Consider the following 228,558-nt stretch of genomic DNA (forward strand, 5'->3'; position numbering starts at 1 on the left):
TGAAGACTATCTGATGCGCGGCAAGAAGAAGAAATTCGATTCCTGCATCCGCGATCAGATCAGCGAAGTCACCCATCTCGGGCAACCCTTGCAGGTCTCCCTGCTCGCTTCCAGCGCCGAACTCAGGACGCTGGAATTGCGGATGATCTACAGGCTGACCAAGAAGAAGGAACTCAACCTCGAGGAAATCGTCGGCGGCATCTGGGGCGTTATCAAGGAGCAACTGTCGCGTTCGGCCAAGTCGTTCGACTACATCCTGATCGATTGCGCACCCGGCATTTCCGTGCTCACCGAGGCCAGCATTCGCCTCGCCGATCTCGTGATCGTGCCGACCATCCCTGATACGCTATCGACCTATGGCTTGCAGGCCTTCTGCAAGACGGTGTGGCAGGGTCAATCCGAGACCGCAAAATTCTACAAGAAGCCGCGCGGGGCGCTGCCGCATGTCCTGATCACGCGGCGGCGGCCCATTCTCGAACATCACAAGACTGTCGAACGCATGCGCAATGAGGAGCATGCGGACGATCCGAGCTTTTCCGTTTTCGAAACCGAGATTCCCGAACGCGCCGCGATTGCCGATGCGCTGGCCAAAACCGGCACCTATCCGAATTTCACCAACAAATGGACGCCGGCGGTTGCGGACATCCTGCAGCGGCTGGCGCGTGAGACCAAGGAGATGCTGAATGGCTCTCACCCTTGACGGCTATGCAGTGCTGGGACGTATCGCCGCCAATCCGAATGCCTTTCCCGACATTCGCGCCGACGTCACTAACGCCGCGCAGGCATTGGTCCTCGCACAGCTCAAGTCCAAGAACTCGGGCATCGAGATCTTGCGCGCCGTGCGAATGGCGCTCAGCGCCGAACCTTTCGCACTTGTCATCGAGGCGCTGAAGGATGCACAGGTGAAGACGCTGGTGACGAAATTCGACAAGCACAATATCGAAATGAAGACGGCGACGGCGCAACAGCGGCGGCGCCACCTCTGCCTCTTGGCCGATGCCTCGGTGACACCGGCGCAGAAACAGGCACGCACCAAGAAGCAGGTAAAATCAAAGAAGGCCGCGAAAGCCGAACCGATGGAACAGGACCGTCTCTCCAGCGAAGCCATGAGCGCACGGCGCGAGCGGCGGTAATTTTCACATCGTCGCAACAACACTCTGCTTTCGACTCCCAAGGGCAGATGGTATCGTTCATTCATTCTGATTGAGCGCCAGACTCAACAGTGAGGGAAGGAAACATCCATGCCGATATCGCCGTCGCGCTTTCGTCTTTTTGCCTCCTGTGCCTGCGGTCAAAGTCATCTGCAAATGCCGAAAGCAACCGGCCTGAGCAGACGCCAGTTGCTGGCCGGAGGCGCGGCCCTTGCCATTGGAGCCGCCACCGCCGGAACGGCGTCGCGTGTCTTCGCGCAGGACAAACCGCATCGCATCGACGTGCATCATCACATTTCGCCGCCGACCTGGCTCGATGCGATGAAGCGCATCAAGAAAGCCAATCCACCGATGGCGAACTGGTCGGTCCAGAAGACCCTCGACGATATGGACAAGGGCGGCGTCGCTACCGCCATCACTTCACCCACCACACCGCAACTGCAGGGACTGGACGCCGCGGAAGCCGCGCGCCTCGCGCGCGAATCCAACGAATATGCCAAGAAACTCGAGACCGAGCATCCCGGCCGTTTTGGCACCTTCGCGATGCTGCCACTGCCGCATGTCGACGAGAGCCTGAAGGAAATCGAATATGCCTTCGATACGCTGAAGGTCGATGGCATCGGCTGCATGACCAGCTATGGCGACAAGTGGCTGGGTTATGCCGAATTCGAACCGGTCTGGGCCGAATTGAACCGCCGCAAGGCGACCGTCTACACCCATCCCACCGGCGCGAATTGCTGTGTCAATCTCGTGCGCAATACCGACGACGCCTTCATCGAATTCGGCACAGACACGACACGCGCCGTCTTCACCATCATCTTCAGCGGCTTTGCGGAAAAGTATCCGGACATCAACTGGATCTGGTCGCATGGCGGCGGCTCGACCACCGCTTTCTACGAGCGCTTCACCGTGCAGGCGCTGATGCGTCCACCCTATGCCGGCAAGTTCACGCGCGACCAGGTGGAAAAGCAGATCCGCCGCTTCTATTACGATACCGCAGCTGTGCCGAACGAGGTGACGCTGTCGGCGCTGCAGAAAATGGTGCCGGTCTCGCAGATCGTCTACGGCACCGACTATCCCTATCGCACCGCCGCCGATCACACGAAGGGCGTGTCCGCCTTTTTCAGGGGTGACGACCTGAAGGCGGTCGATCGCGAGAACGCGTTGCGGCTGATCCCGCGCCTGCAGAAAGCTTGACAAAGAGAACGTGCCGCTTTGAAACTTCAAAGCGGCACGTTCTTCACCATCCGTCAGGCCTTCAGAATTCCTGCCAATCCTGGTCCGGCTTCATGGCGAGGTTGCCCTGCACTTGCGGAGTTGAACGCTTGCCGCGTGTCCCCGCCCTGACCGCCGAAACATTCGTTGCGCGAGAGGCCGCATTGCCGACCGAGCTCAATGAAGCATTCGCGCCTTCGTCGACCGTAAAGAACGATGCCCGCTGATCCATGATCGCGGATTGCTGCTCCAGCGTCTTGGCAGTCGCGGCATTTTCCTCAACAAGAGCCGAGTTCTGCTGCGTCACCTCGTCCATCTGCGTCAATGCCGCATTGATCTGCTGGACACCTGTCGCCTGCTCGGTGCTGGCCGTGGCGATACCCGACACGATGTCAGCAACCTTCTGGATCGACTGCATAATCTCATTCAGAGATTCGCCGGCGCGATTGACGAGCTGGACGCCGTCCTGCACTTGCGCGTTACTGTTGGTGATGAGATCCTTGATGTCTTTTGCAGCCTGGGAAGATCGCTGCGCCAAGCTTCGCACTTCCGACGCGACCACTGCAAAGCCGCGCCCTGCTTCGCCGGCACGGGCTGCCTCGACGGCCGCGTTCAGCGCAAGAAGGTTTGTCTGACGGGCGATCTCATCGATGACGCCAATGATATCGGAAATCTTCTGCGACGATTCCTCGATGCGAGACATCGCGCCAACCGCCTCGCTCACCACCTTGCCGCCGCGTCCCGCAACCTCCTGCGCTTCGCTGGTAAAGCGGTTGGCCTGCATGGCATCGTCGGCATTCTTCTTCACAGTCACTGATATCTCCTCCATCGACGCGGAGGTCTCTTCCAGGCTGGCAGCCTGCTCCTCGGTGCGCTGAGAGAGGTCGGTCGTGCTGGTAGAGATTTCCGATGACGCATTCGAGACTTCCCGTGCGGCGGATTTAATCTCGGCCATCGTTTCCGAAATACGAGCCGCCATGGCGTTGGCGTCGTCCTTGAGCTTCCCGAACATGCCCTGATATTGCGCCGTAATGCGCTGCGTCAGATCGCCGGAGGCAAGGCCGCCGAACATGCGAGCCATATCGCCCAGCACCTCGGCCGTATTCTCGCACAGCGTATTCATCGCTCGGCCGATATTCAGGATGAAACCCTGCTTGCCGTCGAGCGACACACGCTGCGAGAAATCGCCCGCGAGTGCCGACTTGACGATGCCGCCCACGGCCGCTTCGAACTCATCGGTCAGCCGCTGCATGGCGATGCGATCCTGTTCGCCCTTCTGCTCGGCTTCGATACGCGCTTTTTCCGCCAGCATCACCTTGATGTCGTTAACGGCGCGGGCGGTTTCGCCGATCTCGTCCCGGCGCTCGGTCCCGGTGATCGCCACTTCTTCACCCTTGGCCATGCGCTGCAGGAGGCCGACGAGGCCACGCATCGGCCTGGCGATGCCGAACTGACCGATCAGGAAGCCGAACAGCAGACCGGCAACAATGCTGACCGATGCGACCGTTATCATCAGGTTGGACACGCGCTTGTATTCTTCAGTCGCCGCGTCGGAAACCGCGATCACACGATCGTCGAGGAACCGTGCCAGATCGCCCGCCTTTTGCTGCAAGTCGGACGCAACGGTGCGGCTTGATGCAAGGGTTTTTCTAAGCGCGGTCATTTCCGCGCTGGAATCGATGTTCTTGACTGTCTCCGCGACCTTGAAGGTTTCCGCGACTTCCCTTTTGTAGCGATCATAAGCGGCTTCCAGGTCGGCGAGCATCTTTTTGGACTGCTCGCTTCTGACGCCCTTCCTGAGCTCGGCAATACGAGCCTCGGTTTCGCGCTTACGGTCTTCCAGATTTCGGCTAACTTCCGCACGCATCTGCGCAGTCGGCTCCGCACCAACGCGGTATTCGCCACGGTTCATCTGGACAATTTCCTGGCTTACGCGTGCGGCGTGGAGTGCCAGCTTCGACGCGGCCTCCATACTATCGGTCGAGTCGCTCAGGCTTTTGAGGGAGGTGACACCCAGATAAGTAATGCCGATGGCGCTGGCCGACAGAACGGCTATGACCATCAGGATTTTGGTGAGAATGCGGAAGCGGGCAAGAAACGACATTGGATATCTCGTGACTGGATGAGAGCCCGTCGGGCCATGAGGAGGTGCAGTTCGATGCGCTCGGCAGCAGACAGTCGTGTTATTCGCGACGCAGCGCCCGTCTTGATATTTTGGATGCTCAGTGAAAGCCTCCGGCTGAGAACCAGAACAGTTGCAAAAGCGCAGAATGAACAGAGCGCAATTATGGTTTATGATCGGTAAAGAAGGGCCCGTTCGTTCATGACGCGGTCGCCTAAGCGCCATGCGCGGGGTGATTCAGCTTTCTTTAACGATGTGCCGTACGTTCACGCTGGGATGCCAGCGCGGTTGATATCCAGCCGACAGCACCGTCACGATAGCGGGCGGCGTCAACACATCGACTGTTTCATCGGGCTCGCGCGGTATATTCGACCCATAGCCCGAGGGCGACCAGCGCAGCAGTGCGTCGCCCTTCACCGCATAAGCGTCGCCATCGCGCACGATCATCGCGCCGTCCGGCAAATCACCAAGGCGCATGCGATGCATGCGCTTGTTACGACCACCCAGCCGCTGCGCATGCAGCACATCATCCATCTGCGGCGCGCTCGGCTTTTGTCCTGCCGCGCTGGCCCAGGCTTGCGCAAACGCATTCGCATCGGCACGCCGGCATTCGAAACAGGGACGATGACCGGCTGCGAGCGCCGTCACTTCATCGAGAAAGAACAGTTCGGTGTAGCTGTCGCCCCAGACGCGGCGATGACGGTTCTTGAAATCGAGAACGCAGCAGATCCACTGCTTCGAGGCCCAGCGACGTGCGCCAAGTTTCTGCGCCGCGTCATGGATGCGGCCGCCACGGTTGCCCATGAAGGTGCCGCGGACCGGAGCTGCGAATAATTCACCAAAAGGCGAGACGCGGTTCTGGAGAGGCATCGCCGTTTATAACACGGCACCGCACGCTGCTCAGGCCCGCGTCCAGTTCGGCGCTTTCAACATCAGGAGCGGTCCATGGCTCACGGCGAATAGACCGAAAGCCATGATCCATGCCGTTGCAGAACTATGCATGAGCGCAGGCCCGCCACCGAAGGCAGCCGCAATCCGCAAGACCGCAGCCAGAAACAGGCAGATATAGATCGCCTGCGTCAGAGACGAAGCCACCAAAGGCTGCCCGGTATGACCGAGGCTTGCGCGTGTCATCACCGCCATCGTCATCAGGCCGATGGCGCCGGCGGTCCAGGCGTGAATCCCTGCGCTTGCAAGCACCGCATCGGGCCACAGCGCTGCGGCCCCCACCAGAAAGAACCCCACAGGGACGAATGCGTAAGCGACATGCAGAACAAGGACGAGACGATCGGCCAGCGTGCGATCGCCGGCCCAGCGTGCGAGGCGGACAATGTGCAAAAACCCGGTGAATATCATCAACGTGCCGGTCCACGTGGCTGAAGGTGTTGCAATCCACACCGCGAAGGCAACAGCAGACACCGCAAGGGTCGCGATGTCATAGCGCCCGAACGGAACGGGCAGCCGGCCCGGATTGTCCCGCACCAGCCAGTTATGCGTGAAGCTTGGAATGATGCGCCCGCCAATCAGACTGATCAGCAGAATCGTGGCGCCGATGCCGAGCCGGATGCCGTAGTCTGCTGCCCCTGTGACAATCACCTCGATATGGAAGACGACATTGCCCGCAATCAGCACCGCGACGATGACCAGAACCCGAAGATTGCGCCAGTTCTTTCCGGCCATGATCTCGCGCATGGTCACGGCGAACAAAATAGCAAGAAATGCCACGTCGATGGCCGCCGCAACCGTAAGGCCGATGTGCGCGGTCGTCAGCATGGCAATGCGTCCCGCGAGCCAGACGAAAACGAGGCCCGCCAGCGGTGCGCCGCATACCGGCAGCCGCCCGGTCCAGTTGGGTATCGCGGTGAGCACAAAGCCTGCCACGATCGCCGGCACGTAACCGTACAGCATCTCGTGGATGTGCCAATCGAGCGGCGCGATCGCCGACGGCCATTGCCATGCTCCGACATATTGCGGAATCCAAAGGAGGATCGCGACGGCGGACCAAACGGCCCCACCGAAGAAGAATGGACGGAACCCGTAAGAGAAGATTGCGGGACCGACATAGTTGCGACGGCGCGCGAGTGCCGCTGGAATGCTCATCAAATAAAAGCTAGCGCCGCCATACAGCTTCTTTTTTGATCTGAATCAGCCCGCAAAAGAAAACGCCCGCCATGCGGCGGGCGTTTTGAATCATGCAGAGCTTGTTCTGTCTCAGGCCTGCGGCTGTGGCTCCAGGCCGGCATCCGGCTCCTGACGCGGACGGCTCTTGCCGGCCGGCGGCACAGCGGAGGCGCGCGGCTGCGACGGCTCAGAGAAGCCTTCGCGCACCGGCGGCTTGCCGTCGAGAAGATCCTTGATCTCGTCGCCGGACAGCGTCTCGTATTCGAGCAGCCCCTTGGCGAGGATTTCCAGCTCGGCGCGCTTTTCCGTCAGGATCCTGCGCGCCTCGCCAAGACCTTCTTCCACGAGGCGGCGCACTTCATTGTCGATCTTCTGCGCGGTCGTCTCGGAGATATTCTGCTGGCGCGACACCGAATGGCCGAGAAACACCTCTTCCTGGTTCTCGCCATAGGCCACGGTGCCGAGCTCCGGCGAGAAGCCCCAGCGCGTCACCATCATGCGGGCGAGGCGCGTGGCCTGCTCGATGTCGGATTGCGCACCGGATGTCACCTTGTCATGGCCGAAGATCATCTCCTCGGCGATACGGCCGCCCATCATGATCGCCAGCCGCGAGGTCATCTGCTCGAAGCTCATCGACAGCTTGTCGCGCTCCGGCAATTGCATGACCATGCCGAGCGCGCGGCCCCGCGGGATGATCGTCGCCTTGTGTACCGGGTCGGTCGCCTTGACGTTGAGGGCGACGATGGCATGCCCGCCTTCATGATAGGCGGTCAGCATCTTCTCTTCCTCGGTCATGACGAGCGACTTGCGCTCGGCGCCCATCATCACCTTGTCCTTGGCGTCCTCGAATTCATGCTGCGTGACCATGCGCTTGTTGCGGCGCGCCGCCATTAAGGCAGCCTCGTTGACGAGGTTCATCAGATCGGCGCCAGAGAAGCCGGGCGTACCGCGGGCGATGGTCTTCAGGTTCACGTCCGGCGCCAGCGGCACCTTGCGGACATGCACTTTCAGGATCTGCTCGCGGCCGACCACATCCGGGTTCGGCACGATCACCTGACGGTCGAAGCGGCCCGGACGCAGCAAGGCGGGATCGAGAACGTCGGGACGGTTAGTCGCGGCGATCAGGATGATGCCCTCGTTCGCCTCGAAGCCGTCCATCTCGACCAGCAACTGGTTCAGCGTCTGCTCGCGCTCGTCATTGCCGCCACCGAGACCGGCGCCGCGATGACGGCCGACCGCATCGATTTCGTCGATGAAGATGATGCACGGCGCATTCTTCTTGGCCTGCTCGAACATGTCGCGCACACGCGAGGCGCCGACGCCAACGAACATTTCGACGAAGTCAGAACCCGAGATCGTAAAGAACGGCACATTGGCTTCGCCGGCGACGGCACGCGCGATCAGCGTCTTACCGGTGCCGGGAGGGCCGACCAAAAGCACGCCGCGCGGAATGCGTCCGCCGAGCCGCTGGAATTTCGAAGGGTCGCGCAGGAATTCGACAATCTCCTGCAAGTCCTGCTTGGCTTCGTCGACGCCGGCGACATCTTCAAACGTGACGCGGCCATGCGCTTCGGTCAAAAGCTTGGCGCGTGACTTGCCAAAGCCCATCGCCTTGCCGGCGCCGCCCTGCATCTGCCGCGACAGGAAAATCCACACGCCGATCAGCGCGATGAACGGCAGCCATGACAGCAGCAGCGAGACGAACCACGGCACCTGCTCGGTCGGCGAACGTGCGGTGATCTGCACGCCCTTGCCATAGAGGCGCTGCACCAGCGTCGGATCGTTCGGCGCGTAAGTGTTGAAAGGCTTCATGTCGGTGAAGGTGCCGTGAATCTCCGGCCCCTGAATCACCACTTCGCGCACGCGGCCCTGATCGACCTCGGTCAGGAGCTGCGAGAAGGAAATATCCTGCGCGGCCTGTCGCTGGTTCGGCGACTGGAACAACGTGAATAACGCAAGCACCAGCAGGACGATAATCACCCACAGGGCGAAGTTGCGGAGGTTTGCGTTCATCACTTGTCCTTGTTGAACCGCGGTGGCCGGCGCGGGCGTGCTTGGTCAGAAAACGCGGGAGCTAGGTATCATCCCCGTGGTGGCCAATGTATGTCTGCCGACACCGCCTGCCAAGAGAACGCTATCAACGGATTACCGCCGAAAAACGGCTAAGAAACCCACCCCCTCGCGCCAAATTCTAGCGGGTCCGAAGCCCTTCTACCTGCTAAGTTTTTCCCGTGGTTAAGGTCTGGCTTCCACCGCCGCCTGGTGGCCGCCGCCGAGGAGGCGCCCGCTCCACGACAATTTCGGCCGGTTTCAGGGTGATCACAGCCCCGGCCAGTGTCCGACGCAGGGATTCGCCCTCCGGCCGCAGCGCCTCGAAAAGGGTTTCAAGCTTGCCAAGCTCGACCGGCCCCTCGTCTCCGACCTCTGCGATGGCCTGCCCGAGCAGCCGCAGGCCAATTTCTGCCGGCAAACGCCGGAACCGGTCGCGATCGAAGACAATCCGCCCCCCTCCTCCCCCATTCCGTTTTTAGGCGTCAGCAACACCCGGGCGGACGCCTCTGCGACGGCTGAGCGCAAGGCGGCCTCGGCCCGCTGCAAACGGGCGGCGAGCACGGCCATACGCCGGGCCGTCAGCCCTTCTTCCAGCAGCGCCGGCATCAGGGCCCGCAGGCGCACGCGGGTGTAACGCGGATCGCGATTGCTCGGATCGTCGGCGAACGGAATGCCTGCCTTCGCCAGTGTGGCGATCAGCCGCGCCTTGGGGATCGCCAGCAAAGGACGCGCAAGCACCAGTCCCGGTTGCTCCGGGTAGGGCGACATCGCCTGCATCGCCTGCAATCCGGACAGGCCGCTGCCGCGCAAAAGCCGCAGCAGCACCGTCTCGGCCTGGTCGTCGAGCGTATGCGCGGTCAGTACAATACGGGCGCCGGCCTTGATCGCGGCTTGCGCCAAAAGCGCATAGCGGGCGCCGCGCGCCGCCTCCTGCAGCCCGGTTTTCGGCTTGGCGCCGTTCCAGCGCAACGTGCGATGGATGACGCCAAGTTCATGCGCGAAGCGCTTCACCGCTTTGGCTTCGCGTGCCGATTCCGCACGCAGGCCGTGATCGATGGTCACCGCAACAATCAAAGGCCCGGTCTTGCGCGATGCACGCCAGCGGGCCGCGAGCCACAGCAGGGCCGTCGAATCCGGCCCGCCCGATACTGCGACAACGACGGATTTTTCTTTGGCGAAAGGAGCAAACAGCGCGCGCGCTTCGACAAGCGTCAGTGGCACCGGATCGTCAGCAGCGGACACGCTTCTGTTCCCGCTCGACGCCCTGCTTCACGGCGACGGACGAGCGCGGATATTTGCGGCCGACTTCGGCGAAGGACGCGCAGGCCATTTCCTTCTGGCCGATGGCCGCGAGCGATTGCCCAAGACGCAGCAGCGCGTCGGGCGCCTTACCGGCAGTTTCATATTTCGTCGTGACAACGAGATAGGCTTCCGCCGCATCCTGATAGCGCTGGCGCTGGAACAGGCTTTCGCCGAGCCAGTAATTCACCTCTGGCGCCATGCGGTCGTTCGGATAGCGCTGCAGGAAATCGCGAAAGGTCTGCTCGGCGGAGGCGTAGTCCTTCCGCTGGACATAGCCATAGCCGAGGTCGAAATGATCGCGCGGAGAATCGCCGGGCGGCGAAACCGAGGCCACCGCTCCCGTGCCGCTCATATTGCGTTGGGTCGGCACGCCGCCACCACGCCGGAGCGAGGGATCATTCACCGCATTGTTGGCCATGGTCGAAAGGTCGAGCGGCTGACCGGGCTCGCGGCCACCCCGCGCGCCGACTGCGTCGTTGTCGTCATCGTCAGCCTCGTAACGCGGCGGCACCGACGGTTGGCCAGGCGGCAGTGAACCGAGCGCACGTGGCGCACCGGGTGCCGTCGGATTGGCGTTCGGATCGAACGCATCGCCACGACGGCCGCCGACATTCGGCGCCGGCACGAAATTCTGATTATCGCGCTGGTCCACACGCGGCTCACTGCGTTGCGCGAAACGTGGATCAGCCGCACGCGGGTCGTTCATCCGCGGGTCGTTGCGCTGATCCATGCCGGGATCGATATCCGAGCGGCGACCGGGAATGGTCTGCGGCGCACCTTGCGGCGTCGGCGGTTGGGCCTGCTGACGCTGAGGCGCCCGCGAGCCACCTTTCCCGCCCAATTCCTGGAAGCGATACTCGTTGTCCTCGGTCGTGCGGCGCAATTGCTGCTCGAGCTGCTGGTTGCGGTATTGCAGTTGCTCGACCTGGCCGGTGAGCTGGCGGATCTGGTTTTCCAGGGCATCGAGCCGCATGACAACATCGGACGCGGACATTTGCGCCGTGGCCGGCACGGCCCCCACGAGCAGGAACGATAGACCCATTACAAAGAAATGCGGCTTCAGGCGCATGGAGACAAACTCAAAGGATACGAGGAAGGAAGCCATCTTAGCATAGACGCGGTAACGTCGAAATTATGACTGAAGCAATTGACCAGGCATTAACCCAAATGCCCGGTTAACCGGCCGCCTTGGCCGGACCCGCCTGCGTTTTACGCGATTTCCTCCACTCCTCGAAACGCTGAATCACCACGAACAGCGACGGCACGAACAGCACGGCAAGGAAGGTCGATGCCAGCATGCCGCTGAACACGGTGATGCCGATCGATTTGCGGGCGCTGGCCCCGGCGCCGGTCGCCAGCACCAGCGGAACCATACTGATAATGAAGGCGAAGGACGTCATCAGGATCGCGCGGAACCGGGCCTGCGCGGCGCCGATCGCCGACTCGATGATCGGCCTGCCGTCGCGTACACGCCATTCCCGCGCGACTTCGACGATCAGAATCGCATTCTTCGCCGCCAGCGCGATCAGCAGCACGAGACCGATCTGGGTGTAGAGATTGTTGTCGACGCCGATGCCCTTCAACGCCAGCACGGGACCGACCAGCGCCAACGGCACCGATAGAATGATGGCGAGCGGCGCGTACCAGCTTTCGTACTGGCCAGCGAGCACAAGATAGACCAGCAGCATGGCGAGACCGAGCACGATATAGAGCTGATTGCCGACCGCTTTTTCCTGATACGACATCGCCGTCCATTCGAAGCCGGTGCCGGGCGGCAGCGTGCGCTGGGCGATCTGCTCCATCAATGCGATTGCCTCGCCGGACGAGAAACCGGCCGCCGGCAGGCCGATCACTGATGATGATGGATACAGGTTATAGAGACTGATCAGCGACGGGCCGACCGTCGGTTCGATCCTCACCAATGTGCCAATCGGCACCATGTCGCCCTTGTCGTTGCGAACGGACAATTGATCGACGTCGCTTGGCCGCAGACGGAAATTCGAATCCGCCTGCACATAGACCTGGAAGGTGCGCCCGAATTTGTTGAACTGCGCGACATAGCTCGAGCCGAGGTAGCTCGCGATGGTCTGGAAAACAGCATCCACCGACACGCCGAGGGTCTGCGCCTTCACCCGGTCGACCTCGACCGCAAGCTGCGGTACGTCGGCGCGAAACGAGGTCTGCACGCGCTGCAGGCCGCTCTGGCTTTGCGCGTTGCTGACCACCGCATTGGTGATCGCCTGTAGCTTGGTAAAATCGAACGAGCCGTCGCGCATCTGGATCTGCATCGTGAAGCCGCCGGCATTGCCGATGCCCTGGATCGGCGGCGGCGGCAGCACGTTCACCTTCGCATTCATGATCTGATCGAATTCGCGCGTGAGCCTGGTGAATAGCGGCAGCAATTGCTCGTCCTTGCCGCGCTCGTCCCAGTCCTTCAGCACGATATAGACGACGCCTGCGTTCGATAATGTCGCGTTGTTGTCGAGCGCGGACACGCCGGCGATCGACAATGCGCTGTCCACGCCCGGCGTCTTGCGCGCGATATCGGCGACCTGATTGAGCACCTCATTGGTGCGCTCAAGCGAAGCGCCGTCCGGCAATTGCACGGTGGCCAGGAGATAGCCCTGATCCTCAATCGGCAGGAAGCCGGTCGGAATGCGCGAGAGGCCGTAGCCGGCCGCGGCGATGATCAGCAATGCAACCACCGACGCGATGCCGGCATGCCGCACCATACCGCCGATCAGCCGCAAATAACCGCGTTCGCAGGCCCCATAGATCCAATTGAAGCCGCGGAAAACGAAATTACGATGCTCCGGCGGCACCGAAGGCCGCAGCCACAGGGCACATTGCGTCGGCTTCAACGTCGCCGCGTTGATGGCACTGAGCAAGGCCGTCGCGGCGATCACCAGCGCGAATTGCGCATACATCCTGCCGGTCAGTCCGGGCAGAAAAGCGGCCGGGATGAACACCGCCATCAGCACCAGCGTGATGCCGACGATCGGTGCGAATAATTGGTCCATCGCCTTGATCGCCGCATCATGGCCGTTCATGCCACGCTCGATGTTATGCGCCGCGCCTTCCACGACGACGATGGCGTCGTCGACGACGATACCGATCGCCAGCACCAGCGCGAACAAGGTCGAGAGATTGACGGTGAAGCCGAGCGCGGCCATCGCCGCGAAGGCGCCGATGATCGTCACCGGCACGGTCGTCGCCGGCACCAGCATTGCCCGCCAGTCCTGCAGGAACAGCACGATGACGATCAGCACGAGGATCGCCGCCTCGATCAACGTCTTGTAAACTTCGTTGATCGACGCATTGACGAATTTCGTGGTGTCGAACGGGATGCTGCTGGCAACGCCGGGCGGGAACGCCTTGGCCAGTTCCGCCATCTTCTTGTCGACCGCCTGCTTCACTTGCAACGCGTTCGCACCGGGCGACTGGAAAATGCCGAGCGCAGCGGCCGGCTGACCATCCTGCGTGAAAATCTGGCTGTAGGTCTGGGCACCGAGTTCGACGCGGCCGATATCGCGTATGCGGGTGAGCTCACCGCCGGCGCCGCCTCCGGTTTTCACCACCACATTCTCGTATTCGCTCACTTCACTGAGACGGCCGGAGATGTCGATGGTGTACTGGAAGTCCTGCCCCGAAGGCGCCGGCGGCGCGCCGATCTGCCCCGCAGTCACCTGCTGGCTTTGCGCCTGCAAGGCGGAGATCACGTCTTGCGGCGTCAGCGAGCGCGCCTTCAGCTTTTCCGGATCGAGCCACACGCGCATCGAATATTGTCCGGCGCCGAACACCGTGACGTTGCCGACACCCGGCACGCGGGACAATTCATCGCGCAGGCTGATAGTGCCGTAATTGGCGAGATAGAGGCTGTCACGGCTCTTGTCCGGGGACGTCAGCGTGACGAACATCAGGATCGCGGTGGACTTCTTCTGCACCGTTACACCTTGCGCCTGCACCGCCTGCGGCAGCGACGACAAGGCGCTCGATACGCGGTTCTGCACCAGCACCTGCGCGAAGTTCAGATCGGTGCCGATCCTGAACGTCACCGTCAGCGTATAGGTGCCGTCGGCGGCGCTGGTGGACTGCATGTAGATCATGTCCTCGACGCCGTTGACCTGCTGCTCGATCGGCAACGCAACGGTATCGACAACGACGCGAGCGCTGGCGCCTGGATAACGTGTCTGCACCTGCACGGTCGGCGGCGTCACATCGGGATATTGCGAGACCGGCAGGTTGATCAGCGCGACCAGGCCGATCACGACCATCAGGATCGCAAGAACATTCGCCAGAACCGGACGCTCGATGAAAAATTTGGAAATCATCGACGCGCGCGCTCCTATTTCGACGGCGCTGCTGCTGCCACCTGAAGCTTTGGATCAACTTTCTGGCCGGGAATCGCGCGCATCAAGCCATCGACGACGACGCGATCGTCCGGGTTGAGCCCGCTCAGGATCACCCGCATCGCCCCCGAATGCTGGCCCAGCTCGACCTTGCGCTGTTCGACCACATTGTCGGCATTGACCACCAGCACATAACGACCCCCCTGGTCGCTGCCGAGCGCCGCATCGGGCACCAACAACGATTCACGTGCGGGTCCGGGCACACGCACGCGCACGAAATAGCCGGGCAACAACACGCCTTTCGGATTGGCCAGCACGCCGCGCACGGCCAACGTGCCAGTGCCGGCGCTCACGCTCGGAGCGGCATAGTCGAGTTTGCCATCATGAGGGAAGCCGTTCTCGGTCTGCAGCCCGATCTGCACCGGGTAATTCAGGATGTCGCTGCTGCTTTCGCCGCGCTTTGCGCGCTCGGCGCGGATGCGCAGCACATCCTGCTCGCTGACATTGAAATTTACATAGATCGGATCGAGTTGCACGATGGTCGCAAGCTTGGTCGGCGTGTTGTTGGCGCCGACATATTCGCCGACCGAGACCTCCCGTGCGGTCACCACCCCATCAAACGGCGCCGCAACTTGCGTATAGCCATAGTTGATCACGGCAAGCTCGGTATTGGCCTCTGCCTGTTCAACATTGGCCCTGTCAGTGTCACGCTGCGCCAGCGCCTTGTCGTAATTGACCTGGGCCGACACGCCGCGCTTTTGCAGATCGGCTTGCCGCGCGAACTCGGCTTCGGATTGGACTAACGCCGCCTTGGCGGCATCTTCTGCGGCCTTGGCCTGATCGACTTTGACCTTGTAGGGCTCAGGCTCGATCAGAAACAGCGGCGCGCCCTTCTTCACCAACGCGCCGTCCCGATATTGAATCGCCTGAACGAAGCCCGGAATGCGCGCGACGAGATCGACGGTATTCACAGCGGCAAGCGTACCGGTCTCTTCCAGATAACCGACCACATTTTGCTTCACCGGATTGGCAACGATCACCTGCGGTGGCGGCGGCGGCACATAGCGATTGGGCTCTTCGCATCCCGTCAGCACGACGAGACCGGCAACGGCAAGCCAAAGCTGACTTCTGACCCGGTGCATAGAGGAAACAATCCTGCGCCATTGCAACTTTGGCAAGCACCAAAACAAAACCGGCCCCACTTTTGCCGCGGGCGCCGGTTCAATCCAAATTCATTTTTGCCTTACGAGCTTGCGTTCAGCACCGTCACAGCACGGCGGTTTTGCGACCAGCAGGAGATGTCGTTACACACCGCGACCGGCCGTTCCTTGCCGTAAGAAATCGTGCGCATGCGCTGTGGGTTCACACCGCGCGACGAAAGATATTCGCGGACCGTCTGAGCGCGACGGGCGCCGAGCGCGATATTGTATTCGCGTGTGCCGCGTTCATCGGCGTGACCTTCGATGGTGAAGGTGTATTGCGAATAGCGGTTCAGCCATTGCGCCTGATTGTCGAGTGTCGCCCGACCCTGGGGCGTCAGAGTGGTCTGATCCGACTCGAAGAAGACGCGATCGCCAACATTGACCACAAAATCCTGCTGGCTGCCTGGGACACCGGCACCGCCGGCCGCACCAACCTGATCGCCTGGCTTGTTCGCGCAAGCAGACACCGCGAGAGACGCGGCGAGGACGCCAATCACGCTCAACAGGCGCAGGGACCGTCTGACAGAAATCATCCCGGTGACTCCATTTACTTTACCGGACACTTTCGAAAGGTCTAACCCGCGTTGGTTAAACGAACGTTCCATCAACCTTGATCAGACCTTGCGAAGTCCCCCCGAAGGCGACCGATTGTCGCAAACCATCGTTAATGGTTAGCAGACGGTTAATGCCGAAAATACGGCAGGGACAGCTATTTTACGCTTGCGGCGCAAGGGTGAGGCCAGCAGGCCACACCGGAGGATCAGGACAGAAGCGGGGACCAGGCCGGGTCTGATGCGAAACTGGGCGTCGGAATGCGCTGCTCGTTGCGGCCGGTGATATCGACAGAAAACAGCGACGGACCGCCGCCGCCGTCGCGGAAGAACATGATCACCCGTCCATTCGGCGCGAAGGTCGGGCCCTCATTGTGGAAGCCCTCGGTCAGAATTCGCTCCCCCGAACCGTCGGTCCGCATGATGCCGATCGCGAACTTCCCGCCGCCCTGTTTGGTGAAGGCAATGGCGTCACCGCGCGGCGACCAAACCGGCGTCGAATAGGAGCCTTCACCGAAGCTGATGCGCTGTGCGTTGCCGCCGGTCGATGGCATGACATAGATCTGCTGCGAGCCGCCGCGATCGGATTCGAAACAGATCCGTGTGCCGTCCGGCGAATAGGATGGCGCGGTGTCGATGGCCGGGGATTGCGTCAGCCGGGTCGTGTTGCGCGAGCGCAGGTCCATCGTGAAGAGATTGGAATTCGAGCCTTGCTGCAGGCTCATGATCACGCGCTGCCCATCGGGCGAAAAGCGCGGCGAGAATGTCATGCCTGGGAAGTTGCCGACGATTTCACGCTGGTTGGTTTCGATGTTGAGCAGATAAACGCGCGGATCGCCCTGCCCGAACGACATGTAGGTGATTTCCTGCGTCGACGGCGAGAAGCGCGGCGTCAGCACGAGATCTTCGCCGCGGGTCAGATAGCGCACATTGGCGCCGTCCTGATCCATGATCGCGAGCCGCTTCACGCGACGATCCTTCGGCCCGCTCTCGTCGACAAACACGATGCGGGAATCGAAATAGCCCTTCTCGCCGGTGAGACGTTCGTAGATGGCGTCGGAGATGATGTGGCCGATGCGCCTCCAATTGTCCGGCGTCGTGAAATATTGCTGACCCGCCTGCTGCTGGCCCGCGAACACGTCCCAGAGGCGGAATTCGGCCCGCAGACGGCCGTCACCCTGTCGCGTGACGCGGCCGGTGACCAGTGCCTGCGCGTTGATCGCGCGCCAATCCGGGAATTTCGGCGCGACATCGGGATTGGAGATCCTCTCGATGTAGGCGGCCGGATCGATCGGCGCGAACAGGCCGGAGCGGCGCAGATTGTTGGTGATGATGCCGGTGACGTTGCGCGCCACGTCCGAATCCGGGCCCGTACCGCCGGCAAAATCCGGCAGCGCGATCGGCATCGGCTGGACATTGCCCTGCGTAACATCGAGCTTCAGCACGGCTTCCGCAGGGCGAAGACCTGTCACGGCGACCAGCGCTGAACCCGCGCCGATCGTCAGCAAACGACGACGCGTCAGCGTCGGATAAGGAAGGTGAAGCGGTGTTTTCAGCATTGATGAATATTCACTGGTGAATTGTGAAACGGGTCAGCCTCGATACATCTCGCGCGGATCGAAGCGCACTTCAACGTCCGACCAGAGGTCGTATTTCGCAATCGGCATCTTGTATGGCGCACAACGCCTGATGGCGCGTCGCGCTGCTTCAGCCGCCACCTGGAATTGCGGGTGATTGCCGCGATTCATGACCTGCGGCTCGGATGAAACACTGCCATCACGATTGAGTTGCAACCGCACATCGACGATGAGTTCACGCGCTTCCAGCGCACCGGGTGGCGGATTCCAGCACGCCTGGATCTGCGCGCGCAAGGCATCGATATCGCTCTGCGACAACGTCGCGGCGCTGCCGGTCGGCACGCCAAGCGAAGCGGTACGGTTGATGGTCTCGCCGGTCGCAGCATGACGTTGCGGATCGCGCTTGTCGAGCAGCGCGGAAATCTTCGATGGGTCGAATTTCGGCTGTGGCTTCGGCGGCTCCGGCTTTTTCTGCGGAATCGGCACGGGCTTGGCTTCGGCCTGTTTCTGCTCGTCCTTTTTCTTGCTGTCGTCCTTCTTCAGGGCTTCGGCAATCGGATCGGTTTTCGGCTCCGGCTTTTTCGGCTCGGGCTTGGCTTCCGCCTTGGGCTGCGGCTTGGGCGGTTCCGGCTTCGGCTCTGGCTTGTTCTCAGGCTGTTCGGTCGGCGGCGTCGGCTCGCTCTTGGTCGCCTCGATTTCCTTTTTCTCGGTGACCTTCTGAACCGGATCGGGCGCCGGTTTTTTCTCGCCCTGCTTGTCGACCAGCGGCTTCGGCGTGTCCTGCTTCTTGGCGGTCTTGGAGCCTTGCGTCATCTGCGTGAATTCGGTCGTCGAGATGATATCGACCGGCACCGAATCAGACTGCGCCGATTGCAGCGGATTGGCGCTGAAAGTCAGCACCGCCCACAGCAACGCGGATGCGTGCGCCACGCTCGATATGGTGAGACCCGTCCTCATCCCCTGATGATTAAGTCCCCTGCTCGACCTCGGTCACGAGCGCCACCCGGCGGAACCCTGCCGCCGAGAGCCGTCCCATCACCCGCATCACCGTACCGTAATTCACACCCTTGTCGCCACGCACAAAGATCCGTTCGTCGGTGCCGCCGCGCGTGTCGGTGATGGCCTTCAGCTTGGCCACCAGTTCCTCGATGTTGATCTCAGAATTCATCAAATAGACTTCGCCCTTGGTGTTCACCGAAACCGTCAGCGGCTCGCGATCCTGATCGAGGCTCTTGGCCTGCGTCTGCGGCAGGTCGATCTGCACGCCCACCGTCAACAGCGGCGCCGACACCATGAAGATGATCAGCAGCACCAGCATGACGTCGACCATCGGGGTGACGTTGATTTCGGACATAACCGGCTTGCGGTGATGCCGCCGCCGTCCCCCGACTCCCGCGCTACCGCCTCCACCCATTCCCATCGTGCGCTATCCCCCGTCAGGTCCCACGTTCGTCGATCTGACGCGACAGGATTGCGGAAAACTCGTCGGCGAACCCTTCCAGGCGATGCGCCTGCTTGTTCACCTCGGCGACGAACTTGTTATAGAAAATCGTCGCCGGAATGGCGGCAACGAGGCCAATTGCTGTTGCGAACAGCGCCTCGGCGATGCCGGGCGCGACGACCGCGAGCGAGGTGTTCTTGGACGCGGCGATCGACTGGAAGCTGTTCATGATGCCCCAGACGGTGCCAAACAGCCCGACGAAGGGGCCAGCGGAACCGACGGTCGCCAGCACCAGCAGCCGGCGCTCCAGCCGGTCGATCTCACGGGTGATGGTGACGTCCATCACCTTGTCGATTCGGGTCTGCAGGCCGGCGAAGGACCGGGATTGGCCTTCGAAGCTGCGCTTCCATTCCCGCATGGCCGCGACAAAAAGTGCCGCCATCGAATGGGTCGGACGGGCCGACAGCGCGCGATAAAGCTCCTCCAGCGACTGGCCGGACCAGAACGCCTGCTCGAAACGATCCATCGCCCGCTTGGTACGGGCGAACAGCAGCAATTTGTCGATGGCGATCGCCCATACCCAGATCGAGCAGGCGAGCAGGCCGATCATCACCAGTTTCACGACCCAATGCGCCTGCAAGAACAGGCTGAAGATCGAAAGATCGGCGGTGACCGGCAGGGCCGACTGCGCCACGTCGGCTGGATTCATGGATCTGTCCTCTTCGGAATTGCGTTCCGCAAGCTCTCTATCGACTAGCCTCGCGTCGGCTCGACTTTGGCGGTGCACCTCGCCGGACCATGAGGGGAGAGCGGACGCCCGAACGAGGCGCGACGCGCATTCCCGATTGTCACGAAGACAAAGCCGTCCACCACCACCGGCATACCGACGAAATCCCCGTGAAACTTGGCCAAACTAGGGCGCAAGCTGAGCCGTCACCGGGCTAACCAGCGCCCATTGTGGTTAAGAAAGGGTTACGGCGATGCGACGGTTTTTTGTGAACGCGGGGGCCGCGCGAGAGGGGGCAAAAACCGCCGGTTTTTAATTGCCCCCATAAAAATCCGCCCGCCGCAATGAAGCGACGGGCGGTACGCACACAACGGATATTTCGAGAGGGCGCGTTACTGGCCCTGTGGCGCGGGCGGCGGTGTGTTGCCGCGGCTGCGGCGATCGGCCATGAACTGGTCGAACTCGGCCTTATCCTTGGCTTCGCGCAGACGTGCCAGGAAGTCCTGGAATTCGCGCTGCTCCTCCTCGAGCCGGCGCAGCGTTTCGGCGCGATATTCATCGAACGCCTTGTTGCCCGACGACGGAGGCGACCAGAGCCCGCCACCAAAACCAGAGCCGAAATTTTGTCCGCGCTCACGCATGCGGTCCATCTTCTCCTGCATGCGATTCATTTTGGATTGCCAGCGTTCCATGCCGTAGCGACCACATCCCATCCGTCCGCTCCATATTGTGAAGGCCAGAAGGCTGAGACCGATCGGCCACCAAACAATGAAGCCGAGAACCGTTGCTGCGATCCAAGCCGGCCGGCCGTATTCGTCGATCTTGTCCGTGAGAGTCATCGCATCCTCATGGCCTAGATGTGAATGTTAATAACATTCACATAGCTTCGGCCCCGTTGGGTGTCAAGACGCGGCCAGACGGAACCCTAACTTCCGTGCAGGCCGAGACCTGACAGATAGACAAGCACCCCGGCTTCCAACAGATCCTCGGGCGACATCGGCAGCGATCTTTGTGCGCCGTCGCCGCGGGCAAACAGCGAGGCGATACCGTGCGAAAGCGCCCAGATATGCAGGGCCATCATCAAGGCCGGCGGTCGTTTCCCCTGCGGTAACAATGCCGCGAGCGCTTCGCAGGCATTGCGCACGACGGCGAAAGCGCGGTCACCGGCCGCCCGCAATTCCGGAGTGGCATTGCTGGGAATGCCAGCTTCAAACATCGCCGAATAGAAGGCCGGCTCGGCGCGGGCGAAAGCGAGATAGGCTTTTCCGAGCCGCTCGAAGGCGGTTCTGGGGTCGGGTTTGCCGTCGTTCCAGGCCTGCACCAGGCGCTGCTCGAATTGCTCGAAGCCGCGGCGTGCGACATCGGCCAGCAATTCCTCGCGATCGCGATAGTGCCGGTACGGCGCGGCCGGGCTGACGCCGGCCCAGCGCGCGGCATCGGCAAACGTAAAGCCGGCCGGGCCTTTCTCAGCGATCAGCGCGAGCGCCGCGCGCACCAAAGCTTCCTTCAGGTTGCCATGGTGATAGCCCCGCTCGCCTTCGCTGCCGCCTTTCGACCATCTCATGTGAATGGCATTAACATGCGTCGCCATGCCGCGTCGATGGCGATCAATCCAAACCGGCGCGCAGCCGTTTTAATGCTCGTGAAAACACACTTGTACTGGCCTGAGCCCTCGCCAGAACAAGTGCTCCCTGGATTCCCAGCACGATTTCTTCCGCGCGGTCTTTCGCGCGCGACGGTGCCATGCCCTGCCGCCGCAAAGCCGCCGCCAGCGCCGCCTCCCAGGACTTGAAATAGCCGCGCAGCTTTTGGCCGAAGAGGTCGCGCGCGCCGCCGAGCGCGAACACACCGACAAGGCACACGCGGCCGCCTGACTCGAAATAGCGGTCGGTGGCCTCGAACATATGCGCCAGGCCTTCGCCGCTTTTGTCGTCACGCAAGGGCGCGAACACATTGCGCTCGAACCAATCGTCGATATGCGCGAGCACCTCCTCCGCCATCTGCTCCTTGCCGCGCGGAAACAGATTGTAGAGGCTGCCCTTGCCGAGCCCGGTCGCCTGGGTGATCAGCGAGAGCGATGTGCCTTCATAGCCATGCGCGCGAAACACTTCGGCAAGCTGCGCGATGACGATCTTGCGCGTATCACCCTGCTTTGTGTTCGCGCGCTTGACGGCTTTCAAAACGGCTCGCCCGCAAGGCCCGGCACATTGTCAGGACGCGGGCCGGGCGCATCCCAGAAGAAACGACGATCGTCGGACTTGATCGGCAGATCGTTGATGCTGGCTTCGCGCCGGCGCATCAGCCCGAGTTCGTCGAATTCCCATTGCTCGTTGCCATAGGAGCGAAACCACGCGCCGCTGTCGTCGTGCCATTCATATTGAAAGCGCACGGCAATGCGGTTGCCACTGAAAGCCCACAGATCCTTGATCAGCCGGTAGTCGTGCTCCTTTCCCCATTTGCGGGTGAGGAATTCCACGATCGCCTCGCGCCCGACAAAGAATTCGGAGCGATTGCGCCAGGTCGAGTCCGTCGTGTAGGCCTGCGAGACGCGCACCGGATCGCGCGAATTCCACGCATCTTCCGCCATGCGGACTTTCTGGCGCGCGGTCTCTTCGGTGAATGGCGGGAACGGCGGGCGGGACATTGCAGATGCTCCTGAATTGCGGCACCCGAAATTTGTACCGATCGGTACAAACAAATGTCAACCCGCCGCGGCGTCCTGATCCGCCTTCATGGCGATGCGCAGGGGTTTGGGGATCGGCCTGGCCCGTCCTTCGGAAATGAAGGCCACCCGCACGTCGGCCTGCACCAGCAATTCGTCGCCGCGCATGACCTTTTGCCGAATGGTGACGGAGGCGCCCTTCACCTCGTTCGGCTCGCTGACGATGGTGAGGAGATCATCCATCCGCGCCGGCTTGAGGAAATCGAGCGTCATCGAGCGCACGACGAAGGCGAAGCCCGGCGCTTCCTGTTCCGTCTGCTCGAACAACGCCCGGTGATCGGCGCCGATCAGCCGCAGATAGTTCGTCCGCCCGCGCTCCATGTAGCGCAGGTAATTGGCGTGATAGACGATGCCGGTGAAATCGGTGTCTTCGTAATAGACGCGCACGATGAAGGTGTGACGCCCGTCACGCAATTCGCCGTCGAGAGGGATTGAGGTCACTACCAAGCCTGTTTCCGTTATCCGCTCATTCCCTCGAAGGCGGGAATCCAGCAGGACCAAAAATACTGGGTCCCCGCGTTCGCGGGGACGAGCGGAGAGAGACTGTTGTCTAAACGCGAAAACGGCCCCTTCGCAAGCAGTCAGACCTACCAATGCGCGCCCTGGATGATCGCATCCAGACGGGCTTTGAGTTCGTCGGGCGCCGAACTGTACCACACCCCGCCGAGCAACATCTTGAACCGGTCGTTGCGCTTCGCCTCGGCCTCGATCATGTCGATCGTGTCCATCGTGATCAGGTCTTCCAGCGGACCGGCCGCCAGATAGGACAGCATCTGCGTATTGGTTTCGCGCTCGAGCACGGCAAGGATGATCGCAAGCGCACGCGCGGGGTCCTGTTCGCGCAGATCGCGTTCGTAATCGCGCAAGGCCGACCAGTTCCGGTCGCGGTCCTTCACCGGGCAGCCATTCTGGCTAATCCAGATTTGCGCGATCTCCTCCGACGAAAGGCTGTCGAAATCGATCAACGGATTGCGCTCGTCATGCGCATCCGCAGCGTCGCGCCAGCCTTGCTGATCGGCGATAGCCTCCAAACGCGCCTGCTGAGCCTCATCGTCGGTCCAATAGATCACGCTTCCGAGCAGCCAGCGCAGGCGCGCGTTGTTTTTCGCTTCGCGCTCCAGCCGGCCGATCAGCTTTTCGCCATGAGTATTCATCAGCGCCAGCGTGAACTTGTCGCCAAGCTGCAGCAGCACGGAAATATCGGTCTCACGCCGCAACACTTCGAGGATGAGATCGAGCGCACGCTCAGGGTTCTGATGCGGGAGCGAGTCGAAATAATAGAACGCCGCCCACATTCCCTCGGTCCTGTCGCGGTAGCCGCACCCTTGCAGCGCCCGCCACACATCGGCGAGTTCGGCCATCGGCATGGCGTCGAAGACTTTCTGCTGCTCGTCAGGCGTATCTGCTGCCGGAATGCTCATGGTTGCTGCCGCCATCGCCTCGTTGATGAAAGACATGTCTGAATTCGGCCAAGGCCGCTCCTGGTTGGAGCCATTGGTCGTCCGGAAAACGGAATCGGTTCAAGCACCGTTGTATAGCGGGATTATGTGCCAAATCGGCTAATCGCAGCCCTAAAGCACAGAACGGCAACGCAACGTCACGATTAAGTGTCGAGCTGATTGCTTGGCAAAGTGGACTCCTTATTCACGAACGGGCAAGGATGCTGCATCATCGGCAGAGATTTTTGGGCGCCGATGACTGAGAGACTAGCGCTCCCGCCTGGGCCATAGCGGAAGACACATGATCTCTAACACCCCTCCCAAGACCATCAAACCTGCCGTTATCGCTCCGATCGTCTGCCTAAAATGCAATAATAGCGCTCATGTCATTCAGTGCCAGCCCGGCGGGAAGGGATGGGAGCATCGAGCATTCGAATGCGCTACCTGTCATCATCGCTTCTATCGCGTCGTCACGATAGCGCCGGCAGATGACAACATTCAGCGAATGGCCGTGCAGTTGGACGGAAAATCGCTCTGGAGGACCTGAAAGAAGGGGCAGGCCGGGCCGGCATGGCGAACAGCAAACCATCAACGGAATGAATTGAAAAAAGCCCGGCACGCGTTGCTGCGGCCGGGCGGCTCGAACGCTGTGCGATCGTCTCAGCGTGATCGATGGGGGCTTCGTATCCCTATTTTTTCTTCAGCGTTCCCGCTTGCGGATCGCGCTTCATGAGATAGACGGCGCTCTGTTGTCTTGAATCGCGCTCAACTGCATTTGCGGCCATCCCACGCATTTCTCTATCGCCCACTTCAGCATGCCAACTGAAGTTGGCATTTTCCCGTTCATTCATGTCTTTCCTCCGTTACGAAAAAGGCCGGCAAAGCCGGCCTCCCTGTCGCGTACCCAGACGGGCGCGTTATTTCTGCTGCGGCTTCGCGGTGTCAGGCTTGCCATCGCCTTGGTTTTGCTGAGGGGCAGGCTTGGCTTCATTCGGAGTGGCGGTCTTGGGGGCTTCATTCGAACCACCCTGCTGTTGATTGGACATAGTATTTCCTTTCGAGAAAATCGCTTCAGTAAGTTTTGGTAAGTCTTTCTACTTTTGAGAGATGGCCATCAAAAAATAATCCACAAGTAGCAATCGAAGCTTTATTTCAGAATTGCTGTTCTTGAAGTTCTTCTCCGGCTAGGAATGCAGATGCTTCAGCACACCGACTTTTCCGTCGTCGTGAAGAATAAGGCTCGGCTGCCGAGGCCCTGGCGATGGGAAATCTATCGAGCCGGACGCCGTACTCCGATTGGACATTCCGACGTTTATTTTGAAACCGCGAGTGAAGCCAAACAGGCCGGACAAAAAGCTTTGAAGCTGCTTCTCAGCGAGTTTCCTGAGTAACGCCACATTGGCCCACCCGCTTATTCTTCGGCCCGCTCGTTTATTCTTCGCAATTCATCTTGGAACACTCATACGGTCGCGGTCAGATCCGATGAACGATCGTCAGCGCACCATACGGAACAAAAAAAGCCGGACGATAAAGGCATACGTCAGCTTACGGCAGTCGCGCCAGCGGCAGCACATGATCACGCGTCAGCGGCGCGAGATGCAGTTGCGACAGCATGGCGGCATCGGCCCAAACCGCCTCTTCGATCTCGGCCTGCGGCATGACGGGACCGGCAACATCGAGCGCATAGACCGCGGCCCGCACGCGAAAGCCGGGCTCGTTCGCCGCCGGTGCGTCGAACAGGCCGAGCGGCCGCACGCTCTCGGCGACAACCTGACAACCCAGCTCTTCATCGATCTCACGCATCAGCGCCGCAACATCGTTCTCGCCGGCATCGCGCTTGCCGCCCGGCTGCATGAAGGCCGCCGTACCGCGCTTTCGCACCAGCAGCAGCCGCCCCGCTTCGTCGCGAATAAGCGCAGCGACGATACTGATGACCTTCTCACTCACTCTCGCCCTCCTGCCCGAACAGACCGAATTGCGCCGGATCGCGTGGCGGCTCGGCAAGCCCGAGATGTTTGAATGCGTGCCCGGTGAGCAGACGCCCGCGCGGCGTGCGCTGCACGAAACCCTTCTGGATCAGGAACGGCTCGATGATGTCCTCGATGGCGTCGCGCGGTTCCGACAACGCCGCGGCGATGGTCTCGACGCCGACCGGCCCGCCGCCGTAATTGCGCGCAATCATCGTCAGATAACGCCGGTCCATCGCATCGAGCCCGGCATTGTCGACCTCCAGCGCGCTCAGCGCCTTGTCAGCGACCACGCGGTCGATCGCCTTGTTGCCGTCGACATGGGCGAAGTCACGCAGCCGCCGCAGCAGACGTCCGGCAATGCGCGGGGTGCCGCGCGAGCGGCGCGCGATCTCGTTGGCGCCGTCCTTGGTGATGCCGACGCCGAGCACGCGCGCACCGCGCGTGACGATCAGTTCCAGTTCGGCTTCGGTGTAGAAATTCAGCCGCACCGGAATGCCGAAACGATCGCGCAGCGGATTGGTAAGGAGGCCTGCGCGCGTGGTCGCGCCGACGAGCGTGAATTTCGACAATTCGATCTTCACCGAACGCGCCGCCGGACCTTCGCCGATGATGAGATCGAGCTGGAAATCCTCCATCGCCGGATAGAGCACTTCTTCCACCTGCGGATTGAGACGATGGATCTCGTCGATGAACAGGACATCGCGCTCTTCGAGATTGGTGAGCAAAGCGGCGAGGTCACCGGCCTTGGAAATCACCGGACCGGAGGTCGCGCGGAAATTCACGCCGAGTTCACGCGCGACGATCTGCGCCAGCGTGGTCTTGCCGAGACCGGGCGGGCCGACGAACAGCACATGATCGAGCGCTTCTTTCCGCGCTTTCGCGGCGCTGATGAAGATATCGAGATTGGCGCGCGCCTTTTCCTGGCCGATGAAATCGCCAAGCTTCAGCGGCCGCAGCGATGTGTCGGTGTCATCGTCTTCGCGCTTTTCGGGTGAAACAAGGCTGCGCTCGGTCGCCAAAATCAGGTGCCCCGCGAATATTTGTTCGGCAGCAATTCGCCGATCGACACCGCTGACGGCTCCGGCCCGTTCGGCACGATCACCCGTGCCTTGGCATCGTAATCGTGAATGAGTTCGCGGCACGAACCGCAGGGGGACACCACCTTGATATTCTGATCGGCCTCATACGGCCGTGGATGGCGGACAGCGACGATGGTCTCGATGCCCTTATCGCCACCTTCGGTGATCGAGCGGCCGATGGCGATGGCTTCCGCACACACCGCCATACGGCCGAGATAGGCATCGATATTCACGCCGGTGATGATGCGACCGTCGCGTGTGCGCATCGCTGCACCCACCTCCTGCCAGTCATTGCGATAGCGGTTCTTGATCGCCTCGCTCGCGGCGGCGATCAGTTCCTGATCTTCTTCACTCAGTTTCGACACGCCTGCACCTTGTACAATGTCATTTGGCACAATATCACTTCGCCAGTTCCTTCAGCCCGAAGCGGATCAGCTTCGCTGTGTCCGCCCCCTCGCCCGCGCCGCGCGAAGCGGCGGCGATCGCGGCGGCCGCCTGCGGCTGACCATAGCCCAGATTGACCAGTGCCGAGATGGCATCGCGCACCGGCTGCGGCGCGCGGTGGTCGTCCATGTCGCCTGATAATTTCACAACGGCCGGATCGACATCGCCGAAGGCCGGCACTTTTTCCTTCAATTCCGTCACAATGCGTTCGGCCACCTTGGCGCCGACGCCGGGCGTGCGCGAGATCGCCGCCTTGTCGCGCAGCGCAATGGCATTCGCAAGATCGGACGGCCGCAGCGTGCTGAGCACCGCCAGCGCCACCTTCGCGCCGACCCCCTGCACCGTCTGCAGCAGTCGGAACCATTCGCGCTCCACCTCGCTCGCAAACCCGAACAGCCGGATCTGATCCTCGCGCACATGCGTCTCGATCGACAGCGTCGTCGCCTCGCCCGGCGACGGCAGCGATTGCAGCGTCCGGGCCGAACAATGGACCTGATAGCCGACGCCATGCACGTCGACGATCACATAGTCTTCACCGTAAGAATCGATAGTGCCTTTGAGCTTGCCAATCATCGCTGTTCAGGATGCGAACCATGTCGCCGTTTTTGGGGCATCGGAATCCGGGCCACAGCCGTCATGTTTTTCAGGCTCCGACCACGCGCAATTCGGCCCGTGCGCGATGGTGCGCATGGGTGATGGCGATCGCCAGTGCGTCGGCCGCATCGTGCGAGCGAGGATTGGCTTTCGGCAGCAATACGTCGATCATCATGCGGATCTGCGCCTTCTCGGCGTGACCGGCGCCGACCACAGTCTTCTTCACGAGGTTCGGTGCGTACTCCGCGACCGCGAGGCCGGCGCGCGCCGGGATCAGCATGGCGATGCCGCGCGCCTGGCCAAGCTTCAGGGTCGCGGCGCCATCGCGATTGACGAAGGTCGCCTCCACCGCTGCCTCGTCGGGTGCGAACTCCTCGACCACCCTCGCCAGGCCATCGTGGATCGCCACCAGCCGTTCGGCCAAAGCGGCGCGCTCATGCGTCTCGACGGAACCGCAGGCGAGAAACACCAGCTTGTTGCCCTCGCAGGCGATCACGCCCCAGCCGGTACGGCGGAGACCGGGATCGATGCCGAGAATGCGAATCGGGCGCTTCATGCTGCCGCTCTGATAGCACGCCGGACGCATGGAAGGCGCGCGTCGCAGGCCCTCACAGCCCCCAGGCCGGCCTGATAAGCAGTTTTTTGCCGGGGGTTCCGTGATCGAATTACCTAATCTAGCGACGTTTTCCACTGTCATGGCCGAACCGCGCTTCATCGCTGGCGTCGGTGCCGCCGTGCTCGCCGGCATCGTGCGCGGTTTTTCCGGCTTCGGCTCGGCGCTGATCTATGTGCCGCTGATGGCGGCGATCTACGATCCGAAGATCGCGACGGTCTCGTTCGTGATCGCCGACTATCTCAGCATGTCGCCCTATTTTGTGCAGGCCTTCCGCAAGTGCCATTGGCGTGACGTGCTGCCTGCCTTCCTCGCTGCCGCAACCACCGTGCCTTTGGGCACGATGCTGCAGAAGACTGCCGATCCGATCGCCTTGCGCTGGGGCATGGCCGCCTTCGTCACGCTGTTCGTGGTGCTGCTGGCGGCCGGATGGCGCTATCACAGCAAACCGAATATGGCCGGCGCGATTGGGGCCGGCGCCCTGTCCGGCATCGCCGGCGGCGCAACGCAGATGTCGGGCCCGCCGCTGATCCTGTTCTGGCTGAGCGGCCCGCATCCCGCGCCAGCGGTGCGGTTCAACCTGATGGCGTGTCTCGCGCTGATCGGCTTCACACTGGTCCTCAGCTATGCGATCCAGGATCTGTTCAAGGCGACGCCCATCGCCCTCGGGCTGCTGCTCTGGCCGATCTACATCGTTTCGGTTTTCCTCGGCGCCACTCTGTTCGGCCGCACATCCGATCGCAGCTACCGCCGCATCGCCTATCTCATCATCGCCGCCTCGGCGGTGTTCAGCCTCCCCCTGTTCGATTCCTGGTTTCGGTGATGACCGAAGTATTTTCAGCGCAGGCCTTCAACACCGTCATTTACGACCCGCGCTTCGTCGCCGCTGTCGGCGTGGCGTTCCTGTCGGGCCTTGTGCGCGGCTTTTCCGGTTTCGGCTCGGCATTGATCTATATCCCGCTGATGGCGGCAATCTACGAACCGCGAGTGGCGGCGATCACGCTGCTGCTGACCGATTTCACGTCCAGCGCACCATTCACCGTGCCGCAGACGCGGCGCTGCAACTGGCGCGAGGTCGCTCCGGTCTGTCTTGCGGCAGCAGCGACGATCCCGTTCGGCGTGCTGGCGTTGCAATATCTCGATCAGACGATCCTGCGATGGGGCGCCGTGGCGCTGATCACCGCCCTGCTGGCGGTGCTGGTGAGCGGCTGGCGCTATCACGCCGAACCGAGATTATCGGCGTCGGTCGGCGTCGGGCTTTTCGCAGGCTTCGGATCGGGCGCATTGCAGATCGCCGGCCCGCCGGCCATCATCTACTGGCTTGGCGGACCGGGCAGCGCTTCGATCATTCGCGCCAACCTGATGGTCTATCTGACCTCGACGCAGCTCGTAGCTTTCCCGCTCTATTACATCCGCGGGCTGTTCAGCGCCGATGTGATTATCCTCTCGCTATTGCTCGGTCCGATCTTCATTGGATCGATGCTGCTTGGATCGCGGATGTTCAAGGGCGCCTCAGACACAGTCTACCGCCGCGCCGCCTATATCATCATCGCCTTGTCGGCGCTGGTGAGCCTGCCGCTGTTCGATGAACTGATCCAGTGAGAGGCCATTGCGGCGGGTCAGGTCATCCCCAGGATCGCGCCGGCGATCGCGCACAGGACGACAACCAGCCATGGCGGCGTTTTCCACATCGTCAGCAGCAGGAACGCCGCGGCACCCACGGCAAAATCCCAGCGGCTCAAAATCCCGGATGTCCAGACCGGGTGGTAGAGCGCGGCCAGCAGCAGGCCGACGACGGCGGCGTTGACGCCCTTGAGCGCCGCCTGCGCGGCCGGTCGCGTCCGCAATATGTTCCAGAACGGCAAGGCGCCGACGATCAGCAGAAACGACGGCAGGAACACCGCGACGAGGCACAGCGCGGCTCCCGCCCAGCCGTTCGGCTGCGGCCCCATCGCTGCGCCGAGGAAAGCAGCAAAGGTGAAAAGCGGGCCGGGCACGGCCTGCGCCGCACCGTAACCGGCGAGAAAGACATCGTTCGACACCCAACCAGGCGGTACGACTTCGGCCTGAAGCAGCGGCAGGACGACGTGGCCGCCGCCGAACACCAGCGATCCCGCGCGATAGAATGAATCGAAAAGAGCAAGGCTCTGGCTCGGAAAGGCCGCCGCGGCGAGCGGCAGCCCGACAAGCAGCGAGAAGAAGATGGCCAATGCTGCAACAGCCACAGTCCGGCTGACCGGCGACGGCAGCGCCACCTGACCTTCAGGCCCGCCATCGCGGAAGAGGGCCAGCCCCACCAGTCCGCCTAGAACGATGGCTCCGACCTGTCCCCATGCCATCGGAATAGCCAGGGTCAATGCCGCCGCTGCCACAGCCAGCGTCGCCCGCTCGCGATCGGGAGCCAGGCTGCGCATCATGCCGAGCACGGCCTGCGCGACAACGGCCACCGCCGCGATCTTGAGCCCGTGCAACCAGCCGCTGCCGAGCGCGTCACCGATGCTGGCGACGCTGTACGCGAACAGCACCATGGCGATGGCGGACGGCAAGGTGAACCCGAGCCACGCGGCAAAGCCGCCGGCAAAACCGGCCCGCAGGAGACCGACAGCGATGCCGACCTGGCTGCTCGCCGGCCCCGGCAAGAACTGGCACAGGGCGACAAGATCGGCATAGTCCTTGTCGTCGAGCCATTTGCGGCGGGCAACGAATTCGTTGCGGAAATAGCCGAGGTGGGCGATGGGACCGCCGAAGCTTGTCAGCCCGAGCCGCAGAAAGACGGTGAAGACTTCAGAGAGCGACCTGTGCTTCCGCACAGTCAGATCGTGATCGCCCGCCATGGATTCCCCTGACAGAAATTCTGCCCTCCCGGCGGAGCACAGTCGCAAGTATCGACGGGCGCAAGTAACCGGACGAAGTAACAATCTGATGTCGTCGCGGGGCAGCAATCTCCGGCGAATTTCAGGACCGCTTCAAGCCCCGGACCATGACCGAACGGCCCCGGTCGCCCTGCGCAACGTTACGCGCTCATCTTCGACATCAGCGAATCCGAGACTTCAAAATTCGCATAGACGTTCTGCACGTCGTCGCTTTCTTCCAGCACCTCGATCATGCGCAGCAGCTTTTCGCCCTGCTCGTCATCGACGGCGAGCGTGTTCTGCGGCTTCCAGATCAATGCCGACTTGCGCGGCTCGCCGAATTTGGCTTCCAGTGCCTTCGATACTTCAGCGAGCGCGTCCTGCGCGGTGTAGATTTCGTGGCCGGTCTCGCTCGAGATCACATCGTCCGCGCCGGCATCGATGGCCGCTTCCAGCATCGCATCGGCGCTGGCGACATCGGCATTGAACTCGACGATGCCGACATGATCGAACATGAAGGACACAGCGCCGGTTTCGGCCATGTTGCCGCCGTTCTTGGTGAAGGCGGAACGCACATCGCCGGCGGTGCGGTTGCGGTTGTCGGTCAGCACCTCGACAATGATGGCAACGCCGCCGGGACCATAGCCCTCGTAGCGCACCTCATCGTAACTCTCCGCGTCGCCGCCCTGGCTCTTCTTGATGGCGCGCTCGATATTGTCCTTGGGCATGTTTTCCGCGCGAGCGGCGATGATCGCGGCCCGCAGACGCGGATTAAAGTTCGGATCGGGCATGCCCATCTTGGCAGCGACGGTGATTTCCCGGCCGAGCTTGGAGAACAGCTTGGAGCGCGCCTTATCCTGGCGCCCCTTGCGGTGCATGATGTTCTTGAATTGGGAATGACCTGCCATGTTCCGGACCGACGCAATCAAGTGAGATTCTGCGCGGCGTTATAGGCGAGGCGTCGGCGAAAATCCAGAACGCGGGCTTTGCGAAATTCAGAGCATTTCCGGCTTGAAATAGCGCCGATAGCTGACCTCCCGGCCCGAAATCATGAACCGGCCGTCGCCCCGGTAATGGACGGTGCGCGGAAAACGCGGCCGCTCCGCGACATGCGCCTTCACCACCTCCCAGACGAACAGGCTGTATTTTTTGACCAGCCTGGCGTCGGCCAGACGGCATTCGAAATTGGCATAACATTCCTTGATCAGCGGCGCCTTCACCTCGGTTGCAGGCTCAGCGGTCAGACCGAATTGCGCGAACTTGTCGATGTCGGCGCCGGAAGAGTTGCCGATGCCGATCACGGTGCGGATCAGATCTTCGGTCGGAACATTGATGACACACTCGCGGCTGCGCCGGACCATCTCGAAGCTGTGATTGTTTTGCCAGATGTAACAGCCGATCAGAGACGGCGAGAATTCCATGATCATGTGCCAGCCCATGGTCATGATGTTGTTCTCGCCCTTCCAGTGCGAGGAGACCAGCACGATCGGTCCAGGCTCGATGAAACGGCGGACGTCGGAAACGGGGAAGTCGGTCTTGCGATATGTTTTCATCCCGCTCCAACATCCGACAATCGGCTTCGATCTGTTACAGCACCGTCTGCATCGGCGCGGCGAAGTAGCGATAGGCGTCGCCCTGCTTGGCGAGATAACCCACGCCCGGCCATGGAAAGTGATACGACACGAATGGCATGCGCTGCGATGCCAGCATGTCGAACACTTTCAGCCGGCTGGCGACGCCCTGCGCACCGTCGGTATCGAAAGCGAAAGCCACACGCGGCGTCTGCGTCGAGATCACGGCGTGATGGGCGATATCGCCGGAATTGAGCAGCGTTTTGCCTTCCGAGGTGACGACGTAAATCGTATGCCCGACGGTATGGCCCGGCGCCGCCATCGCCTGAATGCCGGGCAAGATCTCCTGCCCGTCCTTCACAAACACCATACGATCCTTGTTCGGCAGAAGATGCCGCCGCGTGCCCTCGATCATCGGCTTCATCATGTCGCCCTTAGCCTTGGACTCGTCGGTCCAGAAATCGAAATCGGCCTGCGACATGTAAATCTTTGCATTCGGGAAATTTGGCGCACCGGCGGCCGAGATCAATCCCCAACAATGGTCGGGATGCGCATGGGTCAGCACCACGGCGTCGACGTCTTTCGGATCGATACCCGCGGCTTTCAAATTGGCGAGCAGGCGGCCGCTCTTCGGCCCGAACATTTTCGAGCCGCCATCGCCGGTATCGAACAGCACGAGTTGATTGCCGGTATTGATCAGCAACGTATTCTGATCCATTTCGACATTGTCGGTCGGCAGGAAATTGTCGGCCAGAATCTTCGCCATATCTGCCTTGGACACGCCAGAGAATATGCCATCGCTTGGCGCACCAAGCGAGAGCGGGCCATCCGAAATCACCGTCGCCTCGAAAGCGCCAAGCTTGAAGCGATAGAAGGCGGGCGCCTGCACGTTCTGCATCGGCGCCTTCGCAAAGGCGTTACTGGTCGGCAATGCACCTGCGGCGACCAAAGCCGACAGGCCGGCAAGATATTGCCGGCGATTGAATATGGTTTGATTCAGCATGACATGATCTCCGGAAAACGAACAGTCTGATACCGGATCAATCGCGTTGTCGCGACAATTCTATGACCGGCGCATCAGGGACGGTCATTCCCGGTCGCGCTTTCACCGATCCAGGTATCGTTTTCGATCACGATCCTGCACGGTTCGACCGGCTTGTGGCGTTCGCGGCAGCCGTTGAGCACGGCCTTGCGCGCAGCCTCGATTGTGTTTGCGCCATATTGGGTGGAATAGGACTTTCCGTCCGGCGTCTGCGCAATCGCTTTATAGGTCGGGGCGGCGAGATAGCGTTCGAGGAAGCCGCGGCTCTTTTCCTGCATCTTGAGCTGCTTCATCAATTCGACGATGCGTTCGCGTTTCGTCGTCGGGAGATTATGGAAACGCAGGAATGCATCCATCTCCATCAGCCATTGCAGGCGGCCGGACGCCGTGGCGAACAAGGCGTGCCCGTCGGTGCCGAATTTCTCGAACATCACCAGCTTCACATCGCCGCCGCCATCGAGAAAAGCGCTCTGCATCCGCTCGACGAGAGCCGGACCGAAGAAGCTGTCATTCCTGGCATAGATCCAAAGGCTCGGCACACGGCTGCTGACACCGAAGGTTCTATAGGCATTCACCAGCACGTCTTCCTTCGGGCAATCGGGCATGCGCAGACCGCCGGAAATGCTGATGACGCCGCGCAGATTTTTGGGATTGCGCGCACCGAATGCGGTGACCGCCGCTCCTCCCGCCGAAACGCCGATGGCAATGGCCCGTTCCGGATCGGCATCGGGCCGTTTCGACACCACATCGAGCGTCGCCTGCAGGTCGTCCGCGTCGGCGGCAAGCCGGTCAGCGAATGTTGTGGTCGCGCAGCTCACAGGCGCCGCCATCGGACCGTCGGACTGCCCGAAGCCCCGCCGCATCACGACAACAGCGAGCCAGCCGCGCCGCGCGAGATCGCGCGCAACACCGGTATAATGCGCAGCACGGCTTTCCAGCATGTCGCCGAGGTTGGAGGCCTTGCCATGAGTGATGAGCGCGATCGGCAGCCGCTCTTGAGAGCCGGTCCGTTTGACGACAAGGCCTTCGAGTCGCACCGAACGGTTGTCGATGGTGGTGCGGAAGAAGGTGCGATCGATGGTAAACTCATCGGCCGGCGCTTCCGCCCGCGCAGCATTGTATGCCGCGAACAGCGACACCAGAAAGACAAACGCTCCGGCAAATGTTCGCATGCAATTTACGGTCGTTGAACGATGGCGATGACTATCGATCCGCATCGGAGCACTCGGCAAGAGTCACAACGATAGCCGTCCACATAAACGACGGCCAGTACACCCGGATGACACGACGCCGCACCAGCTATGGACGGGAAGGCCGCTTACGCCTCACGCCCAGAAGTGCGGCACGGCTTCCTCCAGTCGCGCGCCAAGCCGGACCGGGGCAACGCGCGTGGCAAGGCCGGATGCGTCGTCGGTTTCCACGGCCAGGCCGCACAAGGTCGCCGGCCCCGTCGCCGCCTCGAACTTGGCCGACGGGATGCGCCGCATGAAGCGCGACAGAGGCTCATCCTTTACCATGCCGATGACGGAATCATAATCGCCGGTCATGCCGGAGTCAGTCTGGTATGCCGTTCCGCCCGACAAAATCTGGTGATCGCTGGTCGGCACATGCGTATGCGTGCCGACGACGACGCTGACACGGCCATCCAGGAAATGACCCATCGCCTGTTTCTCGCTCGTCACTTCCGCATGGAAGTCGACCAGGATCGCATCGGCATCGCGCTTCAAGGCGCACATGTCGAGTTCGCGATCGATCGCCGTGAAAGGATCGTCGAGCGGATCGAGGAAGATGCGGCCCATCGCATTGATGACGAGCACGCGCGCGCCATTCTTGGCCTCGATCATCGCCGCGCCGCGGCCAGGCGTGCCTTTCGGATAATTGAGCGGACGCACGAGCAGCGGCGCACGCTCGATGAAGACGAGAGCCTCGCGCTGATCCCAGGCATGATTGCCGAGCGTCACCACATCGACGCCGTTATCGATGAATTCGCGGAAGATGCTTTCGGTAATGCCGAAACCGCCGGCCGAATTCTCGCCGTTCAAGACGACAAGATCGAGCTTCCAGTCCGATATAAGGCCGGGCAGCCGTTGATTGACGATAGCGCGCCCGGACCGGCCCACCACGTCACCGATAAACAAAATCCGCAAATATCAGCTCCGGAAATCGATGGTCTCAAGTTCCGTTAGCACAAGGTCGAGCCTCGCGTCGAACGCGGTGGCCGGGACCCGAGGGATCTCCTGCGCGGCAAACGCTACGCCGATTGCGATTACCGGCTTGATCCCCCGGATGCGGGCAATGGTCATGTCGTAATAGCCGGCGCCATAGCCGATGCGGTGGCCGTTGCGATCGAAGGCGGCTAGCGGCACCAGCATGATGTCGGGAAACACCTCGGGCGATTCCGGCCTGGGTTCGCGGATGCCCCAGACGCCGGAGGCCATCTCGTCACCGAACGCCCAGGCGCGCATGATCAGCGGATTGCCGCGCTTGGGCGTGACCGGCAAGGCGAGGCTCGCCCCCGCATCGCCGAGCTTGCGCATCAACGGCACAGGATTGAATTCGCTCTTCATCGGCGAATAGCCGGAGACGATCGTGCCCGGTTTGACACTGACAGGAAACGGCCGCTGCACGACCACCTCGACCGCAGCCACACGTTCGGCTGCCGGCATGGCATCGCGGCGCGCGAGGGCTTCACCGCGAAGAACGGACTTGGGTGGTGTGGCGGTTTGAGTTTTGGTTTCCAAACTGTCGAAGCCCTTCATCTGGTATTCTGGTTTGGCGCAAAAACAAGACTCTTGCGGCCGGGGCGATTGCCATCTGCACCATCGGGCTGAAAGCCTGCTCGCTCAAGAAGTCGCCATGACGCCACGTTCTCGGGCCTGCACTCCGCAACGATAAGATGTTCGGGATAGACGCGAACGAGGGCGCCGATGACACCCCTAACGGCCTCGGAAGCGAATCCGCGCCCTTGTGCGGCGGTCGCGAACCAATAGCCGATCTCGATTGTCTCGCTGTCTCGAATATGTGTTCCGACCGTCCCAAGAAGCGCAGGCTCGCCAAGCATCCACACGCCCCAGAAACAATCTTTGCCGTCCTGATTGCTGCCGATCAGCTTTTCGGCGTTCGCAAGGGTGAACGGCCGCTCCAGGAAATGGATCGCATCAATGATAGCAGGCTCGTCTGTCATGGCACGGAACGCCTCTGCGTCGGCCAGACTCAATTGCCGTATAAAAAGCCGTTCGGTTTTGATGTCGGGCAAACTGAGAAGGAGTTGATCCATGGCCAAAGGGGTAGCCGAGCGGCTGGGATGCATCAACTCACCCGCGCCTCGCGCGGGCACCACGCCGGGAAACAGCACACAACGAAAGAAAAAGCGCGGAGCCGCGATGGCCGTCGGAATTTTCGACCCCGGGAACCTACAAAAGTAGGTGGGCGCCATATGTCCGAATCCACGGACCCGGCCAGGGACAGCTCCCTTCAGGATCGTAAGGCCCCGGGAGTATGATGTTTCCAGTCGCACCCCGCAGCCCCGCTTGGGCAATGTAGTATGTGATCCGGCGTTCGGCCAGATGTATTAGCGAGACGATCTCACAGGGGCGTGCGAAAGCGCGCGCCCCTGAATGACCGTCTCACCCCAGCGCCACGCCCGGTCCGTTATTCACCGACTGATTGATCTGCCGCGTGATCTCCTCGATCCGCTCGGCCGCCGTATTGAGCGCTGTGACGATGGCGGCCTGCGCCTGCTGCGCGCGATCGGCGGAAATCACACGCGCATCCTGCAGGCCGGCAATCTCCTCTTCGAGACGGCGAATGCGCTGCGCGGATTCGGCAAGCTCGTCGGCAACGGTCAGCGCGGCCATCACCGTCAGACGTTGATCGCCGATCTCACCATGGGCCCCGCGCAATTGCTCGATGCGATCATCGATCTCCTGCGCGAGCGTCATCACGTGCTCTTCCTGGCCGTCTTCGCAACCCATCCGGTATTGTCGGCCGTTGATCGTGACATTCACCTGAGCCATGGCGTTGCCTTAAGCTTGCACGCTATCGATCATGCTCATCGAGCAAGGTCTTGATCGTTCCCATTGCAACATCGATCCGGCGCGCAACCTCGCGGTTGGTGTCTGCAAGCCGACGGGCTTCCGCCGCCGTATGGTCGAGTTCGGACGCAAGGCGCGCGCGATCGGTGCCGAGCGCATGAAGCTGCGCCTGGACAGAGTCGCCGCCGCGTTCCGCTTCGCGCTTGCGCGCAACCGCTGCCGAAAGCGCATCCAGCGCCTGAGCCAGCCTCCGGGCCGCCGCATCCATTGCGCTCGCATCGGTCATGGACACATGACTCATCAAAAACTCTTTCGACACAAGGCCTTAAGCCAGCAAGCCTAAATTCCCGCTTCAACGACGTCAACGCCTGCGCGCGGGCCGTCCCCAAGCATTCCGGCCTTATTCCGGCGATTTGTGCAAAGGCGCCGCCGATTGCGTTCACACTCTGGACTCATCCCGCTACCTGCGTGATATGTCCGCGCCAATCATCCTGATCGCCTGATCCGCGGCGGATACCGCCGCGCAACCGGAAAATTTCTATGTCGCGCGCACAACATGACCGCATGGCCAACGCTATCCGCGCGCTGGCCATGGACGCCGTGGAACAGGCCAAATCGGGTCATCCCGGTCTGCCGATGGGCGCCGCCGACATCGCCACCGTGCTGTTCTCGCAATTTTTGAAGTTCGATCCGTCCGACCCGAAATGGCCGGATCGTGACCGCTTCGTGCTGTCGGCCGGTCATGGCTCGATGCTGATCTATGCCCTGCTGCATCTCACCGGCTACAAGTCCATGCCGCTCGAAGAGCTGAAGCATTTCCGCAAGCTCAATTCGAAAACACCCGGCCACCCGGAAAATTTCATCACCGAGGGCGTCGAGACCACAACCGGCCCACTCGGCCAGGGCATCGCCAATGCGGTCGGCATGGCGATCGCGGAGCGGCATCTCGCCGCGACCTTCGGCGATGTGGTGGATCATCGCACCTATGTGCTCTGCTCCGATGGCGATCTGATGGAAGGCATCAGCCAGGAAGCCATCGCGCTGGCCGGCCATCTCAAGCTCAACCGGCTGATCGTTCTTTTTGACGACAACGGCATCACCATTGACGGCAAGCTGTCGCTGTCGGACTCGGTCGACCAGGTGAAGCGTTTTGAATCCGCCGGCTGGATCGCCGAACGCATCGACGGCCATGACCCGGAGGCGATTGCCGCTGCGATCGCCAAGGCCCAGAACGCCGATCGCCCGACCATGATCGCCTGCAAGACGACCATTGGCTTCGGTGCGCCGAATAAGGCGGGCAGCGAGAAGTCGCATGGCTCGCCGCTTGGCGCCGAGGAAATCGCCGGCGCGCGCAAGGCCCTCGGCTGGGATCATGGCCCATTCCACATTCCCGACGACATCCGCAAACTCTGGCTCGCTGCCGGCCAGCGCTCGCAGGATGCGCGCCAGGCGTGGGAGAAGAAGCTGTCTTCGCTTCCGCCCGAGGTGAAATCGGAATTCGAACGCCGCCTGTCCGGCGAAGTGCCCGCTGCGCTCACCGACGCAGTGACGAGCGTGAAGATAACGCTTGATAAAGCGCCGAAGGACATCGCCACACGTTCGTCGTCCGAATTCGCACTGGAAAGCCTGTGCGCGGCGGTGCCCGAAATGGTCGGCGGTTCGGCCGATCTCACCGGCTCCAACAACACCCGCACAAAATCGATGAAGGCGATGTCGGCGTCGGATTTCTCCGGCCGCTTCATCCACTACGGCATTCGCGAACACGGCATGGCCGCGGCCATGAATGGCATGACGCTGCATGGCGGCATCATCCCCTATTCCGGCACATTCCTCGTCTTCTCCGATTATTGCCGCCCCGCGATCCGCCTCGCCGCGCTGATGGGCGAGCGCGTCATTCACGTCATGACCCATGACTCGATCGGCCTTGGCGAAGACGGCCCGACGCATCAGCCGGTCGAGCATCTTGCCGCTTTGCGTGCAATTCCCAACGTCAATGTGTTCCGTCCCTGCGATGCGGTCGAAGCGGTCGAGTGCTGGGAGATCGCCTTGCGGTCAAAGGACACCCCGAGCGTGCTCGCGCTCACGCGCCAGAACCTGCCGCAATTGCGCAGGAGCTACACGGCGGACAATCTGTGCGCCGCTGGCGCCTATGAGATCATGGGCGTTGACGGCGACAACGTCGATGTGTCGATCTTCGCCACCGGCTCGGAAGTGGCGATCGCCGTTGAGGCGGCGCAAATGCTCAACCGCCAGGGCAAGCCGGCGCGCGTCGTGTCCGTGCCCTGTTTTGAATTGTTCCTGAATTTGCCGGCCAAGGAGCGGCACGCGATCATCGGCGGCGCCGAGGTCAATGTCGGCGTCGAGGCGGGAATCCGTCAGGGATGGGACGAAATCATCGGCTCCAACGGTGTTTTCGTGGGCATGAGCGGTTTCGGCGCCAGCGCGCCCTACAAGGACCTGTACAACCATTTCGGCATCACGCCGGAGGCGATTGCCGCTGCAGCGCTCAGCAAGTTCCGGCCTTAAGGGCGACTTTGGCCGGTTCGTCTCGTTGCGGCTCAGTTCCGCCAGCCGCAACGGGGCTATGCATTTTACCAAAATGCCGCTGGCGAGTTGAGTTGGAGCAAAATCCCGCTATACGAACCCGGACAAAACATCAGCCGGGAGCAATTTGACCATGACGGTACGGGTCGGCATCAACGGATTTGGCCGCATCGGCCGCAATGTCCTTCGCGCCATCGCTGAATCGGGCCGCAAGGATATCGAAGTGGTGGGCATCAACGATCTCGGACCGGTCGAAACCAACGCCCATCTGCTCCGGTATGACTCGGTGCATGGCCGCTTCCCCGGCGAAGTCATCGTCAAGGGCGATACCATCAGCGTCGGCAACGGCCCGATCAAGGTCACCGCGATCAAGGATCCCTCGACCCTGCCGTGGAAGGATCTCGGCGTCGATATCGCGATGGAATGCACCGGCATCTTCACCGCCAAGGACAAGGCCTCGGCGCATCTGGCCGCCGGCGCCAAGCGCGTCCTCGTCTCGGCTCCGGCCGACGGCGCCGACCTCACGGTCGTCTATGGCGTGAACCACGACAAGCTGACCAAGGATCACCTGGTCGTCTCGAATGCCTCCTGCACCACCAATTGCCTCGCGCCGGTGGCCAAGGTGCTGAACGACGCGGTCGGCATCGACAAGGGCTTCATGACGACCATCCACGCCTATACCGGCGATCAGCCGACGCTCGACACGATGCACAAGGATCTCTACCGCGCCCGCGCTGCGGCCCTGTCGATGATCCCGACCTCGACCGGCGCCGCCAAGGCCGTCGGTCTCGTGCTGCCGGAACTGAATGGCAAGCTCGACGGCGTTTCGATCCGCGTGCCGACGCCGAATGTCTCGGTCATCGATTTCAAGTTCGTCGCCAAGAAAGCCACGAGCAAGGACGAGATCAACGGCGCGATCAAGCGCGCGGCCGAGCAGCAGCTCAAGGGCATTCTCAGCTTCACCACCGATCCGAATGTCTCGATCGACTTCAACCACGATCCGCACTCCTCGGTCTTCCACATGGACCAGACCAAGGTGATGGACGGCACGCTGGTGCGCGTCATGTCGTGGTACGACAACGAATGGGGCTTCTCCAACCGCATGTCCGACACTGCGGTTGCGATGGGCAAGCTGATCTGATTTTGCGCGAGCCCTCGTAGGGCGGGTTAGCCGAAGGCGTAACCCGCCTGCCTGACGCAGATCCCGCAGTGGCGGATTACGCTTCGCTAATCCGCCCTACGCATGACGCTCAGGATGACGAGCAAGGTTGTTCATATGTCCCAATTCCGCACCCTCGATCAGGCAGACCTCAACAACAAGCGCGTGCTGCTGCGCGTCGATCTCAACGTGCCGATGGAAAACGGCAAGGTTACAGACGCGACCCGTATCGAACGTGTGGTGCCGACCATCACCGAGATCGCCGGCAAGGGCGGCAAGGTGATCATCCTCGCGCATTTCGGCCGGCCGAAGGGACGAGATGAAAAGGACTCACTGAAGCCGGTTGCGGCTGCGCTCTCGCAGGTCATCAAGCGGCCGGTCGCCTTTGCTGACGACTGCATCGGCGATGCCGCCAAGGCCGCCGTCGATGCGATGAAGGGCGGCGACATTCTCGTTCTGGAAAACACCCGCTTCCACAAGGAAGAGGAAAAGAATGATCCGGCCTTCGTCGAGAAGCTCGCCGCGCTTGGCGATATTTTCGTCAACGATGCGTTCTCGGCCGCGCATCGTGCGCATGCGTCCACAGAAGGTCTCGGCCACAAACTCCCTGCTTATGCCGGCCGCACCATGCAGGCCGAACTCGACGCGCTGTCGAAGGCGCTGGTCGCGCCGAAAAAGCCGGTGATCGCCATCGTCGGCGGCGCCAAGGTCTCGACCAAGATCGAGCTCCTTGAAAACATGATCGACAAGGTCGACGCGCTGGTGATCGGCGGCGGCATGGCCAATACCTTCCTGCACGCGCAGGGCATCAATGTCGGCAAGTCGCTGGCCGAACGCGATCTTGCCGATCTCGCCCGCCGCATCATGGCCAAGGCCGACGATGCCAAATGCGCGATCATCCTGCCGGTCGATGCCGTCGTCGCGCACGAGTTCAAGGCCAACGCGCCGTCGCACGCCTATGGCCTCGACGCGATCCCGGCCGACGGCATGATCCTCGATGTCGGCCCGCGGTCGATCGATCGTATCAACGCCGCCATTAGCGACGCGGCGACCCTGCTCTGGAACGGCCCGCTCGGCGCGTTCGAACTGACGCCGTTCGACCGCGGCACGGTTGCGGCAGCACGTCACGCCGCGGAACGAACCAGGGCCGGAAAGCTTGTCTCGATCGCCGGCGGCGGCGATACCGTCGCGGCGCTGAACCACGCCGGCGTCGCTCAGGATTTCACCTATATTTCAACAGCCGGCGGCGCATTTCTTGAATTTCTTGAGGGTAAAATTTTGCCAGGTGTGGAAGTCTTGCGGGCAAACTAGCCGCCCTCTTCACGCCACGGCCGCAGCCGATATAAACGCAACCAAAAGGCCGGTTTCCCGGCGCGCTTTCGATGGAGCAACCGATGAACCTTGCAGACCTCAATAAGATCGCCGTCGCCATGGTTGCCCCGGGCAAGGGCATCCTCGCTGCCGATGAATCCACCGGCACCATCAAGAAGCGTTTCGACGCCATCGGGACGGACAATACCGAAGACAATCGCCGCGATTATCGCGAGCTGATGTTCCGGACCACCGAGGCGATGTCGAAATACATTTCCGGTGTCATTCTCTACGACGAGACCATCTGGCAGAAGGCCAAGGACGGCACGCCGCTGGTCGAACTGATCAAGAAGACCGGCGCCATTCCCGGCATCAAGGTCGATGAAGGTACCAAGCCGCTGCCGCAATGCCCGGGCGAACTGATCACCGTCGGCCTCGACAAGCTCGCCGACCGTCTGCCGAAGTATTACGAGCAAGGTGCCCGCTTTGCGAAATGGCGCGCGGTGATCGACATCGGCGACGGCATTCCCTCGCACACGGCGATCATGACGAATGCCCATGCGCTCGCCCGCTATGCTGCGCTCTGCCAGCAGGCGCAGATCGTGCCGATCGTCGAGCCGGAAGTGCTGATGGACGGCGCGCACGATATCGACCGCTGCTACGAGGTCACCCAATGGGTGCTGAAGGAAACGTTCCAGCAGCTTTATTTCCAGCGTGTCGAGCTCGAAGGCATCGTGCTGAAGCCGAACATGGCGGTGCCGGGCAAGAAGAGCGCGAAGAAAGCCTCGGTCGAGGAAGTCGCCGAGAAGACCGTCCGCATGCTCAAGGATTGCGTGCCGGGCGCGGTGCCGGGCATCGCCTTCCTGTCGGGCGGCCAGTCGGACGAGGAAGCGACCGCCCATCTCGACGCCATGAACAAGATCGGCAACCTGCCCTGGAAGCTGACCTTCTCCTATGGCCGCGCGCTGCAAGCCGCGCCGCAGAAAGCCTGGAGCGGCAAGTCCGAGAACGTCGCCGCCGCGCAGCGCGCCTTCACCCATCGCGCGATGATGAACGGCCTCGCCTCGCTCGGCGAATGGAAGTCGTCACTGGAAAAGCAGGCGGCGTAGTCCAAGCAGAAACAATTCAGAAGGGTGGTATCGGCGCAAGCCGTGCCACCCTTCTTTATTCGACAACGAACACCTTGTCCGCGGATGGATTGTCGCCGATTTCGTAGGTGACGAACGGCTCCGTCTTCTGACCGCTCATGCCCGGTGAACCATCCGGCATGCCGGGCAGCGAGATGCCCTTGATGTCGGGCTGCTCCTTCAACAGCTTGTCGATCGCCGGCGCCGAAACGTGACCTTCGACCACGTACCGGTCGACCAGCGCGATATGGCAGCCCTCGAAGCGCTCCGCGATCCCGTGTTGCCTCCTGATCAGGGACATGTCGTGCGTCGGCACGACCGTGACCTTGAACCCGTGCTGCTGCAGGTAGTTCGCGTGGCCCTCGCAGCAGCCGCATTGCGGATTCTTGTAGAGCGTGACGCCGGGCTTGTCGGCAGCACCGGCGGGCGTAGCAAGCAACATGCCCGCCAGACCGAGCGTGGTCAGGAAAATTCGGATCATCCGCATCTCCATGGATAACTCTTTTCTCTGGATCGCGAGCTGCGCTGACAGCACCGCCTCACACCACACGGACCACAGCCATCATTCCCCCGGTCTGATGCTCGAGGATGTGGCAGTGAAACATCCAGTCGCCGGGATTGTCGGCGACGAAGGCGATTTCGGCGCGCTCACGCGGATCGAGCAGCACGGTGTCCAGCCATTCGCGATGCTGCGTCGGCGTTCCGTTGCGTGAGATGACGCGGAAAGCATGGCCGTGCAGATGCATCGGGTGGTGCCAGGCCGTGTCGTTGACGAGCTCCAGCACATAGGAGCGGTCGCGATCGAGCGTGAGCAGAGGCTTGAGCATGTGGCCTTTCGCGGCAATACCGTTCACGGCCCAGACGAGACCGTTATGCATGAGCGTTCGGATGTCGGTCTGCTTGCCGTCCATCATGGCGGACATCATGCCGCCCATCATCCCGCCGCTGAAAACAATCTCGTGCCGCTCCGCCGATTTCAGGTCCGGTTCGGCCAAGGGATTGGCGGCAAGCCGCACTGGCGGCTCATCCGCGAAGGTGCGCACCGGCACTTCATCGCTGTAGACGAGATCGAGCAGGCGATATGCCATGCCGCGATAAAACGCGTCGGTGACCGTGAACCGCTGGCCCGGCTTTCCGCGCATGTCGATGACAAGATCGGCCCGCATCGCCGGACCAAGCACCATGCGATTGCCTTCTGGGACATGCGGTTCGACCGGCTGGCCGTCCATTGCAATGATCCATGGCTGATGCCCGGCAAATTCAAGTGCGAACATCCGCGCATTCGCTGCGTTGACCAGCCGCAGGCGAATGCGCTCGCCGGCGCGCACAGCAAATGTCTCGCGAATGCGGCCATTGACCGTCACCGTGTTGCCAACGCGGCCGTTGTGACTCACGTCGTGCATGTTGCCGAAATCGTCACTGATCGCGGCATTCTTCAACAGCCGCCAGTCGCTGAGAATCCAGGTCACGTCACGATCGACGGCGGGCGGCGATGACTCTGCAACGATCAGCGCGCCGTAGAGTCCGCGGCCGACCTGTTCGAAGCTGCGCTGATGCGGGTGATACCAAAACGTCCCGGCATCCGGGCAGACGAATTCATAGGTGAAGCGTTCACCCGGCGCGATCGGTTTTTGGGTGAGATGCGGAACCCCATCCATCGCGTTCGGCAGCCGCACGCCGTGCCAATGGACAGTTGTGTCCTCCCGCAATCCGTTCTCGACATGAATGCGAACACGCTCGCCCTGCGACACGCGAATGGCAGGGCCGGGCACACTGCCGTTATAGCACCACACCGGCGTGTCCGGATGCGGGGCGCCGACCAGCGGCACCTGTGCCTGGCCTGCGCTCAAGGAGAATTCACGGACGCTCGCGTCGGATGACGACAGAGCGGACATCGGCCACAGCGGGGCCATCGCCGCACAGGCGGTTCCGGCGAGAAAACTGCGGCGATCAACACCGCGTGATTCGTTTGGAGCCATTTCGGTCTACTTTCACGACGATTCATGCTTGCGCGGCGCAAAGACTGCGCAACGAACGACAAGCGCACCGGATCGCAGGCCCGTTTGAGCGCCGGCGAGGCGCGCCTAACCCAATCCGGTGAATTTCGGAGGATGCAGATCCGGCGGTCCATGCGCGTCCGCCAACCGAAGCGGTCTCGCCTCCGGCAAGATTTGCGACACGAGGGCGATATAGGCCGCATTTGCGATTTGCGGCAAAATCGTTGCACTGAAGCAGAAGGTCGGACACAGATGCGGCGCTGCAGCGTCATCGCGACAACCGTCGCAGCCGTCGGACATCGGCATACTGGTTTCAGCCGCGACCGCTGCCGTTTCCAGACCGCGGACGCAATTCCCCACACCTCCGACTGCGAGCAGCAGGACCAGCGTCATCGCGACGAATGTGCGCAATTGCGTTGCGGCCATAGCTGGACAATAACAACGGCCGCACCAAACCACCAGCGACACGCGACGGATCAGCGGCGCCCCCTTTTTGCCGAATTGGAGACGCATCGGAACAGCAATGACACCCGGGCAACCAGATCCTCAACGCCCGCAGCCGCGTCTCTATCTCGTGACGCCGGTGGCGGCCGATATCGCATCGCTGAAGCTCGATCTGCTGGCGGCGCTCGACAGCGCCGATATCGCGGCCGTGCTGTTGCGCCTGCCGGACGAAGACGACCGCTCCCTGATCAATCGCGTCAAGGCGCTGGCGCCGACCGTGCAACGGGCGGGCGCCGCGCTCATTCTCGAGGGACATCCTGCCATCGTTGCGCGCGGCGGCGCCGATGGCGCGCATCTTCGCAGCATCACAGAATTCGAAGAAGTGGTGAATGCCTTGAAGCCCGACCGCATTGCCGGTGCGGGCGGCCTCAGCACCCGGCACGACGCCATGATCGCGGCCGAGGGCGGCGCCGATTATGTGATGTTCGGCGAACCCAATGGCGCCGACGAGCGCCCGGTTTTGCAGGCCATCGCCGAGCGGGTGTCGTGGTGGGCGGAAGTGTTCGAAGCACCCTGCGTTGCCTATGCCGGTTCGTTCGACGATATTGCACCGCTGGCTGAAGCCGGCGCCGATTTCGTCGCCCTCGGCGATTTCATCTTCGCCGATCCGCGCGGCATCGCGATTGCGGTCGCCGATGCTGCCAGCCGCCTGACATCGAAAGCGGCGGTGACATGAGCAAAGTCGTCCGCATATCGCTCGCGTTATTGATGCTGGCCTCCGGTCATGCCGCCCTGGCCGCCCCGAAAAAATCCCCGGCACCCGCTCCGGCACCGGAGACATCTCCTGTCGATCCGTCGGCCGACCTTGCCTTCGGCGCCTTCCAGCGCGGCCATTACCTCACCGCCTTTGCCGAAGCGACCAAGCGGGTCGAAGCGAACGGCGACCCGAAGGCCATGACCCTGCTCGGCGTTCTCTATTCCGGCGGCCTCGGCGTCGTCCAGGACGATGCCAAGGCGGTCGAATGGTACAAGCTCGCGGCCGACCGTGGCGACCGCGAAGCAATGCTGTCGCTGGCGATGATGCGGCTCGCAGGGCGCGGCGGACCGAAGGATCGCGACGCCGCCGCAAAGCTGTTTGCCAGCGCGGCGAAGCTCGGTCAGCCGGCCGCAGCCTACAATCTGGGCCTCCTCTATCTCGAGGGGATGCAGTTTCCGCAGGATTTCGGCCGCGCCGCCGAGCTGTTCCGGATCGCAGCCCAGGCCGGCAACCGCGAGGCGCAATACGCGCTCGCCACGATGTACAAGGCGGGCCGCGGCGTCCCCAAGGACGAGAAAGAGGCGACCCGGCTGCTCGGCGCCGCGGCGCTCGCCGACCACCTCGACGCTCAGGTCGAATACGCCATCGCCCTCTATAACGGCACCGGCATTGAGAAAGACGAGGCCGGGGCGGCGCAGATCCTGCGCAAGGCGGCGCAGCGGGGCGCTCCGATCGCGCAAAACCGGCTGGCCCGCGTTCTCGCCACCGGCCGCGGCCTCCCGGCCGACCCGAAGGAAGCGGTGAAATGGCACATCGTCTCGAAGGCCGCGGGCGCCAGCGATCCCTGGCTCGACGAGTTCATGGCCAAGCAGAGCCCCGACACCCGGGCCGCGGCGGAAAAGGAAGCCCAGCCCTGGCTGTTCATCATCGCCAATTCACGCTCTTGACGGCGGCGGAGCCGCCGGGGCACACCAACGGCCGAAACAAGTCCCTCCCGAAAACCGTGGAAACGCCTCATGGCCAAGATCAATGGCAACGAAATTCGTCCGGGCATGGTCATCGAGTACCAGGACACGCTCTGGGCTGCGGTGAAGACCATGGCCGTGAAACCCGGCAAGGGACCGGCCTATAATCAGGTCGAACTGAAGAACCTGATCGACGGCCGCAAGCTCAATAACCGCTTCGGCTCCGACGAGCGCGTCGAGCGCGCCCGGCTGGAACAGAAGGACTTTCAGTTCCTGTACAAGCAGGGCGACAGCCTCGTCTTCATGGACAACGACAGCTACGAGCAGATCGAATTGCCGGAGGATTTCGTCGGCGAGCGTTCGGCGTTCCTCCAGGACGGCATGACCGTGACGCTGGAAATGCACGACGAACGCCCGATCGGCATCAAGCTGCCGGATTATGTGACCCTGGAAATCGTTGAGGCCGATCCGGTCGTGAAGGGGCAGACGGCGTCGTCTTCCTACAAGCCGGCCAAACTCGAGAACGGCCTGCGGGTCATGGTGCCGCCTTTCATCACCGCCGGCGAAAAGATCATCGTCGATACCAACGAAGTGACTTACGTCCGCCGGGCGGAGTAGGTCTTTCTTTCACCTCCCCCTGGAGGGGGGAGGTGACCATTTATCGCTCTAGCGATGAATGGTCGGGAGGGGGTGACTTTTGATCACCCCACCCCGGCTCGTTTTACTCGCCGCCCCTCCCCCTCCAGGGGAGGGTAAAGAGATCAGTCCATGCTCCACTCCGCCCTCCTCAACGTGATGATGAAAGCCGCGCGCAAGGCCGCGCGCGGGCTCATTCGCGATTTCGGCGAAGTCGAGAAGCTGCAGGTTTCGGTCAAGGGCCCGGCAAATTTCGTCACCGCCGCCGACCGCAAGGCCGAGCAGGTGCTGCGTGATGAATTGATGGCCGCACGGCCGGGCTATTCCTTCATCGGCGAAGAAGGCGGCAAGATCGAAGGCCCGGACAAGACCCACACCTGGTATGTCGACCCGCTCGACGGCACGACCAACTTCCTGCACGGCATTCCGCAATTTGCGATTTCGATCGGCCTTGAGCGCGAAGGCACGATGATCGCCGGTCTCGTCTACAATCCGATCACCGACGAGATGTATATCGCCGAGCGCGGCAAAGGCGCCTTCCTCAACGACAAGCGCATCCGCGTCGCCGGACGCCGCTCGATGCAGGATGCCGTGGTCGCTTGCGGATTGCCGCATCGCGGACGCGGCGGGCTTGCGGAATTCCGCACCGAATTCGTCGCTGTACAGGAACAGGTTGCCGGTCTTCGCCGCTTCGGCTCGGCGGCGCTCGATCTCGCCTTTATCGCGGCGGGCCGTTTCGATCTGTACTGGGAACGCAACCTCTCGTCCTGGGATATGGCAGCGGGCATCCTGCTGGTGCGCGAGGCCGGCGGTTATGTCAGCGATTGCGACGGCAATGACGCGATGCTGACCAAGGGACACATCGTCGCTGGCAATGAGACCCTGCAGAAAGACCTGCTGAAAATCCTGAAGACCGCCGGCGCAGCCGGCTGAGACAGGTCGGCCGCAATTTCGTTGTCATAATGCGGCAGTAGGGCCGTAGCGGCCGGTTTTGTGCGGCTCTCTCACATCCGGGCGCAAAACCTGCCCGCTCAAATGTCGGGCAGGACTTTAAACCGTTTCCAACAGGCTGTGGGACCCTCTCGGGTTCTATTTCGCCGTGTCTGTGCCATATTGATGTTACGCTTTGTCATTGAAAGGCTGGCCTTCAGACAATGGCTCGTAAGAAATTCGACCCCCACAAGCTCTCCTCCCCCCGCATCTTTCTCGTCCGGATGCTGGTGTTTCTGGTGCTGGGAGGTTTGATCGGCCTCATTCTGCATCGGCAGATCATTGCGGCCTTCATGTCCAATCCGGGATTGAACGGCCTGATTCTCGGCGTTCTGGTGATCGGTATCCTGCTGGCTTTCCGGCAGGTGATCCGGCTGTTCCCCGAAGTCGCCTGGGTCAACAATTTCCGGCTCGCCGATCCTGGCATCGCCGTCGACCGCCCCCCTGTCCTCTTGGCACCGATGGCGGCCATCCTGGGCGACCGGCTCGGCCGCATGGCGATTTCGACGCCGATGATGCGCGGCCTGCTCGACTCGATCGCCACCCGCCTCGACGAGGCGCGCGATTTGTCGCGCTACATGACCGGCCTTCTGATTTTCCTCGGCCTGCTCGGCACCTTCTGGGGCCTGATCGAGACCGTAGGTTCAGTCGGCAAGGTGGTAGAGACGCTCAAACCGAACGGTGACGCCGGCTCGGTATTCGAGACACTGCGCGAAGGCCTTGCCGCACCGCTCGGCGGCATGGGCATCGCGTTCTCGTCATCCCTGTTCGGTCTGGCGGGTTCGCTGGTGCTCGGCTTCCTCGATCTGCAGATGAGCCAGGCGCAGAACCGCTTCTACACCGACCTCGAAGACTGGCTGTCGACCACCGTGCATGACATCGGCAGCGACCCGGTGACGGTGACCACATCGGCGCCCATGTCGGGCGATATGCGGGCCGCGATCGAGCGTCTGCGCGAAACCGTGGCGGAAACCGGCGGCAGCAAGGCCGCCACCGCCGCCATGGCCAATCTCGCCGAAGCGATCCAGGGCCTCGTGCATCACATGCGCTCGGAACAGCAGATGATCCGCGACTGGGCCGATTCACAGGCTGAGCAGAATCAGGAAATCCGCAAGGTGCTTGAAATCCTGGCGCGGGAGAAAACCTAAAGTCCCATGGCACTTGCGCGCAATCGTCGCGAACGCGGCGTCGATTACTGGCCCGGCTTCGTCGATGCGTTGTCGACGCTGCTGCTCGGCATCATCTTCCTGCTGTCGCTTTTTTCGATCGTGCAATTCTATTTGTCGCAGGAGATCAGCGGCAAAGACACCGCTTTGCAGCGCCTGAATGCGCAGATCGCCCAGCTGACCGACTTGCTGTCGCTGGAAAAGACCGGCCGCTCCAACCTCGAGGAATTGCTGGCCAATGTCCGCTCCAACCTCGCCGCGACCGAGGCCGAGCGCGATCGCCTGCGCGGCCTCGCCGAAGGCGCCGGTCAGGCCGCGGCCGCGCAAGGCAAGGCCAGCGAACTCGCCTCACAACTCGACCTTGAAAAGCAGAGCGTGGCGCGTGCGCTCGCACAGGTCGAATTATTGAACCAGCAGATCGCCGCCTTGCGCCGCCAACTCGGCGCACTCGAAGCCGCGCTGGAAGTGTCGGAGAAGCGCGAGCGCGACTCGCAGACTCGCATCGCCGATCTCGGCAATCGGCTCAATGTCGCGCTGGCGCAGCGGGTGCAGGAATTGCAGCGCTATCGCTCGGACTTCTTCGGCCGCCTGCGGCAGATCCTCGGTGACCGGCCGGATGTGCGCATCGTCGGCGACCGTTTCGTGTTTCAGTCCGAAGTCTTCTTCGATCCTGGTCAGGCGGTGCTGAAGCCGGAAGGCCGCGCTGAAGTCGACAAGATCGCCAACGCATTGCTCGAACTGGAAAAGCAAATCCCAAGCGATATCGCCTGGGTCATGCGTGTCGACGGCCATACCGACATCCGGCCGATCTCCAATGTGCAATTCCCGTCGAACTGGGAATTATCCGCGGCGCGCGCCATCGCCGTCGTGCAGTACATGATCTCGCGCGGCATCTCTCCGCAGCATCTGGTCGCCGCCGGCTTTGGCGAATTTCAGCCGCTCGACACCGAGAAGACCGACGAGGCCTTCCGCCGCAACCGCAGGATTGAGCTGAAACTGACCGAGCGGTAACATCCACCTGCCACGGGCAGGATTGAGACGATCCATGTCGCAAGCGATGATCAAGCTGCGGCCTTATCAGACGACCGAATTTGACGCTGCGCTCGCGCTCTGGCAGCGCGCCTGGCAACTGGCTTATCCGCAGATCGATTTTTCAAAACGCCTTGACTGGTTTCGCGAGCACTGGAGCAACCTGCTGCTCGATTCAAAAGTCGTTGTTGCCGAATGTCCCGATGCTTCGCGCCTCGCCGGCTTTGTCGCGGTGTCGCCGCGCACCGGCTATCTCGATCAGATCGTGGTGGCGCCGGAGGCGCAGCGGATGGGCGTAGGCAAAGCGCTGCTTGGCGCCGCCAAACAGATCGGCCAGGACGGACTTTATCTGCACGTTAACAAAGACAACACGCGCGCTCTGGCCTTCTATCAGGCCGGCGGCTTCATCATCGCCGGCGAGGACTTCAACCGCAGGTCCGGCGCGCCGGTCTATATGATGACGTGGCGGCCGTGATGGTCATTCCGGGGCGCGAGCAAAGCTCGCGAACCCGGAATGACTAGTGAATGTCGAACTGCAGCTTCGCCAGCCGCGCATAAAGACCGCCGGATGCCGCAAGCTGCTCATGCGTGCCCTGGTCGACGATCCTGCCCTGATCCAGCACGATGATGCGGTCGCATGACAGCACCGTCGCCAGACGATGCGCAATGACCAATGTCGTGCGTCCCGTCATCGAATGTTCCAGTGCTTCCTGCACCAGCGTTTCGCTTTCGGCATCGAGAGACGATGTCGCCTCGTCCAGCAGCAAGAGCGGCGCGTCGCGAAGGATCGCGCGCGCGATGGCGATGCGCTGGCGCTGTCCGCCCGACAGCGTCACACCGCGCTCGCCGATCATGGTTGCAAGACCCTGCGGCAGGCGGCGGATGAATTCGGTGGCTGCCGCCATCTCCGCCGCGCGTTCGATCTGCGCGTCGTTCGCATCGGGCCTGCCGAAAGCGATGTTGTCGCGGATCGAGGCCGCGAAGATCGCCGCCTCCTGCGGCACCAACGCGATATGACGGCGAAGGTCGAGCGGATCGGCATCGGCGATCGTCACGCCATCGAAGGTCACGCGCCCGGCTTCCGGATCGTAGAAACGCAGGATCAGGTTGAACACCGTGCTCTTGCCGGAACCCGATGGTCCGACGATCGCAACCTTCTCGCCCGGCGCCACGCGGAACGACACGCCCTCCAGCGCGGAGGTTTCCGGCCGTGTCGGATAATGGAAGCGCACATTGTCGAACACGATCTCGCCGCGCGCCGGCGTGGGCAAGACGACGGGTTTCGCCGGCACCTTGACCTCGGGCCTGATGCCGAGAATTTCAAACAGTCGTTCCGCCGCACCCGAAGCCTGCTGCACCTCGCCCCAGACCTGGCTCAGTTCCCCCAGCGCGCCGGCGGCAAACACGGCATACAGCACGAACTGGCCGAGACGGCCCGGCGTCATGTCGCCGGCCAGCACGTCCTTGGCGCCGACCCACAGCACGATCACAACGCTTGCAAAGACCAGGAAGATGCCGATCGCGGTCAGGATCGCGCGCGACAATGTCGATTGCCGCGCCGCCTGAAAGGCCGTCTCCACCGCGCCGCCAAAACGCTTTGCGGCATCGCTTTCGCTGGTGAAAGCCTGCACCGTGCGGACAGCGCCGATCGTCTCCGCTGCATAAGCCGAAGCTTCGGCCAGCGAATCCTGCGCCTGACGCGAGCGCTTCCGCACCGCGCGCCCAAAAGCCACCAACGGCAGGACAATCACCGGAATGGCGGCGAGCACAAACATCGACAGCCTTGGGCTGGTGATCACCATCATCGCGCCGGCACCGAGAAACAGCACGAGATTGCGCAACGCCACCGAAACCGATGCGCCGACGGCAGCCTTGATCTGCGTCGTGTCGGCGGTGAGCCGCGACATCATCTCGCCGGTATGGCCGCGATCGAAAAAGGCCGGCGACAACGCCACGAGATGGCCGAACACCTGCTCGCGCAGATCGGAGACGATGCGTTCGCCGAGCGTCGTGACGAGATAATAGCGCAGCGCGCTCGCCATCGAGAGCACGAACACGACGCAGATCATCACCGCGAAATATTTGTCGATCAGCGATTTATCGCCGGTGAAGCCGAAATCGATCATCCGGCGGACGGCGAGAGGGACCGCCAGGGTGGCCAGCGCCGCCACGATCAGGGCCACGAGGGCGAAAAATGCCCGCGCGCGGTAGCGCAGGACATAAGGGAAGAGCAGCCGCAGCGGCTTGAGCGAAGAGCCGCGCCCGCGCTCGGTGCCCGGCGATGCTGCCGCGCCCAGTTCCCCGCGCTTTTCGCTATCCACCACAAGGGCCATGATCGTCTCCGGCGTTCCAGCCCTGTGAATGCCGCGCGGAAGGGCCCCCGGCAAGCTGGAATCCGTCAAACTTGCCCCTTTAGGGCACTTGGGCTATAGACCCCGCGAATTTCATCAATCCGTCAATCCGGTCAGCGCGGTGCGAAACCGCCGGGGTTCCTGTCATGAAGTCCGATATTCACCCGAACTACCACACCATCAAGGTCAAGATGACCGACGGCACCGAGTTCGTTACCCGCTCCACCTGGGGCAAGGATGGCGACACGATGCAGCTCGATATCGACCCGAAGTCGCATCCGGCCTGGACCGGCGGCTCCCAGCAGCTTCTCGACCGCGGCGGCCGCCTGTCGCGCTTCCAGAAGAAGTTTGCGGGCTTCATCAAGGAAGACGGCAAGTAATCGCCAGTCGGCTATCGCCGGTCCGACCGGCAACGAAGGATCGCCAATAAAAATCACCGGACCGCGGATGACGCGGCCCGGTGATTTTTATTGCGCCATAGCACATGGATCGCCTCAGCGGCCCTCGAAGGCCGCCTTGAGCAGGCCGAGCTGATGCTCGACCGGGTTATTGGTGTTCTGCGGCGCGTCCGCCGGTGCGTGGATCGTCGCATCCAGCCGCCGCACCTGGTCGGCCAGGACGAGCGAGCGGCGGATCAGATCCGCCAGCGTGTCCGGCAGCAAGGCCAATGTTTCTTCGTCGGCCGAAAATGTCGGCGACAACTTTACCTTCGTTTTTTCCTGATTGACCTGCGAGAGCGACATCTCGCCCTCTTTCACCGCACGATGCAGCAACAGCCACGAAGCGAGCTGCATCAGCCGCGTGGTCAGGCGCATGCTTTCGGTCGCATAGGTCAGCGCCCCGCTGCGCGGCAAGGCCTTGGATTCCCTGCGGCCTGGCCCATCGAGATAAGCGGCCGTTTCCTCGACCAGCGCCATGCCGTCGCGGAACAATTGCGAAAAGGCCTGGGAGCCCGCAAGCTTCTCGCGAAATGAAATCGCGCCGCTGTTCTGAGCGGTAAATTCCGACATCACGTTTTACGCCTCACCCGTTAGTAGCCAGAGCATAGTCGCCGCAGGGCGAGCGGGTAAAGCAAATGAGCAGCTAATTTGAATACATAGTTGCCAGACCTCCCGTGCAGAGCACGCGATGTGTTCCGATCTGGGACAAAAAAGAGCCGCCGTTTCCGGCGGCTCGAAGTGGATAACAGGGAGGCGTCAAACAGAGTGGACAGGAGCCACTCGATGTCCACAGAAGATGGACAATCAGAGTCATAGTTGGGAAAGCTTAAGTTTGAGTTAAATGAAAAATGCTTCGTAAAACATTGCAACGCAACGTTGGTGTCCTGTCTCCAACGCTTCGTATCCCTTGCTGCGACGTCCGGGAAGCGTTGGAGACAAAAGGACACCAACAACGTTTTGATTCTGGTGCGGTTTTGTTTCTGACGTTCCGATAAAGAGATTGCCGCGAGGGTTGATCGGAACGTCAGAAACACCGCACGGAGCAATGTGCGGCCACTAGCCTTTTGTTTTTGACGCGCTTTCTTAACGCGAACCGGCCCACTTCGCTCGAAGACGCGCTATTCACTTCTTGAAAAACTGATCCGCACTGGCGCGCGACGATTGTTTTTTCGCGATATCAGCTTCCAGGCGCGCGATTTCCTCGCGCAGCAGCGCAATGCGCTCATTCAGCTCGGTGACTGAAATCAGCGACAAATCCTGACCGATCTCATGCTGGATTTTTCTTTTCGGTCGATCGTCATCGTCGAAAACAGCCATCGTCGTCGTCTCGCTGAATGTCGTAGTTGCCGCGCAAAACTAGCGTCGGTCCTGATGGTTGTCACATGATGATACGGCGACTATGAAACCCGGGACATCAATTTTTTCTCAGGAATTAACCATGACCTCAATTCCCTCGCGCATGACCGTCATCGGTATCAAGGAGCCGGGCGGACCGGAGATGCTGATCCCGGAACAGCGTCCGGTTCCGACACCCGGCGCGGGGGAAATCCTCGTGAAAGTTGCCGCGGCCGGCGTGAACCGTCCCGACGTGCGCCAGCGTCAGGGCAGCTATCCGCCGCCGATGGGCGCGGGTGACATTCCCGGCCTTGAGATCGCCGGTGAAGTCGTCGCGCTCGGCGATGGCGTCACCCGCTGGAAAGTAGGCGACAAGGTTTGCGCACTCGTCGTTGCCGGCGGCTATGCGGAATACTGCCTCGCCTATGAAAACCACGCGCTGAAAGTGCCGCCATCGCTGACGATGGTGGAAGCCGCAGCGATGCCGGAAACATTCTTTACCGTGTGGCAGCATCTGATGATGCGCGCGCAGATGCAGAGCGGGGACTGGGTGCTGGTGCATGGCGGCACATCCGGCATCGGCACCACTGCGATCATGCTGGCGAAAGCGTTCGGCGGAAAAGTCATCACCACCGCAGGTTCGGATGACAAATGCGAAGCGGCGAAGAAGCTCGGCGCCGATGTTGCGGTGAACTACAAGACGCAGGACTTTGTTGAAGAGACGAAGAAAGCGACCGGCGGCAAGGGCGCCAATGTCATCCTCGATATCGTCGGCGGCGATTATATCGACCGCAACTACGATGCCGCGGCCGATGGCGGCCGCATCGCGCAGGTGTCGTTCGCCGCAAATCCGAAGGCGACGGCGAATTTCGCCCGCCTCATGGCGAAGCGGCTCACGCATAGCGGCTCGACCTTGCGTCCGCGCACCGTGGCCGAGAAAGCCGAGATCGCCAAGGGCATCGCCGAAAAAGTCTGGCCGCTGGTGGAGGCCGGCAAGATCAAGCCGGTGATCGATTCCACCTTCCCGCTGGCGAAGGCATCGGACGCGCATGCCCGCATGGAAAGCAGCGCGCATATCGGCAAGATCGTGCTGACGGTCTGAACCGCATTTCGAGCGCAGCGACATGTGCAATCGCATGATGCTGCGCTCGCAACCTTTCGGCCATCAGCCCCCGAAGCCGTCCAGCTCGACACCGTAGAAAAATCCTCAACTGCCTTGCCCACACGCATTGACAAAAAAAATTGTCAATGCGAAGTTTGGACCATGTTGGATGTCGACGTTCTCGATCGGCCGGAGACCGCTGCGCTCGCGCTCGATCCGGTCAAAGCCAAAATCCTCGCCGCACTGGTGACGCCGGGCTCCGCCGCCTCGGTCGCGGGCCAGGTCGGCCTCACCCGGCAAAAGGCGAATTATCATCTGCGGGCGCTGGAAGAGGCTGGTCTCGTGACACCCGCAGAGGAGCGGCACTGGGGCGGCCTCACCGAGCGGCTCATGGTGGCGACCGCAAGCTCCTATGTCGTGTCGCCTGCCGCTCTCGGCGCGATCGGCGCCGACCCCGCGCGCACGCGCGATCATGTCTCGGCGAGCTATCTCATTGCGCTCGCTGCGCGCGCGATGCAGGAGGTTGGCGATCTCTGGCGCCGGGCACGCCGGCAAGACAAGCGCCTCGCCACACTGTCGATCGATACTGTGATCCGCTTTCGATCGGCCACGGAGCGCGCCGCATTCACCGAGGATCTCGCGCGGGCCGTTGCCGGTCTTGCTGCGCATTACCACGACGAAGCTGCGCCGAACGGACGCGCGCACCGGCTGCTCGTCGCCGCCTATCCAGCACCGGACACCGTGAAAGCATGAAAGGAGCCATCCGATGCCCGTGAAGAAGGACGCAAGCGGCAAGCGCTGGGTTGAAATGGAAGTGCTCGTACCCGGCTCGCCAGACGAGGTCTGGCGCGCTTTGGCGACGGGCCCCGGCTATGCCGCCTGGTTCACCAAAGCCAGCATCGAAGAGCGCGTCGGCGGCAACCTCGAATTCCATTTCGGTCCGGACGCCAAATCGACCGGGCAAGTCACGTTCTGGGAGCCGCCGTATGTCTTCGGCTATGTCGAGCGCGACTGGGCCGAAGGCGCGCCGCCGGTCGCGACCGAAGTCACCATCACCGCCCGTTCAGGCGGCCAATGCGTGGTCAGAATGGTGCATTCGCTGTTCGCATCGACCGACGATTGGGACGATCAGCTTGAAGGCTTCGAAGGCGGCTGGCCGGGCTTCTTCGAGGTGCTGCGGATCTATCTCGCACATTTTGCGGGAATGGAAGCGGCGCAGGCTGGCGCGATGGTCATGAGCGTACAAGAAGAACCACTGGCGATCTGGACACGTTTGACCGAAAGGCTTGGGCTTGCCGGAACCAATGTGGGCGAGCGACGCACGACGGCGTCGGCTCCCGAAGCGTTGACAGGCACCGTCGAAAGCATCGTTCAAAATACGAAATCGCGTTACATCATGATGCGTCTGGAGGCGCCCGTGCCTGGCGTCGCATTGTGGGGAACACACGCCGTGAAAGACGGCGTTCACGTCAGCGCCAGCTTCTTTTTCTACGGCGCCGATGCCGCAAAGCAGGCTGCGGCCAGCGAGCCGCTGTGGCGGAACTGGTTCGCGGAGCAATTCCCGACGCGCGCGTAACAGGCCGCGGCTTTTTTAAGGCGCGCTCCCTGTGCGATCACGAGGCATGGAGCTGGGAACGCACAGCTTGCCGATCCCTCTCCCCTTACCCGGCCGAACCGCCTATAAGTTTAAGCAGCTTTGCCGGCCCCGCGCCCCGAAATCGGCGTAAACGTCGGACTTTCCTAGAGGTTAAGGACGGGGAATTTTGCCGGACTATCGCGCATATCTCACTGCATCGCGACCCACGGCGGGCCGGCGGCAACTGCCGCGTGTGCTCGCCGCGCTCCTGTTCATTTGCGCGAGTCTGTTGCTGGCGCTGACGCCGGCGCGCGCCGTCGATGCTGTGAATGTGCGCCCCGACGCCGCCGCCATCGACCTGACCGAGGCCGCCGAGCGCCCCCGCGTCGAAGGCGACCGCGTTCAGGTCTCGACCGCGCCAGGCCCGGACGGCATCATCCGCAGGATCGAAGTGCGCGGCCGCGAGGCCGGCAATAACTGGGCCGTATTCGCGCTGGCCAATACCGGCGACGAGCAGATCGATCGGCTGATCGTCGTGCCGCATTATCGCATGGTCGGATCTGGCCTGTTTTGGCCGGATCTCGGTCTGTCGCGCGTTGTGACTGTGACGCCGAGCGCCGGCGAACGGCCAGAACGGCAGGATTCAGCCACCGCCGACGTGTTCCGCGTGACACTCGATCCCGGATCGGTCGTAACGTATGTGCTGGAATTGCGATCCGACAACCTCCCGCAGCTCTACCTGTGGGAACCGGACGCCTACAAGGACAAGATCAACTCCTTCACGCTCTATTACGGCATCGTCATCGGCATTGCCGGTCTGCTTGCCCTCTTCCTGACCATTCTATTCGTGGTGAAAGGCTCGGTGATGTTCCCGGCCGCAGCCGCGCTCGGCTGGGCGGTGCTCGTCTATATCGGCATCGATTTCGGATTCTGGGGCAAGGTCTTCGATATGTCGGCCGGCGCCGAGCGCATCTGGCGCGCGGTCGGCGAATGCGTGCTGGCCGCGACCTTGCTCGTCTTCCTGTTTGCCTATCTCAATCTCAGCCGCTGGCATGTGCGTTACGCGCACATCACCGTCGCCTGGCTCGGCGGCCTTGCCGCGCTGATTGCGGTCGCGCTGTACGATCCCGCTGTGGCATCGGGCATCGCGCGCTTCTCGTTTGCGGGCGTTGCCTTTCTCGGCTTTGCCGTTGTCGTGCTGCTGTCGATGCAGGGCTTCGACCGCGCGGTGCTGCTGATCCCGACCTGGTTCCTACTCTGCGTGTGGACCGTCGCGGCCGCTCTCACCGTCGGCGGCTTTGTCACCAATGACATCGTCGGTCCCGCTTTGCTTGGTGGCCTTGTCCTGATCGTGATGCTGATCGGCTTCACCGTCATGCAGCATGCCTTTGCCGGCTCGATCACCCACGGCATCGTCTCCGACGTCGAGCGCAGAGCCCTGGCATTGACCGGTGCCGGCGACATGATCTGGGACTGGGATGTCTCGTCGGACAAGGTGTATACCAGCCCCGAAACCGAGCAGATGCTGGGCCTGAAGCGCGGCGCGCTGGAAGGCTCAGCCGCGGGCTGGCTTGAAGTGCTGCATCCGCTCGACCGCGATCGTTTCCGCGCTGCGCTGGATGGCGTGATCGAACAGCGCCGCGGCCGTCTGGTGCAGGATTTCCGTCTGCGCACGCCGGACGGGCATTATCTCTGGTTCGCCTTGAAGGCGCGGCCGGTGGTCGGCTCGGATGGCGAAGTGGTGCGGCTCGTCGGTACACTCACCGATGTCACCGAGTTCAAAACCGCGGAAGAGCGGCTGCTGCATGACGCGGTGCACGACAATCTCACCGGCCTGCCGAACCGGCAATTGTTCCTCGACCGTTTCGAAGCCGTGCTTGCCTTTGCCAAAAGCGATCCGGCCATGCGGCCGACCGTCATCGTCATCGATCTCGACCGCTTTAAACAGGTCAACGATTCCGTCGGCATGGCAGTCGGCGACTCGATCCTTTTGACGCTGGCCCGCCGCCTCATCCGCTTGCTCAAGCCGCAGGATACGTTGGCCCGTCTCTCCGGCGACCAGTTCGCGTTGATCCTTCTGTCGGAGCGCGACCCCGGCCGCATCATCGCCTTTGCGGAAAATATCCGCCGCGCGATCCGCTCGCCGATCACGTTCAACGATCGCGAAATCTTCCTCACGGCATCGATCGGCCTGTGCCTCGCCGATGGACAATCCGCCAAGAGCGAGGAAATTCTCAAAGACGCCGAGCTTGCGATGTATCATTCCAAGCGCATCGGCGGCGACCGCATCGAAGTGTTCAAGGCGGCGATGCGTGCGCGCAAATCCGACCGGCTGACGGTGGAGTCCGAATTGCGCCGTTCGATCGAGCGCGAAGAAATCAAGATCCTGTATCAGCCGATCATCCGCCTCGAAGATCGCACCATCGCCGGATTCGAAGCCCTGGCGCGTTGGGATCATCCAAAGCTTGGACGCCTGTCGCCGGCGGAATTCATCACCATCGCCGAGGAGATCGGCCTGATCGTCGATCTCGGCAATTTCATGCTCGATCGCACGGCGCGGCAATTGAGCCTGTGGCAGCGCACGACGCGGAGCCATGAAACATTGTTCGCCAGCGTCAATGTCTCCTCGCGGCAATTGCTGCGGCAGGATCTGATCCAGGATCTGCGAACGGTGCTGGCACGTTCGTCGGTGACGCGCGGCACGCTGAAACTGGAACTCACCGAGTCGATGGTGATGGAAAATCCGGAACACGCCGCGCAATTGCTGACACGGCTGCGCGAACTCGGCGCCGGTCTTGCGCTTGACGATTTCGGCACCGGACATTCGTCGCTGTCCTATCTGCAGCGCTTCCCGTTCGACACGATCAAGATCGATCAGTCCTTCGTGCGTATGAGCTCGAAGGGCACGCGCCCCGTGATCCTGCGTTCGATCATCGCACTGGCGCACGATCTCGGCATGGAAGCGGTGGCGGAAGGCGTGGAAACGGATTCCGATGCGGTCGAGCTGTATCAAATGGGCTGCGAATACGCCCAGGGATTCGCCTTCGGCCAGCCAATGACCGCGGAGGCGGCGACCAAGCTGCTCGCCTCCCACGGCCGTATGGAAGTCGCGCGTTAATCCTTTGAAGCGCGTTAACTCTTGGAGATGTGAACGTCCGGCGTCTTCGCGCAGCAGGTAAGCCTAACCGGTTAGGTTAAAAAAGCGTTTCGATTGCACGGACAATTGCAACGATTACGGTCACACCGTCGCGAGAATTGCGTTCACCGAAACCGATTTCCACTTTGCGACAAGGGCCGTCGGTAGCGCCCCTGCTGGCGGCCCGTTTCTTCGTCGCATCTGCAGATGAAAAGACGTTATGCGTGGCCGGCGTCGCTCGACAGCATGCCCGGCGCGATGCCGAGTTTGCGCATCGCCCGTTCGTATTTACGCTCGGGCGCGCCAAAGATCAGTTCCGGATCGGCGCTGCAATGCAGCCAGCCGTTATTCTGGATTTCGGTTTCAAGCTGTCCCGGCGCCCAGCCGGCATAACCCAGCGCAAGGATCGCACTGGACGGTCCACTGCCCGTGGCAATCGCTTTCAGGATATCGATCGTCGCGGTGAGACAGATGCCGTCGTCGATCGGCAGCGTCGAATTTTCGATGAAGAAATCCGACGAATGAAGAACGAAGCCGCGTCCGGTCTCCACCGGTCCGCCTTTCATCACCTTCACATCGTCATGGCGCGGAGACACCAGAATGCCTTCCTCCTCGGTGACCACATTGAGCTGCACCAGGAGATCGGGAAAATTGATGTTGCTTGCAGGCTGGTTGACGACAATCCCCATCGCCCCTTCCGGCGAATGCGCGCAGATATAGATCAGCGTCTTGGCGAAGCGGTCGTCGTTCATCGACGGCGAGGCGATCAGCATCTGGCCGTCCAGATAGCCGCGCGCTGCCGTGGATTTCTTGCCCATGCCGGACTTCGGTATCTTCATGCAACAAGCCTAACCGCTTCTGGCCGGATTGTGAAAGGGGACTTTCGCAACACTTCACGGTGATTTCAGTGGCCCAATCGGGAAGAAAACCTTAAATCAGCGCCATGTTCCCCCCTGTGTTGAGACAATCCTTATTTGCCACATTCGCGCTGGCCGCGATGGCGCAGACGGTCGCAGCCGGCGCCTCCGGCTGGGATGGCGATGATAAATCCGGCATCCGGCTGATTGCCGGCAGCAACACCACTGAAGCCGCAGGTTCCGTTCTGCGCGCCGGCGTCGAAATTCGCCTCGCGACCGGATGGAAAACCTATTGGCGTTATCCGGGAGATTCCGGCGTACCGCCGCATTTCGATTTCGAAAAATCCGACAATGTGAAGTCGGTAAACTTGTCCTGGCCGGCACCGCAACGCATCACCGATTCCGAGGGGGTCACCATCGGTTACAAGGACGCCGTGGTGTTTCCGCTCAAGATCGAGCCGAAAGATGCCACCAAGCCGGTCGTGCTGCGGGTGAAGCTCGATTATGCAGTCTGCGAAAAATTGTGCATTCCCGCGCAGGGGCAAGCCGAACTGACCCTCAAGTCCGGCCATGCGGAGACAAACGGTGTCATTGCGGCCGCTGAAAAGAAAGTCCCGCACGCAAACCCGCTCGGTGCGAACACACCATTCTCGATCAAGGCCTTCCGCCGCGATGACAGCGCAAAGCCGGCGCGTGTGCTGGTCGATGTGGCCTCGCCCGGCGGTGCGCCAGTGACGCTCTTTGCCGAAGGGCCGGCGAGCGACTGGGCATTGCCCATCCCTGAAGAGACCGAGGGCGCACCGGCCGGATTGCAGCGATTTTCCTTTGCGCTTGATGGCATGCCGCCCGGTAAAAGCGCGGATGGCGCAAACATCAAGCTGACGGCGGTATCCGGGCAGGACGCGATCGAGACCACGATCCGTCTCGACTAACGCGCACGCGCCCCCTATTTTGCGGCACCCTCCCATGCGAGCCGGATCGCGGCGGCGCAACCAGGAAAATAGAGAGGACTGCACCTATGACCATCAAGGTCGGCGAGAAATTGCCCACTGCCACGTTCCGCGTCATGACGGCGGAAGGCCCGAAGCCGAAGACCACCGATGAAGTTTTCAGCGGCAAGAAAGTTGTGCTGTTCGCCGTGCCCGGCGCCTTCACGCCGACCTGCAGCAAAAATCATCTGCCTGGTTTCGTCACCAATGCCACGGCAATCAAGAGCAAGGGCATCGACACCATCGCCGTGACCGGCGTGAACGACGTGTTCGTCATGGATGCGTGGAAAAAAGCTGCCGGCTCCGACGACATCGAATTCCTGGCCGACGGCAGCGCCGATTTCGCCAAGGCGGTCGGACTTGAACTCGACGCTTCGGCAATGGGCCTTGGCGTCCGCTCCAAGCGCTATTGCATGGTGGTCGACGATGGCGTGGTGAAATCGCTGGCGATCGAAGACGCTCCCGGCAAGGCCGACGCCTCCGGCGCCGAGGCGCTGCTGAAGTCGCTGTAATCGAAGCCTCGATGTTTCCGCTCATTCCCGCCAACGGGCCGCGCTTGCGCGCGCCCGAGGACAGGCTCCGGCGGGAATCCAGCTTCTTTATGCTGGGTCCCCGCCTTCGCGGGGACGAGCGGGAATATAGAGCGAGCAAAAGCAGCTATTTCGCCGCCCGCAAATCCGCAATCGCCGACCGCGCCAGCACGTCGGCGCGTTCATTGAGATCGTGGCCGGCATGACCCTTCACCCAATGCCATTTGACATCGTGATGTGAGATCGCGGCATCGAGCCGCTGCCACAGATCGGCATTCTTCACAGGCTTCTTGTCGGCCGTGCGCCAGCCGTTCTTTTTCCAGCCGTGGATCCATCCCATGATGCCGTTGCGCAGATACTGGCTGTCGGTATGGAGATCGACGCGGCACGGCTTCTTCAAAGCCTCCAGCGCCGAGATCGCCGCCATCAGTTCCATGCGGTTGTTGGTGGTATGCGCCTCGCCGCCCTTGAGCTCCTTGATGTGAGCGCCCGATTGCAGGATCGCGCCCCAGCCGCCGGGACCCGGATTGCCCGAACAGGCGCCGTCGGTGTGAATGATGACGTGCGGCAGGCTCACGCGAGTTCACGCGCCTCGACGCCGTAATCGTGCACGCTTTGCGCTTTCTGATGGAAGCGCAGCTTCCTGAAATATTCCTGCGGGCTTTTCGGTTTCACCAATGCACCCGGCGGCACATTCAGCCAGTCGACGACGCGCGTCAGCAGAAAACGGAGCGCCGCGCCGCGCGCCAGCAGCGGCAGGGCGTCGAGTTCGGCATCGTTCAGCGGCCGTACCCGGGCATAGCCTTGCAGCAATGCGCGGCCCTTGGTGAAATTGTAGGAAAAGTCGTTTTCGAAGCACCACGCATTCAGGCAGATCGCAATGTCATAGGCGAGCATATCGTTGCAGGCGAAATAGAAGTCGATCAGCCCCGAAAGCTTCTCTCCGAGAAAAAATACGTTATCCGGAAACAGGTCGGCATGGATCACGCCCTCCGGCAATCCGCGCGGCCACGATGCCTCGAGGGCATCCAGTTCATTGGCAATGATCTCGTGCATGCTATGCTGGACGTCATCCACGCGCGAAGCGCAGGACTCAAACAGCGGCCGCCATCCCGATACCGACAAGGCGTTGGCGCGCCGCAGTTTGAAATCGCTGCCGGCCAGATGCAGTTTCGCCAGCGCTTCGCCGACCGCCGCGCAATGCTTGGCATCGACCTTGCGCATCCACATGCCTTCAAGGAACGTCACCAAAGCCGCAGGACGGCCGCATAGCGTGCCGAGCGCATCGCCGTCGCGCGCCTTCACCGGCTGCGGGCAATTGATGCCACGGCTCGCAAGGTGCTCCATCAAACCGAGAAAAAACGGCAGATCGACCGCCGCCACGCGCTTTTCATACAGCGTGAGGATGAAATAGCCGGCTTCCGCGTGCAGCAGGTAATTCGAATTCTCGACACCTTCGGCAATGCCCTTGTAGGAGAGCAATCTGCCAATATCGTAGCGTGCGATGAATGCGGCCAGATCTTCGGCGGCGACGTCGGTATAGACCGCCACGGATCACTCCGCGGCTTGCGGGGGCCGCAAGGCGCGCGGCAGCGGGAAAAACACGTCTTCCTCGGCGGCCGCAACGGTCTCGACCATCAGGTGATAACGCTCGGCGAAGGCATCGAGCACTTCCTCAACCAGCACTTCCGGCGCCGAAGCGCCCGCCGTCACGCCGAGCGAGGTGATTGAGCCGAACTTGGCCCAGTCGATATCGTCCGCCCGCTGCACCAATGCTGCGAATTTCGAGCCTGAGCGCTCGGCCACTTCCTTCAGCCGCTGCGAATTGGAGGAATTGGGCGCGCCGACCACGATCATCGCCTCGACCAGCGGCGCGACCTTCTTTACCGCTTCCTGGCGGTTGGTGGTGGCGTAGCAGATGTCTTCCTTGTGCGGGATCGTGATCGCGGGGAAACGCTCCCTCAGCACGTCAGCAATTTCGGCGGTATCGTCGATCGACAGGGTCGTCTGCGTCACATAGGCGAGATTGTCGGCATCCTTCGGCTCATAGCGGCGCGCATCCTCGATCGTCTGGATCAGGGTGATGCTGCCTTCGGGCAATTGCCCGAGCGTGCCGACGACTTCCGGATGGCCGGCATGACCGATCAGGAGGATTTCCTTGCCGCGCCGGAAATGAATTTCCGCCTCGCGGTGCACCTTGGTGACCAGCGGGCAGGTCGCATCGAAAGTCAGGAAATTGCGCGATTTGGCATCGTCCGGCACTGCTTTCGGCACGCCATGGGCGGAAAATACCACGGGCGCGTCGGTGTCGGGGATCTCGCCCAGTTCCTCGACGAAAATGGCGCCCTTGGCCTTCAGACTTTCGACGACATAGCGGTTGTGGACGATCTCGTGCCGGACATAAACCGGCGCCCCATAGAGCGCCAGCGCACGCTCGACCGAATCAATCGCCCGCACCACCCCGGCGCAGAATCCGCGCGGAGAGCAGAGAATGACCTTGAGCGATGGCTTTTGACCATCCGTCGCGGCGGGAGGTGCCATCATTGGCGCATGTTCGTTGGCCTCGGTGTCACCGACATGGGGGGCGGACCGGCATGAAGTCAAGGCTGACCAATCGACTTAATTGAATAGAAAAGCTATCGTGATGGTCTGTGGCTTTCATGGCCACAGAGGGGCCAACACATGACAATCACACGCGTGAAGGTTACGGGCCTGGCGCTGGCCATGGCGGCCATGGCTGCGGGTCTCGGCGGCTGTGCGGGCGGTGCCGGTCAGTACGTTCAGGACAGCCCTGCGGCCCAGCCCTATCCCGGCCTGCCGCGTCAGGCGCTGGCCGACGAGGTCTATCTCGACGGGACCGGCGTCTCGGCCCGCCGCATGGCCGGAGCGCCCGATACCAGCGTCGAAACGCTGCAGGTCACGCCGCCTCCCGCCGACGGTCCACAACACGCCGTTGTGCGCAGCCGGCCCACGGCCATCCCCCGGGCGGACGATATGTCGGCCAGCACCGGATCGACGGCCACCACCGGTGCGCGGAACTCGGCCACGTACGCCAACAAGCCCTTTACCCCGGAATGGCTGGCCAAGGAGAAGGCGGAAGACGAACGGCTCCGCAACCGGATGACCATCTGCCGGGGCTGCTGACCTCTTCCCGCCGTGAAAGCGGGGCCGCCGGGGTGGACCGGCTGGCTGAAAGCACCTTGTCCGGGAAGTAAAAACACGTTGGCCGGGAAATAAGTGTCAGTTGCCCGATAGGACCTCAGCGCCTATATTCCGGTGTAATTCCAGTCATCCCCGATGACGACCCCTGCTTCGCTCCCGATGGGCGGGCGAAGCGCGAAGGAGAATTTTGTCATGCAGGAAGCGCCGCTGATGCCGAAAGCCACCGCTGTGTGGCTGGTCGAAAACACCGCGCTCTCGTTCGATCAGATTGCCGAATTCTGCAAGCTGCACCCGCTTGAGGTGCGCGCGATTGCGGACGGCGATTCCGCACAGGGTATCAAGGGTCTCGATCCGATTCAGACCGGCCAGCTCACCCGCGAGGCCATCGAGAACGCCGAGAAGAATACCAATCTCCGGCTCAAGCTCGCCGAGCGCAAGGTGCGCGTGCCGGAGCAGAAGACCAAGCGCGGCCCGCGCTATACGCCGGTGTCCCGCCGCCAGGACCGGCCGAACGCGATCCTGTGGCTGCTGCGCAATCATCCGGAATTGAAGGACAGCCAGATCATGCGGCTGGTCGGCACCACCAAGTCGACCATCCAGGGCATCCGTGATCGCACCCACTGGAACGCCGCCAATCTGTCGCCGCTCGATCCGGTGACGCTCGGTTTGTGCTCGCAGATCGATCTCGACATGCAGGTCGCCAAGGCCGCGAAAGAGAAGCCGGCGCCGTCCGATCAGGATCGCATCACGCTGCTTCCGGCCTCCGTCACCACCGCACCGTCGGATATGCCGGTCGAGGAGGACAGCCGCGCCGCAGCGGCGAGCGCCAAGGCGCAGGAAGACGAAGACGTCAGCGCCGTGTTCGCCAAGCTGAAGAAGATCGGCGGCACCAAGCCGGAAGACGACGAGTAGTTTTTCTGTCAGGCTGGATTTCGTCATGCCCGGCTTATGCCGGGCACCCTCCATCGGCATACGATTTGCCTTCACGCTATTGTCTGCGTGACGCGAATTTTCATGACGATGGATGATGAGCCATGCGCTTCAAACCAAGCCGCCGCGATCTTCTGGTTCTTTCGGGCGGCATTGTCTGCTCAGCGATTTCCCAAAGAACGAAGGCGCAGACAAAACCGAAAGTCGCCGCGTTATTCGCCGGCAGGATCGACGATAGCGGCTTCATGGAAGCGGGGTATCGTGGCCTCATGGCCGCGCGCGACAAACTCGGCGTCGAGGTCGTCTGGCAGGACCAGATCAAGCCCGAACGGGATCTGTTGGCGGCCGCGCTCCGCGACCTCGCCAAAACCGGCGCAGCCATGGTGATCGCGCATGGTGGACAAAACAACGAAGCCGCAAAACTGGTCGCGGCCGAATTTCCTCAAACCCGGTTTGTGGTCACGCAGGGCAACGTCACCACAACAAATCTCGCAAGTTATGAGGTTCTGCAAGAAGAGTCGGCCTTTCTGGCTGGCGCCCTTGCCGCTTGGATGACAAAGACCGGTGTTGTTGGTCATATGTCCGGCATCCGTGTCGTTCCGGGGCTGAAAGGCCGGGCCGCTTATGCCAACGGCGTCGCATACGCCAATCCGGCGGTGCGCCTGCTGACCAACTTCTCCGGCCACCAGGACGACAACGCGCTGTCGAAGCGTGTCGCATCGGCGATGATCGCGGCCAAGGCCGATATCATCTTCACGATGCTCAATGCCGGGCGCGCTGGTGCCATCGACGCGTGCCGCGAGGGCGGAGCAAAGCAAATCGGTAACGTGCGCGACTGGGCTGCGGCGATTCCGGATGTTTTCGTCGCGTCGGCTGTCGCCGATTCAGGGATCGCCTTGTTGCGTGCCGTTGAAGATCTGGTCAGCGGCGCGGCCAAGACAAATGCGATCGAGAAAATCGGCCTGAACCGCCCCGACGCAGTCCGGCTGACGATGGCGGCCGCTGTCGATGACGACCTGCGCAGGAAGATCGAAGCGCTCGCGACAGACATCCAGAGCGGCAAGGTTGACGTCTCGACAACCTGGAGCGGCGAGGAATTTCCCAATCCGGCGTGATTTCCTCGCGCCAGCTTTCACTCCACCGCGAGCTTGCCCTTGACGATCGTTTCCTTCCAGATCGCCGCTTCTGCTTTTGCGCTCTTTGCGAATTGTGCCGGTGTTTCGCCGCCCGGCAGAAAGCCGAGATCGTCGAACCTCTTGATCGCCGCCGCATCCCGCAACGCCGCCATCACCGCGGCATAGATCGCGTCGATCGCCGGCTGCGGCGTGCCTTTCGGCGCTGCAAGCCCCCACCAGTTGTCGGCGAAAAATCCCGGCACGCCGCTTTCATTGGCGGTCGGCACATCCGGGGCATTCGGCAATCGCTTGTGCGAAGCAACCGCCAGCGCTTTCACCTTGCCGGACTCGACGAAGCCGCGACCGACACCCCAGCCGGCCAGATAAAGCTGCACTTCGCCGGTGATCGCCGCCTGCATCGCCGGCGGTGCACCGCGATAGGGCACATGCACAAGCTCAATGCCAGTCATCTGCTTCAATCGTTCGACCGCAAGATGCGGCGTGGTGCCGACGCTCGGCGACGAATAGCTGAGCTTGCCGGGATGGGCCTTCGCATAAGCGACGAATTCGCCAAGCGTTTTCACCGGCACGTCATTGTTCATGAACATCACCGACGGCACGATCGCCGCCTTGGTGATCGGCACGAAAGATGCCAGCGGATCGAACTTTACTTTCGGGAACATGAACTGGTTGATGACGAAGTTGTTGGTCACCCCCATCAGCAGCGTATGACCGTCTGGCGCAGCATTCGCGACGGCTGTCGCACCGATGGTACCGCCCCCGCCGCCCCGCGCATCGATCACCAGCGGCTGGCCGAGTTTCTTCTCCATCACGTCCGACAGAATGCGGATGGTGACATCGCCTGCACCACCGGCGGCATAAGGAACGATCACCGTGACCGGCCGTTCCGGAAACGCCGCATAAGCATTGCGCGGCAAAAACGGTGCGGCCGCCGCCACCGCGATGAAACTGCGTCGCGTGAGTTTGGTCATCCTTATTCTCCGGGTTAAAGGTCGATGCGCATGAGGTCATGCGCAATCTGCAGCGGCCCCCGGTAGACGCTGCGGATTTCCTGCACGAAGGCGTCGATCTGATGCGGCCCCATCAGTTCGACCGGCATGTGTTTCTTCGCGGCGCGCTTCAGCACCGTCGACAGTGAATCGACATGCCCGATATGCGTCGCGACAAGCTGCTTCACGCCCGCTTCGACGGCCAGCTTGCCGAGATCGGCCGGGCTCGTATGCGAGAAGGTGCCGACTTTCGAATGCCGGCGATGCTCGATGAAGGCCTCGGTGAAAGTGCATTCGTGAATGAGCAGATCGGCGTCGCGCGACAGCGCGAGGATATTCTTGCAAGGCGCTGTATCACCGGAGAACGTCACCACCTTGCCTTCCGCCTCGATGCGGAAACCAAAACACGGTGAAACCTCCTGCGGGATGTGATCCATATAGGCCGCGGTGACGCGCAGATCCTTGTCTTCGAAGATCACACCGGGTGCGTATTCGCGCACATGCGGCCGTATCGCTTCCATGTTTGCCTGCCGCGCCGGGTAAGCGCCGCGTGCGCGGATATCGGCATCGAAGGCGCCGCCCTCGAACAAATGACTGACAAGATTCTTCGTGCCCTCCGGCCCGAAGACGTTGAGCGCGCCGATGCGATTGAGAATCCAGCCCGAAATCACGAAGAACGGCAATTCGCAGACGTGGTCGTGATGCAGATGAGTGAGAAACAGATCGCCGACATCGGCCGGATTGACGTCGATGCGCATAAGCTGGCGCGTCGCGCCATGCCCGCAATCCAGCATCACGTGCCGCCCGTTATCGAGCGTGATCAGAATCGCGGTGTGGCAGCGATCCGGGTCCGGAAGCGCCGCGCCGGTGCCGAGCAAAACGATCCGCATGAACAATCTCTCCTCTGCGGAGGCGATTGTGCGCCACCCTTTTGATAAGGGAAGATCGATTTATGCTATTGTGTGATAACCTATTGGAATATTACCGCCGGGCCTGCCATGACCTCATCGCTCCGCACGCGCCATCTGGAAGTGCTGCTGGCCGTCGCCGCCGCAGGCTCGATGCAGCGGGCGGCACAGCGCATCCGCCTCACCCAACCGGCCATCTCCAAACTGATCGGCGAGATCGAGGCGATCTTCGGCACAGCTTTATTCGAACGCTCGAAGCGCGGCGTCTCGCTGACCGAAAGCGGGCAGGCGCTGGTCGAACGGGCGCAGTTCCTGCTCAACGATCTGCAGCACACACAGGAAGAGATCGCAGCGATCGACAGCGGCACCATCGGCCGTTTGCGGATCGGCGCATTGCCCGTCGTCGAAAGTTCGATCCTGCCGCAAAGCCTGGCGGCGCTGCGCAAGCAGGCCCCCGCTCTGCGCATCCAGATCGAGGAAGGCACGCGCGCATCCCTGCTCGCCTCACTCCGCCGCGGCGAACTCGATTGCGTGATCGGCCGGCTCGAGGTCGGCTCCGCGGAGGCTGAGCTACATTGCGAAAAACTGTTGCGCTTGCCTGTGCTCATCGTCGCCGCCACGCGGCATCCGCTCACCCAGCAGAAAAAGGTGACGCTGTCCGACCTCGCCGCCTATCCCTGGGTGCTGCCGCGCATCGGCGCACCGATCCGCACCGTGATCGACAGCTTGTTTGTCAGTGCGGGCCTCGCAGCGCCGGCGCCGTTGATCGAATCCACATCGATCCGTCTCAATTATGAACTCGTTCGCACATCGGACATGATCGGCGTGATGAGCGAGGCCGCCGCCATGACCTATGCCGCGCAGCGCCGGCTCGCGATCCTGCCGATCGATCTCGGCGACCGCCTGCCGTACGTTGGCGTGATGATGCGATCGGCGCGCATGTCGAAGGCCATGGCGCTGTTCCTGCGCATTCTGCGGGAACAATGCCGCGCCGGGGCATGATCCGGAAAAGTGGGAACCGGTTTTCTAGATCATGCTCAAACAAAAGGCGTCCCGATGACGCTGCGTCATGCGAAATGGTCGCACCTGTCAAGTCTTACAGGTGGGCAAGCGCGACAAAGTCTGACTTTTGTGCCGCGTCGGCTCACCTTAAGTGCCCCACACTTCGGAAACCGACATCCGAGCCCCGGTGCATTTCGGTGTGCCGGGGTTTTTCGTTTGACGTTTCATTGTGGCTTCCCGGCACTAGTCGGTCCGCTCTGCGCCGATATTGTGCCGCCCTCATCGGCGGGGGCGTCGAGGGAACATCATCAATGAAATTGCAGATTTTCTTCGCTGCGTCGGCCTTGGCGCTCGTTGTGACTGAGGCCGCCGCTCAGGATAGCAATTCGGTAAAAACACGGCACGCAGCGGCACCGGCCGCAAGCGCCAATGATGCGACCGCGGCCCCGCTCGCGCAGCCGGCGCCGGAAGCCAGGACCGAGCCGGCCCGCGCAGCTAAACCCAAGCCGAGAAAGCGCACGGCGCGTCGTCCGGCACCTCAGCCGCAACCGCAACCGGCGGAGCCTGAAAACTGGATCGGCCGCATCTTCGGTGCGCCGATGCAGAACCCGTCCACTGATCCGCGCATGCCCGCCGGCCGCGGCGCACCGCGCTATGCGGTCGCGCGTCCGCCGTCGAACAAGCTGTTTCTCGGCATGTTCTATTCGATCATTCCGAAGGAGACCGTGGCCTTTCACGAGGATTACAAGCCCGGCACCATCGTCGTGCGTCATCGCGAACGGCGGCTCTATTACGTGCTCGGCAACGGTCAGGCGATCCGCTACGCCATCGCGGTCGGCCGCGAAGGCGCAGCCTGGTCCGGCACCAGCGTCGTATCGAACAAGCGCGAATGGCCGGACTGGAGGCCGACCCCGTCAATCCTCGCGCGCCAGCCGGACCTGCCGCGTCATGTGGAAGGCGGCCCGAACAATCCGCTGGGCGCCCGTGCGCTCTATCTCGGCCAGACGCTGTATCGCATCCACGGCACCAACGAACCCTGGATGATCGGCGAGGAAGCGTCATCCGGCTGCATCCGCATGACCAACGAGGATGTGATCGATCTCTACAATCGCACGCGCCTCGGCGCGACGGTTGTCGTGCAGCAGTAGCCGACGCGACATGATATTACTGCGGGGGCAAGGCCGGGCGAAAGCCCGGCCTTTTTATTGCGCTGTCTTTCCTCACAACGGAGAGAGATAAACAAGCGACATCATCTGCCCATCCCTTTCCCCTTCAACGCGGTCCCGATCTCATCCAATATTGCCGGATCGTCGATCGTTGCCGGCATCGTCCAGTCTTCGCCATCGGCAATCTTTTTCATCGTGCCACGCAGAATCTTGCCGGAACGCGTTTTCGGCAATCTGGACACCGTGATCGCGAGCTTGAAGGCCGCGACCGGGCCGATGCGATCGCGCACCAGCGCGACGATCTCCGTCTCGATCTCCGCATGGGCGCGCGGCACGCCCGCTTTCAGCACCACGAAGCCGCATGGCACTTCGCCCTTCAACGCGTCGGCAACACCGATCACCGCGCATTCGGCGACATCGGGATGCGCCGCCAGCACCTCTTCCATGCCGCCGGTGGAGAGACGATGGCCGGCGACATTGATGATGTCGTCAGTGCGTCCCATCACATGCACATAGCCGTCGTCATCCTTGAAGCCGGCATCAGCGGTTTTGTAATAACCGGGAAATTCGGCGAGATACGATTCCTTGAAGCGCTCGTCCTGTTGCCACAGAGTTGGAAAAGCGCCCGGCGGCAATGGCAGCTTCACCACGATCGAGCCAATGGCGTTGGACGCAACCTCGTTGCAGCTTTCGTCCACGACGCGCACGTCCCAGCCCGGCATCGGCACCGTCGCCGAACCATGCTTCACCGGCAGCATGCCAAGCCCGACCGGATTGCCGGCAATGCACCAGCCGGTTTCGGTCTGCCACCAGTGATCTACCACCGGCTTGTGCAATTTCTCTTCCGCCCATGCGATGGTCGGCGGATCGGCGCGCTCACCGGCCAGAAACAGCGTGCGGAAATGCGACAGGTCATATTGCGCCAGTAGCTTGCCGTCCGGGTCTTCCTTTTTGATCGCGCGAAACGCCGTCGGCGCGGTGAAGAGCGCCACCGCCTTGTGCTGCGAGATCACGCGCCAATAAGCGCCGGCATCCGGCGTGCCGACCGGTTTGCCCTCGTACATGATCGACGTCGCGCCATGAAACAGCGGCGCATAGACGATATAGGAATGCCCGACCACCCAGCCGATATCGGAGCCGCACCACCAGACTTCGCCGGGATCGACGCCGTAGAGATTCTTCATCGACCATTTCAACGCAACGAGATGGCCGCCATTGTCGCGCACGACACCCTTCGGGATGCCGGTCGTGCCGGACGTATAGAGAATGTAGAGCGGATCGGTTGCCAGCACGGGCACGCATTCAGCGTGTTTGTTCGCCGCGATGGCGGCATCGCGTACATCCCTCCAGTCGTGATCGCGGCCGGCGATCAGCAAAGCCTGCTCCTGCGGACGTTGCAGGATCATGCAGGCCGATGGCTTGAACGCCGCCATCGCGATCGCTTCATCGAGCAACGGCTTGTATTTGACGATACGCCCCGGCTCGATGCCGCAACTGGCCGTCAGCACCAGTTTCGGCTTGGCATCATCGATGCGCTTGGCCAGTTCGTTCGCCGCAAAGCCGCCGAACACCACCGAATGCACCGCGCCGATGCGCGCACAGGCCAACATCGCGAACACCGCTTCCGGCACCAGCGGCATGTAAATGATGACGCGGTCGCCCTTGCCGACACCAAAATCCTGCAGGATCGCGGCCAGCGTCGACACCTCGAACAGCATCTCCTCATAGCTGAAGGATGCGACCGTATGGGTGACCGGTGAATCGTAGATCAGCGCCGCCTGCTTGCCGCGTCCGCGCCGCACATGGCGATCCAGCGCGTTGTAGCAGGTGTTGACCACACCGCCGGCGAACCAGCGGCCATAGACTCCCATCGCCGGATCGAAGACCTTCTTTGCCGGCTCGATCCAATCGATCTCCCGCGCGGCCTCCGCCCAGAAGCCTTCCGGGTCGCGCAGCCACTGCGCATAGACCTCGTGATACCGGCTCACGGTTTTCGCATCCATCGGCGTTTCCCTCCCTCCCGCCTCATCCCGAGAAGGCTGCGAGGCAGCCGTCTCGAAGGATAGGCGGGCCTCACCCTTCGAGACGCCCGCTAACGCGCGGCTCCTCAGGGTGAGGATTATGATTTTGTGCGATTGTGAGTTGGCCACCGGTAATTGCAAGCACCCGCTGGATGACCCAATCGTCGTATCTGAGCGCAGGCGCGCCATGCCAAATGAGCAATGGCGGCAGGGCGCCGGCTGCGGTTTTATCCGCGCAAACGAGATCCCCCCTTGCACCTCCCAACCGACCCGCTGTTCTGGATCGTCGCTGCGATCGCCGTGACGCTGCTTGGCCTTGCCAAGGGCGGCTTTACCGGCGTCGGGATGGTGGCAACGCCGATGCTGGCCTTGATCGTGCCGCCGCTTCAGGCCGTGACCCTGATGCTGCCGATCCTGCTGCTGCAGGATGTCATCTCGGTCTGGGTGTATCGGAAGCATTGGGACCCCTGGAACCTGAAGGTCCTGATCCCGGGGGGCCTGATCGGCGTCGGCCTGGCCGGCCTGCTGGCGGCCTATGTCCCCGGTTATGTCGTGAAGCTGAATGTCGGCATTATCGGCGCCGCTTTCGTGCTGTGGCGCTGGTTCGGACCCAAGGGCGGCGACATCGGCATCCGGCCCAGCGCGGCGAGCGGCCTGTTCTGGGGAGCAATGTCGGGCTTCACCTCGACGCTGGCCAATGCCGGAGCACCGCCCTGGCAAGTGCATATGATGCCACAGCATCTGCCGAAGCTAATCTTCGCGGGCACGGCAACGATGTATTTCGCCGCCACCAATTTTGTGAAGGTTGTGCCCTATGCTGCGCTCGGCCAGTTCAACACCGACAATCTCCTGATCTCCGCCGTGTTGTTTCCGCTGGCCATCGCCACGAATTTTATCGGCGTCTGGCTGGTGCGCGTCACGCCGCAGGAAACCTTCTACAAGATCGTCTATGTCATCACCTTCGTCATATCGCTGGAGCTGATCCGCAGCGGCACCACGACCTTTCTGCACGGATAACGATGTCCATCATTACCGATCCCGTTTTCTATCTGATCGCTGTCCCTGCAGTGATCCTGCTCGGCATGTCCAAGGGCGGCTTTGCCGGCATCGGCGTCGTGACCACGCCGCTGATCGCGCTCTATCTGCCGCCGCTCGAAGCCGCAGCCCTGATCCTGCCGACGCTGATCACGCAGGACGTGATTTCGGTCTGGTGGTATCGCAAGGATTGGGATCCGTGGAATTTGAAAGTGCTGCTGCCGGGCGCCGTAGTCGGCATGGGCCTTGCCTGGATTTTCGCCGGCTATGTCACCGACTCAGCCCTGCGCATCGTCATCGGCACCATCGGCATATCCTTCGTGCTGCATCATGTGCTGAAAACAAAGCCGGCTGAGCCACAGCGCAAGAGCGCCTTGAGCGGCTTCTTCTGGGGTGGCGTATCGGGTTTCACTTCATTCCTGTCGCAGGCCGGTGGCCCGCCCTATCAGGCGCATGTGCTGCCGCAGCGTCTGCCGAAGCTGACCCTTGTCGGTACCACCACGATCTTCTTTGCCATCGTCAACGCACTGAAGATCGGCCCCTATTTCGCGCTCGGACAATTCACGCCGCGCAACATTGCGACATCGCTGTTGCTGCTGCCGATCGCCGTGGCAGGAAACGCCTTCGGTATCTGGCTTGTGCGCGTGACACCGCAGGAAGCCTTTTACAAGATCGCCTATACCATCGTGTTCTGCGTCTCGATCATGCTGCTGTGGCAGGGCATCAGCGGCCTGATACGCGGCTGATTTCGGTCACGCTGCTGACACAGCCATCCTCTTAAGTCGGTGCTCAGTTTTTCCGTCAGATCTCCAAATGCGTCGTCTTGTCGCTGCGTCCTTGTTAGCTGCTTTCCCCCTCGCCGCCCTTGCCTTCGATCTGCAGGGCCATCGCGGTGCGCGGGGGCTTGCGCCCGAAAACACCATTCCCGCGTTCGAACGGGCGCTGCAGATCGGTGTTTCGACGCTCGAACTCGACCTTGCCGTGACGAAAGATAACGTGCTCGTCGTCAGTCACGATGCGGCGCTCGATCCCGACATCACCCGCGGTCCGGACGGCAAGTTCCTCGAAGGCAAGACACCCGCCATCCGCTCACTGACCTTCGCGGAATTGGAACGTTACGATGTCGGACGCATTCGTCCCGACAGCGCCTATGCGGCACGCTTTCGTGATCAGCGCGGCGCCGACAATGTCCGCATTCCGGCGTTGACCGAGGTGTTCGATCTCGTCAAACGCACTGGCGCCGATCATATCCGTTTCAACATCGAGACCAAGATCGAACCGGAATCCGGCGGCACCGTGCCGGACCCGGAAAGCTTCGCGGCCCTGTTCGCAAAAGCGGTCCGCGATGCCGGCCTGACGTCGCGTGTGACGGTACAAAGCTTCGACTGGCGCACGCTCGTGGCGATGAAGCAGATCGCACCGGACATTGAACGCTCCTGCTTGACGATTGAAGACTCGATGGAAAACAATATCCAGCGCGGCAAGCCCGGCCCCTCACCCTGGACCGCCGGCTTCGACATCGACGATGTCGGTGGCTCCGTGCCACGTCTGGTGAAGACCGCCGGCTGCTCAACCTGGTCGCCCTACTTTCACGACATCACCGCGGCGCTGGTCAAAGAAGCGCAAGCGCTCGGCCTGAAGGTGATCCCTTGGACCGTGAACGAAATGGACGATCTCACGCTCGTCATCGAAACCGGCGTCGACGGCCTGATCACCGATTACCCCGACCGCGGCCGCGCCGCCTTGCCGAAAACGATCACGCCACCGAAGCGGATCATGGTGGAATAAAATACTGCCGCTGCGCTCACGCCGCCGGGCCGCACCGTCTATGATCCATCTCATTGATCGGAACATGATGCCTGAATAGGCTTGGTTTCGCTCAAGGGGACCAGGCAATGGCGAAAACGCCCTACGACATCGATCTCGATCGCAACGCCGCGAATTTTCAGCCGCTGACGCCGTTGCAATTTCTTGAACGCGCCGCCAGCGTCTATCCCGATCATACCGCCATCATTCACGGGCCGTTGCGCCGCAACTACCGCGACTTCTACGCCCGGGCCCGCCGCCTCGCCTCGGCGCTGCAACGACACGGCATCGGCAAAGGCGACACCGTCTCCGTCGTGCTGCCGAATACGCCGGCGATGCTGGAATGCCACTACGGTGTGCCGATGACTGGCGCCGTGCTCAACGCCATCAACACGCGGCTCGATGCGGCGGTGAACGCCTTCACGTTCGACCATGCAGACACGAAAGTGCTGATCGTCGATCGCGAATTTTCCAGGGTGATGAAGGACGCGCTTGCGCGCGCCAGCGTCAAACCACTGGTGATCGATTACGACGATCCGGAATTCAAGGGCGACGGCGAGCGCATCGGCACCATCGAATACGAAGATTTTCTGAAAGACGGCGATCCGCAATTCGCGTGGCGGATGCCTGACGACGAATGGGATGCGATCTCGCTCAACTACACCTCCGGCACCACCGGCGATCCGAAAGGCGTCGTCTATCATCACCGCGGCGCCTACCTCTTGGCGATGGGCAATGTGCTCACCTGCGGCATGAGGCGCCATCCGGTCTATCTGTGGACATTGCCGATGTTTCATTGCAACGGCTGGTGCTTCCCCTGGACCGTATCCATCGTTGCCGGCACGCATGTCTGTTTACGACAAGTGCGCGCGGCGGCGATGTACGATGCCATCGCCACGCACAGGGTCACGCATCTATGCGGCGCGCCGATCGTGATGTCGACGCTTCTCGCCGCAAGCGACGCCGAGAAGAAGCCGCTGCCGCACCTGGTCGATTTCGCCACCGCCGCTGCGCCGCCGCCGGAAGCGGTACTTGCCGGCATGAAAGCCGCGGGCTTCAATGTCACACATGTTTACGGGCTGACCGAAGTTTATGGCCCAGCCACCGTCAATGACTGGCACGACGAATGGGATGCGTTGCCGCTGCCCGAGCAGGCAGCGCTGAAAGCGCGGCAAGGGGTGCGTTACCCCGTGCTCGAAACGCTCGACGTGATGGATCCGGACACCATGACGCCGGTGCCGCGCGACGGCGCGACGCTGGGCGAAGTCATGTTCCGTGGCAACGTGGTGATGAAGGGCTATCTCAAGAACAAGACGGCCAGCGACAAGGCCTTTGCGAAGGGATGGTTTCACTCCGGCGATCTCGGCGTGATCCATCCGGATGGATATATCCAGCTCAAGGACCGCTCGAAGGACATCATCATTTCCGGCGGCGAGAACATTTCCTCCATCGAGGTGGAAGATGCGCTGTTTAAGCACCCGGCGGTATCCGCCGCCGCCGTCGTTGCCAAACCCGACGATAAATGGGGCGAAACGCCCTGTGCTTTCATTGAACTAAAGTCGGGCATGAGCGCCACCAGCGAAGACCTGATCGCCTGGTGCCGGCAACATCTCGCCGGCTACAAGGTGCCGCGCTTCGTCGTGTTCGCGGAATTGCCTAAAACTTCGACCGGCAAAATTCAAAAATTCAAACTGCGCGAGATGGCAAAATCGGTTTAGCGGGAGGAGCGAGATAATTCGAGCGGTGGTTGAAAAACTCGAGGCCGTTATGGACGATAACGACTTTGTTAGATCGCGGCATCGCCACGTTAACGATAAATCCAAGCAAACTAATTAAAATCGTACATTTACGGCTTGATTACTTGTCGTTGCCGGAATCGGAGAGCAGATGGCTTCGGAACGCCATACGACGTCGGTAACCCAAGCTATTATGCCCTTAAAGATCATTCATGTGTTTCGCGCACCGATCGGCGGTCTGTTCCGCCACGTCCTTGACCTCGTCGATGGCCAGGTCGCGCGCGGCCATCGCGTCGGCATCATCGCGGATTCGATGACCGGCGGTGAACGGGCAGATGAGATTTTCGCCGCACTGGCACCGAAGCTGTCGCTTGGCCTGACCCGCATCCCGATGCGCCGGCCGCTCAACCCAACCGACCTTTCCGCCACCCGGCACGTCGCCCGCCGCATCAACGAAACCAATGCGGATGTGATCCATGGCCATGGCGCCAAGGGCGGCGCTTATGCGCGGCTCGCTTTTCCGCGCAATCAGGTGCTGCGCGCCTACACGCCGCATGGCGGCAGCCTGCTGCTGAACCACGACAATCTGTCGGGCCGCATGTATCTCATGCTGGAGAAGATGCTCTTGGCGCGACGCGCTTTGTATCTGTTCGAAAGCGCCTATAGCGGCGATATTTTCCGCGAGAAGATCGGCACACCGAACGGCATGGTTCGCGTCATTCATAATGGCGTCTCAACGAACGAATTCGAACCGGTCGCACCGGCACGGGATGCGACCGACCTCGTCTTCATGGGCGAATTCCGTGCCGTCAAGGGTATCAATATTCTGATCGATGCCATCGCGCTGTTGCACGTACGCGACCGCAAGGTCACGGCCACGCTTGTCGGCAGCGGCCCGGATGAAGCAGAACTCTCGGCGCATGTCGAACGGCTGTCGTTGCAGGATTCGGTCCGCCTTATGCCGGCGATGCCGGCGCGTCATGTGCTGACGCTCGGCAAGGTGATGGTCATCCCCTCCTTTGCGGAATCGTTGCCCTATGTCGTGCTGGAAACGGCAGCTGCCGGCATGCCACTGATCACAACGAATGTCGGCGGCATTCCGGAAATCTACGGCCCGCTGTCGGACGCGCTGGTGCCGCCGGGCAATGTCGAAGCGCTGGCCGATGCAATCGAACGCACGCTCGCCAATCCGGCTGCGGCGGCAAAACTTGCGCAGGACCTGCGTGCACGCGTCGCCGCCTCCTTCTCGCAGGACGGCATGGTCGATGGCGTCTTGTCAGCCTATCGGCAGGCGCTTGGCGACACATCGGCAGCGACATCGCACGCGCTGGTTCAGCGACGCTAAGCTCTATTTTTTCGCGTCGCTATTCGAATTCTCTGTCTTTCCCGGCTTCTCAAGCTTTTCCAGCCGCGCCTGCAAGGCTGTGAGCGTGGCCTTCATCGCCGCGACTTCGTTGCGCGCGGCAGCCAGTTCTTTCGTCGCGGCATCGAGTTTCAATCGCGCATCACGGGCATTGCGATCGATGACATTCTGCAGAAAATCGATATTGGCCTGCAGGCACGACGTGCGGCGTTCCATTTGCTTTTCGGCGGTGCAGACTTCCAGGCCACGCACGTCCTGGGCTCTGGTTGAATGAGTCGAAGCGGCCAGAACAATCAGCGCAACACACCATCCGTTCGTCCCCGCCAAAGCGGGGACCCAGCCCTTTGCTTTCTGGATTCCCGCATTCGCGGGAATGAGCGGAGAAACGGGTCGCCTCATTTCGAAGGCGGGCTGGCGGGATCGGTGCATACGAATTCCTTCGGCTGGCAGGCGATCGGCATGCTTGAACAGGTGAACGTGGCATCGCAAGTGCGGCAGCCGTCGGAAAAGGTCCGGCAATGGGGCGCATTGCGCACCACCTTCTGCCACCAGCTTTCGCGATCGCTTGGCGCAGGCAACGCCGGCGGCTGCAGATCGTTCAGCCGCTTGTCGCCGTCCGGGGCCGTCTGGCCTTGATCGGCAGGCGCTTGTGGCGACTGCAGCCGTGATGGCTGTTGCGGCACTTGCTCCGGCTCTGGTGTCGGCACTGCCGGCGTTTGCGGTGCAGGGGTTTGCGGTGTCGGAGCTTGCGGCGCCGGAGCAGGAAGCACCGGCCCCGGATGCATCGGCGTCCGGGGGATGACCGGCCGCGTTGGCACCGCGGAATGTTTCTTCGGATGACCTTTCGGCAGCACCTCGAGATCGGCGGCTGCGGCGATGCCGCAGCACGCAATGACGATCATCAAGGCGCTTGCCGCTCGCAACAGCATCATTCGATCTTCAGGTTGAGTTGGCGGATCAGCGTCGACCATTTGGTCTCATCGCGATCGAGCAAGGCGGCATGTTCTTCCGGCGTGCTCGATAGCGGTTCGGCCGCATCATTGGCGATGCGCTGCCGCACCTCCTCATTGGTGAGGGCCGCGCGCAATTCCTTGTTCAGCCGCTCGATGATTGGACGCGGCGTACCGGCCGGCGCAAGGAGACCGTAGTAAAGATCCGCTTCAAAGCCCGGCAGCCCCGATTCGGCGACCGTCGGCACATCCGGCAGGTGACTGGAGCGCTTCAACGATGTCACAGCAAGCGCCCGCAGTGTACCGGCCTTCAGGTTTCCGAACGCCGGCGGGATGATGTTGCAAGCAGCGGCCACATGCCCGCCGACAAGATCGGTGATGCTCTGCGCCGTACCCTTGTAGGGAATGAGATTCATCTGCACGCCGGCGGACGCCATGAACAATTCGGCGCAAAGATGCGAACCGGTGCCTTTCGGCGAGGAGCCGATATTGATCTTGCCGGGCTCTTTCTTCGCCGCTGCGACCAGATCGGCGATGCTTTTATAGGGCGCCGAAGGCTGCGTCATGAAGGCCATCGGCATGACGGCGATCAATCCGATCGGGACGAAATCCTTGCGGATGTCGTATCCGGGATTGGTGTAGAGGCTTTGATTGATGCCCATTGTGCCGGTATGGCCAAGCAGCAACGTATAGCCGTCTGGCGTAGCCTTCGCCGCCGCGCGCGTGCCGATCACACCGCCGGCGCCGCCGCGATTATCGACCACGATCTGCTGACCCAGGGCGACCGACAATTTATCGGCGATGATGCGCGCCATGGAATCGTTGCCGCCGCCGGGTGGAAACGGCACCACCAGCGTGATCGGACGGGTGGGATAATCCTGCGCGGCCACGGAGCCGCCGGACACCACCAATAAAAATGACAAAAACGCCGCGATCAACAACGGATGCCTCTTCCTCATAGTATCCCCCCTCGAATTATTATTGGATCAGAAAGCAAGACCGCCGGTCTCCGTTTCGGAGAGCCGACGGTCGGGCCGTCTGATTGCATTCTAACCGCATGATCCGGATGGCGTGAAATCACTGCGCCAAATGATCGTCATTCACGTCAATGATTGGTGTGCAGCAAGCAGATCAATCGATGCAATCTGCTTGCACTTGCTGCTGACACTTGGTTGCGAGGCAAAACGGCAATCCGTTGTACCGATCGCACACGCTCAAATACCGGAAAATCAATGGATGCTGGACGATGCCTGCATCCGTGCGATTTCGTCTTTGACTTGGAGTTTGCGACGCTTCAACTCAGCAATTTTAGCGTCGTCAGTCGAAGGGTGCGCTATGGCATCGGCGATCTCTTCCTCAAGAGCCCGATGCTGGGCCTTGAGTTCAACAAGATGCTCTTGAATCGACATGGGGAAACGGCCTCCTCGAAGGATCGGTTGGAGTCCTGACCTGTCAATTTAGACAGGAAATCAATCTAGACAGGAAAAATGTGGCAAGTCGACAGCAAGTCTTGCTGCAATGCGAAAAATCCCCGTTTTTCCCTTAACTAGTCCACGTCGCGCTTGTATGCAGTCTGCCAAAGCCGGATAACGTCACTCCGCCGCACCTCGCATGACGACTTGCAAGCCCATTGAACGATAGCCTTTTCATAAAAGAATAGCGGACATGACGGGTGAGGACGAAGCCGCGCTGCGCGCGGAACTGGCCAGGTTGCAGCAGGAGCATCGCGATCTCGATGCCGCGATCGAGGCTTTGATGGCCGCTCCGAGCGCCGACCAGATCCAGGTCCAGCGCTTCAAGAAGCGCAAGCTGGTGCTGCGTGACCGCATTTCCTTTATCGAGGACCAGCTGACGCCGGATATTATCGCATAGGTTACCGTCATTCCGGGACGCCGGGTGGCCGCAGATTGCGCATTGCCCGTGCAGAACGTTCGCTTTTGCTTGCTGCGCCGCAACCCCTCCCTATAATCCGCCGCTTCTTTTCGCCCGGATCTGTTTCATGGCCGCCCGGCCCGCATCAAAAAAGACTGCCGCCAAAACCGGCAAGAAGCCCGTCGCCATCATCATGGGAAGCCAGTCGGACTGGGCCACCATGCAGCATGGCGCGCATATGCTGGATCAGCTCGGCGTCGGCTATGAAGCGCTGATCGTCTCCGCGCACCGCACGCCGGACCGGCTGTACGATTTCGCCAAATCGGCGGAAAAGAACGGCTTCAAGATCATCATTGCCGGCGCCGGCGGGGCGGCGCATTTGCCGGGCATGGCGGCGGCGATGACGACGCTGCCGGTCTTCGGCGTGCCGATGAATGTCACCGCGCTGGAGGGCACGGATTCGCTTTTGTCGATCGTGCAGATGCCGGCCGGCATTCCGGTCGGTACGCTGGCGATCGGCAAGCCGGGCGCGATCAATGCCGCCCTCCTCGCCGTCAGCGTGCTGGCGCTGAACGACAAGACGCTGGCCCGGAAACTGGCGGCGCATCGCAAAGCGCAGACCGACGGCGTCGCCAAACGACCCAAGGCCATTGACGATATCAAACCGGCAAAGCATTAAAACCGATGTTCACACGCGCGAACGCTCCGCTCTCACCCGGCGCGACCATCGGCATTCTTGGTGGCGGGCAGCTCGCCCGCATGCTGGCACAGGCCGCCTCGCGCCTTGGGCTGAACTGCCACATCTTCGCACCGGACGAGGATAGCTGCGCCTTCGACGTGGTCCGCCGCGTCACCCATGCCGCCTATGACGACCAGGATGCGCTCGCGCGATTCGCCAAGGATTGCGACGCCATCACCTATGAATTCGAGAATGTGCCCTCGCAGACCGCGGCCTTCCTGTCGCAGCGCCGCCTGGTGCTGCCCGATCCGCGCATTCTCGCCACCACGCAGGACCGGTTGGTCGAAAAGGAATTCGTGGAGAGCCTGGGCATCGCCACCGCCCCTTACGCTGCGGCCGGCGATGTGCCGCAGCTGTTCGAGGCGGTGCGCCGGATCGGCCTGCCGGCGATCCTGAAGACGCGCCGCATGGGCTACGACGGCAAGGGCCAGATGAAGATCGAGCCCGACGGCGATGCCGCCGCGGCCTGGCGTGCGCTGCACGGCGCGCCCTGCATTCTGGAAGGCTTCGTGTCCTATGAGCGCGAGATCTCGGTCGTGGTGGCGCGCGGCCGCGACGGCACGCTGCAAAGCTTCGACGTCACCGAGAACGAGCACCGCGACCACATTCTCAAAATCTCGCGCGTGCCGGCTTCGGTGCCGCAGCCGGTCGCCGACGAGGCGATCCGCATCGCCGAAACCATCGCCACCGCGTTCGATTATGTCGGCGTGCTGGCGGTCGAGATGTTCGTGTTGCGCGACGGCACGACGCAAAGCGTGCTGGTCAACGAGGTCGCGCCGCGCGTGCACAATTCCGGTCACTGGACCATCGACGGCTGCACCGTCTCGCAATTCGAGCAGCATATCCGCGCCGTCGCCGGCTGGCCGCTGGCGCAGCCGAGCCGGCTCGGCCTCGTCGAGATGACCAACCTGATCGGCGCCGAGGCCGACGATTACGCCAAATGGCTGACGATCCCCGGCGCCTCACTGCATCTTTACGGCAAGGGCGACGCCACGCCCGGCCGCAAGATGGGGCATGTCACGCGGGTCTGGAGCGGCATGCAGTCGTAAAAGCGCGGCACGCACACTGTGCTCCTTCCCCCTGAAAGGGGGAGGTTCGTGGATTGACGGAATCGGCGGGGATTCCGGATCAGCGCCATTTTTGATTCCGGATGTTGGCTGGAACGGACGTCAGCATCCGATGACCTGCCCGTAACCGCCGGGTTCGGGGCGCTTTGCCGGGCGCACTGCAAAAAACCGCGTCTTGAGCTGCGCATAGGGCATTCCGCAATCGCGCTTGACCATTCTATCTAACATTCGTTAGAATATCATCTAACTAACATTCGTTAGAAAAGATCATGGCCGCGCTGGCGACGAGCAGAACATCGCGTTGGGAGCCGACCGCCCGCTGGGCGATCCGGCATCGTGAAGTGGTGGACGCAGCGGCCACGGCTTTCGCGGAAAAGGGCTTCGACGGCGCAAGCACGCGTGACATCGCCGAACGCCTCGGCATCCGTGCCGCGAGCCTTTATTATTACTTGCCGTCCAAGGAGGCGGCGCTCGCCGCGGTGTGCGAGCTCGGCGTCCGCGACTTCATCGCCAATCTGCGCGGCATCCTGGACCGCAGCGAGCCCGCGGCGGAGAAGCTGCGGTCGGCGGTCGCCAATCATCTCGCGCCGCTGCGCACGCATCCGGCGGCCGATTACATCCGCGTCTTCCTGCGTCACCGGCACCAGCTTCCGGACGGGCCGCGGCAGGCGGTCGCCAAGCTCGCCGCCGAATATCAGGGATTGATGGAGCAGATCTTCGTCGAAGGCGTCGCAAGCGGCGAGTTCCGCGCCGATCTCGATCCGAAGCTCGCGACGCTCGCGCTTCTCGGTCTCTGCAATTCCGTGATCGGCGCGCGCTCACTGCCGCGCGGCGCCAGCATCGACGATTTCATCGACGAATATTCGAAGATCGCCATTCATGGAGTGATTTCCGGTGACGCCGCGCGAAAGAGCCGGCGCAAAAAGAAGAGTGCGGAGGAAGACTGACGATGGCTATCGATGTTGCAGCGATGCGGACGACTCCGCCCGGATATTTCACCTCGCGCTGGGGGTTGCCGGAATATTCCGACTGGCGCGACGAGAGTATGTCGTGGAAAGAGGCCTGCTATATCGGCGATTGGTCTTTCTTGTGGGAGCGGCGATTCAAAGGGCCCGACGCGATCAAGCTGTTCTCCGATATCAGTGTGAACAGCTTCGCCAAATTCGATATCGGCCAAAGCAAGCATGTCATCCACTGCGACGACAACGGCAAGGTCATCCACGAAGGCATCTTGAGCCGATTGTCGGAAGACGAGCTGATGCTGTTCGGGCGCGGCTGTTTCTGGGCCGACTACAAGCTGCGGCACGGACAATACGATTGCACATCGAAGGCGGATGACTGGTTCAACCTTCAGGTCTCAGGCCCGACCGCGATCTATGTCGTCGAGAAGGCCGCCGCACAGAGCCTGCGCGACGTAAAGTTCATGCATTCGGGGAAAATCAGGATCGCCGGCTGTGAGTTGCTCGCGCTCCGTCAGGGCATGGCGGGCGAGATCGGCTTCGAGTTGCAGGGGCCGATGACGCATCACAAGGTCGTCTATGACGCGATCATGGAGGCCGGAAAGGACTTTGGCATCCGCAAGCTCGGCGGCCGCGCGGTCTTCATCAATCATCTCGAGGCGTGCTTTCCGACCATCATCACTGATTATTGTCCGGCGATTTTCGGCGACGACATGAAGGACTATCGCGACGAATTCCAGGCCGCGATGCCGGGCTTTGCGGCGACGTTCAATATCGCCGGCAGCTTCGAAGCGAACGATATCAGCGCCTGGTACCGCAGCCCGGTCGAGCTCGGCTGGGGAAAAAATGTCAAATTCGATCACGACTTTATCGGGCGCAAGACGCTGGAGGCCGAGGTCGCGGCGCCAAAGCGCGTGATGCGCACCCTGGTCTGGAACGCGCAGGATATCGTCGACGTCTATGCCTCCCTGTTCCGGCAGGATCATCCATACGATTACATGGAAATGCCGCGCGATCAGCGTGGCTTCATGTATGCCGACAAGGTCGTAAAAGACGGCAAGCTTGTCGGCGCCGCGACCTCGCGCGGCTACAGCTACTATTTCAGGGAAATGCTTTCGCTATGCACGATCGATGTGGCGCAGAGCGAGCCGGGGACCGAAGTCACCGTGATCTGGGGCAATCCGGGAACGCCGCAGAAGGAGATTCGCGCCACAGTTTTCCCGGCGCCCTACAAGACAGATAACCGGCGCGCCAACCTTGCCTCGCTGCCGAATAGTAAAAAGAGCTGATGCCGATCCAGAGCGGGCCGGCGTGTCCGGTGCCCCCGCGACCCGCTGCCGCTGGACTTTGGTTGGGGCCACGTCACCAAAACAAAAAGGCCGACAAAGCGGCCGGGAGGAATCGTCATGAAACGAGCGTTACTGATTGTGGGAGCCGCCTTTCTGCTCGCGGGGCCTGCCGCTGCCCAGGCCAAGCCGATCAAGATCGGGTTTGTTTCAACCTTCAGCGGCCCGGCCGCTGTGATGGGCAACGACATGCGCAATGCCTTCGAGCTTGCGCTCGATCACATGGGCCGCAAGATCGGCGGTCAGCCGGTCGAAGTGATTTATGAAGACGACACGCAGAAGCCGGATATCGGCAAGCAGAAGACCGAGAAGTTGATCGAAGCCGACAAGGTCGATTTCATCGTCGGCTATATCTGGTCGAACGTGCTGCTCGCCTCGCTCAAGCCGATCACGGATTCCAAGACGATGACGGTGGTCTCCAATGCAGGGCCCTCGCAACTCGCCGGCGAATTGTGCTCGCCCTATGTGTTCTCGACGTCATGGCAGAACGACCAGACGCCGCAGGCCGTCGGCGAATACATGAACCAGAAGGGCGTGCAGTCGGTTTATCTGATCGGCCCGAACTACGCTGCCGGCAAGGACATGTTGGCGGGTGTGGCCTCGACCTTCAAGGGCAAGATCATCGGCCAGGATCTGACCAAGTGGCCGGACCAGCTCGACTTCTCCGCGGAACTGTCGAAGGCGCGTGCGGCCAGGCCCGACGCGATCTTCGTGTTCTATCCGGGACCTTCCGGCGTGCAGTTCCTCACGCAATATGCGCAGGCCGGCATGAAGGGTCAGATTCCGCTCTACACCGCGTTCACCATCGATGAGCTCTCGCTGCCGCTCCAGAAGGACCTGGCACTCGGCGTACCGGGCGCCCAGCAATGGGTGAACGACCTGCCTTTCGATGAGAACAAGAAGTTCGTGTCGGGCTTCCGTCAAAAATACAAGACTTCGCCGACCTTCTATGCGGCGCAGACCTATGACGCGGCAAACCTTATCGCCAGTGCGGTGAACGCAGTGAAAGGCGACCTTAGCAAGAAGGACGCCATGCGCGACGAGATGCGCAAGGCGAATTACGCCTCGGTGCGCGGGCCGTACAAGTACGGCAACAACCACATTCCGATCCAGAACTTCTATCTCCAGGACGTGGTGAAGAAGGAAGACGGCACCCTCGGCCTGAAGACGGTGGCCACGATCGTCAAGGACAGCCGGGACCGCTTCCACAGCAAGTGCCCGATGCAGTGGTGATCGAACCGGACGCTTGGCCACCCCGCCTTCGCTTCACTTCGGCGGACGACCTCCCCCTTTCAGGGGGAGGTAAAGGCAGAGAGCCCTTTAGACCCCCCGGTTCCGCAGCACCCGCTGGCAGGCCTGGGTGAGCTTTGGCCGGTTGGCCTGGAGGCAGCCCAGGACCTGAAAGGCATCCGGCTCGAACTTCTTGCAGAAGCGGGACGAATCCGGGGCGCAGGCGGCCTCTTCCTCCGGCGTGCCCTTCATGTCGAACGGCATCGGCAACGGGCGCTGCTGACCCTGTTGCGCCTGGGCGAAGGAAGCCGGCGAGGCGGCCACCCCCAAAGTTGCAAAGATCACGGCAAAGACAACGGATCGGACCGTCTGCGGCATGGGGATGTCCTTGAACATGCAGGAAAAATAAAGGAGAGACGCGTCATACCGCGAATCATATGACGCATTTTCAGGCACCCTAATTAACGAAGGTGGCGAAGGCGAGATCAGCAGAGCATGATGCCGAAAAGTGCGCAGCGGTTTTCGGACCACATCATGCTCTAACGTATTAGAATCGATCACGTTTATGATTTTGGACCGTTTCGGATCCAAAATCATCGTGATCGGCCGCCACACCCGCCCCGCCAATCGTCGCAGGCCGGTTTTTGTACACTTCTGTGGACTCCTGGACTTATTTCTGTTACAGGCGCGCAACTCGAAAGGCCTGATTCAGGCCCTTTCCGGCCCCCGAACACAATCAGGCCGACATCACCCCGACGGTGTGCAGGCTTCTGTCAGAAGGAATACCCGTGCAGGTACTCGTCCGCGACAACAACGTCGACCAGGCCCTCAAGGCGCTCAAGAAGAAGATGCAGCGCGAGGGCATTTTCCGCGAAATGAAGCTTCGCGGCCATTATGAAAAGCCGTCCGAGAAGAAGGCTCGTCAGAAGGCGGAAGCGGTGCGCCGTGCCCGCAAGCTTGCGCGCAAGAAGCTGCAGCGCGAGGGCCTGTTGCCGATGAAGCCGAAGGTGATGCCGGGCGCCGGCGGACCGGGCGGTCGTGGCGCGCGTCCGGGCGGCGGTTTCGGCGGCGGCGGCGGTCGCGCCTGATTTCGAGCATGATGCCGAAAAGTGTGAAGCGGTTTTCGGACAACATCATGCTTTAACGTATCTGTTTTCAATTTTGGAAATACGAACCGCCGGGTGAAAGCCCGGCGGTTTTGTTTTGTGTGCTCTCTTCACCCTCCTCGCTCTTCCTTCGCCCTCCTCTGGAGGGGGAGGGGTCGTCCGCCGAAACAACGTGAAGGCGGACGGGGTCGGGTGAAAAGCTTTCAGCAACGTCTCTCACGACACGCGCGATCTCGTCCCTCCGCTGCAGGGAAAGCGGGGGCACGCCCCATGTAACCTTCTCGCACCGTCAGCCGAATTGATAAGTCGAGCGAGGCTTAAGAACCGCGGCATCATGTCCGGCGGCAGGGTATTTGCTGTTATCGCGCGAAAACGGCCACCATTAACAACGCTTTGGAACGAACTGTCAGCACGCAAGTTGAACCAAAGCCAATCCTTCGTCCTCGTCCTGGCGAATGAATCGACGAGCATGCATGGAGGTTCACATGGCCCTTTTAGTCCATTCACATGTCCCGGTTGATCGATCCGAGGTTCCCTGGGCGCTGCGTGCAGGCGCGATCAGTGGAATCGGCGCCGGAATTGTCTTTGCTGTCTTCGAGATGGTGGCGAGTGCCGCGATGATGGGGGCGGGCGCGTCCTTCATGCCGCTCCGCATGATCGGTGCCATTCTGCTCGGCCCCGGCGCACTGGACCCGAGCTACTCGATCTGGGCCGCAGGCGCGGCCGGTCTCATCGTTCATCTGGCGCTGTCGGTTGTCTATGGCGCTGTCTTCGCCATGATCCTCGGCGGCTTGCGCTCGGCGACATGGGACGTTCTTCTTGGCGCGGCTTTTGGTTTCGCCCTCTGGCTCATCAACTTCTACCTGATCGCTCCCATGGCCTTCCCATGGTTCCTCGATGCCAACCCGGTGATCCAATTCGTCGCGCATACGATCCTCTTCGGCGCAGTGCTGGGCTGGCTCATGTGGCGGTCACGCGAAAGCGCGACGCCCATCGGCGAAGCCGGCGTTTAAGCGTAAGGAACAATCAGAGGGCGCGCGGTACTCACCGGCAATCCACGGGCGCCCTCGTATCGCGATCCCTCAGACAACGGGTTGAACCGCCTTCTCCGCTCGTCCCCGCGAAAGCGGGGACCCAGAGTCACAAGCACCGATTCCGTTGAAGCATTCCTGGATTCCCGAGCCCGCGGCGAAACATCCGGAGTAAAGCGCGGCCCGGTGGTCGCACAAACGCTGCCGATGGTGCGCCGAGAGGCGGCTGCGGGCGAAATCTCGCAGCATCACAGGACTGACCTGCGTCTGTCGGCGCACCGTCGTCCCTCACTGCGCAAATCGGATGTTTCCGATTTGCGCCACGAATAGAACTCAGCCGGGCGCGATGGCGTCGTGGCAACGCTGACGCGTGGCTGTTTGATATTTGAATCGGCATCTTCTCTTCACCCTCCCGCTGAAGTCGCGTGTACGCGACTTCAGCTCCTTTGACGACGCAAGTCGGAAACATCCGACTTGCGTAAGGGGGAGGGTCGCTGTGAGCGAAGCGAGCAGCGGGGTGGGGTGACTTACTTTCAAAATCACCCCACCCCGGCTCGTATCTCACTTGCGTTCGATACGCGCCGACCCTCCCCCTCCAGGGGAGGGTGCCAGCGCCGGCGCCATTTCATCCGGCGGCTCCTGAAAGCTCTTCACCAATGACGCCTTGATGCTCGCGACATGCTCGCGCATCAGCGTCTCCGCCCGCCATGGCTCGCGCGCGGAGATCGCCTCATAGATGCGATGATGATCGTCATGCCGCCGCCGCACGTCGTGATAATGGAACGCGACGATGTTGCGGCTCGACGAGATCGGCACGTGATGGCAGATGCGGATCATCTCGCCGAGCATGCGGTTGCGCGCGCCGCTCAGAATGGTGTCGTGGAAATTGCCGTTGATGACGCGGTAGATCGACATGTCGCCGGTCTTGAACGCGCCGCGCTTGAGCAGCTTGTCGCCATCGGCAAGGCTTTTCTCGATCACCTTCTTCTCGGCGGCGCTGAGGCCGCGCTCGGCGGTGAAGCGCGCGGCCACGCCTTCCAGCGTCGCGCGGATGTCGTAGGCATCGACGATCTCGTTGAGCTGAAACGCCCGCACGGTGAAGCCGCGGTTGGGCGCGTAATCGAGCAGCCCTTCGCCGGCCAGCGCCTGCAACGCGGCGCGCACCGGCGTGCGCGAGGCATTCATCGCCTGGCTGAGATGCACTTCGTTCAGCCGCTGTCCCGCTTCGTGGGCACCTGAGAGGATCGCTTCGCGCAATTGATCCATGATCGACAGCGAGCGCGTGCCGCTGCGCCCTGTCTGGCTTCCCGCCTCGTCCAAGCTTTCGCGCGTTTTCGTCATCGGCCTCTGGTGGGGCACCCGGGCCCCTTGCTTCGACAGACCCTAAAGTGCGTACACTTCTGTCGTCAATCCGGACAAATGGCCAATGTAATTGCAGGTCGTGCTCAATTGACTGTCATCAAGTGTATACATTTGGCTTGACTCTGTCGCCCGCCCGTCGAACGATAGGCCAGCTTCAGTGTGTGCGAGTGCGGACCCGCGATGTCGGAAAACGCGTTGGCTGACGACACCATCGACCAGATCACGGCGGACCGCGGGCCGCATTACGAGCCGTTCGGCTGGCATCACTGGCCGGAGCATCCGTGGCTCTCCTATCAATTTCGGCGAGGCCTCGGCGAAACGCAGGAAGGCGGCGGCGCGATCAGCGAAGTGCTGATGGCGGGATCGCGGATGATCCCCGGCGATCTCGAAAGCTGGCACACCGAATGGATGCGCATCGCCGATCGCAACTGGCAGCGCGGTCTGGATGAGGAGAAGGCCGGCCATATCCGCACGGCGATGAACTGCTTCCTGCGCGCGGCGGATTATTATCGCCAGGCGGAATTTCACCTCGAGCCGGACGATCCGCGCCGGCTGCCGACCTTCGAAAAGATGGAAGCCTGCTCGAAGACATTCATCGCCTATCTGAACCCGCCCGGCGAAGCCGTCGACATTCCCTACGAGCCCGGCAAGCCGATCTGCGGTTATTTCGTGCGCGCGTCGTTCCCCGGCGAACGCCTGCCGGTGTTGATCTGCATGGGCGGCCTCGACTCCATCAAGGACGAGATGTGGTTCATGCAGGCCCATGGCTGCCTGCAGCGCGGCATCTCGGTGCTGATGATCGACGGCCCGGGACAAGGCGGCACCTTGCGCCGGCACAAACTCGCCAGCCGCCCCGACACCGAGGTGCCGATCGGCAAATGCATCGACTGGCTGGTGCAGCGCGACGATGTCGATCCTGAGCGCATCGCCGTCTGCGGCTCCAGCATGGGCGGTTATTATGCGGCGCGCGCCGCCTGTTACGAGCACCGCCTCGCCGCAGCCATCTCCCATGGCGCGATCTGGTCGGTGCATGACATGTGGGGCAACAAGGGCGACGATTTCGGCCTCGCCATGCACATCCGCTGGGTGCTCGGCGCTAAGACGATGAAAGAAGCGCACGAGATCATGAAGCCCTTCACGCTCGAGGGGCATCTCGAGCATATGAAATGCCCTTATCTCGTCATGCATGGCGGCCACGACGTGCTGACCGTCAACGCCGCGCGCAAGACCTACGACTATGCGAAAAAGCACGGCATCGATGCGACGCTTCGCATCCTTGAACCGGAAGAGACCGGGGCCGAACATTGCCAGCATGATAATCCGACCATCGGTCAGGAAATCCTGGCCGACTGGCTGGCGGATCGCTTCGGCATCGATCAGCGCAAGCTGCTGAAGACATCCTTCAACCCGCTCATCTGAAGAGAGAAGAAAAAAATGATTCAGGGAGTGAAGACACCGAAGGCCGGTATCGTAGCCATCGATCTGCATCGCGGGCATCTCGATCCCGCGGTGGCGACCATGCCGCTGGAGGCAGAGGCTGCTGCCCGCGTCGTTGCCGCCAACGAAAAGCTGTTCAAGCAAGCCCGCGCCGCCGGCATCCCGGTCTTCCATTGCGTCGCGACGTATCGCGATTCCGAGGAAATCGCCCTCAATCCGGCCTGGCGGCATCGCGGCGAAGATCCGAACAATCCGCGCAAGAATGTGCTGAAGCATAATATTCTGGGCATGCCGGGCTGCGAGGTGATGCCGACGCTGCTCGACGAGCGCGATTTCATCATCGACGCCAAGAAACGCTACGACTGCTTCACCGCCACCGATCTCGAACTCTCGCTGCGCGCACACGGCGTCAACACCGTGCTGATCACCGGCGTGAACACCAATTCCTGCGTGATGGCGACATCCACCGCCGCCTGCTGCCGCGATTTCGCGGTCGTCGTCGTCTCCGATTGCGTCGACACAATGGACGGGCGCGAATTGCACGACGCAGCGCTGAAGGTCATCGGCCGCGCCTTCGGGCAGGTGATGACCACCGACGAAGCGCTCGCTGCCGTGGGCGCCTCCACACCTGCGCCGATCCAGAAAAGCGCATGACCTTCTCAACATCCTGCCGGGTGAAATGACATGTCCGATCCCATGCTTCCCACTGAGCGCGCCGACTTTTCAGCAATCGTCGATCGCCCGCCGCTGAAATTGCCCGGCGGCGCGCGCATCGTCGTCTGGACCATCGTCAATTTCGAGGTGTGGGATATCGCCCGGCCGATGGCGCGGCAGGTGCTGCCGGCACCGACCGGTCAGCCACTGCTCCCCGATGTACCGAACTGGAGCTGGCACGAATACGGCATGCGCGTCGGCGCCTGGCGTTTCTTCGATCTCTACAAGCGCCACAACATCCGCCCCACCCTCTCGATCAACGCGCGCGTCTGCGAGGATTATCCGCGCGTCGCCCAAGAGGCCAAGGATCTCGGCTGGGAATTCATGGGCCACGCCTATGACCAGGGGCCGATCCACAAGGTCGAGGACCAGCGCGGCATGATCTTCAAATCGATGGACATCATCGAGAAGTTCACCGGCACGCGCCCGGTCGGATGGCTTGGACCGGGCCTGACACAAACCCTCGACACACCGGAAAACCTTGCCGAAGCCGGCGTGAAATATATCGGCGATTGGGTCTACGATGACGAGCCGACGGTCATCCGCACCAAAAAAGGCCCGCTGGTTACCCTGCCCTACACGGTCGAACTGAACGACATCCCGATGATGATCGTGCAGCACCACGAGAGCGATCATCTCTACAAGCGCTTCGTCGAAAGCTTCGATCGCCTTTACGAAGAGAGCGCCGAGCGGGCGAAGTTCGTGTCGATCGCGATCCATCCCTACATCAGCGGCCAGCCATTCCGCATCAAGGCGCTGGAAGCGATTTACGATTACGTCGCCAAGTTCGACGGCGTGCTGCACTGGAACGGCGCCGAGATTCTCGACTGGTACACCAAGACAGCCAATGTGAAATTCGGAGCCGCGGCATGAGCCTCGCGCAGCGTGTCCTTCCCGCGGTCGATGAGACCACCGTCCCGGTTCTCGGTGGCGGCGTGTTTCCGGTCCGCCGCATCTATTGCGTCGGACGCAACTATGTCGACCACATCCGTGAAATGAAGGAAGCCGATGAACGCGATCCACCGTTCTTCTTCCAGAAGCCGCGCGATTCCATCGTTCAGGATGGCGACACCGTTCCCTATCCGCCGCTGACCTCGGACTTTCAGTTCGAAGGCGAACTCGTGCTCGCCATCGGCAAACCGGGGCGGCAGATCGCCGTCGAAAACGCGCTCGATCATGTCTTCGGCTATGCCGCCGGCATCGATCTGACGCGACGCGATCGCCAGCGCGATGCACGCGACATGCGGCTGCCATGGGAAATCGGCAAGAGCTTCGATGCATCCGCACCCTGCGGCATCGTCACGCCGGTCTCCGCTGGCGGCCATCGCACCAGCGGCGCGATCACGCTTGCGGTGAACGGCGCCGAGCGTCAGCGCGGCGAGCTTGCGCAGATGATCTGGAATGTGCCGGAAATCATCGCGCAATTGTCGCGTCAAGTGACGCTTGGCATCGGCGATCTGATTTTCACCGGAACGCCCGCCGGTGTCGGCGCGGTTGTTCCCGGCGACGAGATCGTTGTCACCATCGATGGCCTGAAGCCGCTCACCATCGCCATCGCGGCGCCGGAGAATTGAAATCATGTTGCCGAACGAACGCCTTTCCTATTCCGCGATAAGCCAGCGTCCGAAATTGAAGCTGCCGGACGGCAAGCGCATGGCGGTGTGGGTCATCGTCAATGTCGAGGAATGGGACGCAAAGCAGACCATGCCGCGCACGGTGCTGACGCCGCCGGCCGGCGGCGCACCGATGCCCGACATTCCGAACTGGTGCTGGCACGAATACGGCAACCGCGTCGGCTTCTGGCGTATCCTGAAGGTGTTCGACGATTACAAATTGCCGGCAGCACTCGCCATCAATGGCAGCGCCATCGCCGCCTATCCGGCGATTACCGAAGCCGCCGTTGCGCGCAACTGGGAATTCATGGGTCATGGATTCACCCAGCGCAACATGCAGAAGGTCGAGGATGAGCGCGAGGATATCCGCAAAACCAACGCCGCCATCGCGAAGGTGACCGGCAAGCCGCCTCGCGGCTGGCTCGGACCGGGCCTCACCGAGACCTGGGAAACGCCGGATATCCTCAAAGAGGAAGGCTACGATTATGTCTGCGACTGGGTGCTGGACGATCAGCCGGTCTGGCTAAAGACGCGCACCGAGCCGATCGTCAACATTCCCTACACGCAGGAATGCAACGACGTCGCCATGATGCTGATCCAGCACCACAAGGCATCGGAATATTACGAGCGCGCTATCGATCAGTTCGAGCAGATCTATGAGGATGCCGAGGACTCGGCCCGCGTCATGGCGATCGTGCTGCATCCCTACATCATGGGCGCGCCGCACCGGCTGAAATACTTCCGCAAGATTTTCGAACAGATCCGATCAAAGCCCGACGTGGCCTTCATGACCGGCGGTGAAATCTACGACTGGTTTATCGCGACGGGGCCGAAAGCACCGTGAAAGACGTATAAAGGATGAACACCTTTCAGATTCTCAACGGGCTGACCTTCGCCGCGCTCCTCTTCGTCGTGGCGAGCGGCTTCACGTTGATTTTCGGGCTGCTGAGGATCGTCAATCTCGCGCATGGCGCGATGTATCTGATCGGCGGCTATATCGGCTACACGCTCGGCGTCAAGACGGGCAGCTTCCTGATTGGCGGCATCGGCGCGATGGCAGGCGTCGCGGCGATCGGCTTCGTCCTCGATCAGGGTTTGTTGCGCTTCGTGCGCGGACACGAATTGCGGCAGGTGCTGCTGACGCTCGGCTTTGCTTTTGTCCTCAACGACATGGCGCTGGTGATCTGGGGTGGCGACAGTTTCACGGTGCCGATCCCGGAAAGCTTGCGCGGTGCCGTCAACTTCTTCGGCATCTTCTATCCGAAATACCGGCTGTTCGTGCTGGTGGTCGGCATCCTGCTCTTTATTCTGCTGTGGCTGCTGTTGCAGAAAACGCGGCTCGGTGCGCTGATCCGCGCCGGCGTCGATGACGCCGAGATGGTCGAAGCGTCGGGTGTCAATATCCGCCTCGTCTTCCTCATCACCTTCCTGCTCGGCTCAGCCTTGGCCGGTCTTGGCGGGCTGATGGGCGGCGCGTTTCTCTCTCTCTATCCCTCGGCTGACGCGGAGATTCTCGTCTTCAGCCTGGCCGTTGTGATCATCGGCGGAAGGGGCAGTCTGCTCGGCGTTGCCGTCGGCAGTCTTCTGGTCGGAATCCTCAATACCTTCGGGCAGGTCATGTTCCCAGAACTCGCCTATTTCGTGATCTTCGGGCCGATGGCTGTGCTTCTTGCCTTCCGTCCTCTCGGATTGTTCGGGAAAGCGACATGACACAGACGACCCGAACACTCTCGATCGGACTGATCACCGTCATCATCGCGGCGCTGCTGCCGTTCGGCCTGTCGAATTATCAGGTCGGTCTCGCCACCGAAGTGCTGATCTTCGGCATCCTGGCGATGTCGATCGACATTCTGGCCGGTTTTGCGGGACGCACCTCGCTCGGCCATGGCGCGATCTTCGGCGTGTCGACCTATGTCGTGATCTATATGGTGTCGCATGGCGTCTCGCCGGTGCTGGCGCTTGGTCTCGGCATTCTCGCAGCAACGATCGTTGCTGCCGTGTTCGCGCTGCTCGCCGTGCGAACATCCGGCGTGTACTTCCTTCTTCTGACTCTGGCGCTCGGCATGATCGTCTGGGGCATCTGCCTGCGCTGGACGCAGGTGACTGGCGGCGAGAACGGTCTGCGCGGCGATATCCGTCCGCAATTTCTTTACGACCACCGCTCATTCTATTGGGCCGTGCTTGCGGCAACCGCGGTGCTCGCTTTCGGCATCTGGCGCTTCGTACGCTCACCATTCGGGCTGACGCTGCGCGGCATCCGCGACAGCGAGAGCCGCATGCGCAGCCTTGGCTATAACGTGCCGCTGCATCTCTTCATCGGCTTCACGGTGTCGGGCTTCTTCGCCGGTGTCGCCGGTGGGATCTACGCCTTCTTCAACAATTTCGTCAGTCCATCGACGGTTGCGCTCACGCAATCGGTCGAAGGCCTCTTGATGACGATCGTCGGTGGCGTCGGCACGCTGTTCGGTGCCTTTGTCGGCGCCGCCGCCATCATCTCGCTGGAGAATATCGTCTCCTCCCACACCGAGCGCTGGCAGACCGTGCTCGGCATCACCTTCATCCTGATCATGATTCTCGCGCCGGAGGGACTTGTCGGGAAAGTGCGCATCCTTTTGGGACGCGTAAGGGGTTCAAAGCCCCGAACTCTACAGGATCAAGCTCTGCAGAATCCTAAACCCTGATGGAAAAGGATATTGTTATGGACAGGCGTCAATTTTTGAAAACGACCGGCTTCACACTCGCATCGGCGGGCATTGGCGTCGGACCATGGAACCAGGCCCTCGCGCAGGAAGGCCCGATCAAAGTCGGCCTGCTCGCTCCGCTCACCGGCGTCGTCGCCTCCGGCGGCCGCGAAATGGTGGAAGGCACGCAGTTCTTCTTCGACTCGATTGGCAATCAGGTTGCCGGACGCAAGATCGAACTCATCGTCGAAGACGATGCGTCCAATCCCGACACCGCGTTGCAAAAAGCCCGCCGCCTTGTCGAACAGAACAATGTGCACTGGCTGATCGGCAACCTCCTTGCCAATACCGGCCTCGCCGTTGCGAACTACGTCAAGGGCACCGGCACGCCCTATTTCATTCCGATCATTGCCGCTGACGACCTGACCCAGCGCCAGCGCATCAAGAATGTCATTCGCGTCGCCGGTTATTCCGCAAGCCAGTTCACGCACCCGCTCGGTGACTGGGCGCTGAAGCAAGGCTACAAGAAGATCGCGACCGTCAGTCAGGATTACACGTTCGGTCACGAACAATGCGGCGGCCTTTGCCAGGTGTTTAGTGAAGGCGGCGGCGAGATCGTGCAGCAATTCTGGCACCCGCTGAACACCGCCGACTTCAGCCCCTATCTCGGCCAGCTCGCCAACATGAAGGTCGATGCCATCTTCGCGATGGAGACCGGCGCCGACGCAACGCGCCTCATTCAGCAATATGCGAGCTTCGGCCTCAAGGGGCGGATCCCGCTGCTCGGCGCCATGAACGCCACCGACCAATCGGTGATCCGTACGCTGGGCGACGAATGCGAAGGCATCGTGTCGCCGGCGCATTTCGCCGAAGGCTCGGACAATCCGGTCACCAAGAAATTCGTCGAAGATTATACGGCGAAGTATAGCAAGATTCCGTCGCTCTACGGCTTCTCGATGTATTCCGGCGCGATGTGGGTGACGGAAGCGATGAAGAAGATGGGCGGCAAGATCGACAACCGCGAAGCCTTCATCGACACCGTGCTCAAGACCGACCTGACCGGCTCGCCGCTCGGCAAGACCATCAAGCTCGATGAGTACGGCAACCCGATCTACGATGTGTACATCCGCAAGACGATGAAGCGTCCGGACGGCAAATACTGGAACGTGCCGATCGAGACCTACAACAACGTCTCGCAATTCTGGAAATACGATCCGGCGACTTATCTCAAGCAGCCGCCGTACTCCCGCAATTTCCAGGGAATCAAGAAGAGTTGAGCGTGACATGTCGTAAGATGTCGGCAGCTGTAGAGCGAAGCACTGGCGACATCCGCAGTGGACTCCCTCTCCCCTTTGGGGAGAGGGCTGGGGTGAGAGGAAGCAACTCTATCGATCCATTTTAACCCCTCACCCGAATTGCTCCGCAATCCGACCCTCTCCCATAGGGAGAGGTGACCACCAACATTTTGCCGCCGCAACCGAAAGCCATTCGTCGCCTGTGACTGAAACCATTCTCACCCTCACCGATGTTGTCGTCGCCTTCGACGCGCTGCGCGCCGTCGACGGCGTCAGCCTGACCGTGCCGCGCGGACAACGGCGCGCGATCATCGGCCCCAATGGCGCGGGCAAGACAACGCTGTTCAATGCGATCACCGGTGTGATCCCGCCGACCGACGGCACCATCGTCTTCGAGGGCAAGACCATCACCAAGCTGCCGCCCCATCGTAGAGCAGCGCTTGGCATCTCACGCACCTTCCAGATCACCAATCTGTTTCCGACGCTGTCGGTGCAGGACAACATGGTGCTGGCCGTGCGCGGATTGTCGCCACGAAAATTCTCGCTGTTCGGCTCACCCGACACCAACGACGAAGAAAATGCCCGGATCGTGAAGGCGCTCAACGCCGCGCAGATGCATCACCGCACCGACATCCCGGTGAAGGATCTGTCCTACGGCGAACAGCGTCAGCTCGAAATCGCGCTCGCCTTGGTCACCGAGCCAACCACATTGTTGCTCGATGAGCCCGCCGCCGGCCTGTCGCCGGCGGAGCGCACCATCGTCGCCGACGTCATCAAATCCCTGCCGCGCGATTTGACGCTGGTACTGATCGAACACGACATGGCGTTGGCCCTTGGTCTCGCCGATTTCGTCACTTGCCTGCATGAAGGCCGCGTCCTCGTCGAGGAATCTCCGGACGCCATCCGCAAGAACCAGAAGGTGCAGGAAGTTTATCTCGGAAAGCCGCGTCATGCTTGAGGTCCGCGATCTGCAAAGCTATTACGGCGACGCGCATGTCATTCATGGCGTCTCACTGAACGTCGCAGCCGGCGAAGTCGTGGCTCTGCTTGGCCGCAACGGCATGGGCAAGACCACAATCATCCGCTCGATCATGGGCCTGACGCCGCCGCATGTGCGCAGCGGCAGCGTGCGCTGGAAGGGCCAGGACCTGCTCGGTCTTCGCCCGCATGACATTGCCGCCCGCAAGATCGCCATCGTGCCGCAGGGGCGCCGCCTGTTCCCGTCGCTGACCGTGACCGAGCATCTCACCATGCTCAAGAGCGCCCGCGCCACAGAGGGCTGGACGATGGAGAAGGTGTTCGGCCTGTTTCCGCGTCTTGCCGAACGCCGCCATCATCGTGGCGGCCAACTCTCCGGCGGCGAACGCGGCATGCTGGCTGTCGGCCGTGCCTTGATGATCGATCCGGAACTGATCCTGATGGATGAGCCGTCGGAAGGTCTTGCACCGGTAATGGTGCAGCACCTTGAGGATATCGTCCTCAGCTTGAAAAAAGAGGGATTATCAATCCTGCTAGTCGAGCAAAATCTCTACAGCGCCCTCGCCGTCGCCGACCGCGTCTATGTGCTCGATACCGGACGGATCGTCAGCGAAGGTGTCGGCAAAGAGATTTCAGAAAACCCCGAGCAACTCCTCGAGCATCTCGGCGTACATTAGGATCGATATCCGAGCAGCGCCGACAATGCCGACGCCGATTGCTTCACCGCCTGAGCGCAGTCGGCCACCCGCTTCGGCGGAAAACGCACCGATGGTCCAAACAATCCCAGCGAGCCGACGACATCGCCCTGTCGATCGAAGACAGGACTGGCGATCGCCTGCGCCCCCTCAATGAAGTCACCACCACTGAGGGCGAAGCCATCGCGGCGGATATCGAGAAGCTTGCGCTGCAAAGTGCGGACCTTCGCCTCATCGAGTTCTTCCGCAATGATTTCAGCGGCCTGCTTCCCATCAACATGGGCGAGAATAGCAAGGCCGCTCGCACCGCGGGCGAGGCTGCCGGAAAATCCAAGCCCGTTCGCGTAGGATAACGGCTGCTGGCTCGGCAGCTCCGCCACACAAAAGCGCATCTTGTCCTTGCGCAGATAAAGCCCAACTGTCTCGTTGTGAAGCTCGAGCAATTCCTGCAGCAGCGGTGCTGCGAGGCGCGCGATATCGAGCGAGTTGGCCCAGGCATCCGCCAGCCGGCCGACGCCGACATCCAGCCGGTAGCGCGGCGGATCGCCATCCTTGCGCACGAAGCCGCGGCGGATCAGCGTCGAGAGAATGCGATACAGCGTCGGACGCGACAGCTTCGCGCGCTTCTCAATCGCCGTGATCGACAGCGCATTGCGATCGGACGCAAAGCATTCGAGCACATCGATGGCCCGGTCGATGGCACGTACGTTCTCGGATTTCACGCCCATTATTCGATAGTCCCACTGTCGCTTGTCATTGAAATTTGACGGACACGCGCCGCCAGCCTACCCTCTGTTTTTGAGACTTATAGTCCGCTTAGCGGACGATTGCCAGAGACCCGACAGGAGAAAGTCCGAAATGGAAGCCGAGGCCGCGGGCGGGTCGAAACCGGCGTCACCACGACGGCGCGACACTGTGCTTGGCTGGCAGGATCTGCGCGCTTGGCTCGCGCAAGTGGAGCAGCATGGCGAGTTGCAGCGGATCGCCGCGCCGGTCGATCCGAACGAAGAGTTGGGGGCCATCACGCTGCTGGCCACGCGGCAGGACAAGTCGCCGGCGCTGATGTTCGAAAACATGACCGGAGACACGACCGGCTCGCGCATCCTCACCAACATGCTCGGCGCCAGCAAGGAACGCTTTGCCCTGGCTGTCGGTTTCGATCCCTCGCTCTCTACGACGGAGATGATTCAAGCGACGCGAGCGATCATGAATGAGCCGATCAAGCCGGTGATGATTGCGAAGGACAAGGCGCCGGTGAATGAAGTCGTGCTCACCGGCAACGACATCGATCTCACGACATTCCCGGTACCGCGCTTCTGGCCCGGCGATGGCGGACAATTCATCGGCACCGGCAACATCACCTTCACCAAGTCGCCCGATACCGGCCGCATCAATGTCGGCTGCTATCGGCAGATGTTGCAGGGTCCAGACAAAATCGGGCTGTATTGCTCACCCGGAAAACATGGCCTGCTCGATCGCGAAGCCTGGTGGGCACAAGGCAAGCCCTGCGAAGTCGTCGCCGCTTACGGCATCGACCCGGTGCTGTTCATGCTGGCGGCGCAAAGCTTCGGCGCCGACCAATCCGAGCTTGATGTCGCCGGCGGCATCATGGGCCGGCCGATCGAACTCACCAAATCCGAGTTTGTCGATCTGCCGATCCCGGCACATGCGGAATTTGTCATCGAAGGCGTGCTGCATCAGGGCAATGTGATGCCGGAAGGGCCGCTCGGCGAATTCACCGGCTATTACGGGCGCGAGCGTTCGCCGCAGCCGGTGATGGAGATCAAGGCGATCCATCATCGCAAGTCGCCGATCTTCACGCATGCGCTGATGGCGCGTTATCCATCCTGTGAGATCGGCGCCTATTACGCGATCATGCGCTCGGCCCGCATTCTCGACGATCTCGAACGCATCGGCGTGCCCGGCGTGGTCTTGGCCTGGTCGCATCCCGCCGCGGCTTCGGGCTGGGGCATGGTGGTCGTCTCGGTGCAGCAGAAATATGCCGGTCATTCGGCGCAGGTGCTTGCGCTGGCCGCGCAATGCCCGGCGGCGGCCTATTACACGAAGTGGGTCATCGTGGTAGACGAGGATGTCGATCCGACCGATCTCAACGATGTGCTGTGGGCACTCTCGACGCGCTGCCATCCGTCCGAGGATATCGACATCCTACGCAACACGTGGTCGACGGGGCTCGATCCCAGCCGCTTCCCGCCAGAGGCGCGGCCTTATGGCTCGAAGGTGCTGATCAATGCCTGCAAGCCGCATCAGCATCTGAAGCAATTCCCGCAATCGACGGCGATCCGCCAATCGGTTCACGATCGCGTGCGGGCCCGCTGGGAAGAGCTGGGCTTCAGCGGCCCTGCACCGAAGATGACGGCGTTTCATCCGGAAACGCCGTCCGAATGAGGGTCACATCACGTTGACCAAAGCCACATCCGGTGGGGCTTAAAGGCCCAGCCGGCATTGCGGCGCCCCTGCGGTTACGATAACGCCTGTCGCATTATGATCACCGGTATTGCGGCACTGTCCCTCGTTATCTGGCTGTATCTCCTGCTGTTCCGCGGGGGCTATTGGCTGTCCGCCGTGCGCGATGACACGGTGTCAGATGCGCCACTGGCGAAGCCCCACATCGTCGCTGTGATTCCGGCGCGGAACGAAGCCGACAACATCGCCGACAGCCTCGGCTCGCTGCTGGCGCAGGACTATGTCGGGCGCTTCTCGATCATTCTGGTCGACGACAACAGCGAGGACGCAACAGCCGCGATTGCCGAAAGGCTCGCGCGCGAGGCGCCCAAGGTGCCGCTGACCGTGCTGCGCGGCACCCCGTTGCCGGAAGCGTGGACCGGTAAGCTCTGGGCGGTGAAACAGGGCATCGCAGCGGCGAGCAACCATGCGCCCGATTTCCTGCTGCTGACCGACGCCGACATCGTCTACGAGCCACAGGTCGTGTCGTGGCTAGCCTCACATGCGGTCGCAGGCCGCTACGTGTTGACCTCGCTGATGGCCAAGCTGCGCTGCGAAACTTTCGCTGAGCGCGCTTTCATCCCGGCCTTCATCTATTTCTTCGAGATGCTCTACCCGTTCCGCTGGGTGAACAACCCGCACAAGAAGCTCGCCGCCGCAGCCGGCGGCTGCATGCTGGTGAAAGCGGATGCGCTGGCGCGGGCCGGCGGGATCGAGGTGATCCGCGATGCGCTGATCGACGATTGCACGCTCGGCAAGGTCATGAAGGACCAGGGGCCGATCTGGCTCGGGCTGACTAGCCGGGTGCACAGCATCCGCCCCTCGGTCGGCATCGGCGATATCCACGCCATGGTGTCTAGGTCGGCCTATGCCCAGCTTCGCTATTCCCCGCTCCTCCTAGCCTTAACCATTCTGGGCATGGCGCTGACCTATTGGGTGGCTCCGCTGGCGGCCATTTTCGGGGATGGCCCCGTCCGGTGGCTGGGGCTTGGAACCTGGGCTCTGATGGCGGTCACCTTTTGGCCCACGTTGCGATTTTATGGTCTGTCCGCGCTCTGGGGCCTCGTTTTGCCGGCCATTGCAACGGCCTATATGGCCTTCACAATCAGTTCCGCGCTACAGCATATCCTCGGGCGGGGCGGCCGCTGGAAGGGCCGTAACCAGGCCAGAATGCATAACGCAGGCATGAAAAAGGTATCATGAGCCAGTCGGCGGACTATCGGTCCGGAAAGGGTCATCGGGACGAGAATTTCCCCGTCGCCTCACATCTCGTGAGCGCGCGACACCGGCCGATCATCATGGCCTTTTATGACTTCGCCCGCGCGGCCGACGATATCGCCGACCATGCCACCCTGACCCCTGACGAAAAATTCGTCCAGCTCGACCGGCTGGAGGCCTCGCTGACCGGGACCGGAGCCGACGATCCTACGGGGCTGCGGCTCCGGGCGGCGCTAATGGACTGTAACCTGCCGCCGCGCCACGCGCTCGATCTGCTCAAGGCTTTCCGGCAGGACGTGACCAAGACTCGCTATGCCGACTGGGACGAACTGATCGGCTATTGCACCTACTCCGCGATGCCGGTTGGCCGCTTCGTGCTTGATGTGCATGGCGAGGATGTCTCCACCTGGGCGGCATCGGACGTGCTCTGCACCGTGCTGCAGATCATCAATCACACCCAGGATTGCGGAAAGGATTATCGTAATCTCGACCGCGTCTATATCCCGCAGGATATGCTGGCGGCGGCCGGTGCGACCACTGCAATGCTGGGCGCCGCCTATGCGACACCGCAATTGCTGAACTGCCTGCACAGGCTGACCGACCGCACGCAAGTTTATTTCGATGCGTCGCCTTCCCTCGCCGGCGAAATCAAGGACACGCGCCTCGCCTGCGAGGTCGCTGCGATTGATGCGTTGGCGCGCAAGCTGCTTGCGATCCTGAAACAGGGCGACCCGCTGAAAGACAAGGTGCATCTCGGCAAGGGCGCAATGCTGGCGACCATGATCACTGCTGTTGCCGGCACGCTGGTTCGCCGTGTCGGATCAGGCAGCACGATGCAACGCGGCTCACAAGGTGCACGGCCGTGAGCATGTCTGCGACCGCCGACTCCAGCAACGCGGAAGCCGCACAACAGGCGAGCGGCTCGTCCTTCTATCTCGCCATGCGCATCCTGCCGCGCGAAAAGCGTGAGGCGATGTTCCAGGTCTACAAATTCTGCCGAGAGGTAGACGATATCGCCGATACCGCAGGGCCGCGCGATGCCCGCATCGCGGCGCTCGACCGCTATCGCGCCGATGTTGCCTCACTCTATGGGGGGCTGCCACCGGGGCAGATGAAAGGCTTTGTCGAGCCGCTGAAGCAGTTTGGCTTTCGCAAGGAAGACTTTCTCGCAGTCATCGACGGCATGGAGATGGATGTCATCTCCGATATCCGCGCGCCGGACCTCGCGACGCTCGATCTTTATTGCGACCGCGTCGCCAGCGCCGTCGGGCGTCTCTCGGTGAAGGTCTTCGGCGTGCCGGATGAGGATGGCATCGCGCTGTCGCATCACCTCGGCCGCGCCTTGCAACTGACCAATATCCTGCGCGATGTCGATGAGGACGCCGATATCGGACGTCTTTATTTGCCGCGCGAATATCTTACCGCGGCCGGCATCGCCACCACCGATCCAAAAAAAGCATTGGCAAGCCCTCGGCTCGGCGAGGTCTGCGCGCCGCTGATTGCGCAGGCCCGCGAGCATTTCAAACAAGCCAGTGCGATCATGGACAAACAGACACGCGCCAGCGTGAAGGCGCCGCGCATCATGGCCGAGGCCTATGCGCCGATGCTCGATGCGCTGGAAAAACGCGGATTCAATCCGCCTCGTCACCGTGTGCGTATGAACCGCGCCCATCTCATCATCGCGATCCTGCGATACGCCTTCATCTGATCCATGCTCAAACACGTCCACATCATCGGCGCCGGCCTTGCCGGCCTTTCCGCTGCGGTTCGGCTGACGCAAGAGGGCATTCCCGTCACCGTGCACGAAGCCACGCGGCAGGCCGGTGGCCGCTGCCGCTCGTATGACGACGCGCAGACGGGAATGCATATCGACAACGGCACGCATCTGTTGCTGTCCGGCAATTACTCCGCCGTCGACTATCTGAGGGCGATCGGCGTCACACCGGATTTCGCGCCGGCCGATTTCCGTTTCGTCGATGGCGCCAATGGCGAAAGCTGGGTGCTGCGCCTTGGCGATGGCAGCCTGCCACTGTGGATCTTCGACCGCTCGAGCCGTGTGCCGCAAACCAGCATCACCGATTATCTCAAGCTGGCGCCACTCCTCCTCGGCACGCAGGACAAGCCGCTGAGGGAAGTGATCGATCGCGACGGCGAATTGTATCGCCGTCTGCTTGATCCTTTAATGATCGCGGCTCTGAATATCGACACGCCGAGCGGCTCGTCGAAACTGGCCGCACAGATAGCACGCGAGACGCTTCTTCGCGGCGGCCATGCGTGCCGGCCGCTGGTATTCGAACGCGGCCTCAGCAGCGCCTTCGTCGATCCCGCGCTCACGTTCCTGAAAGGTCGCGACGTTGATGTGCGCTTCGAGCACGAACTCGAATCTCTGAAAATCTCGGACGGCCGCGTCGAGACTCTCACATTCAAGGACGGCGAAACGGCCCTTGGCCCGGATGACGCCGTGATCATGGCGGTTCCGGCCTATACCGCAGCCAGCCTCGTGCCGGGCCTGATGGCGCCGGATCAATTCCGCGCCATCATCAACATTCATTACGATCTCGCACCACCCGCCGGTTCACCATTCATGACAGGTGTCATTAACCAAACGGTCGAATGGATTTTCGCCTTTAAAAGCCGCATTTCCATCACCATTAGTCATGCCGATCGGTTACTTACTCTACCTAGGCTGGAGATCGCAGAGACGGTGTGGCGAGAAGTCACAGCCATTCTCGGCATGGACGCGCCGCTTCCGAAATGGCAATTGGTACGGGAACGGCGCGCAACTTTTGCCGCAACTCCGGAACAGAATGCACGCCGGCCAGCTCCGCGCACTCAATGGCGCAACCTGGTCCTGGCCGGCGACTGGACCGATACCGGCTTGCCCGCCACGATTGAAAGCGCGATCCGATCCGGCGCGCGCGCAGCACAGTTTGTCCGCAACGCATGAACATAATGACGACCATATCTACCCCTGTGGCCCGCGAGGCGCTGACGCATTCGGTCGGCAAGGCGGCGGACGCATTGCTGAAGCTGCAGCAGCCGGACGGTCACTGGGTGTTCGAACTGGAAGCCGACGCCACAATCCCCGCTGAATATGTGCTACTGCGCCATTACCTTGGCGAACCGGTCGATGCCGAGCTTGAGCGGAAGATCGCCGTCTATCTGCGCCGTATCCAGGGCAAGCATCACGGCTGGCCGCTCTTCCACGGTGGCGAGTTCGACATGAGCGCCAGCGTGAAAGCCTATTTCGCGCTGAAGATGATCGGCGATTCCCCGGATGCCGATTACATGCGCCGTGCGCGCGAAGCGATCCTGGCCCGCGGCGGCGCATCGGGCAGCAATGTGTTCACCCGCGTACTGCTGTCGCTGTTCGGCGTTACCACATGGCGTAGCGTCCCGGTGATGCCGGTGGAGATCATGCTGCTGCCGCGCTGGTTTCCGTTTCACATGTCGAAGATTTCCTATTGGGCACGCACGGTCATCGCACCGCTTTTGGTGCTCGGCGCGTTAAAGCCGAAGGCGCGCAACCCGAAGGGCGTCACGATCAACGAACTGTTTCTGGAGCCGCCGCACTCCCTCGGCGGCGTGAAGAAGGCCGGCCATCAGAAATGGTCGTGGTTCCTGTTTTTTCGCAGCGTCGATATCGTTCTGCGCGCGACCGAACCATTCTTCCCGAAAACGACGCGCAAGCGTGCGATCGACGCCGCTGTCGCCTTCGTGAAGGAGCGCCTGAACGGTGAAGATGGCCTCGGCGCCATTTATCCGGCGATGGCCAACAGCGTGATGATGTATGACGTGCTGGGCTATCCCGAAGATCATCCGGATCGCGCCATTGCGCGCCTGTCGATCGACAAGCTGTTGGTCGTCAAAGACGACGAGGCCTATTGCCAGCCTTGCGTCTCGCCGGTGTGGGACACTGCACTGACGGCACACACGATGCTGGAAGCCGGCGGCGAACAAGCAACCAAGGCGGCACAGGCGGGACTCGATTGGCTGATCCCACGGCAGGTTCTGGACGTCAAAGGCGACTGGGCCGAAGCACGGCCTGATGTCCGTCCGGGCGGCTGGGCATTCCAGTACAATAACGCGCATTATCCCGATCTCGACGATACGGCCGTCGTCGCGATGGCGATGGATCGCGCGCAGGCCAACAGCAGCACACACAATTTCGATAAGTCGCTGAGCCGCGCGCGCGAATGGGTGCTCGGGCTACAAAGCAAGAATGGCGGCTGGGCCGCCTTCGATGCGGACAATACCTACAGCTTTCTCAACAACATCCCGTTTTCGGATCACGGCGCGCTGCTTGATCCACCGACCGAGGATGTCACCGCGCGCTGCATCTCGATGCTGGCGCAGATGCCTGGCGACGTTCAGGGCGACCAAGCGATCGAGGCCGGCATTGAATATTTGCGCAAGACGCAGTTGCCGGATGGCTCGTGGTACGGGCGCTGGGGCCTGAACTACATCTACGGCACATGGTCTTCGCTCTGCGCGCTGAACGCCGCCGGCCTCGATCACAAATCGGATGTGGTACGCAAGGCCGCCGACTGGCTGCTCAAAATCCAGAACGCGGATGGCGGCTGGGGCGAGGACGGCACCAGCTACAAGCTCGAATACAAGGGTTATGAACCCGCACCGAGCACGCCGTCACAAACCGCATGGGCCCTGCTCGGCCTGATGGCCGCCGGCGAAGTGGATCATCCTAAAGTTCAACAAGGTATCCGTTATCTGATGGAGCAGCAGGGCAAAGACGGCCTCTGGGACGAAGAGCGCTTCACCGCGACGGGCTTCCCGCGGGTATTCTATTTGCGCTATCACGGATACCGGAAATTCTTCCCGCTCTGGGCGCTGGCGCGTTATCGCAACCTGACCTCGGCAAACGACCGCCGCGTCGCTTTTGGTATGTAAGGATTTCAGTACCCGCGTATGAGTTTCTCCCCACCAGACCTCCTGGTTGTAACCGGCCTGCAGCGTGAAGCGCAGATCGCCGCAGGCGATGGCGTGATGACCGTCTGCAGCGGCGGCAGCCGCAGCGTGCTGTCGCAATGGCTGGCGGGCGTGGAACCGCCGCGCGGCGGCGTATTGAGCTTTGGTCTCGCCGGCGGTCTATCGCCCGACCTGCGTTCGGGTGATCTCGTGTTGGGTTCGCATGTTCTCGAACAGAGTGAACGTCACGACGTCCATAGCGACTGGCACAGCACCATCCTGTCGGCCGCGAAGAGTACGATGCGCGTGCGGTACGGCGGCATCACCGGCCATGACGCCGTGGTGGCAAGAGCCGCCGACAAGGCGGCTTTGCATGCGGGCAGCGGTGCACTTGCGGTCGACATGGAATCCCATATCGCCGCAATTTATGCACGCAAACACGGGCTTCCCTTCGCCATCATCCGGGTGATCAGCGATCCGGTCACACGCAGTCTGCCGCCGATTGCGTCGGACGCGTTGAAGCCCGACGGCAATATCGATATGCCGAAAGTCCTGAAAGGGATTGCGCGGAGCCCCGGTCAATTGCCGGCGCTGATCGCAGCCGGCTTCGATTCGGGGCGCGCTTTCGCCTCGTTACGCCGCGTCCGCGGTATTCTTGGCCCGCTCTTCGGCCTCCGCCTTCCGCATCTCTGACAGCTTCATCTGAACTTGCGACGAGAACACGTACTGGGCCGGGCGCTGCTTATCGAGCCCGATTTCCGGCGCCATCGGTCCTGAGGTGCGGACGCCGCGCAGCGACACCCACAGCGCCTTCAGCGGATTGTTGAAGGCTGCATCCGCAGCGGTCGGCTCATAGCCGCAATGGGCCATGCAGTTCGCGCATTTTTCATACTTGCCGGTGCCGTAGGAATTCCAATCCGTGGTTTCCATCAGCTCCTTGAAGGTCTTGGTATAGCCTTCGCCGAGCAGATAGCAGGGCTTCTGCCAGCCGAAAATGTTGCGCGCAGGCATGCCCCACGGCGTGCATTCGTATTCCTGGTTGCCGGCAAGGAAGTCCAGAAATGAGGTTGAGTGCATGAACTTCCAGCGCTTGCCCTTGCCGAGCTCGAACACCTTGCGGAACAGTTCCTTGGTCTTCTTGCGATTGAGGAAATGCTCCTGATCCGGCGCACGCTCGTAAGCGTAGCCTGGCGAGATCGACACGCCGACGTTCATTTCCTTCGCGTAGTCGAGGAAGGCCGCGATGTCCTCGGCCGAATGCCCGTCGAAGATGGTCGCATTGACGTTGACCGCGAAGCCCGCGTCCTGCGCCGCCTTGATCGCCTTCACCGCCTTGTCGAACACGCCCTTCTGCGACACTGCTTTATCGTGATGATCGCGCAGACCGTCGAGGTGGACGGAGAAAAACAGATAGGGCGACGGCTTGAACAGATGCAACTTTTTCTCAAGCAGCAGCGCGTTGGTGCAGAGCGAGACGAATTTCTTGCGCGCCACGAGGCCGGCAACGATCTCGCCGATCTCCTTGTGGATCAGCGGCTCGCCGCCCGGAATGGCGACCATCGGCGCGCCGCATTCTTCCGCGGCGTCCCAGCACTCCTGCGCCGACATGCGGCGATTGAGGATCGCATCGGGATAATCGATCTTGCCGCAACCGACGCAAGCGAGATTGCACCGGAACAAGGGCTCCAGCATCAGCACCAGCGGATAGCGTTTCCGGCCAAGCATCTTCTGCTTCAGCAGATAGGCGCCGATACGGATTTCCTTGTGAAAGGGAATAGCCATGAGTGTGTGTCTGCCCAATTGGATCTTAAAATCTTTACACCGACGCCAGTTCAGCGGGGAGGCGGAATTCGATATTTTCTTCGCGACCGGGCAGCGTGGACACTTCAACCGGCTTCAGCTTCTTTAGAGCAGTTATAACGTCATCGACCAATACTTCGGGTGCAGATGCACCAGCCGTAATGCCAACGGTTTTGACTCCATCCAGCCAGGCCGGATCGAGTTCGGAGCCATTGGCGATCAGATAGCTCGGAATGCCGAGTTCGGCTCCGATCTCACGCAGCCGATTGGAATTGGACGAGTTCGTTGCTCCGACAACCAAAAGTAGATCGGCGACCTCGCATAGATCGCGCACGGCGCTCTGGCGGTTCTGCGTTGCGTAGCAAATGTCGCGCGTATCCGGCCCCTGGATATCGGTGAAGCGGCGAGTCAGCGCGGCAATGATTTCCTTGGTATCGTCGACGCTGAGCGTGGTCTGCGTGACGTAGGCAACCGGCGTATCAGTCGGGATCGTCAGCGTTTCGACGTCGGCGACGGTCTGAACCAGCACCACCGGTGCCGGGATCTGACCCATCGTGCCTTCGACTTCCGGATGGCCTGCATGGCCGATCAGGATCACGGTACGGCCCTGCTTGACGTAACGCTTGCCCTGATTGTGAACCTTGGTGACGAGCGGACAGGTCGCATCGATCACCGGCAGGTTGCGCACTTCCGCTTCGCCTTCCACGGCTTTCGACACGCCATGCGCCGAGAAGATCGCGACCGCATCGTCCGGGATCTCGGACACGCTCTCGACGAAGCGCGCACCCTTCGCCTTCAGCGTCTCGACCACGTATTTATTGTGAACGATCTCGTGACGCACATAGACGGGCGGCCCATATTTCTTGAGCGCCCGTTCGACGATGTCGATCGCTCTCACGACACCCGCGCAGAAGCCGCGCGGCTGCGCAAGAACGACCTTCAAAGTCATGATCTGAGTTCCGTGCATGACAGTCGTTTACGCGAGCTGCATGGTTTCGATTTTACGGTCCTTGCCGAGCGCCTCGAAGGCCTTGGCAATAATACCGTTCGCATCGAGGCCAGCACGGGCATACATCGCCGCCGGACTATCGTGATCGATGAACACATCCGGTAGAACCATCGAGCGGACTTTCAGGCCAGTGTCGAGCACGCCATGCTCGGCCAGAGCCTGCATCACAAATGATCCGAAGCCGCCGATCGACCCCTCTTCGATGGTGATCAGGACTTCGTGGTTCTTGGCCAGGCGCAGCAGGAGATCGACGTCCAGCGGCTTAGCGAAACGGGCGTCCGCCACTGTGGTCGTTAAACCATGCGCGGCGAGCGATTCCGCCGCCTTCATGCATTCGGCGAGACGGGTGCCATAGGAGAAAAGCGCAACTGTGTTGCCTTCGCGCAGGACGCGACCTTTGCCAATTTCCAGCGGCTTGCCGATCTCCGGCATGTCGACGCCCACACCATCACCACGCGGGTAACGCAACGCCGATGGGCGATCGTCAATCACGGCCGCGGTCGCCACCATATGCACCAGGTCAGCCTCGTCGGCTGCCGCCATCAGCACGAAGTCCGGCAGACAGCCAAGATAGGCAACATCGAACGAGCCGGCATGGGTCGGACCATCGGCGCCGACAAGACCTGCGCGGTCCAGAGCGAATCGCACCGGCAGTTTCTGGATCGCGACGTCGTGTACGATCTGGTCGTAGGCGCGTTGCAGGAAGGTCGAATAGATCGCGACGAACGGCTTGTAACCACTCGTTGCAAGCCCTGCAGCGAAGGTCACCGCGTGCTGTTCGGCGATGCCGACATCAAACGTACGTTTCGGAAACGCCTTCGAGAAGATGTCAACACCGGTACCGGACGGCATGGCTGCGGTGATCGCAACGATACGATCGTCCTTTTGCGCTTCCTTGACGAGGCTCTCGCCGAACACCTTGGTGTAGGACGGCGCATTCGCTTTCGCCTTGGACTGACGGCCCGTGACCACATCGAACTTGACGACACCATGATATTTGTCGTCTGACGCCTCCGCCGGAGCATAACCCTTGCCCTTTTGCGTCACGACATGAACGAGGATCGGCCCCATGTCGGCGTCCCGCACATTGCGCAGCACGGGCAGGAGATGATCGAGATTATGGCCGTCGATCGGGCCGACATAGTAGAAACCGAGTTCTTCAAACAGCGTGCCGCCGGTCACCATGCCGCGTGCATACTCTTCCGCGCGTGCGGCCTGGGTCTTCACAAACTTCGGCAGATGACTTCCGATTTGTTTACCGATTTCGCGCAACGACAGATAAGTGCGGCCGGAAATCAGGCGTGCCAGATAAGCCGACATCGCGCCAACGGGGGGCGCAATGGACATCTCGTTGTCGTTCAGGATCACGATCAGACGCGAGTCCATCGCGCCCGCATTGTTCATGGCCTCGTAAGCCATGCCAGCCGACATCGCACCATCACCGATGATGGCAACGACATTGTTCTTGGTACCGGACAGATCGCGGGCCACAGCCATGCCAAGGCCCGCCGAAATCGATGTCGACGAATGCGCTGCCCCGAACGGATCGTATTCGCTTTCGGTGCGCTTGGTGAAACCGGACAAACCGCCCCCCTGTCGCAGCGTGCGAATGCGATCGCGCCGGCCGGTCAAAATTTTATGCGGATAGGCCTGATGCCCGACGTCCCAGATCAACCGGTCTTCCGGGGTGTTGAATACAGCGTGCAAAGCCACGGTGAGCTCGACAACGCCAAGGCCGGCGCCGAGATGTCCCCCGGTGACAGCCACCGCGCTGATCGTTTCATTCCGCAACTCGTCGGCGACCTGTCGCAATTGACTGTCGCGAAGCTTACGGAGGTCAGCGGGTGTCTGGAGGGTGTCCAGGAGGGGGGTAGAAACAGTCATTATCGAAACACCTTTGCTCCGGACGTTGTTAAACTTATGGCGCAATTACAGGATTTTGGTTCCTTGGAACGCAAAAAACATGCCCCGGCAAGCCCAATTAAGCCAGCCAAGGCGTCGCTTTCGAAGAATGAAGGTTACGGAAACGGAAATTCATGATGGATTCTCAGAAGGCCTCGGTGTTGCCCGGGATCATTGGAAAAATCGTTCAAGGCAGCATTCGGTTCCCTTGGCTCACGATCCTACTTTTCTGCCTGATTTCGGCAGTATCCGGGATCTATGCGGTTCGCAACTTCGCCATAAACACCGATATCAGCAACCTCATCTCACCGGAACTTGATTGGCGGAAGCGAGAAATCGCATTCGAAAAGGCCTTTCCAAGCCGTTCTGAGAGCATTCTGGCGGTCGTAGACGCACCAACGCCGGAACTGGCGGCCCTCGCGGCGGATGCCCTGACCGAGAAATTGAAAGGCCAATCCGGCATTTTCAACGCTGTCCGGCGCCCGGACGGGGGCGAATTCTTCGAAAAAAACGGCCTGCTCTTCATGCCGGTTGAGAAAGTCGGCGAGACCCTGGGCCTCCTGCAGGCTGCGGGACCGTTTATCGGGACGCTGGGCCGCAATCCGAACTGGCAGGGCCTCGCCCAAGCGACGCAGATGAGCCTGATCGGTGTCCGGGGTGGTCGGCTCACCCTCGATGGCATGACACCGATCTTCGACCGGTTCTCCAATACCTTCGAACAGATCGCCGCAAATCAGCCGGCCAGCTTTTCCTGGCAGGAGCTGTTGAACAATGCCAAGTCCCAGCCCGGCGATACCCGGCGCTTCATCGACATCTGGCCAAAGCTGGATTTCTCCGCTCTGGAGCCTGGCCGTGCGGCCACGGATGCCGTCCGCAAGGCGGCGGCCGATGTCGACATCGCATCCAATTATCAGGCACGTCTGCGCCTGACAGGCCCAGTGCCGATATCGGACGAAGAATTCGCCACAGTAAAGGAAGGAGCGCTGGTCAACGGCATCGGGACGGTCATCATCGTCCTCTTCATTCTGTGGTTTGCGCTGAAATCGGCGCGTATCATTGCTTCAGTCTTTATCGCATTGACAGCAGGCCTCGCCATTACGGCAGCGCTTGGTTTCGCGCTGGTCGGCTCGCTTAACCTGATATCTGTCGCTTTCTTTGTCCTGTTTGTCGGGCTGGGCGTCGATTTCTGTATTCAGTACAGCGTCCGTTATCGCGACGAGCGATATCACGGAGACACTCTCAAAGATGCGCTTGTCGATGCTGCTAAAGGTGTCGGCGGCCCATTGACGCTCGCGGCCGCCGCCACAGCAGCGGGCTTCCTGGCGTTCCTGCCGACCAATTATCAGGGCGTGTCCGAACTCGGACTGATCGCCGGCCTCGGTATGATCATCGCATACGCGGTCACGATCACGCTGCTGCCGGCGCTCCTCGCGATCGTCAATCCACCGGGCGAGAAGGAACCGCTCGGATACGCGTTCCTCGCACCGGTCGACCGCTTTGTGGAGCGCTATCGCATCGCCGTCGTTGCCGGCACGCTTGGCGTGGCTATCCTTGGTGCGCCATTGCTCTATTTTCTGCGCTTCGATTTTAACCCGCTGAACTTGCGCAGCCCCACCGTCGAATCCATCGCGACCTATCTTGACTTGCGCAAGGACCCCAACACGGGTGCAAGCTCGATCAATATCCTTGTGCCCAATGCCAAAGACGCGCAAGCCGTCGCCGCCAAGCTGCGCGGCCTTCCGGAGGTCGCCCGGGTCATGACCCTGGAGAGCTTCGTGCCCGAAGATCAGGAGGCCAAGCTCGGCCTGATCAAGCAAGCGATCCCGGCACTGAGGCCGAACCTGAACGTCAAGCCCGGCCCGACGCCAAGCGATGCCGACAGCATCGCAGCGATCAAACAGACGTCGGAAGCATTGAAAGGCATCGCTGAAGGCAAAACCGAACCGGGCGCTGTCGCCGCACAGCGGCTTGCCAAACAACTCGATGCCCTCGCCACCGATTCAACTGCGAGACGAGCCGCGGCCGAGAAGGCTGTCACCATGCCGCTCAACTTCAAGCTGGCTGAACTGCGGAACCTCCTGCAGGCGCAGCCCGTCACAGCGGCGAATTTGCCAGACGATCTCAAGCAGACATGGACAACAGCGGACGGGCAAACCCGCGTTGAAGTGTTTCCCAGCGGTGACCCAAACGATAATGAGACGCTCCGCACATTCGCGCAGAAAGTCTTGGAGGTCGCGCCGAATGCGATCGGTGGGCCGATCTCCATCCTAAAATCGGGCGACACGATTATCGTCGCGTTCATTCAAGCTGGAGCGCTGGCTCTGTTCTCGATCAGCATCCTGCTTTGGATCGTGCTGCGACGTTTTGGCGACGTATTGCTCACCATTGTGCCGCTGCTGCTCGCCGGCGTGATCACGATGGAAATCTGCGTATTGATCGGGTTACCCTTGAACTTTGCGAACATCATCGCGCTGCCGCTGCTGCTGGGCATCGGCGTCGCCTTCAAGATCTACTACATCATGGCATGGCGGTCGGGTCAGACCGGCCTGCTGCAATCGAGCCTGACCCGCGCTGTGTTTTTCAGTTCGCTGACCACCGCAACGGCTTTCGGCAGCCTGTGGCTGTCGAGCCATCCCGGCACGTCGAGTATGGGCAAGCTTTTGGCCCTGTCGCTGGTGACAACGCTGGCCGCCGCAGTGCTCTTCCAGCCTGCGCTAATGGGCCGGCCGCGGAACGGAACCAAGCCGGGAACAGACGCTGGCGTTAAGTGACGCCGCGCTGCCGGTTGTGGTGGTGGCACTTGCCCCGCCGGCGCCGGCAGCGCCTTTGCCTTTTGTGGAGGGAGCCGGAGCGGTCGTGGGTGCAGGAGCATCCGCAACCTTCGTCCAGGTTTCGCCGCCGCAGAACACACCAAGGACACAGCCCTGCACCTTGAGGGCGGTAGGAGACACGAGGGTTACGTTGGAGTCATACATCTTGCCGTTCTTGGCATTGTAAATCTTGCCGACCCACTTGTTGGCCTCGGGCTTCTTGGTGTCGGGTTTCATATTCATGAGGATCGGCATACCTAACGTCGGACGGGTCCGCAGCGCCGGGTCAGGATTTTCCGAGTCCGTGCCTGGGCTTTGTTCCCAGCCGATCACACCCCAAAGGGCGCCGTCGCAAATGGCGACCCGGATATGGGCCGTACCCTCTTCGACCCGCCAGTCACCGGTCGGATCGGGTGCCGAGGCGGGAGAAGCCGGAGCCTGCGCGACAGCTTGTCCCGCGTTGAGAACCAAAAACACCGTGAGCACCAACAGCTTTTTCATGCTACCCAACTTTCCGAAACGTGGGCCCATACCAATTTGCCTTTGCAGCCTTGAGGCCAAAGGCGTAAGGGGCACCCAGATACCCTAGCAGAATCAACACCATGCTTGAACGCCAAAACTACGACATTGCGGCCCTTTTTGAAGCGCGCGAACGCGAGCGGTTCGACATTCATACTCGTTATCTGAACGAGCAGATGGTCCGGGTGTTGCGGACCATCGGATACGACGTCGGTTTCCGACGTGGTCTGGGGCAATATCTCTACGATCGGAACGACGCGCGTTATTTGGACCTGCTGAGCGGATTTGGCGTTTTCGGGATCGGCCGAAACCATCCTGCCCTGCGTGTGGCGCTGGAAAGCGTGCTCGATGCCGAGTTGCCCAATCTGGTGCAGATGGATGTTCCGCCCCTCGCGGGGGTGCTGGCTGAGCGACTGCTGGGGAAAGCGCCCTACCTGGACAAGGTTTTCTTCGCCAATTCGGGCACTGAATCGGTTGAGGCCGCGATCAAGTTTGCCCGCGCAGCGACCGGGCGCTCGCGTATTCTGTCCTGCGAACATGCGTTCCATGGATTGACCTTTGGCTCGCTCTCGCTGATCGGCGACGATATTTTCAAGAACGGCTTCGAGCCGTTGCTCGGCGACTGCGCCGCTGTCCCTTTCAACGATCTCAACGCACTTGAGGACAAGCTCCGCACACGCGAAGTCGCTGCCTTCATCGTCGAGCCGATCCAGGGCAAAGGCGTTCATCTGCCGAGCCCCGACTATCTAAAGAATGCGGCAGAGCTTTGCCGCCGGTATGGCAGTCTTTTCATTGCCGATGAGATTCAGTGTGGCCTTGGCCGCACTGGGAAATTCTTCGCGGTCGATCATTTCGACGTGAAGCCGGACATGATCCTTGTCGCGAAGGCCTTGTCGGGCGGTCATGTGCCGGTTGGCGCCGTGCTGACGCGCAAGGACATCTACGACAAGCTGTTCAACCGAATGGACCGTGCCGTCGTGCATGGGTCGACATTCGCCAAAAACGACCTGGCAATGGCCGCCGGGATCGCGACGCTCGAAGTCATCGAATCCGAAAAGCTTGTCGAAAATGCCGCACGCACCGGTCAGCGTCTGCTGACCGCGTTCAAAGATATGGCTGAGCGGCACGAATTGCTGTGCGACGTGCGGGGCCTCGGCCTCATGATCGGCATCGAGTTCGGCACACCGAAATCGCTGAAGCTGCGAGCCTCATGGACGATGATCGAAACCGCCAGCCGGGGCCTGTTCTGCCAGCTCATCACCATCCCCCTGTTCAAGGAACACAAGATCCTGACACAGGTGGCGGGACATGGCAGTCGCACCATCAAGCTGCTTCCGCCCTATGTCATTGCCGACGATGACTGCGCCTGGATTGAAAAGGCATTCGACACGGTGATCGCCGAAAGCCACCGGGTGCCCGGCGCCATCTGGTCGCTTGGCAAGACCCTGATCGAGAATGCCGCCGCAGCCCGGCGCGCCCAGGCGTCCTGACTGACTGGCCAGGGCGCGGAGGCTATGGAAAAAATGGCCGATGAAAGGGTTTGTTAATCCGCAGTTTTTGCCGATTTGACCGGTTCGGATTCGTTCTTTGGGAACAAAGCGGCATCATTTTGCGAACGCCGGAACAAAATAAGGTCGCTGCCATTTTGATTGCGTGCTAACCTGTGCGTCCCGGCGAGGGCGCCGAATTGGAGAAACTACAAGTGGCTAAAGGCACCGTGAAGTGGTTCAACAGCACGAAGGGATACGGCTTCATCCAGCCCGATACAGGCGGAAAGGACGTGTTCGTTCATATCTCGGCTGTTGAGAAGGCTGGTCTGAGAGGCCTCAATGAAGGTCAGAAGATCGAATATGAAATCGTAGCAAATCGCGGCAAAGAATCTGCGGAAAACCTGAAAGTCTGATATTCCAGCCCGGCCCCAGCGCCGGGCTTTTTATTATCGCAGTGGCCATGCGCCAGATTGACGCTCTCATCGAGATTTCCCTCGGCGTAGGACGGTGCATCATCGACCCTTGGATCGGAAAGCGCTTCTTGCGGTCGTGCTGCGCGTGCCGGGCTATCAGGTGCCGTTTGCCGAGTGCATCGAGCACGATGCCGGCATCCCGACCATAGCGGTCAGCCTTATCACCATCACCGAGGCGCCGTCCTATGCTGCACCGGCGCGAGCAAGTGCGCCAGCTTTATCCGCCCGGCACCAAAGCGGCCCCGCAATAGCCAAGCTGCTTGTGGCTGACGCCCGCTGTCTTGTTTCAGTATCAGAGGAGTAACCTGCGCACATGGCTGAGGCTGGCGAAGCATGCCAACGGCCACCACATCGCGGTCGTCAAAACCTTATTCTCCCCGAAAGCTTAAAGCCCTCATGCCGCAACAGATCGAACTCGGCCTCGATACCTTTGGCGATGTCACCAACGGTGCCGACGGCAACCCGCTCTCCCAAGCCCACGTCATTCGCAATGTCATCGAGGAGGCGGTCCTGGCAGACGAGACCGGCATCGATTTCATCGGCCTCGGCGAACATCATCGCGCGGACTTTGCGATCTCCTCGCCCGAAATAGTGTTGGCCGCCATTGCGGGACGGACCAAGCAGATCAAGCTCGGCTCGGCCGTCACGGTGTTGAGCTCGGATGATCCGATACGCGTGTTCCAGCGCTTCTCGACGCTGAATGCCGCATCAAACGGACGTGCCGAAGTCATCCTCGGCCGCGGCTCCTTCACCGAATCCTTTCCGCTCTTTGGCTATGAACTCCGCGACTACGAGTCCTTGTTCGAGGAGAAGCTCGACCTGTTCGCGGCCTTGCTGCGTCAGGAGCCGCTAACATGGAAGGGTACGACACGCGCGCCGCTTAAGGATCAGAGCGTCTATCCGCACACCGAGTGTCCTTTCACGACCTGGGTTGGCGTCGGCGGCAGTCCGCAATCGGTCGTGCGCGCAGCGCGCTATGACCTTCCGATGATGCTGGCGATCATCGGTGGCGATCCCGTTCGCTTCAAACCGTATGTCGATCTCTATCACCGGGCCCTGAACGAGCTCGGCAAGCCGGTGCTGCCGATCGGCGTGCATTCGCCCGGCCATGTCGCTGATAGTGACGAACAGGCGCGCGAGGAGCTCTATCCGGATTACAAGACAATGCGCGATCGCATCGGCGCAGAGCGTGGCTGGCCGCCAATGGGCCGCGCTGAGTTTGATCAGGAGATCAGCCGCGGCTCGCTCTATGTCGGCGCGCCGGACACCGTTGCGCGCAAGATCGCGACCACAGTCAAGACGCTTGGTCTGTCGCGCTTCGACATGAAATACAGCGCCGGTCCTTTGTCGCATGAAAAAATGATGCGGAGCATTGAACTCTATGGCACCAAAGTGATCCCGCTGGTGCGGTCGATGTTGCAGGACGGCTGAGCTGTTTCAACACGCTTGCCACCGGGGGCAAAGAGCTGCGAAAGCACCCGCTTCTGCTTGCTCAGAAGCGGGTGCGCCGCATGGAAGCGGATGCTTGCCTGGGCAGCACATTTCAAAAGGCGAAATTCCGCAAAGCAGCAGTAGCTTAGGCGTCATTTATATCCGTTGACTTTGCCCCCTGCCGCGCCCGATGCTTCGACCATAACGAAAAGAAGCCGCAAAGACGGTATCGGGAGGACATCATGACCTTACGCACTCTTGTGCAATCGCTTGCGATCGCCTTGCTCGTATCTGTGGCTGGAAGTGTCTCGGCGCAGGAAACGATCCGCCTGCGCATCGCCTCCGGCCACCCGACGGTGAATACCTATGTCAATCTGATGCAGACATTCTTCGTGCCGGAAGTCACCAAGCGCGTCGCGGAGAGAACCAAACACAAGATCGAGTTCGTCGAAGGCTATGGCGGCTCGATGGTGAAAGTTGCCGATACGCTTGAAGGAGTGCAATCGGGCATCATCGATATCGGCGGTTATTGCTTCTGCTTCGAGCCATCGAATCTTCCGCTTCACGCCTTCCAGGTGATGCTGCCATTCGGCACGATGAGCCCGGTCGCGAGCGTCAAGATTGCGCGCGAGGTGTATGATCAGGTGCCATATATGTCGAAGGTATTCGAGGACAAGTACCGGCAGAAGCTGATCGCGCTCATCGCCGACAATGGGTACAATCTCGGCACCAATTTCGAATGGAATAAGGTCGCCGATCTCAAAGGGCAAAAGCTCGCCGGCGCCGGCCTCAATCTGAAATGGCTGGAATATGCCGGCGCCACGCCGGTGCAATCATCATTGCCCGACGCTTACACCGCAATGCAGACAGGCGTTTACAATGGTTGGATCATGTTTCCATCAGGCTGGGTGAATTTCAAGCTGTTCGAAGTTGGAAAATTCTACACCGAAATCGGCTTCGGCGCGATCACGTGGCATGGCTTGACCATCAACAAAGCGCGTTTCGACAGGCTTCCCAAGGATGTTCAGGACATCATCCTCGAGGTCGGCAAAGAATATGAAGCCCGGACCGGCACGGTGAATGAAGCAAATTATCCCAAGCAGCTCGACGAGCTGAAATCGAAGGGCACCAACGTTCGCAAGCTGCCTGAGAGCGTGCAGGCGGACTGGGCAAAGTCGCTGGCCACTTGGCCAAAAGAAAAAGCCAAAGAGCTTGATGCGCAGGGCCTTCCGGCAACGCAGGTTCTGGAAGCGACGCTGACTGCCGCCGAAAAAGCTGGCCACAAATGGCCGGTTCGCTACTCGGTCAAATGAAATTCAATGCCGATCTCGGGCCCTCCCCCGACATCGGCATTCAGCAAACGCAAGTCGGCTACAGCTGACTTGCAGCGTTCGAGACGCCGCACTTCGCACGGCGCCGGAAGATGAGGCGACACGGGGCCACGATGCTGGAACGGATAACCACTCGCCTGGTGCATAGCCTGCTTGCCATCGCCGCTGCGATCATCTTCCTGTTGAGCTTTCTGGTCGTCGCTGACGTCGTCGGGCGTGGCCTGTTCAATTCGCCGGTCAAAGGCACACCGGAAATCGTTTCGATGTCGATCGTCATCATCTGCTTTCTGCTCGCGGCCTATGCCGTGCAGAGCGGCGGTATGCTGCGCACCGATGTCATCGTCGGCATGTTCGGCCGGCGCGGTCACGCCTTTGCCGATCTCGCATCCGGCCTGCTGGGCGCGGCGTTCTTTATTCTGATCGTGTGGGGCAGTTTCGAGCCTGCATTGCATTCCTGGATCAGCAATGAGTTCGAAGGCGAAGGCGCATTGCGCGTGCCAGTCTGGCCGGCACGCTTCATCGTCATGTTCGGCGCCGCGCTGGTGGTCGCGATCTACCTGGGGCAGACGCTACTGGCGCTCCTTGCAATGCTTCATCCAGAAGACGCTTCGCCTCCCACAACCTCTCCGCCTTGACGGGAGCGCACGATGTTCGGCCATGGCGAAATGATCACCATCGTGGTTGTGCTGCTGGCGCTGGTTTTTGCCGGCGTGCATATAGCGATCGCACTCGGCGTCACTGCGGCCATCGGCATCTATCTCATGCTGGGCGATATGGAGGTGGTGCGCACCTTCGTCGCCAACACCGCCTATGAAGCGTTGCGAGACTATGTTTTTGCTGTAATTCCGCTGTTCATGCTGATGGGCGATTTTCTCGCCAAATGCGGGGCTGCGACCGACCTTTACACGCTTGCGAACCGGATGAGTCGCTGGCTGCCGGCGCGGCTGGCGGTCGCCACCATCATCGCCAACGCGATCTTCGCTTTCGTCACCGGTGTCAGCATTGCCGCGGCGGCCGCATTCTCCCGCATCGCCTATCCGGAAATGCGGCGCTACGGATACGACCGGCAATTCGCACTTGGCTGCATCGCTGGCAGCGCCTGCCTTGGCATGCTGATTCCGCCTTCCGTGCTGATGATCGTCTGGGGCGTGCTCACGGAGCTTTCAATTGGCAAACTGTTTCTTGCTGGCGTATTACCGGGATTGTCGCTGGCTTTCGGTTTCTGCGCCTATGTCGTCATCGCTGCGATGAGCAAACCGTCGCTGATCGGCAGCGGTATCGGACAGCCGATGAAAGCAGCACCCCTCGGAGCCGCGGTCACGGTCCCGCTCGATCCGGATGAACAGCCGATCGGCGAGCTGCTTTTCAGCACGTCCTTGGTGCTCGCGCTGATTGCCGGCGTGCTCGGCTCGATCTGGTTCGGCATCTGCACGCCGACTGAAGGCGCCGGTGTCGGCGCCGTCGGCGCATTGGTGCTGGCGCTGATCAAGGGCATTACCTGGCGGGAAATCTGGCAAGTAGTGCTGAATGTCGGCCGCACATCGGGACCGTTGTTGCTGCTGCTGTTCTGCGCACAACTTTATTCACGCGTGCTGTCGATGACCGGTTTCACCGAGACGGCCAAGACGTTCCTGCTCGGCACCGGCATGGGACCGATCGGCATTCTGCTGGTGATGCTGGCGATCTGGTTCGTGCTGGGTTGCTTGATCGATTCGATCTCGATCATCCTGCTTACCGTCCCGATCTTTGCACCGATCGCAATGGCGCTCGGCTTCGACCCGATTGCTTTTGCGATCATAGGCATTCTTGCGATCGAAGCTGGCCTCCTGACTCCGCCTTTCGGCATCCTCGTCTTTACCGTGAAAGCAGCGGTGCCTGAACCGAATGTGCAACTTGCCGAAATCTTCCGCGGGTCAGCGCCCTATTGGATCATTCTACTTCTGGTCATCGCAATCATCATCGTGTTTCCACCGATAGCGACTTTCCTGCCAGGGCTGTAATTTATTTTACAAAGCCCACAGCAACAGCATCTCACCTAACCCATCTCCGAAGTCGATCCCGACGACCCGAAGCAGCCTCGCAATGCCGGTAATCACTACTCGCCGCAACAGCAAAAAGCTGGTTGGTGTGTTGCCATTTATCAGCAACACCGCAGAGACGATTCAGAGTGTTTCGAGCGAAGTGGCTACCGGTTCGCGTAAATAGAACGCGCCAAAACAAAAACTAGAGCCGCGGAGCAGCACTTGAAATCACTTTACGAGTTGCCCTTGTTTCGGGACCAACCGGCCCCCCCATTGCCTCCACACATCCCGCGCGACATCGACGACAAGCTGCAACTTGGCGCTCATCGTCCTCCGTAATCGTATTTCCGCCGGCAACCGAAGCGAAGCCGCATTGCGGGCTCAGCGACAGCTGTTCGAGCGGGATGAATTTCGTGGCATCGCCGATCTTCTTCTTCATCGCCTCCGGCATCGGCATGAACTGCCGGAAGAACTGCGAAGACCTATTGTCAATCTATCCCGCGAATATCAATCGCTGGTGCAAAGAATTTTTGAAGAAGGTGTGGCCAAGGGAGAATTTCGCGGTGGCCTAAATCCGCAACTCGCGATGCTGGCCTTGCTTGGCTTGTGTAACTCCGTGATCGCGGTGCGCTCGCTGCCAAAGACAGTCAAGATCGACGCGATTATAGACGAATATTTTCAGATCTTTGTATCTGGCTTTCGAGGTTCAGCGATGGTTCGATCGAATACCCGACCTCGCAAAAGAACCCACCGATCCTGCTCCACGAAAGCATTCTAATGAGCAAGGGGACGTCCCAGAGCAAAGACCATCGCGTCAAGGCCTGCCCAGCGTCCATTTCGTTACGATGGCCTTTGGAAAAGCGGCCATGAGCAAAACTTTTCGGTGAAGACAACCATCTCCGGGGGCCAACTGCTTGACGTCGACCGGCACGCCCGGAGGACTGCCCATGTCGCAGCGATCTTCGATGGCCGGACCAAATCACTCCGTGAAATGACGTCCAACAGAGTTGGCCGCACCTCAGGTCATCGCCGGAACGACGACGATCTAGGCGCCACCTCATCTCTAGATCCTTGCCCCAGCCGAATAGGTTGACGTCAAATAGTTTGGAACTTATCCTTTCTTTGCTTCGGGAACCGACTTGATGCCAGCCAAGACTTCGAAAAGGCGCATAACCACCAGCGCAGAATCTCCGCCGCCGCTCAACTTGGGATGGCTCGGCGGAACTATTGGATTTAATCTTCGAATCGCGCAGGAAGCTTCTGTCAGGACATACCTTCGAAGCGTTGCGGATACCGGCACGCTACAATGGCGTTTCGCCATTCTGGCACTTATAAATGAAAATCCTGGCCTTACTCAAGCAGCTCTCGGGAAGGCGATCAAAAGAGATACGTCCAGTCTAACACCCGCACTTGACGATCTGTGCAACCGCGGCCTTGTGACCCGAATCCGCCCGGAGCATGACAGGAGAAGTTATGAACTCCGTCTTACCGCACGTGGCAAAACCACAATGGAGCAACTAAAGGCCAAAGTGCAGGCTCACGAGGAGGAGCTGGACCGGTTGATCACGAAAGACCAGCGCACACGCTTGATACAGACTTTACGTCAGATCGCAGCAGGGATCTCTCCGGAAGAATAACTTTACTCGTTAGATTGCATGGCCCTCATGCATGTCCAGCCTGACGAAATCAAGCAGAGTACGCCCCAGTAAACCGTAAGGGCTGCCAATTGTTTCGAGGATATCGAAGTGATTATAGCTCTCCCCGACGATAACCGTTGCCTGCTTCCCTGATTGTGCCACTGCCTTCGCATAATCTCGCGCCTGACGCCGAAATTCGGGAGACTCCGTCGAACCTACCGCCAAAAGAAGCGGCGCCGTAAGGCTAGCGATCTCGTGTAAGGGACTCAGTTGGCGCTCAGCACGATCATCGATCCGCACATATTTGCTCCGCGAGGTGTGCCGCAACGGGCCAAGATCATAAATCCCGCTGACAAGAACGCCACCCCTGCTCGGTTTAGTTGGAAGGCCATAATCAGCCCAACGTGTTGAAAGAGCCATGGCGGCAAGATGGGCGCCGGACGAGTGACCAACCACGTATAGCCGGCCCGCATCGCCTCCAAAAGCAGAACAGTTTCGGTGCCTGTTCGGCCGTCCAATGTTTGCGATGCGAGCACCCGATCCGCTCAGGTCAGTGCTCTTCCCATTGTCTGTGACATAGCACGCAAGGCTTCTCTGAATTCCGCGTCACGATCAGGCGTAAATCGCGCGGTCGGCACAGCCACGTTGAGTGCGCCGATGAAGCTGCCTCCCTCCCGAACCGCGATGGCGATCGCCGTAATGCCTGGAGTGAACTCATCGTGCGAATAAGCGAAGCCCGTCGCCTTGATCGTTTGGATTTCCTGTCTCAGTTGCGCCTTAGATCGTATCGTGTGGGGCGTTACCGAGGTGAGCACGGTTCGGGCCAGATATTGCTTCAACGCCTCAGGCTCGAGCTCGGCAAGAACGATCTTGCCGGCCGAAACAGCATAAAGCGGCGCGCGGGCACCGACTTTCATTGTGTAGGACAGCGCCTGCGTGCTGATCGCAGATCCGATCACCTCCACCGCATCATCCACACGGATATAGAAGCCGCATGTTTCATGGACCTCGCCGCTGAGTTCACGAAGGAATGGCAGGACGTCGTCACTGAGCGATGGCTGAGGCGCGGCTTTTGCGAGCCCGACGATTTTCGGTCCGAGGCCGTAACCCTCGGTCGCGGAATCGCGTGCGATGAATCCTCGCGCCTGCAAGTTGTTCAGGAGATGAAACAGACTGCTACGCGGGATGCCGAGATCTGCGAGAAGCCGCGAGAACGACGGCGGCCGTTTTGCAGTGGCGATAAATTCAAGAATGTCGAGGCCACGGTCCAAGGACTTGACAGCTGCGCTCTCGTTTCGTTTCATATCTTATACTAGTTCACATCTGTGAACTTATGTTTCTGACATGCCCACGCTGGCTTGGCAAGAGGCGAACAAAGGAATCCTGCGCCCTGAGAGACCAAGGAATGCCCATGCCTCCGGCTGACTGTTCAGTGCTGATCGTCGGTGGCGGTCCCTGCGGACTGATGCTGGCGAACGAATTCGGACGCCGCGGCGTTACCGCTGTGCTCGTGGATCAGAAGGCGACCACGGCTTTCAATCCGCAGGCCAACGCGACTCAAGCTCGCACCATGGAGCATTTCCGGCGCTTGGGGTTCGCGCAGGAGATCAGAGCGCTCGGGCTTCCATCCGATTTTCCAACCGACATTGCCTATTTCACGCGTTATACAAAACACGAACTCGCACGCTTCAAGCTGCCGTCAGCGCGCGAAGCGGTCGAGCGCATCAAGCAGCTCTCCGGCTCATGGAGCGCCGCCGAGCTCCCGCATCGCGTCTCGCAGAAATTCGTCGAACAGGTGCTCAGACGGCATGCCGAAGCCCTTCCCGGAATTTCGGTTCATTACGGCTTTCGGCTGACCCGCTTCAGTGAGACGGCCCAGGGTATCGAAGCCGAGATCGAGCGTGTGAGCGATGGCGCAACGCATCGCATTCGCTCTACCTATCTTGTTGGTGCCGACGGCCCGCGCAGTACCGTGCGCCAGGCCCTCGGTTTCGGGTATACCGGCGAGGACGGCGCCGTGCGCGATTTTTTCGGCGGGCGCATGTTCGCGATCTATCTCCGCGCACCGGATTTCTATCGTGTGGTGCCGCACCCGCCTGCCTGGATGAATGTCACCTTCAATCGCGAACGCCGCGCCTTCATGGCGGCGGTCGATGGCAAAGGCGAGTTTGCCTTCCACACGCAATTGCGCGCTCATGAAGCCGAGAGCGAGATCACGCCAGATCGCGCGCTGGCGATGTTTCAGGAGGCCGTTGGCGCGCCGATCAATGCTGAAATCCTGTCCTACGGCACATGGATCGCAGGCTATGCGCTGGTCGCCGAAAAATTCCAGCGCGGTCGTGTCTTCATCGCCGGCGATGCTGCGCATCTGTTCACGCCTGCCGGTGGACTTGGTTACAACACCGCGATCGAAGACGCAGTGAATCTCGGCTGGAAACTTGCGGCGGCGATCCGCGGGAAAGCCGGCCCTGATCTGCTCGCCAGCTACGAAGCCGAGCGCCAACCGAACGCCAGACGCAACACTGGCTATGCAAGACAATTCGCCGACTCGTTGGGCCTGTTCGTGCCGGTGCCCGAGATCGAAGACGATACCCCTCAAGGCGCAGACGCACGCCGTGTTGCCGGCGACTATCTCGAGGCCCACGGCAGAGCCGAGTTTAACATCCCGGGAATTACCTTCGGCGCGCGTTACTATACCTCGCCCATCGTTGCCGCGGACGGAACAGAACCGCCGCCCGATGCGGCCAATCTCTATATCCCCTCGGCTTGCCCCGGCGGCCGTGCACCACATCTATGGCTCTCGGCAGAGCAATCCCTTTACGACCTTTTCGGGTTTGAATGGACGTTGCTGCGACTCTCTCGCGGAGCCGATGGGCAACGGATTATCACAGCTGCCACCGACGCCGGACTTGACCTGACGGTCGTTGACCTCCCGCTGGACGAAGCGCGCGATCTCTATCAAGCCGATCTCGTCCTGATCAGGCCGGACCAGATCGTGGCATGGCGCGGCAATAGCGACGAAACCGCGCCGGAGATTGTCCGGCGTGTTCTCGGCTTCGAGACATCCGCGGCCCCCGCAACAGTTTGATTTTTTTTGACGAGCGGCTGCCGCGCCATCTTCGCGTGAACCGCCGTACAACGACACACAACACCACACGAGGACGCCATGAGGAACTTCAACGAACTCACCATCACCGACGCGGTTGTCGATCGCATCAAGAATACGCCGGATGACCGACTGAAGCAGATCAGCACGTCGCTCATCCGGCATCTGCATAATTTCGTACGCGATGTGCGGCTGACCGAAGCCGAGTGGGCTTATGCCATCGACTTCCTGGCACGCACCGGCAAGATCTGCGATGGCAATCGTCAGGAATTCATCCTGCTGTCCGATACGCTCGGGGTGTCGATGCTGGTCGACGCGATCAATCACGCGTCGCCCGGGACCACGGAAAGCACCGTACTCGGCCCCTTCTATGTTCAAAACCCGCCGGAATATCCGCTGGGAGCCGACATTCGCGGCGCGCTGAAAGGCGATCCTCTTTACGCTCACGGCCGCATAACCTCCTCAGACGGCAGGCCACTCACGAATGCCATCGTCGATGTCTGGCATTCCGACAAGGATGGCTACTACGACGTGCAGCATCTCGATGAGACCGGCGGGCTCGCCGGCCGAGCGCGTTTTCGCACCGACAAGGACGGCCTATATCGTTTCTGGTCGATCAAGCCGGCAGCCTATCCCATCCCTTATGACGGCCCCGTCGGCGATATGCTCCAGGCACAGGCGCGGCACCCTTGGCGTCCCGCTCACGTGCACTTTATGATCGAAGCGCCCGATCACGAAAAACTCACAACCCATGTTTTCGTTGATGGCGATCAGTATCTCGATTCCGACGCTGTGTTCGGCGTCAAAGATTCGCTGGTTGCAAATTTCGTCCGGCACGATGGCGGCATAGCACCGGACGGGCAGAAGCTGGATGATCCTTTCTTCACCCTGGAATATGACTTTAGGCTAAAGAAGAGATAAGAACTCCCGTGTTCGCGGTCATAAGCAAGGACGCATTGAGAAGTTGGGATCGTTATGCAGTCATTCGTCTACAATGCCCTGCCCGGGCGGGTCATCTTCGGTACCGGCACCATCTCGACGCTGAAAGCCGAAATAGAGCGCGCCGGTTGCAAGCGCGCGCTGCTGCTGAGCACGCCTGAGCAGGCGCCGGCACTGAAAGACATCGCCGCGTCCATCGGACCATTGGCGGCTGGCATTTTCAGCCAAGCCGCCATGCACACGCCCACCGATGTCACCGAACGCGCGCTACAAGCGGCGAAGGATTGTGGCGCGGATTGCACCGTCGCCTTCGGCGGGGGCTCGTCGACCGGTCTCGGCAAGGCCATTGCGCTTCGCACCGACCTGCCCCAGATCGCAATCCCGACCACCTATGCCGGTTCGGAAATGACGCCGATCATCGGCGAGACCGAGGGCGGCAAAAAGATCACCCAACGCACGCTGAAGGTGCTGCCGGAGATCGTTATCTATGATGTCGATTTCACCCTCACCCTGCCGCCGCGGCTGACGGTGACATCGGGCACCAACGCGATTGCGCACGCGGTGGAAGCACTCTATGCGCAGGATCGCAATCCGGTCATCTCGATGATGGCGGAGCAAGCGATCGCCGCGATGGGGCGCGCGCTACCTGCGATCGTCACCAACCCGCAGGATCGCGAGGCGCGGGCGGAAGCGCTCTATGGTGCGTGGCTGTGCGGCGTCTGTCTTGGATCTGTCGGCATGGCTTTGCATCACAAGCTTTGCCACGTGGTCGGCGGCTCTTTCAATCTGCCGCATGCAGACACCCACACAGTCATTCTACCCTATGCCATGGCCTACAACGCAAAGGCCGCACCGGAAGCCGACCAGGCAGTCGCCCGTGCGCTCGGCGGCCGCAACGGCACGCAAGCCCTGGTCGACCTGGCAAAGAAGCTCGACAGCCCGAACAGCCTGAAATCCATTGGCATGGCGGAAAGCGACATCGACCGCGCGGCCGATCTCGCCGTGCAGAACCCATACTGGAACCCGCGCCCTATCGAACGAGGTCCTATTCGCGATCTCATCGCCAATGCCTGGGCGGGCAACATTAAAAATTACGCGTAAAAGCTAAGAAGTTTCAGCCAAAACGACAATATTATGTGTCCCGAGCACATTGATCTGCCGGCGAAGCCGCCGCGCAATTTTGACCGGCCACATATACCGCCGCTTTTTAAAAAGCCACGCTTGCAATACTTGATTATTGCTGCGATTGCGGGCGGCTGAGTGATTATTTGTCCTCAAGCAACAGCCGTAGGAGCATCCGTATTTGAACACTTCACTCGCGGCTGGCGTAGTGCAGGGCGCGTCCGGACAGCATGTCGTTGGCCGCTTCACTGCAGTCTATCATGTGAACGAAACCGCCGGCCGTATTGCGGCACGGGCGGAGGCCATTGCCGTCGAGCAAAGCGTGGAAATGCCCCTCACGGCAATTTCCGACCGAGCTGTACTGGACAATATCGTAGGCCGCGTGGAGGCCATTAAAGCGGTTGACGAGGGCTTGTTCGAAGTCAGCGTTGGACTTTCCGTCGCCACCTCCGGGATGGAAGCAGGCCAGCTTTTTAACATGCTGTTCGGCAATACGTCGTTGCATCCCGAGGTGATGCTCAAGGATGCCGTATTCCCCGACGAGTTATTGGCTGCTTTTGGCGGCCCACGTCATGGAATTTCCGGATTGCGTCAGCGTGTCGGTGCCGGCATCCGCGCGTTGACCTGCTCGGCACTCAAACCTCAGGGCTCAAGCGCACGCGAGCTTGCGGAGCTGGCCAGACAACTGGCGCGCGGTGGCCTTGATTTCATCAAAGACGATCATGGTCTGGCCGACCAAGTCTACAGCCCCTTTGCCGAACGCGTGCCGCGGATCGCTGAAGCGGTGCGCGAAGCGCGCGCAAACGATGGCGGGCGCACATGCTACCTGCCGTCACTGTCGGGCAATCTCGATCAGCTCCGCCGCCAGGTCGAACTCGCCCGCGCTGAAGGGATCGATGCGGTCCTGATCGCACCCATGGTCACAGGAGTTTCCGCCTTCCATACGATCGTGCGCGAAAATCCCGATTTCGCTTTCATGACGCATCCTTCCATGGCGGGTGCGGCGCGCATTGCCCCGCCGCTACTGCTGGGCAAACTGTTCCGTCTTCTAGGCGCCGATGCGACGGTGTTTCCCAATTACGGCGGTCGATTCGGCTATTCGCAGGATGAGTGCCGGGAGCTGGCAAAGGCAGCATTGGCGCGCTGGAGCAAGTTTCCTGCTACCGTACCGGTTCCGGCAGGCGGCATGACGCTCGACCGTGTCGCCGAAATGCTGGAATTCTACGGTCTTGATGTGATCGTGCTGGTCGGCGGCGGACTTCTGTCAGCAGGCACGCGCATCACACAAGAAACTGCCGCCTTCGTCGATGCGGTCGTGCGGCACCAAACTGCGTAACAACGATGGACAAACCTGAAACCAAACACGCGGATTTGTTCCGCACCTTTCTCTCGAAGTATCGATGGGAAAACGTGCCGTTTCTTCCCTACAAGGAGGAAGGCACTGCGCCGTTCAAATCCATCACCCGCCAAGTTCTGTTCGATGTGCCGGAACTGCGTTGCGAATTGCGCTACTTTGAGGTCGCGCCGGGCGGCTATTCCACTCTGGAGCGCCACGAGCATGTTCACGGGGTGATGATACTGCGCGGTGAGGCGGACGTGCTGGTGGGCGGCGAGATCAAAGCAGTCAAAGCCTTCGATCTGGTTCACATTCCGCCGATGACCTGGCATCAATTTCGCACCAAGGGCGATGAGCCGATGGGCTTTCTCTGCATGGTGAATGTCGAACGCGATCGGCCGCAACTGCCGAGCGAAGAGGATTTGCGTCGGCTCAGGCAAGATCCGAAATTGGCAGCTTTCCTGTCACCGAACTGACTGCTTTTATTCGATAAGGGCCAGCGCGCCCAGAAAGTGCTGGGCGCGTTGTCTTCCCCTTGCGTTCAGAGCGACCTATGCGGCGCGACGGACCGGCACGTGCGATGCGGCATCGGGCGCGAGATCACTGCTGACGGACTGGGCGACCATCTGTGCCGTCGCCGCCGATAACGTCCAGCCGAGATGACCGTGACCGGTGTTGTAATAGACGCCCGGACGGCGGCCGCGACCGACCCTCGGCAGCATGTTCGGCATCATCGGCCGCAGCCCGCTCCACGGCACCACGCGATCTGTTGCCACTCCGGGAAACAACTCGCGCGTCCATGTTATCAGCGGCCGCACGCGGTCGTCGCGGATATCGCGATTATAGCCGTTGAATTCCGCCGTCCCGGCAACGCGGAAACGATCGCGACCAAGCCGGCTCGCTACGATCTTGGTTGCATCATCAAGAATACTCACCGTCGGCGCGGCATTCTGGCTCGCCTCGTCAAGCATGTTGATCGTGATCGAGTAGCCCTTCACCGGATAGATGTTGAGACGATCGCCAAGCATCGCCGCGAAATTGCGGCTGGCGACGCCCGCGCAGACCACGACGGCATCGGCATGCAGCGCCTGCATTCCGCTATCCGGCGACCGCCAGTGCAGCACATGCCCGTGACTTTCCGGGATGATTGCTTCAACACTGGCATCGTAATGCACCACCACGCCACGGTGCACACACGCCGCTGCCAGTCCGCGCGTGAATTTATGGATGTCGCCGGTGGCATCCGAAGGCGTGAAGAAGCCTCCATAATAGGCACCGCTCAGCGTCGGCTCGATCTGCGCGATGTCGTCTGGCGTCACCACAAACCGATCGAGACCGCCCTCCTTCAGAAGCGCATTGACCTTGGCTGCCTTCTCGAAGCCCGCGCGGTCCCGATAGATGTGCAGGATGCCGCGCTTCTCGAGATCGAAGTCGATATGCTCCTTCTCCGCCATCGCGAACAGGTGCTCGCGCGCGGCGATCGCGAGCCTCACCGTCTCGATCGTGTTGCGGCGATAATGCATGATGTGTCCGGCGAATTGGGCCATCCACGAATATTTGTGCCAACTCGGACGCGGGTTCATCAAAAGCGGTGCGTCGGCCTGCAGCATCCAGCGCAGCCCGTGCAGGATGGTGGACGGCTTGTTCCAGACCTCGGCATTGCTGGCCGAAAGCTGGCCGCCATTGGCGAAAGAGGTTTCCATGCCGGCGTAGCGATGCCGGTCGAACACCGTGACGCGATAGCCGCGTTCGAGCAGCGCGTAAGCCGTGGTCACGCCGGTAATGCCGGCGCCGATAACAGCAATGTGAGTCATAAAATCAGGTCTCCCGAAGACAGACTGCGATCTTCCGGCGCTTCCCGCCGGCGCGACGCCCCATCTGTCCCGGTTGCCTGAGAGCTTGGTCCAACCCGATGCGGGCCGACATCCCCTTCGGCGGATGCCGCAAGCGGCATCTCTCTCCAGATTGCCTGACGATACGGTTCTTTTGCCTGAGAGTTTCCGGGGCGGTTGCTCCGTCGGCGTCGGGCACAAAGCCCGAGCTCTCCTGCATCGTCACATTTGGCAACGCTAACTTAGTGCAGAATCGCCTGCCGGACAAGGCAATGCGCCGCCAAGCCGCCGTCTGCCGACCAACGGTTAACGGCCTGCGGTTAACGGCTGAGAAAGTGCGCTCCGTCAAACGATCTGCCGTATCGCCGGCGGCGACCGCAGCGTTTCTGCAAGCAGGTGCAACGCCTGACTGAGTTCGGCACGATTGCGCGCCGCGCCCAGTGAGACGCGCACGGCATGAGGCGAATTCTCCGTAACGGAGAATGCTTCGGCGCCGACAACAGCCAACCCGTCGCGAAGCACCTGCGATATGAAATCTGCGCGGCTCCACTGCCGCGGCAGTGACAACCATAGATGATGCGCCGTTGGCCCCGCGGCGAATGACGCACCGTTCAAGATCCTGCTGGCGAGCTGCTGCCGCCCCGCGGCCTCGTTGCGAATCGCCGTGATGATCTGATCCGCCACTCCCGTCTTTATCCAGTGCGTCACCAGCGCCACCATCAACGGGGGCGGCATCTGCATCGTCGCTTGCAAACTCGCTCGCATGATCTGTTCGGAGGCGGCATCAGGCACAATCAGGTAAGACACCCGAAGCGCCGGGGCGATGCACTTTGAAAGGCTGACCGGGAGATAGGTCCTTTCGGGAATAAGGTTCGCGATCGGCGAGACGGTCGGCTCCAGAAAGCCATAAGCATCGTCCTCGATCAGCATTATGTCGCCCGCACGGATCACTTCAGCGACGGCTTTGCGACGCGACGGTCCCATCGTCGCTGTCGTTGGATTGTGGAGCGTTGGCACGAGGTAAACGGCCTTTGGATTATAGTCGTCGCAGGCGCGCTTCAACGCATCCGGGCGGACACCCTCGTCGTCCATTGCAACGCCGATCAGTTGAACGCCGAGCTTCGCCGCCGCGGCCCTGATACCGGGGAATGTCAGCGCCTCGGTCAAGATGACATCGCCGGGCGATGTCATCGACAACAGCGAATTGAACAAGGCGGCCTGGCTGCCCGGATAGACGATGATTTTGTCAGCGCTTATTTTCGGCAAACGCGGCCGCAACCACTCGGCCGCGACATGACGATCTTCATCGCTGCCGCCGGGACGCTGATAATTGAGAAAGGCCGTGAAGCTCGCCTGGTCCTGAATAGCCGAGAGCCCCTGCGCGATGCGAACATCCAGATTGGCCTCGACCGGATGCGGCGGCACGTTCATCGAGAGATCGATCTTGGCTTGATGCGGCATATCGGTTGCCGCGCGGATCGTCGTCTCCGACACGAATGTGCCGCTCCCGACTCGCGCATCGAGCAAGCCGCGCCTGCGCGCCTCGCTATAGGCTCTCGTCACCGTCGTCAGATCGACATTGAGCGCCTTCGCCAACGCGCGATGGGTCGGCAATTGCTGCCCACGCGCCAGCCGGCCATGGGCGATATCGGCCGCCATGGCGTCGACGATCCGCATGTAAAGCGGGCCCGGCCACTCCGAAATTGCAGGGACCCATTCCATACAATTATCCCTTAACGTCTGGATTGTTCGGCAACATATCAATATTGTATGGATCAATCAAACTGCAGGAAATGGCCATGAAGACAAGTGCAGCAGAGCCGGTCACGCTGGCCAAAGCGGCCTTACGGGGCTTTCTTGGCAAATGCCCCCATTGCGGCGAGGGCAAGCTGTTCGGACGCTTTCTGAAGGTCGTCCATCATTGCGAAGCCTGCGGTGAGGAGATGCATCACCAGCGCGCAGACGACTTCCCGGCCTATCTCGTGATCGTTATTGTCGGCCACGTCATCGTTCCGTTGGTCCTGGCCGTGGAGATGGCTTATGCGCCACCTTATTGGCTGCATTTTCTGATCTGGATACCGTTGACGTTTTTCAGTTCGATTGGCCTGCTGCAGCCCACCAAGGGCGCAATTGTCGGCCTGCAATGGCAATCTGGGATGGACGGTTTCGAACGGTCAAAGCTGGATCGGGATGCGATTCGGGAGCCCGGTCTTTCTTGATCATCCCGGCTGATCACGTATCGCTAGATGTGATTGCAGTCGGATCTGGAGATCTTCTGAACTGAGGCAACTGGTCTGAATTGCCGGATTAATGGTCGGCTATGCCAGCCTCACGTGCCACTAGCCCACTGATCTCACTGGGCTTTTTGAAATAATCCCCCTGAAACTCACGAGGGACCGCCGAGACCTTCCACTCTCCAGCGCAACCGCCGAGCGCCGGCAAGCCTTGCTTGCGCTGTCACAAGCCTGTTATGCAAAAACAGTCCTCCGAACAGCGTATTTGCCGGAACCCCTCTGTGGAAACCTTATCTCTTCTTAGCGGGCCGTTCGTTTTCCTCGACTGGGCGTTGCCATTTATTGTCTTTCTGCTTGCCGCGCTGATCCTGACCGGCAACTTTGCCGTGAAGTCATTCTTCGATCGCTGCGGCATCGGCCTGTATGGACGTACTCTTTGTGGTGGATTGGTCGCCATTCTCGGCCTGGCTCTGATCACCGGGTTTGAAGCGATTGCAACCGAAGTGCTGATCGCCATGCTCGTGATACTCGCAGCGATGGCGATGCGTCGCGGCGGCTCCCGCGAGATCGCAGCGGCCAACCTTGTGCTCGCAGCGATCCTCATTCCCGTCGCGATCATCCCGTAAGGCGGAAATGATGCAGATCAACACCGCCACGCCCCCCTCACCCTACTGGCCCGCGGGCTGGAGCGTCGATGCCTTCTCTGTTGTCGACCGGATGATGCCGGAGTTTCATCCGAGCGATACGGTGACCAAATATCCGCTTCGCTATCTGCGCTACTGGTTCATCCGGCACCTTCTCGAAGCGCACGCGCGCAAGCTTGGCCGTCCCATCGACGTCCTCGAAGTCGGCGTCGATCGTGGACAGATGCTGGCCTTCATGGATCCATCGCCGGAGCGGAAAATTCCGAGCATCGCCTCGCGCTGGCATGCCGTCGATGTGAAGGCCGACGAAGCGCAGCTGCTGGCACTCGGCTATAGTGGCTATACATCGTTCAATGTCGATGGCAGCGCCAAGCCGCCGCTCGAGCGCCAATACGATGCGATGATCTTCCTGCATCTGCTCGAACACCTGCACGCACCGGAAGCCTGCCTTGCGGCGTTTCTGCCGTTCCTGAAAGACGATGGCATCATGACCGGCGGATCGCCGACGATGCCGAAACTTTTTGCCGATCTCGGCTATGAAAAGCGCCTTGCGAAAAACGCTGGCAATTTCGGCCATGTCAGCGTCATCTCGCCGGAGCGCATTGAGCAGTTCGCGGACACGCATGGACTGAAGGTCGCGTTCCTGTCCGGCTCGTTCCTCGCGCGCAACAACGGCAAAGCGATCGAGAATTCGTCGGCGTGGCTTCGGCTGAATGTCGCCTTCGGTTCGCTGTTTCCCTCGCTCGGCAGCGAGGTCTATTTCTCTCTGTCGCGTTAACAGCGAGGCGCTACTCTTACGTCAGCTTCTCCGGCGCTGGCAGGGTGCGATAGGCCGCAAGTGCGCCCCAAGCGGCGATCAGCGACAACACCAGGGAGATGATCGCGTTATAGCCAGCGAGCGAAATGCCGAGAAAGCTCCACGGGATTTCATCGCAACGCACGACCCGGATCGATTTGAGCTTGTCGAGCAGGCCGCCGGCGGTGCCGAGATCATTCAGTGCACCGGAGCAATCCTGCGGGCCGGCCCAGAATTTCCATTCGACCCCGGCATGATAGGCGCCGAGCCCGGCATTCCACAGCATGCCGAGCGCAATCACCGCCAGTGCCGCCACCAGCACCTTGCGCGAGGCGCCGAACGAGACGCCCAGCAGCACCAGCACAGCCAGCGGGATCGCAAAGTAATAGGCGTAGCGCTGTTCGAGACAGAGCGGACAGGGTGGCAACCCCATGACCAGTTGAAAGAACCAGGCGCCACCGATGGTCGCCAGCCCCAGCAGGGCCACCGCCCCGGCCGCGAGCTTGACCGGCTCATTGCGCTTCCAGTCCTCAAACACGCTCAATTGGCTCATATCGATCCCATCATGTCCGGCAGCACGGCACCGTGGCCGGTTTCAAGGGGAAAGGCAGCGGGCCGTCAAGACACAGGACCGCGATTGGCTCCCGAAGCGCAAATGCGCCGATTCCTGCTTGATCGGCGGAAGCGATCCCCGTATGTCTCCCGCCGGGATGGCGAATTTCAGCCTGTCCCCGCGCCCGAAGCCTTTCGCGGCGTTGCCCCTGTGGCGGAACTGGTAGACGCGCTCGACTCAAAATCGAGTTCCGCAAGGAGTGCTGGTTCGATTCCGGCCAGGGGCACCATTCTTCGCATGAAACCGATGCCGGCAAATTGCGCCGCCCCGCACCACGGACACAACCGATAACCGTCACTCATGCAGGCTGAAGCGTCCATGACGTTCATTGGCCGTCAGGGACGCAAACTGCGCATGGCTGAGATGAAGCAGCGTCTCATGATCGCCGGCTTCCATATAAATCTCTGGCTGGGCCTCGATGCTATCGTCGACAATGACATCGAGCCCGTAGCATTTTCCGATGGCCGGAACCGCACCATACGCACAGTCGCGGAACAGCTGTTTGATCTCGGTTTCGTCGGCCATCTCCACATCTTGACCAAGCCTTGTCTTTAATTCCGAAAGCCGGATTCGATGCGATGCCGGCATTACGGCCAGCATGTAGCCGCCGTCGTAACGCAACACGACACCTTTGGCGAGACGATCACCCGAGATGTGGCAGGCCTGTGCCGTGCGATTGGACGACATCGTGGGTTCGTGTGGGATTTCCTCGTACTGGATGTTTTCAGCAGTCAGATATTGCTGGAGCGTCGGGGCAATAGCCATGGCGTAACCTCCCGTGAGATGTGCCGCCCACCGTAAATCCATCCATGCGCCATCGCCGCACGATGGGCGGCTGCCTAGTCTTCACAAAGATAGGTCGTGCATCCGCCAGTTGCAATTCGCCGGCGATCGCCGCCCTGCCGCGGAACAAAGCAGACGCCTGATCGAATTCAGTTCCCGCAGGAAATTGACGGTCTGTCGGCCCGGCGATAGCCTTCGAGCCATAACAGCGCTTGCGCCCTGTCGCGCAAGCGAAGGGAGGGGCATATGATCAGAACGATTTTAGCGATCGGGTTTTTTGTATTGGTGACGGCGGCCATACCGCAAGCGCGGGCGGCTGACGCCAAGCAGATGGAAGCCAACAAGAAGAACGTCGTCGAGTTCTACAACGCGGTGCTGAACGAGAAGGATTTCGAGAAGGCATCAAAGTATGTCGGCGCAACCTATATCCAGCACAATCCCATCGGCGCCGATGGGCTGGACGGCATCAAGGGTTTCATCAATTTCCTCAAGGAGAAATTTCCGCAGAATAAGAGCGAGATCAAGCGCGTTTTCGCCGACGGCAATTACGTGATCGTCCATGTCCATGCGGTCCGCGAGCCGGGCACGCGCGGCAACGCGATTTTTGATCTCTTCCGTCTCGACGATAACGGCAAGATCGTCGAGCACTGGGACGCCGTTCAGCCGATTCCTGAAAAGTCGCTGAATAACAATACGATGTTCTGATTGCGTAAGCCCAGAGGTGAGCTGACACGAAGCGAGCTCACCGTTCTTTTGATTCAACGAATTACTTCATCGCATCTTCTAGAAAAAACGTTTCCATCAGCCCGGCGCCCTTCACTTCAAGAGCGCCGCGCGGAACGATCCTGAACACGTTGTCGAGCCGGTCGGCAATGACCTTCGTCACATGGACGCGGTCCGGTATGCCATGGGATTCCATGCGGCTGGCGATATTCACCGTCGTCCCCCAGATGTCATAGGCGAATTTGCGTTCGCCGATCACCCCTGCAACCGCAGGCCCAGCATGCAGACCGATACGCAACTGAATCGGCGCACCGAGTTCATTGCGGATATCGGCAAGCGATGTCAGCATCGCCAGCGCAAGGCGTGCCGCGACCTCCGCATGGTCGTCGCGCGGCTCAGGAATACCGACAGCCACCATATAACCGTCGCCAATGGTCTTGATCTTCTCGGCACCAAATTGCTCGACCAGACGATCGAAAGCCGAGAACACTCGGTTGAGCACGCCGACAACATCCGACGGCGACAGCTTGGCGGTGAATGGCGTGAAGTTGACGATATCGGCGAACAGGATCGTCGCTTCCGGAATATGATCGGCCACCATGCCGGCGCCGCCATTGATGCGCTCGACCACTGCCTTCGGCAGGATGCTCAGCAGCAGCGTCTCGTTGCGCTCCTTGGCGAGACGGATCTCCTCCATCATCGCGCGCTCGCGGTCCCGCAACAGCTTGTTTTCCAGCGAGGCACGAATGCGCGCGCGCAGCAAGGCCGGCGCAAACGGCTTCGGCAAATAATCGACGGCGCCGGCCTCGATGCAGTGGACGATCGACTCCATCTCATCGAGCGCGGATATCATGATCACCGGAATGTCGGCCGTACGCCGTTCGTGCTTGAGCCGGCTCAACACTTCATAGCCGCTCATTTCCGGCATCAGCACGTCGAGCAGGATCAGGTCGAACGCTCGTTCGGCGACGATGCCAAGCGCCTCCATGCCAGACGCGGCAATCTCGACCGCATGGCCATCGCGCGTGAGCTGGCGCGCAAGGAGATCGCGATTGGAGGCGTTATCGTCGATGACGAGAATTTGACCCGCGATGGAGCGATGGACGGCAACAGGTTGCGAATGTCGTAACGCATCCAGCACCCGTGACGCATCGGCGAAATTCGGCTCCGCCTGTGCCTGGTCAAACGAGGTCTCGCCAGAAAAAGCGACCAGCGCATCGATCCGGTCCAGCATGCCATCGGCGGCGGCCAACAGCTTTTCGAGATCCGGCAAAATCGATAGATGACCGCCATCGCGCGCATCCTCGACAATCATCTCGCCATAGCCTTTTACCGCATTGATCGGCGTGCGCAGATCATGTCGCAGTTTGGCACGATAACCGTCGATATCGGAGGCATTGCCCTCCTGCTGCAGTACCTCGTCAAGCAGCGTCTGCAGCGCGACGCCGGCGCTGCGAATCCGGTCGAGATCGGTGCGATAAACGGTGAGACCGGCCTGATCGGCGTCCTCGATCACAATGTCGGCGAAACCGACAATCGCCGCAGCAGGCGCAACAAATTCCTGACGCAGATGCGCGCGCAACGCATTGTGCAGCCGCACGGCATCACTGTCAGGACGACCATTCATTTCGGCAGCAGCGCGTTGATCTTGCCGAGCAAGCGTGGCAATTCGATAGGCTTGGTATCAAAATCGTCACAGCCGGCCTGCATCGCCTGCGCGCGATCGGATTCCATCGCATGCGCTGTCAGCGCAATCACCGGGATCGTCTTCGTCATTTCATCGGCCTTCAGTGTGCGGGTCGCTTCCCAGCCGTCCATCACCGGCAGACTCATATCCATGAGTACGATGTCCGGCCGCTCGCTGCGCGTCATGTCGACGCCTTCCTGTCCGTTCACCGCCATCAGGACTTCGAAGCCATTGCGGACAAGCCGCCGCGACAGCATGTCCCGGTTCATTTCATTGTCTTCAACGAGCAGGATTTTTTTTGACATTGAGGAGAACTCTTTAGTTCAAGCGTGGAAAACAAGCCGTTCGTCCCCGGGAAGGCGAGGACGAACGCTAAAACTTTTCTGGATTCGCGTTTGCGCGGGAATGAGCGGAGGATAATTCTTCATTCCGCGGCCTCTACCGGCCGCCGCGCGATGGCGGCCAGCGCCGAGCCGAGCGATGACAAGGGTTGGGCGCCCTTGGTAAGAACGAGCAAGGTGCGCTCGTTGATGACGTGCCGTTCCGTCTCGGTCAATTCCTTGGCGGTCAGCACCACAACCGGGACACGCGCCAAAGCCGGCACCTGCTGCACGCGTTCGAGGAACGCGAACCCATCCATGACCGGCATCATCAGATCGAGCAATACCAGAGCTGGCGCAGGATTTTTCCCGAGCCAGTCCAGCGCCACCTGCCCGTTCTCGGCCTCGACTGTTTTCAAACCGGCCTTCTCGACCGTCGAGCGCACCACGGCCCGGACATCCTCACTGTCATCGACCACCAGCACGACCGCCTCGCGCGACTTCGCAGCAAAGCGCCGCAGCAATTCGAGCAGCCGGTTGCGATCGACCGGCTTGGTCATGTATTCGGCCGCGCCGAGCGAATAGCCGGTGGTGCGCTCATCGACGATGGTGAGCATGATGACCGGGATCGGCGCCAGCGCCGGGTCGGATTTCAACTTGCCGAGCACGGTCCAGCCATCAAGCTTCGGCATCATCACGTCGAGCGTGATGACATCGGGGCGCTCCTCCCGCGCGATTTTCAATGCCTGCTCGCCGTCATAAGCGTGCAGCAGGCGATAGCCTTCTTTGGCGATGGTTGCGCGCAGGACGTCATGCACGGTCGGATCGTCATCGACAATCAGCACGGTCTTGCCGGACGCATCGCCGCTGACCACAGGCGCCGTCTCTCCGCGTTCTGCAGCCGGCGCTGCTTTGCCACCGTCCGGCAGGGTAATGGTGAAGGTCGAACCCAGGCCCGGCGCGCTGGTGACCTCGATATCGCCGCCGAGCATCATGCAGAAATGCTTGGTGATCGTGAGCCCGAGACCGGTGCCGCCGTAGTTGCGCGTCGTCGATGCATCTGCCTGTGTGAAAGCCTGAAACAGTCGGCCCACCTGCTCTTGATTCATGCCGATGCCGGAATCCTTCACCGCAAACCTGAAAACCGGCTTGCGCGGGTCCGCCATGTCCTTCGACACGCTCAGTTTCACCAGACCATCCCTGGTGAATTTCGCAGCATTGCTGAGAATGTTGATCAGGCTCTGTTTAAGCTTCACCAGATCGATATGCATGACACCGATATCGGCCGGCATGTCGATCTCGAAGGTGTTGCCGTTCTTGTCCATCAGCGGCGTCACCAGCACCCGCACGTCGGAGAGCAGCCTGCCGAGATCGACATCTTCAAAATGCAGATCCATACGTCCGGCTTCGATCTTGGAAAGATCGAGAATGTCGTTGATCAGACCGAGCAGATGCTTGCCGGCGGTTTCGATCTTGACCAGATCGGCTTCGCTGGTGCTGTCGCCGCGATCCTGCGCATCCTCGCGGAGGATTTCGCTATAGCCGATAATGGCATTCAGCGGCGTTCGCAATTCGTGGCTCATATTGGCAAGGAAGGCCGACTTGGTGCGCGAAGCGGCTTCCGCCTGATGGCGTGCGGCTTCGGCCTCCTCGCGCGCATCGCGGATCTCGCGGGCATTGTCCCGGAAAACCGAGAGAGCGCGACTCATGTCGCCGAGTTCATCCGGCCCCGGCGGCGGCAGAGGCGCATCGAGCTGGCCGCTTGCCACCGCCAGCATGCTGTTGGTGACCTGATGCAAGCGCGCAATGACGTAGCGCGCAACGAAAAGCCAGGCGATGAGAACCGCAAGCACGACACTGGTGATCGAAATCGCCATCAGCCAGAAACGGGTGGTATCGATCGCGTGGGCGGTCAGCGCGGTCGTATCGGCGGCGACACTTTCGGCGCGATCGACCAGGCCGCGAACCAGCGCCTCCATGTCAGCAGCCGCCTGATCCATGGCGCCCTGCATTTTTGCGGCATTGGCACGCTGAGTCAGATCGGCCTCGCGCAGCGAGAACACGCCACCAGACTTGTCGCCAAACGCGAGAAGCGAGCGCACGGCCGCGCTGAGTTCATCGAGTTGCGTGCGATCAAGCGAAGGGTCCTGCGATAGCGTGTCGAGTGAGGATTGGAAGCGCGAGCGCAGGCCGTCAAATTGGGCCTGCGAAGCCGACACGACCAGCGCGGACATGCTGGTCGCCCCCTGATAGAGCAGACCGGCGGACCGATAGGTATCAGCCCGCATCGCATTCAGGGCGTCCTGTGCGGCCTCTCCTTGCGGCGGCAACCGCAGCATGCGCTCGGCCAAAGCAACGCCGTTCTGGGTTACGCGCGCCACCGCATTGTCGAGTTCGGATGACACCGCGATCTTCTCGCCGATGGCGCGATCAAGCTGGCCGAGCTCGCCGTCGAGCTGTGCAATCAATGCCTGCAGTTTTCCGATTGCATCATTGTCCCCCATCAGCGCGCGCAGTTGCGACAGCGCCGACCAGAGCCGGCCGATCCGTTCGGTCGCCTCACTCATGCGGGCGAAACGCTGAAGCTCCGAGGTGGCCGAGGCCAGTTCAGAACCGGAAGCGGCGACGGCACGCGCGGTCGATTCGACGGCAAGCGAGTATTTGACGGCCGGCAAGCTCTCGGTGGTGAGCTTGCCCATCGCCGTTTCGACACGACTGAACTGCAGACCCGCCAGCAACGCGGCGATCGCCGTGAGCGCTGCAATGACCGCAAACGCGCTGAGGAGCTTGGCGGCAATCGTCCGGCGCCACGACCGACGCGGCGCGCGGTTGATAATCCCCGTCGTCATGTCCAGCCTAGCCCTCCCCGGTTGCGGCTTTTGTGCACTGCATCCCGGCACCGCTCATAGCGGATTGTCCCGATCAAGTCTAAATTTGAAATCCTCGATTGTGACAGCGGAGGCCGATGCCATGGATGAAGATGCCCTCAACACTTCGATCCGGAAATATCTGAAAGAAGTGGGCGTGACATCGCAGCGCGAGATCGAGAAAGCGATTCGTAGTGCGATCGAAAGCGGCAAGTTGAAGGGCGGCGAGAAGCTGCCTGCCAAGATGGTGTTAACGATTGAACCGCTAGGACTGATGCACGAGGTCGATGGCGCGATAAAGCTTGAATAATAACGAGCTTGAATGAGCGTTCATCGACTCTCCCAACAAACGTCCAATTCCTGCGGAACGTTGGCCTCGCCCGCGACATTGTCGGCCGGGCGACATGCATATGGAGAATTCAAGATGCGCTTCACTTTCGCCGCGATCGCTGCAACCACCGCGGTCATGGCCACACTCTTTGCTGCACCGGCGGCACAGGCGCGTATGGCCGCGCCAGTTGTTGCCGTACCAAACCATGTTGATCAAGTCGCTTGCCGCGTCGTGAAGGACCGCGTCGTTCGCCCAGGCGGCCGCGTTGTCGTCACCACCCGCCGCGTGTGCGGCCCGGGCGTTGGGCCGGTTGTTTTCGCGCCGCGCCCTGTCGTCGGCTGCCGGACGGTCAAGGAGCGTATCGTGCGTCCGAACGGCACCGTCGTGGTTCGCACCGCCCGCCGGTGCTGAGCCTGACAGATTTTCTGTATCGCGAAACAGCTTCGGCCGCCGTATTCCGGCGGCCGAATACTTTTGAGAGGAAGGCCCTCAAAAAAGACGGGCTATGCTTTTGAAAAACGTCCGTGCAGCTATTGGCACGCCGCCTTCACGACCACTGTTTCGGTCCTGCACCCGCCTTCATTGCGCGTGAGAAAGGCCTTGGCGGAGCACTTGCGTGTCGTCTGGATATCCGCGCTCTGCCCTTTGTCGAAGCCCTTGCCGCGGCAAATGACTTCAGCTGCAGTCTGGCAATCAGGCGAACCATTCGGCGCCTGTGCGCAGATCTGGCGGCCTTCCACAACGCGGACATTTGACAAATTCTTGAAGGCGTCGGCTGCTTCTTTTTGAGCCGCCGCCGCATCCTTGGCCGCCTTCTCGGTCTTCTCGCCCAATTCCCGCCATTTGGCGTTGGATTCGTCGACACTCGCCTTGAAGTCCTTCGCTGACTTGTCGATCCAGCGATTGAGTGCATCGAAAAAGCCCTCGGACTTCGGCGCATCTTCAGGCTTAGCGACCAGCGGCAACTGCGCCGGCGGCAAGGGCTGCGCCTGAGGCGAAGGCTGTGCTTGAGGCAACGACAGGCCTTGTGGCGAAGAGGGTAGCTGCGGAGGAGACTGTGCCGCTGGGTCTTGGGTCTCAGATTCAACAGGCGCAATTTGCGGCTGCGAGGACTGAGCGACCACCGCCGACGTACACAGGAACGAGGCCAAAACCGCGAAGACAACCGTCCATCCGCGATACGCGGAAAGCGGCGTCATTCCCGACATTGCCGGTCCGGCCATGAATCGGTCCAGGAAAGCGTTCAAGGTAATTAAAAATCTAGCACGCGACGCGCGATCGTCCCTACGCATCTTTTGCAACAGACGGATGGCGGAAATGAGGATTTCGCAACCCGGCGTCGCCCAATACTGCCGAGGCGAGCCGGATTTTTAGAAGCCACGCGTCTAGAGCGTTTTCGAGCGAAGTGGGCACCGGTTCGCGTGAAGAAACCGCGTCAAAACAAAATGCTAGAGCCTCGGCTTTGCTTCCATCAAAGCCCGAACGGCTCTAGAAAAGATACAGGGCTGCGACGATTCCGGCGACGAGGACAATCGCGCCGAGCGTGACCCAGAAGCCCAGCCTCTCTTCGATAATCTCGCGCGCCTTGGCTCCGTACCGGTGCAGCAGGAAGGCGAGCATATAGAACCGGCCGGCCCGGGTGATGATCGAAAACAGGATAAAGAGCCAGATATCGTAGCCGGCGAAGCCCGACGTAATGGTGACGATCTTGTAGGGGATCGGCGTCAGGCCCTTTAACAAGATGATCCACATGCCGTATTGGGCATAGGCTTCACGGAAAGCCTCGACTTTGTCGCCGTAGCCGTAGAGCGCGATCAGCCACTGCCCGACCGAGTCATAGAGAAGGGCCCCAATGGCATAACCCAGCACGCCACCTGCGACCGAGGTCCAGGTGCAGATAAAGGCATAGGAATAGGCTTTTTCCGGCCGCGCCAGCGCCATCGGCACCAGCATCACATCGGGCGGGACTGGAAAGACCGAACTTTCGAGGAACGAGACAATCCCCAGGATCCAGGTCGCAAACGGCTTGTAAGCCGCAGCGACGCACCAGTCGTACATCCGTCGAAGCATGCGGAATCTGGGGTCCTGAGAATGAGAGGGAGATACGCCTGGGAGGAGGCGGCCGAGCGCAGGGTCAATAGCCGGATCGGCGGCGCTTGGAAATGCTGCGGGGCCCCAGCGCGACGACTTTTCGTCGCACCGGCTCCTCCAAGGTATCATTCGCTGGCTGGGTCTTGGGCAATTTTTCGGCCAGGCCAAGCAGCTTTTCGCGGCGCTCCATTTCCGCCCAGACGTCCTGCGGAGCGATGCCCATATCGGTCCAGAGCACAACGAGATTGTACAGCAGATCGGCGCTTTCGCGGACCACGGCCTCACGATCGCCGCGCATCGCATCGATGACGACTTCGACGGCTTCCTCGGCCAGTTTCTTGGCGACCTTGGACCGCCCAGCACGGATCAGCCGCGCCGTGCGCGACTGCACCGGATCGCCCGTCTGCAGGGCGAGCACAGACCTATGAAGGCGTTCGAGCGAATCACTCATGATTACACATTACTCCAAAACACATTCAATTTTTGTTAATGAATAAGGCAAAAATAGCCCAATACCCTTAATCGCGCATAATGGTCCCGGGTTCCCCCTCCCGGCCGATGCGGGTGCGGCTTCACTCGTCCGTCGCCAACAGGCTGGCATTGCCGCCGGATGCGGCCGTGTTGACCGTCACCACCTGCTCGGTAGCAAAGCGCCGCAGATAATTAGGACCGCCCGCTTTCGGCCCTGTCCCCGACAGGCGCGTGCCGCCAAAGGGCTGCGTGCCGACCACCGCACCGATCATATTGCGGTTCACATAAACATTCCCGTTGGACAGCCGATCGGCGATCTGCATGACGCGCGCATCGATCCGGGAATGGATGCCGAGCGTCAGCCCGGTGCCGTTGCTTTCGATATCGTCGAGGAGTTGTGGCAGTTCGTGCGCACGCCAGCGGACGACATGCAGAATCGGCCCGAACACCTCCTCCTTGAGATCGGACGCGCGCGGCAACTCGATGATCGTCGGCGGCACGAACAGACCCCGCGACGGCAGCGTATGATCACTGTCCCAACGATAGCGCACGCGGCTCGCGTGACTGTCGATCCAGCGGTCAAGCCGTTCCTTCGATTCGGTGTCGATCACCGGACCGACATGCGTTGATGGCTGCGAGGGATTGCCGAGCGTCAATTCGCGCGCTGCGCCCTCCACCATCTTGAAGACATGGTCGGCCACATGCTCCTGCACACACAAAAGCCGCAGCGCCGAGCAGCGCTGACCGGCGGAGCGAAACACCGAACTGACCACATCGTCCGTCACTTGTTCCGGCAAGGCCGTGGCATCGACGATCATCGCATTCACACCACCGGTTTCGGCGACGAAAGGAACGATGGGCCCGTCCTTCTGCGCCAGCGTCCGGTTGATGATGCGCGCGACCTCGGTCGAGCCGGTGAATGCGACACCGGCGACCCGCGAATCGTCGACCAGCGCACCTCCAGCTACACCGTCGCCGGTCACAAGTTGCAGCGCCGAGGTTGGAATGCCGGCCTCATGCAACAGACGCACGGCAGCGTAAGCAATCAATGGCGTCTGCTCGGCAGGTTTCGCCACGACGCTGTTACCGGCAGCCAGTGCCGCCGTCACCTGTCCGAGAAAAATCGCCAGCGGGAAATTCCATGGCGAGATGCAGACGAACACGCCGCGCCCGCGATAGCGCAGTTCGTTCGTCTCGCCGGTCGGCCCCGGCATCGCCTGCGGAGCCAGCGAGCGCCGCGCCTGCAAAGCGTAGTAGCGGCAATAATCGATGGCTTCGCGCCATTCGGCAACACAATCGTCGAGCGTCTTGCCGCCCTCGCTTTGCAACAGCGCAATGAAGGTGCCGCGCCGTTGCTCCAGCAGATCGCCGGCACGATCCAGCATCTGCGCACGTTTCTCAATCAGCGTAGCGGACCAGCGCGCGAAGCCCCCCTGTGCCGCCGCCATCGCGTCCCGCGCAACGGCCTCATCTGCGTCGGACACCTCTCCTATGGCTTCACCGGTTGCCGGCGCCAGCACCGGCCGGCGCGTCGCTGTCCGCTCTTTGCCATCGATAATCGAATGCGCAGAATAGACCGGTTTCGCTTCAGCGATATCGGCGAGCAATTGCTTGAGGCTCGCGGCATCGCCAAATTCAACACCCGGCGAATTGCGACGCTCCGGTGCATAAAGATTCCGCGGCAACGGAATTTTCGAATGGCGCGCATGCGCGACTGACGTAATCCATTCGCGCGGACGCCGCAGGATTGTTTCGATCCGCACATTTGGATCGGCCGACACCGAGACGAACGACGTGTTGGCGCCATTTTCGAGCAGGCGCCGCACCAGATAAGCCAACAGGTCGCGATGACCGCCGACCGGAGCATACACCCGGCATTCGGCATCGGGATATTCACTGCGCAAGGCATCATAGAGTTCGACGCCCATGCCGTGCAGCCGCTGGAATTCATAGCCGCTGATGCCGCCGGCCTCTTCGATCACGCTGGCGACCGTTAGTGCATTGTGAGTGGCAAATTGCGGATAGAGGCGCGGCCGCGCCGCCAGCAGTTGGCGCGCGCAATCCATATAGCAGAGGTCGGTCATCGCCTTGCGCGTGAACACCGGATAATCGGCAAGACCACGCTCCTGCGCCCGCTTGACCTCGGTGTCCCAATAGGCGCCCTTGACCAGACGGATCATGAGCCGGCGCGACAGCGCGTCGGCGGTGTCGTTCAGCCAGGTTATCACCGCCGGAGCCCGCTTCTGGTAGGCTTGGACCGCCAAACCGAAGCCGTCCCAGCCGGACAATGACGAATCCCGCAGAACAGCACTGATGATCTGCAGCGACAATTCCAGACGATCGGCCTCTTCTGCGTCGACGGTGAAGTTGAGGTCGTAGGTTTTTGCCTTGCGCGCGAGGTCCAGAAGCTGCGGCGTCAGCTCCGCCATCACGCGATCGTGTGACACCGCCTCATAGCGCGGATGTAATGCCGACAGCTTCACCGAGATGCCCGAGCGGTCCAGTAAGCTTGTGGCGCTCGACGTTTTGCCAATAACGTCGATGGCGTGCGCGTAAGCTTCGAAATGATGGGCGGCATCCGCCGCCGTGCGCGCGCCCTCGCCCAGCATGTCGAACGAGAAGCGCGATTCCTTGTCCGATTTCGCGCGCTCCAGCGCTTCGTCAATCGTTTGCCCGTGCACGAAATGCGAGCCAAGAAGCCGCATCGCCTGCCGTGTCGCAAGCCGCACCGCGGGCAAGCCCAGCCGCTTGGTCAGGCTTTCGAGAATATTTTCTGGCGTTTCTCCCGGCTGAATCAGGCGTGCGGTCATGCCCAACGTCCAGGCCGAGGCGGCAACCAGCAGCGTGTCCCCCTTGTGGTCCGGCTGCGACCAGTCCCGCCCCGCCAGCTTGTCCTCAATCAGCCGGTCGGCCGTTGCCGCGTCCGGGACACGCAGCAGCGCCTCGGCCAGCACCATCAGCGCCAGCCCCTCCCGCGTCGATAATGAATAAGCGTGCAGGAAGTCGTCGATGCCGCCAACCCCGCCCGCATGCGAGCGAATGGCTTCGATCAGCCGCGTCGCCAGCGCATCAGTTCGTGCTTCGGCCTCAGCCAATTGCGGATCAGACAGCCATCGCCGGGCGAAATCCTCGTCCGGCGGCATATAGGGGGCGGCAAAGACCGGAAGGGCGCTGTTCCGCAGCTCGTTGTCGGCTCCAACAGCGTCCGGCTTGCTCATCGTCGTCGCCTCCCGGCGATCATCTCTACGTGATTCAGTTAACGGCAGCAGTGCGCTAACAGGTGTGTATTTGCTCTCTGCCCGTCAATTCGGCACGATCTGCATCAGCACTGTGCAGCCGCATGCCGCGGCATCGTTCTACCTTGCTCTTTAAGGCGGCATGTTCTTTGCTGTTAACGTGACGGTTATGTATGTGACGTCCTAGCCGGGCCTTAAAGAGCTGCTGGACGGAGTCGGGAAAGGATAAAAAATGTCGATTGTTGCGGAAGCATTCCGGAGGACCGGCGTCATCGTCGCCGTTGCAACGGCGCTCGGTTGTGGTTCGGCCATGGCCCAGACCCCCGTAAAATTCACGCTCGACTGGAAATTCGAGGGCCCGGCGGCCCCGTTTCTGGTCGCAGCCGACAAGGGCTACTACAAGGCCGAAGGGCTGGACGTGACCATCGACACCGCGGGTGGCTCGCTCGAGCCGCTGAACCGCATCGCGTCCGGCACCTATGACATCGGCTTCGGTGATATCAACTCGCTGATCAAGTTCCGCGACGCCAATCCCAACGTGCCGATCAAGGCCATCTTCATGGTCTATAATAAGCCGGCCTTCTCGATCGTCTCGCGCAAGAGCCGCGGCGTCACCACGCCTAAGGAACTTGAAGGCAAAAAGCTCGGCGCTCCGGCCCCGGACGGCGCCTATGCGCAGTGGAAGATCTTCACCCAGGCCAACGGCATCGATCCCTCAAAAGTGACCATCGAGAATGTTGGCTTCCCGGTTCGCGAACCGATGCTGGCCGCTGGTCAGGTCGACGCCATCACCGGCTTCTCCTTCTCGTCCTACATCAACCTGAAGGATCGCGGCGTACCGGCTGACGACATCGTCGTGATGCTGATGGCCGATTACGGCGTCAATCTCTACGGCAATGCGATCATCGTGAATCCGAAATTCGCGGCCGAGAAGCCGGAAGTGGTCAAGAAGTTCCTGAATGCCTTCCTGAAGGGGCTGAAGGACACCGTAAAGTCGCCGGAAACGGCGGTCGATTCTGTTATCAAGCGCAACGATGTCGCCAAGAAGGATGTCGAGCTTGAGCGGCTCAAGATGGCGCTGAAGGACAACATCCTGACGCCCGAGGTGAAAGCGAACGGGTTTGGTAGTGTTGACGCCGATCGTCTGGACAAGTCGATCGACCAGATCGCCATCACTTACGATTTCAAGAACGGAAAGCCCAAGGGCGAAACCATCTTCGATGCGTCCTTCCTGCCGGCTGCGGCCGACCGCAAGCTGTAAGCTCGGCTGACCCTGGGGGAACGATGGAGCCCGGCTTCGTATCGCTTGACGGCGTCAGTCACCGCTATGGCGGGATTGCAGCCGGGCCCGAGGGCGTTCTCGCCGTTCAGGATCTGACCATCAATATCAACCGCGGCGAATTTGCCGCGGTTGTCGGCCCGTCCGGTTGCGGCAAATCGACATTGATGAAACTGGCCACGGGGCTGCAATTCCCGTTCGCCGGCCATGTCCGCGTCGCCAATCAGGCCGTGACCAAACCGGTCAAGATCGCCGGCATGGCGTTCCAGGCGCCGACGCTGTTGCCGTGGCGGACGACACTGGAAAATCTGCTGCTGCCGCTGGAAATCGTGCAGCCACACCGCAGAGAACTGCGCCGGAACAAAGCACAATATGTCGAACGCGCCGAGAAGCTTCTCGCCTCGGTGGGCCTCGGCGGCTTCGGCAGCAAGTTTCCCTGGCAATTGTCCGGCGGCATGCAGCAGCGCACATCGCTCTGCCGCGCGCTGATCCATGAACCGCAATTGCTGATGCTGGACGAACCATTCGGCGCACTCGACGCCTTCACGCGCGAGGAATTGTGGTGCGTGATCCGCGACCTTCATGCGGCGCGTGGCATCACCGTGGTTCTCGTGACCCACGATCTGCGCGAGGCCGTGTTTCTCGCTGACCGCATTTTCGTGATGTCGCAGCGGCCCGGCCGTATTCTGGTGGAAAAGAAAATCGAGCTGCCGCGTCCGCGCGAACTCGACGTGACCTTCACCAAGGAATTCCAGGACATCGTGCAGGAATTGCGCGGACACATCGTGCAGGCCCGGCAATGAAGAACGCTCAGGTCTTCATTCGGCTGGCTCCCTGGATCTGCACCGTCGCGCTGTTCCTGATCTGGGAACTCATCTGCCGCGTTTTCCAGATTCCGGAATTCTTCCTGCCGCCGCCAACCGCAGTGTTTAAAGCCAGCATCGATTACTGGCCGGCGCTCCTGCGCAATTCCTGGATCACGCTGGAAACCACGATGCTGGGTTTCCTGCTCGCAGTCGGCTTCGGCCTCGCGCTCGGCCTCGTGGTGGGCTGGTCACGAACCATCTATGCCGGTTTGTACCCGCTGATGATCGGCTTCAATGCCATTCCCAAGGTTGCTGTCGTGCCGATCCTCGTCTTGTGGTTCGGCATCGGCTTCATCCCGGCGGTGCTCACGGCATTCCTGATTTCGTTCTTTCCGATCGTCGTCAACGTTGCGACTGGTCTCGCGACCATCGAGCCCGAACTCGAGGACGTGCTGAAGGCACTCGGCGCATCCAAACTGGACATCATGCGCAAAGTCGGCATTCCTCGTTCTCTTCCGTACTTTTTCGGCTCGCTGAAGGTGGCGATCACGCTGGCTTTCGTGGGTTCAGTCGTCTCCGAAAGCGTCGCGTCCAACAACGGCATCGGCAACCTGATGCTGCAGGCACAGGCACAGTTCAATGTGCCCCTGATCTTTGCGGGACTGCTTGCGCTCGCGATCGAGGGTATCGCGATGTATTGGGTGATGGCGGTGCTGGAGCAACGGATGACCGGCTGGGCACAGCGTTCGGGTTTCGCTCAAAACTAAAGCGTTTTCGAGCGAAGTGGGTACCGGTTCGCGTGAAGAAAACGCGTCAAAACAAAAAAAGCTAGAGCCCCGGCTTTGATTCCATCAACGCCAGGGCTCTAGTCGTGAAATCCGCACCGGTTCTGGATCACGCTGGAGCCTTCCCGGCTTGGATGGAATCCGGCATCCGACCTAGGCAGGATTGCTGGACAGAGCCTTTGCCACTTGCGAGGACGCATCGGCGTACAAGAGGTCGCGCACGGCGTCGGCAAGTTCTTCCAGCACGATCCGCTCACCGTTTTCGCCAAGACAGATACCGAAATAGACATCGTTGACCGGCGGCAGCGGCGCATCCTCCCATGACTCAAACCCTGCCCTCTTCGCCAATCGTGACGGCATGACACTGACGCCGAGGCCGCTGCTGACGGCAGCAAAGATGCTCGCTTCACTCGCTCCGACGAAAACGATCTCATAGGGCCGCTCCGCTCTGTTAAGCGCCCTCAAGGCCAACCGGTGATATGCGCAAATTTCACCGAATGTCACCAGCGGCACCGGAGAATCGTGATCGAGCTGCAACGACGGATTCCGCACCCAGACCATCGGCTCAGCCCACTGATGACGCGCATCCGTCATGACATCACCTTCTGACAATCCGATCAGCAGGTCGAGATCGCCCTGCCGCAGATCGCGCGACATGATGTCAAAATGTTCACCGCGAACCGAGAAACGAAGGGCGGGATAGCGCTGCTTGAACTCGGCCAGCAATGGCGGCAGCAATGGCGCTGCGAAATCACCGGAGACACCGATCCGAACGGATTGCGCCGACAATTTCGGAACGGAGATTTCCACAATCTGGTCGTTGATGCTCAACATACGGCGAGCAAAGTTCACGACGAGACGCCCTGATGGCGTCAAGCTAACGCCAGGGGCGCTCTTGTCGAATAATTCACTCTCCAGCAGGATCTGCAATCGCTTGATCTGTGCACTGACTGCAGGTTGCGTCACACCAAGCGACTGAGCCGCTTTCGTAAAGCTGCGGAAATCCACGACTGCAACCAGAGTTCGCAGAAGTTCCGTCGGGATGTTGATCATTCGCCAAGTCTTGGAAGGTGTTATTTTTCACATGTTTATTCTGCGTATTCTGGCATAGACTCGCGGACGGTGTGCATATAACTGCAATCACATGTAGTTTATTGATGATAACGATGTGGAAGATGAACGAAGAGCCATTCATCTGTTCACATAGCCGGGTAGTTTCGTAGCGGATAAATCCTAGGTTGCGTTGAGTACGACGTTCTAGTGGAACCCTACGAACAAATGAATCTCTTTCGCCTCTATGGTCGCGTTCTCGCGCTGCTTGGCCCCGAAGCCAAGCTGGGATGGTTTCTCGCCTTCTCGAACGTTGCGCTGGCTGCGGCGCAATTTGCTGAGCCAGTCCTGTTCGGCCGCATCATCGATGCGCTGGCCGGCTCTCAGAAACAGGGCACGACGCTGACCTTCGAGGGGCTGTTGCCCCTCCTGGGCGCATGGGCCGGCTTCGGACTTTTCACGATCCTGTGCGGCGTCTTCATCGCCCTGCATGCTGACCGCCTTTCACATCGTCGGCGGCAGGCCGTTCTGACCGACTATTTCGAGCATGTCCTGCAACTGCCGCTTGCCTATCACGGCGGCTCGCATTCCGGCCGGCTCATGAAGGTGATGCTGACCGGCACGGACTCGCTCTGGGGTCTTTGGCTCTCGTTCTTCCGCGAGAATTTCGCGGCTCTTGTTTCGCTCTTCATTTTGCTGCCGCTGTCGCTGTTCCTGAATTGGCGGCTGGCGACGCTGCTTATCATTCTATGCGCGATCTTTGCTGCCCTCACGAGTTACGTCCTGCACCGGACCAGCGAATTGCAGACATCGGTCGAGAAGTATTATTCCGACCTTGCCGAACGCGCTTCGGACGCCCTTGGCAACGTCGCGCTGGTGCAAAGCTTCGCCCGCGTCGAGGCCGAGGTCATGGGCCTGCGCATGGTGGTCGAGAGGCTGCTGGGCGCGCAGATGCCGGTGTTGTCCTGGTGGGCGGTGATGACGGTTCTGACACGTGCGTCAACCACCATCACACTGCTATCGATCTTCCTGCTCGGGACATGGCTGTTCTTTCACGGACTCACCACCATCGGCGAAATCGTGATGTTCATGAGTTTCGCCACCATGCTGGTGACGAAACTCGAACAGGTTGCAGGCTTCATCAACAGCGTCTTCATGGTGGCGCCGCGGCTCAAGGAATTCTTCGACGTTCTCGACACCACCCCCTCCGTTCGCGACACGCCGAATGCCATCGACCCTGGCCGGGTCACAGGCGACGTCCGTTTTGAAGACGTCTCCTTCTCCTATGACGGCAAGCGGCCCGCCATCGCCGACCTGACTTTCCACGCCAGGCCAGGCGAAGTGATCGCGCTGGTCGGCCCGACCGGCGCCGGCAAGACCACGGCGCTGGCGCTGCTGCATCGCGTGTTCGATCCGCAATCGGGCCGTATCACCATCGACGGCACCGACTTGAAGGCGATGAAACTCTCTGCCCTGCGCCGGAATATCGGCGTCGTGTTCCAGGAAGTGCTGCTATTCAATCGGTCCATCCGCGAGAATCTGCTTGCCGGAAAATCCGATGCAACCGATGCCGAAATGTATGAGGCTTTGCGGCGCGCACAGGCGATCGATTTCGTCGAGCGCAATCCGGAAAAGCTGAACGCGATTGTCGGTGAGCGCGGACGTTTCCTGTCGGGCGGCGAGCGTCAAAGATTGTCGATCGCCCGCGCGCTTCTCAAAAATCCACCAATCCTGATTCTCGATGAAGCCACCTCCGCGCTCGATGCGGCCACCGAACTCAAGGTACAGGCCGCGCTTGACGAGGTGATGAAAGACCGCACCACCTTCGTCATCGCACATCGGCTGGCCACCATCCGCAATGCGACGCACATTCTGGTTTTCCGCGACGGACGCGTCATCGAGACAGGCAGCTTCGACGAACTCGTGGCGCAGGAGGGCGCATTTGCGGAGTTGGCCCGCTCGCAATTTCTTGTCAGAGAGAAACGGGACAGTCCCGGCGAAGACGCGGCCGAATAGGCGACATCGACGGTCGGTAACCACATTTCCGGGAACCCGTGCCATGAGAGCCTGTCCCCATTGAGGCGTCGAACTTTGGTCGTTTTCTTGGGGAATGAGCAGGTTCGGGACGCAAAATCGTAGGGGTTCCGGACTTCCACTTTGCTTTCCGGGACCTGATCGGCGTAAATTGAGTCATCTCTTACCCGACATAGTTCCGATGGGCCGACACCAGCAACCGGACTGTATGACGTGATTATTGCATCCTCGGCCTTCCTCCCTGCGCGGGCCAGACCCGTTATTGCGACCGGCCTGATCCTGGGATGCTTCATCATGGCGTCTGCTCAGCGTGCCGGCGCCGAGTCCATGCTGCTGATCGAGGCCGATAGCGGCCGCGTGCTGCACTCCGAGAATGCCACCCAGCCCTGGTACCCCGCCTCGGTCACCAAGCTGATGACGGCGTATGTGACATTGAAGGCGGTGAAGGCCGGACGGATTTCGCTCGATACATTGATCACCGTTTCGCCAGACGCGGTCGCACAGGCTCCGAGCAAAATGGGCTTCAAGGCCGGCTCGCAACTGACGGTCGATAACGCGCTGAAGATGCTGATGGTAAAGTCGGCGAACGATATCGCCGTCACCCTGGCTGAAGGCGTGTCCGGATCGGTCCCGGCTTTCGCCGAGGAGATGAACCGTGCAGCCGCGCGGCTCGGCATGATGCAAACGAGCTATGTGAACCCGAACGGCTTGCCGGCCGACGAGCAGATTACGTCGGCGCGCGATCAAGCGATCCTGGCTCGCGCCATCTATCGTGAGTTGCCGGAATACGAACTGTATTGGCGCATCTCCGCGATCAAGCTCGGCAAGCGTGTCATGCGCAACTACAACACATTGCTCGATCGCTATCCTGGCACCGACGGAATGAAGACCGGTTTCATTTGTGCCTCCGGCTTCAATGTTGTCGTTTCCGCCAAACGCAATAACCGGCGGCTGATTGCGGTCGTGTTCGGTGCGCCCTCTGGCGGCGTGCGTGCCGTGAAGGCTGCGCAGATGCTTGAGCGCGGATTCCAGAGCAACAGATTTTCATGGCTGACACCGACCTCCGGCACGGTCGAGACGCTGAAGGCCATCGATGCCCCGCCGCCAAACCTTCGTGACGATATCTGCGGCAAGAAACGCAAACGGCCGGCCGCCGAATCGGAAGACATCGACGACGAGCATACGCAGGCCACGCTGCCACCCGGCATGGACCCAAATTCGCCGCAAGCTGTCATGCTCTCGAGCCTGCATACGGCCAATACCAAGCCATCCGCTCTGATCGGACCGCTTGTGCCGTCGATGGAGCCGATTGAAGTGTTCCTTGGCCCGACCAAGGGATCGGTGCCGGACACGCAGGTTGCCGGCCCAAAACCGAAGAAGAAGAGCAAACCTTCAGCCACCGCCGCAGCCACACCAGCGAAGCCGGCCGCGGCGCCCGTTGCGGCGGCCTCACCAGCAACCACGTCGGCGAAGCCGACGCTCACAACGCCGTCTGCGCCGCCAGTCGGCAAATTTACCTCGACCGGAACAGCGAATCCGACTGCCAAGCCGGACACGGCTGCACCTGCATCAGCGGCAAAGAAGAAGGCGACCAAGTCGGCGGCGGCACCTGCCGCTGGCTCATCGAAGACAACGGCGGCCCCGACGACAAAGCCAAAGCCGAAAAAATCTGCTGATCCAGCACAGAGACCAACCGCCGAGGCGACTGCCAAACCTGCAGCTAAACCCGCACAACCGGCTGCGACCACGCGGTGACGGCGAGCGAACAACCGGCGGAACGCGTGCCGCCGCAACCTATTCCGTTGACGCTGCTGACCGGCTTTCTCGGCGCCGGCAAGACAACATTGTTGAACGGACTGCTGAAGGATCCAGCCCTGTCGGATACAGCGGTCATCATCAATGAGTTCGGGGATATTGCGCTCGATCATCTTCTCGTCGAGAAGATCGATGGCGACATGATGGTACTGTCCAGCGGCTGCCTGTGCTGCAATTTGCGCGGTGATCTTGTTACAGCGCTGGAAAGGCTCCTGCGCAATCTCGATAACGGTCGCGCTTCTTTCAAGCGCGTGATCGTGGAAACCACCGGTCTCGCCGATCCCGCGCCGCTATTGCAGACGGCGATGTCGCATCCATATTTGCTGATGCGCTTCCGGCTCGACGGCGTGGTGACGCTGGTGGACGCGATCAACGGTTCAGCGACACTCGACAATCACGCCGAAGCCGTGAAACAGGCCGCTGTCGCCGACCGCATCGTACTCACCAAGACCGATTTGCTGGACACGCCAGAGCACATCGCCGCCCGGAATACGCTGCTGCAGCGGCTGCACAAGCTCAACCCGGCGGCAACCCTTCTCGACGCCGCGGCAGGCGAAGCGACCCCGGCAAACCTGCTCGGCTGCGGCCTCTACGATCCATCACGCAAGATCCCCGATGTCAGCCGCTGGCTGGCCGATGAGGCTATCGCAGCCGCGCAAGCCCACGACCATCACCATCATCATGACGTCAACCGGCATGACGAGCGTGTCCGGGCCTTCACGCTATCGACCGAGCGCGCCATTCCCGCCGCGATGCTCGATCTGTTCCTTGAGTTGCTCCGTTCCACGCACGGACCGAATCTTCTGCGCATGAAGGCCATCGTCAACGTCGAGGAGACGCCGGACCGGCCGATGGTGCTGCACGGCGTCCAGCACGTGCTGCATCCTGCCGCGCAACTCGAAGGCTGGCCGGATGACGACCGGCGGACGCGCATGGTCTTCATCGTCCGCGACATCGAACCGCGGATCATCCGGGAACTGTTCGATGCGTTTCTCGGCTATACCGCACCGGATCGGCCGGATGCCGCCGCCATCGTGGATAATCCGCTGGTGCCCTTCGGCGGCCGGGACCGTTAACAGATTGTAACCAGTGCACCGTTTCCGAAGTTCGTGCGGTATCTGCCGCAATCTCTTGTACGAACTTCGGAAACAAAGATGCACTGGCAAGTCTATGATTCTAGTGCCGCTTTTGATTTTGAAGTTCCTGACAAGAGCTTGCTGCAAATGGTGCAGGAACTTCAAAATCGCGGCACTAGTTAACCACCTCTTGAAACCCGGTGGCGACTTTTTGATGCTAGCTTCAAAACCCATTGGGGCCGGGTATGGGTTTTTTCAGTCAGCTTAAGGGAGATTTCGTCTTCATCCGCGGCGCGTTGCGCGCCTTGCGGATGACGACGCATATCGCGAAGAATCCGAAGCGAACCTTCCCCGACGTGATCGAGGAATTGGCGGCGCGGCACGGCGACAAGCCGGCCCTGCTCTCGGCGCGAGAGACTTTCAGCTACCGCGCGTTGTTCGAGCGCTCGAACCGCTACTCGCGATGGGCGTTGCGCGAAGGGCTGGCAAAAGGCGAGACCGTCTGTCTCCTGATGCCGAACCGGCCGGAATTCATGGCAATCTGGCTCGGCATCACGCGCGCGGGCGGCGTCACGGCTTTGCTGAACACCAATCTCGTTGGCCCCTCCCTGGCACATTGCATCGACATCGTCTCGCCGAAGCACATCGTCGTTGCGGCCGAGCTTGTGGGCCAGTTCGAAAGTATCCGCCCCTATTTGAAGTCGCCGATCAAGGTCTGGGTTCACGGCGAGACAGCGGGTCTCGAGCCGCGAATCGACGTGATTGCCGACGAAAGTTCCGGAGAACCGCTCGCCGCGTCGGAACGACCGTCGATCACCATCGAAGATCATGCGCTTTACATCTACACCTCCGGCACCACCGGCATGCCGAAAGCGGCGAACATCAACCATTATCGCGTGATGCTGGCCTGCTACGGCTTTGCCGGCGTGATGGGAACCAAGGCGTCAGACCGCAACTATGTCTGCCTGCCGATGTATCATACAGCGGGCGGTCTTTGCGCCATCGGCTCGCTGCTGGTGAACGGCGGCTCGGTCTATATCCGCGAACGCTTCTCGGTAAGCGAATTTTGGGACGATATCGTCAACAACGATTGCACGATGATGCAATATATTGGCGAGTTGTGCCGCTATCTCGTCAATTCGCCGCCTTCACCGAACGAGACAAAACACAAGCTGAGGCTCGCCTGCGGTAACGGCATGCGTCCTGACATCTGGGACGAGTTCAAGAACCGCTTCAAGATTCCGCTGATCCTTGAATTCTATGCGGCGACCGAAGGCAACGTGCTGATGTTCAATTTCGAGGGCAAGACCGGGGCGATCGGCCGTCTGCCCTGGTTTATCGAGCACCGATTCCCCACAGCCCTCGTTCGTTTCGATGTCGAAACCGAACAGCCCGCTCGCAACGCACAAGGTTTTTGTATTCCCTGCGGACCGAACGAAATCGGCGAAGCGATCGGCAAAATCGTCAATGACCCCAATAAGCCCGGCAACCGCTTCGAGGGCTATGCGGGCCAGAAGGAGACGGAGAAAAAGATTTTACGGAGCGTGTTCGCACCCAATGACATCTGGTTCCGCACCGGCGATCTGATGCGAAAGGACGAGCATGGCTATTTCTATTTCGTCGACCGCATCGGCGATACTTTCCGATGGAAGGGCGAGAATGTCTCGACCTCCGAGGTTGCGGAGGTCATAAACCGGCTTCCAGGTGTCACAGACACCAACGTTTATGGCGTCAGCATGCCGAAACACGAAGGCCGGGCAGGCATGGCCGCGATTGTTTGTCACGATTGCAACCTTGAATCACTCCATCGCCATCTTGAGGCATCCCTGCCCGATTATGCCCGACCGGTTTTCCTGCGTATCCGCAAGGACATCGACGTCACTGCCACGTTCAAGCAACGGAAAGTCGACCTGGTGAAAGAAGGGTTTGACCCTGACGAGAGTGCCGATCCACTTTATTTCAACGACCCCGTCAAACAGACGTTCGTGCCGCTGGACAAAGATCTGTATGAGCGGATTCAATCCGGCCAGCAGCGTGTGTAAGGAAGATCTGATGAGTGAGGTAAAATTGCCGGTCGATATTATTTCGTTCTGGCAGAACGCTGGCTACGACAAGTGGTTCAATAAGGACGATACCTTCGATGCCACGGTCCGCGAGCAATTTCTATCGACATACGAAGCCGCCGCGGCTGGCCGCCTCAACGATTGGGACGTAGCGCCGGAGGGCGCACTTGCACTCATCATTGTTCTTGATCAGTTTCCCCGCAATATGTTTCGCGGCAGCCCCAAGTCATGGGCGACCGATCCCATCGCACGCGACATAACAAAACGGGCATTGGCGAAAGGTTTCGACAAGATGGTGCCGGAGGCGCTGCAGACATTTTTCTATCTGCCGCTGATGCATTCCGAGGAAATCGAGGATCAGCAGCAATGTGTCGAGCTTTACAAGGCGCTGGGCGACGAGAACAGCTTGAAATATGCGGAGATCCACGAAGATATCATCCGTCGTTTCGGCCGATTTCCGCATCGGAATCCGGTGCTTGGCCGGGACACGACGCCCGAAGAAAAAGCTTTTCTGAAAGCGGGCGGATTTGACGGTTAGTTCGTTTGCAGAACGCCGTTTCTTGCCGGCATGCGCTGGTGTTACGGCCGACGAAGCCGGCGGCAAGCGATCGGAACGCCTCTCTTGACAAAATTCCTATAGGATTTTATACCGAAATCGTCTCGCTCAACGAGGGGCGCCGTCCGGAGGCGTTCTGAATGGCGGAGCGGGATGCAGCGCCTGCGGGCTGGTTCGCAAGCCAGCACTCGGGCGGCGCCGGGGCTCCGCCCGAGGCCACTAAGAGCCTCTGCCAGGAGCTGGCTGACACGCGTCTGCTTTCGATAGCAGGCGCGGCGCAAAGCGCGGCCCGGCGTCGCATAAACGCTGCCGACGATGCGCCGGAAGGCGGCTGCGTTCACGCAAGTGGGCGCAGCATCAAAAGGACTACCCTGCGCTTGCCGGCGCATCGTCGTCCCTCACTCAACCCGCATCGCGCGGGAACAATGGCGCGTGGCTGTTTGATACTTAAATCGGCTTTTCTCTTCACCTCCCCACGGAGGCCGCATGTCTGGCCGATCGTTCGTATTTTAACCACTCGCCGAATTAGGTCTTAACGGCGCTCTGGTATTGCGCCATAGGGATGGTGCCGGCCAACGGCGCGGCGTGGAGACGTGTGCCGTGGCACTGATTTCAAGAGACCAGGACCGGGTTTCGGGTCTCCTCCCCGATACGCTCTATACAAAGTTCCGCGCCTGGCTTGTCGATCACAGCGATCGCTCGCTCGCGCAACGCGTCGCATCGACAGCCTTCCTGATCCGTGTTGCTGCCGCAGCGCTTGCCTTCATTTCGCAAGTCATGCTTGCGCGATGGATGGGGGGCACGAATTCGGAATCTATGTCTATGTGCTGACCTGGGTGATGGTGTTCGGCGGCCTTGTCGATATAGGCCTTGCATCGTCGGCCCAGCGCTTCATCCCGCAATATTCCGAGAAAGGTGCATGGTCGCATTTGCGCGGCTTTCTCTCGGGCAGCCGCTGGCTTACATTCTGGATCGCGATGGCGATTTCGGCGATCGGCGCACTGGTCATCCATTCGCTCGATCATTGGCTGGATGAGTACACGATCGTCCCGCTTTACATTGGCTGCCTGATCCTGCCTGTCTATGGCGTGATGCATGTGCAGGATGGCATCGCACGGTCTTATAATTGGCCGAACCTCGCATTGCTGCCGCCCTTCGTGATCCGGCAGTTGCTTGTCATCGGACTGATGGGGGCTGCCTATGTCGGTGGCGTGGCGACCGACGCAACGACCGGCATTGTCATCGCGGCGATCTCGATCTGGGCATGCGCCATCGGGCAGTATGTCGTGTTGACGCGCAAACTTGCGACGGAAGTCCCGACCGGCCCAAAAAGCTACGATATTCCACGCTGGATTTCCGTATCGGTGCCGATGTTCCTCGTCGACAGCCTCTACATGCTGCTGATGTATGTTGATGTTCTGATCCTCAAGCAATTCCGCTCGCCCGAGGAAATCGCTATCTATTACGCCGCAGCGAAGACGCTCGCACTGGTTTCGTTCGTCTACTTTGCAGTGTCGGCAGCCTCCGCACATAAATTCAGCGAGTATTATGAGGCAGGCGACTACAACAAGCTCCGCACCTTCGCGAAAGATGCTGTCCGCTGGACTTTCTGGCCGTCTCTTGCTGCGGTGATTGTCGTGCTGGCCCTCGGCTGGCCGTTGTTGCGACTGTTTGGCGAGCGATTTGTCACCGGCTACTCTATCATGTTCGTTCTGGCCATTGGCATTCTGGCACGCGCCGCAATCGGGCCGGGTGAGCGTTTTCTCAGCATGCTCGGCCAGCAGAAGCTCTGTGCTCTCACCGCATTCGTCGCCCTTGTCACCAATCTCGGGCTCTGCTTCGTTCTCATCCCACCTTATGGCGTCCTCGGTGCTGCGATTTCGACCTCGATCGCCTTCATCGTCGAATCGGTGATGATTTTCATCATTGCCAAGCGCCGCCTGGGGTTCCATCTGTTCGTCTGGGGTGCCCCGCGGACGTGAGTGCGTTCGCGCATCCGAGAAGGCCCCAATGCCCAATATTGCAACATGGAGGGCCATGAAAGCGGCGGATATTCCTGCCGTCGACGAACTTTCAGCTCGAGTCCATATCGATTATCCGGAGCGCCGGAGCGTTCTGGAAGAAAAGTTCGCGCTCTTTCCCAAAGGTTGTTTCACGCTGACGGAACGCGATGGCGCCATATACGGTTATTGTTTTTCGCATCCCTGGCTCGAAGGAGTGCCGCCGTCTCTCGATACATTCCTGGAGACGCTCCCCAAAAATCCATCCAGCTATTTCATCCACGATCTGACTCTCGATCCGTCCATGCAGCGCAGGAGCCTGGCCGGCAGGTTGGTGCCGACGATCGTGGATATCGCAAAAGGGATTCGGGTCCCGCAGATAGCGCTGGTCGCTGTCAGCGGCAGCCAACCATTCTGGATGCGAATGGGTTTTCGAAAGACTGATGATCCGGCCCTTCAAGCTGCGGCACGCAGAAAATACGACGAGAGCGCCGTTCACATGCAGCGCGATCTCACCTGAACTTTCGCTTATTGCGGAGCTTCCGCCCGACGATCGTCCGGTGCCGCCAGCACAAGCGCCCAGAAGACCTTGTATTTCGTGTTCGGTACGTAAACAGCCGCGATGCCCATATGATTCGCGCCCCGCAACAGCATGTTGGCTTTATGTCCCGGCGAATCACGCCAGCCCGAAAAGGCTTCGGCCAGTGTGTGATATCCAGCGCCAATATTTTCTGCACCGGTCGAGGCGCGGTAGCCAGAGCGCCGAAGGCGATCCTTGAAATTGCCGGCGACGTTGTGATCAAGCTTGTCACGCGTTGCCATGGCCCGCGCCTGCTCTTCGGCCATCTGCATCAATTGCGGATCGATGACGACATCGCTCAACATATTGTTGCGGCGAAATCCGGAGATCATCGAGGCTGCAGCTTGCGGATCGAGCTGCGCGCCTTCTTTTGCCATGCTTTGATAGAACGTCGGCTGCGACGGTGGCGGCTCGGTCGCGCAGCCGCCAAGCATGAGCGGCAAGGCGAGACAAAGCCCGCCAGTAACGGTCGCAAAATTCGGACGGCCAAACATGCTGGCACCCCCCCAAAGCGTCCGAAATGGCCGCAAAATGGTGACTGAACGGTAAATCGCCCCTCAGCTCGCCAAAATCACTTTCGTTTGGGCTTTTTTGGGGCCGCCGGTTCTGACATCTCCGGTCCCGTCCCGGCCTCCGGTTCGGCATCGTTGATTCCATGAATACGGATATCCCGCCGCGGATAGGGTATGTCGATGCCTTGCTCGCGAAACTTTTCGAGGATGGAGAAACAGATATCGCTTTTGACACCCGCGGCATCGCCGATATTACGAACCAACCAGCCTAGTTCGAAATTGATTGCACTATCGCCGAATCCTGTGAGAAACACCGTTGGCGCGGGACTTTGCATCACATGCGGATGGTCCTTCGCGATCTGCATCAATGTATCACGCACTTTCGCAACATCGCTGTCATAAGCAACCCCGATGGGCACGGACACGCGCGCGAATGTGTCTATATGCGTACGGTTCTTCACCACTTGCGTGATCAGTTCGGAGTTCGGAATGATGACGCTGGCGCGATCGCCGGTTTCAATCTCCGTCGCACGGACATGGATGTATCGCACCCGTCCCTCTTCACCCTTCACATTGATGATGTCGCCGACGCGAATTGGCCGCTCGGCCAGGAGAATGAGACCGGACACGAAGTTTGACACGACCGATTGCAAACCAAAGCCGATGCCGATCGACAATGCACCGGCAACCAGCGTGATCTTCTGGAAGTCAACGCCGAGCTGGGCCAGCGCAAATGAAATTGCGGCAATAATGCCAAGATAGCTGAAGATCGTCGAAATGGAGTGCTGCAGACTGGGATCAAGCGCTGTCCGCGGCAAAAAGCTTGTTTGCAGCCAGCGCTGCACCGCCCGTGTTGCCAGGATGCCGATGACAATCGTCGCGAATGCGCCGAATATGGTCGAAAGAGATATCGTGACGTCGCCGATGCGGAAGCCGAATGTCGCATCGCGCACCACGCCGAAGAAATCAGCCGCGAAAATTCCCCATGGTCCAAGCAGCGGCAGCAGCACCACGAGGATCAGAATGAGCCGGATCGCTGCCGATAACAGCGTGCCAATCAGTTCGATCGAGCGTGGTCTCAATCCGAAGAAATTTGCAACAGCTCGTCCGCGCGGCGTCGATGCCGTCAATACTTCGGTAAAGAGCGCATCAATGAAGACAAGGAAAATGTAGAGCGCCCCAATGAGGCCAAGCGCCGTGAGAAATCGTCCAGCCAGAAAGGCTGCAAGACCAATGAAGCCGGTAACTAGCGCCGCAGCAATCCCGATCACGAGCAACCACCCGCCGGCACGAAGCCAGCCTGCACCGCCGACCTCATCGTCCTGCTCGTGGCTGCGCCCAACGATGAACAGGAAATGGCAGAGGATACCGGCAATAACGACAGAGAATATTGCACTCGTCGCGATCGTCAGCGATACCGGCGCAATGACGGCCCGCAATAGAACATTGATAAAAACGACAACGCCAAGAACACGCGCCGCCCACACAAGCTTCGATGAGATCAGACGCGCAGTGTCATCGTGTATGACGAGCAAGCGCCGTTCCGGATCGTCCGGTGCGAATAGGCCGAACGCCACACCGCGTCCGAAAGCCGCAATCCCAACGGCGACCGCTAGCGAGAAAGCAATGTGGATCATGCGCTCCGGCACGAGACCAAACGCGTTGAGGATCAAGATGGCTCCTGCCACGATCGCGGGCGCCGTAATGGCAATACGCATAAGCGAAATCATCGCGAAGAACGATTTCGCGAAACGCGTCCCCAGTTCTCTTGGCCGGAAATCGTGTTGGCCGAGCCAGCGAAGAATCAAGCCGACGCATATGAGAAATGCCAGCAAAGCAAAACTTGCCGCCACGACCGTACCAACCGTCGTCGCTGCGCGCACATGATCCATCCAACCCTGAACCAGCAGCACGGCGCCACGCAGCCCGTCCGGTGCAGCCTTTGCTGCCTGCGCCCAGAAGCTGGGATCGAGCGCACTCGATGTGCGACCGAGCAACTCTTGGGTGAACAGCGCACGGCGCCGCTCGGTAATCCGCTCGGAGATGCTTTCGACGCGTAAAGCCAATACACGCGCCTGTTTCAGCGTGCCGTCCAGTGCCGCATGCCGCTCCTTCAGACGCGTACGCTCAACGACGAGATTGGCGTCCTCTTTAGGTTCACCGTCCTCCGGCGGGTTGCCAAGCTGTTTCAGCCGGGTATCGACATCGGCAAGCCACCCTTCGAGCGAGGCGATGATTTCCCGCAATTCGTCTCGAACAGGCTCGATACTGCCGCGGTTCTCGATGAGCTGCGCGTCGGTCAGATCATCGCGCCGAAGCAACTCTTCCATCCGATCGATGGCCTCTTTTAGCGGAGCGATCGCTTCGGCCGTGCGCGAAGGGTTCGGCTGCTTCGCCGCCGCGTCAGGTTGCGCGATAGGCTCCGCCGGCGCAGTTGAGGCTGGATCGGAAGGCGCAGGCGCCTTGCTTTGCCCAAATGACATCGGGGCCGCAAACAGCGCGGCAACGATCATCAAAGCGGCAAGCAAGCCGCGCGATATAAACTGACTCGGCATGGACCTTCCTGGAGCCGATACCCCTCAGCCTCGATCAAGGACATGCGAGATATCGAATACGATGCGGCGGCAGGATCAAGCAGTCGAATCGGTAGGTATTATGGCGTCAGGCCAAATTACGTCACCCCAGGCCAGTCGGCGTGCCCGCCGGAATGCCTCCCCCTCTCGCCGCGAACGGAGACGCAAGGCCGCTGCGCCGCTGTTTTCACAGAGTTTAAGCGAGACGGTGCCTCCGCGAACGATCGGCGGGGCAATCACACGCGCTTGCGGAGACTCCCCCTTTTTACGTGATGCCGCGATGTAGATGAATTTCTCGTCCTCCCACGGCACATCTGCAGACTTGATCTGCCGGTGCATCCGCGAACGGGCAACACGCCGCGAAAAATGGCACCAATCGGGCGGCGCGAGCGGGCAGGCCCGAGCATGCGGACATGGCGCCACGAGATAAGCTCCGGCGGCCAAGAGTTGTGCACGCACCTCCAGAATTCTTGACCATCCGGCCGGTGTTCCAGGTTCGACCACCATCAAAGTATCGGCCGTCGTGGCCCAGAGCTTCTCTATCAGCGGCCTGATCGCGGAAGGTGTCACTTCGTCGAGCACATAAGCAATCAGGACGAGATCATAGACCTTATCCAATACCGGAAATGCCGCGATGTCATGTAACAACCATCGCGGCCGCCTGATGCCGCCGGCCGTCAACAAACGCTCGCCGACGCTGCGTATCACGCCAGCGTTTTCAATCAGCGTTGTTTCAGCAATATCGGGCCAGCAATCATGCGCGGCGATGACGCCAGTCCCGGGCCCGGCGCCGACATCGAGCATCGTGGTCGGCGCAAAATCAGGCCGCATGACCGCGACGGCATCCAGGCTTGCATGAATTGCAGCATAGGTCGCAGGCATACGTGCCGCGAGATAGGCCAGCGCTGCCATTTCATCCGAAAGATGCTGACGGCCGTCACGAGTCTCCGAGCGATAGCGCTCCGACAACCTTTGCGCGGCTCGCTGCAAATCGGCCAGCGTCGCGCCTTCGAGCGCGGCATCAACAGCCTGACGGATTGCGCGCGGAAGTTCCATCCTTATACCGGCTGTGGGTGGACGCGTCTCACAGTCACAGGCGACCCACGTGTCCGCGCAACATTGTCTTGCTCTGTCACGTCATGACCCGGGGCACGGAATATGCAACAGATTATAAAACACGGCGGGCGACGATGAAAATCGCCACCCACCGAAATCAGATACCTTTTTCAGGATTGGGCGACAGCCAATCTCAGAACTCGGCAATCTCCTCGTCCGCATTCAAAGCAATCGCAAGATTGCTCTGCATACGACCAACCGGTCCGCCTCGTCCCGTGCGCTGAGCGGTCGCTTTCATCTGAGGCACCGGCTTCCTGACCGACGGAGCCGGCGCATGTGAGGCAACGCCGGCACGATCGAACCGGAAGTAGCCAACCCGCTGGTTCATGGCCGCCTGCTGCTCTTCAAGGGTCTTGGCGGTTGCTGCATTCTCCTCGACGAGTGCCGAGTTTTGCTGCGTGACCTCGTCCATCTGGTTGAGCGCGCGATTGACCTGATCGATGCCCGTCGCCTGTTCAGAACTGGCGTTGGCGATATCCGCCACAATGTCGGCGACATTCTTGATCGATTCGACGATCTCGCTCAGCGACTGACCGGCGCGGTTCACAAGCTCGACGCCTTCCTGCACCTGACCGGAAGAGCCGACGATCAGATCTTTTATATCTTTCGCCGCTTGCGATGAACGTTGCGCAAGGGAACGCACTTCGGACGCCACAACCGCAAAGCCTCGGCCAGCCTCGCCTGCTCGTGCAGCCTCCACCGCCGCGTTAAGGGCAAGCAAGTTCGTCTGACGCGCGATTTCGTCGATCACCGAGATGATGTCGGAAATCTTGCGAGAAGATTCCTCGATTCGCGCCATGGCATTCACCGCTTCAGCAACGACAGCGCCCCCGCGACCTGCAATCTCCTGCGTACCTTGTGCGAGCTGATTGGCATGCTGTGCGTTCTCGGCATTCTTTTTCACTGTTGCCGCGATCTCCTCCATCGAGGCAGAGGTTTCCTCCAGGCTTGCCGCCTGCTCCTCCGTGCGCTGTGACAGATCGGTCGTGCTGGTCGAGATTTCCGCAGCCGCACTCGATACTTCGGAACTGGACAGGGCGATATTGGAAATCGTGTCCTGCAACTGACCGATCGCGGCGTTGAAATCGTCCTGGACTTTCCTGTAATCGGCAGCCCATTCTTCCTGAACACGATAAGTCAGGTCACCTTGTGCCAGACGCTCAAGGCCACGGCCTAGGCCATCAACCACTTGCGCAACCTGGCGAGCAGCTTCACGCTGCGCGGCTTCGTTGCGAGCCCGCTCGGCCTCAGCCGCCTGACGCTGTTGTTCGGCCGCCTGCTCGAGGCCCACTTTTTCCAGACCGGCATTTCGGAACACAAGTACGGCTTGCGCCATTTCGCCGATTTCATCACGACGATCGACACCGGCAACCTCGCTGTCGAGCTTGCCGCCGCTGATCGCCCGCATCACGCTGCTGAGAGACAGGATCGGGCGGGTGATGCCGCGGGCGATAATCCAAGCCAGGCCAATACCAAGTACAAGTGCAAGCACAGCGGCTGCAATGCTCATCGTCATCGCAGATGAGATATCGGATTCGCTCGCTTTCCTGGTCGCAGCCAGATTGGCATCCTGGCTCTTTTTGACTTCGCCCCGGCTAGCGATCATTGCGGTGGACAATCTGTTCTCTGCTTCCAGCAAACGACTCCGCTCTGCCAGCAGCTTCATGGTTGCCTCGAACGAAGTCGTATAGGCCGCCATCGACTTCATCATCTGCTGAAGCTTTTCCTTTCGCTCGGGGGTCCGGGCGGCTTCGCCAATCTTCTTCAGCGTATCCGCCAAGAGCACGAATTGGGCGCGGGCCGCCTCTTCGAGCTTCGGATTGCGGTTGAAATTATGCTGAAGACCATTGATGCGACCCCAGAGGAATTGTTCCATCGCGACGCCGGCCTGGCTGGCAAGCGCCAGATCATTCTCGCTGGCAGCGGTTTGCATCAGCTCTTTGAGCTCGCTGCGTAGCTTATTACCAAGCGGGATGGTGCCTTCGTTTGTGGTCTTGATCTGCTCGGCTTGGACCCTGACAGCGTCGTCAAAGGTTCTTACATATTGCTCGAACTGATCGAGCACTTTGCGCACCATTGCTTGCTGCTCTTTGGAAGTCGAACTTGCAAGCACCGCCGCATATCCGTTCCGGACGTCGTTACCCAGTTCGCGGACCCTCGCGAGCACCTTCTCTTCGCCTTTGTCGAAGTAGAACTGAATGTTGAGACGCATCGCGACGAAATCACGATCGGCCTGTGCGACCTTGCCGCTGGCGGCCGATTCATCCGCATATTCCTGGAAGCTGTGCGAGGCCCCGGAGAGACCGAGCACACCACTCACGGCAACGCCTGCGAGCAGCGCAAGAACGATGACAAAACCCGCGGTAATACGAGTACCGATTTTGAAGCGGGAATTCCAACTACCAAAAGAGAGCATTTCTGCAGTCCTTAACAAGCCACGACTGAGACGTGACAAAATTCGGTTTTCAGGAGATCGGTAAATAGAACGCGTCCTGCCTCGTCGTTTCTATTGCCGCCTTCGCACTGCGCCCGGCGGCCGGCGCCTTGAATTGGGTACAGGTCCCAACTGACGCGGCAATGTGTGGACGGAAACGAAGGGCGGCCCGCCCGGTGGGTGACGCGACGAGAGCTTTGCCTTGCCTTCCGGAGCGTGTCCTCGATTCCAGTCAGATCTGGCCGTCCCCCCTTTGCGCGAAATCGAAATTAATTAAGCATTGTTTTGGTTTATGATCGGTAAATCGCCACCGTCTGGCAGAAGACGAGGGCATTTGGCTCGCAAGCTGCATGCGTCACGATTGGGGATATTTCGACCTGGAGCAGAAAGCCTTGCAACCCATCGACAACCTGTTCGGCGCGAGGCTGCCACCTATGTCTTAGGTACGGTCTGTTGCCGATGTGCCCGGGCCGGACAGTTTCTTGAATGGCGATCCCGGGAAGACTCGAACTTCCGACCTACGGTTTAGGAAACCGTCGCTCTATCCGGCTGAGCTACGGGACCGCTGCGGGGGATGTATCACAGGGGGGCGGGCTGTGCCTACTGGGGACGTTTCGAGAACCGGCAGCCGTAACATCCCCGCTGTTAGTGTTCGCTGACATCGCGCTTTATTCATAGGCAGCAATAAAATCGGCCAGATCGTCACCAAGAAGGCTGACATGCAGGCGCATTGTCGCATGCGCCTTCTCAGCATCATGTGCACAGATCGCAACGATGATAGTCTCGTGCTCAGCAACCGTTGTCTGGAAGCGATGCGGTTTGTAAGTGACGCGGCGCAGATACGGCGCCATACGCGCGCGCAATCGCCCGACTTCCTGCGCCAGAAACGCATTCCGGGCGCTGTCGTGGATAATAGCGTGAAAGTCGATATTGACCTGGTGAAATTCGTCGACATCACTGCCGGTAGCTGACTCGGTCAGCCGTTCGTGTATGCGCCTCATCTCAGCCTCCTGGGCGGGCGTCATCCGGCGGGAGGCGAGACGCGCGCAGAGCCCTTCCAGTTCAGCCATGACTTGGAACATCTCGAGCACCGTGTTGATTCCAACTTTCCGCACCACCACGCCCTGGCGGCTGCGGAGATCGACGAGGTCATTGGCGCCGAGCAAGCGGAACGCCTCCCGCACCGGAGTTCGCGAGACTCCATACCGTTGCGCAATCTCATGCTCGTCGAGCCGGTCGCCCGGTTTGATATCGCCCTTCAGGATCGCCTGCTCCAACTCCCGATGCAGGACATCTGCCAGCGTTTCGCCGGATTGCTTTAAGACCGCGCTCTGCGCGAGGGCAGCCACACCTCTCTTCTTCATTTCTGCATACTACTTGATCAGTGTTGCATACAAATTCAACGAAAGACCGTCCCGTTCGAACGAATGATCGTTGAGAAATATGGCATTTATGCCCAGTTGGCAACGCAATACGTTGTATGCAGGATTGGCCCGTTCCTTGCTTTTCTCTTCCTGAAACTGGTGAGACTGCATGCGAACATCCAGCATTTCCGCCCCGGCCGCGCCAGCATCCCAGACCATCAGTCCGGCTGCTGCGCGGGCATTCGCAGAGCCTTCCCGTCTGGCTGGATTGAGGCCCCACGCCTCCAATTTGTTACTCAGCATACTGTCGGTGCTGTCGCTGGTCGGCCTTTGGTATATCGGCTCGTGGACCATGTCTGAACGCGTGCTGCCCGGGCCGTATGCCGTGGCCGCAGTGCTGTATGAGGCGATGTGGTCCGGCGAGATCTGGGGCGATATCGGCATCACGCTCGGCCGCATCGTCATCGCCTTCTCAATCGCGATGGTGATTTCGGCGACGCTCGGCTTCACCATGGGGCTGTCGCACGGCGCGAGCGTGTTCTTCCGTGTGTGGATTGTCTCTTTCATCACCATCCCCGCGCTTGTGGTCATGCTGACCTGCTACATGGTGGTGGGCCTAAACGACACGGCGGCGATCTTGGGCGCGGCCATCCCGATCATCCCGATTCTCACGATCAACATCCGCGACGGGGTGAAGGGCATCGATCCGAAGCTGCTCGGCATGGCCAAAGCCTTTCGCGCGGGCCGTCATCAGCAGATCTTCGAGGTCGTCGCGCCACAAGTGGCGCCGATCCTGGTGGCCTCAGCACGTTTCGGCCTCGGCCTGATCTGGAAAATGGTGCTGTTCGCGGAGGTGCTCGGACGCGGCGACGGCATCGGCTACAAGATCGAATTCTACTATCAGATGTTCAACATGAAGGAGGTACTGGCGCATGCGTTGAGCTTCCTCCTCGTCATGTTGTTCATCGAAGTGGTCATCCTCGGAACCCTCGAGAAGCGCATCTTCCGCTGGCGATCGCAATAGTCGCCGGCGACGAGGCCTCTCACATTGCAAAGAGTCCGCGTGCCACAGATTGATCTCAGAAATATCCGCAAAGAATTCGGCGGCTGGCGCGGCGCGCGAAGCTGGACAGCCCTGACCGATGTCGATCTCTCGGTCGAGACCGGCGAGATCGTCGGCATCCTCGGGCCATCGGGCTGCGGAAAATCCACGTTGCTAAACATCGTGGCCGGACTCGAAACGCAGTATGATGGCGAGTTCACTATTCAAGGCAAGACCATCGAACAGCAGATCGAGGCCGGCTTTCGCGTGGCCTATGTCTTCCAGGAAGCTCGCTTACTGCCGTGGAGGACGGTGCGAGGCAACATCGAATTCGCGCTCAAGGCCTCGAAGTTTCCACAAAATGAGTCGCGCGTTCGTGTCGACCGCATACTCGAACTAGTCGAACTCTCGAAGTTCGCGCACTTCTATCCGCAACAATTGTCGGGCGGCATGCAGCAGCGTGTGTCGATCGCACGCGCCTTCGCAATTGAGCCGGACATTCTCTTGATGGACGAGCCGTTCAGCGCGCTCGATGAAATGACCGCACAGCACCTGCGGGAAAGCCTGCTGAAAATCTGGTCGGCCTTCAGAACGACCATCGTGTTTGTCAGCCATAACGCACTTGAGGCTTCGTTCCTCGCCGACCGGGTCATGATCATGAGCCATGGACCAGCTGGTACTATCCGCCAGGAAATCAGCCTAGCGGGGGTTCGTCGGCCGCGGTCCTACGATGATCTCGACCTCATCGAGAAAAGCAGGGCTGTCGTCAGCGCGCTCCGCAAGCACTCCGGTCGATCTGATCCCGTTCACGCCTAGCCACCACTTTCTGTACGAAAGGAAAGACTGATGTTCGGTACCAGATGCCTTCTACACGCCGCAGCCGCTGTCCTCTTGGCGGTATCCTCCACACATTCAGTCGCGCAGGCGGCTCCGAAAGGCGATGGCGGCACGATCCGCATGATGCTCAATCCGGCCGGCACGATGTCGCTCCCGCCCTTCGTCATCAAGAAATTCAAGCTCGACGAGAAATACGGTTTCAAGCTCGAGACCATCAACTACACCAATGCCAATACCGCGACGGCGGCGATGCAGAGCAAGAGCGCCGAGATGATCGTCTACGAATGGCTCGCAACTGCCCGCATTATCGATGGCGGCATTCCGGTCGTCGGCGTCGCCCCGTTCATGACCTATATCAACACGGTGCTCGTTCCGGAGGATTCAAAGCTGAAAACGCTCGCCGATCTCAAGGGCAAGCGGCTCGGCGTCCACAGCAAGACGTCCTACGACTGGATGATCATGCAGGCATCAGCGAAGCAGAAATTCAACATCGATCTCGCCAAAGAAGTCACCATCCAGGAAGCCGCAGCGCCCCTCCTGCGTGGCGCAAGCGACCAGGGACAGCTCGACGCCACCCAAATGTGGAATTCGCTTGCGGCAGACATGCTGGCGTCCAAAAAGTATAAGACCCTCGTCACGATCCGCAGCATCACCGAGGATCTCGGCATTCCTACAGTGCCTTACCTGTTCTTCGGCATGCGCGCGGATTACGCGAAGGAGCATCCGGAGAATGTGAAGGCTTTCGTCGCGGCCTACCAGGAGGTCTATGACATCCTGAGGACCAACGACGAGGTTTGGGAAGAACGCGGTAAGGAAATGAAGCTGTCACCCGAAGGGATCAAGCGGTTTCGCGATCAGGTCCGCGCCGACCTGGTCAAGACTTTCACGCCAGAGATGAACGACGCGCTGCAGAAGACCTTCGATATCGTTCTCAACGTCGCAGGTCCCGGTGTGATCGGCTTTACCAAGCTGCCGCCGAAGATGCTCTCGCTCGACTATCAATGAATGATGGATTGGGCGAGACACACATCAATGAATAAGGGCCCTGAGGGGCCCTTACTGCGTCGGAGATGGCAGAAACATTCAGGCGGCCGCAGCAGCGGCACCATAGCTGCGCTGGTACATCTGCTGCATGTGCTCGGCGACCGAGACGGTCGGGTATTTTGGCGTCTCGCCAGGCTTCAGGCAACTCGGGATGCATTCTAGCGGATGATCCGCGTTGCCCGAGTAGAAGAAAGGAATCGAATAGCGGGACTTGCCCGAGACGTTGACGACGCGATGAACCGTGGAGCGATAGAGGTCGTTAGTCCAACGAGCGATGGCGTCGCCAATATTGAAGACGAAAGTGCCGGGGATGGGCTTGGCATGAATCCAGGTATTACCCGCATCGCGCACCTGCAAACCACCATTGCTATCCTGAAGCAGCATTGTCAGCGCGCCATAATCGGTATGCGCGCCGGCACCAGTCTGGCCTGGAACAGCATCCGCCGGATGCGGCGGATAATACAACAGCCGCAGCGTCGAAAGCGGATCGCGATTGAAACCGTCGAAATAGTCTTCCGGCAGATCCAGCGACAGTGCGAGGCCGATCATGATCCGCTCGCTGAGATCACGCATTGCCGCATGATATGCTCGCATTGTCGGCTTGAAGCCGAGCAGGTCCTGCGGCCACAAATTCGGCCCGTGATTAAACTTGCCGGCCACGACCGCAGGATGATCGGGCGGCAGTTCGAGACCCATATAATAGGTCTCTTTCAGATCCGGCGGCGCGGTAGGATCGAGCGCCTGCGCTTTCAGCGGCTCCCAGCCACGATTGCACCTGGACAGCGTCTTCGAGACCTTGCGCTTATCGTCATCGGACTGATCGAAGAAAATGCGCGTCTGTTCCTGAACGGCATCGATCAGCCCCGCGGGAACACCGTGGTCGGCAATATAGAAAAATCCGTTGGTGATGCAGGCCGCGCGAATATTGTCGGCGACAGCCTTACGGTTTGTCAACTTCGACGACGACAATCCACTGACATCGATGACCGGAAGCTGGTTGGAAGAGATTTCCGCGGCATTCAGGGAGTCGGGCATCGCACACCTCTCATTTAGAGCGCGTTCACGCCGGCCGGCTCCGGCTATTGATCCAGCTTAGACATGTCGATGCGCTCTCGGAAAGCACTGACTCTCGCTCAGGGTGATGCTTTTCAAGCATCAGGTTGCTGTTCGGCTTGTTGTCGCCGCTGCAGGTCGTCGGCGAGGAGCTGGAACAACATGTCAACCGGCGCCGGCAGGGATCGCTGGGCCCGGCACAGGATCGAAACAGTGCTGATGACCGGTCCGCCGGCATCGAGCGGAACATGGACAATGCTGTGCTCTGCCAGCGAGCGGTCGAGACCGAACCGGGTTTGGATACCAATGCCGACATTCCTCTCCACCAAAGCGCGGATCGCATCGATGGAATTCGAACTCACCGACGCCACCAGCCGCGCGTTGAGCCGCTGAAAAGCCGGTGCAAGCATCTGCATGATGGAAATCGCCTCTTCCGGCAGGATGAGAGGATAGCCGAGCAGCGCTGATAGGCTGACTTTGGATTGCCGGCTCAGATCGTGGTTCGGATGCATGATGGCGCCGACAGCAAACTTCGCGGTGAAAAGCTGCCGCAGCCCGGCCGACACGGGCAGATCGAAGCCGACACCCAGATCGACGTCCCCCGCGATCAGGGCCTGCTCGGTGCGTAAGGACTCTGTTCGGCGCAGCGACACCGTGATCCGCGGCGCCTTGCTGAGGAGCGTGGCGATGACACCCGGCATCATGCTGGTGCAGATGCCTTCGGCCGCGGCGACAGTCACATGGCCCGAATGCACGCCAATCAACTGGTCCAGTTCGGCGCTCAGCCGCTCCGCATCCTGCAGGACGACCAGCGTGTGACGCGCGAAAGCCTCGCCAGCGGCAGTCAGGCGAACGCCAATGGCGATCCGTTCAAAGAGTGGTAGGCCGATCTCCTGCTCAAGCTGCAGGATCTGACGATTGACGGCCGATGAAGCAACATTGAGCCGGCGGGCAGCTTCGCGAATGGAGCCCGAGCGTCGCACCGCGTCGAAATACAGAATGGCATTCGAGTGCAGCCGCGGGACTTTCATCGCTTCACCATCCTATACTGCGCGTTGCAGGCTCCGGCCTTTCAGGAGGGCGTCGCTCATCTGCGAGTGACGTGCGAAACGCCCATCGCATATTGCTTGAAATAAGATTTGAACCTCGCTGGGTATGGCGTCGTCGAGGTGGGGGGATCGATCCGTCACCAGACGCGCTCGCTTGTGTCACATCAAGAGTTCAGCCGCGTCAGATTGAAGGTCGGCACCAACGCGAATGGTCGCAGACAACCATCCATCCACCGCAGCGCATCCCGGATCGCCGGTTTGATGTCGTCGAGCCTTTCGATCAGGCGATGGTTGACCCGCATCGCCTTGAGTACGTCGAGCGTGACTTCGCCACCCTCGGCGAAGAATTCCTGATCACCAGTATCACCACGAAACTCGGTGACAATCAGCGTCGGAATCCCATAGCTCATGTGGCCGCGCAGCAAGTGATACACGCTGGCGAACAGCCCGAAATTCTCGATCAGCGCCACCGGCCGTCGCCCCGCTAGCCATGCGCCGGCGCACAAGCCGAAGCCGGTCCCTTCATGCGGCACCGAGATGTAACTGAACGATTCGTCTCTCATGAGAAGCTCTTGGGCCAAGGTGAAGCCGCTGCACGGCAGGCCAACGGCGAAGTCGATGCCGTTCTCTTTGAGTCCTTCGTAGAGAATCTGACCGAAACTAGACTGGCCGACGTCTCGCAGGATCAAATCAGCCGCGGGCTTCGCGCCGTGCTCTTTCGCTGACGGTTTGAAGATCTTGACGCCGTGCGTCTGCTCGACATGGCGGGCGAAGCGATACTTGTTCTCCTTCAGGTCCATCGGCAGCGGCCCGACGAATTGCTGCTCGACGCTGGTCTTGACCACGAGTACGAGTGGCCGATCCGCATAGCGCGCGTCGAGCGCGGTGAGGAAGGCATCGACATCGGCGACCGCCGCGACATTAGTGATGCCATAAGCACGCGCCAGCATGGCAATATCGACACCGGATGAACTGAGCGAGCCGACGGTAGGCAACTTGCCTGTGGAGATGTAGCCGCCGTTATCGAAAACGACCACGGTCAGGTTGCCGCCAGCTCGCGCTGCGATCAGACCGAAGACGGAAGGATCGAAGAAGATGCTGCCATCCCCATCAAGCGCGATCACCTCGCGGTTGGGCAGCGCCAGCGAAAGGCCAAGCGCGTAAGGCGTCACCATGCCCATCCCGACGGCGTAGAGGTTGGCATCCGAGGGGCGGATCGAAAACCATTCCGTGGCGGTGTTGGCCAGATTCGTTACAGCCAGCTCGTCTGTAATGCGGCCGGCAAGCGCCTTTAGGAATGCATAGCGCTTCACCTGATACATGCGGATCTTCGTATGGAACTAACGTCTGTTTGCATACCTAATTTCCAAGAAATCATTTTCAAAACCCATCTTGGCCGCTTTTATCGAGAAGAAGTAGCTTATAAATCAGCAGCCTTGCCTATATTTTTTGCGGGCATTTTTGCATACACTCTTTATCGTTTGGTTGCCAAGCGGAACAGAGAAATGAAATCGGGAAGACCCGTCACGATCGCGATCGAAGAGCATTACAACGACCCGAACTTGGTCGCGCATTTTACGGGGCTAGATCTCATCCGGCCGCCGCACATCGAAATGAAGTTGTTGGATATTGGCGAAATCCGATTGCGCGAGATGGACGAGGGGGCGATCGATATTCAGGTCCTGTCCCATGCGGGGCCGACCACCCAAAAGCTCGAACCCGAAATCGCGATTCGGATGGCGAAGGTCACGAATGACGGCTTGGCCGCAGTCATAGCACGCGCGCCAGACCGCTTCGCAGGTTTCGCCGTACTGCCGACGCCAGCTCCGGAGGCCGCTGCTGATGAACTTGAGCGCTGCGTCGCCGAACTCGGCTTCAAAGGAGCGGTGGTCAATGGGCTCACCAACGGCAAGTTTCTGGATGAGCGCGAGTTCTGGCCGATCCTGGCGCGCGCTGAGAGGCTTGGCGCTCCGATTTATCTGCATCCGGCCTTGCCAAACCCTGACGTGGACAAGGTCTATTATGAAAATCTCAGCGCTAGTTTTCCCGAACTGCGAGGACCGGTGTGGGGTTTTACAGCGGAGACTGCCACACAAGCGATCCGGATGGTTCTCAGCGGTGCTCTTTCAGAATATCCAAAACTGCAACTGATTCTCGGTCATCTTGGTGAGGCGTTGCCGTTTATGCTGTGGCGCATCGACGATCTGCTTGCGCGGCCAGTGAGCGATGGCATGACGTTTAGTGATATATTCCGGTGTAATTTCCATCTTACGACAAGCGGAAACTTTTCCGACACCGCACTCGCCTGCAGCATTGCGGAAATGGGGATCGACCGGATCCTGTTTGCTGTGGACTGGCCATTCGCTTCCAACAAGGCCGCCACTGATTGGGTGAAGCGAACCGCGCTCAGCGAAGGCGATAAAGCAAAAATTCTTGGAGAGAACGCGAGGAAGTTACTGAAAATGTAGCAACGATCGTGTGCTCTCACTTTTCTAGAAGCCATGACGGTGTTGAGCTGCTGCCGGTTTGATGGACACCAAGATAGGGTGTTTCATGAAGCCGGAGGTTGCCATGCAAAGACGGAAGTTTGGTCGCGAGTTCAAGCTTGAAGCGATAAAGCTGGTCAGGGAGCGCGGGGTCTCGGTCGCACAGGCAGCGCGTGACCTGGATGTCCATGAGAACGTGCTGCGCAAATGGGTGCGCGAGCTGGGCGCCGATCCTGCACAGGCCTTTCCCGGCCACGGACAGATGAAGCCAGAGCAGCAGGAGATCGCGCGCCTGCGCCGCGAAGTGGCCAAGCTCAAGGCCGAGAGGGATATCCTAAAAAAGGCCGCAGCCTTCTTCGCGAAGGAAGCGACATGAAGTTCGTCTTCATTGCGAAGCACCGGGGCATCTGGCCGGTGGCATGGCTGTGCAACGCATTGGGCGTCTCCCGGTCCGGCTTCCATGCTTGGCTGAACCGCTCGTTCAGTGCCCGAGCCCGTAGCGATGAAGTGATCGGCGGGCGGATCAAGGCAAGCTTCGTCAATAGCGATCGGACCTACGGAGCGCGACGCGTCTGGCGCGACTTGCTTGCCGACGGTATCGAATGCGGTCTGCACCGGGTCGAACGACTGATGCAGCAGCAGGCCTTGCGAGCCAGGCCACGACGACGGCGCTTGCCTAAGGATAACGGTGATCGCCAGATTGCAGTTGCTCCCTCGAACCTGCTGGACCGGCAGTTCGCAGCTGAGCGACCGAACCAGAAATGGGTTGCCGACTTTACCTATATCTGGACGGCCGAGGGATGGTTGTACGTCTCTGCCGTGATTGACCTGTTCTCACGGCGCGTCGTCGGCTGGTCAATGAGTGCCGGTATGACGGCTCAGTTGGTCGCGGATGCCCTGCTGATGGCGGTGTGGCGTCGTGGCAAACCGGACGCGCTCATGCATCACTCTGATCGCGGCAGCCAATATGCCAGTGACCAGTTCCAGCGCTTGATGGCCGACAGTGGCATCACCTGCAGCATGAGCCGATCCGGCAACGTCTGGGACAATGCCGCTATGGAAAGCTTCTTCTCATCGCTGAAAACCGAGCGCATCGCTCGAAGGAACTACCGCACCCGGAACGAGGCCAAGGCAGATGTGTTCGATTACATCGAGCGGTTCTATAACACGACCAGGCGTCCCTCGACGATCGGATACGTCAGCCCCGTTTGAGTTCGAGCGGAAGCTGGGATTAGCTTAACTGGCTGTCCACTGAACCGGCAGCAGGCCACGCCTTCAACCCTTGCTAGCAAGAATATTTGGCGCTGGATTGGCGACACACCAGCGAGCACTTCAGCAACAATTCTAAGCTCTTGCCTCGACAACAGCACACGTTCCGCATCCGGCGTTTCGTCGACAACAAGGTCCAAAAGTGACGGATCTTCGTAGCGGATCAGCTGCTCGCGCTTATTGTGGTTGATAGCGAGGTTGGTAGCGGCACGAAAGAGGTAGCTTTTTCGGTCTGCTACCGTCGCACTCAAGTTCGAGCTCAGAAGCTTAAGGAAGAGGTCTTGAACAAGGTCAGCCGCAGTATCCGGCGAAGATACTCGACGCTGCAAAAAGCGGGTCACGTCTTTCCTATGAAGCCGAAATAGTTCTTGGACGTCCCACATAGCACTCACGCTAGCCGCGCCAGTTTCAGCGCTGAGCCTTTCTATCGTGGCGCAAAATCGTCATCAAACTCGATGATTTATAAGAATTCCAGAGAGAGTGCTGGGGAGGAGTAAAACTGTGTTCCCCGGGCCATACCGCTTGGCTTTTTGCGGACACAGGAATTGCGCAGAGCGAAACAACGCGTTGAAAAATCACTTCTCCAGAAGCCCGCTTGGCGTCGTCTTCAGCGTCTTCGCCAGCTTGACCAACATATCAAGCGACGGGTTTCTGACTCCCCGCTCGATCCCGGAGATGTACGTCCGATCAATCCCCGTCTCGAACGCCAGGTCCTCCTGGGACCAGCCCAGGTCCTTTCGGGCTGCCCGCACGTTCCTTCCCAGGATCTTCCTGTAGTTTTCCATCCGGGCATCGCGCCCGGACGTCGACTAATCGTCCACGGACTCAGCGTCACATTGTCCTGTACTGTCCGTCGTCAGGTAATTCGAGACTGATTAAGCGTTTCTCGAAGGGCTCATCTGGGGTTAGAGTTTAGGCGGCCTGCAGTCTGTGCTGCAAGCGGCGGTTCGCAACGGTTTCACGCTTGATGCGCTGACGCTCGGCCAGGATTTTCTCGGCCCGGTCGGGGTAAACGTCGGCAGGCGTGAGGTTGTCGATGCTCTCATGGTAGCGGCGGTGATTATAGTGTTCGACAAACGCGCCGACCTGACGTTCGAGGTCGCCCGGTAGATAGTAGTTTTCGAGCAAGATGCGGTTCTTCAAGGTCTGATGCCAGCGTTCGATCTTGCCCTGGGTCTGGGGATGATACGGCGTTCCGCGCACATGCTGCATGTCTTTGCCCTTGAGCCACGTGGCCAGATCGTCCGCCACGTAACTTGATCCGTTGTCGCTCAGAAGCCGTGGCCGCTGCTTTACGTTGATATGGTCCAGGCCTGAGGCCGCAAGCGCCTGGTCAAGCGTGGCCGCGACGTCTGATGCACACATCGCGGGACCAAGCCTCCAGGCCACGATGTAACGCGAGAAGTCATCGAGTACGGCGCTTGCCGGCTTCCAGGAATTTCTTGGACCAGCCATAATAGATCGAGGCAGCAATGCCCTCGCGGCGGCAGAGCTCGGAGATGTTTTCCTCGCCGCGCAGTCCTTCCAGCACGATGCGGATCTTCTCTTCCGCCGAATACTGCCGTCGCGTCTGACGACGGATGGCCTTCAGTACTTGTTCTGCCGGCGCTTTGCCCGGCCCGGATTCCTGCTTCATCTTCGCTCCTTACGGCTATGAACCAGAAATCCTCCCTTCGGAAAGTCCCTCAATTTGTCTCAAGGGCGCTGACGGCAAACACATCAACCCTACGGCCTCAGAAGCGATAATGCAGCCCGACCTTGAGCATCGGAATATCGACCTTGCTGATGATCCTGCGGCCGTTAGCCTCGGTCGAGGTGACCGGAAAGCCATAGCCATTGGCAATCATGACGCCAGCTTTGGCATTCGGGAATTTGAATTCAGTCTCATCGAAGCGAGCGAGCTGGTATTCGCCGGTCAGCGACCAGGACTCGTTGAGCGCGAATTCGGCACCACCGCCAATCACGTAACCCGTCCGCGTCAAAGATGCACTCTCGGTGAACGCGGCGATGGAAGAATCAACGGCAGTGCAGCACCCAGGATTTGTCTTACTGCCGACATATTGCGTGCGCTCCTCGTTCTGGCGCATGAAGGCGACGCCACCGGTCGCATAGACCATCAGGCGGTCATTGAATGCGTAGCCCAGGCGGCCCCGCACGGTCGCCATCCAGTCGATTTCCGTTTTGCGAACGGCCTCGAATGCACGCTGTCTGAACATATTGTTGCTATCAGGAAGGGAGGAACCTTCGTTGGCGAAAGTCACCTGCGAGCCGGAAATCTCCGACTTGGCGATGTCGGCGGCAATACCAGCGACAATGCGGTTTGCGAACTGATAATCGTAACCGATCTGAGCGCCGAACGAGAACGCCTCGATTTTCTGGTTGGGCGCCTCACCTGCCGAATAGCGCATGGTCGAACCGTCCAGCGTCCTAGCCGCTCCGGTGAGCTTCGCGAAATTTTGGGCTGCATTCACGCCGGCGTGGAAGCCGGTCCAGCTCTTGCCGCTTGCGGAAGGCGAGAACAGACCTGCGAGCGAGGCAAAGGACGCTGGCTCGCTTCCACCGAATTTGCCGGTGACGCCGAGGCGCGCGGTGCGTCCGGGGCCTGGCTGCTGCACGAGGCTCAGCGGATCGACATAATAACGATCACCCAGATTTTCAATCGTCGCCCACAAAGTGATGTCCTTCGACAGCTTGTATTCGGAGAATACATCGACCAGCCAATAGGGATTCCAGTCAATCGGAGCGATGATCGCAGATGCACCATACTGGACCGCGCCATGGCCGATGGCGCGCGGGCCGATATAGCTCACCCGGCCGCCGACCGTCAGATCATCGTTCAGCAGCTTCTGCGAGGCGGTCAGCGTGGCGGAATATTCGGGCGGAATCTGGTTGGTCGCGTAGTCACCCGAGAGGGTTGAATCCGAGCAGGTGTTGGCTGTCGGACAGAATTCGACTTTCAGATACTTGTTCGCCGCCAGCTCCGCGGTGAAGCCATTGTGTTCGTACCTCGCCGAGAGCTCCAGTCCTTCGAAACGCGCGCGGTCGATATTTTGTACCTGCAGACCGGTCCATGTGTATGTGTAGCCGTATATAGGATGAACTGTAGTCCCGCTGACCCCGACGCGGGCGACATAGTCCTTTACGTCCCAATTGAAGTATCCGAACTTCATCATGGCTTTATCGTTTGCCGCAAAAACATTATCCTTGATGAGGTTGACACCCGCTTCCCAATTATTGGAACGCTCGGGGCCGATATCGGGATTGGGGATCAGCGTGTAAGCGGCGACCGATTCAAACAGCGTCGGCATGCGCAAGGCGCTGGAATAACTGACGTAGAATTGCGTGCCTTTCACCGGCTCGACAACGATGCCTGCAGAGGGGCTATATCCATCGCTCTTGCGCGAGGGATCGGGATTACGATTCAGCTCGTTGGTGATCGTGCTGCGGTCCATCGACGAATATTGCGAGTAGCGAAGACCACCCTTGAGGGTCAGCCACTCCACGGGCGAGTAAGCTATTTTTCCAAAATAGCCGGCTTCCTCTCGAGAGCCATTCCGGGTCGGAATGCCCAAATTCAATGCGTCGGTGAACGGCGTCGGCTTGGTGTCCTCGTTCACATAGGAGATGCCATATTCGAGATCGAGCGAACCGAACTTGTTCAGCGAGACGTGCGATTTGTTGCTGACGTCGCCGCCCCACATCCTGCTATCATTGCCGGGAAGATAGCCGATGGACAGTCCGAAATCTTCCGGCTTCACATTCGTCACGCTGGCGCGGGGCGGCGTGCGCATGTTGAGCTTGGTGGTCCAGAAATTCGCCTTGAGATCAATCAGGTCATTATCGTCCGGCTTCCACCTGTACCGCACCGTTCCGGTATCAACCTTTGTTGTATTTTCCTGCCATTGTTGCACGGACTGGGCGAGCGGACTTCCGAACAACGACGCCAGCATATCGCCCGACGTGCTGCGATAGCCTGTATATCCGAACTGGAGGCTTTGCCCGTTATCGCCACGGACCGTGGCTTTGGCCAGATATGACTCGGTTTGCAGCTGAGTGTTGAGAACCTGCTCGCCAGCGCGGTAGCTCGAGAGGCCACCGTTTTGATAGACATGCGCATAGGAGATCGGACTTGGCGGATAGTAACAAAAGCCGCTGGAATAACAGAGCGGCTGCGGTCCGGTATCGATCACCTTCGCGCCCGGACCATTCTTGCCCGCGAAGTAATTCCCCTGCTTGCGGAAAGCATATCCCCAGAGCAGGTCAAACTTGTCTTCTTTCAACGCTGCGACGGTGCTGAAAGAACCGCTGGTGGGCGTCAGAAAACCTGGCCGATCGAGACCGGACGCCTGTGCGGTCGGGACTGGGTAAGGCTGCGGGTCGCTGACATAAGGCTTCGGCCATGTATAGCCGCCGCGATCGCCCGGCACCGGTGTTGCCGTATTGGTCCCAAAACCACTCTTGACCCAAACACCCCACTTTTCGCCGGGCTTCACCACATCGTCGGCCCCCAGCGTGCGCATCGCCACCGTTCCGGCGATGCCGCGCGAACTTGCATCCGATCCTTTGCGGATATCGGCACCGGCCAGCAAATCGGGATCGACAAAGGTGCGGTTCGAAATGCCCTGATAGCCTTGATAGACTTGCAGGCCATTCTCGGCGCCGTCGATCGTGACGGCCACACGCCCCATGCCCTGCATGCCGCGGATGTTGACATCGATTGACCCTGCGCCATTACGGGCCTCACCCGACATCACGCCGGGCGTTCCGCGAAAGATATCGGCCGGGCTCGAACCACGAAAACGATCGATGGTTTCCTGCGAAATATGCGACACGGGACCCGGCGTTGAATAAGGCGCCTCGACGGCAGCGCTCGTTCCACCACCCGATACATTGATCGTGTCGAGCTGGATCGCCCCATCGACGCTCGCGTCTTGTGACGATGGTCCGCTGATTGTCACAGTGCTCGCGCTCGTGAAGCGATAGCTGAGACCCGTACCAGCCAGCAGTTGCGATAGGCCCTGCTCGCGCGAATACGGACCTGACAAGCCGGGGCTATTGCGACCGGCGGTCAGATCCGACGGGAAAAGAAGGCGCAGGCCAGCCTGATCGGCGAACGCATTCAACGCGCCGCCCAGCGCCTGCGCGCGGATATTGAAAGCGATGGCCTGACTGCCCGCCTGCGCCGCCGCCGTACGCATCGACGCGTCTACTATGGCGACATTACTTAGAAGGAGCGCGATCGCGCTTCCGCGTAGAAATCGTGCTCGTAATCCAGCTTGACCAGTCATAACGCCCCAATGCCCATCATTGAAGGACATCATCGGCGGCAGGTTGTGCTCTTGTTCGATGTCCTTGGCTCTAGGACGAAACGGCGAGCGCAAACTTGCACCTCGCAGCAGCCATTATCTTTTGTGTCTGTTCTAAAGAATGACCGTGACAAGAGGCAGACGAACCACGCGGACCGGCAATGTCTCTGCGATCGTCTGCAACACGCTTTCCGGATCGGACAGATCGAAGACGCCGGTGACCTCCAGCGATCGCAAAGTCTGACCGACAATGACGACCTGCCCTCTGCGATACCGCTCGATATCGGTAATGACCTCGGCAAGCGGCTTGCGATTGACGATCAGCTTGCCCCTGCGCCAGGCCGTTTCGGCGTCGGCGTCAATCGTTTGCACGGCGGACGGCGCGCTACGCGATGTATATTGGATGCGCTGATTGGCGCTGACCCGAACGGGACTGCCGCGAGCAAGGTCTGTGGAGGTGGCGACGACGCCTTCCAACACAGTGACCACGACCTCGGCGCGCCGCACATCGACGTCGAACACCGTGCCGATCGCGCGTGTCTCCCCACTCGCCGCGCTAACGCTGAACGGCCGTGCCGCATCATGAGCGACGGTAAAGGTCGCCTGCCCTTCCAGCAATTTCAGCCTTCGCTCCTGTTCGCTGAAATTAACGGACAGCGCAGAACTGGCATTCAGCAGCACTGTTGACCCGTCCGGCAGCGGCACGCTGCGCCGCTCGCCGATGCCGGTCGTATAGTCGGCAAACAGCCGCGGACCGATCATCCCGCTCTGGAACAGCGCGGCGCCGGCAACAATGGCCGAACCGCCCAGCATTGCGCGCCGCGTCAATTTCGCGCGCTTTTCGCTGCGATGAAGCTGCCTGGCTTTATCGCCCGCCGAGCCGACACCCTGCCAGATGGCCTCGGCCTCGCGCGCGGCCAGCGCGTGCTCGTCGCTCTGCGCACGCCAGGCGGCAAAGGCCGCGTGATCGGCTGGCGTCGCTGCGCCGGAATGAAGCTTCACGACCCAGTCGATCGCCGCGTCGCTGAGGGCGAGATCGGCGTGCTGGGGTCGCTGCTCGGGGGCCATTTTTCAACCGGCAAGGGTGTGAGGACGCCACCTCGACGAGGGGCTCGCCAAACTGGATTTACACCAAGGACGAAATGACGAGACGAAAGTTACACCGGCGCGGGGATAAAAAAGCGTCAGGAAGATGATGGCTTAAATCACAGGACGCGTGCAGGTCGTCAGGATGCGCGGAGGTGATCCCGGCAGTGCCGCAGTGCCTGGGCGAGATAGCGCGCCACCATGCTTTCCGACACGCTCAGCTTGCGGGCAATATCGCGGTGGGGCCATCCATCACATCGGCTCATCAGCAGAGCCGATCGCGCCTTGGCCGGCAACTCAGCCAAAGCCTTGACCAGTCCGCGAAGCTGATCGCGGTCGATCGCATAAACTTCCGGCGAGGGCGAATGGTCGGCCAGCGAGGCGAGAAGCATGTCGTCGCTGACGCAGCGGGAGGAATGCCGCCGCTCCTTGCGCACAAGATCGATGGCGATATTGCCGGCGACACGGAGGATGAAGCCCTGGCGGTCACTGATCGCCGCGTTGTTCTCGCTCGCCGCGCCGTCCTGGCTTAGTGTCGCGAGGCGCAGCCAGGTTTCCTGCAATGCCTCTTCGGCCAGATCGTGCGACCCCACGCGTTTGACGAGGAAACCCCGCAGCGCTTTCCATTGCTGGATATACACCGACAGCAAGTCGTTATCGAGCTTGGCCGCTTTAAGCGTACTCATGGTCACTACGAGGCGCGAGGTCAGAATGTTCTACGAGGCTAACCCGGTCTTAGAAAGACGAACAAACCTTTGCAACATCAATGATTTGGACGGCTTCTAATTCGAGAAAACTACTTCCGTAACAAGGCAGGAGACGTCATCTTCAGCGTCTTCGCCAACTTGACCAACATATCAAGCGACGGATTTCTGACTCCCCGCTCGATCCCGGAGATGTACGTCCGGTCGATATCCGTCTCAAACGCCAGGTCCTCCTGAGACCAGCCCAGGTCCTTTCGGGCAGCCCGAACGTTCCGACCCAGGATTTTCCGGTAGTTCTCCATCCGGGCATGCCGCCCGGATGTAGACTAATCGTCCACGGACTCAGCGTCACATTTTCCTGTACGATTATGTCCGGCATCAGCTCTTGTAGGACAGATTTAACGGCTTGAGGAACGGAGGATTTCTGGCTCATCGTACCCCTTGAGGAGTGGAGATGAGACAGAAATCCGAGACACGGGCGATATCGTCCGAGCAGGTTGTGAAGGACATTCGCCGGGCGACCCGCAAGCACTATTCTGCAGAAGAAAAGATTCGCATCGTTCTGGACGGTCTTCGCGGCGAGCATTCGATCGCGGAGCTCTGCCGTCGTGAAGGGATCGCCGAGAGCCTTTATTACAGCTGGTCGAAGGAATTCCTGGAAGCCGGCAAGCGGCGGCTGGCTGGCGACACCGCGCGGGCAGCGACCAACGGCGAGGTCAAGGATCTGCGGCGACAGGCGCAGGAGCTGAAAGAGGTTGTCGCCGAGCAGGCGCTCGAACTGCGACTGCTCAAAAAAAGCATGATCGCGGATGGGGGCGACGAGGCATGAGATATCCCGCATCGGAGAAGCTCGAGATCATCCGCCTGGTCGAGCAGTCGCATCTGCCGGTTCGCCGCACGCTGAACAAGCTCGGCATTCTGCCATCACGATTTTATCGATGGTACGATCGCTATCAGACCGGCGGACCTGAAGCTCTGGAGGATCAATCGTCAAAGCCGGGGCGTGTCTGGAACAAGATCCCAGATGCGATCCGTGATGATCTCGTGCAACTGGCGCTGGATGAGCCGGATCTGTCACCGCGGGAATTGGCCACCCGGTTCACCGATACGAAGGGTTATTTTGTGTCGGAATCCTCGGTCTATCGGCTGCTCAGGCGCATGACCTGATCGCCAGCCCCGCGTTCATCGTGATGAAGGCTGCCGATGAGTTCAAGGACAAGACCACAGCACCGAACCAGCTCTGGCAGACCGACTTCACCTATCTGAAGGTCATTGGCTGGGGCTGGCTCTATCTGTCGACTGTGCTCGATGACTTCTCACGCTACATCATCGCGCACAAGCTCTGCACGACAATGAGGGCTGATGACGTCACGGCCACATTGGAATTGGCGCTCACAGCATCGGGATGCAGCCAGGCACGGGTGGCTCACAAACCCCGTCTGCTGAGCGATAACGGTTCGAGCTATGTCTCTGCCGACTTGGCGCAATGGCTTACAGCTCAGGGCATGGGACACGTTCGCGGCACTCCCCGCCATCCGCAGACCCAGGGGAAAATCGAACGATGGCATCAGACGCTGAAGAACCGGCTCCTGCTCAAAAATTACTATTTGCCCGGTGATCTTGAAGCCAGCATCGACAGGTTCGTCGATCATTACAACCATCGCCGCTACCACGAAAGCCTCGGCAATCTAACCCCGGCCGACGTCTACTGCGGACGCGGTCAAACCATCCTGCTGGAACGAGAAAGGATCAAACGGCAGACCATCCAGACCCGACGCTTGCTGCATCAAGAAAAAGCCGCCTAAGATCAACAAACAGATGAGTCAGAACCTCCATTCAATCACCACATAATCTGTCGCAAATCATCTGACGACGGACAGAGCAATGGGTCGCGGAGCTGGAACAGCTCGCCGGATGGAGATTGATAGACCTGTTTCACCGAGTGAAACTCTCTTCTGTCATCCAGACGGGACACCGATAAAGAGCTTCAAGAATAGCTTTCAGCAGGCACTTAAGCGTGTTGGCATTCTCTATGGGTCCGACAGAAAGAAGCGGGTTCGCGATCCGAAGGCAGCGACGGAGCTGGCGAAAGTGCAAAAAAGAAAACGCGCCCTAAGCTGCTTTTTTATATCTGCTTTGTGCGTGAATAGCGAACATCGGACATGAATTGCTTCCGACTTCGGAATCGTACATCCTGTTTTCGGATGATGAGAAGCCAGTTGTGCTCCGATTTCACTGGCTTGCCTGCTCTTGAACAAGCCGCCACGATGCCTGATGAAGCCGGCCGTCCCATCCCTCGGCTATCATCCAGAGGCGCGTATTATTTTCTATTTTTTCGGGTAATTTTACACCCGCTCTTGCGAAACCCGACTGACCGGTAATTCGCTGACCGTTCGAACCGGCTGACTGTGATCCGACGCTCACCCAGAGACGTTTGATGTCCTTCCAGCAATCGGGACAAAACCGCGCGAGAACCATCGCGCGCGCTCCCGGCCGGACCGGATCGGATGTATCGCCAAGACCTGCTATCATCAACGCGCCGAGGCGCCAGGGGCCGATCTCCTGCGCGGCGTAGTTCGCCGCTCGTTCATCCGCCGATGCCGAATAGAACCGCAAGGTCATCACCGAGGCTGCGATCGCGAGCACGAGGATCGTGATATTGAGCGGCTTCAGAACTCCCATCGTGCCGCCCCAGGGCTTGAGTATCGAGAGGACATGCCGCCTCGCGGATTTGCCCCGTGCTCCGGCCCGCCGCGCGGAGCGTTTCCAGAACACGATCACGCCGCTCACCGCGAGACCGGTGGTGATCAGCCCGAACGTGAACCAGATCGTCTTTGACACGAGGCCAGCGAAATCGCCGAAATGCAGCGCATCGGTCAGCACGCGCACAAAGGAAAGCGAATAGCCGTCGCGGGCGAGGTCGCGGCCAAGGATCTCGCCGCGATAGGGATCGACGAAGACTTCGGACAGGTTCGGCCCGAAGAACTCGCCGGTATTGCCGCTGAAGGTGACCGGTGCGCCATGCACCTCCGGCAGATTGACAAAGCGGATGTCGAAATCGGGCAGGTCCTTGCGCACGATCGCGGCCAGCGCATCGAGCTTCAGCATCTGAGGCGGCTGCGGCCCCATGCCGTCAAGCACCGCGTCCGGGATTTTCGGATGTTGGTGCTCGGCAATGGCTTGCGGAAAATTCAGCAGCGGTTCTCCGACTCGGATCCAGAAATAGAAAAAGCTTGTCAGCACCATGATGACAAGGAACCAGATCGACCAGACCCCACCTAGGCGGTGCAGATCGCCCATCGTGGTGCGCAGGTTGCGGCCACGGGGCCTGCGAAGGAATCCACGCCAGAATTTCCGATAGGTGATGAGACCGGTGACCAGCGATGCCAGCATGAAGAAGGTAAAGCTGCAGACGATCACGTAGCCCCAGGTCGGGATCATCAGGAAGGAATGGAATTGACCGATAAAATAGCCCGGCATCATGAACGGCGTCGTGCCCTGCACTACGCCGCGATAGGGATCGACCCAGATCCGCCGCACGCCATCTTTCGGAGAAACAGCAATGATGTTCAGCCCGGTGCGCGGGCCGGCACCCTGCACCGGCACCTGTCCGATCAGACCCATCTCCGGATGCGCAGTCCGAACGGCGGTCAGCACCTGGTCGATGCCCGCGCGCTCGACCGACGGCGTGACGCGCGACTGCGGATAGATCAGCCAGTCGATCTCGTCACGAAAGACGGCCAATGTCCCCGATAGCAGGATGATCGTCAGCAGCAGGCAGAAGCTGAGACCAAGCCATGAATGGATGGTGAAGGCCGCGCGCGCAAAGGTCACGCGGCCGCGCTGTTGAGCCTGTTCCTGCATTCCTGCTCGCACTAGAAGCGCAGCTGACCTCTCACACCGACCACACGCCCATCGCCGATGGCCGCTGAGCCGCTCAGCCCTGGCGTGGAAATGCTTGTGAGATATTGCTCGTCGAACAGGTTCCGAGCAAAGATCGCCAGCGTTCCATTCTTGGTCTCGTATCCGATCTGTGCATTGACCAGGGTGTACGAGTCCACATAGCGCAGCGGGTTGTTCGACAGATCGCGCGGGCTGAAATAGCCATCGGTGTAAGACACATCAGCGCTGACAAACATACCGGACTGATGCTTCCAGATGCCGCCGGCCGAGACCGTCACGCTGGGCGCTTCCGGAAATTCATTGCCTGCGTAATTCTGGAGCGTTCCCCCATCGAATGTGGTCGCTTCATCGAATTTGGTTTTGAGCAGACCGACCGATGCAAACAACGTCAATTCGTCAACCGGGCGCACACGCACCTCAAGTTCGCCGCCATAGAGATGGGACTTACCGACATTCTGAGTCATACTTTGCCCAGTCCAACCGGGAATCTCCACAGCCAGCTGCTGATCCTTGTAGTCGTAGTAGAAGACATTGGCATTGAGCTGCAGCCGGTCACCCCACCATTTCGAACGGTAGGCCAATTCGTAGGCCCACATGAATTCCGGATCGACCTGATTGATGATGGTTGTGCCGACCGGCACCTCCGAGAATCCTTTCCGGTAGCCTTTGGTCACCGTTCCGGCGAGGGTCTGGTTCGTTGTCAGGTCATAGGCGAGACCGATTTTCGGAAGAAATTCAGTGTTGCTGGATTCGGAAACCTCGTTCAGCGACGTCGGCGGGGTACCGCTGAAGGGGTCCCAAGCCATACCAGCGAAATTTCTTTCGGATTTGTCGCGCAGCAAGCGTCCGCCTGCCAGCAGGGTCCATTTATCCCAGACACGATAACGAAGGTCGGCATAGGCCGCTATCGACGTATCATTGAAGTTGAAGGTGGCGTCCTGAATCGGAAAGAAAGGAGCGAGGCTGGTTGTCGCGAAAGATTCGCTTTGAGTTTTGAAGCGCCCCGCAAACAGGCCAACAACGCCACTCAATGGCGAATCGGGCTGGTCGAATGAGAAACGCAGATCCTGGGAAAAATCCTCAACGTTGCGCCTGTCATCGCGGAACCAGATTGGCTCGTTCGGCCCGCTGATCCGCACTTTTGTGTCCGCCAGCGCCGTGATCGACTGCACTTTCAAGCCCGGCGAAAACTCGTATGAGATGTCAGCAATGTAATTGTTGACCGCGGCAGTACGAAGCTCCGGAAACTGTGAAAAGGCCGCATTGTATTGTCGCGCGAAAAAGTCCGGTCCCGTCACTGTGGTCTGCATCGGATTGTCGAGTGTGCGATTGACCGTGAACAGAGCACGCAATCCCGGCATCGCCGAAGGCGTGATCAGCAACTTGGCGCGGATCTGATCGAGCTGATCCTCACCGAGCACATTGTATGCCGGGTTAGAATAATTGATATTGTTACTCTGCCGTATGGTCTGACCGGCGATGCGCAGCGCCATCTGGTCCTGAACCAGCGGCGTATTCACAACGAAGGCTCCCATGTGATAGTCGCTACCGCCAGCCTGCCCCTCGACGATGACGCCGGGCTTGTAGGTGGGGTCGTTGGTCTTGATGACCACCGCGCCGGCAAGCGCGTTGCGCCCCTGGATCGTGGATTGCGGACCGCGCAGCACCTCGATCTGTTCGACGTCCCAGATTCCGCGAGCACCGCGCCGGGTTGCCTCAGTGCTTTGGATCGCGCCGTCGATGATAACCGAAACAAGCGGCGCCGAACTACCTGATGGTGCTGTCACACCTTCGGAATTCAGGCCGCGGATGACAAAGCCATTACTGCTGTCGCCTGTCCTGAACTGGCGCACGTTGGCAAGCATATCGAACGAACGCTGCAGATCGGGAATGTTGTAGTCGCTGATCTGCTGACCGGTGACGACGCCGACGCTTGTGTAGGTTCGGAAATAGTCGCGCGCAACCTTCTCTCCCTGCACGGTGATTTCGTCGAGAGCGATCGCGCCCGAGGGTGTCGCCTGCGCCATGGCACCTGCCCCGCCGCTGCGGGTCAACGTCACGGTCTGGCCGCCGGTGAACCTCGGCGACAATCCGCTCGACCAGAGCATGCGGTCGAGTGCGGCCTGCGGCGACATTGTCCCTTTGACGGGATTGGAGCGAATGGAGCGGCTGAGATTGCTATCGTAAACGACCTGAATTCCAGTGACGGCGCCAAACTGAGCCAAGGCCGAATCCAGCGGCTGCGCAGCAATATTAAAGGCAACGGATGCCGATCGCTGGCCTGGCTCGGCCCTCTGCGCCCATGCCGTTTCCGCATTCAGCGCACCGAAAACCGCAGCGATCGCGAGCGTACTGCCACAAGCCATCGCTCGCCAACGGAGCCATGAGCACAAAGCCCCCGGTGCTTTTCCGCAAAGCTCTTGTGCGCATTCCACTTTCGTCATAGCCGCTCAACCCCAAACCGGCCGCAGAATGCAGCCCCCGGAGATGAAGACGACATGGCAACAATGAGTCCGAATCCGAATTCAGAAGATTAGACGAATTCAAGAATACGAAGAGGCGGCTGACGAAGCCGGCCGTCAGCCGATCAAGGTGAAGAACGGCGACAAATGCCGGACTGGCAGGCCTAAGGCATTGCCGATGTGATCCAGCGCTTCATCGATGCGGCTGAGGTGGAACACACCGGTGACACGCCGTTGCGCTGCCGCCTTATCGACAACCACCACGAGACCCTTTTTGTACCGGTTCAATTCGTCAGCGACCTTTGCCAGCGGCTCATCCCGGAAGAGCAACTGCCCCTTACGCCAGCCGGAAACAGCTTCCATGTCGGCTATCGCCTTGGTCGCGACATGTCCATTCTCACACAAGGCTTGCTGCCCCGCCTTGATTTGGCCGGTCTCTGGCATGAGGAGATCCAGGCTTCCTTCGAGACACGACACCACCGTCCTGTTTTCATCAAGACGGACGACAAAGACAGCATTGCTGGCCGTCACAACAGCCTGACGAGCCGACAGCGACAAAATCGGTCCTGCACGCGAACGCGCTGTGAAAGCCGCCTCGCCACTGACCAGCCTCAGATGACCTTCGCCCTTCGCAGTCTCAAGCGACAAACCACTGCGCGTATTCAGTTCGACGGTGATATGAGGAAACGTGAGACGGCGTTGCTCGCCAGCAAGTGTCCTGTAGTCGGCGAAAGCATCCTGTATCGTAGGAAGAAAACCGAGCTTCGACCCCGCAAAAGCCAGTCCAGCCACCGAGGCCGCGACCGCTCCTCCCTGCAGGACCAATCTGCGGCTTGGAATGCGAGAGCGTCTTCGGGATATGGCTGCCGCTGTCCCCACATGTTGCCACACCCGCATGGCATCGAGAGCGGCGCCCTCGTATTCAGGCCCACGCGCACGCCATCGCAGGAAAGCGTCGCGATCGGCTTCCGTGGCATCGCCAGAGGTCAATTTGAGAATCCAGGCCACGGCCTCCTGCTCCAGCCTGCCTTGATCGACCCGATCATGCTCGTTTTTATTGTTTGAAGGCATCGATCCGAGGAATGACAAGTGATGCGGCTGAAAAGCGCCGCCGGGATGCAACTTTTATTATGACGATTCCAAATGCCCAATCCCGAATCGGGAGCCGTTACTTTTTTGGACTGGGCCGGCAGGCTGTCAGCGCGCGGGTGAGCTCAAACTCCACCGTCCGCGTCGAAATGCCGAACTGGCGAGCGATGGCGTGGTGCGGCAACCTTTCTAATCGACTCATCAGAAGAATCTGGCGTTGACGGTCCGGCAAGTCCTGAAGCAAGCCAAGAACGCGCTGCAATTCGGATCGGTCGATCGTGATTTTTTCGGGGTCCGGTTCATCTTCAGGAATTTGCAAAATCTCATCGATTTCACCGCGCGTCAGCCGCCGGCGCGCCACCGCACGGGTGTGGTCGGTAACGAGATTACTGGCAATGCGAAAGAGATAGGCCTGCGGATTTTCAATCGCCACAGCGCCCCCGGCCTGGCTGACGCGAATCCATGTCTCTTGCGCAAGATCCTCCGCTAACGCCGGATCGCGGGTTCGCTGTGTCAGGAACCGAACGAGAGCCTCACGCTGCCGAAGATAAAATGACCGGATATTGGAGCGATCCTGAGTCATCGACAAAACTGACCTGATATGCGCTGGCGGCCGATGCGCAGAAACCGCAAGATGACGATACACGCCGCAAGTTTTCGGCACAATTCCCAGCTCGTCGGACTGAGAAAGATCAGAATTGTTCGAAATTGCAGCCGACATGCTCGTAAATGACTGCTTTGGATCAAGGCGGACATGGTCTGACAGATGAATTTCGAGTGAGTTGAAATAAAGTGGCCCGGACGGGACCACTTCGGCCATTTTCCGACTTCGAAACCGAACGCATCTTGGCAGCCCGGTCAACAGCTCCCGTCGAGCAGTGCGATCATTTTCGAAGAGCTTCTTCTTATCGGAGCTGCGCCCTGGCCTTCAGCAGCACCGACAGCTAGAGATCAATAGACCAACTTTACCGGGTGAAACGCCGCTTTAGCATCCAAGGAGAGCCATTCAAGATCAAGAACAACTTCCAGCAGGCCCCTGAAAAAGGCTGGCGTTCTGTATGGATCTGGCGGGAAGAAGCGGGTCCCCTACTCGCTCCGGCACACCTACGCCACGATGAGATTGTCGGAGGGCGTCAGCGTCTTTCAGCTAGCGGCTAACATGGGCACCTCGGTCGAGATGATCGAGAAGTTTTACGGTAAAAAGCGGATACGCGATCCGAAGGCGGCGACGGAGCTTACCAAAAATGGACCGCCCTGCGAACTGTAGAAACGTTAAATCGATTCGAGGGTCCGCCTGACGTGCTCTAACATTCCAAAGGCCCACGGCTGCTCTTTTCCATCGATCAACACGACGTCCGGCCACAGCAGATATCCCGACCTTTGTGATCAATTCGTGCCTCAAACGGTTCCGCGCGACACACGATGAGCCCAAGCCACCTACACAGGCTATTCGAACTGGAAGGCGTCTCATTTTCCGAATATATCGTGCGCGAGAGGCTTAAGCGCGCGCAAGGCATGCTGCGCAAAAGACGACATTCTCACTCCGCCACACTTCAGCCGGGAGATCCCCGGCGCAAAGCTTGTCGAACTGCACAAGGGCGGACACTGCGCATCGGAGACGAATACGGCGGCATTCAATGCCGCCGTTCTTGATTTTATCGCGGAACATGAAGGGGGGCAGTAGCGCTCAGGCCGCCGACAGTTTCGCCGCTCCCGTAAACGCCCGCACGACGGCATCGCTCCGTGCTGTCCAGCCGAAGAACTTCTGGACGTTGAAAACGCTCGCTTCAAAAATCGAATCGGAGCCGGCCTGCAATGTGGCATCGGGCACCATCACCGCAAAGAATTCGCGATGGTAGGCGTCACGCAATGTCGATTCCACGCAGACATTGGTGTTCACACCAACCAGCAGCAATGTTGTGATGCCGCGGGCGCGCAAAAGCTGTTCGAGATTGGTGCCGGCAAAGCCGCTGTAGCGAGCCTTCGGCACCACAGCCTCGCCGCTGATCGGCTTCAGCGCATCGACGATCTCGTAGTCCCAGGTGCCATAGGTGATGAGCTGACCGCGTGCGGAGGGATTTGCACGCATGTATTTCAGCGCGTTCGATTTGTGCCAGACCGGCGCGGTCGGGCCACCGGCTTCGGTCTGCAAGGCGTCGAAGCCGTTCTGGAGATGGACCACGAATAATCCGACCTCGCGTGCGGCAGCGAGAACGCGCGCCGATGTTTCGATGACGGGAGCGCTGGTGCTGACATCGAAGCCGACGCGGTCCAGATATCCACCCTTGGAGAGATAGGCGTTCTGCATGTCGACAACCACAAGGGCGGTCGTTGAAGGATCAAGGGCGATCGCTTCCGGCTCCGCCTCGAGATGGATCGGACCAACGCCCACAGACGATTTAGCGGATGTGCTCATGTTTCACGCTCCATATCGCTTCAGGGCAAAGGCTTCGGCTGCAACCACAAGTCCGTAGAGAACGAGACCGATCACGCAGAGCAGTGTGATCGATGCGAAAATGAGTGGCATTTCAGCCTGCGAGGCGGCGAACAGGATCATATAGCCAAGGCCGGCCTGCGCGGTGATGAATTCGCCGACGATGACGCCAATCATGGCGAAGGTGATGGCGATCTTCAGACCGGCAAAGATGTGCGGGACGGCGGCAGGAAAGCGCACGCGCGTATAGACCTTGCTGCCGGTGGCGCCAACCGCCTTGCACAGGCGGAGAAGATCGCGATCGACCGATGTGAGGCCGGTGAGGGTCGCGACGACTACGGGAAAAAACGAAATGAAGACGGAAAAGGTTACGCGGGATTCGCTGCCGATGCCGAGCCAGACAATAAAGAGCGGTGCGAGGGCGATTTTCGGAATGAGCTGGAAGAAGACGATATTGGGATAAAGAGCCTCTCGCGCAAACCGTGACGCGGAGACAAGGACCGCAAGGCCGACGCCAAGGACAAGCGAGATCAGGAAGCCGGCGATGGTTTCCAGCGTGGTTGGCACCGCCTGCTTCAGCAGGAAGGGCAGCGTATCGATCAGGCGCACCGCAATGACGGATGGGGCCGGCAGCAGGACTTCCGGGATGTTCTTCAAGCGAACGATCGCTTCCCACGCGCCAATGATGATGGCCGCCGTGACGAGGGGAAGCAGCAACAGTCGCGCATGCTTGTAGAACGACTGCAAATCGAAGCGCGCCGACCTGGCTTCGGGGTGTTCGATGACAGGTTGTTCGGTCATGTCGATGGCGGTCATTCAACGAAACCCATGGCGTCGGACGAGGTCAGTGCAGCGGCGAATTCGTCCGGTGAATCTTGTCCTTCAGGTGAAGATAGAGCTCGTTGAATTCCGGCCTGGCTTCGACGGAAGGATCGCGCGGCCGCGCGAACGGCACACGCAGGTCTTCGATGATGCGCGACGGACGGCGACCCATCACCAGAATTCGATCCGACAGAAAGATTGCCTCGCGGATCGAATGGGTAATGAAGATCGCCGTCTTCGGCGACTTGTCCCAGATGCGGGCAAGGGCTAGGCCCATTTCGTCACGCGTGATGGCATCCAGTGCGCTAAACGGCTCGTCCATCAACAGGATGCGCGGATCGTTGATCAGCGCGCGGGCCAGGGCGACGCGCTGGCGCATGCCGCCGGACAGTTCGCGCGGCCGCTTTTCACGAAAATTCCAAAGGTCGACCATCCGCAACAGCGTTTCGGCGCGGGTCTTGTCCTCGGAGGTAATGGTGCGGCACATATCGACCGGGAACAGGACGTTATCCAGCACGCTTCGCCAGGGCAGAAGCGTTGGGTCCTGAAACATCATGCCGGCTTCGGTCTGCGGTCCTGACACCTCCATGCCGTCCAGTGTCGCAACGCCGGATGTCGCAGGCTCGAGTCCTGCCAGCATCAGCATCAACGTGCTCTTGCCGCAACCGGAAGGACCGAGAATGGAGACGAAATCGCCGCGGGCAATGTCGAAGCTTGCTTCGGCCACGGCCTCGACGGCGCCCGACGGCGTTTCATAGATCTTGCGCAGCCGGTCCGCTGTAATGGCGTTGAATGGCGCAGACATGACCTCAACCGAGAATGGCCGCGTATTCGGCAACGTTCTTCTTGACGTTGTCCCATTCCGCGGGCGTCAACTTGACGGCACCGGCGAAAGCGTTGGTGAACAGGGTGGAGGCGTCCGGCTTCTTGGCGTCTTTGGGGGCGCCGAATTCCATCACCAGATCCACCATCTCCGCGGCCTTCGCCATATCGGTGAAGCCGATCGAATGCGTCTGTGCTTCTTTCGACATGACGGTGTAATGCATCATCGCCTGAGAGATTTTTGCGTTTTCCTTGCCGCCTTTGGTGACGGCCAATTCCGGCACTTCCTTCATGAAGATGTCGATGCCGGCTTCGGGATCCTTCAGCGCGAACGCCAAGCCCTCGGTCAGCGCTTCCGTGACCGCGCGCGACAATTCCTTGTCCTTGGCGAGATTGGCCTGCGTCGTCACCACCTGGCCCGAATAAAGCGAAACGCCGGCGGCGTTCCATGGCATGAAGCGGGGCGGCTCTTTCATCGCCAGCATGACCGGAATGCTCGATGTCGCGATCGCGGTGATGGCGTCGACCTGTTTGTTCACGACGCTCTGCTCGACCACGCGGGCATCCATCTGCACCATTGAAACGCCCGAAGGATCGATACCAGTCTTGCGCACATAAGCTGGCCAATAGGGTGCTTCGGCCGATGTCGAGACGGTACCGATCTTCTTGCCCTCGAGATCCTTCGGCGCTTTGATCGGGCTGTCGGCGCGGACCACCATGCCCATGGTCGAGTCGTAGCCCAGCGTTGCCATGGCAACGAGTGGAAGGCCGCGCGCCGCACCGAGGATCGTGCCGCCGGCAAAGATGAAGCCGTAATCGAATTCGCCGGCACCAACCGCCTGCGCAGCAGCGACCGAACCGAATCCGCGGCTGATCGCAATATCGATGCCGCGCTTTTTGAAATAACCTTGGTTCTTCGCGACAAAGGTGAACAGCGACGAGCCATTCGCCAGCCAAGGCAATGTGAGCTTCACCGTTTTCGCGCCTTGCGCGATGGCTGGCATCGCAAGACCTCCGGCTGCGGCTGCGACGGGCAGCGCTGCGGCGGCTTTCAAAAGACTGCGACGCGAGAAAGGCTTTGATCCGGCAGCATTCGAACGGTGCATCTCGTCTGGCATGGTTCGGGTCCTCGCAATTGCATCTTGGTTATGCAGAAGGTGCTTACTTGTGCTTCCGCAGACCTAGCCAGAAACGTGCCAAGTAAAATGCAAGGCACGTGGCTTTTTTGGTCGCGTCACGACACTTCGAAAATGCCGTCCACTTCCACGCTCGCATTGGCGGGAAGATTGGCGACACCGACAGACGTTCTGGCATGGCGGCCATTTTCGCCAAACAATGCGAGCATCAAATCGGAGGCTCCGTTGATGACTTTGGGCACGTCCGGATAATCGGGTTTTGCCAGCGCAAAGCCGCCCAGGCGGTGGCAGCAGACAACGCGATCCAGGTCGCCATCGAGCACAAGACTGAGCGAAGCCAAGAGGTTGAGCGCGCAAAGCTCAGCGGCTTTCTGAGCGGTCGCAAGATCGATCGTTTCTCCAACCTGGCCTGCGTAACGAACCTCGCCATTCCACTCGCAGATCTGGCCGGCAAGGAACACAAGCGAGCCCGAGCGGGAATAGGGTTTGAACGATCCGCGCGGTTGCGGCACCGGCGGTATCGTCAGCCCAAGCGTGGCAAGTCTTTGTGCGACGATACCTGTCATCACGATATTCCCGGCGTTGGCATCGCAACGCGACGAGACATCGTAACGGTATGCATAATCTGCTTACTTATTGGCCAGAGAGAACGTGCCGGTTTGAGCGCGTGCATTTCCATTAAGCCTTTCTGACTGCGAAGGATTTACGGATCACCATGCAAGGCCAGAGGTCGATCCTGTCCGCCCTGCTGAGGCTCAAAACTGCGTCTTTGCCTGCTTGATCGGCGGAAATTGCGACGATTGATCGAGTCATAAGCAGAGTGCACGCTTGTCAATGTTCGGCGAGAAGCGAGCCATGCCCGTTCATGCGGTCCGCAATGCCGCAACGCCGGAGTGCCGTCCAATAGGTCGCCGCGTTAATGGCGATCACAGGAATGCCAAGCCATCGTTCGGCTTCCTCGGCGATATCGACAACCGCAAGATCGGTACCGGCTTGAACGATGGCATCGACACCCGATGATGCGAGAACTTTCAACCCGTCGCGAATGTCAGCTTCGGTCGCGTGGGCGATCTGAACCTCGCTCGGGCGCTTGAGGCTGTGAACTGTGGCGACCTTGTACGCGTAGTCTTCGAAGTATTGGGCAACGTGCGCATCGCCGATCGGCTGATATGGTGTCAGAATTCCTATTTTGCGGACACTTTCAAAGCATTTCAGCGCCTGAATGCACGCATCCGAGCCCATGGTCACCGGAACGCCCGCGCGATCCTGCAGCTTCGCAAGCAGCTTTTCGCTGCCGGCCTTGCCGCCCCAGAACGTCGGGATCGACATCGCCATGATGAGGTGATCCGGCTTGCAGGACATGACGCGATCGACGCAGGAAAACAGGTCCGGCCCGATGGCATCGACCATCGCCTCGAATTCGGTGTCGTTGCTCAGCGGTAGGTCCGGGATGTGAATGCGCCCGATATGGTTGGTCACCCCAACGGGGCGCATAGAATCCGTTTCCGGCTGAACGGTCGTATTGGTGGAGGGAACGACAATTCCGATCTTGAGACGATAACCCAGTCTGTCAGTCATCAGCACGTCCGTTGTGGCAACAGCCTTGCAAGGCCAACACCTTGCAAGGCCTCGGAGAAACTCGCGAAGGCTGTGCAAGTCCGGTGCCGCCAATATGAAGAGTGTGAATAGTGAGGATAAGGCATTGTCGGTACGAGACAAAAATGCTGTTCCGGCAATGGGGACGGGGCATATTAGGAAAGCCGTCACACTGCCAACGGCTCCGCGCCCAAGGTCCGTCTTGCAGCGAAATGGCAATGCTTCAGCAAAGCAATCGGAACGCCGGCCCCGCGACGCGGCCGCCACATCGGATCGTATTCTGGAGGCGGCGATTTCAGAGTTCGCCGAACATGGCTATGCCGGCGCCCGCATCGACGCGATTGCGCAGCGCGCCGACGCCAACATGCGGATGCTCTATCATTATTTCGGCAGCAAGAACGATCTTTACCTCTGCGTTCTGGAAAAGGTGTTCGAGCGGATCAGACTCAAGGAGCAGAAGCTGAACCTGAAGAGCCTGGCGCCGCTTCCAGCGATGATGAAGCTGTTCGACTTCACCTATGAACATTTTGCATCAAACCCGCTGTTCATCCGGATCCTGATCAACGAAAATCTTCTTGGCGGAAGACACCTGTCCCGCTCGGTTCGGGTCTCGTCGTTGTCCTCGCCATTGCTGGTCGCGATGAAGGAGGCGCTCCGTCGCGGTGAAGCGGAAGGGGTGTTCCGCCGCGGCATCGACCCCTTGCAGCTCTATGTCAGCATGGTGGCGATGAGCTATTTCCACATCTCCAATGGCCCGACGCTGTCGCATCTTTTCAGCGCCAATCTGTCGGCCGGGCGCTGGCGCAACGAACGGCGGCGGCACGCCAGTGAAATGCTGAAAGCATACCTGACCAGCGGGCTGACATCGTGATGCTCCGGCTGCACGCTCGGAACGTGCCGCCGGAACCACCAGACTGTCGCCTCCAATGTCCGCATGATCGATAACGCGGACAAGGCGATGCAATTGCGTATGGCGAGGGCATGTCTTCCGGGCTGGCTGGATCGCGTTATAAGGTTTCGCTGGCACATCACTTGCAAGATAGGTGGCGTGAAAAACCAAAAAATGCAGCCGCGGTGCGATCTGCAATGATCTGCAGGGGAGGTGGATGGTGCTGATCGGCCTGCGATCCCGGAAGCATATCGCGCCGTTCGATATCGTCCGACCGGCGGGCATCGGCGAGTGCCTGCCTTATCTGTCGGAAGGCAAGCGCGCAGCGTTGATGGCCGGCGGTCTCGACCTGATCGACCGTATGAAGAGCGGGCATGTTTTCGATACCATTGTGTCGCTCTCGGGTATTCCCGATCTGAAGGGAATAAAAGACAGCGGCGGTTCGATCACGGTGGGTGCGCTGACCACCCATGCGGCTATGGCCGAAGATTCTCTTGTCGCAGAGAGGCTTCCTGACATTGCGAAGCTCTGGCGAGAGATCGCCAATCCGCGCGTCCGTCTGACCGGAACAATCGGCGGTAACCTTGTGTCGGCGTTACCCCATTACGATGCCATGCCCGCGCTGCTTGCGCTTGGCGCGACGGCCACCGTCGCTGAGGCAACGTCCGGATTGCGAAGCGTTTCGTTGAATGATCTGCCCGGCGGCAATGCGCTGCTGGTCAATGTCGTGATCCCGGCCTCGTCGATGCGCCTTGTTGCCGACCGTAGCCTGCATCCGCACGTTTCCGTCTATGCCGGTGCGAAAATCGCGTCGGGAAACGTCACGGATTTGCGAGTGGCCATTGGTGGCGCGTATGCGCGCTCGCGGGTCGTTACAGTGCCCACGGAAGAATTAAGCCAGTTGTCACTGGGAATGCGGGCGGCCACGATCGCGCAAAGGGTCGTTGAAGCATTGCCGGAGCCGCTCACGGATGGCTTCGCGAGCAGCCGCTACCGTCTTCGCATGATCGACGTGCTGACACGGCGCTTGCTGGTGCGGCTAGGGGCCTGATCATGAAATCGATGACTCTATCCCTGACGATCAACGGCGCGCTGCGTCATTGCGAAGTCGCATCGAGCACGGTTCTTGCAGACGTCTTGCGCGATACATTCGGATTGCAGGGCTGCAAGGTCGCCTGCGATCAGGGTGTGTGCGGCGCCTGCACGGTGCTTGTCGACGGCGAGCCGGTCGCGGCATGCGCGACCTTCGCTTTTGTTGTCGATGGTCGCTCGATCATGACCGTCGAGGGTCTGGCGCAGAACGGCGTGCTGCATGCCGTTCAGACATCGTTTCTTGAAAATTCGGCCTTTCAATGCGGCTTTTGCACATCCGGCATGATCCTGTCGATCGTTGCGCTGCTGCGAGCTCATCCCGAGCCCGATGAAGAGACTATCCGCGATTGGCTGGGGGGCAATGTCTGCCGCTGCACCGGCTATGGTCCGATCGTCGAGGCGGTTCGCCGCGTAATCCCCGCTCACGCTTTGGAGCATGCGTGATGCATGGAGTCCAGGAAACCTCCCGGAACGATGAACTGCCGACCGAAGGCAACGCGAAGGTGACCGGGGCGGCGGTTTATACGTGGGACACGGCGCTCCCGCGCATGCTGCACGGCAAGCTGCTGCGCAGTCCCTTGCCGCATGCTCGCATTCGATCCATCGATACAACTGAAGCGCTGGCGATCCTCGGCGTCGTCTGCATCGTGACCGGCGACGATGTTGCACCGCTGGCGGAGCAATTTTATGGCGTCGGCTTGCGCGACCAGCCGGTGATCGCGCTCGATCGCGTGCGCTTTGTCGGCGATCCGGTTGCGGCCATTGTTGCAGTGGACGAAGCGACCGCATTTCGTGCTGCGCAGGCGATCAAGGTCGACTACGAGCCCTTGCCGCCGCTCATGACGGTGGAGGATGCGCTCGCCGACGATGCGCCGGCGCTTTTCGATGGCCCGACGCCGGGTATTCCCATTCCGGTCGGGAAGGGCTGGAGCAGCGTTGCGGATCCGGTCAGAAATGTGCTGTGCGAATACAATTTCGGCTATGGCGACGCGACAGCCATCCTTGACGCATCTGACCAGGTGTTCACCGACACCTTTGCGGTGACGCGCATCAATCATTTTCATCTTGAGCCGCACGTCAATATCGCGCACTGGAATGACGGCCGGCTTGAAATGTGGTCCTGCAATCAGGACCCCTTTGTCATTCGCGGCGATATCGCCCGCATTTTCGGACTGCCGCTGCATCGCGTTCGCATCCACACGCCATTGGTTGGCGGCGGCTTTGGCGGCAAATCCTATTGCAAGATGGAGCCGCTGGTGGCGCTGATGGCGCGCAAGGCCGGCGCGCCCGTGCGGCTTGCGTTGTCGATGGACGAAAGCATCCTTACGCTGGTCAAGCATCCGGGTCGTTTGACATTGACGACCGGGGTCGATCGCGAAGGCCGCCTCACGGCGCGCCGCGCCGATATCGTGCTTGATGGCGGCGCCTACTCCGATGCGTCGGCGCTCGTTGCGGTCAAGACAGGTTTTCGTGTTGGCGGCGGATATCACTGGCAGGCGATCGCCAGCCGCGCCCGGATCGTGCGCACCACCACTGTTCCATCGGGGTCGTTCCGCGGTTTCGGCGGCACGCAGGCTTCCTTTGCCAGCGAGCGGCAGATCGATCTGATTGCGCGCCGGCTGGGCGAAGACCCACTCACCTTTCGCATGCGTAATCTTCTCGATGTCGATCAGCCCTTTGCGCCGAATGAGCGAGGCATGGACAGCGATTTGTCCGCCGGTCTTCAGGATGTTGCCGAGCGCATCGGATATTCAAGCAAACGTCAACAAGGCCGCGGGATCGGATTCGCCGTCGGCCTGAAAGATGCCGGGGGTACCGGCAATCACGCACAGGCGCTGGTTCGTGTGACGCAGGACGGTGAGGTGATGGTCAGCGCCGCGGTCGTCGATGTCGGGCAGGGTGCGGCGTCGGCTTTGTGCCGCATCGCGACCGATGTTCTCGGTCTGCCGCTGGCCAATGCGACCTATGCGCCGATCGATACCGATCATAGCCCGCCGGACAATGGCACGCATGTGAGTTGCGGCACGCTTGTCACCGGCCGCGCCATCGAGCAGGCGGCGGCGGAGGTGCGCAAGCAGATCGAGACCTTCGCAGCCGAGCGCCTTGATTGCGATGTCTCGGAAATCGTTCTGGAAGGCTGGACTGTCCGCCGCGGCAACGTCGTGCATCCGCTCACGCCGATGGTGCGCAAATATTATGGCGGCATTGGATGGGAGTTCATCGGGCGCGGCGCGTTCAAGGAGCCGTACGATCCCGATACGCCGATGGGTGCGCGCAACATTTCGTGGATGCCATGCTGGTCGGTCGCCGAAGTCAGCGTCGATGACGAGACCGGGCGTGTGACTTTGCACAGGCTGATCGTCAGCGCCGATCCCGGCCGCGCGTTGAGCCGCGAGGCCTGTCACGGGCAGATCGAGGGTGCAGCGATGCAGGCGCTGGGGCAGGCCATGTTTGAGGAGTTGCGCTATCGCGGCGCCGAACCGGAAAACGCTACGCCACTGACCTATCGTGTGCCGAAGGTGCGGGATCTGCCAGCCCATTTTGAAAGCGTTGTTGCTGAACATGGCATGGGCTTCGGACCGGGTGGCGTCAAAGGCATTGGCGAAGCCGGCATGCTCGGCATTGCGGCGGCGATTGCCAATGCCATCCAGGATGCGACCGGTGCATCACTGACGACAATGCCGTTCACACCTGAAAAGGTGCTCGACGCGCTCGATCAGCTCCGCCATGTCGGAGATGTGCCGGTTGTAGAACGATCATGAAACTTGCTGTCCCCGATCTGATCACCAACTCCTATTTCCCGGTCGTCGCCGCTGCGGAGCTCGGCTTTTTCAAGCAGGAAGGGCTCGACATCTCGGTCGAACTGATTGCGCCTGCGGGTCGCACTTACGAAGCGCTGCGCGATGGCGAGGCCGATTTCGTGGCGGCTGAAGCGCATGCCGGTCTTGCGGCCTTCCCGGACTGGAAAGGTATGAAGTTGATCTGCGCGTTGTCGCAAGGGATGTACTGGTTTTTGGTGATGCGCTCCGACATTGCGGGCAAGCGGGGCGATGTCAGCGTTGTACGCGGACGCCGGATCGCCGCGGCACCCTGGGTCGAGCTCGGGCTGCGCAGATTGCTGACCGAAGCGGGCATCGACCCGGAAAAAGACGGCGTGCGAATCGCGCCTCTGGAAGGATCACTTGGACCCAAGGTCAATATCGGGGTGACAGCGGCTCGCGCGCTGGCTGAGGGGCGCATCGACGGCTTCTGGGCGAACGGCATGGGTGCGGAACTTGCCGTCATGTCCGGCGCCGGAAAGATCGTGCTTGATGTCCGCCGGGGCGACGGCCCGAAAGTTTGCTTCGACTACACATTGCCGACGTTGGCCACGAGCGATCGATTGATTGAATCAAACCCGGAGGCGGCCCATGGCGCGGTGCGCGCAATCGCCGCGACGCTTAGGGCTCTGAGGGACGACGTATCGCTGGCGACACAGGCTGCGCGAAATGTCTTTCCGGCGCAGGAGACCGAGCTGATCGCCGAACTAATCCGGCGCGATCTGCCTTATTATGATCCGATGATATCCGAACACACGGTGGCTGTGATGAATCAATTCTGCCATGACATGGGCGTGCTGCGGGGCACCCCATCCTATACTGATGTCGTTGCGGTCCACATCATGACATCCGATTGCAAGTCTTGAGGCACTTCAGCGCTATCGCAGCTTTCTTCCGAGCGGCACACCGCCCGCGGCATCGACGCTTCGCAACGAGAGATTGGCCATCAACAAGGGGCCAGCTTCTGACAATACGTCACCGGCACCAGAATCTAGATAGCTCGAAATGACTTTGCCCCCAACGCGCCGCATGATTTCTATCATCGGTCGCCGCTCAGTCGGCAGGACGACAAAGTAGCTCGACGCCTTCTCTGCCGCCGCCATGTCCACTATTAACACCGGCAGAGCCAAGGAAGGTTGCCTCTCGCTTGCATTGATGATCCCGCTCATTTCTGCCGACACCTGCAACTTCAGACGTTCGGTCAGCCATGAACTGACCTCTGCCATGACCTTACGCGCGTCCTCCTTGCTGCCATTGATTGGTGATGAAAGATTGATGCCGCATCGCCCAATAAATGGTCTCGCTGTTGCCAGCCTTGCTCCTTACCATTCGGCGACAATTCGGAGAAAAATCGTGGACGACACCGTTGATCGCCGCGTGGCTCTTGCGCTCGTATTCGCCTTGGCGGCAGGGATTGCCCCGTTTCCCGCCTTCGGACAGGGCAAATATCCCGAAAATCCAATCCGCCTCATTGTTCCCCGATCCGCCGGTGGCGTGGTCGATATTATCGGCCGGCAATGGGCGGAACGGGTGCGGACATCTATTGGCTCGGTGTTCGTTGAAAACATCGGTGGTGGCGGCGGCACCATCGGAACCTCAGCGGCTGCGCACGCATCACCTAATGGCTACACACTGGTGATTGGAAGCACCAGCGACCTCGTCCTCAACCCGGTGCTCATGCCAAACCTCACCTACGATGCGACCAAGGATTTCGTGCCGGTTTCCATCATGGCGATTTCAGTCGGCGCCATCATCGTCAATGCTGCGCTACCGGTGAAAACGCTGCCGGAGCTGGTCGCATTTGCGAAAGCCAATCCCGGCAAGCTTTCTTATGGATCAGCAGGCGCTGGCACCATGGCCAATCTCGCGGGTGAAATGTTCAAGCAGCTTACCGGGCTGCCTGAGATCGTTCACATCCCTTACAAGGGCGCCGCACCTGGACTTGCCGACCTCGTCGCTGGCCACATTCCGATGGTGGCCGCGACCATATCGGAAGCAGCGATTGAGCTGCACAATTCCGGCAAGGTGCGTATCCTGGTGGCAGCCTCAGACCAGCGCATTACGGCCGTGCCGGACGTGCCAACCAGCGCTGAAGCAGGTTATCCAGGTTTCATTGCGCAGCTTTTCATGGGCCTGTTTGCGCCGGCAGGTACGCCGAAGCCGATTATCGATCAACTTGCAAAAGCAACCCATGAAGTGATGGCCGACAAAGACTTTCAGTCCAAGCTGACAGCACAGGGCTATGAACCGGTCGTCAATTCTGATCCAACTAAGGCGGCCGAATACATGCAGGAAGAACGAGCTCGCTGGACCTCGGTGCTGAAAGCTTCAGGAATGAAAACGAATTGAGATAGCCATAGTCCTCAGACAACGGCGCAATTAGTTCGACCCAACCTTCTCAGCTTAGATCTCGTCCGCAGTTAGCATGTAAGCGTGATGAGATCGCCGCCGGCACGGCAGACGGGCCAGTAGCGCTGTGCGTCATCGCCTCGTTTACTGAGGCGGTCAGCACCGGCTGCCACGCCGTCCATGCCCTGCGTCATCAGTAAATTGAGGCGTAGCCATCCCGTCTTGAATCGCTCGCGGCGCAGTACCCCTCGATCGAAGGATCCCCCATACGCCAAATGAATTGGCCTGCGCCGAAATCTTGATAGCTGTCGTCGATAACGCTCATTTCGTGACCCCGCGCAGCAAGGGCTTCGACCAATTTTGGATCCATCGTAGCTTCTACATTGATGTCCAAGCCGGCGTTGAAGCGCCACCGCGGCGCATCGCATGCAGCCTGAGGATTTTGATTGAAATCCAGCATGCGGATAAGCGTTTGCACATGGCCCTGTGGCTGCATGTTTCCGCCCATGACCCCAAAACTCATGACAGGAGCGCCGTCCTTCGTCAGAAACCCCGGAATAATTGTCTGAAACGGCCTCTTCCTCGGCGCGACGACATTCGGGCTTGCCGGATTCAAATTAAAGCCGTGGCCGCGGTTCTGAAGAGAAAGGCCCCACTCCGGCAGACAAATACCGGATCCAAACCCCATGAAATTGCTTTGGATAAAGCTGACCATCATGCCGCCTTCATCGGCTGCGGTCATGTATACGGTGCCGCCTCTGACCGGGTTGCGGGCCGCAAAGGGCTGGGCGCGCTTGATATCGATAAGTTTAGCGGCCTCTGCGAGATATCTGTCGTCAAGCAACTGTTCCGGGGTAACCCGCATGTGCGAAAGATCGGCGACATGGGCGTACGTGTCGGCGAAGGCCAGCTTCATCGCCTCGATTGCGATATGTTGCACGTCGACGCCATCGACCGCGAGGCTAGAGAGATCGAAGTTCGACAGAATTCCAAGTGCCATCAACGCCGCGATCCCCTGCCCGTTAGGAGGGATTTCGTGCAGCGTGTAGCCTCGATAATTCTTTGCAATCGGCTTGACCCATTCGACCCGGAAGGCTGCGAGATCAGCCGCCGTCATCACCCCGCCGTTCGCACGAGCGTGCTTCTCGACCGCTTCCGCAATTTCGCCACCGTACAATGCCTGCCCTTTGGTCTCGATGATTGCGCGCAGCATCCGTGCGGCGCCAGGCAGCGTGACACGCTCGCCCACCCTGGGCGCGCGCCCAAGCGGCAAAAACATTTCGGCGAAACCCGGCTGTTTCGAGATTGATTCTTCGTTTGCCGCAGCTTCCCACTTTTGTTGAACTACAGTTGGCGCTAGATATCCTCGCTCGGCAATTTCAATGGCCGGAGCGAGAATGTCGCCAAGCGACATCTTTCCGAAGCGTTCATGCAACGCGACCCAGGACGCGACCGCGCCCGGCACTGTTACGGAATCCCAACCCCGGGCCGGCGGACGGGTATGTCCCTCGCCATATTTCTTGATGAAATACTGAAGCGACCAGTCTGCTGGTGACAATCCCGAGGCGTTAAGGCCGTGCAATTCCTTGCCGTCCCAGAGAATGCAATATGCGTCGGATCCAAAACCGTTGCTGCATGGCTCGACAATCGCCATAACCGCAGCGGTGGCGATGATAGCGTCGACCGCGTTGCCGCCGCTACGCAACATTTGCTGGCCGGCCTGCGCACCGAGAGGATGAGACGTCGAAACGACGCTACGGCCAAAGACCGGCAACCGTCGCGAAGGATAGCCGACGTTCCAATCGAAGCTTCTCATGGCAATCTCACACTTCATTTCAATTTAAATTTCAAGCGGCGCGACCGAAGACGCCTTCGAGCCGTGTCAAGGCGGGCTCAATATTAAAGCCCCGCTCCGCGAGCCAGCGGTCGCTAAACAACGTTGATCTGTAGCGATCTCCGCTGTCACAGAGCAGCGTAACGATGGTTCCCTCGGCACCCGCTGAACGCATGCCTTCGATGAGTTGAAGGCATGCCCAGATATTGGTTCCGGTAGATCCTCCGCACAAGCGACCGAGAAGGTCACTGACCAGTCGCGCCGCTGCGATACTTGCTGCGTCCGGCACCGCGATCATGCGATCGACAATTTCGGGGACGAACGACGGCTCGACCGTCATGCGTCCGATGCCCTCGATGACGCTGTCGCAACAATCTACGCGATGGATCGTTGGGTCGGCAAAGTGCCGATGAAAAACCGAGCCTTCCGGGTCCGCGACGCAAAGCTGCGTACAGTATTTGCGATAGCGAATGTAGCGCCCGATCGTGGTCGACGTGCCGCCGGTACCCGCGCCACAGACGATCCAGTCAGGGATCGGCCGCTCCTCCAGGGCAAGCTGTGCAAAGAGAGACTCGGCGATGTTGTTGTTGCCTCGCCAGTCAGTGGCACGTTCAGCGTAGGTGAACTGATCCATGAAGTGCCCGCCGATCTCACAGGCTAATCGTTTTGCTTCGCTTGAGACGTCGAACTGATCGACAAGATAAGGCTCGCCGCCGTGAAACGTAATCGCGGCAATTTTTTCCTGTGACGTCGATCGCGGCATAACGGCGATAAAACGCAGACCAAGCAAGCCGGCAAAATAAGCCTCGGAAATGGCCGTGGACCCTGACGACGACTCGACAATGGTCGTATCCGGGCCGATCCAGCCATTGCAGAGCGCATAAAGGAATAGCGAGCGGGCGAGCCGATGTTTAAGGCTGCCGGTCGGATGACTCGACTCATCCTTCAGGTATAGAGAGATACCGGGCGCTTTCGGCAGCGGGAGCCTTATGAGGTGCGTGTCCGCCGAGCGATTGATGTCGGCCTCAATGCGATCGACCGCCCACGCGAGCCAATTGCGGCAATCCGCTTCGGCCCGCAGTGCCTGGGACACGCCAGCGACAGGCATCACGGTTTCCGCAGCTCCCCTTCGGCGCGTTGTCGTAATGCCGCGCGATCAATCTTGTTCGTGGAGGAAAGCAACATCGCGTCCAGAAACCAGATGTGCCGGGGATGCTGGTAGGCAGGCGCATGCTCAAGCGCATATTGTTTGACAGTTGTTTCGTCCAGCTTTGCTCCGGGACGTCGCACGACAAATGCAACAGGTTTCGTTCCCTTGATATCGTCATCCACCGGAACAACGCAGGCCTGCATCACGTCGGGATGCGTCTCCAACATCGTCTCGACATCGCCGGGAAATATATTCTCGCCGCCCGAAACGAACATGTCGTCCGTACGCCCGACAAAATAGTAGTATCCATCCGCGTCACGACGGAAAACGTCACTCGTGTCGTAAAATCCGTCGGCCGTAACGGGCGACTTCGCCTCAGGTCGATTGTGATAGCCTAGCATGATCGCCGGGCTTTTCATTTGAAGTACGCCCAGGTCCGGCGCCTGGGGTCCCACAAGGCGCACGGCAACATCCGGCCGGGAAAGGCCGACCGATCCGCTCGGGGCTCCTCCCTTGTCCGAAAAAACAACCGGGCCGCCTTCAGTCGTTCCGTAGGCGTTGATGATGCGCGCGTTCGGTAGCAACTCGCGCGTCTGCGCAGCGAGAGTGTCGTTGACCGGCGCGGAGCCCATTCGGACGACGCGAACGCTGGACAAATCGGCTTGAGCGAGCGCTTCCTTCTCACGCAGCATCATGGCGATCATCGGAGGCACCGCGGTTATCCACGTGCACTTATATTTTCCGATCGCGGCGAGATATGCTTTCGCCTGAAACTGCGGCAAAAGCACAATCGTTGCATCGCTTAGACAGGCGAGAAACGCATTGGCAAGCGCATTCATGTGATATAGCGGCGCGGCGATCAGCATCCGCTCGCCTTTCAGGTTATCGTCGGCCATTCGCGCGCGCGCGACCCATAAATGCGAAGCGTGCGAAAGCAAAACGCCCTTCGGTCGGCCAGTCGAACCCGATGTATAAAGTATCAGTGCAGCTTCATCGTCCCGCGGTCGAATGGGCTCAATCGCGCCCGGATCAAGCCACGTCCGAAACTCCGGGCTTTCAAAAGCAACGGCAACTATTCCGTCGGGCACCTGACTGCGGCGTTCGGAATCGCAGAACACGACTATCGCGGCACTGTCTTCGATCACAAAGGCGATCGTCGATTTTGGAAATTTGAAATTGATCGGAACGGGCACGATACCTGCGCGCATCGCCCCGAGCGTGACCGCAATGTAGTCGGGACGATTGGCTGCGAGTAGGCCGATGCGATCGCCGCGCTTCAGGCCACGGCGAAGCAGGCCTCGTGCGACAGAGTCGGCCAGACGGTCAAGCTCGGCTCTTGAGAGAATGGTTTCCCGGCCGTCCAGATCAACACCGATAATCATTGGCGCGTCGGGATCACCGCTTCGATCAACGAGATCGCCAAGATTGAAAGTGTCACTCATCCGACGCGCTCCTGCATTCCAAACAAAGGCCCAGCGACTGGATGGTCAGAACGGCCCTGTTTTCCTCGGTCAACCTCCAGTTCACCTCTGGAGTGGCTGAGGCTGCCGCCGATATGATATCAAGGGCACCAAACACGAGGCCAAGCGCGGAAAAGCGCGACGTCTTTCCTGCAACAAACTCTATTCGAATTTTGTCAATTGTCGTGACCTGCCAACCCGCGGAAGTTTGTTGCGGTGTCTGGCCCGCAACGACGGCGTATCGGGCCGCATCCCGTTCCGGCGACGGAGACTCGACCCGGATAATCTCTATTTGCCGAAAGCCGTTGGGATGCGTCATCCACTCGTCTCGCCAGACAAGCTGAGGCGTCAGGTGTTCGCAAAAATAGACGCGGCCGGCCGGGAACAAATCATCCGGCAAACGAACTGTCCGAAACCTGGCATCGGCCACCTGTGTGCCCAGGTTAACCGGCCGCGAGAATGCGGTCGGGGTCGAGGGGGTAACTCCCGCTTTGGTGAGCAGCGCGTAAGTTTTGTCAGCATCCTCGCTCCGAAACACAAGCCCGTTGAGGCCAAAGGGACTGTTCAGAACGTCCTGCCGCTGCAATCCTTCAGTCGGCACTCCCACAAGCTCAAGGTAAGCGCCCGGCGTCATCATGAGATGATTAATAGAGCCCAGCGAGTGACGTCCGAGCGGCGTGAGGGTAAATCCGAGCGTCGTGAAAATCGCCGCAGCACGTTCCATATCGCGTAGCGTATTGACAACGACGTGATCTACCGCCGCACGGGCACCTTTCTTCATTTTGGTGCAGCAGTCATGTAGACACCGCGGCCGCTTGCCAGCAACCTGCCCTCGGTATCGAGGATTTGGGCTTCAGCGACGGAAAGCTGGCTTCCGAATTTTATAACCTTGCCACGGCAGACAAGATCGCCTTGCATCGCCGCGCGGTGATAGTCTACGCGAAGGTCGACCGTCGGAACGCCACGACCGGTCTTCGATACCAAGGCCCAATCAGCTGTGAGATCAACAAGTGTCGCGAGAATGCCACCGTGGACATACCCTCGTTCGGCGTTAACAACCCATTCCGGGCGCCAAGTCGCCCTTATCTCAATCTCGCCATCACCGAGCTCGACCACCTTAAGTCCGAGCCACTGGTGAAATGGCCCGCGCAGCAACCGAGCCTCAACGTCTTCCTTTGTCAGAGGTGTAGTAATCTCACTCATGGCGTAACCACAATCTTTCCCATCACTTCACGATCGCGGATCAAGCGCAAACCTTCAGCCGCCTGTTCAAGTAAAAAATCCTTGTCGTAACCGGTTCAACTCGCCTTCTGAATCATGTCCATGAGAACGGAAAGATCATTAGAGTCTAATCCCTGAGCGTCCGTGCCAGCGGCTGGAGCGGAATGGTTGCTGCTGCGTCTTTTAGACTCGCGAGAACTTTTTCCATCGTCATGCTGCGAAAAGTCTCAACGTGCTGACGCGCAAGTGCTTCCGCAGCATCGGCATCCCCTCGCGCCAAATGCTCGATCAGCATCGTGTGGTCGCGTTCGATGTTTGGACGAACACCCTGAGCGCCAAAACCGAGCGCCACAAGGCGCGCCATTTCGTCAAGCAACCCGGAGAGCGTGCGTTGCAGACGTTCGTTCCCCGAAGCGATGGCGATCGCCATGTGAAAACTTTTGTTGGCTTCCCAGAAAAAATCGATCTGATTGCCAACATCCTCCGGCATCTGTCCGCGGCAAATCTGTTCAAGTCGTTCGAGCTGCGCCCGGTTGACACGACCCGCCGCGAGGCGTGCCGCGCACGGCTCGATCAATAGGCGCAGGCAAAAAATTTCCTCGACGTCCTTCACCGTCACGGGCGCGATACGGTACCCCTGTCGTGGGATGGAGGAGATCAAGCGGCTCTGAACGAGCCGCTGCAGCGCGATCCGCAAACTGGCTTTGCCGAGTGAATAGCGGTCCATGAGCCAGGGTTCAGTAACATGGGAGCCAGGCAAGATCCGGCACGAGACGATTTCTCGACGCAGCAAATCGTAAGCCTGATTGGCCCTGACGGCATCAGGCTGAGCGACAATATTGTCGTTATAATTTTTTGCGGAATTCAACGGTGCACATCCTGGCTGACCGACTGAGCATCGTACGTGTAATGCGTGAGCATCCTACGACAGAGGTTACACGATCTCAATACGTGAATCGGTACTTTTTTGGCGCAAAGTCTGACGGGGCTTCGATGCCGCTACCGACTGTGGACAGGGACTGTCATTTGCGGGCAACCTCGAACGTTATGACGTCTCCGCTTCACTGGCTCGACGTGGCAGGGTGCCGGTGCGGGCGTGCCAATGATCTTGACGGCATCGTAACCGTTCGATCTTTCATCTTAGCTTGGCAGTTTCGCTGCGAAGGCGGAATCCTTCAAGCAGAGCCTGCCACGCGGGTCCTGCCAAAGTTTCTGTTGCTCATGCAGGAGTCCGATCGCCCTCGCCACCGAGTTGAACTCGAACCCGGAAAAACGCTCCGCAATGTCCGTGAAATAGAGAGGCGTTTGCGCCAGCACATCTGCAATTTTTCCAGCGAGTTCCGGAAGAATTTTTAACGATGCGGCTTCTCCGCTCGCATCCCCCTTGCCGGCCATATAATCAGCGATTTTGGCCGTGTCCGCGTAAGCGTAAGTGATTCTCTCAAAGCGTTCCTTCGGAATTCCTTCGGAGATCGTCGCGTCGATGCCAACCTTGGCTGTCGTCGGAATAACACCGGACGGTGTCGGGGGAAGGCTTGGATCGAGCGGCTTCGCGCGTGCATTGTTGACGATCATAATGTCGCGGTCGCCCTGCACGCGCGTAGCAATGGCCCATTCGACCTCGACAGGATTGTAGACATCGATGTCGTCGTCGACGACAACGATATGCTTGAGATCCATGACCGAAAGCGCCGCAAGCAGCGCATTTTTTCCCTCTCCGGCCTGTTTGCGGATCGAAATCACCGCGTGCCAGAATGTGACGCCGCCCATCGTCACATTGATGTCCTTGACGCTAATGCCGGCCGTACGAAGCGCCTGCCGGATCGCGGCGTAACGCGTCGGAGCCATCATCCACGTATTCTCCCACGGCATGTGGAGGGCGTAATAAACAGCATCCTTGCGCATGGTGACGGCCTTCACGCGGACCAGCGGATTCCAGTGCAATCCGCCCATGAGCCAGGTGAATTCGCCAAAGCGGCCTTCGGGATAGGTCCAGCCGGTTGGCAAAACTTCGGCTTCCAGTACGATTTCAGCATCGGCGATATACGGCACATCGACCGTCTTACAGGGCGCAAGCCTGACCGGTTCGCCGCGCATGCCGCCGGCGATACCCATTTCATCGACGCCAAGCGGCGCTTTGTAACCAGCCCCAATCAACTCAATCGGATGAGTACCGATGCTGATCGAGATCGGTAGCGGCCGCTTGGCTTCGAACGCCCTTTGAACAAACAGTCTCATGTTATTTGGCGTCACGATATCGATGCCGGTTAAGTTTCGCTCTTTAACCATAAAGCGATAGATGCCCGTATTGACGCCAAGTTCCGGATCTCGCGCGACCACAACACCAGCTGTAATCATCGGGCCGCCGTCGTAGATCGATGACATGGGGATCGGCAGTTTGTAGAGATCGACCTCGTCACCTTCCATGATGACCTCGTGAGATACCGAGGACTCAACGCGTGTCGGCGGAATCGGATTGGCCAGCCCGCTCGCAAGCCTTTTTTCGATTTCGGAAAAGTCGGTGCAGCCCATTCCCATGGTCGCGCGCTCGCGCGTCCGGATCACCCCGGATACAATAGGAATTTTGTACCCAATCACATTATGAAAGAAGATTGCTTTGTCCGACTGATCGACGAGAGTCGCGATGTGACGGATATCAATGGGCTGATGAAGGTCGACAAGTTCTCCGTGCTGGCGCAGCCGATCCAGAAACTGGCGAAAATTCTCGTCCACCGAAATCCCCCTCTATTCCGAGACTCATTCCCGTCTTGACCAAAGGTCACGCAGCCAAATCGTTGACCAAATTGTAGCCAGATAATCGTGAGATGCTCACAAATTGTAGGCATTGATCAGCATGTAATTGTTATACCATTGTAAAATAATGTGAAACTGAAAAGTACCGACTAAAAATGGCGTGTTGAGAACTCCAAAATTCATCTGTAGGCTGCTCACAGATGGATGTGGAGCATTCAATGTCGGAGAACGCGAGATACTTGGGTATCCCGGCGACAGGTCGCATTGTTGAAGTTTCCAATTCAACCCTGAAGGGCAATCACGCCTACGACATTCTGCGCCAGGAGATCGTTTCCTGCCGGTTGCTGCCGGGCGCCCGCTTCACCGAAGCCGAATTGATGGAGCGCCTGGAACTGGGAAAGGCCAGTTGCCGGATCGCGCTGCAGCGTCTGATCCAGGATGGCTTCGTCTCCTCCATGCCGCGTCACGGCTACCGGGTCACGCCGGTGACGATGAAGGACGTGGACGAGGTATTCTCACTGCGCCGTCATCTTGAGCCCCTCTCGGCGCGGCTCGCGGTGGGCCGGGTCAATCGCGGCCAGTTGGAGCGCCTTGAGCATGCCTGCCGGGTGCGGGTGCCGGTGGAGCCGGGTAACCAGCTTGATTTCTTCCTTGAGGCCAATCGCAGTTTCCACATGGCCATTGCCGTCGCCGGGGGCAACCAGCGTCTGTGCCGGACTCTCTCAGGCCTGCTTGACGAGATGACCCGCCTCGTAGCGCTCGGCTTCGGCGTGCAGGGCGTTCGACCCAACATCGAAAACGACCATACCCATCTGATCGAGCATTTGGTGGCGGGGGACGCCGATGCGGCCGAGCGCGTCGCGCGCCGGCATGTGGAGACCTTCTGGGAAATGACGATGGAGAAGGTCATTTCAAGCCTCAAAGATTCAGACGCTCTCGTCCCGGTCAGTCACGCAGAACAGATGAAGGGGGCGGGAATTGAGCGTCGTCAAGGTTGATCGGGTCAGCAAGAGTTTCATGCGCCGCGATGGCGTACAGCTGGAAGTTCTGCGGGATATCGAACTGGACGTACCTGAGCGCAGCATTGTTGCTTTGGTGGGCGCGTCGGGTTGCGGCAAGAGCACATTGTTGAACATCGTCGCCGGACTGCTTCAGCCCGACTGCGGGACAATCTACCTCAACAATATACGCTCCTGTGAATTCCACGATTGGCGCTCCATGACCTACATGTTCCAGGAAGACCGATTGTTTCCCTGGCGCACCGCTGCGCAGAATGTGGCCCTTGGCCTTGAGGCGGCCGGTGTGCCGCGCGCCGAGCGGCACCAGCGGGTTAGCAAGACGTTGGACCTCGTGGGGCTGTCACAATTTGCCGATGTCTATCCGCACGAATTGTCGGGCGGCATGCGAAGCCGGGTGGCGCTCGGGCGTTCGCTCGTCACCGAGCCCTCCATACTCTTGATGGACGAACCGTTTTCTAAACTCGACCCCTCCATCCGCGCTCAGATGCATGATGAGGTGCTACGGATCGCAGCGTTGAAAAAGATGAGCATTGTCTTCGTTACTCACGATGTGGAGGAGGCCGTGGTGCTCGCCAGCAAGGTCGTGGTGCTCCTGCCGCGTCCTGGCCGCGTGCGTGAGAACGTTCTCATCGATCTTCCTTATCCGCGTAATCCGGTGGCGCCGGAAGTGGTGGAGCAGGTGCGCCGTTTGCGCCTGAAGCTGTGATGAATTTTCGAGCCCTGCCCTTTCCCTTTTCTTCAATAAAGTTACCGATGCGCATTCAGGCCACACGGGAGCAGCGACTGCGCCTCGTCTTTCTCAGGCTTGCGCTCCTCGGGCTTCTGCTGTTCGGGTGGCAGATCGCTTCGCTGGGCACACCGGCCTTCATCCTGCCGAGCCCGTCGCGGGTTTGGAAGACTTGGCAGGAACTTGTCGCCAGACCCGAATTCTGGGGTGATTTCGGGATTACATTCTACCGCATCTTCATGGGTTTCGCGTTTGCGGCGGTGATCGGCACGGTTCTGGGTCTGCTGCTCGGAGCGAGCCGGACATTGGGTGAGTTCTTTGAGCCTGTCCTGACCATCATCAACACGGTCTCTTCTTCCATCTGGGCCATTTTTGCGCTGATCTGGTTCGGCCTGTCCAACTGGAGCACCATCTTCGTGGTGTTCATGACGGCGATGCCCCTGATCCTGACCAATGTCTGGCAGGGAACGCAGACCGTGAACGCGGAATTCATCGAGCTCGCGCGCACCTTCCGCATGTCGCGTCTGCAAATGCTAACCAAGATTTACCTGCCGACAATTCTGCCCCTTTTCTTCGCGGGCGCGCGTCTGGCTTTCGGCTTCGGAGCCCGGGTCAGCATCGTTGCGGAAACATTGGGGGCAAGTAGCGGTATCGGATATCGCCTGCGTCAGGCCGCCGACCTTGTTCAGACCGACCAAGTGTTCGCATGGACACTGACCTTGGTCGCACTGATGATAATTTTAGAAGGGTTTGTCTTGAAGCCGGTAGAACAGCATTTGTTTGCATGGAAGAAGCGTCCAGAGACTCAATAACGATCATTCAAGCTTCATGAAAACACGAACTCGGAGAATCCCTTGAAACATCTCTCGATTGCCGCGGTCGCCCTCGCCATCGTCACCGGTCTGGCCGGTCACGCCGAAGCACAGAAGGTACGCATCGGCTACTGGAGCTCGGGTGTCAGCCTTGGCTTCGGCTCGGTCCTGCAGGCTGGAAAATTTATGGAGAAACGCGGGCTTGAGGTGGAGTACATCACCTTTCCCGACGTGAACGCCCCCACCAAAGCCATAGCGGCCGGCGCCATTGATTTCGCCATCGGCGCGAGCGCGGGCGGCTCCATGAGCGTCGTCGCGGACGGCCTGCCGATGAGCATCATCCTGGCCACCCAGGTGGCGCAGCTCGATTTCGTGGTGCTGGAAGATTCGCCCATCAAGACGATGGAAGAGCTCAAGGGTAAGAAGATCGGCATGTCTCCCGCGGGAAGTGCAACGGCCGCCATTACCGCCGCTATTCTTGACAAGAACTATGGTTTCGCGGCGTCCGACTACCAGGCGGTCCCGGGCAACGATTCGCGCGTTGCCCAGTTTCTTGTGCAGAAGGATATCGATGTGGCGGCGCTACGCGGCGTTTCCTTGGCGCTCCTACCGGAGCTGAAACTGCACAAGCTGAGCTCCTTCAGCAAGGAATGGGCGAAGATCACGGGCAAGAATGCTCCGCCCGTGCTCGCGCTCGGCCTCATCCGCAATGACTGGCTGAAGGCGCATCCGGAGGGCGCGGCCAAGATCGTGGCCGCCATGCGCGATGCCTATGAGTTCGGCAAGAAAGACAAGGCGGCGGTGGCCAAGGCTCTTGTGGCGAGTGCCCATCTAAAGGAAACCGACGCCAAGGCTTATGCCGCGCTGTGGGACGACATCTATACGGTCGACATGAGCCCCGATGCCATCGCCTCCCTCAAGGCCCAGTTCGAGATCTTCAAGAGCGTCGGCGCGGTGAAGGGAGAACTTCCTGCGGGCGGCATGAATCCCACCCCCTTCGAGCAGTCGAAGGCCATCAAGTAAACGTCAGGTATCAAGCCAGGCGAAAGCGTACTAACCCAGCAAAGAGAGAAGATCGCATGCCCGCGACGATGAAGGCCCTGTTGCTCAAGCAGCATGGCGATGTGAGCGACCTGTCCGTGGTCAATGACTACCCCGTCCCGATTGCGGGGCCGGGCCAGGTGGTGATCAAGGTTGGCGCCTCCTCATTCAACTATCATGATGTCTTCACCGTGAAGGGCATGCCGGGCATCAAGGTGCCGCTGCCGGTGATCATCGGTCTCGATATGGCCGGCGAGATCACCGAACTGGGCGAGGGAATTACAGACTGGAAGATCGGGGACCGGGTGCTCGTCAATCCCCTCAATCCCGCCAAGGGATTGATGGGAGAAATGATGGACGGCGGGATGGCGCAATATTGCGTCGTCACCGTTGGCCAATTGATCCGGATGCCGCCGGACGTCAGCTTCGTCGACGCGGCTTCTCTTCCGGTGGCCTACGGCACTGCGCACCGGATGCTCGTCACCCACAACACCATCAAGGCGGGGGACAAGGTGCTGATTCTGGGCGCCTCCGGTGGCGTCGGCACCGGCTGCGTGATGCTGGCCAAGGAGATGGGTTGTGAGGTGATCGCCTGCGCCGGATCCGAGGACAAGATGACGCGCCTGAAGGAACTGGGAGCAGACCATGTGGTGAATTACCGGGAAACCGATTTCTCCAAATGGGCCGTCGAGAAGTATGGCAAGCCCCAGCGCCGGACCTATGAGGGCGGTGTGGATGTGGTCATCAACTTCACCGGTGGCGACACCTGGGTGCCCTCGCTTCGGTGCGTGAAGCGCGGAGGGACGATCTTGGTCTGCGGCGCGACGGCCGGCCATGATCCCAAGGAAGACCTGCGCTACATCTGGAGCTTCGAGCTGAAGATTATCGGCTCGAACAGCTTCTACCACGAGAACCTGGCCGCCCTCATGGACATGATTCAGGACGGCCGCCTGAAGCCCGTGGTGGACAAGGTCTTGCCCCTTGAAGAAGCGGCGGAAGGCCTGCGCATGATCCGTGACCGCGAGGTCATGGGCAAGATCGTCGTCACTCCCTGAGAGCCAGCAACATCATATCCGAAACTTCGACTAACATATGCAGAGACTGCGTGGTGGAGGTTCGAGGATTCGAAACCGCCGCTCTATCCGGCGGAGCTACAGGACCGCTCCGGATGATGTATCGCATCCGGGCGGACTGTGCCTACTGGGGATGTTTCGAGAACCGGCGACCCGCCCGATAGCGGTTATGGACACCGCGCCAGCCCACGCCTCAAAAGCGCGCTGATGCCCATGGTGAGTCCGTGCGCCTTTCTGAACGGGTCACCCTTCTTACTTCACGCTTGAACGACGCGCGGAGGTTTACGCTCGGTACGCACACACTTGATTCGATAAAGCTGCGCGGCTGACGTATCGACCGCGCAGTCTGTTTTCCTAGGGCCTTGCCATCTTCTTAGGCCCTTGATCAGTCCATTCAGGCGGCAAGCCCAACTTGTTGCCGACCACACCCATCAGACCCGGATAACGGCCGTAGTTTTCACATGCCGCGTGTTTCGGCGCGAGCCCCATGGTCGAGTTGATCCTTTGCAAGGTCGGGAAGTTGGGACCACTGGTGTTATTGAATGGAGACTCGGCCTTCACGAGCAAATACCCAAAATCCTCTCCGAACGCTTTCGCCAAATCATACGCATCACTGGCCTTGGATGCCTTCGGCGAACTGAACAACACGGTCGCACCCCGCGCCCAAAGCATTGCAGCTTGTTGCTGGCCGCGAGGGTCAACGGCTTCCGCTTCAATGGAGAGATCTCCCAAGCCAATCGGAATCCGAGGGATCGGAATCGGAACCGAAGTTCCCCAGTCGATGAAACTTGCGCCGAGTGAGGCCGCAGCAGAAACACCAGCCGCAAGCTCATCCGTAGGCGCTGCCTTTGTTATCGAGGCGCGCACGGACAAATCTGCGGGAGCATCCGGGGGAACAACGACAAAGCGGTCGCTGAGATTCACGCACAGAGCCCGGTTGACCGCATTCGCGACTAAAGCACGCTGCTGATCTGACAACGTCGGAGCGACGGAAGGCATAAATGCCGTCGACAAGATATTGATCGTTTTGGCCGCCAGCACCTGCTCTTTCTTCACAAGGATGCGCGACTTCGTAATCTTGCCATCCGAGTTAGCCATTCCATCATATGATGACAGGCTGGAACCCCTCACAAGAGGCACAGTCGCACAGCCGGGCAGAAGGAGGATCGCCAGTGTCGCGAGGAATAAGGGCTTACGACGCGTGCACATTGGCTGCCCCCGGCATGCCTTGACTTGCACACGATGAACACGCCCCTTTTTGGAGCATATCCGACGGCGAAAGCCGCCACCGGACACCGATCAATCTGAGAGCATTGTGATACTTGACCCGTCTTTGTCGCTTGTAGAAGCGAACCGTCTCGCAGGCCACAGACTGGTTGTGATTACCAAGGCTGCGCACTGAATCCCCCTGAATGTTAACGCTGCACTATCCATAGGGGGCTCTCGTGACTCATATTCCGGCGAGTGATGTCGAACTGTTTCTCCACCACCGATTTTTGTGTCGAAAGATGTCCGGCTGGATAGAAAACAGCCTTTGTCACAAAAATTGCTATCCAAATCGCTTCGAGGTGAATTCAGCGTCGTTTGGAGATCTTGTCAGGACAATCCGCTCGCGAAGAAACGCGTTCAGTCGCTTCGTTGACGTTCTTGTCAGCCGGCTGCAGCGGCGCGCTGTCGAACTAGCCGCGCTCCAACACGTCCCAACGGCGCAACACGCTGCGCTATGCAATTTTGCGCGCGCTGCTGGAGGCGGCGCACCCATTTTCCCACACTCATTCGCCATGCTCCCATCGGGTCGAACACAGCCTTTCAGTTGACGTGGCTATGGGAGGGCGATCAGCACCGGCAGCACGCCTTCCGATTGCAAGTGTTTACAGAGTTGGGCCAGCGGTACGGCAAGCAGAAAAAGCAACGCATCGAAAAATGTCATGTACACCCGATGCGGATAAATCGTGAGGGTCTCTTCATCGCGCCATAACGATATGTCAGGCACAAAGCGGGGAACGCGCCTGAAATAGGTGGGAAATTGACGGCGATGCTTTCGCAACAACAGTCGCTCTTCATGTTGAGCCACAACAGCGAAAACCGAATACGCGACAAGTGCACACAAAAACGCGATAGTGGCGCTCCCAACTTGAGCACCGATGCCCGCCGCTCCGACGATCGAGAAAGAGTAGAGCGGATTTCTCATGATTGAGTATGGACCTGTATCGACCAGATCGATACCCTTACGGCCTCCTATATAGAAAGAGGACCAAGTCCGGCCAATGATGCATATGGCGATCAGAAGGAGGCCGCCCCACTCGATGGCTTTACGAGCAAACGCATCTAGAGAATAGCTGGGCTCCGCAAGCGCAAAGAGAAGAATTCCAACTGCAACAAACGCGGCGAGAACGATTTTACGCCCGGTCTGCAGCGCTCCGAGATCCAAACCAGGACAAACCAGAGGCCGCCTTATCATTTGAGCGCGACCCTTGCATCTGCCCATTCAGAGATAATGCCTGGCCTTTTCAGGGCCGCGCGCCATGCCGCATCCTCTATCATGGCTCGGACAAACACTCGGAGAATACGTTGTTGCCTTACAAAACGAACCGGTCTGCGCATTCTTCTCGTTGCCTTCAATCGCTTTCCAACCTTTCTGGCACGAGATCCTGTGCAGCGAATGTCAGGCGTGTGTCTTAAGATGTCTGTGCGCTTTCAGTCCAATCGCAACAGAGATACAGAACCGGCAGATCACATCTGATGGGTCACGATTATCTGACGATCAGACTTATCCTTGGGTGACCGCCAGACATTCTCGCGCCAGGCGGATACGCTTCCGGTTGCGGCAATACTCTTATCGAGCTGAGTTTTTTCTACTGGTGCGGCCATGACCGTCATTGCCGCCGAGGGTCCTTGCGCGTAGGCCGCAGAATTGAGGAACAGGAAAAACGAAGTGCAAGCAGCCGCATCAGCCGGTGTTCGGCAACAGCAATCATCCTGCATTTCCCTCTACACTCGTTGACCTTGGGATGCTTGTTAGCCGGGCCCCTGG

At 60.3% G+C, this 228,558-nt stretch carries 211 protein-coding genes, 2 tRNA genes, 1 other RNA gene, 5 pseudogenes and 1 riboswitch (1 of these 220 cut by a window edge); of the genes and pseudogenes, 107 read left to right on the plus strand and 112 right to left on the minus strand.

All coding sequences use genetic code 11. From position 1 onward, the window contains the following. From CAK95_RS03935 to CAK95_RS03945, 3 genes are all read left to right on the plus strand, one after another. On the plus strand, positions 1 to 700 hold the 3' portion of the coding sequence (locus CAK95_RS03935; protein ID WP_086086751.1) for a ParA family protein. Its footprint begins 212 nt before the window's first position; the window shows 700 of its 912 coding nt (coding positions 213-912); the start codon falls outside the window, past its left edge; its stop codon occupies positions 698 to 700. After that, positions 684 to 1,133, plus strand: a complete 450-nt coding sequence (locus CAK95_RS03940; protein ID WP_086086752.1) for a hypothetical protein — start codon at positions 684 to 686, stop codon at positions 1,131 to 1,133. Before CAK95_RS03935 ends, CAK95_RS03940 begins: the two co-directional genes overlap by 17 nt. A gap of 108 nt (positions 1,134 to 1,241) precedes the next feature. Next, a complete protein-coding gene (locus tag CAK95_RS03945) occupies positions 1,242 to 2,348 on the plus strand; it encodes an amidohydrolase family protein (RefSeq protein WP_086086753.1) in 1,107 nt (368 codons plus the stop codon). A gap of 61 nt (positions 2,349 to 2,409) precedes the next feature. On the opposite strand, the gene CAK95_RS03950 is transcribed toward CAK95_RS03945, so the two are convergent. From CAK95_RS03950 to ruvC, 26 genes and pseudogenes are all read right to left on the minus strand, one after another. Beyond that, complete coding sequence (locus CAK95_RS03950; protein WP_183044361.1) at positions 2,410 to 4,470, minus strand: methyl-accepting chemotaxis protein; 2,061 nt, start codon at positions 4,468 to 4,470, stop codon at positions 2,410 to 2,412. 255 nt (positions 4,471 to 4,725) lie between these two features. Next, positions 4,726 to 5,358 (minus strand): hypothetical protein, encoded by a 633-nt coding sequence (locus CAK95_RS03955; protein WP_086086755.1) that lies wholly within the window; start codon positions 5,356 to 5,358, stop codon positions 4,726 to 4,728. Between the two features lie 30 nt (positions 5,359 to 5,388). Beyond that, positions 5,389 to 6,588: an NnrS family protein gene (locus CAK95_RS03960; RefSeq protein ID WP_086086756.1), complete on the minus strand. Its 1,200-nt coding sequence runs from the start codon at positions 6,586 to 6,588 to the stop codon at positions 5,389 to 5,391. A 111-nt stretch (positions 6,589 to 6,699) separates the two neighbouring features. Next, complete coding sequence (gene ftsH, locus CAK95_RS03965) at positions 6,700 to 8,622, minus strand: ATP-dependent zinc metalloprotease FtsH (RefSeq protein WP_086086757.1); 1,923 nt, start codon at positions 8,620 to 8,622, stop codon at positions 6,700 to 6,702. Positions 8,623 to 8,827: 205 nt separating this feature from the next. After that, positions 8,828 to 9,903 (minus strand): annotated as a pseudogene (tilS, locus tag CAK95_RS03970) (tRNA lysidine(34) synthetase TilS). After that, positions 9,890 to 11,032: a tol-pal system protein YbgF gene (gene ybgF / locus CAK95_RS03975; protein WP_245303618.1), complete on the minus strand. Its 1,143-nt coding sequence runs from the start codon at positions 11,030 to 11,032 to the stop codon at positions 9,890 to 9,892. Before ybgF ends, tilS begins: the two are co-directional and overlap by 14 nt. 106 nt (positions 11,033 to 11,138) lie before the next feature. Then, entirely contained in the window at positions 11,139 to 14,294 is a 3,156-nt protein-coding gene (locus CAK95_RS03980) for an efflux RND transporter permease subunit (RefSeq protein ID WP_086086758.1), read from the minus strand. Between the two features lie 14 nt (positions 14,295 to 14,308). Next, entirely contained in the window at positions 14,309 to 15,454 is a 1,146-nt protein-coding gene (locus CAK95_RS03985; RefSeq protein ID WP_086086759.1) for an efflux RND transporter periplasmic adaptor subunit, read from the minus strand. Positions 15,455 to 15,555: 101 nt separating this feature from the next. Next, entirely contained in the window at positions 15,556 to 16,047 is a 492-nt protein-coding gene (gene pal, locus CAK95_RS03990) for a peptidoglycan-associated lipoprotein Pal (RefSeq protein ID WP_086086760.1), read from the minus strand. A gap of 227 nt (positions 16,048 to 16,274) precedes the next feature. Continuing rightward, positions 16,275 to 17,624 carry a Tol-Pal system beta propeller repeat protein TolB gene (tolB, locus tag CAK95_RS03995; protein WP_086086761.1) on the minus strand — a complete coding sequence of 450 codons (1,350 nt, stop codon included), beginning with the start codon at positions 17,622 to 17,624 and terminating at the stop codon, positions 16,275 to 16,277. A 33-nt stretch (positions 17,625 to 17,657) separates the two neighbouring features. After that, positions 17,658 to 18,572 carry a protein TolA gene (locus tag CAK95_RS30150; RefSeq protein ID WP_280949845.1) on the minus strand — a complete coding sequence of 305 codons (915 nt, stop codon included), beginning with the start codon at positions 18,570 to 18,572 and terminating at the stop codon, positions 17,658 to 17,660. A 37-nt stretch (positions 18,573 to 18,609) separates the two neighbouring features. Continuing rightward, on the minus strand, positions 18,610 to 19,062 hold the full coding sequence (gene tolR, locus CAK95_RS04005; protein WP_086086763.1) for a protein TolR: 453 nt from the start codon (positions 19,060 to 19,062) through the stop codon (positions 18,610 to 18,612). A gap of 16 nt (positions 19,063 to 19,078) precedes the next feature. Continuing rightward, positions 19,079 to 19,792: a protein TolQ gene (tolQ, locus tag CAK95_RS04010; RefSeq protein WP_086086764.1), complete on the minus strand. Its 714-nt coding sequence runs from the start codon at positions 19,790 to 19,792 to the stop codon at positions 19,079 to 19,081. A gap of 410 nt (positions 19,793 to 20,202) precedes the next feature. Next, positions 20,203 to 20,649, minus strand: a complete 447-nt coding sequence (locus tag CAK95_RS04015; RefSeq protein WP_086086765.1) for a DUF2852 domain-containing protein — start codon at positions 20,647 to 20,649, stop codon at positions 20,203 to 20,205. Between the two features lie 86 nt (positions 20,650 to 20,735). Then, positions 20,736 to 21,374 carry a TetR/AcrR family transcriptional regulator gene (locus CAK95_RS04020; protein WP_086086766.1) on the minus strand — a complete coding sequence of 213 codons (639 nt, stop codon included), beginning with the start codon at positions 21,372 to 21,374 and terminating at the stop codon, positions 20,736 to 20,738. A 43-nt stretch (positions 21,375 to 21,417) separates the two neighbouring features. Next, a complete protein-coding gene (locus CAK95_RS04025) occupies positions 21,418 to 21,990 on the minus strand; it encodes a TetR/AcrR family transcriptional regulator (protein WP_086086767.1) in 573 nt (190 codons plus the stop codon). Beyond that, complete coding sequence (locus CAK95_RS04030) at positions 21,987 to 22,454, minus strand: nuclear transport factor 2 family protein (RefSeq protein WP_086086768.1); 468 nt, start codon at positions 22,452 to 22,454, stop codon at positions 21,987 to 21,989. The genes CAK95_RS04025 and CAK95_RS04030 overlap by 4 nt, the downstream gene beginning before the upstream one ends. Positions 22,455 to 22,511: 57 nt before the next feature. Next, positions 22,512 to 22,973 carry a tol-pal system-associated acyl-CoA thioesterase gene (gene ybgC, locus CAK95_RS04035; RefSeq protein WP_086086769.1) on the minus strand — a complete coding sequence of 154 codons (462 nt, stop codon included), beginning with the start codon at positions 22,971 to 22,973 and terminating at the stop codon, positions 22,512 to 22,514. Between the two features lie 146 nt (positions 22,974 to 23,119). Then, entirely contained in the window at positions 23,120 to 23,989 is an 870-nt protein-coding gene (locus CAK95_RS04040) for a DUF6869 domain-containing protein (protein ID WP_086086770.1), read from the minus strand. A 671-nt stretch (positions 23,990 to 24,660) separates the two neighbouring features. After that, positions 24,661 to 24,822 (minus strand): hypothetical protein, encoded by a 162-nt coding sequence (locus tag CAK95_RS29035; protein WP_157699533.1) that lies wholly within the window; start codon positions 24,820 to 24,822, stop codon positions 24,661 to 24,663. Positions 24,823 to 24,888: 66 nt separating this feature from the next. Next, the gene (locus CAK95_RS30155; RefSeq protein WP_280949846.1) at positions 24,889 to 25,017 is read right to left on the minus strand and encodes a hypothetical protein; all 129 of its coding nucleotides are present in this window, start codon (positions 25,015 to 25,017) and stop codon (positions 24,889 to 24,891) included. 499 nt (positions 25,018 to 25,516) lie between these two features. Next, positions 25,517 to 25,918: an NUDIX hydrolase gene (locus CAK95_RS04050; RefSeq protein WP_086086772.1), complete on the minus strand. Its 402-nt coding sequence runs from the start codon at positions 25,916 to 25,918 to the stop codon at positions 25,517 to 25,519. Continuing rightward, a complete protein-coding gene (gene ruvB / locus CAK95_RS04055; RefSeq protein ID WP_086086773.1) occupies positions 25,911 to 26,960 on the minus strand; it encodes a Holliday junction branch migration DNA helicase RuvB in 1,050 nt (349 codons plus the stop codon). Before ruvB ends, CAK95_RS04050 begins: the two co-directional genes overlap by 8 nt. Before the next feature lie 2 nt (positions 26,961 to 26,962). After that, positions 26,963 to 27,376 carry a cytidine deaminase gene (locus tag CAK95_RS04060; RefSeq protein ID WP_086091173.1) on the minus strand — a complete coding sequence of 138 codons (414 nt, stop codon included), beginning with the start codon at positions 27,374 to 27,376 and terminating at the stop codon, positions 26,963 to 26,965. A gap of 43 nt (positions 27,377 to 27,419) precedes the next feature. After that, positions 27,420 to 28,037 carry a Holliday junction branch migration protein RuvA gene (gene ruvA / locus CAK95_RS04065; protein ID WP_086086774.1) on the minus strand — a complete coding sequence of 206 codons (618 nt, stop codon included), beginning with the start codon at positions 28,035 to 28,037 and terminating at the stop codon, positions 27,420 to 27,422. Between the two features lie 70 nt (positions 28,038 to 28,107). Then, a complete protein-coding gene (ruvC, locus tag CAK95_RS04070; protein WP_198343806.1) occupies positions 28,108 to 28,644 on the minus strand; it encodes a crossover junction endodeoxyribonuclease RuvC in 537 nt (178 codons plus the stop codon). A 70-nt stretch (positions 28,645 to 28,714) separates the two neighbouring features. Here ruvC and CAK95_RS04075 point away from each other — a divergent pair, with 70 nt between their 5' ends. Both CAK95_RS04075 and CAK95_RS04080 read left to right on the plus strand, forming a co-directional pair. Then, a complete protein-coding gene (locus CAK95_RS04075) occupies positions 28,715 to 29,494 on the plus strand; it encodes a sulfite exporter TauE/SafE family protein (RefSeq protein WP_157699534.1) in 780 nt (259 codons plus the stop codon). Next, a complete protein-coding gene (locus CAK95_RS04080; RefSeq protein WP_147413739.1) occupies positions 29,494 to 30,273 on the plus strand; it encodes a sulfite exporter TauE/SafE family protein in 780 nt (259 codons plus the stop codon). Before CAK95_RS04075 ends, CAK95_RS04080 begins: the two co-directional genes overlap by 1 nt. 17 nt (positions 30,274 to 30,290) lie before the next feature. Here CAK95_RS04080 and chrA read toward each other — a convergent pair whose 3' ends face one another. The 11 genes from chrA to CAK95_RS04135 form a co-directional block, all read right to left on the minus strand. Continuing rightward, a complete protein-coding gene (gene chrA, locus CAK95_RS04085) occupies positions 30,291 to 31,505 on the minus strand; it encodes a chromate efflux transporter (RefSeq protein ID WP_086086777.1) in 1,215 nt (404 codons plus the stop codon). 179 nt (positions 31,506 to 31,684) lie between these two features. Continuing rightward, positions 31,685 to 32,431, minus strand: a complete 747-nt coding sequence (locus CAK95_RS04090; protein ID WP_086086778.1) for a YebC/PmpR family DNA-binding transcriptional regulator — start codon at positions 32,429 to 32,431, stop codon at positions 31,685 to 31,687. Positions 32,432 to 32,518: 87 nt separating this feature from the next. Beyond that, on the minus strand, positions 32,519 to 33,076 hold the full coding sequence (locus CAK95_RS04095; RefSeq protein WP_086086779.1) for a flavin reductase family protein: 558 nt from the start codon (positions 33,074 to 33,076) through the stop codon (positions 32,519 to 32,521). A 34-nt stretch (positions 33,077 to 33,110) separates the two neighbouring features. After that, entirely contained in the window at positions 33,111 to 34,097 is a 987-nt protein-coding gene (locus CAK95_RS04100; RefSeq protein ID WP_086086780.1) for an MBL fold metallo-hydrolase, read from the minus strand. Between the two features lie 74 nt (positions 34,098 to 34,171). Next, positions 34,172 to 35,308, minus strand: a complete 1,137-nt coding sequence (locus CAK95_RS04105) for a dienelactone hydrolase family protein (RefSeq protein WP_157699535.1) — start codon at positions 35,306 to 35,308, stop codon at positions 34,172 to 34,174. Positions 35,309 to 35,461: 153 nt separating this feature from the next. Beyond that, a complete protein-coding gene (locus tag CAK95_RS04110; RefSeq protein ID WP_086086782.1) occupies positions 35,462 to 36,283 on the minus strand; it encodes a TIGR00282 family metallophosphoesterase in 822 nt (273 codons plus the stop codon). Between the two features lie 3 nt (positions 36,284 to 36,286). Further along, positions 36,287 to 36,895: a 5-formyltetrahydrofolate cyclo-ligase gene (locus tag CAK95_RS04115; protein WP_086086783.1), complete on the minus strand. Its 609-nt coding sequence runs from the start codon at positions 36,893 to 36,895 to the stop codon at positions 36,287 to 36,289. After that, positions 36,892 to 37,413: a GNAT family N-acetyltransferase gene (locus tag CAK95_RS04120; protein ID WP_086086784.1), complete on the minus strand. Its 522-nt coding sequence runs from the start codon at positions 37,411 to 37,413 to the stop codon at positions 36,892 to 36,894. The genes CAK95_RS04115 and CAK95_RS04120 overlap by 4 nt, the downstream gene beginning before the upstream one ends. 94 nt (positions 37,414 to 37,507) lie before the next feature. Next, a non-coding RNA gene (gene ssrS / locus CAK95_RS04125) (6S RNA) lies at positions 37,508 to 37,666 on the minus strand. Between the two features lie 96 nt (positions 37,667 to 37,762). Further along, the gene (locus CAK95_RS04130) at positions 37,763 to 38,152 is read right to left on the minus strand and encodes a cell division protein ZapA (protein WP_086086785.1); all 390 of its coding nucleotides are present in this window, start codon (positions 38,150 to 38,152) and stop codon (positions 37,763 to 37,765) included. 22 nt (positions 38,153 to 38,174) lie between these two features. Then, the gene (locus tag CAK95_RS04135) at positions 38,175 to 38,471 is read right to left on the minus strand and encodes a DUF4164 domain-containing protein (RefSeq protein WP_086086786.1); all 297 of its coding nucleotides are present in this window, start codon (positions 38,469 to 38,471) and stop codon (positions 38,175 to 38,177) included. Between the two features lie 239 nt (positions 38,472 to 38,710). Here CAK95_RS04135 and tkt point away from each other — a divergent pair, with 239 nt between their 5' ends. From tkt to CAK95_RS04155, 4 genes are all read left to right on the plus strand, one after another. Next, a complete protein-coding gene (tkt, locus tag CAK95_RS04140) occupies positions 38,711 to 40,696 on the plus strand; it encodes a transketolase (RefSeq protein WP_086086787.1) in 1,986 nt (661 codons plus the stop codon). 151 nt (positions 40,697 to 40,847) lie between these two features. Then, the gene (gap, locus tag CAK95_RS04145) at positions 40,848 to 41,855 is read left to right on the plus strand and encodes a type I glyceraldehyde-3-phosphate dehydrogenase (RefSeq protein WP_086086788.1); all 1,008 of its coding nucleotides are present in this window, start codon (positions 40,848 to 40,850) and stop codon (positions 41,853 to 41,855) included. Between the two features lie 135 nt (positions 41,856 to 41,990). Next, positions 41,991 to 43,184 carry a phosphoglycerate kinase gene (locus CAK95_RS04150; protein ID WP_425349696.1) on the plus strand — a complete coding sequence of 398 codons (1,194 nt, stop codon included), beginning with the start codon at positions 41,991 to 41,993 and terminating at the stop codon, positions 43,182 to 43,184. A gap of 83 nt (positions 43,185 to 43,267) precedes the next feature. Beyond that, positions 43,268 to 44,293, plus strand: coding sequence for a class I fructose-bisphosphate aldolase (locus CAK95_RS04155; RefSeq protein WP_086086789.1), 1,026 nt, complete (start codon positions 43,268 to 43,270; stop codon positions 44,291 to 44,293). A 55-nt stretch (positions 44,294 to 44,348) separates the two neighbouring features. Here the strand turns inward: CAK95_RS04155 and CAK95_RS04160 are convergent, their stop codons facing one another. The 3 genes from CAK95_RS04160 to CAK95_RS04170 all read right to left on the minus strand — a co-directional run bounded on the left by CAK95_RS04160 (position 44,349) and on the right by CAK95_RS04170 (position 46,821). Further along, entirely contained in the window at positions 44,349 to 44,792 is a 444-nt protein-coding gene (locus tag CAK95_RS04160; RefSeq protein ID WP_198343807.1) for a DUF411 domain-containing protein, read from the minus strand. A 58-nt stretch (positions 44,793 to 44,850) separates the two neighbouring features. Beyond that, positions 44,851 to 46,290 (minus strand): multicopper oxidase family protein, encoded by a 1,440-nt coding sequence (locus tag CAK95_RS04165; protein ID WP_086086790.1) that lies wholly within the window; start codon positions 46,288 to 46,290, stop codon positions 44,851 to 44,853. A gap of 105 nt (positions 46,291 to 46,395) precedes the next feature. Further along, a complete protein-coding gene (locus CAK95_RS04170) occupies positions 46,396 to 46,821 on the minus strand; it encodes a hypothetical protein (RefSeq protein WP_086086791.1) in 426 nt (141 codons plus the stop codon). Between the two features lie 10 nt (positions 46,822 to 46,831). Between CAK95_RS04170 and CAK95_RS04175 the strand changes: the two genes are divergently transcribed. The 7 genes from CAK95_RS04175 to CAK95_RS04205 all read left to right on the plus strand — a co-directional run bounded on the left by CAK95_RS04175 (position 46,832) and on the right by CAK95_RS04205 (position 52,770). Beyond that, entirely contained in the window at positions 46,832 to 47,488 is a 657-nt protein-coding gene (locus CAK95_RS04175; protein ID WP_086086792.1) for a thiamine phosphate synthase, read from the plus strand. Then, positions 47,485 to 48,456: a tetratricopeptide repeat protein gene (locus tag CAK95_RS04180; protein WP_086086793.1), complete on the plus strand. Its 972-nt coding sequence runs from the start codon at positions 47,485 to 47,487 to the stop codon at positions 48,454 to 48,456. Before CAK95_RS04175 ends, CAK95_RS04180 begins: the two co-directional genes overlap by 4 nt. Before the next feature lie 69 nt (positions 48,457 to 48,525). Continuing rightward, complete coding sequence (efp, locus tag CAK95_RS04185) at positions 48,526 to 49,092, plus strand: elongation factor P (protein WP_086086794.1); 567 nt, start codon at positions 48,526 to 48,528, stop codon at positions 49,090 to 49,092. Positions 49,093 to 49,242: 150 nt separating this feature from the next. Then, entirely contained in the window at positions 49,243 to 50,043 is an 801-nt protein-coding gene (locus CAK95_RS04190; protein ID WP_086086795.1) for an inositol monophosphatase family protein, read from the plus strand. A 221-nt stretch (positions 50,044 to 50,264) separates the two neighbouring features. Beyond that, the gene (locus CAK95_RS04195) at positions 50,265 to 51,248 is read left to right on the plus strand and encodes a flagellar motor protein MotA (RefSeq protein WP_086086796.1); all 984 of its coding nucleotides are present in this window, start codon (positions 50,265 to 50,267) and stop codon (positions 51,246 to 51,248) included. 6 nt (positions 51,249 to 51,254) lie between these two features. After that, positions 51,255 to 52,277 carry a peptidoglycan -binding protein gene (locus CAK95_RS04200; RefSeq protein ID WP_086086797.1) on the plus strand — a complete coding sequence of 341 codons (1,023 nt, stop codon included), beginning with the start codon at positions 51,255 to 51,257 and terminating at the stop codon, positions 52,275 to 52,277. 34 nt (positions 52,278 to 52,311) lie between these two features. Continuing rightward, positions 52,312 to 52,770, plus strand: coding sequence for a GNAT family N-acetyltransferase (locus CAK95_RS04205; RefSeq protein WP_086086798.1), 459 nt, complete (start codon positions 52,312 to 52,314; stop codon positions 52,768 to 52,770). Between the two features lie 43 nt (positions 52,771 to 52,813). Here the strand turns inward: CAK95_RS04205 and CAK95_RS04210 are convergent, their stop codons facing one another. Next, the gene (locus tag CAK95_RS04210) at positions 52,814 to 54,628 is read right to left on the minus strand and encodes an ABC transporter transmembrane domain-containing protein (protein ID WP_086086799.1); all 1,815 of its coding nucleotides are present in this window, start codon (positions 54,626 to 54,628) and stop codon (positions 52,814 to 52,816) included. Positions 54,629 to 54,792: 164 nt separating this feature from the next. Between CAK95_RS04210 and rpmE the strand changes: the two genes are divergently transcribed. After that, entirely contained in the window at positions 54,793 to 55,026 is a 234-nt protein-coding gene (gene rpmE, locus CAK95_RS04215) for a 50S ribosomal protein L31 (protein ID WP_086086800.1), read from the plus strand. Between the two features lie 114 nt (positions 55,027 to 55,140). On the opposite strand, the gene rcdA is transcribed toward rpmE, so the two are convergent. Then, positions 55,141 to 55,656: a protease adaptor protein RcdA gene (gene rcdA, locus CAK95_RS04220; protein ID WP_086086801.1), complete on the minus strand. Its 516-nt coding sequence runs from the start codon at positions 55,654 to 55,656 to the stop codon at positions 55,141 to 55,143. Between the two features lie 552 nt (positions 55,657 to 56,208). Continuing rightward, on the minus strand, positions 56,209 to 56,403 hold the full coding sequence (locus CAK95_RS04225) for a DUF1192 domain-containing protein (RefSeq protein WP_086086802.1): 195 nt from the start codon (positions 56,401 to 56,403) through the stop codon (positions 56,209 to 56,211). Positions 56,404 to 56,524: 121 nt separating this feature from the next. On the opposite strand from CAK95_RS04225, the gene CAK95_RS04230 reads away from it, so the two are divergent. From CAK95_RS04230 to CAK95_RS04245, 4 genes are all read left to right on the plus strand, one after another. Next, positions 56,525 to 57,523, plus strand: coding sequence for an NAD(P)H-quinone oxidoreductase (locus tag CAK95_RS04230; protein WP_086086803.1), 999 nt, complete (start codon positions 56,525 to 56,527; stop codon positions 57,521 to 57,523). Positions 57,524 to 57,685: 162 nt separating this feature from the next. Further along, a complete protein-coding gene (locus CAK95_RS04235) occupies positions 57,686 to 58,276 on the plus strand; it encodes an ArsR/SmtB family transcription factor (RefSeq protein WP_086086804.1) in 591 nt (196 codons plus the stop codon). Between the two features lie 13 nt (positions 58,277 to 58,289). Then, positions 58,290 to 59,099 (plus strand): SRPBCC family protein, encoded by an 810-nt coding sequence (locus CAK95_RS04240; protein ID WP_086086805.1) that lies wholly within the window; start codon positions 58,290 to 58,292, stop codon positions 59,097 to 59,099. Positions 59,100 to 59,352: 253 nt separating this feature from the next. Continuing rightward, complete coding sequence (locus CAK95_RS04245; RefSeq protein ID WP_245303775.1) at positions 59,353 to 62,217, plus strand: EAL domain-containing protein; 2,865 nt, start codon at positions 59,353 to 59,355, stop codon at positions 62,215 to 62,217. Positions 62,218 to 62,453: 236 nt separating this feature from the next. On the opposite strand, the gene CAK95_RS04250 is transcribed toward CAK95_RS04245, so the two are convergent. Then, positions 62,454 to 63,074 (minus strand): YqgE/AlgH family protein, encoded by a 621-nt coding sequence (locus CAK95_RS04250; protein WP_086086806.1) that lies wholly within the window; start codon positions 63,072 to 63,074, stop codon positions 62,454 to 62,456. Between the two features lie 104 nt (positions 63,075 to 63,178). On the opposite strand from CAK95_RS04250, the gene CAK95_RS04255 reads away from it, so the two are divergent. Beyond that, a complete protein-coding gene (locus CAK95_RS04255; protein ID WP_245303620.1) occupies positions 63,179 to 64,024 on the plus strand; it encodes a protein-disulfide reductase DsbD domain-containing protein in 846 nt (281 codons plus the stop codon). 86 nt (positions 64,025 to 64,110) lie between these two features. Beyond that, positions 64,111 to 64,593 (plus strand): peroxiredoxin, encoded by a 483-nt coding sequence (locus CAK95_RS04260; protein ID WP_086086807.1) that lies wholly within the window; start codon positions 64,111 to 64,113, stop codon positions 64,591 to 64,593. A 145-nt stretch (positions 64,594 to 64,738) separates the two neighbouring features. Here CAK95_RS04260 and rnhA read toward each other — a convergent pair whose 3' ends face one another. Genes rnhA through ispH (CAK95_RS04275) form a run of 3 tightly spaced genes read right to left on the minus strand, consistent with a single transcriptional unit; the run spans position 64,739 to position 67,152 of the window. Beyond that, positions 64,739 to 65,188 carry a ribonuclease HI gene (rnhA, locus tag CAK95_RS04265; RefSeq protein ID WP_086086808.1) on the minus strand — a complete coding sequence of 150 codons (450 nt, stop codon included), beginning with the start codon at positions 65,186 to 65,188 and terminating at the stop codon, positions 64,739 to 64,741. Further along, the gene (locus CAK95_RS04270; RefSeq protein WP_086086809.1) at positions 65,185 to 66,162 is read right to left on the minus strand and encodes a homoserine kinase; all 978 of its coding nucleotides are present in this window, start codon (positions 66,160 to 66,162) and stop codon (positions 65,185 to 65,187) included. Before CAK95_RS04270 ends, rnhA begins: the two co-directional genes overlap by 4 nt. Positions 66,163 to 66,165: 3 nt before the next feature. Beyond that, the gene (ispH, locus tag CAK95_RS04275; RefSeq protein WP_086091179.1) at positions 66,166 to 67,152 is read right to left on the minus strand and encodes a 4-hydroxy-3-methylbut-2-enyl diphosphate reductase; all 987 of its coding nucleotides are present in this window, start codon (positions 67,150 to 67,152) and stop codon (positions 66,166 to 66,168) included. Between the two features lie 141 nt (positions 67,153 to 67,293). On the opposite strand from ispH (CAK95_RS04275), the gene CAK95_RS04280 reads away from it, so the two are divergent. From CAK95_RS04280 to CAK95_RS04290, 3 genes are all read left to right on the plus strand, one after another. Next, positions 67,294 to 67,755, plus strand: a complete 462-nt coding sequence (locus tag CAK95_RS04280) for a hypothetical protein (protein ID WP_086086810.1) — start codon at positions 67,294 to 67,296, stop codon at positions 67,753 to 67,755. 210 nt (positions 67,756 to 67,965) lie between these two features. Further along, entirely contained in the window at positions 67,966 to 68,685 is a 720-nt protein-coding gene (locus CAK95_RS04285) for a DUF1013 domain-containing protein (RefSeq protein ID WP_086086811.1), read from the plus strand. Between the two features lie 122 nt (positions 68,686 to 68,807). Beyond that, a complete protein-coding gene (locus CAK95_RS04290; protein ID WP_086086812.1) occupies positions 68,808 to 69,818 on the plus strand; it encodes a BMP family protein in 1,011 nt (336 codons plus the stop codon). Positions 69,819 to 69,835: 17 nt separating this feature from the next. Here CAK95_RS04290 and CAK95_RS04295 read toward each other — a convergent pair whose 3' ends face one another. Further along, positions 69,836 to 70,810, minus strand: coding sequence for a Bug family tripartite tricarboxylate transporter substrate binding protein (locus CAK95_RS04295; RefSeq protein WP_086086813.1), 975 nt, complete (start codon positions 70,808 to 70,810; stop codon positions 69,836 to 69,838). Between the two features lie 14 nt (positions 70,811 to 70,824). After that, on the minus strand, positions 70,825 to 71,718 hold the full coding sequence (locus CAK95_RS04300) for an MBL fold metallo-hydrolase (protein WP_086086814.1): 894 nt from the start codon (positions 71,716 to 71,718) through the stop codon (positions 70,825 to 70,827). 108 nt (positions 71,719 to 71,826) lie between these two features. Between CAK95_RS04300 and CAK95_RS04305 the strand changes: the two genes are divergently transcribed. Next, positions 71,827 to 72,738 (plus strand): LysR substrate-binding domain-containing protein, encoded by a 912-nt coding sequence (locus CAK95_RS04305; protein ID WP_086086815.1) that lies wholly within the window; start codon positions 71,827 to 71,829, stop codon positions 72,736 to 72,738. 626 nt (positions 72,739 to 73,364) lie between these two features. Further along, entirely contained in the window at positions 73,365 to 73,886 is a 522-nt protein-coding gene (locus CAK95_RS30550; protein ID WP_245303776.1) for a L,D-transpeptidase, read from the plus strand. A 101-nt stretch (positions 73,887 to 73,987) separates the two neighbouring features. Here CAK95_RS30550 and CAK95_RS04315 read toward each other — a convergent pair whose 3' ends face one another. Beyond that, complete coding sequence (locus CAK95_RS04315; RefSeq protein WP_086086816.1) at positions 73,988 to 75,907, minus strand: propionyl-CoA synthetase; 1,920 nt, start codon at positions 75,905 to 75,907, stop codon at positions 73,988 to 73,990. A 270-nt stretch (positions 75,908 to 76,177) separates the two neighbouring features. Here CAK95_RS04315 and CAK95_RS04320 point away from each other — a divergent pair, with 270 nt between their 5' ends. From CAK95_RS04320 to CAK95_RS04340, 5 genes are all read left to right on the plus strand, one after another. Then, the gene (locus CAK95_RS04320; protein WP_086091181.1) at positions 76,178 to 76,942 is read left to right on the plus strand and encodes a sulfite exporter TauE/SafE family protein; all 765 of its coding nucleotides are present in this window, start codon (positions 76,178 to 76,180) and stop codon (positions 76,940 to 76,942) included. A gap of 2 nt (positions 76,943 to 76,944) precedes the next feature. After that, the gene (locus CAK95_RS04325) at positions 76,945 to 77,706 is read left to right on the plus strand and encodes a sulfite exporter TauE/SafE family protein (RefSeq protein ID WP_086086817.1); all 762 of its coding nucleotides are present in this window, start codon (positions 76,945 to 76,947) and stop codon (positions 77,704 to 77,706) included. Positions 77,707 to 77,773: 67 nt separating this feature from the next. Beyond that, positions 77,774 to 78,748, plus strand: a complete 975-nt coding sequence (locus tag CAK95_RS04330; protein WP_086086818.1) for a glycerophosphodiester phosphodiesterase — start codon at positions 77,774 to 77,776, stop codon at positions 78,746 to 78,748. A gap of 107 nt (positions 78,749 to 78,855) precedes the next feature. Continuing rightward, positions 78,856 to 80,484: an acyl-CoA synthetase gene (locus tag CAK95_RS04335; RefSeq protein WP_086086819.1), complete on the plus strand. Its 1,629-nt coding sequence runs from the start codon at positions 78,856 to 78,858 to the stop codon at positions 80,482 to 80,484. Between the two features lie 169 nt (positions 80,485 to 80,653). After that, positions 80,654 to 81,847 (plus strand): glycosyltransferase family 4 protein, encoded by a 1,194-nt coding sequence (locus tag CAK95_RS04340; protein WP_245303621.1) that lies wholly within the window; start codon positions 80,654 to 80,656, stop codon positions 81,845 to 81,847. 3 nt (positions 81,848 to 81,850) lie between these two features. Here CAK95_RS04340 and CAK95_RS04345 read toward each other — a convergent pair whose 3' ends face one another. From CAK95_RS04345 to CAK95_RS04360, 4 genes are all read right to left on the minus strand, one after another. Continuing rightward, a complete protein-coding gene (locus tag CAK95_RS04345) occupies positions 81,851 to 82,117 on the minus strand; it encodes a hypothetical protein (RefSeq protein ID WP_147413740.1) in 267 nt (88 codons plus the stop codon). Between the two features lie 143 nt (positions 82,118 to 82,260). Then, entirely contained in the window at positions 82,261 to 82,797 is a 537-nt protein-coding gene (locus tag CAK95_RS04350) for a hypothetical protein (RefSeq protein ID WP_086086822.1), read from the minus strand. After that, positions 82,794 to 83,774: a Bug family tripartite tricarboxylate transporter substrate binding protein gene (locus CAK95_RS04355; protein WP_086086823.1), complete on the minus strand. Its 981-nt coding sequence runs from the start codon at positions 83,772 to 83,774 to the stop codon at positions 82,794 to 82,796. Before CAK95_RS04355 ends, CAK95_RS04350 begins: the two co-directional genes overlap by 4 nt. A gap of 270 nt (positions 83,775 to 84,044) precedes the next feature. Next, a complete protein-coding gene (locus CAK95_RS04360; protein ID WP_086086824.1) occupies positions 84,045 to 84,224 on the minus strand; it encodes a YdcH family protein in 180 nt (59 codons plus the stop codon). A gap of 256 nt (positions 84,225 to 84,480) precedes the next feature. On the opposite strand from CAK95_RS04360, the gene CAK95_RS04365 reads away from it, so the two are divergent. From CAK95_RS04365 to CAK95_RS04390, 6 genes are all read left to right on the plus strand, one after another. Further along, positions 84,481 to 84,687: a YdcH family protein gene (locus CAK95_RS04365; RefSeq protein WP_086086825.1), complete on the plus strand. Its 207-nt coding sequence runs from the start codon at positions 84,481 to 84,483 to the stop codon at positions 84,685 to 84,687. 127 nt (positions 84,688 to 84,814) lie between these two features. Further along, on the plus strand, positions 84,815 to 85,366 hold the full coding sequence (purE, locus tag CAK95_RS04370) for a 5-(carboxyamino)imidazole ribonucleotide mutase (protein WP_086086826.1): 552 nt from the start codon (positions 84,815 to 84,817) through the stop codon (positions 85,364 to 85,366). A 5-nt stretch (positions 85,367 to 85,371) separates the two neighbouring features. Further along, positions 85,372 to 86,475 carry a 5-(carboxyamino)imidazole ribonucleotide synthase gene (locus CAK95_RS04375; protein WP_086086827.1) on the plus strand — a complete coding sequence of 368 codons (1,104 nt, stop codon included), beginning with the start codon at positions 85,372 to 85,374 and terminating at the stop codon, positions 86,473 to 86,475. A 287-nt stretch (positions 86,476 to 86,762) separates the two neighbouring features. Further along, entirely contained in the window at positions 86,763 to 87,440 is a 678-nt protein-coding gene (locus tag CAK95_RS04380) for a TetR/AcrR family transcriptional regulator (protein ID WP_086086828.1), read from the plus strand. 2 nt (positions 87,441 to 87,442) lie between these two features. After that, positions 87,443 to 88,741 carry an aminomethyl transferase family protein gene (locus CAK95_RS04385; RefSeq protein ID WP_245303622.1) on the plus strand — a complete coding sequence of 433 codons (1,299 nt, stop codon included), beginning with the start codon at positions 87,443 to 87,445 and terminating at the stop codon, positions 88,739 to 88,741. 117 nt (positions 88,742 to 88,858) lie between these two features. Next, complete coding sequence (locus tag CAK95_RS04390; protein WP_086086829.1) at positions 88,859 to 90,031, plus strand: ABC transporter substrate-binding protein; 1,173 nt, start codon at positions 88,859 to 88,861, stop codon at positions 90,029 to 90,031. 87 nt (positions 90,032 to 90,118) lie between these two features. Here the strand turns inward: CAK95_RS04390 and CAK95_RS04395 are convergent, their stop codons facing one another. Beyond that, positions 90,119 to 90,406: a hypothetical protein gene (locus tag CAK95_RS04395; RefSeq protein ID WP_086091183.1), complete on the minus strand. Its 288-nt coding sequence runs from the start codon at positions 90,404 to 90,406 to the stop codon at positions 90,119 to 90,121. A 410-nt stretch (positions 90,407 to 90,816) separates the two neighbouring features. Between CAK95_RS04395 and rpsU the strand changes: the two genes are divergently transcribed. Both rpsU and CAK95_RS04405 read left to right on the plus strand, forming a co-directional pair. Then, the gene (rpsU, locus tag CAK95_RS04400) at positions 90,817 to 91,116 is read left to right on the plus strand and encodes a 30S ribosomal protein S21 (protein WP_086086830.1); all 300 of its coding nucleotides are present in this window, start codon (positions 90,817 to 90,819) and stop codon (positions 91,114 to 91,116) included. Between the two features lie 503 nt (positions 91,117 to 91,619). Continuing rightward, the gene (locus tag CAK95_RS04405; RefSeq protein ID WP_086086831.1) at positions 91,620 to 92,147 is read left to right on the plus strand and encodes a hypothetical protein; all 528 of its coding nucleotides are present in this window, start codon (positions 91,620 to 91,622) and stop codon (positions 92,145 to 92,147) included. A 579-nt stretch (positions 92,148 to 92,726) separates the two neighbouring features. On the opposite strand, the gene CAK95_RS04410 is transcribed toward CAK95_RS04405, so the two are convergent. Then, the gene (locus tag CAK95_RS04410; RefSeq protein ID WP_086086832.1) at positions 92,727 to 93,506 is read right to left on the minus strand and encodes a GntR family transcriptional regulator; all 780 of its coding nucleotides are present in this window, start codon (positions 93,504 to 93,506) and stop codon (positions 92,727 to 92,729) included. A 216-nt stretch (positions 93,507 to 93,722) separates the two neighbouring features. On the opposite strand from CAK95_RS04410, the gene CAK95_RS04415 reads away from it, so the two are divergent. The 10 genes from CAK95_RS04415 to CAK95_RS04460 all read left to right on the plus strand — a co-directional run bounded on the left by CAK95_RS04415 (position 93,723) and on the right by CAK95_RS04460 (position 102,922). Next, positions 93,723 to 94,946, plus strand: coding sequence for an alpha/beta hydrolase family protein (locus tag CAK95_RS04415; RefSeq protein ID WP_157699536.1), 1,224 nt, complete (start codon positions 93,723 to 93,725; stop codon positions 94,944 to 94,946). 15 nt (positions 94,947 to 94,961) lie between these two features. After that, on the plus strand, positions 94,962 to 95,618 hold the full coding sequence (locus tag CAK95_RS04420) for a cysteine hydrolase family protein (RefSeq protein ID WP_086086834.1): 657 nt from the start codon (positions 94,962 to 94,964) through the stop codon (positions 95,616 to 95,618). 30 nt (positions 95,619 to 95,648) lie between these two features. Further along, entirely contained in the window at positions 95,649 to 96,551 is a 903-nt protein-coding gene (locus CAK95_RS04425) for a polysaccharide deacetylase family protein (protein ID WP_086086835.1), read from the plus strand. Beyond that, entirely contained in the window at positions 96,548 to 97,252 is a 705-nt protein-coding gene (locus CAK95_RS04430; RefSeq protein WP_086086836.1) for a fumarylacetoacetate hydrolase family protein, read from the plus strand. The genes CAK95_RS04425 and CAK95_RS04430 overlap by 4 nt, the downstream gene beginning before the upstream one ends. A 4-nt stretch (positions 97,253 to 97,256) precedes the next feature. Beyond that, positions 97,257 to 98,135, plus strand: coding sequence for a polysaccharide deacetylase family protein (locus CAK95_RS04435; RefSeq protein WP_086086837.1), 879 nt, complete (start codon positions 97,257 to 97,259; stop codon positions 98,133 to 98,135). A 14-nt stretch (positions 98,136 to 98,149) separates the two neighbouring features. After that, positions 98,150 to 99,001, plus strand: a complete 852-nt coding sequence (locus CAK95_RS04440; RefSeq protein ID WP_086086838.1) for a branched-chain amino acid ABC transporter permease — start codon at positions 98,150 to 98,152, stop codon at positions 98,999 to 99,001. Further along, the gene (locus CAK95_RS04445; protein ID WP_086086839.1) at positions 98,998 to 99,972 is read left to right on the plus strand and encodes a branched-chain amino acid ABC transporter permease; all 975 of its coding nucleotides are present in this window, start codon (positions 98,998 to 99,000) and stop codon (positions 99,970 to 99,972) included. Before CAK95_RS04440 ends, CAK95_RS04445 begins: the two co-directional genes overlap by 4 nt. A 17-nt stretch (positions 99,973 to 99,989) precedes the next feature. Beyond that, positions 99,990 to 101,249 carry an ABC transporter substrate-binding protein gene (locus CAK95_RS04450; protein WP_157699537.1) on the plus strand — a complete coding sequence of 420 codons (1,260 nt, stop codon included), beginning with the start codon at positions 99,990 to 99,992 and terminating at the stop codon, positions 101,247 to 101,249. 220 nt (positions 101,250 to 101,469) lie between these two features. Continuing rightward, positions 101,470 to 102,225: an ABC transporter ATP-binding protein gene (locus CAK95_RS04455; RefSeq protein WP_086086841.1), complete on the plus strand. Its 756-nt coding sequence runs from the start codon at positions 101,470 to 101,472 to the stop codon at positions 102,223 to 102,225. Then, complete coding sequence (locus CAK95_RS04460; RefSeq protein WP_086086842.1) at positions 102,218 to 102,922, plus strand: ABC transporter ATP-binding protein; 705 nt, start codon at positions 102,218 to 102,220, stop codon at positions 102,920 to 102,922. Before CAK95_RS04455 ends, CAK95_RS04460 begins: the two co-directional genes overlap by 8 nt. Here the strand turns inward: CAK95_RS04460 and CAK95_RS04465 are convergent. Beyond that, positions 102,919 to 103,668: an IclR family transcriptional regulator gene (locus CAK95_RS04465; protein ID WP_086086843.1), complete on the minus strand. Its 750-nt coding sequence runs from the start codon at positions 103,666 to 103,668 to the stop codon at positions 102,919 to 102,921. The genes CAK95_RS04460 and CAK95_RS04465 overlap by 4 nt on opposite strands. Positions 103,669 to 103,798: 130 nt before the next feature. Between CAK95_RS04465 and CAK95_RS04470 the strand changes: the two genes are divergently transcribed. The 7 genes from CAK95_RS04470 to CAK95_RS04500 all read left to right on the plus strand — a co-directional run bounded on the left by CAK95_RS04470 (position 103,799) and on the right by CAK95_RS04500 (position 112,240). Then, positions 103,799 to 105,346 (plus strand): UbiD family decarboxylase, encoded by a 1,548-nt coding sequence (locus CAK95_RS04470; protein ID WP_086086844.1) that lies wholly within the window; start codon positions 103,799 to 103,801, stop codon positions 105,344 to 105,346. A 96-nt stretch (positions 105,347 to 105,442) separates the two neighbouring features. After that, positions 105,443 to 106,606 carry a glycosyltransferase gene (locus CAK95_RS04475; RefSeq protein ID WP_183044362.1) on the plus strand — a complete coding sequence of 388 codons (1,164 nt, stop codon included), beginning with the start codon at positions 105,443 to 105,445 and terminating at the stop codon, positions 106,604 to 106,606. Continuing rightward, positions 106,603 to 107,487 (plus strand): squalene synthase HpnC, encoded by an 885-nt coding sequence (gene hpnC, locus CAK95_RS04480; RefSeq protein WP_086086845.1) that lies wholly within the window; start codon positions 106,603 to 106,605, stop codon positions 107,485 to 107,487. Before CAK95_RS04475 ends, hpnC begins: the two co-directional genes overlap by 4 nt. Positions 107,488 to 107,489: 2 nt before the next feature. Continuing rightward, positions 107,490 to 108,329, plus strand: coding sequence for a presqualene diphosphate synthase HpnD (gene hpnD, locus CAK95_RS04485; RefSeq protein WP_086086846.1), 840 nt, complete (start codon positions 107,490 to 107,492; stop codon positions 108,327 to 108,329). 3 nt (positions 108,330 to 108,332) lie between these two features. Then, positions 108,333 to 109,568 (plus strand): hydroxysqualene dehydroxylase HpnE, encoded by a 1,236-nt coding sequence (gene hpnE, locus CAK95_RS04490; RefSeq protein ID WP_086086847.1) that lies wholly within the window; start codon positions 108,333 to 108,335, stop codon positions 109,566 to 109,568. Further along, positions 109,565 to 111,529: a squalene--hopene cyclase gene (gene shc, locus CAK95_RS04495; RefSeq protein ID WP_425349671.1), complete on the plus strand. Its 1,965-nt coding sequence runs from the start codon at positions 109,565 to 109,567 to the stop codon at positions 111,527 to 111,529. Before hpnE ends, shc begins: the two co-directional genes overlap by 4 nt. Before the next feature lie 18 nt (positions 111,530 to 111,547). Continuing rightward, a complete protein-coding gene (locus CAK95_RS04500; protein WP_086086849.1) occupies positions 111,548 to 112,240 on the plus strand; it encodes a phosphorylase in 693 nt (230 codons plus the stop codon). On the opposite strand, the gene hpnH is transcribed toward CAK95_RS04500, so the two are convergent. Genes hpnH through dxs form a run of 3 tightly spaced genes read right to left on the minus strand, consistent with a single transcriptional unit; the run spans position 112,181 to position 116,240 of the window. Continuing rightward, positions 112,181 to 113,329, minus strand: a complete 1,149-nt coding sequence (gene hpnH, locus CAK95_RS04505; protein ID WP_086086850.1) for an adenosyl-hopene transferase HpnH — start codon at positions 113,327 to 113,329, stop codon at positions 112,181 to 112,183. The two genes, CAK95_RS04500 and hpnH, sit on opposite strands and share 60 nt — an antisense overlap. Positions 113,330 to 113,363: 34 nt before the next feature. Continuing rightward, positions 113,364 to 114,296 carry a 4-hydroxy-3-methylbut-2-enyl diphosphate reductase gene (ispH, locus tag CAK95_RS04510; RefSeq protein ID WP_086086851.1) on the minus strand — a complete coding sequence of 311 codons (933 nt, stop codon included), beginning with the start codon at positions 114,294 to 114,296 and terminating at the stop codon, positions 113,364 to 113,366. Positions 114,297 to 114,323: 27 nt separating this feature from the next. Next, positions 114,324 to 116,240 carry a 1-deoxy-D-xylulose-5-phosphate synthase gene (dxs, locus tag CAK95_RS04515; RefSeq protein WP_086086852.1) on the minus strand — a complete coding sequence of 639 codons (1,917 nt, stop codon included), beginning with the start codon at positions 116,238 to 116,240 and terminating at the stop codon, positions 114,324 to 114,326. Between the two features lie 176 nt (positions 116,241 to 116,416). Here dxs and hpnN point away from each other — a divergent pair, with 176 nt between their 5' ends. Then, the gene (gene hpnN, locus CAK95_RS04520) at positions 116,417 to 119,029 is read left to right on the plus strand and encodes a hopanoid transporter HpnN (RefSeq protein ID WP_425349697.1); all 2,613 of its coding nucleotides are present in this window, start codon (positions 116,417 to 116,419) and stop codon (positions 119,027 to 119,029) included. Here the strand turns inward: hpnN and CAK95_RS04525 are convergent. Next, on the minus strand, positions 118,973 to 119,569 hold the full coding sequence (locus CAK95_RS04525; RefSeq protein ID WP_086086854.1) for a DUF2147 domain-containing protein: 597 nt from the start codon (positions 119,567 to 119,569) through the stop codon (positions 118,973 to 118,975). The genes hpnN and CAK95_RS04525 overlap by 57 nt on opposite strands. Positions 119,570 to 119,670: 101 nt before the next feature. Here CAK95_RS04525 and CAK95_RS04530 point away from each other — a divergent pair, with 101 nt between their 5' ends. From CAK95_RS04530 to CAK95_RS04565, 9 genes are all read left to right on the plus strand, one after another. After that, entirely contained in the window at positions 119,671 to 121,077 is a 1,407-nt protein-coding gene (locus tag CAK95_RS04530) for an aspartate aminotransferase family protein (RefSeq protein WP_086086855.1), read from the plus strand. Positions 121,078 to 121,289: 212 nt separating this feature from the next. Then, on the plus strand, positions 121,290 to 121,490 hold the full coding sequence (locus CAK95_RS04535) for a cold-shock protein (RefSeq protein ID WP_086086856.1): 201 nt from the start codon (positions 121,290 to 121,292) through the stop codon (positions 121,488 to 121,490). A 109-nt stretch (positions 121,491 to 121,599) separates the two neighbouring features. Further along, positions 121,600 to 121,854 (plus strand): hypothetical protein, encoded by a 255-nt coding sequence (locus CAK95_RS04540; protein ID WP_086086857.1) that lies wholly within the window; start codon positions 121,600 to 121,602, stop codon positions 121,852 to 121,854. Positions 121,855 to 121,946: 92 nt separating this feature from the next. After that, on the plus strand, positions 121,947 to 122,981 hold the full coding sequence (locus CAK95_RS04545; RefSeq protein ID WP_086086858.1) for an LLM class flavin-dependent oxidoreductase: 1,035 nt from the start codon (positions 121,947 to 121,949) through the stop codon (positions 122,979 to 122,981). A gap of 242 nt (positions 122,982 to 123,223) precedes the next feature. Continuing rightward, entirely contained in the window at positions 123,224 to 124,294 is a 1,071-nt protein-coding gene (locus tag CAK95_RS04550; protein ID WP_086086859.1) for a C4-dicarboxylate TRAP transporter substrate-binding protein, read from the plus strand. A gap of 131 nt (positions 124,295 to 124,425) precedes the next feature. Beyond that, positions 124,426 to 124,947 carry a TRAP transporter small permease subunit gene (locus tag CAK95_RS04555; RefSeq protein WP_157699538.1) on the plus strand — a complete coding sequence of 174 codons (522 nt, stop codon included), beginning with the start codon at positions 124,426 to 124,428 and terminating at the stop codon, positions 124,945 to 124,947. A gap of 12 nt (positions 124,948 to 124,959) precedes the next feature. After that, positions 124,960 to 126,312, plus strand: a complete 1,353-nt coding sequence (locus CAK95_RS04560) for a TRAP transporter large permease (protein WP_086086861.1) — start codon at positions 124,960 to 124,962, stop codon at positions 126,310 to 126,312. A gap of 337 nt (positions 126,313 to 126,649) precedes the next feature. Beyond that, a complete protein-coding gene (locus CAK95_RS29045) occupies positions 126,650 to 127,111 on the plus strand; it encodes a TetR-type transcription factor C-terminal domain-containing protein (protein WP_157699539.1) in 462 nt (153 codons plus the stop codon). Positions 127,112 to 127,475: 364 nt separating this feature from the next. After that, the gene (locus CAK95_RS04565; protein ID WP_086086862.1) at positions 127,476 to 127,970 is read left to right on the plus strand and encodes a MarR family winged helix-turn-helix transcriptional regulator; all 495 of its coding nucleotides are present in this window, start codon (positions 127,476 to 127,478) and stop codon (positions 127,968 to 127,970) included. 9 nt (positions 127,971 to 127,979) lie between these two features. On the opposite strand, the gene CAK95_RS30430 is transcribed toward CAK95_RS04565, so the two are convergent. Together CAK95_RS30430 and CAK95_RS04575 are read right to left on the minus strand one after the other, a co-directional pair. After that, positions 127,980 to 128,570, minus strand: a complete 591-nt coding sequence (locus CAK95_RS30430) for an alpha/beta hydrolase (RefSeq protein WP_086086863.1) — start codon at positions 128,568 to 128,570, stop codon at positions 127,980 to 127,982. Next, complete coding sequence (locus CAK95_RS04575) at positions 128,516 to 129,241, minus strand: IclR family transcriptional regulator (RefSeq protein ID WP_183044363.1); 726 nt, start codon at positions 129,239 to 129,241, stop codon at positions 128,516 to 128,518. Before CAK95_RS04575 ends, CAK95_RS30430 begins: the two co-directional genes overlap by 55 nt. A gap of 140 nt (positions 129,242 to 129,381) precedes the next feature. Here CAK95_RS04575 and CAK95_RS04580 point away from each other — a divergent pair, with 140 nt between their 5' ends. From CAK95_RS04580 to CAK95_RS04600, 5 genes are all read left to right on the plus strand, one after another. Beyond that, complete coding sequence (locus CAK95_RS04580) at positions 129,382 to 131,058, plus strand: FAD-dependent oxidoreductase (RefSeq protein WP_086091185.1); 1,677 nt, start codon at positions 129,382 to 129,384, stop codon at positions 131,056 to 131,058. A gap of 78 nt (positions 131,059 to 131,136) precedes the next feature. After that, positions 131,137 to 131,997, plus strand: coding sequence for an intradiol ring-cleavage dioxygenase (locus tag CAK95_RS04585; RefSeq protein ID WP_086086865.1), 861 nt, complete (start codon positions 131,137 to 131,139; stop codon positions 131,995 to 131,997). A gap of 54 nt (positions 131,998 to 132,051) precedes the next feature. Further along, the gene (locus CAK95_RS04590) at positions 132,052 to 133,116 is read left to right on the plus strand and encodes a maleylacetate reductase (protein WP_086086866.1); all 1,065 of its coding nucleotides are present in this window, start codon (positions 132,052 to 132,054) and stop codon (positions 133,114 to 133,116) included. Positions 133,117 to 133,318: 202 nt separating this feature from the next. Continuing rightward, entirely contained in the window at positions 133,319 to 134,473 is a 1,155-nt protein-coding gene (locus CAK95_RS04595) for a RuBisCO large subunit C-terminal-like domain-containing protein (protein WP_245303624.1), read from the plus strand. A gap of 5 nt (positions 134,474 to 134,478) precedes the next feature. After that, entirely contained in the window at positions 134,479 to 134,949 is a 471-nt protein-coding gene (locus tag CAK95_RS04600; protein WP_086086867.1) for a cupin domain-containing protein, read from the plus strand. 75 nt (positions 134,950 to 135,024) lie between these two features. Here CAK95_RS04600 and CAK95_RS04605 read toward each other — a convergent pair whose 3' ends face one another. Beyond that, complete coding sequence (locus CAK95_RS04605) at positions 135,025 to 136,287, minus strand: D-amino acid dehydrogenase (RefSeq protein ID WP_086086868.1); 1,263 nt, start codon at positions 136,285 to 136,287, stop codon at positions 135,025 to 135,027. Between the two features lie 154 nt (positions 136,288 to 136,441). Further along, positions 136,442 to 136,532: riboswitch (glycine riboswitch) on the minus strand. Positions 136,533 to 136,650: 118 nt separating this feature from the next. Further along, on the minus strand, positions 136,651 to 138,027 hold the full coding sequence (locus CAK95_RS04610) for an aminotransferase-like domain-containing protein (RefSeq protein WP_086086869.1): 1,377 nt from the start codon (positions 138,025 to 138,027) through the stop codon (positions 136,651 to 136,653). Between the two features lie 77 nt (positions 138,028 to 138,104). Between CAK95_RS04610 and CAK95_RS04615 the strand changes: the two genes are divergently transcribed. The 3 genes from CAK95_RS04615 to CAK95_RS04625 all read left to right on the plus strand — a co-directional run bounded on the left by CAK95_RS04615 (position 138,105) and on the right by CAK95_RS04625 (position 139,961). Next, entirely contained in the window at positions 138,105 to 138,524 is a 420-nt protein-coding gene (locus CAK95_RS04615) for a DUF983 domain-containing protein (protein ID WP_245303625.1), read from the plus strand. A gap of 296 nt (positions 138,525 to 138,820) precedes the next feature. Further along, the gene (locus CAK95_RS04620) at positions 138,821 to 139,165 is read left to right on the plus strand and encodes a hypothetical protein (protein ID WP_086086871.1); all 345 of its coding nucleotides are present in this window, start codon (positions 138,821 to 138,823) and stop codon (positions 139,163 to 139,165) included. 7 nt (positions 139,166 to 139,172) lie between these two features. Beyond that, positions 139,173 to 139,961, plus strand: a complete 789-nt coding sequence (locus tag CAK95_RS04625; RefSeq protein ID WP_086086872.1) for a methyltransferase domain-containing protein — start codon at positions 139,173 to 139,175, stop codon at positions 139,959 to 139,961. 16 nt (positions 139,962 to 139,977) lie between these two features. On the opposite strand, the gene CAK95_RS04630 is transcribed toward CAK95_RS04625, so the two are convergent. Then, a complete protein-coding gene (locus tag CAK95_RS04630; RefSeq protein WP_086086873.1) occupies positions 139,978 to 140,532 on the minus strand; it encodes a disulfide bond formation protein B in 555 nt (184 codons plus the stop codon). Between the two features lie 204 nt (positions 140,533 to 140,736). Between CAK95_RS04630 and CAK95_RS04635 the strand changes: the two genes are divergently transcribed. Next, positions 140,737 to 140,821, plus strand: a tRNA-Leu gene (locus CAK95_RS04635). Between the two features lie 65 nt (positions 140,822 to 140,886). Here CAK95_RS04635 and CAK95_RS04640 read toward each other — a convergent pair. After that, entirely contained in the window at positions 140,887 to 141,357 is a 471-nt protein-coding gene (locus CAK95_RS04640; protein ID WP_086086874.1) for an aminoacyl-tRNA deacylase, read from the minus strand. A 264-nt stretch (positions 141,358 to 141,621) separates the two neighbouring features. On the opposite strand from CAK95_RS04640, the gene CAK95_RS04645 reads away from it, so the two are divergent. After that, entirely contained in the window at positions 141,622 to 142,080 is a 459-nt protein-coding gene (locus CAK95_RS04645) for a nuclear transport factor 2 family protein (RefSeq protein WP_086086875.1), read from the plus strand. 61 nt (positions 142,081 to 142,141) lie between these two features. On the opposite strand, the gene CAK95_RS04650 is transcribed toward CAK95_RS04645, so the two are convergent. The 3 genes from CAK95_RS04650 to CAK95_RS29840 all read right to left on the minus strand — a co-directional run bounded on the left by CAK95_RS04650 (position 142,142) and on the right by CAK95_RS29840 (position 146,954). Next, entirely contained in the window at positions 142,142 to 143,725 is a 1,584-nt protein-coding gene (locus tag CAK95_RS04650; RefSeq protein WP_086086876.1) for an adenylate/guanylate cyclase domain-containing protein, read from the minus strand. Then, the gene (locus CAK95_RS04655) at positions 143,722 to 144,090 is read right to left on the minus strand and encodes a response regulator (protein ID WP_086086877.1); all 369 of its coding nucleotides are present in this window, start codon (positions 144,088 to 144,090) and stop codon (positions 143,722 to 143,724) included. Before CAK95_RS04655 ends, CAK95_RS04650 begins: the two co-directional genes overlap by 4 nt. A gap of 119 nt (positions 144,091 to 144,209) precedes the next feature. Beyond that, positions 144,210 to 146,954, minus strand: a complete 2,745-nt coding sequence (locus tag CAK95_RS29840) for a response regulator (protein WP_245303626.1) — start codon at positions 146,952 to 146,954, stop codon at positions 144,210 to 144,212. Between the two features lie 121 nt (positions 146,955 to 147,075). On the opposite strand from CAK95_RS29840, the gene CAK95_RS04665 reads away from it, so the two are divergent. Both CAK95_RS04665 and CAK95_RS04670 read left to right on the plus strand, forming a co-directional pair. Beyond that, positions 147,076 to 147,282 carry a DUF6494 family protein gene (locus CAK95_RS04665; protein WP_086091188.1) on the plus strand — a complete coding sequence of 69 codons (207 nt, stop codon included), beginning with the start codon at positions 147,076 to 147,078 and terminating at the stop codon, positions 147,280 to 147,282. A gap of 114 nt (positions 147,283 to 147,396) precedes the next feature. Next, positions 147,397 to 147,714, plus strand: coding sequence for a hypothetical protein (locus CAK95_RS04670; protein ID WP_086086878.1), 318 nt, complete (start codon positions 147,397 to 147,399; stop codon positions 147,712 to 147,714). A gap of 119 nt (positions 147,715 to 147,833) precedes the next feature. Here CAK95_RS04670 and CAK95_RS04675 read toward each other — a convergent pair whose 3' ends face one another. The 4 genes from CAK95_RS04675 to putA form a co-directional block, all read right to left on the minus strand. After that, complete coding sequence (locus CAK95_RS04675) at positions 147,834 to 148,283, minus strand: hypothetical protein (RefSeq protein WP_086086879.1); 450 nt, start codon at positions 148,281 to 148,283, stop codon at positions 147,834 to 147,836. A 508-nt stretch (positions 148,284 to 148,791) separates the two neighbouring features. Continuing rightward, positions 148,792 to 149,373 carry a YqaA family protein gene (locus CAK95_RS04680; RefSeq protein WP_086086880.1) on the minus strand — a complete coding sequence of 194 codons (582 nt, stop codon included), beginning with the start codon at positions 149,371 to 149,373 and terminating at the stop codon, positions 148,792 to 148,794. A 64-nt stretch (positions 149,374 to 149,437) separates the two neighbouring features. Further along, a complete protein-coding gene (gene hisE, locus CAK95_RS04685; RefSeq protein WP_086086881.1) occupies positions 149,438 to 149,845 on the minus strand; it encodes a phosphoribosyl-ATP diphosphatase in 408 nt (135 codons plus the stop codon). A gap of 121 nt (positions 149,846 to 149,966) precedes the next feature. Next, the gene (gene putA, locus CAK95_RS04690; protein WP_086086882.1) at positions 149,967 to 153,083 is read right to left on the minus strand and encodes a bifunctional proline dehydrogenase/L-glutamate gamma-semialdehyde dehydrogenase PutA; all 3,117 of its coding nucleotides are present in this window, start codon (positions 153,081 to 153,083) and stop codon (positions 149,967 to 149,969) included. A 250-nt stretch (positions 153,084 to 153,333) separates the two neighbouring features. On the opposite strand from putA, the gene CAK95_RS04695 reads away from it, so the two are divergent. Genes CAK95_RS04695 through CAK95_RS04705 form a run of 3 tightly spaced genes read left to right on the plus strand, consistent with a single transcriptional unit; the run spans position 153,334 to position 155,953 of the window. Then, positions 153,334 to 154,362 (plus strand): ABC transporter substrate-binding protein, encoded by a 1,029-nt coding sequence (locus CAK95_RS04695; RefSeq protein WP_086086883.1) that lies wholly within the window; start codon positions 153,334 to 153,336, stop codon positions 154,360 to 154,362. A gap of 23 nt (positions 154,363 to 154,385) precedes the next feature. Continuing rightward, positions 154,386 to 155,183 carry an ABC transporter ATP-binding protein gene (locus CAK95_RS04700; RefSeq protein ID WP_086086884.1) on the plus strand — a complete coding sequence of 266 codons (798 nt, stop codon included), beginning with the start codon at positions 154,386 to 154,388 and terminating at the stop codon, positions 155,181 to 155,183. Further along, positions 155,180 to 155,953: an ABC transporter permease gene (locus CAK95_RS04705; protein WP_086086885.1), complete on the plus strand. Its 774-nt coding sequence runs from the start codon at positions 155,180 to 155,182 to the stop codon at positions 155,951 to 155,953. The genes CAK95_RS04700 and CAK95_RS04705 overlap by 4 nt, the downstream gene beginning before the upstream one ends. Before the next feature lie 171 nt (positions 155,954 to 156,124). On the opposite strand, the gene CAK95_RS04710 is transcribed toward CAK95_RS04705, so the two are convergent. Then, complete coding sequence (locus CAK95_RS04710; RefSeq protein ID WP_086086886.1) at positions 156,125 to 157,024, minus strand: LysR family transcriptional regulator; 900 nt, start codon at positions 157,022 to 157,024, stop codon at positions 156,125 to 156,127. A gap of 225 nt (positions 157,025 to 157,249) precedes the next feature. Between CAK95_RS04710 and CAK95_RS04715 the strand changes: the two genes are divergently transcribed. The 7 genes from CAK95_RS04715 to CAK95_RS04745 all read left to right on the plus strand — a co-directional run bounded on the left by CAK95_RS04715 (position 157,250) and on the right by CAK95_RS04745 (position 167,085). After that, the gene (locus CAK95_RS04715; RefSeq protein ID WP_086086887.1) at positions 157,250 to 159,037 is read left to right on the plus strand and encodes a glucan ABC transporter ATP-binding protein/ permease; all 1,788 of its coding nucleotides are present in this window, start codon (positions 157,250 to 157,252) and stop codon (positions 159,035 to 159,037) included. Positions 159,038 to 159,349: 312 nt separating this feature from the next. Beyond that, the gene (locus CAK95_RS04720; RefSeq protein ID WP_086086888.1) at positions 159,350 to 160,810 is read left to right on the plus strand and encodes a D-alanyl-D-alanine carboxypeptidase family protein; all 1,461 of its coding nucleotides are present in this window, start codon (positions 159,350 to 159,352) and stop codon (positions 160,808 to 160,810) included. A gap of 26 nt (positions 160,811 to 160,836) precedes the next feature. Further along, positions 160,837 to 161,946: a CobW family GTP-binding protein gene (locus CAK95_RS04725; protein WP_245303627.1), complete on the plus strand. Its 1,110-nt coding sequence runs from the start codon at positions 160,837 to 160,839 to the stop codon at positions 161,944 to 161,946. A gap of 245 nt (positions 161,947 to 162,191) precedes the next feature. Further along, positions 162,192 to 163,988, plus strand: coding sequence for a long-chain-acyl-CoA synthetase (locus tag CAK95_RS04730; RefSeq protein WP_086086890.1), 1,797 nt, complete (start codon positions 162,192 to 162,194; stop codon positions 163,986 to 163,988). A gap of 10 nt (positions 163,989 to 163,998) precedes the next feature. Beyond that, positions 163,999 to 164,547, plus strand: coding sequence for a DUF924 family protein (locus tag CAK95_RS04735; protein ID WP_086086891.1), 549 nt, complete (start codon positions 163,999 to 164,001; stop codon positions 164,545 to 164,547). Between the two features lie 806 nt (positions 164,548 to 165,353). Then, the gene (locus CAK95_RS04740) at positions 165,354 to 166,547 is read left to right on the plus strand and encodes a lipopolysaccharide biosynthesis protein (RefSeq protein ID WP_086086892.1); all 1,194 of its coding nucleotides are present in this window, start codon (positions 165,354 to 165,356) and stop codon (positions 166,545 to 166,547) included. A gap of 28 nt (positions 166,548 to 166,575) precedes the next feature. Beyond that, a complete protein-coding gene (locus CAK95_RS04745; RefSeq protein ID WP_086086893.1) occupies positions 166,576 to 167,085 on the plus strand; it encodes a GNAT family N-acetyltransferase in 510 nt (169 codons plus the stop codon). 8 nt (positions 167,086 to 167,093) lie between these two features. On the opposite strand, the gene CAK95_RS04750 is transcribed toward CAK95_RS04745, so the two are convergent. From CAK95_RS04750 to CAK95_RS29050, 7 genes are all read right to left on the minus strand, one after another. Further along, positions 167,094 to 167,639, minus strand: a complete 546-nt coding sequence (locus tag CAK95_RS04750; protein WP_086086894.1) for a CAP domain-containing protein — start codon at positions 167,637 to 167,639, stop codon at positions 167,094 to 167,096. Between the two features lie 77 nt (positions 167,640 to 167,716). Further along, a complete protein-coding gene (locus tag CAK95_RS04755) occupies positions 167,717 to 170,212 on the minus strand; it encodes a DUF3772 domain-containing protein (protein ID WP_086086895.1) in 2,496 nt (831 codons plus the stop codon). A 75-nt stretch (positions 170,213 to 170,287) separates the two neighbouring features. After that, a complete protein-coding gene (locus CAK95_RS04760) occupies positions 170,288 to 171,286 on the minus strand; it encodes a small ribosomal subunit Rsm22 family protein (protein WP_086086896.1) in 999 nt (332 codons plus the stop codon). A 193-nt stretch (positions 171,287 to 171,479) separates the two neighbouring features. Continuing rightward, positions 171,480 to 173,762 (minus strand): methyl-accepting chemotaxis protein, encoded by a 2,283-nt coding sequence (locus CAK95_RS04765; RefSeq protein ID WP_086086897.1) that lies wholly within the window; start codon positions 173,760 to 173,762, stop codon positions 171,480 to 171,482. 505 nt (positions 173,763 to 174,267) lie between these two features. After that, positions 174,268 to 174,344, minus strand: a tRNA-Arg gene (locus tag CAK95_RS04770). Between the two features lie 104 nt (positions 174,345 to 174,448). Continuing rightward, the gene (locus CAK95_RS04775) at positions 174,449 to 175,129 is read right to left on the minus strand and encodes a GntR family transcriptional regulator (RefSeq protein ID WP_198343808.1); all 681 of its coding nucleotides are present in this window, start codon (positions 175,127 to 175,129) and stop codon (positions 174,449 to 174,451) included. Positions 175,130 to 175,153: 24 nt separating this feature from the next. Then, the gene (locus CAK95_RS29050) at positions 175,154 to 175,447 is read right to left on the minus strand and encodes a hypothetical protein (protein ID WP_157699542.1); all 294 of its coding nucleotides are present in this window, start codon (positions 175,445 to 175,447) and stop codon (positions 175,154 to 175,156) included. A gap of 7 nt (positions 175,448 to 175,454) precedes the next feature. Between CAK95_RS29050 and CAK95_RS04780 the strand changes: the two genes are divergently transcribed. From CAK95_RS04780 to CAK95_RS04790, 3 genes are read left to right on the plus strand one after another with little or no spacing between them, the layout of a single operon-like run. Next, complete coding sequence (locus CAK95_RS04780) at positions 175,455 to 176,168, plus strand: ABC transporter permease (protein ID WP_157699543.1); 714 nt, start codon at positions 175,455 to 175,457, stop codon at positions 176,166 to 176,168. 39 nt (positions 176,169 to 176,207) lie between these two features. After that, positions 176,208 to 177,002, plus strand: a complete 795-nt coding sequence (locus CAK95_RS04785; protein WP_157699544.1) for an ABC transporter ATP-binding protein — start codon at positions 176,208 to 176,210, stop codon at positions 177,000 to 177,002. Positions 177,003 to 177,032: 30 nt separating this feature from the next. Beyond that, entirely contained in the window at positions 177,033 to 178,028 is a 996-nt protein-coding gene (locus CAK95_RS04790; RefSeq protein WP_086086901.1) for an ABC transporter substrate-binding protein, read from the plus strand. Between the two features lie 78 nt (positions 178,029 to 178,106). Here the strand turns inward: CAK95_RS04790 and CAK95_RS04795 are convergent, their stop codons facing one another. The 3 genes from CAK95_RS04795 to CAK95_RS04805 all read right to left on the minus strand — a co-directional run bounded on the left by CAK95_RS04795 (position 178,107) and on the right by CAK95_RS04805 (position 181,491). Beyond that, positions 178,107 to 179,102, minus strand: coding sequence for an isopenicillin N synthase family dioxygenase (locus tag CAK95_RS04795; protein ID WP_086086902.1), 996 nt, complete (start codon positions 179,100 to 179,102; stop codon positions 178,107 to 178,109). 113 nt (positions 179,103 to 179,215) lie between these two features. Further along, positions 179,216 to 180,151, minus strand: a complete 936-nt coding sequence (locus CAK95_RS04800; protein ID WP_086086903.1) for a LysR family transcriptional regulator — start codon at positions 180,149 to 180,151, stop codon at positions 179,216 to 179,218. Between the two features lie 182 nt (positions 180,152 to 180,333). Beyond that, positions 180,334 to 181,491 carry a thiamine pyrophosphate-dependent enzyme gene (locus tag CAK95_RS04805; RefSeq protein WP_086086904.1) on the minus strand — a complete coding sequence of 386 codons (1,158 nt, stop codon included), beginning with the start codon at positions 181,489 to 181,491 and terminating at the stop codon, positions 180,334 to 180,336. A 12-nt stretch (positions 181,492 to 181,503) separates the two neighbouring features. Between CAK95_RS04805 and CAK95_RS04810 the strand changes: the two genes are divergently transcribed. After that, a complete protein-coding gene (locus CAK95_RS04810; RefSeq protein WP_086086905.1) occupies positions 181,504 to 182,637 on the plus strand; it encodes an amidohydrolase family protein in 1,134 nt (377 codons plus the stop codon). 103 nt (positions 182,638 to 182,740) lie between these two features. Beyond that, a pseudogene (locus CAK95_RS04815) lies at positions 182,741 to 183,895 on the plus strand (IS3 family transposase). Between the two features lie 208 nt (positions 183,896 to 184,103). Here CAK95_RS04815 and CAK95_RS30435 read toward each other — a convergent pair. The 7 genes and pseudogenes from CAK95_RS30435 to CAK95_RS04850 form a co-directional block, all read right to left on the minus strand. Beyond that, positions 184,104 to 184,307: pseudogene (locus CAK95_RS30435) on the minus strand (RNA polymerase sigma factor); the annotation flags it as partial. 192 nt (positions 184,308 to 184,499) lie between these two features. Then, positions 184,500 to 184,709 carry a helix-turn-helix domain-containing protein gene (locus tag CAK95_RS04825; RefSeq protein WP_086086907.1) on the minus strand — a complete coding sequence of 70 codons (210 nt, stop codon included), beginning with the start codon at positions 184,707 to 184,709 and terminating at the stop codon, positions 184,500 to 184,502. A 127-nt stretch (positions 184,710 to 184,836) separates the two neighbouring features. Further along, a pseudogene (locus CAK95_RS04830) lies at positions 184,837 to 185,560 on the minus strand (integrase core domain-containing protein). 97 nt (positions 185,561 to 185,657) lie between these two features. Next, positions 185,658 to 189,122 carry a TonB-dependent receptor domain-containing protein gene (locus CAK95_RS04835; protein ID WP_245303628.1) on the minus strand — a complete coding sequence of 1,155 codons (3,465 nt, stop codon included), beginning with the start codon at positions 189,120 to 189,122 and terminating at the stop codon, positions 185,658 to 185,660. Positions 189,123 to 189,344: 222 nt separating this feature from the next. After that, positions 189,345 to 190,298, minus strand: a complete 954-nt coding sequence (locus tag CAK95_RS04840; RefSeq protein ID WP_086086908.1) for a FecR family protein — start codon at positions 190,296 to 190,298, stop codon at positions 189,345 to 189,347. A gap of 158 nt (positions 190,299 to 190,456) precedes the next feature. After that, positions 190,457 to 191,002 (minus strand): RNA polymerase sigma factor, encoded by a 546-nt coding sequence (locus CAK95_RS04845; RefSeq protein ID WP_086086909.1) that lies wholly within the window; start codon positions 191,000 to 191,002, stop codon positions 190,457 to 190,459. A 110-nt stretch (positions 191,003 to 191,112) separates the two neighbouring features. Next, positions 191,113 to 191,322 carry a helix-turn-helix domain-containing protein gene (locus CAK95_RS04850; RefSeq protein WP_086086910.1) on the minus strand — a complete coding sequence of 70 codons (210 nt, stop codon included), beginning with the start codon at positions 191,320 to 191,322 and terminating at the stop codon, positions 191,113 to 191,115. A gap of 152 nt (positions 191,323 to 191,474) precedes the next feature. Here CAK95_RS04850 and CAK95_RS04855 point away from each other — a divergent pair. Beyond that, positions 191,475 to 192,825, plus strand: a pseudogene (locus tag CAK95_RS04855) (IS3 family transposase). A 427-nt stretch (positions 192,826 to 193,252) separates the two neighbouring features. Here the strand turns inward: CAK95_RS04855 and CAK95_RS04860 are convergent. The 10 genes from CAK95_RS04860 to CAK95_RS04910 form a co-directional block, all read right to left on the minus strand. After that, positions 193,253 to 194,884, minus strand: a complete 1,632-nt coding sequence (locus CAK95_RS04860) for a PepSY-associated TM helix domain-containing protein (protein ID WP_086086911.1) — start codon at positions 194,882 to 194,884, stop codon at positions 193,253 to 193,255. An 11-nt stretch (positions 194,885 to 194,895) separates the two neighbouring features. Continuing rightward, positions 194,896 to 197,289 carry a TonB-dependent receptor gene (locus tag CAK95_RS04865; RefSeq protein WP_183044371.1) on the minus strand — a complete coding sequence of 798 codons (2,394 nt, stop codon included), beginning with the start codon at positions 197,287 to 197,289 and terminating at the stop codon, positions 194,896 to 194,898. Between the two features lie 213 nt (positions 197,290 to 197,502). Further along, entirely contained in the window at positions 197,503 to 198,393 is an 891-nt protein-coding gene (locus tag CAK95_RS04870; protein ID WP_183044370.1) for a FecR family protein, read from the minus strand. Positions 198,394 to 198,553: 160 nt separating this feature from the next. After that, positions 198,554 to 199,294 (minus strand): sigma-70 family RNA polymerase sigma factor, encoded by a 741-nt coding sequence (locus CAK95_RS04875; protein WP_086086914.1) that lies wholly within the window; start codon positions 199,292 to 199,294, stop codon positions 198,554 to 198,556. A gap of 867 nt (positions 199,295 to 200,161) precedes the next feature. Beyond that, positions 200,162 to 200,890 (minus strand): isochorismatase family protein, encoded by a 729-nt coding sequence (locus CAK95_RS04885; RefSeq protein ID WP_086086915.1) that lies wholly within the window; start codon positions 200,888 to 200,890, stop codon positions 200,162 to 200,164. 3 nt (positions 200,891 to 200,893) lie between these two features. Then, positions 200,894 to 201,724, minus strand: a complete 831-nt coding sequence (locus tag CAK95_RS04890; protein WP_086086916.1) for an ABC transporter permease — start codon at positions 201,722 to 201,724, stop codon at positions 200,894 to 200,896. Between the two features lie 28 nt (positions 201,725 to 201,752). Then, entirely contained in the window at positions 201,753 to 202,535 is a 783-nt protein-coding gene (locus CAK95_RS04895; RefSeq protein WP_086086917.1) for an ABC transporter ATP-binding protein, read from the minus strand. 4 nt (positions 202,536 to 202,539) lie between these two features. Beyond that, positions 202,540 to 203,670: an ABC transporter substrate-binding protein gene (locus CAK95_RS04900; RefSeq protein ID WP_086086918.1), complete on the minus strand. Its 1,131-nt coding sequence runs from the start codon at positions 203,668 to 203,670 to the stop codon at positions 202,540 to 202,542. Between the two features lie 116 nt (positions 203,671 to 203,786). Then, the gene (locus CAK95_RS04905) at positions 203,787 to 204,254 is read right to left on the minus strand and encodes a RidA family protein (protein WP_086086919.1); all 468 of its coding nucleotides are present in this window, start codon (positions 204,252 to 204,254) and stop codon (positions 203,787 to 203,789) included. 265 nt (positions 204,255 to 204,519) lie between these two features. After that, complete coding sequence (locus CAK95_RS04910; protein ID WP_086086920.1) at positions 204,520 to 205,266, minus strand: maleate cis-trans isomerase family protein; 747 nt, start codon at positions 205,264 to 205,266, stop codon at positions 204,520 to 204,522. Positions 205,267 to 205,486: 220 nt separating this feature from the next. Here CAK95_RS04910 and CAK95_RS04915 point away from each other — a divergent pair, with 220 nt between their 5' ends. The 5 genes from CAK95_RS04915 to CAK95_RS04935 all read left to right on the plus strand — a co-directional run bounded on the left by CAK95_RS04915 (position 205,487) and on the right by CAK95_RS04935 (position 210,950). Then, positions 205,487 to 206,155 (plus strand): TetR/AcrR family transcriptional regulator, encoded by a 669-nt coding sequence (locus CAK95_RS04915; RefSeq protein ID WP_157699546.1) that lies wholly within the window; start codon positions 205,487 to 205,489, stop codon positions 206,153 to 206,155. 235 nt (positions 206,156 to 206,390) lie between these two features. Continuing rightward, entirely contained in the window at positions 206,391 to 207,224 is an 834-nt protein-coding gene (locus CAK95_RS04920; protein WP_086086922.1) for an FAD binding domain-containing protein, read from the plus strand. Positions 207,225 to 207,226: 2 nt separating this feature from the next. Further along, complete coding sequence (locus CAK95_RS04925) at positions 207,227 to 207,709, plus strand: (2Fe-2S)-binding protein (protein ID WP_086086923.1); 483 nt, start codon at positions 207,227 to 207,229, stop codon at positions 207,707 to 207,709. After that, on the plus strand, positions 207,709 to 210,027 hold the full coding sequence (locus tag CAK95_RS04930; protein ID WP_086086924.1) for a xanthine dehydrogenase family protein molybdopterin-binding subunit: 2,319 nt from the start codon (positions 207,709 to 207,711) through the stop codon (positions 210,025 to 210,027). Before CAK95_RS04925 ends, CAK95_RS04930 begins: the two co-directional genes overlap by 1 nt. Beyond that, a complete protein-coding gene (locus CAK95_RS04935) occupies positions 210,024 to 210,950 on the plus strand; it encodes an ABC transporter substrate-binding protein (protein WP_086086925.1) in 927 nt (308 codons plus the stop codon). Before CAK95_RS04930 ends, CAK95_RS04935 begins: the two co-directional genes overlap by 4 nt. A 12-nt stretch (positions 210,951 to 210,962) precedes the next feature. Here the strand turns inward: CAK95_RS04935 and CAK95_RS29055 are convergent, their stop codons facing one another. Then, on the minus strand, positions 210,963 to 211,310 hold the full coding sequence (locus CAK95_RS29055; RefSeq protein ID WP_157699547.1) for a hypothetical protein: 348 nt from the start codon (positions 211,308 to 211,310) through the stop codon (positions 210,963 to 210,965). Here CAK95_RS29055 and CAK95_RS04945 point away from each other — a divergent pair. Continuing rightward, the gene (locus tag CAK95_RS04945) at positions 211,309 to 212,433 is read left to right on the plus strand and encodes a Bug family tripartite tricarboxylate transporter substrate binding protein (protein WP_157699548.1); all 1,125 of its coding nucleotides are present in this window, start codon (positions 211,309 to 211,311) and stop codon (positions 212,431 to 212,433) included. The genes CAK95_RS29055 and CAK95_RS04945 overlap by 2 nt on opposite strands. 193 nt (positions 212,434 to 212,626) lie before the next feature. Here CAK95_RS04945 and CAK95_RS04950 read toward each other — a convergent pair whose 3' ends face one another. From CAK95_RS04950 to CAK95_RS04980, 7 genes are all read right to left on the minus strand, one after another. Next, entirely contained in the window at positions 212,627 to 214,249 is a 1,623-nt protein-coding gene (locus CAK95_RS04950) for a gamma-glutamyltransferase family protein (protein WP_086086928.1), read from the minus strand. A 31-nt stretch (positions 214,250 to 214,280) separates the two neighbouring features. Then, positions 214,281 to 215,375, minus strand: coding sequence for a PLP-dependent cysteine synthase family protein (locus tag CAK95_RS04955; protein ID WP_086086929.1), 1,095 nt, complete (start codon positions 215,373 to 215,375; stop codon positions 214,281 to 214,283). Further along, positions 215,375 to 216,859 carry a class I adenylate-forming enzyme family protein gene (locus CAK95_RS04960; protein ID WP_086086930.1) on the minus strand — a complete coding sequence of 495 codons (1,485 nt, stop codon included), beginning with the start codon at positions 216,857 to 216,859 and terminating at the stop codon, positions 215,375 to 215,377. The genes CAK95_RS04955 and CAK95_RS04960 overlap by 1 nt, the downstream gene beginning before the upstream one ends. Then, a complete protein-coding gene (locus CAK95_RS04965; RefSeq protein ID WP_086086931.1) occupies positions 216,852 to 217,658 on the minus strand; it encodes a VOC family protein in 807 nt (268 codons plus the stop codon). Before CAK95_RS04965 ends, CAK95_RS04960 begins: the two co-directional genes overlap by 8 nt. Next, positions 217,655 to 218,080 carry a PaaI family thioesterase gene (locus CAK95_RS04970; protein WP_086086932.1) on the minus strand — a complete coding sequence of 142 codons (426 nt, stop codon included), beginning with the start codon at positions 218,078 to 218,080 and terminating at the stop codon, positions 217,655 to 217,657. Before CAK95_RS04970 ends, CAK95_RS04965 begins: the two co-directional genes overlap by 4 nt. 145 nt (positions 218,081 to 218,225) lie before the next feature. Continuing rightward, complete coding sequence (locus CAK95_RS04975; RefSeq protein WP_245303629.1) at positions 218,226 to 218,966, minus strand: GntR family transcriptional regulator; 741 nt, start codon at positions 218,964 to 218,966, stop codon at positions 218,226 to 218,228. A gap of 272 nt (positions 218,967 to 219,238) precedes the next feature. Beyond that, positions 219,239 to 220,831 (minus strand): UbiD family decarboxylase, encoded by a 1,593-nt coding sequence (locus CAK95_RS04980; protein WP_086086933.1) that lies wholly within the window; start codon positions 220,829 to 220,831, stop codon positions 219,239 to 219,241. Between the two features lie 239 nt (positions 220,832 to 221,070). Between CAK95_RS04980 and CAK95_RS04985 the strand changes: the two genes are divergently transcribed. The 5 genes from CAK95_RS04985 to CAK95_RS05005 are packed head-to-tail and all read left to right on the plus strand — an operon-like array spanning position 221,071 to position 225,506. Then, on the plus strand, positions 221,071 to 221,850 hold the full coding sequence (locus CAK95_RS04985) for a GntR family transcriptional regulator (RefSeq protein ID WP_086091191.1): 780 nt from the start codon (positions 221,071 to 221,073) through the stop codon (positions 221,848 to 221,850). After that, on the plus strand, positions 221,831 to 222,577 hold the full coding sequence (locus CAK95_RS04990; RefSeq protein ID WP_086086934.1) for an ABC transporter ATP-binding protein: 747 nt from the start codon (positions 221,831 to 221,833) through the stop codon (positions 222,575 to 222,577). The genes CAK95_RS04985 and CAK95_RS04990 overlap by 20 nt, the downstream gene beginning before the upstream one ends. Positions 222,578 to 222,624: 47 nt before the next feature. Next, positions 222,625 to 223,410: an ABC transporter permease gene (locus CAK95_RS04995; RefSeq protein WP_086086935.1), complete on the plus strand. Its 786-nt coding sequence runs from the start codon at positions 222,625 to 222,627 to the stop codon at positions 223,408 to 223,410. 42 nt (positions 223,411 to 223,452) lie between these two features. Beyond that, positions 223,453 to 224,433 carry an ABC transporter substrate-binding protein gene (locus CAK95_RS05000; protein ID WP_086086936.1) on the plus strand — a complete coding sequence of 327 codons (981 nt, stop codon included), beginning with the start codon at positions 223,453 to 223,455 and terminating at the stop codon, positions 224,431 to 224,433. A 56-nt stretch (positions 224,434 to 224,489) separates the two neighbouring features. Then, the gene (locus CAK95_RS05005; RefSeq protein ID WP_086086937.1) at positions 224,490 to 225,506 is read left to right on the plus strand and encodes a zinc-binding dehydrogenase; all 1,017 of its coding nucleotides are present in this window, start codon (positions 224,490 to 224,492) and stop codon (positions 225,504 to 225,506) included. A 372-nt stretch (positions 225,507 to 225,878) separates the two neighbouring features. Here the strand turns inward: CAK95_RS05005 and CAK95_RS05010 are convergent, their stop codons facing one another. Further along, the gene (locus CAK95_RS05010; RefSeq protein WP_086086938.1) at positions 225,879 to 226,733 is read right to left on the minus strand and encodes a DUF3313 domain-containing protein; all 855 of its coding nucleotides are present in this window, start codon (positions 226,731 to 226,733) and stop codon (positions 225,879 to 225,881) included. A gap of 613 nt (positions 226,734 to 227,346) precedes the next feature. After that, complete coding sequence (locus CAK95_RS05015; protein ID WP_157699549.1) at positions 227,347 to 227,955, minus strand: methyltransferase family protein; 609 nt, start codon at positions 227,953 to 227,955, stop codon at positions 227,347 to 227,349. Positions 227,956 to 228,558 lie beyond the last annotated feature (603 nt).

The organism is Pseudorhodoplanes sinuspersici (assembly GCF_002119765.1).
GTDB classification, from domain to species: domain Bacteria; phylum Pseudomonadota; class Alphaproteobacteria; order Rhizobiales; family Xanthobacteraceae; genus Pseudorhodoplanes; species Pseudorhodoplanes sinuspersici.

What these genes read in the sequence shown, in the direction of transcription:
- CAK95_RS03940 (WP_086086752.1), top strand. Translation starts at nt 684, where the DNA reads ATGGCTCTCACCCTTGACGGCTATGCAGTGCTGGGACGTATCGCCGCC.
- CAK95_RS03945 (WP_086086753.1), top strand. Translation starts at nt 1,242, where the DNA reads ATGCCGATATCGCCGTCGCGCTTTCGTCTTTTTGCCTCCTGTGCCTGC.
- CAK95_RS03950 (WP_183044361.1), bottom strand. Translation starts at nt 4,470, where the DNA reads ATGTCGTTTCTTGCCCGCTTCCGCATTCTCACCAAAATCCTGATGGTC.
- CAK95_RS03955 (WP_086086755.1), bottom strand. Translation starts at nt 5,358, where the DNA reads ATGCCTCTCCAGAACCGCGTCTCGCCTTTTGGTGAATTATTCGCAGCT.
- CAK95_RS03960 (WP_086086756.1), bottom strand. Translation starts at nt 6,588, where the DNA reads ATGAGCATTCCAGCGGCACTCGCGCGCCGTCGCAACTATGTCGGTCCC.
- ftsH (WP_086086757.1), bottom strand. Translation starts at nt 8,622, where the DNA reads ATGAACGCAAACCTCCGCAACTTCGCCCTGTGGGTGATTATCGTCCTG.
- ybgF (WP_245303618.1), bottom strand. Translation starts at nt 11,032, where the DNA reads ATGCGCCTGAAGCCGCATTTCTTTGTAATGGGTCTATCGTTCCTGCTC.
- CAK95_RS03980 (WP_086086758.1), bottom strand. Translation starts at nt 14,294, where the DNA reads ATGATTTCCAAATTTTTCATCGAGCGTCCGGTTCTGGCGAATGTTCTT.
- CAK95_RS03985 (WP_086086759.1), bottom strand. Translation starts at nt 15,454, where the DNA reads ATGCACCGGGTCAGAAGTCAGCTTTGGCTTGCCGTTGCCGGTCTCGTC.
- pal (WP_086086760.1), bottom strand. Translation starts at nt 16,047, where the DNA reads ATGATTTCTGTCAGACGGTCCCTGCGCCTGTTGAGCGTGATTGGCGTC.
- tolB (WP_086086761.1), bottom strand. Translation starts at nt 17,624, where the DNA reads ATGCTGAAAACACCGCTTCACCTTCCTTATCCGACGCTGACGCGTCGT.
- tolR (WP_086086763.1), bottom strand. Translation starts at nt 19,062, where the DNA reads ATGGGAATGGGTGGAGGCGGTAGCGCGGGAGTCGGGGGACGGCGGCGG.
- tolQ (WP_086086764.1), bottom strand. Translation starts at nt 19,792, where the DNA reads ATGAATCCAGCCGACGTGGCGCAGTCGGCCCTGCCGGTCACCGCCGAT.
- CAK95_RS04015 (WP_086086765.1), bottom strand. Translation starts at nt 20,649, where the DNA reads ATGACTCTCACGGACAAGATCGACGAATACGGCCGGCCGGCTTGGATC.
- CAK95_RS04020 (WP_086086766.1), bottom strand. Translation starts at nt 21,374, where the DNA reads ATGAGATGGTCGAAAGGCGGCAGCGAAGGCGAGCGGGGCTATCACCAT.
- CAK95_RS04030 (WP_086086768.1), bottom strand. Translation starts at nt 22,454, where the DNA reads ATGTCCCGCCCGCCGTTCCCGCCATTCACCGAAGAGACCGCGCGCCAG.
- CAK95_RS04040 (WP_086086770.1), bottom strand. Translation starts at nt 23,989, where the DNA reads ATGTCTTTCATCAACGAGGCGATGGCGGCAGCAACCATGAGCATTCCG.
- CAK95_RS29035 (WP_157699533.1), bottom strand. Translation starts at nt 24,822, where the DNA reads ATGAATGAACGGGAAAATGCCAACTTCAGTTGGCATGCTGAAGTGGGC.
- CAK95_RS30155 (WP_280949846.1), bottom strand. Translation starts at nt 25,017, where the DNA reads ATGTCCAATCAACAGCAGGGTGGTTCGAATGAAGCCCCCAAGACCGCC.
- ruvA (WP_086086774.1), bottom strand. Translation starts at nt 28,037, where the DNA reads ATGATTGGCAAGCTCAAAGGCACTATCGATTCTTACGGTGAAGACTAT.
- ruvC (WP_198343806.1), bottom strand. Translation starts at nt 28,644, where the DNA reads ATGCGTCCGGCGTGCTATCAGAGCGGCAGCATGAAGCGCCCGATTCGC.
- CAK95_RS04080 (WP_147413739.1), top strand. Translation starts at nt 29,494, where the DNA reads ATGACCGAAGTATTTTCAGCGCAGGCCTTCAACACCGTCATTTACGAC.
- chrA (WP_086086777.1), bottom strand. Translation starts at nt 31,505, where the DNA reads ATGGCGGGCGATCACGATCTGACTGTGCGGAAGCACAGGTCGCTCTCT.
- CAK95_RS04090 (WP_086086778.1), bottom strand. Translation starts at nt 32,431, where the DNA reads ATGGCAGGTCATTCCCAATTCAAGAACATCATGCACCGCAAGGGGCGC.
- CAK95_RS04095 (WP_086086779.1), bottom strand. Translation starts at nt 33,076, where the DNA reads ATGAAAACATATCGCAAGACCGACTTCCCCGTTTCCGACGTCCGCCGT.
- CAK95_RS04100 (WP_086086780.1), bottom strand. Translation starts at nt 34,097, where the DNA reads ATGCTGAATCAAACCATATTCAATCGCCGGCAATATCTTGCCGGCCTG.
- CAK95_RS04105 (WP_157699535.1), bottom strand. Translation starts at nt 35,308, where the DNA reads ATGCGAACATTTGCCGGAGCGTTTGTCTTTCTGGTGTCGCTGTTCGCG.
- CAK95_RS04115 (WP_086086783.1), bottom strand. Translation starts at nt 36,895, where the DNA reads ATGAAGGGCTTCGACAGTTTGGAAACCAAAACTCAAACCGCCACACCA.
- CAK95_RS04120 (WP_086086784.1), bottom strand. Translation starts at nt 37,413, where the DNA reads ATGGATCAACTCCTTCTCAGTTTGCCCGACATCAAAACCGAACGGCTT.
- CAK95_RS04130 (WP_086086785.1), bottom strand. Translation starts at nt 38,152, where the DNA reads ATGGCTCAGGTGAATGTCACGATCAACGGCCGACAATACCGGATGGGT.
- CAK95_RS04135 (WP_086086786.1), bottom strand. Translation starts at nt 38,471, where the DNA reads ATGAGTCATGTGTCCATGACCGATGCGAGCGCAATGGATGCGGCGGCC.
- tkt (WP_086086787.1), top strand. Translation starts at nt 38,711, where the DNA reads ATGTCGCGCGCACAACATGACCGCATGGCCAACGCTATCCGCGCGCTG.
- gap (WP_086086788.1), top strand. Translation starts at nt 40,848, where the DNA reads ATGACGGTACGGGTCGGCATCAACGGATTTGGCCGCATCGGCCGCAAT.
- CAK95_RS04150 (WP_425349696.1), top strand. Translation starts at nt 41,991, where the DNA reads ATGTCCCAATTCCGCACCCTCGATCAGGCAGACCTCAACAACAAGCGC.
- CAK95_RS04155 (WP_086086789.1), top strand. Translation starts at nt 43,268, where the DNA reads ATGAACCTTGCAGACCTCAATAAGATCGCCGTCGCCATGGTTGCCCCG.
- CAK95_RS04160 (WP_198343807.1), bottom strand. Translation starts at nt 44,792, where the DNA reads ATGATCCGAATTTTCCTGACCACGCTCGGTCTGGCGGGCATGTTGCTT.
- CAK95_RS04165 (WP_086086790.1), bottom strand. Translation starts at nt 46,290, where the DNA reads ATGGCTCCAAACGAATCACGCGGTGTTGATCGCCGCAGTTTTCTCGCC.
- CAK95_RS04170 (WP_086086791.1), bottom strand. Translation starts at nt 46,821, where the DNA reads ATGCGTCTCCAATTCGGCAAAAAGGGGGCGCCGCTGATCCGTCGCGTG.
- CAK95_RS04175 (WP_086086792.1), top strand. Translation starts at nt 46,832, where the DNA reads ATGACACCCGGGCAACCAGATCCTCAACGCCCGCAGCCGCGTCTCTAT.
- CAK95_RS04180 (WP_086086793.1), top strand. Translation starts at nt 47,485, where the DNA reads ATGAGCAAAGTCGTCCGCATATCGCTCGCGTTATTGATGCTGGCCTCC.
- efp (WP_086086794.1), top strand. Translation starts at nt 48,526, where the DNA reads ATGGCCAAGATCAATGGCAACGAAATTCGTCCGGGCATGGTCATCGAG.
- CAK95_RS04190 (WP_086086795.1), top strand. Translation starts at nt 49,243, where the DNA reads ATGCTCCACTCCGCCCTCCTCAACGTGATGATGAAAGCCGCGCGCAAG.
- CAK95_RS04195 (WP_086086796.1), top strand. Translation starts at nt 50,265, where the DNA reads ATGGCTCGTAAGAAATTCGACCCCCACAAGCTCTCCTCCCCCCGCATC.
- CAK95_RS04200 (WP_086086797.1), top strand. Translation starts at nt 51,255, where the DNA reads ATGGCACTTGCGCGCAATCGTCGCGAACGCGGCGTCGATTACTGGCCC.
- CAK95_RS04205 (WP_086086798.1), top strand. Translation starts at nt 52,312, where the DNA reads ATGTCGCAAGCGATGATCAAGCTGCGGCCTTATCAGACGACCGAATTT.
- CAK95_RS04210 (WP_086086799.1), bottom strand. Translation starts at nt 54,628, where the DNA reads ATGGCCCTTGTGGTGGATAGCGAAAAGCGCGGGGAACTGGGCGCGGCA.
- rpmE (WP_086086800.1), top strand. Translation starts at nt 54,793, where the DNA reads ATGAAGTCCGATATTCACCCGAACTACCACACCATCAAGGTCAAGATG.
- rcdA (WP_086086801.1), bottom strand. Translation starts at nt 55,656, where the DNA reads ATGTCGGAATTTACCGCTCAGAACAGCGGCGCGATTTCATTTCGCGAG.
- CAK95_RS04225 (WP_086086802.1), bottom strand. Translation starts at nt 56,403, where the DNA reads ATGGCTGTTTTCGACGATGACGATCGACCGAAAAGAAAAATCCAGCAT.
- CAK95_RS04230 (WP_086086803.1), top strand. Translation starts at nt 56,525, where the DNA reads ATGACCTCAATTCCCTCGCGCATGACCGTCATCGGTATCAAGGAGCCG.
- CAK95_RS04235 (WP_086086804.1), top strand. Translation starts at nt 57,686, where the DNA reads ATGTTGGATGTCGACGTTCTCGATCGGCCGGAGACCGCTGCGCTCGCG.
- CAK95_RS04240 (WP_086086805.1), top strand. Translation starts at nt 58,290, where the DNA reads ATGCCCGTGAAGAAGGACGCAAGCGGCAAGCGCTGGGTTGAAATGGAA.
- CAK95_RS04250 (WP_086086806.1), bottom strand. Translation starts at nt 63,074, where the DNA reads ATGAAGATACCGAAGTCCGGCATGGGCAAGAAATCCACGGCAGCGCGC.
- CAK95_RS04255 (WP_245303620.1), top strand. Translation starts at nt 63,179, where the DNA reads ATGTTCCCCCCTGTGTTGAGACAATCCTTATTTGCCACATTCGCGCTG.
- CAK95_RS04260 (WP_086086807.1), top strand. Translation starts at nt 64,111, where the DNA reads ATGACCATCAAGGTCGGCGAGAAATTGCCCACTGCCACGTTCCGCGTC.
- ispH (WP_086091179.1), bottom strand. Translation starts at nt 67,152, where the DNA reads ATGGCACCTCCCGCCGCGACGGATGGTCAAAAGCCATCGCTCAAGGTC.
- CAK95_RS04280 (WP_086086810.1), top strand. Translation starts at nt 67,294, where the DNA reads ATGACAATCACACGCGTGAAGGTTACGGGCCTGGCGCTGGCCATGGCG.
- CAK95_RS04285 (WP_086086811.1), top strand. Translation starts at nt 67,966, where the DNA reads ATGCAGGAAGCGCCGCTGATGCCGAAAGCCACCGCTGTGTGGCTGGTC.
- CAK95_RS04290 (WP_086086812.1), top strand. Translation starts at nt 68,808, where the DNA reads ATGCGCTTCAAACCAAGCCGCCGCGATCTTCTGGTTCTTTCGGGCGGC.
- CAK95_RS04295 (WP_086086813.1), bottom strand. Translation starts at nt 70,810, where the DNA reads ATGACCAAACTCACGCGACGCAGTTTCATCGCGGTGGCGGCGGCCGCA.
- CAK95_RS04300 (WP_086086814.1), bottom strand. Translation starts at nt 71,718, where the DNA reads ATGCGGATCGTTTTGCTCGGCACCGGCGCGGCGCTTCCGGACCCGGAT.
- CAK95_RS04305 (WP_086086815.1), top strand. Translation starts at nt 71,827, where the DNA reads ATGACCTCATCGCTCCGCACGCGCCATCTGGAAGTGCTGCTGGCCGTC.
- CAK95_RS30550 (WP_245303776.1), top strand. Translation starts at nt 73,365, where the DNA reads ATGCCCGCCGGCCGCGGCGCACCGCGCTATGCGGTCGCGCGTCCGCCG.
- CAK95_RS04315 (WP_086086816.1), bottom strand. Translation starts at nt 75,907, where the DNA reads ATGGATGCGAAAACCGTGAGCCGGTATCACGAGGTCTATGCGCAGTGG.
- CAK95_RS04325 (WP_086086817.1), top strand. Translation starts at nt 76,945, where the DNA reads ATGTCCATCATTACCGATCCCGTTTTCTATCTGATCGCTGTCCCTGCA.
- CAK95_RS04330 (WP_086086818.1), top strand. Translation starts at nt 77,774, where the DNA reads ATGCGTCGTCTTGTCGCTGCGTCCTTGTTAGCTGCTTTCCCCCTCGCC.
- CAK95_RS04335 (WP_086086819.1), top strand. Translation starts at nt 78,856, where the DNA reads ATGGCGAAAACGCCCTACGACATCGATCTCGATCGCAACGCCGCGAAT.
- CAK95_RS04340 (WP_245303621.1), top strand. Translation starts at nt 80,654, where the DNA reads ATGGCTTCGGAACGCCATACGACGTCGGTAACCCAAGCTATTATGCCC.
- CAK95_RS04350 (WP_086086822.1), bottom strand. Translation starts at nt 82,797, where the DNA reads ATGATGCTGTTGCGAGCGGCAAGCGCCTTGATGATCGTCATTGCGTGC.
- CAK95_RS04355 (WP_086086823.1), bottom strand. Translation starts at nt 83,774, where the DNA reads ATGAGGAAGAGGCATCCGTTGTTGATCGCGGCGTTTTTGTCATTTTTA.
- CAK95_RS04360 (WP_086086824.1), bottom strand. Translation starts at nt 84,224, where the DNA reads ATGTCGATTCAAGAGCATCTTGTTGAACTCAAGGCCCAGCATCGGGCT.
- CAK95_RS04365 (WP_086086825.1), top strand. Translation starts at nt 84,481, where the DNA reads ATGACGGGTGAGGACGAAGCCGCGCTGCGCGCGGAACTGGCCAGGTTG.
- purE (WP_086086826.1), top strand. Translation starts at nt 84,815, where the DNA reads ATGGCCGCCCGGCCCGCATCAAAAAAGACTGCCGCCAAAACCGGCAAG.
- CAK95_RS04375 (WP_086086827.1), top strand. Translation starts at nt 85,372, where the DNA reads ATGTTCACACGCGCGAACGCTCCGCTCTCACCCGGCGCGACCATCGGC.
- CAK95_RS04380 (WP_086086828.1), top strand. Translation starts at nt 86,763, where the DNA reads ATGGCCGCGCTGGCGACGAGCAGAACATCGCGTTGGGAGCCGACCGCC.
- CAK95_RS04385 (WP_245303622.1), top strand. Translation starts at nt 87,443, where the DNA reads ATGGCTATCGATGTTGCAGCGATGCGGACGACTCCGCCCGGATATTTC.
- CAK95_RS04390 (WP_086086829.1), top strand. Translation starts at nt 88,859, where the DNA reads ATGAAACGAGCGTTACTGATTGTGGGAGCCGCCTTTCTGCTCGCGGGG.
- CAK95_RS04395 (WP_086091183.1), bottom strand. Translation starts at nt 90,406, where the DNA reads ATGCCGCAGACGGTCCGATCCGTTGTCTTTGCCGTGATCTTTGCAACT.
- CAK95_RS04405 (WP_086086831.1), top strand. Translation starts at nt 91,620, where the DNA reads ATGGCCCTTTTAGTCCATTCACATGTCCCGGTTGATCGATCCGAGGTT.
- CAK95_RS04410 (WP_086086832.1), bottom strand. Translation starts at nt 93,506, where the DNA reads ATGACGAAAACGCGCGAAAGCTTGGACGAGGCGGGAAGCCAGACAGGG.
- CAK95_RS04420 (WP_086086834.1), top strand. Translation starts at nt 94,962, where the DNA reads ATGATTCAGGGAGTGAAGACACCGAAGGCCGGTATCGTAGCCATCGAT.
- CAK95_RS04425 (WP_086086835.1), top strand. Translation starts at nt 95,649, where the DNA reads ATGTCCGATCCCATGCTTCCCACTGAGCGCGCCGACTTTTCAGCAATC.
- CAK95_RS04430 (WP_086086836.1), top strand. Translation starts at nt 96,548, where the DNA reads ATGAGCCTCGCGCAGCGTGTCCTTCCCGCGGTCGATGAGACCACCGTC.
- CAK95_RS04435 (WP_086086837.1), top strand. Translation starts at nt 97,257, where the DNA reads ATGTTGCCGAACGAACGCCTTTCCTATTCCGCGATAAGCCAGCGTCCG.
- CAK95_RS04440 (WP_086086838.1), top strand. Translation starts at nt 98,150, where the DNA reads ATGAACACCTTTCAGATTCTCAACGGGCTGACCTTCGCCGCGCTCCTC.
- CAK95_RS04445 (WP_086086839.1), top strand. Translation starts at nt 98,998, where the DNA reads ATGACACAGACGACCCGAACACTCTCGATCGGACTGATCACCGTCATC.
- CAK95_RS04450 (WP_157699537.1), top strand. Translation starts at nt 99,990, where the DNA reads ATGGACAGGCGTCAATTTTTGAAAACGACCGGCTTCACACTCGCATCG.
- CAK95_RS04460 (WP_086086842.1), top strand. Translation starts at nt 102,218, where the DNA reads ATGCTTGAGGTCCGCGATCTGCAAAGCTATTACGGCGACGCGCATGTC.
- CAK95_RS04465 (WP_086086843.1), bottom strand. Translation starts at nt 103,668, where the DNA reads ATGGGCGTGAAATCCGAGAACGTACGTGCCATCGACCGGGCCATCGAT.
- CAK95_RS04470 (WP_086086844.1), top strand. Translation starts at nt 103,799, where the DNA reads ATGGAAGCCGAGGCCGCGGGCGGGTCGAAACCGGCGTCACCACGACGG.
- CAK95_RS04475 (WP_183044362.1), top strand. Translation starts at nt 105,443, where the DNA reads ATGATCACCGGTATTGCGGCACTGTCCCTCGTTATCTGGCTGTATCTC.
- hpnC (WP_086086845.1), top strand. Translation starts at nt 106,603, where the DNA reads ATGAGCCAGTCGGCGGACTATCGGTCCGGAAAGGGTCATCGGGACGAG.
- hpnD (WP_086086846.1), top strand. Translation starts at nt 107,490, where the DNA reads ATGTCTGCGACCGCCGACTCCAGCAACGCGGAAGCCGCACAACAGGCG.
- hpnE (WP_086086847.1), top strand. Translation starts at nt 108,333, where the DNA reads ATGCTCAAACACGTCCACATCATCGGCGCCGGCCTTGCCGGCCTTTCC.
- shc (WP_425349671.1), top strand. Translation starts at nt 109,565, where the DNA reads ATGAACATAATGACGACCATATCTACCCCTGTGGCCCGCGAGGCGCTG.
- CAK95_RS04500 (WP_086086849.1), top strand. Translation starts at nt 111,548, where the DNA reads ATGAGTTTCTCCCCACCAGACCTCCTGGTTGTAACCGGCCTGCAGCGT.
- hpnH (WP_086086850.1), bottom strand. Translation starts at nt 113,329, where the DNA reads ATGGCTATTCCCTTTCACAAGGAAATCCGTATCGGCGCCTATCTGCTG.
- ispH (WP_086086851.1), bottom strand. Translation starts at nt 114,296, where the DNA reads ATGACTTTGAAGGTCGTTCTTGCGCAGCCGCGCGGCTTCTGCGCGGGT.
- dxs (WP_086086852.1), bottom strand. Translation starts at nt 116,240, where the DNA reads ATGACTGTTTCTACCCCCCTCCTGGACACCCTCCAGACACCCGCTGAC.
- CAK95_RS04525 (WP_086086854.1), bottom strand. Translation starts at nt 119,569, where the DNA reads ATGAAAAAGCTGTTGGTGCTCACGGTGTTTTTGGTTCTCAACGCGGGA.
- CAK95_RS04530 (WP_086086855.1), top strand. Translation starts at nt 119,671, where the DNA reads ATGCTTGAACGCCAAAACTACGACATTGCGGCCCTTTTTGAAGCGCGC.
- CAK95_RS04545 (WP_086086858.1), top strand. Translation starts at nt 121,947, where the DNA reads ATGCCGCAACAGATCGAACTCGGCCTCGATACCTTTGGCGATGTCACC.
- CAK95_RS04550 (WP_086086859.1), top strand. Translation starts at nt 123,224, where the DNA reads ATGACCTTACGCACTCTTGTGCAATCGCTTGCGATCGCCTTGCTCGTA.
- CAK95_RS04555 (WP_157699538.1), top strand. Translation starts at nt 124,426, where the DNA reads ATGCTGGAACGGATAACCACTCGCCTGGTGCATAGCCTGCTTGCCATC.
- CAK95_RS04560 (WP_086086861.1), top strand. Translation starts at nt 124,960, where the DNA reads ATGTTCGGCCATGGCGAAATGATCACCATCGTGGTTGTGCTGCTGGCG.
- CAK95_RS04565 (WP_086086862.1), top strand. Translation starts at nt 127,476, where the DNA reads ATGCCAGCCAAGACTTCGAAAAGGCGCATAACCACCAGCGCAGAATCT.
- CAK95_RS04580 (WP_086091185.1), top strand. Translation starts at nt 129,382, where the DNA reads ATGCCTCCGGCTGACTGTTCAGTGCTGATCGTCGGTGGCGGTCCCTGC.
- CAK95_RS04585 (WP_086086865.1), top strand. Translation starts at nt 131,137, where the DNA reads ATGAGGAACTTCAACGAACTCACCATCACCGACGCGGTTGTCGATCGC.
- CAK95_RS04590 (WP_086086866.1), top strand. Translation starts at nt 132,052, where the DNA reads ATGCAGTCATTCGTCTACAATGCCCTGCCCGGGCGGGTCATCTTCGGT.
- CAK95_RS04600 (WP_086086867.1), top strand. Translation starts at nt 134,479, where the DNA reads ATGGACAAACCTGAAACCAAACACGCGGATTTGTTCCGCACCTTTCTC.
- CAK95_RS04605 (WP_086086868.1), bottom strand. Translation starts at nt 136,287, where the DNA reads ATGACTCACATTGCTGTTATCGGCGCCGGCATTACCGGCGTGACCACG.
- CAK95_RS04610 (WP_086086869.1), bottom strand. Translation starts at nt 138,027, where the DNA reads ATGGAATGGGTCCCTGCAATTTCGGAGTGGCCGGGCCCGCTTTACATG.
- CAK95_RS04615 (WP_245303625.1), top strand. Translation starts at nt 138,105, where the DNA reads ATGAAGACAAGTGCAGCAGAGCCGGTCACGCTGGCCAAAGCGGCCTTA.
- CAK95_RS04625 (WP_086086872.1), top strand. Translation starts at nt 139,173, where the DNA reads ATGATGCAGATCAACACCGCCACGCCCCCCTCACCCTACTGGCCCGCG.
- CAK95_RS04630 (WP_086086873.1), bottom strand. Translation starts at nt 140,532, where the DNA reads ATGAGCCAATTGAGCGTGTTTGAGGACTGGAAGCGCAATGAGCCGGTC.
- CAK95_RS04640 (WP_086086874.1), bottom strand. Translation starts at nt 141,357, where the DNA reads ATGGCTATTGCCCCGACGCTCCAGCAATATCTGACTGCTGAAAACATC.
- CAK95_RS04645 (WP_086086875.1), top strand. Translation starts at nt 141,622, where the DNA reads ATGATCAGAACGATTTTAGCGATCGGGTTTTTTGTATTGGTGACGGCG.
- CAK95_RS04650 (WP_086086876.1), bottom strand. Translation starts at nt 143,725, where the DNA reads ATGAATGGTCGTCCTGACAGTGATGCCGTGCGGCTGCACAATGCGTTG.
- CAK95_RS04655 (WP_086086877.1), bottom strand. Translation starts at nt 144,090, where the DNA reads ATGTCAAAAAAAATCCTGCTCGTTGAAGACAATGAAATGAACCGGGAC.
- CAK95_RS29840 (WP_245303626.1), bottom strand. Translation starts at nt 146,954, where the DNA reads ATGACGACGGGGATTATCAACCGCGCGCCGCGTCGGTCGTGGCGCCGG.
- CAK95_RS04665 (WP_086091188.1), top strand. Translation starts at nt 147,076, where the DNA reads ATGGATGAAGATGCCCTCAACACTTCGATCCGGAAATATCTGAAAGAA.
- CAK95_RS04670 (WP_086086878.1), top strand. Translation starts at nt 147,397, where the DNA reads ATGCGCTTCACTTTCGCCGCGATCGCTGCAACCACCGCGGTCATGGCC.
- CAK95_RS04680 (WP_086086880.1), bottom strand. Translation starts at nt 149,373, where the DNA reads ATGCTTCGACGGATGTACGACTGGTGCGTCGCTGCGGCTTACAAGCCG.
- hisE (WP_086086881.1), bottom strand. Translation starts at nt 149,845, where the DNA reads ATGAGTGATTCGCTCGAACGCCTTCATAGGTCTGTGCTCGCCCTGCAG.
- putA (WP_086086882.1), bottom strand. Translation starts at nt 153,083, where the DNA reads ATGAGCAAGCCGGACGCTGTTGGAGCCGACAACGAGCTGCGGAACAGC.
- CAK95_RS04695 (WP_086086883.1), top strand. Translation starts at nt 153,334, where the DNA reads ATGTCGATTGTTGCGGAAGCATTCCGGAGGACCGGCGTCATCGTCGCC.
- CAK95_RS04700 (WP_086086884.1), top strand. Translation starts at nt 154,386, where the DNA reads ATGGAGCCCGGCTTCGTATCGCTTGACGGCGTCAGTCACCGCTATGGC.
- CAK95_RS04705 (WP_086086885.1), top strand. Translation starts at nt 155,180, where the DNA reads ATGAAGAACGCTCAGGTCTTCATTCGGCTGGCTCCCTGGATCTGCACC.
- CAK95_RS04710 (WP_086086886.1), bottom strand. Translation starts at nt 157,024, where the DNA reads ATGATCAACATCCCGACGGAACTTCTGCGAACTCTGGTTGCAGTCGTG.
- CAK95_RS04715 (WP_086086887.1), top strand. Translation starts at nt 157,250, where the DNA reads ATGAATCTCTTTCGCCTCTATGGTCGCGTTCTCGCGCTGCTTGGCCCC.
- CAK95_RS04720 (WP_086086888.1), top strand. Translation starts at nt 159,350, where the DNA reads ATGGCGTCTGCTCAGCGTGCCGGCGCCGAGTCCATGCTGCTGATCGAG.
- CAK95_RS04730 (WP_086086890.1), top strand. Translation starts at nt 162,192, where the DNA reads ATGGGTTTTTTCAGTCAGCTTAAGGGAGATTTCGTCTTCATCCGCGGC.
- CAK95_RS04735 (WP_086086891.1), top strand. Translation starts at nt 163,999, where the DNA reads ATGAGTGAGGTAAAATTGCCGGTCGATATTATTTCGTTCTGGCAGAAC.
- CAK95_RS04740 (WP_086086892.1), top strand. Translation starts at nt 165,354, where the DNA reads ATGGATGGGGGGCACGAATTCGGAATCTATGTCTATGTGCTGACCTGG.
- CAK95_RS04745 (WP_086086893.1), top strand. Translation starts at nt 166,576, where the DNA reads ATGCCCAATATTGCAACATGGAGGGCCATGAAAGCGGCGGATATTCCT.
- CAK95_RS04750 (WP_086086894.1), bottom strand. Translation starts at nt 167,639, where the DNA reads ATGTTTGGCCGTCCGAATTTTGCGACCGTTACTGGCGGGCTTTGTCTC.
- CAK95_RS04755 (WP_086086895.1), bottom strand. Translation starts at nt 170,212, where the DNA reads ATGCCGAGTCAGTTTATATCGCGCGGCTTGCTTGCCGCTTTGATGATC.
- CAK95_RS04760 (WP_086086896.1), bottom strand. Translation starts at nt 171,286, where the DNA reads ATGGAACTTCCGCGCGCAATCCGTCAGGCTGTTGATGCCGCGCTCGAA.
- CAK95_RS04765 (WP_086086897.1), bottom strand. Translation starts at nt 173,762, where the DNA reads ATGCTCTCTTTTGGTAGTTGGAATTCCCGCTTCAAAATCGGTACTCGT.
- CAK95_RS29050 (WP_157699542.1), bottom strand. Translation starts at nt 175,447, where the DNA reads ATGCTGAGTAACAAATTGGAGGCGTGGGGCCTCAATCCAGCCAGACGG.
- CAK95_RS04790 (WP_086086901.1), top strand. Translation starts at nt 177,033, where the DNA reads ATGTTCGGTACCAGATGCCTTCTACACGCCGCAGCCGCTGTCCTCTTG.
- CAK95_RS04795 (WP_086086902.1), bottom strand. Translation starts at nt 179,102, where the DNA reads ATGCCCGACTCCCTGAATGCCGCGGAAATCTCTTCCAACCAGCTTCCG.
- CAK95_RS04800 (WP_086086903.1), bottom strand. Translation starts at nt 180,151, where the DNA reads ATGAAAGTCCCGCGGCTGCACTCGAATGCCATTCTGTATTTCGACGCG.
- CAK95_RS04805 (WP_086086904.1), bottom strand. Translation starts at nt 181,491, where the DNA reads ATGTATCAGGTGAAGCGCTATGCATTCCTAAAGGCGCTTGCCGGCCGC.
- CAK95_RS04810 (WP_086086905.1), top strand. Translation starts at nt 181,504, where the DNA reads ATGGAACTAACGTCTGTTTGCATACCTAATTTCCAAGAAATCATTTTC.
- CAK95_RS04825 (WP_086086907.1), bottom strand. Translation starts at nt 184,709, where the DNA reads ATGGAAAACTACAGGAAGATCCTGGGAAGGAACGTGCGGGCAGCCCGA.
- CAK95_RS04835 (WP_245303628.1), bottom strand. Translation starts at nt 189,122, where the DNA reads ATGCGTACGGCGGCGGCGCAGGCGGGCAGTCAGGCCATCGCTTTCAAT.
- CAK95_RS04840 (WP_086086908.1), bottom strand. Translation starts at nt 190,298, where the DNA reads ATGGCCCCCGAGCAGCGACCCCAGCACGCCGATCTCGCCCTCAGCGAC.
- CAK95_RS04845 (WP_086086909.1), bottom strand. Translation starts at nt 191,002, where the DNA reads ATGAGTACGCTTAAAGCGGCCAAGCTCGATAACGACTTGCTGTCGGTG.
- CAK95_RS04850 (WP_086086910.1), bottom strand. Translation starts at nt 191,322, where the DNA reads ATGGAGAACTACCGGAAAATCCTGGGTCGGAACGTTCGGGCTGCCCGA.
- CAK95_RS04860 (WP_086086911.1), bottom strand. Translation starts at nt 194,884, where the DNA reads ATGCAGGAACAGGCTCAACAGCGCGGCCGCGTGACCTTTGCGCGCGCG.
- CAK95_RS04865 (WP_183044371.1), bottom strand. Translation starts at nt 197,289, where the DNA reads ATGGCTTGTGGCAGTACGCTCGCGATCGCTGCGGTTTTCGGTGCGCTG.
- CAK95_RS04875 (WP_086086914.1), bottom strand. Translation starts at nt 199,294, where the DNA reads ATGGCCGAAGTGGTCCCGTCCGGGCCACTTTATTTCAACTCACTCGAA.
- CAK95_RS04885 (WP_086086915.1), bottom strand. Translation starts at nt 200,890, where the DNA reads ATGAGCACATCCGCTAAATCGTCTGTGGGCGTTGGTCCGATCCATCTC.
- CAK95_RS04890 (WP_086086916.1), bottom strand. Translation starts at nt 201,724, where the DNA reads ATGACCGCCATCGACATGACCGAACAACCTGTCATCGAACACCCCGAA.
- CAK95_RS04895 (WP_086086917.1), bottom strand. Translation starts at nt 202,535, where the DNA reads ATGTCTGCGCCATTCAACGCCATTACAGCGGACCGGCTGCGCAAGATC.
- CAK95_RS04900 (WP_086086918.1), bottom strand. Translation starts at nt 203,670, where the DNA reads ATGCCAGACGAGATGCACCGTTCGAATGCTGCCGGATCAAAGCCTTTC.
- CAK95_RS04905 (WP_086086919.1), bottom strand. Translation starts at nt 204,254, where the DNA reads ATGACAGGTATCGTCGCACAAAGACTTGCCACGCTTGGGCTGACGATA.
- CAK95_RS04910 (WP_086086920.1), bottom strand. Translation starts at nt 205,266, where the DNA reads ATGACTGACAGACTGGGTTATCGTCTCAAGATCGGAATTGTCGTTCCC.
- CAK95_RS04920 (WP_086086922.1), top strand. Translation starts at nt 206,391, where the DNA reads ATGGTGCTGATCGGCCTGCGATCCCGGAAGCATATCGCGCCGTTCGAT.
- CAK95_RS04925 (WP_086086923.1), top strand. Translation starts at nt 207,227, where the DNA reads ATGAAATCGATGACTCTATCCCTGACGATCAACGGCGCGCTGCGTCAT.
- CAK95_RS04930 (WP_086086924.1), top strand. Translation starts at nt 207,709, where the DNA reads ATGCATGGAGTCCAGGAAACCTCCCGGAACGATGAACTGCCGACCGAA.
- CAK95_RS04935 (WP_086086925.1), top strand. Translation starts at nt 210,024, where the DNA reads ATGAAACTTGCTGTCCCCGATCTGATCACCAACTCCTATTTCCCGGTC.
- CAK95_RS04945 (WP_157699548.1), top strand. Translation starts at nt 211,309, where the DNA reads ATGACCTTACGCGCGTCCTCCTTGCTGCCATTGATTGGTGATGAAAGA.
- CAK95_RS29055 (WP_157699547.1), bottom strand. Translation starts at nt 211,310, where the DNA reads ATGGCAGAGGTCAGTTCATGGCTGACCGAACGTCTGAAGTTGCAGGTG.
- CAK95_RS04950 (WP_086086928.1), bottom strand. Translation starts at nt 214,249, where the DNA reads ATGAGAAGCTTCGATTGGAACGTCGGCTATCCTTCGCGACGGTTGCCG.
- CAK95_RS04955 (WP_086086929.1), bottom strand. Translation starts at nt 215,375, where the DNA reads ATGCCTGTCGCTGGCGTGTCCCAGGCACTGCGGGCCGAAGCGGATTGC.
- CAK95_RS04960 (WP_086086930.1), bottom strand. Translation starts at nt 216,859, where the DNA reads ATGAGTGACACTTTCAATCTTGGCGATCTCGTTGATCGAAGCGGTGAT.
- CAK95_RS04965 (WP_086086931.1), bottom strand. Translation starts at nt 217,658, where the DNA reads ATGAAGAAAGGTGCCCGTGCGGCGGTAGATCACGTCGTTGTCAATACG.
- CAK95_RS04970 (WP_086086932.1), bottom strand. Translation starts at nt 218,080, where the DNA reads ATGAGTGAGATTACTACACCTCTGACAAAGGAAGACGTTGAGGCTCGG.
- CAK95_RS04985 (WP_086091191.1), top strand. Translation starts at nt 221,071, where the DNA reads ATGTCGGAGAACGCGAGATACTTGGGTATCCCGGCGACAGGTCGCATT.
- CAK95_RS04995 (WP_086086935.1), top strand. Translation starts at nt 222,625, where the DNA reads ATGCGCATTCAGGCCACACGGGAGCAGCGACTGCGCCTCGTCTTTCTC.
- CAK95_RS05005 (WP_086086937.1), top strand. Translation starts at nt 224,490, where the DNA reads ATGCCCGCGACGATGAAGGCCCTGTTGCTCAAGCAGCATGGCGATGTG.
- CAK95_RS05010 (WP_086086938.1), bottom strand. Translation starts at nt 226,733, where the DNA reads ATGTGCACGCGTCGTAAGCCCTTATTCCTCGCGACACTGGCGATCCTC.